Consider the following 229,077-nt stretch of genomic DNA (forward strand, 5'->3'; position numbering starts at 1 on the left):
TTGACAGGGGGCGCGACCCCAAGTGTCACCGTAAACGGTTCTGAAATCGAGGATGCTACGCTAACCGCAACAGTGTCGGGCGCGCGCGATATCTTTGGTCAATTGCCCAGCACAACAACCTATCAATGGTTGCGTGATGGTGCAGAAATTGAAGGGGCAACCTCGGCAACCTTCCAGTTGGGCGATGATGATGTCGGAACGCAGATTTCAGTGCGTGTCGAGGTTGACGGAAACAGCGCAACCAGTAGCGAAACCTCTGCAATTGTGAACGTAAACGACGCTCCAGCGGGCGGCGTGACCGTAACAGGCTCCGCGACCGAGGATCAGACCCTGACGGCAAACACCGCGTCTTTGACTGACGAAGACGGGCTTGGTGGGTTGAGCTATCAGTGGCTGCGCGATGGCGCTGCGATCTCAGGCGCAAATGGCAACAGCTATCAGCTGACCCAGGCAGACGTGGGCGCGGCAATCCGCGTTCAGGTGTCCTATACCGATGGCTTCGGCATGGCCGAACAGGTCACCAGCGCTGCGACCTCTGCCGTGCAGAATGTGAACGACGCTCCAGCGGGTGGCGTGACCGTAACAGGCACGGCAACCGAGGATCAGACCCTGACGGCCAACACCGCGTCTTTGACTGACGAAGACGGGCTTGGTGGGTTGAGCTATCAGTGGCTGCGCGATGGCGCTGCGATCTCAGGCGCAAATGGCAACAGCTATCAGCTGACCCAGGCAGACGTGGGCGCGGCAATCCGCGTTCAGGTGTCCTATACCGATGGCTTCGGCATGGCCGAACAGGTCACCAGCGCTGCGACCTCTGCCGTGCAGAATGTGAACGACGCTCCAGCGGGTGGCGTGACCGTAACAGGCACGGCAACCGAGGATCAGACCCTGACGGCCAACACCGCGTCTTTGACTGACGAAGACGGGCTTGGTGGGTTGAGCTATCAGTGGCTGCGCGATGGCGCTGCGATCTCAGGCGCAAATGGCAACAGCTATCAGCTGACCCAGGCAGACGTGGGCGCGGCAATCCGCGTTCAGGTGTCCTATACCGATGGCTTCGGCATGGCCGAACAGGTCACCAGCGCTGCGACCTCTGCCGTGCAGAATGTGAACGACGCTCCAGCGGGTGGCGTGACCGTAACAGGCACGGCAACCGAGGATCAGACCCTGACGGCCAACACCACATCTTTGACCGACGAAGACGGGCTTGGTGGCTTGAGCTATCAGTGGTTGCGTAACGGCGCTGCGATATCTGGTGAAACCGGCAACAGCTATCAGCTGAATCAGGCCGACGTCGGTGCGGCAATCCGCGTTCAGGTGTCCTATACCGATGGCTTTGGTATGGCCGAGCAGGTCACGAGTGCTGCGACCTCTGCGGTGCAGAACGTGAACGACGCCCCAACCGGCAATCTGGTCATGACGGGCCTCGCGGTCTCTGGCAATACGTTGACGATAAACGCCGGTGCCGTTCAGGATGCGGACGGGCTTGGTGCGTTCAGCTATCAGTGGTTGCGTGACGGCAGTGCCATTGGCGGCGCAAACAGCACGCAATACACGCTGGTCAATCAGGACGTCGGCGCGCAGATCTCTGCTCAGGTCACCTACACGGACCAACAAGGCACCTTTGAAACCGTGGCTGGCCCGGACTCGGCCGCAGTGTTGTCCGGCGCCCTGAACCTAATTGGCACGGCGGGCGCCGATGTTCTGAACGGTGCAGGCGGGGATGACACCCTGAGTGGGCTTTCGGGTAATGACACGCTGCGCGGAAACGATGGCGATGACCAGATCGACGGCGGCGACGGTGTTGATGTTCTTGTTGGGGGCGCTGGCAACGATACTTTGGTTGGCGGCACCAGCACGGACGATCTGCGCGACGTGATCTATGCGGGGGCTGGCAATGACCGTGTTGACGGTGGTTACGGCAACGATGAGTTGCGCGGTGATGCGGGCAACGACACGATTGCCGGTGGCTTTGGGGCTGATACGGTGATCGGCGGCACGGGTCATGACACGCTCACGGGATCGGCCTTTGCGGATCAGATGTTTGGCGGCGACGGCGACGATTTCGTCAATGGCGGCTTTGGACACGACCTGTTGAACGGCGGTGCAGGCGCGGACCGGTTCTATCACATCGGTGTGTTTGATCACGGATCTGACTGGGTGCAGGATTACGATGCGGCCGATGGCGACATCCTCCACTTTGGCAACGGCAGTGCAACCGCCAGCCAGTTCCAGGTCAACACAACGCACACTGCCACGGCAGCTGGGGAACGCTCTGGTGACGACAACGTTGAAGAGGCCTTTGTGATCTATCGTCCAACGGGCCAGATCATGTGGGCGCTCGTGGATGGCGGCGGACAGTCGTCGATCAACTTGCAGATCGGGCAAAACGTGTTTGATCTGTTGCTCTGAGACCGAATTTAAACCAACGATAGAAGCCCGCTTCTCGTCAGCGGGCTTCTATCGTCACACACCTACGGCGCGTTGCTTTTTGTGCCCTTTTTGCGACTTCTTTTGCTCTGAAAAACAGAAGCTAAGGCAAGATCTTTGCAGTAAGAATTACGCCTTTCAGGGGGCAAAGCACAAAATGCCTTTGATCAATATCAGTTCCGTGTTGAGCTAAGTGAATAGTCAATTCTTATTTCGAATCGTTTGTAGCATTTCAGGAGGATAGAATTATGGCCCTTTTTCAGGACACCATCGGTTTAGACGACGAGATTATCGGAACATCTGACGCTGACTCTATTCTTGCGGGCGATGGAAACGATACGATTGATGCAGGTCTCGGTGCGGACACCATAGAAGCGGGCGACGGCGACGACTATGTCGAAGGGGGGCAAGGCGACGATTCAATTTTTGGAAACTCTCTTGCAGAAGATGGCTTAGATGACATTTCTCTGGATGGTCGCGATACCATTTTTGGGGGCGATGGTGACGACACAATCTGGGGCAACCAAGATAACGACCTCATTTATGGCGGTGACGGAGATGACTATCTGCTCGGTGGAAGGCATAACGATACGCTGATAGGCGGGCAGGGGGATGACACCCTGTTTGGCAACGAAGGTGATGATGTCTTTCAAGTGGATTACGAAAGCGTCGGATCCGGCGAAAGCTATGAGGGTGGTGACGGAACCGACACGCTCTATCTGAATGGCGCGACCGCCTTTACAAGCCTGACCCTTGATGCTGCTGCCAGCGTCGAAGTGATCGACAACGAGCAAGGATTTGGTCTGGAAGGCAGTTCCGGCGATGATGTGTTTGACCTGAGCGGCGTGACGTCGATGGTTGATCTGCCTTTAATCAATCTGAACGGCGGCAACGACACGTTCCTTGGCGGCGTGCTGAATGAATCTGTTTCCGGGGGCGACGGCAACGATACACTGAACGGGGCAGATGGAGATGACACGCTTGTCGGCGGTGTCGGAGATGACAGCCTGATCGGCGGCGCGGGCGACGATGTCTTTCAGGTCGACGAAGATGAGGTCGGGCCCGGCGAAAGCTATGAGGGTGGTGACGGAACCGACACGCTCTATCTGAATGGCGCGACCGCCTTTACAAGCCTGACCCTTGATGCTGCTGCCAGCGTCGAAGTGATCGACAACGAGCAAGGATTTGGTCTGGAAGGCAGTTCCGGCGATGATGTGTTTGACCTGAGCGGCGTGACGGTGGGGGTCGATCTGCCCTCGATCAGCTTGAACGGCGGCAATGATACGTTCCTTGGCGGCGTGCTGAATGAATCTGTTTTCGGGGGCGACGGCAACGAAACGCTGAACGGGGCAGATGGAGATGACCTGCTTGTTGGCGGTGCCGGAGATGACAGCCTGATCGGTGGTGCGGGCGACGATGTCTTTCAGGTCGACGAAGATGAGGTCGGGCCCGGCGAAAGCTATGAGGGTGGTGACGGAACCGACACGCTCTATCTGAATGGCGCGACCGCCTTTACAAGCCTGACCCTTGATGCTGCTGCCAGCGTCGAAGTGATCGACAACGAGCAAGGATTTGGTCTGGAAGGCAGTTCCGGCGATGATGTGTTTGACCTGAGCGGCGTGACGGTGGGGGTCGATCTGCCCTCGATCAGCTTGAACGGCGGCAATGACACGTTCCTTGGGGGCGTGCTGGATGAAACTGTTTTCGGGGGCGACGGCAACGATACGCTGAACGGGGCAGATGGAAATGACCTGCTTGTTGGCGGTGCCGGAGATGACAGCCTGATCGGCGGCGCGGGGGATGATGTCTTCCAGGTTGACGAAGATGAGGTTGACGCCGGCGAAAGCTACGAAGGTGGTGACGGAACCGACTCGCTTTATTTGAACAGCTACACTGTCTTTTCGAGCCTGACCCTTGATGCTGCCGCCAGCGTCGAAGTGATCGACAACGAGCAAGGATTTGGTCTGGAAGGCAGTTCCGGCGATGATGTGTTCGACTTGAGCGGCGTGACGTCGATGGTTCAACTTTTCCAGATTGACCTGGGGCTTGGGGACGACAGCTTTATCGGAAGTGTCTTGGGCGAAGCCGTCTTTGGTGGCGATGGCGACGACACACTCTTTGGTGGCGGCGGAAATGACACGCTGATCTCTGGTGGTGGCGAGGATAGTTTGGTCGGCGGCGACGGTGATGACGTGCTCCAGATCGACGCGGATGAAATCGGCGCCGGTGCGAGTTTCCAAGGTGGAGAAGGCACTGACGTCATTCGGGTGAGCGATGCCACCGAATTCAGCTCATTGATTTTGGACGCAGAGGCAAGCATCGAGATCATTGAAGACGAAGGTTTCGGTATCTACGGCAGCTTTGGTAACGATGTCTTCGACTTAAGCGGCATCACAAGCATACCATCTTCGATGGGTGTCATGCTTGAGGCCGGCCATGACAGCTTTGTTGGGAGCAGCGTAGATGATCTTGTTTATGGCGGCGACGGCAATGATACGCTGGATGGTGCTGCCGGTGACGACACGCTTGTCGGTGGGGCAGGCGACGACAGCCTGATCGGTGGCGCGGGCGACGATGTCTTCCGGGTCGACGCTATGCATGTAGGCACTGGCGAAAGTTATTCCGGCGGTGACGGGCGAGATACCCTGCTGCTGAACAACGATATCACTTTCGAGGGTCTGGTTCTGAATTCCGCGGCCAGCGTGGAAGTGATTGCCGGAGATTCCCCCTTCAATTTCATGTATGGCACCGGCGGTGACAACGTGTTTGATCTAAGCGGGGTCACCACGCTTACCAATATGTATCAATTCATCCTCGAAGGTGGCGATGACAGCTTTCAGGGCACGGCAGCGGCTGATGTGGTCTTTGGCGGTGCGGGTAACGATACACTGATCGGCGGAGATGGCGCGGACACGTTGATCGGCGGTGTTGGCGAAGACAGCCTTGTTGGCGGCGCAGGCAACGATGTTTTCCAAATTGAAGCAACCGAGTTTGGCGCGGCCCAATTCGTTGAAGGTGGTGAGGGGACCGATACAATTCGGATTTCCGAAGCAACCGAGTTTTCGCACCTTGTTTTGGATGCCGCGACGGGTATCGAAGTCATTCAAGGTGAAGGGTTCGGCATGTACGGCAGTTTCGGGGATGATCTGATCGATTTTACCGGTGTAACGGATGCGTCCGGTCTTTTGGATGTCAAACTTGAAGCCGGCAATGACAGTTTCCTTGGCGGTATATCTGCCGAAGTTGTTTATGGCGGAAATGGCGATGATACGCTTTCTGGCGGCGGAGGGAATGACTCGCTTTATGGTGGGGAAGGTCTGGATGCGGCGGTGTTTGATTTTGACCGTGCAGAAGCCACTATAACCCTTGTGGATGGCGGGGCCGAGGTGATGTCGTCTCTGGGCACGGTTTTCGTGGCTGAAACCACTGAGCAACTCGTCTTCAATGACAACACCGTCGCCTACAGCGAAATATCGTCAGTTGTGGGAACCCATCAAACCGGCACCGAAGATGATGACACCCTGGAAGGCGGTGCAGGTTCGGACACTTTGGAAGGCCAAGGTGGCAGTGACTTGCTGAATGGCAACAATGGAAACGATATCCTCAACGGAGGCGACGGCAACGATACGCTCATTGGTGGCGCAGGCGACGATAGTCTGGTTGGTGGCGAAAGCATGGACGACCTGCGCGACGTTATCTACGGAGGGGAAGGTGACGACATTCTCAATGGCGGCTATGGCAACGACGAGCTGCGCGGTGATGCGGGGAATGACTCGGTTGCAGGAGGCTTTGGCGCAGACACAATCATCGGCGGTACCGGCGACGACACGCTGACGGGCTCCGCTTTCGGAGACCAGATTTTCGGCGGTGACGGTGACGACTTCGTCAATGGCGGCTGGGGCTTTGACCTTGTGAATGGTGGCTCTGGCGCAGACCGGTTCTACCACATTGGCATACTCGACCATGGGTCTGACTGGATTCAGGACTATGACGCCAGCGAAGGGGACGTGCTTCAGTTCGGCATCACCTCTGCGACACCGGACGATTTCCGGGTGAACACAGCTCATACCGCCACGGCGGCAGGCGAACGGTCTGGAGATGATAGCGTCGAAGAGGCCTTTGTTATCTATCGTCCTACCGGCCAGATCATGTGGGCGCTGGTGGATGGAGGTGGGCAGTCGTCGATCAACCTGCAGATTGGCGGCGATGTGTTTGATCTGTTGGCCTAAGTATTTACTACTGTCCGTAAATCGTGTTGACCCTCTTCGTTTCGGGCGTAACTAGTCAATATTAGTTGGCTTTCTGAAAGGAGCCGAAAATGCATAAGCACCGATTTACCTAGTTTATCAAGCACTTTGATTTGCTGGACCCTGCGCAGGTTGAAGAAGCCAGAGCTCGGATTTCCAGTGTTCGCAGAAGGAAGGAAGCACTCGCTCAAATCGAGGGAAGTGGCGCTCGTGAATTTCCCCACTGCGGATGCGCCAAGCGCCAAAAAAATGGGGCAATACACGCACAAATGTGCTGCGTTACCGATGTGGCAGTTGCAGAAGGACCTTCACGGGACGCACTGGCACACGGATTGCGCGCATTCATCGGCTAGGGCTGTTCTTTGATGTGTTGAAGGATCTGCTGGGGACACGCTCTCCATCATCCATTCGCGTGCCGGCAAGGCGTTTTGACCTCAACAAATACACGGTGTGGCGCTGGCGTTTGATTGAACTCCCCGCTCTTTCTAACGTCTCAAATATGACTTTTCTGACATCAGCGCGATCCTCTCAGCCTTCCCAAACCTCGCTGAATGCGCCGGTATGAATGCGGCAAGAAAGAGGTGACCATGCTGTGGGGGCTCTCCAAGTGGCAGCTGCCCACTCATAATGAAAGTCTGCGCGTTTGGCTTTTGTAGTCTTCAGTTTCGGAGTGAGTAAGCGCAGCATACATTTGCAATTTTGCACTTTAAAGTTGTATCGTTTAACTTTAACTAGCAACAGAACGCCTAAATTACATGATCAGGTTTAAAAAGTGCCGTGACATGAGAGGCGTATTTTTACTTTTGTTGCCTTTGACAGTAATCGGGATTTTTTGGGGTGCCTCCAACCCTTCGTGGCCGCCTTTTGTTGGGGAACAACCAGACAAAAACTTGTCCATAGCAGAAAAAACAAGCTGAATGAGGCGCTCGTTTCAGAGCTCGAGGCGCGCGGCGCTGTCAGGCGTTTGGAAAGGGAATTCGACTGCGCGGTCCGTGCGCACGATTCTGTGGTGTCAATTGAGATACCGAACTCTGAGCTTCTGACGGCCAACCCCACAACCGCCCCCCGAAGAACCACACGCGAAGACGTGGTTAGAGCCTGCTCTGGCGGGCCTCCGAAAGGGATTGTGCCGATAATGGAGCAGCTTCTTCTTCAAAGGGGCGGAATTGAAGACACAGGGCTGGAAAGTCTGGCTGAAGCAATCAATGTCAGCAAACGAACATTGCAGCGGCGGCTCGACCGGGAAGGTGTTGATTTCAGGTCGTTGTCTCTGTCCGTTTGCATGCGACGGGCGCAGGAATTGTTGGCGGGAACCGACCTGGACGTTTCTGAAATTGCGACGCATCTTGAATATTCGACACCTGGCCATTTTGCCCGTGCGTTCCGACAGTCTTTTTGATGTTGCTCCGTCGCAATACCGGAGCAACGTGGCAAATTGAGATTAATGTTGACGGTTACGTCCATGACGGATGTGCGTGCGGTCCGGTCGCTGTCCCTGTTTGGGCGACGACAGGAATAAGTTTGTTGAACGCATATTTTCTGGACATGGGCCACAGATGCGTGACCAATGGGTTTGTTCACGTCTTTCCATCGGTTGGAAGGGCGATGTGATTGCGCGTGGTGCCCGACATCTCAGGACAGAGGTCCGCTACGCTTTGTTTCCCAAGTTAAAACAGGAACACGACCAACGATACCAAAAGAATAAACCAGTGGAGGGAAAAAGGATGACACGAAAACTTCGAGGCACACTCACGGTGTGCGCACTGATGCTGGCCTCAGGGCTTGCTTCGGCGCAGGAAGTGCCAAGCATGAAAATGACAACGGACATCCCCGAAGGCGTGACAACGCCGGACAACATTCAGACCCGTGTTGGAGAGCTGAATTTCTTTGACGGAGTTCCTGATGCCGAGTCTGCCCAGAAGGTGTACAACCTGCTCGACTTCACACATGCCTATCAGGCGGTGCTCGACGGAACGAAAATCGCGTCGATGGAAGGCATTCGCAACGGCCTGCTTCAATACGGTCCTGCCAATGAAACGGCCCTTCTGTTCGAAGGTTTGATGGATTCTCGTGCGCTGTTTCTTACGGCCAACACGACCAGCGTTTACATGATGTCGTGGCTCGAGTTGGGGGATGAGCCGATGGTTATCGAAACCCCGCCCAATGTGCTCGGGTTTCTTAATGATGCATGGTTTCGCTATGTGACCGATTTTGGCAACCTCGGACCGGATGAAGGTCAAGGCGGGAAGTTCCTGATCTTGCCGCCAGGGTATGAGGGCGAAGTTCCAGAAGGCTATTTCGTCAAGCAGACAAACACCTATGGCAACTGGGTTCTCTGGCGTGGTTACCAGAAAGACGGCTCGACGGCCGACGCTGTGGGCAACACCAAAAACCTGTTCCGGATGTACCCGCTGTCTCAGAAAGACAATCCGCCAGCGATGAATTTCGTCAATGTGTCCGGAGAGCTTTTCAATACGATCCACCGCATGGACGCAGAGATTTTCAACGAGATCAACGCGGTTGTGCAACGGGAGCCGCTGATGGGGGAACGTCCTGAACTATTGGGTCACCTTGCAGCAATCGGGATCGAAAAAGGCAAAGAGTTCTCACCAGATACACGGATGCAACCCATCCTGAAAGCAGCTGCCGCAGCAGGTGCCGTAACGGTGAAAACGGTGATCTCCAAACCACGCGACGAACGTTTCTACTGGTATCCCGGTGAAAGCTACTGGCAAACGGCGTTTCCCGGCGGCGCCTATACATGGGAGATCGACGGCGCAACAGTGCATGACATTCGCGCGGCCTTTCACTTTTATGCCACGGGCATCACACCCGCGATGGCTTTGAAGAAAGTCGGCAAAGGCTCTCAATACGCCTTCACTTATGTGGATTCCAACGGGAACCCTCTGGACGGATCAAAGACCTACAAGGTGAACGTGCCCAAGGACGTTCCGGCCAAGGATTTCTGGTCTTTCACACTTTATGACAACCAGACCCGTTCGATGTTGCAAACCGACGCACAGTTTCCCGCGATCGGCAGCAATGACACTGATGTGGTTCAGAACGACGATGGATCCTATGACATCTACTTTGGCCCCACAGCGCCAGAAGGCAAGGAAAGCAACTGGGTTCAGACCGTGCCGGGCAAAGGATGGAACACGATCTTCCGTTTGTACGGTCCACTTGAAACGTGGTTTGATCAGACCTGGAAACCGGGCGAGATCGAGCTTGTCAGCTTTGCTGCGGACACCGCGGCCCAAACCGCGAACAGTGAAAGCGCCGAAGATATCACCCTGCGCATCACGGTTGATGGGCGGGTGTCAATCTATGGGGTTCAGTTCGATACCGCCTCGACACGTATCCTTCCCGGTTCGGAAGGGACACTCGAAGCCATTGCAGCGATGATGGCGGATCTGCCGGATCTGAAAATCGCGGTTGTTGGGCATACTGACCATGTCGGAGGCTACGACTCCAACCTCGCGCTGTCCAAGCAACGTGCGGACGCTGTCGTCGCCGAGCTGGTCGGAACTTATGGAGTTGCAAACGACCGTCTCTTTGCGGCCGGCGCAAGCTTCCTGTCGCCGATTGCAAGCAACGAAACCGAAGAGGGGCGTGCACTTAATCGCCGTGTCGAACTGGTTCGTGCGCCTTAGGACAAAAACAGGGGCAGGGCGCATGTCGCCCTGTCCCATTTACCATCGTCTGGCATATCCGGTCGGCCCAAAGGCTATGATGCCGGGTTCTTTACTGCCTGATGTCTGCACAGACCGGTAAGACACAAAACCTTATGCCCAAGAAAACAAGATTCTAGCGGTCCATGATCTTATGTCTGTGAATGAAATTCAGCGGAGCGTCAGGCGAGCAGAGCAAACACGTATTTCCCTATTTACAGGATGGTCTTTCGCGCTGTTCCGGATGTACCCGGAGGAGGGATAGGGAGTGGTTTATTCCGGTTTTTGAAGATAGTCCGTGATGGGGGTGACATCCCCGCGGCGGTATTCGATAGGGACACACGTGCCTGATGAATGCGTGAACAGACCTATCCTCGGATAGAGGGGCGCAGAATTGACAGGATGACCCCTTTGGCCAATAGTTTCATTATTATTGCCCTTATTTGCACACCGATCTGTTTCCCGAAAACAAAAGGTCTCTCCTGACTTTTTAAATAGGAACCTCTGACCTATGTCGAATTTCCAAGTTAGCATTAATGCAGAGCAACACTTTCTGATAGACGGTGTACAGATCAATGGCTTTGCTGAAACTCAATTGGCCAGTGGCGCAACGGCCTTTTATAACGGTGGCAGCCTATGGATCATCCCTGAAGGAGCGGAGGATCCCGGATCTTCAATATTTCTTGAAGATTTTGCATTTGGTGGCGACACCGGTGGCTGGATCGACGTTCAGATGAGAGCACTCGAAGATGGTGGTTTCGTCCTGGCAGGTGCCGTCAACTTGAGTACTCCTGGCAGGGTGCAGGTATTCAATTCAGACGGTAGCGCGCGATCAGACGCTTTTGATCTCCCCGGGCCTCTTGAAGAAGTCGAAGCGATGTCCTCTGGCGGGTTTGCGATCACCTATATCGAGTACGGAGGAGCGCAACCCGCCCTGCGCATGCGGGGCTTTTCGGCCGACGGCGTTGCAGCGGGCACGCCAACGACAGTGACCAGCCACGCCGAATACGTCGACGATCTGGGGTCTAGCTTGATCCAACTGAGCAATGGGCAGTTTGTGGTAGAGTGGCGTTTTCGGGACGCAGCGCGCCAGTATCGCATTGTGAACCCAGATGGATCTCTGGCCAGCGAGATCATGGATGCATCTGACGCTTATGGTGGCTTGGGTGAAATCAGCGAAAACCTGGAACACTCCCATATTCTTGAGCGTCCGGAAGGCGGATTTGCGATTTTCTGGACCGATCCGGCGTCTTATGTGCATGGGCGATTGTTCGCGGCAGATGGAGAACCCGAAGGACCATCGTTTCTGGCGGCTCCGCGCGTCGGGCATCTCAATCACTATTCGGTTGATATCACCGATCAGGGGTTGTTTCTGATCGTGGCTGGCAGGGGAAATCCGCTCCTGCATGTCTTGGGACCCGATGGAAACGCTCTTTTGCTGAATTACGCGCTGCCCAATGATATCGACATTGGTCTAATACGTGGGTTTTCCGAAGCAGACGGAACGCCAACGCTATACCTGTCGGGGCCTACCCAGTATCCTGTCCCGAATACCTCGTTAGGTGAATCCTTTATAACGATAGATGTGAACGCGGGTTATGTTGTTGGGGATGACGACGACACAGTTGCTATGCGCGATGTGTGGCGTGTTCTTAATGCGGGCGCTGGTGATGATGCGATCACCGGCACAATGGGGGCAGACGAAATTTCCGGCGGTCTTGGTCAAGATCAGCTCATCGGCAACCTCGGTGCGGATTGGCTGAGTGGCGGTGATGGCGACGACCTGATCTTTGGCGGCGATCTCGACAGCGCTTTGCGCCAAGATCGGAGTGACACCATTTTTGGCGGCGCGGGGAATGACACAATCTTTGCTGGCCATGGCAATGACTCTGTCTGGGGGATGGATGACAGTGATGTCATCTCTGGCGGATTCGGAGCAGACTTTCTTGCAGGCCAGAATGGCGATGACAGCCTGACTGGATCAGCCTTTGCCGATCAACTGTTTGGCAATGCCGGTGATGATTTCCTCAATGGCGGCTTTGGGCATGACCTTGTCAATGGTGGCGCAGGCGCCGACCGGTTCTATCACATCGGGGTGTTTGATCACGGCTCGGACTGGATACAGGATTATGACGCCGCCGAAGGAGACATACTCTGGTTCGGCAATGACGATGCAACGCTTGGTCAGTTCCAGATCAACACCGCCCACACTTCAACAGCAGCGGGCGAGCGTTCGGGTGAGGACGACGTGGAAGAAGCCTTTGTGATCTATCGCCCGACAGACCAGATTCTGTGGGCCTTGGTCGATGGTGGGGGGCAGTCTTCGATCAATCTACAGATTGGCGAGGATGTGTTTGATCTCTTGGTTTAAGTGCGCATTCGTTAAAGCATCGGATGTGACAGGACTTGCAAACGCGGTCCTCGGCCATTTCAACTGCCGGGCGGATCGCGTCGGATTTGTGGGGGTGTATGTTGCCAGCCCCCAGAACGTCGAGACAATTCAAACGCTCGAGCACTTTGAGAACACTTGGATTGGCTGCGATCAGATGCAGGTCGTACCCCCGCGCGCGTGCGCGCCGTGCTTCTGAGAGGATAAAGTCGGCCCCCGCCAGATCAATTTTCCCGACACCTTTGAGGTTGAGAATGCAGGTCTTGACCCCGTCTTTCTGCTCGATCCGTCTAAACTCGCGCTCGACGTGTTCAATCGATGCAAAGAACAGCGGGCCTTCAACACGGACAAATCGAATTTGCGGACATTCCGGCAGGCTGAATGTTTCGGCATTCATGAACACCCGACGGCCATTCACCTCGGTCGGCGCACCGACGGCAACCAGAGGGTGCGCGCTTTTGTTAAGGAAGATCGAGAGCGATGCAATCACGCCGACAAGGATCGCGAAATCAAGGCCGGACAGAATTCCGGTGAGGAAGGTCGCGCCCAGGATGAAGGTTTCGGACCGGCTGGTTGCGACGATATGTTTGATCTCACTCACATTGATCAGCTTCCAGGCGACGTAGAGGATGATGGAGGCCATCGCAGGCACCGGCACAAACCGCACCAGAGGCGCCAGAAGGATCAGCAGGAGCGAGAGGAAACCGGCCGCAAAGATCGCGGACATCGGCGAGGTTGCACCGCTTTCCGCGTTCAATCCAGAGCGTGTGAATGACCCCGATCCCGCGTAGCACTGAAAGAAACTGCCGGTCAGGTTCGAAAGGCCCTGTCCGACCATTTCCTGATTTGAATCATAGGTTTCCCCGCGCCGGATCGCAAAGGACTTGCCGATCGAGATCGCCTCGAGCAAACCGACACATGCCACAGCGGCGGCGGCGGGCAGCAGCGTGCCAATGGTGTCGATTTGCAGATCCAGTGTCTGGAAGGTGGGCAAGGTGGCATCCAATGGGGCGAACATCTGAACCCCCGCGGCCTCGGCACCCAGAGCGATGGCGGTCAGCGACCCCACGGCAAGCGCGACGATGTAACTGGGCAACCGGCGGCTGAGACGTGTCGAGACAATAAGGCTGAGCAGCGTCATTGCCGAGATCACCATCGCCTCGAAACTCAGATCACTGCTTTTGGCCGCCAGTTGTGAAAGGCGGTGCAGGACGCCGCCGTCGAGGCCCGAAAGCCCCAGTGCCGGACCGAGTTGTGATACGCCAATCAAGACTGCGGCAGCGGCGGTAAACCCGACGATCACCGAATGCGAAATAAAGGATATCAGCCCTCCGAGCCCCGCTAGGCCGGCGGCGAGTTGCAGCACACCGACAAGGAAGGTCAGGACCAGCGCAAGCGCGATGTAAGCCTCGCTTCCGGGCGGGGCGAGGCCGCTCAGAGAGGCGAACAGCACAGCAGAAATGGCCGTCGTCGGCCCCGAGACCATGACGCGCGACGACCCCCAGTAGGCCGCAACGACCGTGACGATAATTGCTGTAAACAGCCCGTATTCCGGCGGAAGCCCGGCAATAATCGCAAAGGCGACCCCTTGTGGCAGAACGATGGTGGCGTTGGTCAATCCGGCCGAGGCGTCCGCCTTCCATGACATTGTCGCACTGTCACGAAACCACGGACGGACCGGCGAAAGCCGGTCTCGCATTCTGCGTGCCAAAGTCATCTTTTCAGGAGACCTTGCCGGTGTCTTTTGACTGGGGTTTGGTCTCGGGCAAAACCTCGTGCAGCTCGGCCTCGTTGCGATAGCCGATCAGGATACCCGCCTTGGCCTCACCAAGGCTTGGATCACGCGCTGCGATCCATGCATCTGACCGGGTGGTGCGCTGGGATGTGCGCCGCGACCAGCCAAAGAACAGTTTTTCCAGACGGGTCAGCTCATCCGCACAGGCCGGATCGCCCCCGAGATCGACAAATTCGTCAGGATGGGTTTCCAGATCGAAAAGCATCGGGCGAAAGCCTTCGGCAAAGGTGTATTTCCAGCGCCCATCAAAGAGCATTGTCAGCTTTGCATCCTGAACAGACACGCCAAGACGCTTTCGCACATTGCGCATGGAGTAGTCGTATTCTGAAATCGCAAACTCTCGCAGGCTGTCCACCTGTCCATGCAGGATCGGTTGAAGTGATTTGCCCTCGATGATGTGGGGAACGTCTTCTCCGCCGAAATAGTTCAGGATTGTCGGAACAACATCAATCGCCTCGACCAGCGCGGATGATTTCACGCCACGGGTGGCATCGGCTTCGGGACGCGGATCGACAACGATCAGCGGAATGCGCGCCGAGGCATCGTGGAACAGCTCTTTTTCGCCCATCCAGTGATCGCCGAGATAGTCGCCATGGTCCGACGTGAACACGATCATTGTGTCGTCGGTGATGCCTTGGTCGTCCAAAAAGCCCATCAACCGGCCGATCTGGTCGTCGATCTGTTTGATCAAGCCCATATAGGCGGTCAGCACACGGGTGCGGGTTCCGTCGTCGCAAAACGCCCTCGACACGCGCTCTTCCATGAAGGCGCCGTAAACAGGGTGCGGATCGGCGCGCTCGGCCTCGCTGCGCACCGGATCAAGATGGGTCTCGGGACCATACATGTCGTGGTAGGGCGCGGGCACGATATAGGGCCAGTGGGGCTTGATGTAACTCAGGTGCAGGCACCATGGCGTGTCGCCCGCCTCGCGGATGAAATCCATCGCGCGGCTTGTGATATAGGGTGTTTCGGTTTCTTCGTCGGCGGCGCGCGCAGGTTTGTCGGCATTGTCCATGAACCAACCGCTCAGGATATTGCCGTCGTCGTCTTCGGCGCTGTTGGCAACGGTTTGCCACGGGTTTTCATCTGGCCAGCCGCGGTCTTTCATAAAGGCGTCATAGGCTTCGTTGCGCGCATAGCGGGGGCCGTCCGGATGAAGGCCATCTTCGCGCTCGTAGGGTTCGAAACCGCATTCCGACACAAGCGCCCCAATCGTGCTGTCCGGTGCCAGACCAAGACGACGCATGCCTTCGACATCAGCGGTCATGTGGGTTTTGCCACAAAGAGCCGTGCGCACACCAAGCGGGCGCAAGTGATCGCCCAAAGTCATCTCGCCCACCTTGAGCGGAATGTTGTTCCAGGTCGAGCCGTGCGAGCTGGCATAACGGCCGGTATAAAAGGACATGCGGGACGGCCCGCAAATCGGAGACTGCACATAGGTCCGGTCAAACAGAACACCGCGTTCAGCGAGCCTGTCGATATGTGGCGTGTGGAGATGCGGGTGACCCGTGCAGGACAGATAATCCCACCGAAGTTGGTCGCACATAATGAAAAGGACGTTTTTGGGCATGCTTCAACACCAGTTGGATTGTGGGTCGGGGCGCTGCCGCCCCGACCGGTCTATGATTAACCGCGGGCAACATCGGGGATGGTCACACCCATCTCTTCAAGCGCACGCAATGCACCCGGATGCAGAGGCAGATTGATGTCAGCCACAGCACCTTCCGGCGTGACCACGGCCAGCCACGGTGCGCTGTCGCGCATTTCGGCAACACCTTCAAAGAAGGCTTTGGTCATTTCATAGATCATCGCGTCATCTGCGCTTTCATTGGTGACGATACCAACGGTGACACGCAACGTGGTTGTGTCGCCCTCGTTCTTCTGGTTGTCGCCGTAAACTCCTGCGGGCAAGGTACCCAATCCAAAGCCCGGGCGGTTGACCAGAGCCTTGACGCCTTCGGCTTCCAATTTGTCCGCAGGGATACCAAGGAACCGGATCGGGTTGGTCACCGCGATCTGTGTCAGCACAGGGCTGGGCGCGTTTGTCGGGTTGCAGTAGATATCCAAATTGCCATCCTGGAACGAGGCCGCCGCAGCGTCCCAGCCAAGTTTGACCGCTTCGTAATCAGTGCCTTCTTCTAGACCTGCTACAGCCTTGAACAGGCGCTTCATCGTTGCAAAAGCCGCGCCGCCTGGAGGGCCGAGGAACACGCGTTTGCCGCGTGCGTCTTCAATCGATCTGATGCCCGAGGATTCATAGACCGCGATGTGGTATACGCCCATCGGGAAATTCAGCACGGTGCGCAGTTTCTTGGACAGTTCCGGCGCCTGGTCCAGCTTTGCAAACATGGCTTTCTGGTTCGACATCAATGCATGCAAGGCCGGCGAGGTCATGCAGAACTGGGTTTTGCCCATGGCAACTTCAAGCACATGGCGCGTGGCCGCACCGGTGGCGTTCAGCTGGATTTCATAGTCCGGCAGCTCTTTGTTTACGATATTGGCAAAGGTTGTCATCACAAGGTTCGGGCTTGTTCCCGGCCCTAGTGTGGACATCCGCAGCAGTTCCTTGGCCATAGCGGCACGTGGCAGAACGCTCAGCGTCGCAAGTGCAGCGGTGCCAGCCAAAAGGCTACGGCGATTGAGATGGGGTGTCTTCATGATGTCTCTCTCCCTGGTGTGATTATGAAGTCTGGTCTTGAATGGTCAGGTCCAACCGATCGAAATACATCAGTCCGATCCCCGCAACCGTGGCGATCCAGGAAATGGTTGGTCCAAAGAAGATAAGTGCGACAGCCAGCGCCAGTCCGACCGGCACCATGTAGCCCTTGCCACGACGCGGATAACAGGCACGCGAGATCAGGATCGTGGCAAGAAGCACAAACAGGATGGCCTGCACCGACTCTGCCCAATGGAACCCCGTGCCCAGCAGAAGCGCCGGTTGATAGACAAAGGCAAACGGGATCACGAAGCCCGGCAATGCCAGTCTCGAGGCTTCAAGCGCGGTTGGCATCGGGCTGGAACCCGCGATGGGCGCCGCGGCAAAGGCGGCTAGCGCGACCGGCGGGGTGATGGCTGAAAGCACACCAAAATACAGCACGAACATGTGTGTGTGCACAATCGGCACGCCCAGTTTCTGAAGCGACGGGCCCATCACCAAAACGATAATCAGATAGGCTGGCACCGTTGGCATCCCCATTCCCAGCAACAGGCAGGCAATCGCCATCAGGATCAGCGACAGGATCATCTGGTCTTCGGCAAGCCCCGACAGCAAGGACGCAAAGCGCAGCCCCACGCCGGTCAGGTTCAAAACGCCGATGACAATGCCCACCGCGCCGACGATCACCACCAGCTGCGCCGAGATCAGGCCCGCCGAGCGGATAAACCTGAGCCATGCCTGCCCATCGGTCAGAAGGTCAGGACGGACCGCAAAGCCCAAGACCGCAGCCAGCGCGACGCCGACAAAGCCTGCATAAGCGGGGGAGGACCCGCCAACCATCGTCACCACGATACCGGCAAGCGACAGAACGAAGATGCCGATTTGCACCAGTTCGCGCCAGTTGAACGAAATTTTCGGACGTGGTTCTTCTGCCAGATCCATGTTGCGCGCGGCACTTGAGATCGCGACGAACAAGCCACCATAGTACAGCAGGGCAGGGACGGCAGCAGCCGCGCAAATGGTCAGGTAGGGAACGTTGGTGACGTCCGCCATGATAAAGGCCACGGCCCCCATGATGGGCGGCGTGATCTGGCCGCCACTCGAGGCTGCGGATTCAACAGCCGCCGCAAACCGGGGTGAAAACCCTCGTTTCTTGATCAAGGGGATGGTGATGACACCCGTGCCCACGACATTGGCAACAGCGCTGCCTGAAATGGTTCCGAACAACCCGCTTGCCACTGTGGCCGCTGCCGCGGGACCCGAGCGCATTCTTCCGGTGGCGGCCATTGCAAGTTGCACCAACACGCGGTCAATCGCGAGCAGTTCAAGCAGCGATCCAAAGACGATAAAGATCAGGATGGTCGATACAACCGTCGCCATGGGACGCCCAAAGACACCGTCAAAGGAATACCACAAGACCGTCATCAGCTCTTCCGAAGAAATCCCCGCATGTCTGAGGAAACCTGGCGCCAGATGGCCGAAAGCCCCATAAGCGAGCAGAATACTGGCCACCACAGCCATGACAAGACCAACAGATCGGCGTGTCAGTTCGATAACGGCAAACAGCCCCAGAAAGCCCATCCAGATATCGGTCGGGGTCAGAAAATAGAGACCGGTCTCAATCTCTTCAGCGGCGCGAAAATACTGATAAACACTCAGGGACAAGGCAATTGCGACAGCACACAAAAGGGCTTTGTCCAAAAGGCCGCTTGTGCGTCCCAATGAGGAGAGGATAATCAACAATCCACCGGCCAACAGCATACCGACACGGAGATAGGAATCTGAGAACACGCCGAAAACGGACACGTAAAACACAACGCCGATGATCGCGAGCGACAGCCCCGTCACTACGTATCCGAGATACGCATTTTGTTTGAATTCTGGCACAGCTTCCTCCCAAGTGTGACGCGCTCCGAACTGCCCCGGTTTGTCCGTCGTGGCGTGGTGCGCGTGGTAGAAAACTATTGAACCTGTGAACTTTTGTCGATTTAGTGTTTCACTAGGTGAAACGCAAATGACAAAACTAAACCGATCCATAGAACGCGGCCTCATGGTGCTTGAAGTTGTCCATCGCTCCGGTGCGAGCTCACTGGCGTTTCTTGCCGAACAGACGGATCTGCCAAAGCCGACTTTGTTGCGTATCTGTGCAACGTTGGAAAAGCGACGCTGGCTGATCCGCAGAAGCAGCGATGGCTTTTATCAGCTCGGGTCGGGGTTTCCCCATTCTGGCGGCATGCCGGAATTGGCTGACCGTCTTGTGGCTGTTGCCAAGGAAGAAATTGTGCGGCTGTCCGCAGAGACCGGTTTGGGTGTCGATCTCGCCGCGGCGATTGGCGAGGGCCGGATAGAGATCGTGGATACCACCCGCGTCTTCAAAAAACATGGCGTCTATCCGGATACCGTTGGGTTTCGTCCCTCTCCCACGGTGTCCGCCCTCGGGGTTGCTTTCCTCTTGGGGCTGGTCGAGACGGGCAACTTCGAGGCGTTGCAGCGCATGGAGAAAAATCAAACGCGCGAGATCACCAGTGCTTTGCCGAAGTTGTCAAAAACCCTGACTGAAGGCGCAAAACGAGGCTATGCGATCCGGGCACACGGACATTGGGGGCGCGCGGTCGATTATGGCGAACTGCCCTCGGCCATTGCCGTTCCGGTCATCTCTGGAACCGAGGCGATTGGCGCCCTCAATCTTGTGTGGAACGCCAGCGATCAATCGGTCGAGGCGGTCGCGAAAATGCACCTAACGCGCCTGCAATCCACCGCAAAGCGCATCGGCCAGAGCTATGATGCATTCTCCTGATCCAACACCGAAAAGGTGTTCATGATTTCAGTGCCCAACGGATCAGATCACCTGTGCGTTGATGGAAGGGTCAGAGCAGTCGGTGATCAAATTGCAGATCGGGGTAGGTGATTTCTGAGGGCGGCAGGATGCGGACGAGGGATCATCAAGTGCATCTTCGACGGGGCCGCACAAGGCGGAGAAGCCCAAACCCATCTTCGATGAGAACACCGAGGGCTCGGTTTTCATGGTTAAGGTCTTTCGATCATTTCTCTGTCTAGATACGAAAAGTACTCTGATCTGATGGTCAGAGTTCAACCCAACAAATCAAATACATCCCCGCCGACCTGCAGATTGATCGACGACTGCCCGCCGCCATCTACCAAAGCCCACATGATCTGGCCTGTGGGCCGATAGATTACAAAGGCCTCCTCCACGCTGTCTTCACCAGAGCGTTCCCCGGCGGCTGTGGCGGTGTGTGTGGTGTTGATCTGGAACTGGCTGCGGGTCGCCGACGCGATGCCGAACTGAAGAATGTCTCCTTCAGCCGCATCATAATCTTGAATCCAGTCCGAGCCGTGGTCGGCGATCCCGATGTGGAAGAACCTGTCCGCATCGGCGCCGCCATTGACGAGGTCATAGCCCCAACCGCCGTTGATGAAGTCGTCGCCCGCATTGCCAAAAATCTGATCCGCGTATCCGCCACCGGTGATCACATCATCGCCATTCTGGCCTGCCAGAGTATCCGCGCCAAGACCACCACTGATCTGGTCATCACCGTCTTGGCCAAACACATTGTCGTTGCCGCTGGCCGCCCAAATGGTGTCATGCCCCGCACCGCCGAGAATGAGATCGGCCAAATCATCGGTATCAAAACCGCCAACAACCAGATCATCGCCATCGCCACCATTTAGGGTGTCGCGTCCGCGTTCTCCGTAAAGGGAATCGTCTCCGTCGCGACCGAACAGCAGTGATCCTCCGTTTCCTAACTATAGGGGCGGACCACTCCAGTGGGGGAGGATCAAACTTAGAGCTTTTACAATGGGAGACCCCGAGCAGCTGAGAATTTTTGTCCAGAATCTAGCCACAAAAACGTCCAGAAGCTAGTCCGCCGCTACACCGGACTGGAGCGTCGGTGTCTTGTTCTACTGGTCTAGGTGAAGTTGGCTGGGATGGTAGGATTCGAACCTACGGTACACTGTACCAAAAACAGTTGCCTTACCACTTGGCTACATCCCAACTGTGAGCGCGTATCTACTGTGGGTTACTGTGGGGCGCAAGGTCTGAACTGCATTTTTTTGCGTTGTTCCTGCATTTTTTTTCGACGGGTTTAGGCGCCCTCCGGATTGGTCCCGATTTGCGACCCTGCGTCACTTGCCGTGGCGATCATGGACAACATACCGGCGAGTATGTCACCGTGGTCTCAAGAGGAGTTTTCTGGGAGAAGAACGATGAATTTGGGAATGAGACCCGAGATGGTTGAACTGCTGGAAAAGGTCAAAGACCTGATCCGCAACGAAGTGATGCCCTTGGAAGACGAGTACCACAAAGAGGTCGGCACGGGGGATCGCTGGACCTATACCGCGCGTCAGGCAGAGATTCTGGAAGGTCTCAAGGCCAAGGCCAAGGAGCGCGGGCTGTGGAACTTCTGGCTGACGGACAGCGATAAGGGGTTCGGCCTGACCACTGTGGAATATGCCTATTTTGCAGAAGAGATGGGTAAAACGCCTTTGGGGGCCGAAGTCTTTAACTGTGCGGCGCCGGATACGGGCAACATGGAAGTCTTCGAACGCTATGGCACAGAGTCGATGAAAGAACAGTGGCTTGCGCCTCTTCTGGATGGTGTGATCCGCTCGGCCTACCTGATGACGGAACCGGATGTGGCGAGTTCGGACGCAACCAATATCGCGATGTCTTGTGTGCGTGACGGGGACGACTATGTGCTGAACGGCGAAAAATACTGGTCGTCGGGGGCAGGGGATCCGCGCTGTAAAGTCTATATCGTTATGGTGAAAACCGGAGACGAAGACCTGCCGGTGCACAAACGCCAATCGATGATTGTTGTGCCCGCAGATACGCCCGGAATCGAAGTGCTGCGTCCGATGCTGGTCTATGGACATGATGATGCGCCACACGGACATATGCACATTCGCTTTACAGATGTGCGCGTGCCCGCTGACAGCATTCTGCTGGGCGAAGGACGCGGGTTTGAAATCGCACAGGGCCGCCTTGGACCTGGACGTATTCACCACTGTATGCGGGCGATCGGGCAGGCTGAATCCGCCTTGGAGCAGATGTGCAAACGGGCGCTGGATCGTGAAGCTTTTGGCAAGCCGCTGGCCCATCTTGGTGCGAACTATGACATCATTGCCAACTGCCGGATGGAGATCGAACAGGCCCGCCTGTTGTGTCTGAAAACCGCGTGGATGATGGATCAGGGCGATGCGCGCGCTGCGGCGCCGTGGATCAGCCAGATCAAGGTCGTGGCCCCGAATGTTGCGCTTAAAGTGATCGACGAAGCGGTGCAGATGCATGGCGGCACAGGCGTGTCACAGGACACACCTTTGGCAATAGCATGGACACAGGTGCGGACATTGCGTTTGGCAGATGGACCCGATGCGGTGCACCGGCGTCAGGTCGCGCGCAAAGAACTGCGCCAGTACACGCAACAAAAAGTCTGACCGCGGAACCAGAATGTGCGCGCCTGCGGCGCGCGCAGGATATCTCGTCTGTGGCCCATTGGGCCACAGCTCGGGAGGCCTCGTTGCTGCCCTGGTTCAAAAGATAATAAGAACGGGGGCTAGATCAGCGGGATCAGGGGAATGCCGCCACAGGCGCTCAGGGCGAGAAGGGCGGACAAGGCAAGAAGACAACGCATATTGATTTTCCTTTTGGACTGCTCGGTATTGTTTTTTCCAAGCGTGGTCGCGGAAAGGTGTTCAAGTCAACGCATGCGGCCCGTGTTCGTTCTGGAACGTGTCCAACAAGAAACAAAAAAGGCGCAAAGGAGATATCCTTCGCGCCTTTTTCAATGGGTGAGGGGGCGTTAGCCTTGCAGGCTGCGCACCTCGATATCGCCTTCTTCACGGGCCTTCATGGCGCGGGCGGCGGCGTGGCTGGCCGCGGCAGTGGTGAAGTAGGGGATTTTGTCCATCAGCGTGACCGAGCGGATTTCGCGGCTGTCGTTGACGGCCTGCGCGCCTTCTGTGGTGTTCATCACCAAAGAAATATCCCCGTTTTTGAGCATATCGACGATGTTCGGGCGACCTTCGTACACTTTGTTGACCCGCTCGCAGGTGACGCCCTGTTCGCTAAGCCACCCTTGGGTGCCGGCTGTCGCAACGATACCAAACCCCATGTCGGTCAGGATTTGAGCGCTCTCCACCATTTCAGATGTTTTGTCTTCGTCCTTGATCGAGATGAAGGCCTTGCCCTCGGTTGGCAGGATCATCCCTGCGCCAAGCTGTGCTTTGAGGAAGGCGCGCGCGAACGAGCGGTCCCAGCCCATGACTTCGCCAGTCGAGCGCATTTCCGGACCCAAAATCGTGTCCACGCCCGGGAAGCGGTTAAAGGGCATGACGGCTTCCTTGACTGAGAACCACGGCATGTCCGGGTCTGCCAAAGTCATCTGGTCTGCGATGGGTTGCGGTGTCGAAATGTCTGCGCCTTCCTCGTAGGGGGGGCGCAGAGGGAAGTTCGACAAGGGCTCGCCCGCCATCAGGCGTGCCGCAATCGACGCGATGGCGCTGTCGGTTGCTTTTGCCACAAACGGTACGGTCCGTGACGCGCGCGGGTTCACTTCGATGAGATAGATTTCGTCATCCTTGATCGCGAACTGGACGTTCATCAAACCAACAACATGCAAGGCCTTTGCCAAGGCAACGGTCTGGTCCTTGATCCGGTCGATCACTTCAGCGTCAAGCGAATAGGGGGGCAACGAACAGGCCGAGTCACCCGAGTGCACACCGGCTTCTTCGATGTGCTGCATGATGCCTGCGATATGCACGTTTTCACCATCACACAGGGCGTCCACATCCAGCTCGACCGCGCCGGACAGATAGCTGTCCAGCAACACGGGGCTGTCGCCGGAGACAACAACCGCTTCGGCGATATAGCGTTCAAGCTGGGCCATGTCGCGCACGATTTCCATCGCCCGACCGCCCAGAACATAAGACGGGCGGATCACCAGAGGGAACCCGATGTCGCTTGCAATATCAAGGGCTTGCGCATCTGTGGACGCGATGCCGTTCAATGGCTGCTTCAGGTTCAACTCGTTGACAAGCGCCTGAAAACGCTCGCGGTCTTCGGCAAGGTCAATCGCGTCTGGCGTGGTGCCAAGGATCGGAATGCCTTCTGCTTCCAGCGCATTGGCCAGCTTCAGCGGGGTCTGGCCGCCGAACTGAACGATCACACCGTGCAGCGTGCCGTTTTCCTGCTCGACGCGCAGGATTTCCATCACGTGTTCAAAAGTCAGCGGCTCGAAATACAGGCGATCCGAGGTGTCATAGTCGGTCGACACGGTTTCGGGGTTACAGTTGACCATGATGGTCTCGTATCCCGCGTCGGTCAGCGCATAACAGGCGTGACAGCAGCAATAGTCGAACTCGATCCCCTGGCCGATCCGGTTTGGACCGCCGCCCAGAATAACGACCTTTTTGCGGTCGCTGGGGCGGGCCTCGCATTCGACGTCGCCCATCATCGGCGCTTCATAGGTCGAATACATATAGGGGGTTTGCGCTTCGAATTCCGCCGCACAGGTGTCGATGCGTTTGAACACGGCTGTGACGCCGGCGTTCACGCGTTTGTTGCGGATGTCGCGCTCGCTGTAACCAGTGAGGGTCGCAAGACGTGCATCGGAGAAGCCCATCATCTTGAGCTTGCGCAGCTGCTTTTCATCGCTTGGAAGGCCGTTGGCCCGGATGTCTTCCTCGGCGTCCACGATTTCGCGGATACGCGACAGGAACCACGGGTCAAACATAGTGACGTTGTGGATTTCGTCGTTGGTCAAACCATGACGCATGGCCTGCGCAATGGTGCGCATGCGGTCCGGAGTGGTCTGGCTGATGGCCTTGATCACGGCCGCTTTGTCCGGCGCGCCGGGAATGTCCACCTCGTCAAATCCGGTCAGACCCGATTCCATCGACGCCAGCGCCTTTTGCAGCGACTCGTGAATGGTCCGGCCAATCGCCATCGCTTCGCCAACCGACTTCATCGCGGTTGTCAGATAGGGTTCCGAGCCCGGGAACTTTTCAAAGGCGAACTTGGGGATCTTGGTCACGACATAGTCGATGGTCGGCTCGAACGAGGCCGGTGTCACCTTGGTGATGTCGTTGTCCAATTCGTCCAGCGTGTAACCCACGGCCAGTTTCGCCGCGATCTTGGCAATCGGGAAACCGGTCGCTTTCGACGCCAGTGCGGACGAACGTGACACACGCGGGTTCATTTCGATCACAACCATACGACCGTCCGCAGGGTTCACGGCCCATTGCACGTTCGAACCGCCGGTTTCGACGCCGATCTCGCGCAGAACCGCAATCGAGTCGTTGCGCATGATCTGGTATTCTTTGTCGGTCAGCGTCAGGGCAGGGGCCACAGTGATCGAGTCACCCGTGTGTACGCCCATCGGGTCGACGTTTTCAATCGAGCAGACAATGATGGCATTGTCCGCTTTGTCGCGCACAACTTCCATCTCGTACTCTTTCCAGCCCAGCAGGCTTTCATCGACGAGAATCTGGTTTACGGGGCTGGCGTCCATCCCTGTCCGGCAGAAGTGGATATAATCTTCGCGGTTATACGCAACGCCGCCGCCGGTGCCGCCCATGGTAAAGGCAGGGCGGATGATGGCAGGCAGGCCGATGTCTTCCAGCTCTTCGAGGGCAAGGCGCACACCTTCTTCGAGGTCGTCTTCGCCGTTTTCCTTCTTGGGGGCCGTTACGATCGATGCGCGCGGGTTTTCGATGCCCAGACGGTCCATCGCTTCGCGGAACAGTTTGCGATCCTCTGCCATTTCAATCGCGTCGCGTGTGGCACCAATCAGCTCGACGCCGAATTCTTCAAGAACGCCCATCTCTTCCAGAGCCAGAGAGGTGTTCAATCCGGTTTGACCGCCCATCGTCGGCAAAAGCGCATCGGGGCGCTCTTTTTCGATGATCTTGGCAACAACCTCTGGGGTGATCGGCTCGATATAGGTGGCATCGGCCAGCCCGGGATCGGTCATAATGGTCGCGGGGTTCGAGTTTACCAGAACAACGCGATACCCTTCTTCGCGAAGTGCTTTACAGGCTTGGGCACCTGAATAGTCGAATTCGCAAGCTTGACCAATCACAATGGGGCCGGCCCCGATGATCATGATCGAGGAGATGTCGGTTCTTTTGGGCATGGCAGACCTCGGATGTTGGGGCGACAACAGAGTGGCAGGAGTCGCCCGAATACGCAAATTGTCGTGGGTTATAGACATCGCGGGGCAAGGTGCAAGAGGGATCGGGAAAATGCTGCAAACTGCCGCTTTCCAGCCTGTTCTTTTGCGCTCCCGAGGCTATATCGGCTTCAACCTAACGCATGGGGCGCAAAAGTGAAGATTCGGTTTGATCACGGACCAGAGGCTCGGGCGGCAGTTTTTGCCGAACCCGAACGGCTGATTGTGGCGAACACATCAGAGGACGTGACGCGGGTTTTTGCCGAAATGGACGCCGCGCGCGCCGAAGGCAAATGGCTGGCGGGCTATGCCAGCTACGAATTGGGCTATGCCCTCGAAGAGCGTTTGTTGCCGCGCATGCCAGAGGATCGAAAGCTGCCGTTGATCTGCTTTGGCGTTTTTGATGCCCCGACAAACGCCGCGCCCCTGCCAACCCAACCTGCCGGACTGTCCGGTTTCACGCCGCGGTGGAGCGAGGACCGCTATCAAAAGGCGTTTGATCAGGTGCGGGCCTATATAGGGTCGGGCGATATCTATCAGGCCAACTTGACCTTCCCGATTGATGCGCACCTGCATGGCGATGCCGAGGCACTCTATGCGGCCTTGGCAGCACGACAGCCCGTGGGCCACGGCGCACTGGTCGCACAGGACGGGTTGCCCACAATCCTGAGCCGGTCTCCGGAATTGTTCTTTCGCACATCATCTGACGGCACCATTGAAACCCGCCCGATGAAAGGCACCCAGCCCCGCGCAGAGGACCCGGCCGAAGACGCGCGTCGCAAAACGTGGCTGTCCCAGGATGAGAAGAACCGCGCGGAGAACCTCATGATTGTGGATCTTCTGCGCAACGACATCAGCCGTGTTGCCCAACCGGGCAGCGTTCATGTTCCGGAACTGTTCAAAGTCGAAACCTATGCCACCGTGCACCAGATGGTGTCGCGGGTTGCGGCAAAACTGCTGCCGGACGTCGGCTTGGGCGATATCCTTCGGGCACTTTATCCCTGTGGCTCGATTACCGGCGCGCCGAAACTGCGCGCAATGGAGATCATCGACGACCTCGAGGTTGCCCCGCGCGAGATATACTGTGGCACTATTGGCTGGGCGGCACCGGACGGGCGCAGCGAATTCAACGTCGCGATCCGGACGCTGCTTGTCGACGGCGATCAGGCGGTTTTGAATGTGGGAGGCGGCGTTGTCTGGGACAGCACCGCGTCGTCCGAATACGAGGAGGCCCTATGGAAAGCCCGTTTCGCCACCCAGTTCCAGATGGAACGCGTCTGATTGAAACTTTCGGCTATGTGCCCGGAGACGCGATTGCACGGCTGGACCTGCATCTGGCACGGCTCGAGACGTCGGCTCGTGCTTTCGGGTTTGCCTTTGACAAGGGCAGGGTGCTCGCCCGTATTGATGCCATCAACAGCACCACGCCCCAAAGATGCCGGCTGACTCTCGACAAAGACGGCATGGTGGACCTGACGCTGGCGGAAATGCCTGCGATGTCCGAAAAAACCTGGACGGTCCGCATCCACCGGCAAGCCCTGTCCTCCACGGATGCCTTTTTAGGGCACAAATCCACACAGCGCGCCCTGTACGATACAGCGCGCGCGGAATTGCCCAGCGACATTCAGGAATGGCTCTTCCTGAACGAACGAGATGAAGTGTGCGAAGGCACGATCACCAACGTCGCCATTGTCACGCCAGACGGGGAAACGCTGACGCCCGCGCTTGCCTGTGGATGCCTGCCCGGCGTGTATCGTCAAAGCAGGATCAACGCAGGTCTCTGGCAAGAAGCGGTCTTGACGCAGAACGATCTAAAGGCTGCCAAAACCCTAGTTCTGAGCAACGCCCTGCGCGGCGAAATTCCCGCAGCATTGCAATTGTGAAAAGTGCAAAACTTGAATTGTGTATTCGTTTTGAAGGCAGAAAGTCCATTGACGAATGGTTTGATGATAAGCACAACTAAAAGTTGAGAAGAGATTTTCCCAAAATACATATTTGGACAAATCGGGTCGCTATAGCTGGAGAGAAAAAGAGTGAAAATGCAATACCGTCCTGTCTTCAAAGATGGTGAATTCAAGCGGAACAAAATGAACTACCTGCTTCCAAACGAGGAAGGCAAAATCATTGTTTACACCTACATTCGAAAGAACGCGTGCTCTGCTTTCAAGCTTCTGATGCTCGAAAGATCTCGTCAACAAGAAGGTTCAGAAATTGAAAAGATGAGGGCCTTCCGTGCGCCCCAACATCTTAAACAATGGGATCACTCGGTTTTTGTTTACCGTGATCCTTTTGAACGAGCGGTTTCGGTTTTTCAGAATAAGTTTTTGGACAAGTCGGGGAACGGAGATATTTTTTACAGCTTTAAGGCTCAGACCGGGAAAGATCCCCACACTGCAACGTTCCGTGATTTCGTTACGTATCTTAAAACGCCTTTTGAGGAGTTGGATCCTCATGTATGGCCGCAGAAATCGCATCTCTTAGAGATCGAATACACTCTTCCTATTGATATGAACGACCTGACGAACGTCATTGAAGAAGAGTTTCCGTCTCTGTCGAAGTTTTTCCAAAACAAGGTCAATGAATCTCGGGAACGAGCCGATATATTGGGCGACCTTTGCGATGTTCCTGCAAATCAGATCTCGAGCTATAACAAGAAAAATTTCGAAGCACTTCGTCCAACTTTGGAAGACCTGTATTCTTCAGATATGGAAATGATCTCGGAAGTTAAACGGCAAACCTCCCGCCAAAATAGCTGCAAATGACTCTAACCTAACTGTTGCACTGGGGCTAATCGACCATAGCATCACCGATAGTCTTAATGTGCAGAAATACCGTAGATGCCCTCTGACGTTACGGGGAACCTTGTGATGAACAAAGGTGTCAGACTTGTGTTTCAGCAAGGACAGGCGACTCACCAGTCGCCGTTATTTTTTCGCGCGCCATGGGCCCGGAATTCTGTTCCGGTCCCGTTGATTGGCATTTTTAGGCGAATAACGCCGCTGTTCCCTTGACTTTGGCCGCTACAAAAGGTGTATCGGCGCGACTTCACACTTCACCCTCATGAGGGAGCGACCATGCACGCTTTTCGCAGCCACACTTGCGCAGAACTGAACAAATCCAACGTGGGTGATACCGTCCGCCTGTCGGGCTGGGTCCACCGTGTCCGCGATCACGGCGGTATCCTGTTCATCGACTTGCGCGACCACTACGGCATGACGCAGGTGCTTTGTGACCCCGACAGCCCCGTCTTTACCCAGATGGAGAAGGTCCGGTCCGAATGGTGTATCCGCATCGACGGCACCGTCAAAGCCCGTGACGAAGACCTTGTGAACCCGAAAATACCGACCGGCGAAGTCGAGGTTTTTGTGCGTGATCTCGAGGTTCTTGGCGCTGCTGACGAACTGCCCCTGATGGTCTTTGGTGATCAGGAATACCCCGAGGACACACGTCTGAAATATCGTTTCCTCGATCTGCGCCGCGAAGTGATGCAGGAAAACATGAAACTGCGTTCGGACGTGGTGATGTCGATGCGCAAACGCATGTGGGATCTGGATTTCCGCGAATATCAAACCCCGATCATCACGGCGTCGTCGCCCGAAGGCGCGCGCGACTTCCTCGTGCCATCGCGTCTGCATCCGGGCAAGTTCTATGCGCTGCCACAGGCCCCGCAGCAGTTCAAACAGCTGATGATGGTTGCCGGTTTCGACAAATATTTCCAGATCGCGCCGTGTTTCCGCGATGAAGACCCGCGTGCAGACCGCTCGCCGACGGACTTCTACCAGCTCGACATGGAAATGAGCTTTGTCACCCAACAGGATATCTTCGACACCATCCAGCCAGTGCTGCAAGGCGTGTTTGAAGAGTTTGGCGGCGGCCGCAAGGTGGATCAGGTTTGGGAACAGATTTCCTATGCGGACTCGGCGCTCTGGTATGGCACCGACAAACCCGATCTGCGTAATCCGATCAAAATGCAGGTTGTTTCCGAACATTTCGCAGGCTCCGGTTTCGCGATCTTTGCCAAACTGCTCGAGCAGGAAGGCACACAGATCCGCGCCATTCCCGCCCCGACAGGCGGGTCGCGCAAATTCTGTGACCGCATGAACAAATTCGCCCAACAAGAAGGCCTGCCCGGTATGGGCTATATCTTCTGGCGCGAGAAAACTGCTGACGCCGTGGCGCAGGAACTTGGCATCACTGTCAAAGAAGCCCAGGCCAAGCTGAAATCAGGCGAAGTCGAAGGTGGCATGGAAGCCGCTGGTCCTCTGGCCAAAAACATCGGCCCCGAGCGCACCGAAGCGATCCGTCAGCAACTGGGCCTCGACGTTGGCGACGCGGCCTTCTTCCTTGGTGGCAAGCCAAAGGCGTTCGAACCCGTCGCGGGCCGTGCACGTGCCGTGATTGGCGAAGAACTGGGTCTGGTTGATCAGGACCGGTTTGCCTTCGCGTGGATCGTTGATTTCCCGATCTTCGAAAAAGACGAAGAAACCGGCAAGCTGGACTTTGACCACAACCCGTTCTCGATGCCCCAAGGCGGCATGGACGCGTTGAACGGCGATCCTCTGGCCGTGCGTGGCTGGCAGTATGATCTGGCCTGTAACGGGTACGAACTGGTGTCGGGCGCGATCCGGAACCACCAGCCCGAAATCATGTTCAAGGCCTTTGAACTGGCTGGCTACGGAGAAGACGAAGTGCGCAAGCGGTTCGGCGGCATGGTCAATGCGTTCAAATTCGGCGCGCCTCCGCACGGTGGATGTGCTGCGGGTGTTGACCGGATCGTCATGCTTTTGGCCAACCAGCAAAACCTGCGCGAAGTCGTGATGTTCCCGATGAGCCAGCGTGCAGAAGACCTGATGATGAACGCACCAAGCGAGCCAGCAACCGATCAGTTGATGGAACTTGGCCTGCGCGTGATCCCGCAAGACTAGGATCTCGCGCCAGAGTATTAAGAAATCGGGGCGGCCTGTCTGGGCGGCCCCTTTTTTGTGCAGCTTTTTGCCGGTTCACGGCTTTTTTTCCACTTGGATGCTGCAATCGCAAAGCAATGGGTTATCTTTACCCTACGATGCCAGCAATTTATTCTAATCGGACTTGATAAAGATGGCTTTTGACCCGATCCGCGCGGAAATCCGTTTTGGCTATGGCTTGTCTCCTGAGATAAGCCCCCCCTCCAGCGTGGCAGAAATGCTGTCCGGCGTGTCTGGACCGGATAAAATGGCCGATGCCTTTCCTGTTGAAAGCATGCAGTTTTTTTCTGGCAAGCTGACCCAGCAGGTCGAACTGGCGCGCGCGTTGCGAAAGGCCAAGACCGAAGAAGAAAGCTTTGAAATCACGGAAACATCGCAAGAGTTGCGCCGCGAGTTTTATGTGTACCGGCGCGAGTTTATGGCCCAGTCCATTCTCAGACGCACGCACAGCGCCACAGCCTTTCGTGAACGTCTGGCCGCTTTCTGGAGCGACCATTTCACGGTTGTGGGCAAGAATTCGTTCTACAAGGCTCTGGTGGATACCTACTCGGAAGACGCCATCCGGCCAAACCTTTCCGGCCGGTTCGAGGATATGCTGATCGCGGTCGTGACCCATCCCATGATGCTGTTGTATCTTGATCAACGGCAATCCGTCGGACCAAACAGTTTGCTGGCAGAAAAGCGTGGCAAGGGGCGCGGTCTAAACGAGAACCTCGCCCGCGAAGTGCTTGAATTGCATACGCTTGGCGTGGATGGACCCTATTCGCAAACGGATGTGCGCGAGTTGGCCGAGTTGTTCACCGGTCTCGATTACCGGCAGGACAAAGGCTTTCATTTTGCGCGGGGCAAGACAGAACCGGGACCCGAAACCGTTTTGGGCAAGGTCTATGGACAGGAAAAAGGCCGGCTCAAGGACATTCTTGCGGTTCTGCGCGATCTGGCCCGCCACCCCGTAACGGCCCGGCATATCTCGTCAAAACTGGTGATGCATTTTGTGTCTGACGATCCTGATCCGTCCTTGGTTGATCGGCTGACCGCTGCGTATCTGGACACGGATGGTGATCTTTCCGCCCTCTACGCGACCCTTCTGGAGGCGCCTCAGGCTTGGGATGCCCCCCTTGCGAACATGAAACCCCCGCAGGATTTCATCATTTCGTCGCTGCGCGCGCTGGCGGTTCCGGCAGAAACCTTTGCCGGATTGAATGCCCGCGACATGCGGCGTCTCGTGACGGCACCGTTGCAGAAAATGGGGCAGCCGTGGAATGAACCCCTCGGGCCGGACGGATGGCCCGAAGAAGACGGCGTCTGGATTTCACCACAGGGCATGGCGGCGCGTCTGCAATGGGCGATGTTTGCACCCGGTGCCCTGTTGGGCGTTGAACCTGACCCGCGGGAATTCGTTGTCAACGCGCTTGGTGCCGATGCACCGGCGGACATTACGTTTGCCGCAGGCGCTGCCGAAAACCGCCGCGAAGGTGTTGCCGTTGTCCTAATGTCTCCGACATTCCAGCGACGCTAAGGAGAGAGATATGGCTCAAAACCTGACCAGAAGAAGCTTCCTCGCACGGACTGCGGCCATCGGATGTTCCGCCGCTGCCAGCCCTCTGTTGACCCCTGTGAGTTTTGCGGCGGGGCCTTGGGACAACCGGCTTGTCGTCATCATTCTGCGCGGGGGGCTGGATGGTCTTGATGCCGTGCGGCCTTGGGGCGATCCTGAATTTGCTCTGGCGCGCCCGCGTCTTGCAAAAGACCACAACGGCGCCCATGATCTGAACGGCTTTTACGGCATGAATCCCGCTTTGGCCCCCTTGATGCCCCTGTGGCAAGCGGGCGAACTTGGCTTCGCCCACGCGGTCTCGCAGCCTTACCGCGAAAAACGCAGCCACTTTGACGGGCAGGATCTGCTCGAAGCGGGCATTCCAACCCTGAAAGACGGGATCAAGGACGGCTGGTTGAACCGGATGTTGCAGGACATTCCCGGCGTCAGGGCGGATACGGCATTTTCAATCGGCTCCGAAAACATGCTCTTGGCACAAGGCGCAGCCCCGGTCTCAAGCTGGTCACCGGATGTGGACGTCACCATGAGCGCGCAGGGCGTGCGCCTTCTGGAACTGACCATGAAAACAGACCCCGCATTGGCCGAAGCCATGGCGCAGGCCTTGGTGCTGGCGGATTCCGACGGGGACGGGGTTGTGCCCGATGGCTCGGATGATGACATGATGGCGATGATGCAATCCAACATGAAGCCGCAAAACGCCCGCAAAAGCCATTTGCGGATTGCAGATTTTGCGGCGGCACAGCTGGTTGCGGACACGCGGATTGTGTCGTTTTCACTGGGCGGATGGGACACCCACGCCAACCAGACGGCGCGGATCAAAGGGCCTTTGTCGAACCTTGCCGACGTATTGTTGCGCCTGAAAGAAGGGTGCGGTCAGTCGGTCTGGGCGCGCACGACCGTGGTCGCCATGACCGAGTTCGGACGCACCGTGCGCGAAAACGGCACCAAGGGCACCGATCACGGAACCGGCGGCGTGATGATTATGGCTGGCGGTGCCTTGCGTGGCGGACAGGTTTTCGGGCAATGGCCGGGCTTGGCCGAGGCCGATCTCTATGACCGGCGGGACCTCATGCCGCTGGATGACGTACGCCGCTATGCGGCCTGGGCCATTCGTAGCAGTTTCGGTCTGGACAGGGCGCGGTTGGAAAACCACATCTTCCCGGGCATAGAACTGGGCGACGATCCAAATATGCTGCTTTGATCTCAGGGGCTTGGCAGGTCGGCATACTTGGTGCAAGGTGGGCGGACCTAACGGAGCCGAACCATGCAAGACCCAAGACCTCTCGGAGCAGGCGTCACTGATTGGACACCTCCCGCCGTGCCAACCGGCGATGTGCTCGAAGGGGAATACGCCAGACTGGAACCTTTGCAGGCCGATATCCACGCCGCGCTTTTGTTTCCAACCTATCAGGTCAGCGACAGTGTTTGGGACTATCTGCCTTATGGGCCTTTTCATTCGGCAGCGGCCTATCACCGCTGGATGAAAAACATCACAGGACGCGCGGATCCGATTTTTTATGCCATTCAGGACAAGGATACGGGCGCATGGGGCGGCGTGGCCAGCTTTTTGCGCATCAACCACGGTTCGGGCTCGATCGAGGTGGGGCATATCAACCTGTCACCACAACTTCAGGGCACCCGCGCAGCAACCGAAGCGATGGTTTTGATGATGCGGCACGCCTTTTCACTGGGGTATCGCCGGTACGAATGGAAATGTGATGCCCTGAACCGACCCTCGCGCCGCGCCGCGCAAAGGCTCGGGATGAGCTTCGAAGGCGTCCACCGCCAGCACACGGTGGTCAAGCAACGCAATCGCGACACGGCTTGGTTTTCGGTCATTGATAGCGAATGGCCCGCCTTGTCAGAGGCCTTTGATGTCTGGCTCAATCCGACCAATTTTGACCAGGACGGGCGCCAGAAAGAAAGCCTGAGCGATCTTACGCGTCTGGTGCGGGCTACGGACGATCCTGATCTCGGCTGATCCTACAGCGCGGGTTCCTGCGCAAGGCGGGCCTCGACCAGCTGACGCAATCTCGACACATCGGCATTCAGCAACTTGCCTTCGGCGCGCCCCCGCGACACCGTATCGGCCGCCCGTTGCAGGGCCAGATCATGTGCACTAAGGGCAAGGCCCGACAGGAACTTGGCCACATAATCCAGCGTGCCATCTTCGCGCAGCGTCTCTGCGGCGTGACACAGATCGTCGCGATAGGCGACAGGGTCGGGGGTTACCTTGTCTTTCGACAGGCTGCGCGGACCGGCGGGGCGTTGATCTGCCGGCAACCTTGACAGAATGGCCTCCTGAAAAATGGCAAGACTACCAAGAGGTTTTGACAGGAACCCGTCCGCCCCGGCGGCAAGCGCCTGATCCTCGACAAAGCTGTCACCCGATGTGGCCAGCACAACATCAATCCGCGGCACGCTGCGGCTCATCTCTTCGATCAGATCGGCGCCCGATCCATCCGGCAGCCCCATATCCACAATGGCAACCGACGGGCGATAGACCTGCAAATGACGTCGCGCAGAGGCAAGGCAATCCGCGCGCCGGATACGGGCCCCGCTGCGCAGACACATCAACCGCAGGGCATCACAGGCAAACCGGCTGTCCTCGACCACAAGGACGGTCAGTCCCAGCATTGGACGGCGCGCGGTGGGATGTGAATAGGCGGAAATCAGGGGCAGGTCATCCATCAGAAAACTCCTTCAGGCAGCGGTTTGGACGACTCACAAGCTAGGGCAGGGATGGTAAATGCATGGTTAAGCAAACCACCGGCAAACGTTGCGGCGCGCGACCCCCTGTCGCTTGCAACGGGCGCGCGGCTTGACCATAAGACGTGCAAGCTAAAGAAACCTGAAAGGAATATCGACATGATCGGACGTCTGAACCACGTCGCCATTGCCGTACCGGATCTGGAAGCGGCCTCGGCGCAATACCGCAACGCGTTGGGGGCCAAAGTCGGCGACCCGCAAGACGAACCCGATCACGGTGTGACTGTGGTGTTTATCGAATTGCCAAACACCAAGATCGAACTGCTCTACCCGCTGGGTGACGACAGCCCCATCAACGGCTTCCTCGAAAAGAACCCTTCGGGCGGCATCCACCATGTCTGTTACGAAGTCGATGACATCATTGCGGCACGCGATCACCTGAAATCCACCGGCGCGCGCGTTCTGGGCTCGGGCGAGCCTAAAATCGGCGCTCACGGAAAACCCGTTCTGTTCCTGCACCCGAAAGATTTCAACGGTTGTCTGGTTGAACTCGAGCAGGTCTAAGCCTGTTTGAATTTGGACACGGGCGGGTTATATGCTCGCCCGTACCCACTTACCCCTGAAAGGGATCTGCCCCCATGGCTCTCACCTCTGGTATCGTTCTTTACGCGGTTCTCTGGTTTCTGACTTTCCTGATGGCGATTCCGATCCGCCTGCAAACCCAAGGTGACGTGGGCGAGGTTGTACCGGGCACCCATGCCGGAGCGCCCGAACATCACAACCTTAAACTCAAGGCCAAACTGACCACGCTGGTGGCAGGTGTGATTTGGGTAGTGCTGTTCTGGATCATCACAACCGGTGTCATCACGGTGCGCGATTTTGATTTCAATAACGTGATGTCCCCTCTCCCTGTGTCAGATGAAACAGGTGAGTGAAAACAGCCGCGCCCATAATCGGGATCAGCAGGTTGACCAACGGTATGGACAAAGGGATCGCCATCAGCGTCCCGCCAAGCCATATCGTGCCCATGTGACGGCGGCGTAGCTCTTTGGCGCCGTCCCGCCCCACACGGCGCATGGCCGCCATCTGAAAATATTCACGCCCCAGAAGAAACCCGTTCAGCGCCCAGAAGATGAACAGGGCCAGCGGCGAGAAAATAACATAAAGCACCAGCGCAAGAATGTTTGCGCCGATCATGACCCCGAGAAACGCAAAAGTATCCTTGAGCGACTCGGACAGGGGCAGGTCCTCAACCGGCGGCAGGTTGGTATAGTGCCGGTCCTCGACCGCATCTGCGACCTGATCCAGAAACAGGCCGGTCATGGCAGACGCCACAGGCACCATCAAAAAGATCGACGCCACGGGCACAACCACCACCAAAGACCAGCTCAGCATGTCGTCGATCCACGTGACCGCTCCGACCCATGGCAAATTCACTTCATCACCAAGGAAAAAGTCCAGAAGCCAGACCAGCCCGATACTGGCCCCGATCAACAGCGCAAGCGCCAGACCAATGCCGGTAAAAAACACCTTGCGGAACCGCCGGTCTCCCAGCTGTCCCAAAGACTTGAAAAACGCCGTAAAGACTAGTTGGAAACCCATGTGACTTTCCTTTCCAGATCGGGACGCGGACGTTCGGGCGGCGTGGCTTTTTCGGTGCCGATATGGATGATGCCCGCCACACGTTCATGCGGGGCCAGCCCCAGAGACGTCTCGACAAAGGGGCGGTCGTGGCTTGCCCAGCCGGACAACCAGTTTGCCCCCCATCCGGACGCCAACGCCGCGTTCAACAACGCAAGACAGACGGCTCCGGCGGAATAGGTTTGCTCAACCTCGGGCACTTTTTCCGAAATAACCGGGGCTTCGATCACCACAACAGCAAGGTTCCCCGTATCGAACTGGTGACGGCCCTTGGCGATCTGCTCGGCATTCAGCCCAAGGGCGATACCGCGCGCTTCGACCGGATCCCCAAGCGCATTCAGGGCCGCCTTGTCCAGAACCACAAGACGCCATGGTTCGAGCTTGCCATGATCCGGTGTGCGCAGGGCCGCTGTCAAAAGGGGCTCAAGCTGCGCGCGGGACGGCACCGGCGCCGTTAGGGTCTTGGCGGGGCGGGAACGGCGCGACAGGAGAAACTCCAGCGCCTGCGGATTGGGGTGGGGCATTGTGCGTTTCCGTTTCTTGGTCGCAAGGTATGTCGTCAGGATTGGTGCAGGATTCAACCGCTTTCTGGCGGTTTTGCAAAGATATCGGCCAGTTCTTCGATCTGTTCCGCCACAAACGCGTCAAACCGCGCGTCCGGTTGCCGGATCGCCAGCGTCTCTGCCATCGGGTCGGGCACGTGGATATCACTGCCGGACAATTCCTCCATCACGGCATGGCCACAAAACGGCACATAGACCTCGGAATAGCCGCCCTCGTGAACCATGACCAAGCGCCCGTCACACCATGTGTCGGCGGCGCCCATCACCTGACGGGTCATGTCACGAAAGGTCTCCATCGTTGCCATCGTGCGCGAAAGGGGATCAAACGCCGAGGCGTCATAGCCGCTGGCGACAATGATCAAATCGGGGCGATACCGGTCCAGCGCGGGCAGCACGATCCGCTCCATCGCCAGAAGATAGCTGTTGTGACCCGCGCCGGGGGACAGGGGAACGTTGATGTTGTACCCCAACCCGTCACCAGAGCCGCGCTCCTCAATACCGCCTGTGTCCAGAGGATAGTTGCGCGCCTGATGAAGCGAGATTGTCAGCACATCGTCACGGTCCAGAAAAATGGCTTCGGTGCCATTACCATGGTGGACGTCCCAATCGATGACGGCCACACGCGGTGCCAACCCTTCGGCCTTGGCGGCCTCGATCGCGATGGCGATATTCGCCATCAGACAAAACCCGTTTGGCCAATCCGGCAGGCAATGATGCCCCGGCGGACGCGACAGCGCATAGGCGTTTTCCAGCGTGCCCCGCAAAACACTCAGAACAGCCTCTTTGGCCAATCCCGCCGAAAGGGCCGCCGCTTCATAGCCGCCTTTGCCAAAAGGGGTGCGCAGGCCCAGCTCACCGCCACCAGCATCGGACATGTTCTTGAACTGCGTCAGATACGCGGCCGGGTGCACGCGCTCCAGATCTTCGCGGGTGGCAGGGGCCGCACTGCTCAGGTGAAGCTCTTTGGACAAGCCACTCACATCTAACAGGTTTTTGAGCCGCCGCTTGGTCTCGGGGCTTTCGGGCAGGCCACCGGCCGCCAGAGGTTGCACAAATTCACCCACCGGCAAAGTCAGTGCATAGTTGCCGCCTGAATGCCAAAAACAGGACTCATCCCAAAAGAAACCGGTTGCCATGTGCGTGTGATCCTTATCCTGCGCTTTTCGCGCATACCTTTGCCCAAGGTGACACCAAATGCGAGCCATTTTCACCGCCGCCCGAATGATCTAAACCTGTCTTACCCCGGAGCCGGAACCTGCCCATGTCTGAAAACCTGTCCCGTCTTGCCGTTGAAGGCGCGGAAATCACGGTGCGCGTCACGCCCAAGGCCTCGCGCAATGCAGTCAAAGTCGAAGACGGTCAGATTCGCGTCTATGTCACCACGGTTCCGGAAGGGGGCAAGGCCAACGCCGCAGTTCAAAAAGTGCTGGCCAAACAGATGGGTCTTGCGAAATCCCGTCTTGTTCTGATCCGGGGGCAAACTGCGCGGGACAAGACCTTTCTGGTGTCGTCCTAGCCGGTCTTGCCGTCCTGTTGCAGCTTGTAAACCCCTTCAGGCAGGTCCAGCGCAGCGGCCAGTTCCTGTATCTGGTGCAGGGAAAACGAGATTTTCTGAACCGTGTCTGTGCGAGGGTCCAGCTGTTCTACCGTGATCACGTCCTCAAACATATTGATGGTGATGTCTTCCATCAAATTTACAGAGCCCTCGTCAACGAGGGTGACCACTGTGGCGTCAAATTCGTGCTCGATACTGAACATGTCTCCAGCGTAACGGCTTGTTTGACAATGGCAAGCACAATGCACTGGAAACCCTGGGCACATCGTCATAAGTTTGAATATGTAAGCAGTTGATATGGACTTGTTTGATGCGCTGGATTGCTCTTGTTGCCGCTTTTTCTGTTGTTGCCGCCTGTGACACACCGACGGACACGGCCCCCAAGCCTGCGCCGACAACCACGAAATCAACCGTGTCACGGCTTAGCGTGGATCAGGCCACCAAACGGCTTGGCCCCATCAAACGCCGGATGGAACCGATTGCAGAAAGCGAATGCCGTGCCCGTACCAGCGGCGCGAATTGTGATTTTCGCATCTCCGTCGATCAACGTCGCGATGTTCCGGCAAACGCCTATCAATCGGTTGATTCAAACGGACGCCCCCAGATCACCTTCACTGCGGCGCTGATCTCCGACGTGCAGAACGATCACGAACTGGCCTTTGTGATGGGGCACGAGGCCGCGCACCACATCGCGGGGCACCTGAACCGTCAACAGGCCGATGCCGCGGCGGGTGCATTGATTGTGGGCGTGCTGGCGGGGCTTGCCGGTGCCAATGCCGCAACACTGGATGCCGCGATGGATGCAGGGGCTTTGGTCGGATCACGCGCCTATTCGAAAAACTATGAACTTGAGGCTGATCGCCTCGGAACGGTGATCACCAAAAAGTCCGGGTATGATCCAGTTCGCGGCGCCCAGTATTTCACACGCATCCCTGATCCGGGCAATGTGTTCCTTGGCACCCATCCGCCCAACAACCAACGCATCCAGACCGTGCGCCAAACCGCAGCCAAGATGTAAGCGATGCTGCAACTCTTGAATGTGGTCACTGACCGCGGGTCGAAATATGCCGTGTCCGGTGGCCCCGTGACAAACCGCAAAGACATCGACGCCTTTCTGAAACAGCTCAAACGCGACCGCAAATTCGCCAAGGCCACCCACAACACCTGGGCGGCGCAGTTGTCCAACGGGACACCCCTGAAAGGCGATGATGGCGAAAGCGGCGCAGGCATGGTGATCGTGCGCATGCTGGAACGCGAAGGCCTGCAGGATCACGTTATCGTTGTAACCCGTTGGTACGGCGGCGTTAAACTGGGCGGAGACCGGTTCCGCCGCGTGCAGGATTGCGTGCGCGCCTATTTGGAAGAACTGCCCCCCTCGGCAGGATGACGCGCAGCAATCGCAGGGTTGATGCAGGTCAAAGGAGCAGAAATCACGGCATGATACGGTCGGTTTTAACGCCAGACCGGAGGTCCATATGCCAGATACTGCAGTTCTCAAACATCACGTCGATCTTTTGGATCGGACCGCGACGCGGCTGGGTGTTGATCTTCAGGACGCCGCCATTTCCGGACAGTTTGCCTTTGACGACATCGCGGATGCCGTGCTGCGCTGTACCCAATGCCCCCAGCCCGAAGCCTGTGAAAGCTGGTTGGCAACGGCCCCCTCGGCACCGGAACAGGCGCCGCATTACTGTCGCAACCATGATTTGCTGACAGCCCTGCAAGGAGCGGCAGAATGAAGCCCCTTGGAGATCAGAATGCACATTTCTGGCTGATCCAACGCATGGCGCGCGCCACGGAAACGGATCTGGTCAAGGCGATGCACAAGGCCAAACTGACCCAGAGCGACTGGGCCGATATGGTGCAGGAATGTCGCCACTGTGACTGGTCCGCAGGCTGCGAACGCTGGTTGGGCCGTCAGGACCACGACGCGGCCGCCGACGTCCCCGAGGCCTGTCGCAATCACACCCGTTTCGAAGCGCTCAAAACCGCTCTGGAGGAGCTTGAAGAATGAGCCATACCGCACCTTTGGGCGATCCCGCCCTGCATTTCTGGTTAACCCGCAGCGTCGCCCGCTCGATGGGCGTGTCCCTTGGCGACGCCATGGCCGAAGGCGTCCTGTCCAAGAAAGACTATGCCGATCTGGTCACGAACTGCCGGCGCTGTGCCTTGGTGGCCCATTGCGAGGCTTGGCTGGGCGATCAGGGCAACGGCGCACAAACCGCGCCAGACGGCTGTATGCACGCAGACCTATTCGACCACTTGAAACAACAGGCCTAGGGGCCATCACCGAGAGGCAACACCATGGGTATCTTCAAAAAACTGGACGATCATTCGGATCTGATGGGCAAAATGTCTGACAAGGTCGGCGTAGACTGGGCCGAGAAAATCTCGGAACACCCTGAAATGGCGCGCCAATATCGCACCGCCGTCATGACCTGCACCCAATGCAAAAGCGTTGGCGAATGCAAAGGCTGGCAGGCCACGCATGACCACGCAGATGCGGCGCCGGACTATTGCCTGAACAAGGACCTTCTGGCCCAGCTTGCGGCCGATTGATCCCGATCGCCCCCCTTGCATCAGAAATCGCCTTCGGCCCATCCTCTGGGCCGGAGGGGACTTGATCACTTTCCTGAAACGTTTGCGCCTTCGGGCGATCTGGAGCTGGGCCGGTGTTGTACTGGCCTGGAAGGAGGAACATTCCTTTCGCTCTTGGGTCTGGGCCAATCTGGTGTCCGGTGGGTTGGCCTTCTGGTTGCCCCTTGAAACAGCCGAGCGCGCCCTGATCTTGGCACTCGGCGTTCTTGTTCTGGCGGCGGAACTGTTCAACACCGCCATCGAACGCGCGGTTGATTACATCTCTGAGGAACCGCACCCGCTCGCTGGCCAAGCCAAAGACGCCGGCAGCGCCGCCGTGGCAGTCACCGCCGTCGCAGCAGGTGTGGCATGGGTGGTCGTGTTGTTGGGGCTTTTCTAACGAACCTTCGGTCGGCTTTAACCGAAATTGCCTCTATCTCTCAAGATTGAGATATTTCACCTTTTGATTGATTTTGAAGGAGGTCTCATTCTACCTTGGAGGTAATTTTGGAGAGTATTATGACGAGACCAGATTATTTGATTCAAGGCGAACCTTCTCGCTTATTCCCAGTTCTAGCGACGACATCCAAAGAAGGGCGAACGACTTCGATAGTCTTGGCATGTATGACATTGATTCACGAATTTGGGGCCGAGTTGCTGAGTTCTCTTGGTCAAAGAATTGGTGTTCGAAGTCGTCTTGAAACGTTTACCGAAGTTGTTTTCAAAGGCCAAAAGTTGGACACGAAAAATCGACCTGATGGTTTGATTATTCTTAAAACAGGCGGTCGAGAATGGAAGGCGATGATCGAGGCGAAAGTTGGCAATAACCCCATCACCGCTGAGCAAATTGAAAAGTACAGAGAGATTGCAAAAGAACACAAGATTGATTGTGTAGTTACCATTTCCAATCAGTTTGCGACCACTCCAACGGCTCATCCAGTAGAAGACGTTCGTAAAAGTAGGTCTAAGATCCCTGTTTATCACTGGTCCTGGATGTACATTCGTACGATGGCTGATTTGTTGATCAGAAATGAAAACGTAGAAGATGATGACCAGAGTATCTTGCTAAAAGAACTCATTAGGTTCCTGACCCATGAAAGTGCAGGGATCAAGGGCTTTGACAGGATGCCTCCAGAATGGAGCGAACTAAATCGCCATGTCTCGGCTGGTGGAAAAATATTGGCTAAGTCGCCCGAAGCCATTGCTGTCATTGAAGCATGGCATCAAGAAACAAAAGATTTGTCTCTTATTCTCAGTCGGGACACAGAAACAATTGTTCGGCAAAGATTGTCACGAAAACATATGAATGATCTGGTTGAGCGCCAAAAAGAAGAGCTGCGACTATTACGAGAAAACCATCAGTTGAAGTTAAGCTTGGACATCCCAGATGCTGCTGCACCTTTAGAGGTAATTGCAGATCTCAATCGCAGGGCCTTAGAAGCGGGCATGACGCTAAGGGCACCAGAGGATAAAAAATCTTCAAAGGCTCGACTGAATTGGTTGCTTAGGCAGATTAGAGCTGAGTCCGATGCTGATGTTTATGTTCGCTTTTGCTGGCCAGGTAGGAGTGAGGACACAACACATTCTTTGGCCGACTTAAGGGCTGATCCTGATCTATGTGAAAAAGACAAAAATGGCCTGCAAGTAGTGAGTTTTCACATTTACATAACGAAAAGATTGGGCGGCAAATTCACTCAACAAACGAACTTCATCGTAGAATTAGAACAGCTCGTGCCATTCTTTTACAAAGAGATTGGGCAAGACCTAAATGTTTGGCGAAAACCGGCTCCACGAATTAAGGAAACGGCTGCTAAAGATGATTTTGTAGAACCTCTAAATGAGGATGATGCTGAATAGGATTTAGTTTCGGCCGCCACGGTGAAATGGCGGCCCGATTGGGGTCAAACCCTTTTGTACAAAACGGACAAAGGCCCCAGAATTTTTGTACAAACCGAAAGGTTTAAGGTACGCGGCGGGTTAGGGGCGCAGGGCACCCCAGAGGTCATATTCGCCCGCTTCGTCAACCTCGACCGTCACGATATCCCCGACGCTCAGACCCTCGGTGCCTTCATCGATGAACAGGTTTCCGTCGATTTCCGGCGCGTCGGCCTTGGTGCGGCAGGTCGCGATGCCGTCATCGTCGATGTCGTCGACAATCACATCCATGACCTGTCCAACCTTGGCTTCCAGCTTAGCTTCAGAGATGGCCTGTGCCTTCTCCATAAAGCGGTCCCAGCGGTCTTGTTTGATCTCTTCGGCCACATGATCCGAAAGGGCGTTTGACCGTGCGCCATCGACATTTTCGTATTTAAAACAACCCACTCGGTCCAGTTGTGCTTCGTCCATCCAGTCCAGAAGGTGCTGGAACTCGGCCTCGGTCTCACCGGGATAGCCGACGATAAAGGTCGACCGCAGCGTGATGTCCGGACAGATCTCGCGCCACGCGGCGATCTCGGTTAGGGTCTTGGCTGTGTGGGCAGGGCGCGCCATGCGTTTGAGCACATCAGGGTGCGAATGCTGGAACGGAATATCCATATAGGGCAGCAGCGCATTGTCAGGATCCGCCATCAGCGGGATCAGGTCGCGCACATGCGGATAGGGATAGACATAGTGCAACCGCACCCACAGGTCCTTGGCGTTTCCAAGTTGTCCAAGTTCGCGTGACAAGTCTTTGATATGGCTGCGAACTTCCCCCTCTTTCCACGGGTTCATGTCGTATTTGCGATCCAGACCATAGGCAGAGGTGTCCTGCGAGATCACCAGCAGTTCACGCACGCCATTATCAACCAGCTTTTCCGCCTCTCGCAGGATGGCGTGGGCCGGACGGCTGGCCAGTTTTCCGCGCATGTCAGGGATGATGCAGAACTTGCACTTGTGGTTGCAACCTTCTGAAATCTTTAGGTAACTAAAGTGTCTGGGCGTAAGACTGACGCCGGTTGCGGGCAGCAGGTCAATGAACGGGTTCGGATCGGGTGGCACGGCGCCATGCACAGCGTCCAGCACCTGTTCGTATTGGTGCGGGCCGGTCACGGCGAGCACTTTGGGATGCGCGCCGGTGATGTATTCGGGTTCCGCCCCGAGGCACCCCGTCACGATAACCTTGCCGTTTTCCTGAATCGCTTCGCCAATCGCCTCAAGGCTTTCGGCCTTGGCACTGTCAAGGAACCCGCAGGTGTTCACGATCACCGCATCCGCACCGGAATAGTCGGGCGAGATGCCATACCCCTCGGCGCGCAGACGGGTCAGGATGCGCTCACTGTCAACAAGCGCCTTGGGACAGCCCAAGGACACCATACCGATGGTGGGTTGGCCGGGACGGGCGGCTTCCTGTGCCACGCGGGCATTGGCGAGATCGGGGCGAAGTTCTGGCGGATTGCTGGTCATGGCGCGGATATAGGGGATTGAGGCGCATTTGGGAATTGCTGAATTGCCTGTGCGGATTTGTAGGCATAGGCTGATCTTCAAATCAGTGGTGTGAGGTTCCCATGCGTTTGATCCGTGTGTTGTTGATGGTGGTCGTTGTTGTGTGCGTCGGGCTTGTGGCGCTTGTGCTGGTGCTTCCCGGGGAAAAGATCGCGCGGATCGCGGCGGATCAGGTCAAGGCGCAAACCGGTCGTGATCTCAACTTTGAGGGCGACGTCGGCATCAGCTGGTATCCGGTTTTGGGCATCTCGACGGGGGCTGTGACCCTGTCGAATGCGGATTGGTCCACGGAAGGCCCGATGTTGACGGCAGACAGTCTGGCGATTGGTGTGGATGTGGCTGCGTTGGTAACGGGCGATATCCGCATCAAAAAGGTCGAGGCCTTACGCCCGGATGTGGTTCTCGAGGTTGATGCCGACGGGCGGGCGAACTGGTCGTTGTTCCCAGAAACGGCCGCAACGGACACGCCAACCACGACCGAGGACACACCAGCATCGGGTGGATTGTTTCTTGAGAAACTGACGATCAAAGACGCGCGCCTACGCTATGTCGAGGCAGGCACTGCCGTGTTTGATATGGCAAACAGCGATGTCTCTCTGGACTGGGCCGCGCCGGACGAACCTGCCGATGTCACGCTGATTCTTCGTCCGGCTGGGCAAGACATCACTGTGTCCGCGCGGCTGGCTGATCTGCCGGCCCTGCTTGGCGGCGAGGTGGCGGCGCTTTCGGCGGATGTCACGGTGGCGGGGGCCACGTTGGCGTTTGACGGGCGCGCGGGGCTGGATTCACAAGCCGCTGGTCAGCTAACGGCGGATGTGCCCAATCCCGATAAGGTGTTAAAGGCACTGGGGCAGGCTGCCAGCGGGCAGATAGACCCGTTCAACCTGCGTGGCCAGGTCACACTGACAAAAGAGGGCCAGCTGAGCCTGAGAGACACCACAGTCATGGCTTTGGGCAATACCCTGACCCTGCAGGCGGATGTCTTCACAGACGGCGAACGGCCCAAAGTGAACGCCCAGATTGCGGCGGGTGTGTTGGACCTGTCATCCTTTGCACAGCCGGCAGAGGCGGATGTGCCGGCGCAAAGCGCAGACAACAGTTGGTCAAAAGAGGTGATTGATGCCTCTGCACTTGGTCTGGTCGACGGGTCAATTGCGATTGCCGCTTCCGGGATTGATCTGGGAGATCTAACGCTGGGCGCGTCCCGTATGGCGGTGTCGATTGACCGGTCACGCGCGGTGTTCGCCTTGCAGGATATCTCGGCATATGGGGGCAAGGTCACGGGCGAATTTGTTGCAAACAACCGCAACGGGCTGTCTGTCGGAGGCAAAATCCGCGCCGATAATGTCGAGATGAAAACCCTTCTCAGCGATGCGATGAAAATTTCCCGTTTCGCAGGAAAGGCAACCGCGCAGGCTTCGTTTCTGGGGGTCGGTAACTCGGTCTATGACATCATGAATACGCTCAAAGGCAGTGGATCTGTGGATGTGGGGCAGGGCACCATATCGGGGATCGATCTGGACCGGCTGTTGCGCAGTGGCGTTTCCGGAGGCGGGACAACGGTATTTGACAGCCTCTCGGCCACATTGCAGATCGAGCAGGGCGTTCTGAGCAATGATGACCTGTTGCTGGATTTGCCCAGCGTTCAGGCCAAGGGAGAAGGTGTTGTCGGTCTTGGGCAACGCACGTTGGATTATCTGTTTACACCCCAGATCAAACGCGATGACCAGCAGGGGCTGGCAATTCCCGTGCGCATCAATGGCAGCTGGGATGATCCGAAAATCCGACCACAGCTGGACAAAGCGCTTGGGGTTGATCTCGAGGCGGAAAAAGAACGCCTGAAAGACGAGGCCGAAACGCGCGCGCAACAGGAAATAAGCGAACGGCTGAACTTGCAACCGGAAGTGGGGCAGTCCACAGAGGACGCAATAAAGGATTCTCTGGAAGACAAGGCGAAATCCAAACTTCTGGAGCTGCTTGGAGGTGACTGATGCGACACCCTGAAAGGCCGTTGTGCTAAAGGCGGCGCAAACGCCCCCCCGTTTGTCAACGTTGATTGTACTGACGGCGGTTTCCATTCTTACCCTGAATATGTTCCTGCCTTCGTTGAACCACATGGCGGTGGAATTTGGCGTTGATTATGCCTTGGTGAACCTGTCGGTCGCCGGATACCTCGCCGTGACGGCGGTGCTTCAATTGATCATGGGGCCTTTGTCGGACCGGTTCGGGCGTCGGCCCGTTCTGTTGATCGGGTTTGCGATTTTCATTCTGGCCTCGGTCGGGTGCTTTTTGGCGACCGATATCTGGGTCTTTTTGGGGTTTCGGCTGTTGCAGGCTGCGGTGATTGCAGGTGCGGCGCTGTCGCGGGCGGTGGTGCGGGACATGGTGCCAGCCCAGGAAGCCGCCGCCATGCTGGGGCATATCGGCATGGTGATGGCGCTCGCTCCGATGCTCGGGCCCAGTTTCGGGGGGCTCTTGGATCAGATGTTTGGCTGGCGCGCCTCGTTTGCGGTCTTTGCAGGTCTTGGAATTGCGATGTTCGCGCTGGTCTGGACAGATCTTGGAGAGACCAACAAAAATCCGTCTGCCACCTTTACAGCGCAGTTTCGCAGCTATCCCGAGCTGGTGCGCTCCCGCAGGTTCTGGGGCTATGCCTTGTGTTTGGCGTTTTCGGTCGGCGCGTTCTATTCGTTCTTGGGCGGCGCCGCGCTGGTGTCCGCGATCGAGTTTGACCTGACCACGGCCCAGGTCGGCATCGGAATGGGGTCCATCACGGGGGGCTTTGCCTTCGGGAACTTTCTGTCGGGCCGTTTGGCGCGCAAATACAGTCTTGCCATGATGATGATCTTTGGCCGCTTGGTGGCTTGCGGCGGTCTTGCTGCCGGGCTCGTTCTTGTGCTGAGTGATGTGATCTCTGTCTGGAGCTATTTTGGAAGTGTCGTTTTTGTTGGCATCGGCAACGGGTTGACCCTGCCTGCTGCGAGCGCTGGCGCAATGTCGGTGCGACCGGAACTCGCAGGAAGTGCCTCGGGGTTGTCCGGTGCTTTGATGGTTGCGGGAGGCGCTGTTCTGACCTCTGTCACAGGTACGATTCTGACGCCGGACAACGGCGCGTGGCTGCTTTTGGCGATCATGTTCGGGTCTGCGGGTGCCGGGTTGATCACCGCGGTTTACGTGCACCGGATTGATCTGCGCGAAGGGCCGACCGCTTGACACCATGCCCGTGCACGTGTCAGTCAGGCGCCATGACACGTACATGCCTCATCAACACAGTGTATTATACCCTGACCACATAAGTGGCGGGGTCTTTGAGATGTTCAACCGCCGCAGCGCCGGAGGTTGAACGATAAGAGGCATTTCATTCCTTCGGTAACGCGGCCCTTGACGAAAAAGGGGAGCCTGCCATGGGGTCTCGACGAGAAAAGACACAGACGCTTGGCCTGATCGGTTTTGGCGCATTTGGTCAGCTTGCAGCCCGAACGCTTGCAGCGCATTTCGACATTCGGGTTTGTGATCCGGCACGCGCGCATACCACGCTGCCCTGTGGGCGGTCCTTGCGCATGACGACGCTGGAAGACGCCGCAGGGTGTGATGTGGTGGTGCTGGCGGTGCCTGTCGCGCGCTTGCGGCACCTGTGTGGTGTGATCGCGCCCATGTTGCGCAAAGGTGCGCTTGTTCTGGATGTGGGGTCGGTCAAGGTGCTGCCTGTGCGCGTGATGCGCGAGGTTTTGCCTGCTGACGTTGATATCGTGGGCACGCATCCTTTGTTTGGTCCGCAAAGTGCCGCCTCTGGCGTGCAGGGGCACAAGATCGTAGTGTGCCCTGTGCGAGGAGACCGCCACAGGCAGGTCGCAGCCTTTTTGCGGCATTTGGGGCTTCAGGTGATCACTGACACGGCAGATGCCCATGATCGCGAACTCGCCGTGGTGCAGGGGCTGACCCACCTTATTGCCAAGGTTCTGGTCGGGTTGGGACCTTTGCCGGACCGGATGACCACGGCAAGTTTTGACCTGCTGCGCGAGGCGGTGGATATGGTGCGAGACGACCCGCCAACCGTTCTGCATGCCATCGAGGTGTCCAACCCCTATGCCGCCACAGTGCGCGAGGCCTTTTTTACAGGCGCGTCCGAGTTGCAGCAGCGGCTTGATATGTGACCCGTCGACAATGAAAAAACCCGCAGCCGGTGGGCTGCAGGGTCAAATTCATGTTGGTCTCGGCAGGCGGTTTAGCGTTTGCGGTCGCGACGCGATGACATTGGCTGGAACGCGACGCCAACATGGGCTTCGCAATAGGGCTTGCCTTGTTGGACGGGAAGGCCGCAGAACCAGAATTCTTCGGTTGCCGGATCACCAACGGGCCATTTGCAGGTACGCTCGGTCAACTCCATCAATGACAGCTTTTTGGCGGTCTTTTCGACTTCGTTTACCTTGGCAAGCGCCTCGGGGCTGATTTCGTTTGCCGAGGGCTGTGGCGGCAGGGGCTGGCCGGCAGGAATGATCGCGCGGCGTGCAGGCGCACCCGTCGCATCGCGTGCAACGGCGGGCTCGGTCTTGGGTTCGGGCTTGGGCTCTGGCGCCGGTTTGGGCGCGGCGGCCTTGGGCTTTGGCGCGGCTTTTGGCTTGGGCTCTGCCTTGGGCTTGGCATCCGCTTTGGTCGTGTTGCGGTTCGACAGACCAAGGCGGTGCACCTTGCCGATCACCGCATTCCGGGTCACGCCACCCAGTTCTTTTGCGATCTGGCTGGCCGACTGGCCTTCGCCCCACATTTTTTTAAGAAGTTCTACGCGCTCGTCAGTCCACGACATTCGTGATTTCCTTGGGTAAAAGCGATCTACATGGGATCGCCTCGTTTTTCCGGGTCAGGGGCCTATTCTAATCACCCCAGTCCGAGTTACAAGGCCGAGAATCAGCTATTGGGAGCCTCGGGCACATGAATCAGGTGGAAATGGGCGTACGCCGCTTTGGCCGGGTGAACTGGTTGGGGCTTTACACCCTCGCAAAACGCGAAATTCTGAGATTTGCGGTTGTCTGGACACAGACCCTTTTGGCCCCACTGGTGACGGCCGGGTTGTTCCTGATGATCTTTACCATCGCGATCGGGCCGAACCGCGGCGATGTGATGGGCGTGCCGTTTGCGCATTTTCTGGCCCCCGGCATTTTGATGATGACTGTGATCCAGAACAGTTTCGCAAATACCTCTTCGTCTTTGGTGATTTCCAAGGTTCAGGGCAACATCGTCGATACGTTGATGCCGCCTCTTGCGCCGCTTGAAATCGTTCTGGGGTATCTCGCTGGCGGGATTACACGTGGGCTGATGGTGGCGGTTGCGATCTCGCTCGGGCTGGTCGTGTTTCTCGGGATGCATGTTGCGCATCCTTTGATCCTGTTGATGTTTATCCTGTTGGGCGGAGCTTTACTGGGCGCGGTGGGGATCCTCGCTGGGATTTTTGCCAACAAGTTCGACCAGATGGCCGCGATAACCAACTTTATCGTAACCCCCTTGGCGTTTCTGTCAGGCACCTTTTATTCGGTGACGGCATTGCCTCCGGTTCTGGAAACGGTGTCACGTTTTAACCCGATCTTTTATCTGATCGACGGCGCACGTTATGGATTTATCGGTGTTTCGGACAGCTCACCCGCTCTGGGATTGGTCGTTGTCGCGGGCGCCACTGCGATGTTGGTCGCTGTCTCGTGGGGGATGCTGCGCACAGGCTATCGCCTGAAAAGCTAAGATCGCGGTTTTTCGGGAAATAAATGAAGAAAGGTTGGCCCCATCCTGAATGGGACCAGCCGGTGCTTTAGTCTTCGCGCCAGTCGGGCATACGGCCCTTGAGCTGCAAGAACATGCTGGTTTCATCGTCATTGCGGAAAAAGGGCACTGTTTCCGGTGGCTGCCGGTCATGCAGGCGCGCCTCGACTTCGGCCAGAACGACCTCGGTGATGAAGGGCAGGTCGAATTCGCGCGCCTTTTTCATCGGTATCCATTGCAGGTGCGAAAGCTCGTCACAGGCGTGACTGAAATCATCCGGATCACTTGCGATTTCGTCGGCATCCAACAGGAAGAACCTTGCATCGAACCGGCGCGGACGCCCCGGAGGGGTGATGGCCCGGAACACGAACTGTAACGCATGCGCAGAGGGCAGGTGCCCGGTGGCGGCAAAACTGACCCAGTCTTCGGGCGGCGGCATGTCCCATGATCCGGGTTGCCCGAGGATCAAGCCGGTTTCTTCCCACAATTCTCGCACCGCCGCGACACCCAGCGGATGCACCAATGCGGCTTCGGCCTGTTCGCAGAGGCGTTCGCGGCAAAGATCCGGCATCGGTGTTGCAAGCGGAATGTCGGCATCGGCGGTATCGACCGCGCCACCCGGAAAGACGAATTTGTTTGGCATGAAGGCCGCTTTGGCCCCGCGCTGTCCCATAAGAATATGGGGATCACTTTCGCGATCCCGCAGCACAATCACTGTCGCCGCGTTGCGGATTGCCGTTTTATCTACGCTCATAGTCCCTCCCTCAAGACCAGAGTGACACGGGATTGTTCAAAACCCGTGCATCCGTCGCGCCCACTGAAAGGCGATGACGGCCCCTTTAAGTCTTGGCAGAAGGTAGAGCGACAACGCCACGCAGCCAACCGCAAAAATGGTAAACATGATCAAAGGCTCGGGATGCAACGTCACAAAAACCATATGCAGCAACGGCGCCATGATGTGTCCCACGATCAGGATCGTAAGATAGGCAGGGCCGTCATCAGCCTTTTGTGGTGTAAAGTCTTCCCGGCATACAGAACATGTCTTCCTCACCTGCAGGTACCCTTTTAGCAAAGGGCCACTTCCGCAATTGGGGCATTTGCTCCGCCACCCTCTTAACAAAGAAGGGCCGAGCGGACGATCTGCTTCCGCTTCCATAGTATAAATCATTTCTTCCTCGCGAGTCCCGTCACGAAGATGGGAACAGATGATGCGCTTTGAAAAGATGACAAGACCGCCCCGCGTCCCGATGTCGCAAATCTGGAGGGTGAAATGCCCCTTCTAGGCAGGGAATGGCAGCAGACTGCGTGATATCGATATGATTTTTGGGGTTTGAAACTTTTTTGAATGCTCTGCGACGGAAACTCGGATGCCGCGCGTTTTAGTTATCGAAAGGCGGACGATGATCCGGCCTTGTTGAGTAAAGGAGAAGCAGATGAAACGTGCGATGTTTATGACAGGTGTTCTTGCCGCAGCTTTGAGTGTGACCGCTGCAGGTGCATGGGCGATGGACAAGGAATGTGGTCCCAAGGGGAAGCACGGTCCGCGTCACATGATGAACTTTGAAGAGATCGATGCCAATCAGGACGGCAAGATCACTCAGGACGAGCTGGACGCATTTGCCAAAGCCCGCTTTGACAAGGCCGACACGGATGGTGACGGCATGCTGAGCGCGGAAGAGATGCAGGCCAAGGCCACCGAGAACATGAAAAAGCGTGCCGAAAAGCGCAGCGCCAAAATGCTCGAGCACAAAGATGCCAACGGCGACGGCAAGTTGAGCTTTGAAGAAATGCAGTCCAAAGGCAAAAAGCGTGGCGGCAAGATGATCGAAAAAATGGACACCGACAATGACGGTGCCGTTTCGAAGGAAGAGTTTGAAGCTGCCAAGGCCAAGATGGAAAAGCGTCACGGCAAGAAAAAGGGTGCATGTGACAAGGCCCCTGCAGAAGACAACTAAGTCGTTAACATTTGGATCGAGTGGTCATTGGGATTGCTCGGTCCATAACAAAGGGCTAGTCCGGACGGATCATGCTAATGCCTTTGGATGCACAAGTTGACATACCAGACGATGCCTTGCTGGTGCTCTATGCAAATGGGGACCAGTCTGCTGCGCGGATTCTGACCCTGCGCCTGACACCAAAGGTGTTTGGCCATGCCTTTCGCATGCTGGGTGACCGCGCCGAGGCCGAAGATGTGACACAGGACGCGTTGATCCGGCTTTGGAAGATTGCGCCGGAATGGCGGCAGGGCGAGGCCAAGGTCACAACCTGGCTGTATCGTGTGGTGGCCAATTTATGCACCGATCGTCTGCGAAAGGTGCGCGGGGTCGATATCGACTCGATCCCCGAACCCGAAGACGACAGCACCGGTCCCGCAGAAACGTTGCAGGACAAGGCCCGTGTGGATGCATTGCAGGCGGCCTTGAACGAATTACCTGAACGCCAGCGACAAGCGGTGGTGTTGCGCCATATCGAAGGACTGAGCAATCCCGAGATAAGCGAAATTATGGACATTGGTGTCGAAGCAGTCGAAAGCTTGACGGCACGGGGAAAACGGGCGTTGACCAAAGCCTTGGCCGGGCGACGCGCAGAACTGGGGTATAGCGATGACTAATACGGAACGCGATGAAATGATGCTGGACGATCTGTTTCAGGTTGCTGCTGCTGACCCGAAACTTGACCCTTCGTCTGAACTGCTGGCGCGTGTGATGGCGGATGCCGAACATTTGCAGCCCGCACCCCATGAGTTGAACACTGGTCCCGAACAGGTCAAACTCGGGTTGTTTGCCCAGATGGTGCAGGTGCTTGGCGGTTGGCGGCCCATGGCAGGGCTCGCGACGGCAGCGGTTACAGGGTTGTGGATCGGGTTTTCCGCGTCCAGCTCTTTGGCCCCACAGGGGCTGACCGGTTTGGTCAGTGATGACAGCACCTATTACCTGACCTATTTTGACGACGGCTTTGGCGAAAGCCTTGGCGACTTGGCAGAGGATGGCTAAGACATGACCCCTGAAACAAAACCAAACAAAGGCACGTCGCGCGGCAGACGCATTCTGTTGATTGCGTCGCTTGGCCTGAACATCCTTGTGCTTTTTGTTGTGATAGGAGCGGCCGTCGGAATCCAGCGGCATGGCGGACCTCCGCGGTCGTCATCGATGGACGGACCCGGAGCGGTTTATGTGCGTGCCCTCGAATTTGACGACAAACGCGCATTGGGCCGTGAAATCCGAAAGGCCCAGCGTGAGTTGAAAGTGAACCACAAAGAAGATCGCGTGCTAATCGAAGACATGGCCAGCGTGCTGCGCAGCACACCGTTTGATGCCGAGATGCTTAAATCTGTGCGGGCCACTTTGAACGAGAAATCAGCACTGCGCCGTCAGGTGGCTTTTGATGTCTGGCTGTCCTATGTCGAAGAGATGTCTGCCGAAGACCGCGAGGCCTATGCGGACCGTATGCTGGAGGTTCTTGAGAAAGGGCCACGCAAGTATAAAAAGGACAAACCTCCGCGGGATTGATCCTGACAGGGTAAGAAATGCCCAAAAGGACGCTGCCTTCACATGAAGACGCGTCCTTTTTTGTGTCTGACTTATCCCATGCCGCTTGCGGGCCGGGTTGTTGATTGGCGGAAAGTGACCTGATCACGCCCTGTCGCCTTGGCGCCGTAAAGGGCCTGATCCGCTTGGTCGAGCAGTATTCCGGTCACATCGGTGTCCGGATGGTCCGCCAGATCGCGCGGAAGGTCGCTGACCATCCCCATTCCGATGCTCATGGTCACGTTCACCTGAAGATCACGCCCTTTGAGGATAACAGGGCTGCGGCGCACTGTTTCGCAGAGGGTTTCTGCCGTGCGCCGCGCCTGTGAGGTTGCCACGAATGGCAGCACGATCAGGAACTCTTCCCCCCCGATCCGCGCGATCAAATCGGTTGAGCGCAAGGCCGCGCGCATTCTGTCCGCCATCTGCCGCAGAACTTCGTCCCCAACAGCGTGCCCATACCTGTCGTTGATCCGTTTGAAATGATCCAGATCGGCAACCATCACGGCCATGTCACGTTGATCATCGCGGGATTGCGAAATCATGCGCCCCAGCTGGTGCAGGGCATAGCGGCGATTAAACAGCCCTGTCAGCGGATCCGTGACCGCGGCCTGCAATCCGTCGTGGACCGTGCGGTCCAGCTTTTCGCGCAGGCGTTTCTGTTTGATAATCGTTGCCAGCCTCAGGGCCATCTCTTCGGCGTCAAAACCGTGAGCCATGATCGCATTGGCGCCCAGATCCAATGCGTCGATCAAAGACCGGTCGCAGCGGTTTTGAAGAACAACAAGAACACCACAGTGACGATTGCCGGTATGGGCGCGAATTTCGGCCAGAAAGCGCAGGCCCTCATCAGGGCAATCGTGATCAATTGCGATCACAAAGGCATCCGCAACCGTCGCATTCGGTGCCTCTTTCAAAGCGGATTTTGGCGAATAATGCTGCATCGCATAGGGTACCAGGGGTTTCAGACGCGACCGCCAGCGCAGCCCCAGAGATCCGTCTTGAGATACAAAGATCACCTGTGCCCTGCGTTCGAATTCGGGGCGTGCCTGTTCGGAAAATCCCAAGGCACGGGTGGTGCGTTCCCGCAGGCGCAACTCTTCCGAGGCTTCGCGTGCACGCAAAATCGCCCGTATGCGGGCGTTCAGTTCCTGATCGTGGATGGGTTTTTGCAAGATGTCTTCGGCGCCCGCAGAGAGCGCAGTCAGGCGCAGAGACCGCGTCATTTCTGATGTCAGGACAAGGATCGGAATAGGCAGGCCGGGGCGGATACGTGCCAGCGTCCTGCATTGTTCAATACCCCCGCCGTCCGAGCAGTTTTCAGCGCATAGAACAATCAGGTCCGGCGGGTCCTGCCGGATGTGGGATATGGCGTCCTTCAACGTGCAAGCCTGGCTGACGCTATAAAAAGCGCTGGAAAGCTTGACCTTTAGCACGATCCGATTGGTCGGGACGCTGTCGAGGACCAGAATTTTTCCGGGCATTGGGATACCTCGGCGCTTGCCATTGGGTTGATTCAATTTGTATGCGCATTGGTTAAGAAATGATTTCGAAAGTGATGAAAAATGTCTCTATCGCAAGATGCCGCCGAAACATTGGCCCTCAAGGCCCTGGCGTGGCTGGTGAACAATGACGAGTTGATGCCTGTCTTTATGGGGGCGACCGGCGCGTCTGTTGACGACCTCAAGGCGCGGGCAGGCGAGACAGAGTTTCTGGCATCTGTTCTGGGCTTTCTGACCATGGACGACGCTTGGGTCGTCAGCTTTTGCGATGCGATTGGCGAAGACTACACCACACCGATGATGGCACATCAGGTCCTGATGGGAGAGGCCGGACGCCACTGGACCTGAGGACCGCGTGACATGGAACTGTCATGCACTTGTGTCAGAGGGCGCAAACCGGCACTGTGCCGATACCATTAAAAAACGAAATTTGAGGTGAAGCATGCGGGTGGATGGATTGTTGTTCGACAAGGACGGCACGCTCTTTGATTTCGGGGCGACGTGGAACACGTGGGCCGCCCATATGATCCGGTCACATGCCGGAGAGGATGACGCTCTGGCCTATAAGATCGCCGATGAGATGGATTACGATCTTGATGCGGGTACCTTTCTGCCGCACAGCCTTATTATTGCGGGGACAAACCGCGATGCAGCCGAGGCTGTGGCACGGGCGTTGCCGGACGCCGATGTGGAGGCCTTGGAAAACCAGTTGATGCTGGCCGCGTCCCGGGCGCCTTTGGTGCCGGCTGTGCCGCTTGCGCCCTATCTTGACGGGTTGGCCCAAAAGGGGCTGCGCCTTGGGGTGATGACCAACGACACCGAATACGCAGCGCGGGCGCATTTGAACAGCGCTGGCGTGGCCGAGAAGTTTGACTTTATCGCCGGCTTTGACAGCGGATACGGGGCGAAGCCGGATCCTGATCCTCTTTTGGCATTTGCAGACCAGATGAAGCTGTCACCGAAACGCGTGGCGATGGTAGGCGACAGCACCCATGATCTTGTGGCGGGACGGGCCGCAGGCATGCAGACGATTGCGGTGCTCACAGGGATGGCAACGGCCGAAGAGCTGCTACCGTTTGCGGACGCGGTTTTTGCCAATATCGGTCACATAACGGATTGGGTCAGCGCAGGTTAAATCCCGCGAGTGGGCACTCTGACGACTGACTTTTGAACGGAATTTGCAAGGCGCGCCTGATGGTGCGCCTTTTCTTTTGGCACGTGTATTTGTCTGCATCCTTCATGCGTTCATCCAAAAGCGACAGACTTTGTCGCAGAGTGTCAACTTGTCGCCGAAACTGTGGTGTTTGCTCAAACCGAACGCGAGCGGAAGGAGACCGGTATGAGCGACACAGGTGGACGCAGACGGCGCGGCGGTGGCCGCGCGGGCAATTCGGCACGACGCAGCAGCGCAGGCGCGATAGAGCAAATGCCATGGCGGCTTCCTGTCAATACCGACAGGCCGACAGAACCGCTGCGAGAAGAGGGTGTAAATGCGATCCACGATGGCGCGATGCGTATCCTCGAAGAAATCGGTATCGAGTTTTACAATGAAGAAGCCAAAAGCCTTCTGAAAGAGGCTGGGTGCACCGTTGACGGTGACAACGTCCGCATGGGGCGTGATTTCGTGATGGAAATGGTGGGCAAGGCCCCGTCAAGCTGGACCATGACCCCGAGAAATCCGGATCATAAGCTGGTGATGGGGGACAACCATATTCTGTTTGGCAATGTATCGTCGCCACCAAATTACTGGGACATGGAAATTGGGCGCAAAGTGCCCGGCACGCGCGAAATGTGCGCCAACATGTTCAAGCTGTCGCAATACTTCAACTGTATCCACTTTGTCGGTGGCTATCCTGTGGAGCCACAGGACATTCACGCCAGCGTCCGGCATCTGGACGTGCTGTATGACAAGCTGACCCTGACCGATAAAGTTGCGCATACCTATTCTTTGGGAAAGGAACGGGTTGAAGACGTGATGGAGATGGTTCGGATCTCGGGCGGATGGACGGACGAGGAATTCGAAGCCGGCCCGAAGATGTACACCAATATCAATTCGACGTCGCCTCTCAAACATGACGAACCCATGATGGATGGTTGGATCCGGCTTGCACGGCGCAATCAGGGGCTTGTCGTGACGCCCTTTACCTTGGCGGGTGCGATGGCACCGGTCACAATGGCGGGCGCTGTGGCGCAGTCATTGGCCGAAGGGTTGTGTGCCGTGGCACTGGCACAGTGGATCAGACCCGGCGCAGCCTGTGCCATCGGGACCTTTACCTCAAACGTCGATATGAAGTCAGGTGCACCGGCCTTTGGCACGCCAGAGTACATGCGGGCCACCCAGATGACGGGGCAAATGGCGCGGTTCTACGGGCTTCCCATGCGGGCAAGCGGCGTGTGTGCGGCCAATGTGCCTGACGGGCAGGCGATGTGGGAAACCTCGAACAGCCTGTGGTCCGCGGTGCAGTCGGGGGCCAATATGGTCTATCACGCCGCGGGTTGGCTGGAAGGCGGGCTGATCGCGTCCCCGGAAAAGTTTGTCATGGACTGCGAAGTGTTGCAGATGATCCAACGCTACATGGAGCCCGCTTTGACCGCGACAGGGCCGGACGATATTGCCTTGGATGCGATCAAGGACGTCGGCAACGCAGGCCACTTTTTTGGCATCCAGCACACGCAGGATCGTTACACCACCGCGTTTTATCAGCCGTTTGTCTCGGACTGGCGCAACTTTGAAGCGTGGGAAGAGGCGGGCGCGGTCTGGACGCCGGAGCGGGCGCATCACATCTACAAGGAAATCATCAACAGTTTTGAAGCGCCACCAATGGACGAAGCCATTCGCGAAGAGCTGGCTGACTTTGTGGCACGTCGCAAAGCCGAGGGCGGGGCACCGACAGACTTTTGAGACCCTCTCTGGACTGAAACAAAGGCGCCCCCATCGGGGCGCCTTTTGTGTTTGCGGACCGCATTTGTCGATCTCCAATTGTATTTTGCCAGATCAAATTGATCGGTTTGCCCTGTAAACTCTGCACAATCCTGCTTACATTCCAGACAAGTAGACGGGGACACTCATGACGACTCAAGATGCGCAAGTGACCAGCGGTCGCGCCACAATGGCAGTTGTTGGCGGCATGACCGGACTGGCGATCTGGGCAATGTTTGACATCTTGCCGGACATCCTGACCAATCCGCATCTGTTTGCCACGGTGCTGGCGATGGGGTGCGGGTTTGTTGCGGTGATGCTGGCGATTGTTGGGCCTGTCCAGATCCCGCGTGCCGCCATGGGGGCAGCAGCGTTGTCGATTCCGGCCGCCATGATGCTCGGTTGGGGCAGTCTGCGGTTCGAGACCGCCGAAACCTTGTGGGAAGACAGTTTACTTATTCAGGCATGGGGATTGTTCCTGTTTATCGGGACGCCGTTTGCAGCCGCCTATGTGAGCGACAAGACTTACTGGCGCAAATACGAAAAACTGTTTGATTATTCTTGGGCGATTGTCGTGCGTTACACGGCGGCGTGGATGTTTGTCGGGGCCTTCTGGCTGCTCGTTTTTCTGTCGAATGCCTTGCTGAATATCGTCGGGATCTCGGCAATCGAGACAATCCTGGATTATGATCCTGTACCGTATGTTCTGACCGGCGCCGTCTTGGGGGTGGCTTTGATGGTCGGCTACGAAATGCGCGATTATCTTTCTGCATATCTGGTTTTGCATCTGTTGCGTCTTTTGACGCCCGCGATGCTGGCTGTTGTTGTTATTTTTGTTGGCGCCCTTCCGTTTCAGGACCCCAATGCCCTTTTTGGCGGGTTGTCACCTGCGGGGACATTGCTGGCCGTTGTGGCGGGCGCGGTGTCGCTGATCAGTGTGTCGATCGACAAAAACGAAAGCGAAGCCGTTTCAAACCGGTTGATGCGGCTGTCCACAGAGGGGCTGGCGCTGTTGTTGCCGGTCTTGGCCGGCTTGATTGTCTATTCCGTTTGGTTGCGGGTCGCACAACACGGCTGGACACCAGCCAGGCTGGCCTCGGCGGTATTGGGGCTGTTTGCCGTGGCCTATGGTGTTTTTTATGTCTTGGCGGTGTTGCGTCGCAAACAGTGGATGGCCCGCATTCGCAAAGCCAATATGGTGATTGCGCTTGCGATGATGGTGGCCTGTTTGATCTGGATGTCACCGGTCCTCGATGCCCAGCGGATTGCGACGAACAGTCAGGTTTCACGCTATCTTGACGGCAAATCACGACCTCAGGACGTGCCCATCTGGGAAATGGTGCATGAATGGGGGCTTGCTGGCGCTGCGGGGGCTGCGCAGTTGCGGGCGCTTGAAGGCGAGGAACATGCAGAACTGCGGGAAGCGGTTGGTTTTGCGAGTTCAACCGGCAAACGTTATATCTTTGAACGCAAAAGCGAAGATGTCCTGCGTGAAGACCGTGTCGGACGGTTGGTCGAGGTGATCACGCTTGTGGCCGAAGGGGTTGAGCTTGACCGCGAGTTGTTGACCAACCTGCCGGATTTCCGGTTGCAGGATTGGCTGGTGTCCTGTGAACGCGAGCATGATCCGGGATGCGTGTTGGTCCTCGGGGAATTTGATCCCGCCTCGGATGGGCAAGAGGGCATGATCTTTTTGCCCGGAAGTGGCGAAGGCTATGAGGCCGTGAGTGTCGCCGTCCGTTTTGGTGCGCTTGAGGCCGCAGGACCCATTCGGGACGGGACAACCGGTGCGCCGGTGCGGCTGTCACAGGATCAGGTCAATCAGGTTTTGGCCGGTGATTTCCGCCTTGCCCCAAGCCGGCGCAAGGCGCTTTGGCTGGGGGATATCGAACTGCTTCCGCAAAATTGAAGATATTGGGAAAATCTTAAACCTCGTCTTGGCATAGTCATTCCGGCAACGAACGGAACGACGTTATGCATGGTTTGATAAACAGGGCAATTCAGTCATTTGTCTGCGATACCTACGGGCGTGCGCGGTGGCGGGACGTCACCCGCAAGGCGGATCTCGAATTTACAGAATTTGAGGCGATGCTGCAGTATGACGATGCCTTGACCGAGGCGGTTCTGACCGCTTCTGAACAGGTTTTGGGCGTGCCCCGCGAAACGGTGCTTGAGGATATTGGAACCTATCTGGTGTCCCATCCCAATGTCGAGGCGTTGCGGCGTTTGCTGCGGTTTGGCGGTGAGACCTTTGTTGAATTCCTGCATTCTCTGGATGAGTTACCGGATCGGGCGCGTCTTGCGGTGGATGACCTGCATTTGCCGCAGATGGAGCTTCAGGAACACAGTTATTCCTGTTTCAGTCTTGTTTGCACCTATCCCAAACCGGGGTTCGGACATGTAATGATGGGGGTCCTGCGGACCTTGGCGGATGATTACGGGGCCTTGGTGTTTCTTGAATATCGCGAGCAAAATCCCGGTCGCGGGGCGGAAATCGTCGATGTCACCCTGTTCGAAAGCGCCTTTGCAGAAGGGCGCAGCTTTGAACTGGGGCCCGCTGCCGGATAGGAAATCATGCCAAGAATTCAAGAGATATGCGACATGCTCGAGGCGTTTTGCCCGATGCACGTGGTGCTGGACAAGACCGGGCACATCAAACACGCAGGGCCAACTTTGCGAAAGCTGATGCCGGATGAAACTGTTGTCGGCAAGCGGTTCCTTGAAGTTTTTGAGCTGATGCGTCCACGTTCGGTGAATACGATGGCACAGTTGCGTGAGGTTTCTGGGCAACGATTGCGGGTTCGCAAACGATGCGCCCCACAGACGATCCTGAAGGGGGGGCTGGTCAACATTGAAACCGAAGAGGTGTCGGTGATTAACCTGTCTTTCGGGTTTTCGGTCATGGAGGGCGTGCGGGATTACGCGCTGACCAGCGCCGATTTTGCCGCGACGGATTTAACAATCGAGATGTTGTACCTGATCGAGGCCAAATCTGCCGCGATGGAAGCGTCGCGCAAATTGAACCAGCGCCTGCAAGGCGCGATGATCGCCGCAGAAGAACAGGCCTTTACGGATACGCTAACGGGGCTGAAGAACCGCAGGGCGCTTGATATGATCCTTGCACGATGGCTTGAATCCGGACGCCCGTTGGTGGTGGCGCAGATGGATTTGGACTATTTCAAAAGGGTGAACGACACCTTCGGCCATGCCGCAGGGGACCATGTGCTTCAAACCGTGGCGCGCATTCTTGTTGAAGAAACGCGTGAAGGGGATTGCGTGGCACGCATCGGCGGGGATGAATTTGTGCTGCTACTGTCGGGGGCACTATCGGACAAAAAGCTGGCTGGCTTTGCAAACCGTGTGATCGCGCGGATCGAGAAACCGATCCCGTTTAATGCTGACGAATGCAAGATTTCGACATCGCTGGGGTTTGCACCATCCGCGACAACTGCTGGTCTGAGTGCGGAAACCCTGTTGGTTCAGGCCGATACCGCGCTCTATGATGCAAAAAGGCGGGGGCGTGCACAGCACCGGGTCTATACTCCGGAAATGGACCTTGCCGTGCCTCCGGAAAAGGGCGACGCCCCTGTGGCTGAACAGTCAGACCCGCCAAATTAGCCTGACGTCTTAAATCTCGTTTCACCGCGATCGCTGAGGCCCGACCAGCCCTTCATTTGAGAGCCGATTTCATCCTCTTTTCCGGAAAACAGGTCGCAGGCTGGCCATTGGCCTCTTGCCAACGCCCGATCGAGCGGCGCGTTTTGAAACCCGGTAATCCGTCTGCACCGCCGACATCGTGTCCCTGCCGTTCCAAGGCGCGCTGCATTTTGGCGACATCGGACCTGTAGAGCCCGCCAACAGGGGCCCAACCGGCGGAAAAATCACCGACGTTGTATTGGATGCGGTCTCCGACGTGCCCGACAAAAAGAGCGTATAGATCGCTTTTGTTGTATTCTTTCAGAACATAAAAGTTGGGGGTCACGACAAAGGCCGGACCGCCGCGTCCTGCGGGCATCAAAAGAAATCCTTCTTTGCGGGCTTCTGCCTTGGGGAACGGCTTTCCTGAAACGCGAGTGATCCCGAGATTGGCCCAATCGGAGATCCGTTTGCCTTGATCCGGACCTTCCAAGGTACAAGACACGCTGGCCGGAACCCGAACTTCAAAGCCCCAGTCGCGGCCCTTTTTCCACCCGTGTTTGTTCAGATAGTTTCCAATCGAGGCGATTGTGTCGGCCTCGGATGCCCAGATATCGGCGCGCCCGTTGCCATCGCCGTCCACCGCATAGGCCAGAACATTCGATGGCATGAACTGTGGTTGTCCCAAGGCACCGGCCCAACTGCTTTTCAGGCGTCCCTTTGGCGCAGAGCGGCTGTTGACCACTTTCAAAGCTGCGATCAGTTCGTCCGTGAAATAGGGGGCGCGGGTGCTCATGAACGCCTTGGTGCCCAAGACCTCGAACGCGTCATGCGGGATATTCACACGCCCATACCCGCTTTCGCGTCCCCAGATTGCGAGGATGATCCGGCCCGGCACGCCGGTCTTTCTCTCGGTGCGGGAAAGGGCCTTGGCGTGACGTTGTGCCATTTGTTTGCCAACGCGGTTGGCGCCCTGCACCGATCCGGCGGAAAAGTATTTTCCGGGCGAGCCGAATTCGGCCTGGCGTTGTTGGCGGGGACCGCTTTGACTGCTGCCCGGAGGAACAAGGTCGGGCAGTTTCCAGTTCAGGCTTACGCCCTTGAAGGCCGCATTAAACGTAGTGCGCGATACGCCGGCGGCGCGGGCCTTGGGCCAAAGCGTTTTGTCCAGCCAGCTTTGGAACTGTTGTTCCACCGCCGCTTTGTTCTGTGCGATTGCGGGTGTGACGATGAGACAGAAACACAAAAACAGAATACGAAACATGGGGCGGACGCCTTTGCAAAGCCGTGACAGGATAACGGTATCCTAGCCAAGGAAGCGGCCACGTCACCAGAGAAAGCGCCTTACTTGTTCAAAGCGTCAAGGATTTTGGTGTCTCTATCATAGAGGTCTTCCCGGAATTGCACGGCGTCCCCATCCACCCAGGCGGTCCAATAGGTCAACAGAACGGGCACGGGTTGGGGCAGGGGGATGCGCGTGGTTTGTCCACTTTCCAGAATGGATTGCAACCTGCTTTCGGACCAGTCCGGATCCCCTTCCATCAAAAGGTTGGCGAACTCGAACGGGTATTCGACCCGTACGCAGCCAGAGCTGAGGTTGCGTTCATTGCGATTGAACAGATCGCGATTGTCAGTGTCGTGCAGATAGACAGAATGTGCGTTGGGAAACATGAACTTGATCTGTCCCAAGGCGTTGTTGTCACCGGGTTTTTGCATCAGGGTAACCGGCGGATTTGAGGCGGACCAATCAACAGATGACGCCGGAATGACGGTGCCATCGCGCGTTTTCACGACATACCCGTTGCGCGACAGATAGTTTGGATCTTTGCGGATGCGCGTTAATTTGTCTTTGCGGAAAATCGAATTGGGCACGGTCCACGTCGGGTTGATTTCCATGTACTGGATATTGTCGCGAAACACTGGGGTCTGGCGATATTGTGTGCCTGTGACCGAGCGGGTGATCCACACTTCATCGCCTTTGGCATAATATGTTTGCCCGCCCGCGATGTTCACCAGAACATAGTCATCTTCGAGGTCCCGCATGATCCAGCGCGCGCGTTCAAGGCTGAGGCGGATTTGATTGACCCGATCATCCGCGCTTCGGTTCAGCGCAACAAATGTTTTGGGCCCGATCACACCGTCGGCCTCAAGACCGTGACGGGCCTGAAAGACCTTCATGTCTGCAACGAGGTTCTGGTCATAGACCCAGCTGGCCGGCTCTCCGGTGTCTGGTGCGGGCGGCAGAATTTGACCCGCGTTCAAGGCAAATTCCCCGGCCAGCCTATAACGCAAGGCATTGACGGCTTCGTCCACCATGCCGGGTTTTAGCGTGGTTGTGTCCGGAACCTGCGGCCACCCGCCAGTTGAAGCGATGTCACGATAGTAGGCAAGCGCGCGCATCAGGCGACTGTATTGCGGCGCCTTCAGCAGAACCTGATCCATCAAGGCGGTGATGCCGTCGCCTTCCAGAAATGCATTGACGACTTGCGGCGGGTTTTGTTGCAAAACCAACCGTTCAAAGTTCCAGTTCCCATCCAGTTTGGCGGGGTCGACTTTGCCGAAAATGGAATAGTTCAATAGCTTGGCAACAGCATCGCTGGCCAAAATATCATACGTCGCAATGTCGCCAGCGTTTTGCGTTGATTGCGCCTTTGCATAGGCCGCTCTGAGGTCATCGATATGAAAATCTTGGGCCCGAAACCCCTGGGCGATGCCACGATCCAGTTCGGCAAAAAGCGCAGTTGCAGTCGTGTCATCGAACCAAGCGGGCGCATAAGACCGGAGGGCATAGAATTCGGGAATAAACACCGAGGCGGTGATTTCGCTTTGTGTCACGGCCGCTGTGCCAGCCGTCAAGGTTGTGACCCAGCTTTCCAGCTGTTGTTCGACCTGACCTGCATGCACATACGTCGCAGAAACCGCCAGTGTTACAGACAATAACGCCGCGCGGATTGTTCTTCTTGTCATATCGCATGCTCCCCCAGTGTTTCAGGGCTTGGCGCCCTGATCACCAGAGTATCCGAGTTGTTTGCGCATTGGCTACTGCAATTGCAGGATATCCGGCACACAGAGCTTGCGTTTGGCGGGCATCTTGTTGGCCCCATCCGACCGCTTGAGCTTTTTGGGGCCATCCTTGACCTTGATCTTGGGTTTGGTCAAAGACCCCGAGGCGGTAAACGGCCATGGGCTGCGTTTCAAAGGCTCACCGATTTTTCTGGGCTGCACATTCATGTTGATGCTTTTCGCAGGCAGGCTGACGTCGCCAAAGGCTACGATCTGAACCTGATCTGTTTCAACCACGGTGCGTTTTGTCGAAATGTTGCCGTTCGACAAATAGATCGGCGCGCGCAGGCAGACGATGGGGGCAACCTTCTGTTTGTGGCTTGAAAACAGCCAGGGCAAAACGCCAAGTCCCGCGAGATCGAGAAGCTGTGTTTCAATAGATCCCTTGTTCATCGAAACCATGGCATTGCCGGAAATGGCGTTGATAAAATCCTTCACCGAAGACGTCGGACCAGAAACATCAAAGTCGGCATAGAGCGTGCCGCTGGCACCCTTCTTGAATTTCAAAGCTTCAAGCAATTCGTGCATTTGCCAGCCGCCCGCTTTGCCCTTGAGATTAAGGATATGGGCCTCGTCGTTGAGGTCCATCGCACCGCTGACATCAAAATGCGCACCGCCATATTCAAATTTGAGCGGGCCCGCGGCCAGTTGTTTTTCTTTCAGGGTAAGTTCGCTCTGGATGCTGCTGACGCCTTTCGCGCCTTCGATATGGCGCAGATCCAGATCCACATCCAGATCAACACCAGACAGCAGAACGGCGCGTCCCAAAGGCATCAGCGTCACATCTTTCAGCGGGCTGGCCGTTTCCGGGGCAGGCGCCTCGTCAATTTTACGAAGCTCGATCGAGGCGGCGATGATCTGGCGTAGGTGATCCAGCTGGATCATGTCGCTTTCGATGCTGCCGTTGACGACGGGCGTGGTGGTCAGATCATCCAGATCAATTTTCAAAGACAGCTCCGACGGACCAATGCCAATATGCGCCTCGGCACCCCAGTCATTGCCCTGGCTTCTCAGATTGGCGGACAATTCCGTGTGTCCGGTTTGAACGGGGTTCAAGGACATCGCCGTCAGAAGGTCTGCGCCGGAAGGCACATCAACCGCGATATCAAGGTTTACGTCTTCGAACCGCAGCACGTTTTCAACGGTGCCGTGCACCTCGAGGTCCCAAAGATCGGTGCCGCTTGTTTTTGCATCAAGGTTGCTCAGGCTCAGACGTTGAATGTTGCCGTTCAGGTGAAAGTCGCCCGAGAAGTCCCCAAGGCTTTTGCCGCCTTTGAACCCTTCCGGTTTAAGGAGGGCATCCGCAGGAAAAGCAATTTGCCCTTCGGCAGATATGCCCTGAAGGTTAAGGGCATCTTCGACAATACCATCCAGAATGATAAACGGTTCAGATGGGGGGCCGATCCGCAGGTTCAAATTGCCAAGCCGCAGCTTCCCCTCCGGTGTGCGTGACAACTGTGAGACGGAAATCGGAGGCGGGCCTTCGCCAGCCGTATCAAGGGTAAAGCCGTTGGTTTCGATCACCATCGAACGTTGGGGCGTCTGGCCGGGCACGCTGTCGATGACCATGTCCACCGAAACAAGCTTGAGGTCGGCGCGTTTTTTGGTGGGGGCAGGTTCGTTATCCTCGGGGTAAAGCCGGATGCGGGTCACAAGAGACACATCTGCTTTGCTGCCCAGTTCGCCCATATTGCCAGTGACAACAACGCTTTGTCCGGTGTCGAGCGTCGCCAGAACGTCAAGGTCATCAATGCGCGTGACGCCGTCGCCATGTTTAAGAACCGCGCCGACGTGGGCGGTGCCTTCGATGGCACGCTCGAGTTTAACAACATCGAGAAATTGACCGAGTTCCGCGATTTGCGCCATCATGGCAACTTGGAAACCGGCGTCATAGCCACCTTCGGCAGGAGTGCCGTCCAAAGTGATGTCGATATGTTCAAAGGCCAGCGTTGCCTGAAACGGTGCATCTTTGGGGAAGGTGCCGGTCAGGGTCATGGCCGCGTCATTCAGGGTCCCCGAACCGGACAATGTGCGGGGCGATGTGCCGTCCCCCCGATCCAAAGCGATCTCTGTCAGCGTGAGATCAAGATCGAGGCCGTTTATCGCGTTCTTGTAAATTACCTGTGTGTCGCCAAGGCGCAGGGTTCTGTCGGTAAAGATCTGCGCCAATGGGGTGCTTTTCTTGGGCTTCTCGGATTTCGGGGCCTTGGCGGTTTTTGTCCCGTCGCCGGATTTCCAGGACGCCGTGCCTGTTTCGTCCACGATGAGGTTGGCGCTTGTTCCGGTCACCGACAGGTTGCTGATTTCAACATGACCGGCCCAGAAGTCGCTCAACGGCATATCAAAATGAATTGCCGCGATTTCTGCAAGCGTTATGTCGGGCATGCTTTGGCTGGGCAGGGACAGACCTTCGGCGGTCACCTTGAGGAACCGACCGGGGACAACGCGCACGTCGCCATTGATCTGGACGTCTTGGCCCAGCTGTTTTTCCAGAATGTTCTCGACAAGGTTGCTGCGTGGTCCGGAAAACAGCGCCGATGACAGAAACAGCCAGCCCGCGACCACCACGAATACCAGAAGCCCAGCTAACAATACGGCAAGTCTCTTAATCCAAAGCACCGCGATGCCTCCCCAAAAAATTAGTCTATCTCTTATACAACACCCGAAATGAAACCGGCTTGTCGACTCATCTTTGCACATAAGGCGTGGAATGGCTGTGAAATATGTCGACGATGTCGTGTTGTCGGGGAAAAGTGATGCGAAGTTTGTGAGACATGAAAATTCTGAGTGAGAAATGCAAAAGGGCCTATTGACCTCCCAAGCCGTATTAAATATCAGATGTCCCAACAGAGCGGGCGTTGTGTAGTGGTAAGACCTTAGCCTTCCAAGCTAATGACGCGGGTTCGATTCCCGCCGCCCGCTCCAGAAAATCTCCTTTCCTACATGACATACGGCGCCGGATCAGGTTTTCTTGATAGCGTGTTGATTTTATTTGAAAATCGATAACGATTGTCCCGCCTTGAGTGTGATTCAAGGATCGCTTTCTGAATTTATGGGCGACACTGCGATGCTTTTCTGACGAAGTGTCTTCTTGACCCCAAGCGCGGGCAGGGCCACTAAGGCTGAAATGCTGAAGCAAGAGGACCTTCATGGCCAGAAAACCTACCGCCCAACCCAGCGAACAAGACCGGGAAAAGTCGAAACGCGTTGGGGCACTTCGGGAACTTGCTCCATTCATTGCGCCTTACAAGATTCTGGCATTTATGGCGCTTCTGGCCCTTATGCTGACGGCCTGTGTGTCGTTGGTTTTGCCTGTTGCCGTACGTCGCGTCGTTGACAACTTCGGCACCGAAAGTGACGCGCTTCTCGACAAATACTTCCTTGCGGCGATGGGATTTGCCTCGCTCCTGGCGGTGGGAACGGCGCTGCGGTATCTTCTTGTGACGCGATTGGGTGAGTTTGTCGTTGCCGACATTCGCAAAGCGGTGTTCGACCGCGTGTTGTCGATGAGCCCGACCTACTTTGAAAAGATCATGACCGGCGAAGTCGTCAGCAGGATTACAACGGACACCACCGTTATCCAGTCTGTGATCGGATCGTCCGTCTCCATCGCGCTTCGCAATGTATTGCTGTTCTTTGGTGGCCTTGTTTTGATGTTGATTACATCTGCTAAGCTCACCGGAATGGTGCTGTTGATTGTGCCGGCGGTTATTGTGCCCATTCTTGTTCTGGGGCGGCGTCTGCGCAAATTGAGCCGAGAGAACCAGGATTGGATCGCGGAAAGCTCGGGCAACGCCTCCGAGGCGCTTTTGTCCGTGCAAACCGTGCAGGCCTTTACCAACGAACCACGGGCCAGACGCAGCTTTGCCGATATCACCGATCTGTCTTTGCAGGCCGCAAACCGCCGCATCAATACGCGCGCGATCATGACAATGATTGTGATTTTCCTGATTTTCTCGGGGGTTGTCGGGGTTCTGTGGATCGGAGCACGGGATGTGCGCGCCGAAGGCATGAGCGTCGGTGCCTTGGTCCAGTTTGTGATTTATTCCGTCATGGTGGCGGGGTCTGTTGGGGCATTGTCCGAAACCTGGGGTGAGTTGCAGCGCGCGGCAGGGGCGACAGAACGCTTGGTCGAACTGCTCAGCGCGGAAGATTCGGTTCAGGATCCCGCAAGTCCCAAAACGCTGGCTGCGCCTGTACGGGGAGAGATCACGTTTGACGATGTTTCGTTTGCCTATCCGGCGCGTCCGGGAACGCAGGCACTGGATCATGTGGATGTTACGATCAAACCCGGTGAAACGGTTGCATTGGTCGGGCCGTCCGGCGCGGGCAAGACAACCATCGTTCAAATGATCCAGCGTTTCTATGATCCCGATCAGGGGCAGGTGATGCTGGACGGCATTCCCCTGACCGAAATGACACGCAGCGATTTTCGGGAACACATGGCTCTTGTTCCGCAAGATCCGGTCATTTTTGCGGACACGGCGCGTGAAAACATCCGCTTTGGCCGCCCTGCCGCCAGCGACGCCGAGGTCGAAGCTGCCGCGCGCGCAGCTGCCGCGCATGACTTTATCTCGGCCTTGCCCGAAGGATATGACGCCTTTGTTGGTGAGCGCGGTGTGATGCTGTCCGGTGGACAGAAACAGCGGATCGCGATTGCCCGTGCCATCTTGCGCGATGCGCCGGTTCTGTTGCTGGATGAAGCCACCTCTGCGCTCGACGCAGAAAGCGAGCGTCTGGTGCAAAAGGCGGTGGATGAGATGTCGCTTGAACGCACGACGATTATCGTCGCGCACCGTCTGGCAACCGTGAAAAAGGCGGATCGTATCCTTGTAATGGAAGACGGGAAAATCGTTGCGCAGGGCACACATGACGATCTTGTCACGCAAGGCGGCCTTTATGCGAAACTGGCCAAGCTGCAATTCACCGACGGGGCAGAGATGCTCTGATTTCCCCCTTTCTTTGCGGGCGGTTACGTCTGTAGAAAAAGGGGAAATCAATCGGGAGACGTATGTTATGGGTATGTGGAATTTCATGAAGGACGCGGGCAAATCGTTGTTTGGTGGCGATGATGCGCCAGACGCCGACGCGCTGAAAAAGGAGGTGACCGAGTTGGGCTTGGACGCCGAAGGTCTCGAGATCTCGGTGGACGGCGACACGGTCAAAGTCAGCGGTGAAGCCGTCAGTCAGGAAATGCGCGAAAAGGTCATTCTTGCCGTTGGAAACGTCGAAGGCGTTGCCGCGGTTGCAGACGAAAGCAACGGCCCCGAGCCGGTGTTCCATTCGGTTGAAAAAGGCGACACCCTTTGGGCTATTTCGCAAAAAGCACTGGGTGACGGCAATCGCTATAACGAGATTTTCGAGGCCAACCGTCCAATGCTGAGCCACCCTGACAAAATCTACCCCGGTCAGGTTCTGCGCATTCCAGCCTAAAGCGGGCCCTCTTTCCAAAGAGGTTCGCAAACTATGTCTAAAGATAGAAATTCGGCCCGGAGACAGTGTGTCCGGGCTGTTTCTTGAGAGAATGCTTGCGTTTAGGTGCAATTCCGCGATTAACGCAACGTTTCCACATTGCTTTACCCAGCGTCCCCTGTTTTCATTCACTTGCGACTTGGTGTCTTAGACCACATCTTGACAGACAAGGCCCTGCGCAGGGAGCAGCAGGTTACGGGAGGAGAAGGAATATGACGTTTTCGTCAGTCGAAGACCTTAAGAAAATCGAGCAAGAAATGGCCTGGGAAGAGCGTGAGCTGCCCACGACGATTTACGAGTTCCTGACAAACACCAAAAACCGGTTTCCGGACCGTCCGGCTGCCAGCTATCAGTTGATGTCTGGTCCAACGGACAAGGCAGAAACCCTGACTTGGTCGCAGCTGCACTCCAAAGTGACACAGGCCGCAAACCTGTTTCGGGATCTGGGTGTTGGCGAAAAAGATACTGTTGCCTACATCCTGCCCAATGCCAACGAGACACTGGTCACGCTTCTGGGCGGTATGGTTGCGGGCATTGTGAACCCGATCAACCCGCTTCTTGAGCCGGAACAGATCGCCGCGATCTTGCGCGAAACCGATGCCAAAGTCGTCGTGACGCTGAAGGCATTTCCAAAAACTGATATCGCCCAAAAGGTGGCCGAGGCCGTGCGCCATGCGCCCCATGTGCACACTGTTCTGGAAATTGACCTCAACCGCTATTTGACGCCCCCGAAATCCTGGATCGTGCCGCTTATCCGACCCAAGATCGAAGGCAAGCCGCACGCGGATTACAAAAGCTTCAACAAAGAAGTCGCCAAACAGAACACCACGCTTGATTTCGAAGATCCCAAGGTGGATCGCGTCGGCGCCTATTTCCACACCGGTGGCACCACAGGCATGCCGAAAGTGGCCCAGCACAAATACTCGGGCATGATCTATAACGGTTGGCTGGGTGATCGTCTGTTGTTCACCGAAAAAGACAACATCATGTGCCCGCTGCCGCTGTTCCACGTGTTCGCGGTTCACGTGATCATGCAGGCTGCTATCTCGTCCGGGGCACACGTTATTTTCCCGACACCACAAGGGTATCGCGGCGACGGGGTGTTCGACAACTTCTGGAAGCTGATCGAGCGCTGGAAAATTTCGTTCATCATTACCGTGCCCACGGCTGTTGCCGCGCTGATGCAGCGTCCGGTGGATGCGGATATTTCGTCGGTCAAAACGGCGTTCTCTGGATCGGCCCCGATGCCGATGGAGCTGTTCAAGCGGTTCGAGAGCACCTGTGGCGTGGATATCGTCGAAGGGTATGGTCTGACCGAGGCGACCTGTCTTGTGTCATGTAACCCGCCCACGGGCGCCAAGAAAGTCGGCTCGGTCGGGCTGCCTTTCCCGCACTGTGATGTGCGCATCTTTAAAGATACGCCAGACGGTCCGGTCGAATGTGCCGCGGATGAGGTTGGCGAAATCTGTGTGTCGAACCCCGGTGTCTTTGCCGGAAACACATACACGGAAGCAGACAAGAACGTTGATCTTTACCACCACGAAAAATACCTGCGCACAGGCGACCTTGGGCGTTTGGACGACGAGGGGTATCTCTGGATCACGGGCCGCGCCAAGGACCTGATCATTCGCGGTGGTCACAACATTGATCCTGCCGAAATCGAAGAAGCGATGCTGGCGCATCATGATGTGGCCTTCGCTGGCGCGATTGGACAACCCGATGCCTATGCGGGCGAAGTGCCCTGCGTCTATGTCGAACTTGTGGAAGGGGCGACAGTGACGGTTGAAGAACTGCAAAAACACGCAGGCGTTCACATTCACGAGCGTGCCGCGATGCCCAAGCACATCGAGATCATGCCAGAGCTGCCGAAAACGGCGGTGGGTAAGATCTTTAAGCCTGATCTGCGCAAATCCGCGATCACGCGCATCTACAACGCGTCTTTGGACAAGGCCGATGTCGCGGCGCAAGTCGTCAGCGTTCTTGATGACAAAAAGCGCGGCCTGATCGCCGAAGTGTCCGGCACTGCGTCGGACGAAGAGATTGGCAAAGTCCTGGGTGATTTCATTCGCCCATGGGAGCGCGCGAAGCCCAACGCATAAGCGCGCTGACAGATCCATCTGAATGCATTTGGCCGGATGGCAGGGAAACCTGCCGTCCGGTTTTCTTATGCAGGGCATGCCTTCGGAAAACCAATTGGCGACAGCGGCGTTTCGGGGCACTCTAAGCACAGACCCAAAGGACGCGATGTCACGTTCACAAGACGGAAGGCTGTTATGACTTATATCCTTGCAATTGATCAGGGCACGACGTCGTCTCGTGCCATCCTGTTTGACAAAGACATGCAGGTTGCCTCGGTGGCTCAGCAAGAATTTCCACAGCATTTTCCGGCTTCCGGCTGGGTCGAGCATGATCCGGATGATCTGTGGTCGACGACACTGAAAACCTGTCGGGAGGCGCTGACCACGGCTGGTGTCACTGCGCGGGATGTTGCGGCGATCGGGATCACGAACCAAAGGGAAACGACGCTTGTCTGGGACCGTCACACAGGCGAGCCGGTGCACAATGCGATTGTCTGGCAGGATCGCAGAACCTCTGAATTCTGCCAAAATTTGAAGGCCTTGGGGCATGAGCCGGATGTTTCCGCGCGCACTGGATTGTTGCTTGATCCCTATTTTTCGGGAACCAAGCTGCGCTGGATTCTCGACAATGTTGAGGGAGCACGCCAGCGGGCGGAAGCGGGTGATTTGCTGTTCGGGACGGTGGATTGTTTTCTGATGTGGAAGCTGACGGGCGGCAAGGTTCACGCCACGGACGCTACAAACGCGTCGCGCACGTTGCTATATGATATTCACCGTGGCCAGTGGAGCCCCGAAATGTGCGCGTTGTTGGATGTGCCGTTAAAGATGCTGCCCCAAGTGCATGATTGCGCGGCCGAATTTGGCACTGTGACCCAAGATATGCTGGGCGCCGAGATCCCGATCCTTGGCGTCGCAGGAGATCAACAGGCGGCCACTATCGGGCAGGCCTGCTTTACGCCGGGGATGATGAAGTCGACCTATGGGACAGGCTGTTTCGCGCTTTTGAACACAGGTGGCACCGCCGTGGCTTCGTCTAATCGATTGCTCACAACCGTTGCCTATCAGCTGGACGGAAAAACGACCTATGCGCTTGAGGGGGCAATCTTTGTGGCCGGTGCCGTGGTCCAGTGGTTGCGGGATGGGTTGGGTATCATTGAACACGCCCGCGATACAATGTGTCTGGCGCTTGAGGCCGACCCCGAGCAAGAGCTGATCCTTGTGCCCGCTTTTACCGGACTTGGCGCGCCCTATTGGTCACCAGACAGCCGTGGCGCGGTCTTCGGGCTGAGCCGCAATTCGGGGCCTGCGGAACTGGCGCGCGCGGCCCTAGAGAGTGTCGGATTTCAAACACGTGATCTTGTCGAGGCGATGCAGGCCGATATGGGCCGGATGGGCGAGACGGTTCTGCGTGTTGATGGTGGTATGACGGCAAGCGATTGGACCATGCAGTTTGTCTCGGACATTCTTGCAGCACCGGTTGATCGCCCCAAAGTTCTTGAAAGCACGGCGACGGGGGCGGCTTGGCTGGCCGGAATGAAAGCGGGCCTGTATCCCGACATGGACGGCTTTGCAGCAACCTGGTCACAAGAGAAACGGTTTGAACCCTCGATGCCCGACGAATTACGGGAGAGCCGCTATGCCGCTTGGAAACGGGCTGTGGCGGCGACCTTGACGGTTTGATCTTTGGCTGCACGTCAACAGCGGTCAGGGTGAGATCAGGTTTTTAACGCAATCAACAGGTCCATGACATTTGTGCCTGTTGGTCCTGATTTGAACAACGCGCCCGCATGTTCAAGGAACCGCCCGGCGTCGGCCTGACGCATGAAACGCGCGGCATCTTCGCTCCATGTGGCTCCGCTGGCAAAACCGCCCGCTGCGTCGGTTGGCCCGTCTGTGCCGTCGGTGCCCGCAACCAGTATCGTGAGGCCAATAATGCCAGAGACTTCGCGCGCCAGTGCAAGGGCCAGCGCCTGATTACGGCCCCCTTGGCCCGGATCTGGAGGAAGCACAATTGTCGGCTCTCCGCCCCAGATATGCAGACCGGGCGGGGCATGGCGCAGGGTTTTCCCAATGCTGGCTGCCAGTTCATACACATCGGCATAAAGCGTTTCGCTGTTGGTCAGGACATTCAGCCCCATACCAGTGGCGGCTTTGGCGCTGGCGTGGCGGGCGATGGCATTGGAGGCAACGATAAAAGGGTCAAAGCTGAACCGGTAAAACTCGGGCGCGTCGCCAATGCCGGACCCGATTACCGACAGGTCGTCACCCTGCACATCGGAAATGGCCAGCGTGGTGACCAACTCGCCCTGAAACGTGGCCAGAAGCCGTCCGCCCTTGATCTGGGAAAGCTCTTTGCGACGCGCATTCATCGCGTGAATGTCATAGCCCTGTGCCAGCATTTGCTGGTTTTCGGCCATCAAACCCGACAGGGTCATGCCATCGTTCGGAAATTCTGCGAGGGCCGATGCACCGCCAGAGACAAGCATCAACAGATGGCTGTTTTCGGGCATTGTGCGCACGGTTTTGTGGATTTCATAGCCTGCCACAAGCGAGTTTTCATCTGGGACCGGATGCGCGGCTTCGATCACCTTGCAACAGTTCGGCAGGGCCTCGGTGTGATCATATTTCGTGACAACCAGAGTCGGGATACCAGCGCCAAAATGGTCCATCGCGGCCCGTGCCATGGCGGTTGCGGCCTTGCCGACGGCAATGATTTGATCCGGGCGCGAAACCTGTTGTTCTTTCAGGGCTTTCAACACCGACTCTGTGCCGCGAACGGCTTTGACACCGGCCCACCAGATATCTTCGATATAAGACTTTGAGGTCGCGTCCAGCATGGTTTTTCCCGTCTGATTGATCCCCAGATTGTCGCATTTCGATAGGGAACACAATGCGGCTGGACGGGGAACGAACAGCGGTTCATAACCGCGCCATATTCCAAGGAGCATCCCATGTCGCAATCCTGTGCCCTGTGTGGGGCGAAAACCGAAACTGCCGCTTTTGTTGTTGCGCCTAAGGCGGACGAAGTGCAGCTGTGCCAAACCTGCTTGGCAGGTGTGACGGGCAAGCCGGAAGATGCCCCGCATTGGCAATGCCTGCACGAAGCGATCTGGAGCACGGAACCCCCGCTGCAAGTTTTGGCATTTCGGGTTTTGAACGGTCTGACCAGCGCCCCTTGGGCACGCGATATTCTTGATATCGCGTATCTCGAACCCGAAGTGAAAGACTGGGCCGAGGCAGGCATGGCCGATCCGGATGCCCCCGAACATCGCGACAGCAACGGTGTTTTGTTGGCGGCTGGTGATTCAGTGGTGTTGATCAAGGACCTGCCGGTAAAGGGCGCCGGTTTCACAGCCAAACGTGGCACGCCCGTGCGCAACATCTCTCTTGTTCAAGACAATGCAGAACATATCGAGGGGCGCGTCGAGAGCCAGCGGATCGTGATCCTGACGAAGTTCGTCAAAAAGACCTGACCCTCGACCGCGTTTTTTGATCAATAAACGGAAATGGCTTTGGCTTCGAGGAATTCTTCGAGGCCAAGTTCGCCGCCTTCACGACCGATACCGGATTGCTTGTAGCCGCCAAACGGGCTGCCTGCCGCGATATAGCCGCCGTTTACGTTCACGTTGCCAGCCTCAAGCCGCAGGGCAACACGACGGATGCGGTCAGGATCACCGGATGACAGATACGACGACAGGCCATAGGGGGTATCGTTGGCGATACGAATGGCGTCTTCTTCCGTGTCAAAGGGGATCATGACCAACACGGGGCCAAAGACCTCTTCGCGTGCGATGCGCATGTCGTTGTGTATGTCGGCAAAGACGGTCGGGCGCACATAATACCCCGTGTCAAACCCTTCGGGACGGCCAAGGCCACCGGCAATTAGCCGCGCGCCTTCATCCAGCGCCATTTGAATCATGGCTTGGACTTTGTCGAATTGCATCTGGCTGGTTAGGGGGCCGATATGATCGCCTTCTTGATCCGGTGCGCCCACCGTGATGGCATTGCATGCCTTGATCGCCACATCCACCGCCTGATCATAAACGGATCGCTCGACCAGCATCCGCGTGGGCGCGTCACAGCTTTGACCGGTGTTGCCCATGCACATCTGAACGCCAGCCGTCACCATTGCATCAACATCGGCATCTGCAAAAATAAGGTTTGCGGATTTCCCGCCCAGTTCCAGCGCCACGCGTTTGACAAGATCGGCGCTGTCATGCGTGACCGCAACACCGCCACGGGTTGACCCGGTGAAGGACATCATTGCGACATCGGGATGACGCGACAAGGCTGCGCCGACAACCGGACCTTCGCCGTGGACAAGATTGAAGACGCCGGCCGGAACGCCCGCTTCATGCAGCACTTCGGCATAAAGGATGGCCGAAATCGGGGTCAGTTCCGATGGTTTCAGAACCATGGTACAGCCAGCCGCGAGCGCGGGGATCACCTTGAGAACGATTTGGTTCACCGGCCAGTTCCAAGGCGTAATCAGGCCACAGACACCTATCGGCCCCCGCACAAGCAAATCGCCGTTTTCGAGGGTTTCCTCGAAGGTGAAATCCTTCAGCGCGTCGATAACGGCCTCAAGGTGGCTCACTCCGACGGCGGCCTGTTCATCCCTCGAGAAACTGATCGGCGCGCCCATCTCGGTTGAGATCGCTTGGGCGAATTCTTCGAAACGGCGTTTATACACATCGAGAATGCGGGAAATGACGGCAAGACGTTCTTCGCGCGAAGTCTGCGACCATGCAGGGAAGGCGGCCTTGGCGGCGGCAACCGCGCGATCAACATCGCTTTGTGATCCCATAGCAAGCTGTGCAAATGGTGCTTCTGTTGCGGGATCGATGACATCGATCACGTTTGAGCCGAGCGGGGATACCCATGCGCGGTCAATATAGAAGGCGTCGGTGTGGCTGTAGGTCATGTAAGGCACCTTTCAGAGAAGACGGCATAGGCCAGAATTGCAGAAACGATGCTAGCCCCCAACAAACGAGTCGATGCAAGGAAAACGACAGGTTCCGTTTCGAAAACTTCGAAAAACAGGCCTAGATTTCCATCGCGATTGTCACAGGGCCGTCATTCAGCAACCGCACCTTCATATCTGCGCCAAACTGCCCCCGCGCGACGGGCAAGCCCAGCATTTCCAGCTGGTCGGCAAAATAGGTGTAGAGACGTTCCCCGTCTGCAGGCGCGGCGGCGCTGGAAAAACCGGGGCGGTTGCCGCTTCGGGTGTCTGCGGCCAGCGTGAATTGCGACACAACAAGAACACTGCCGCCGACATCTGTTACCGAGCGGTTCATCTTGCCCGCGTCATCCTGAAAAATCCGAAGCTTTGAAATTTTCGCGGCAAGCTTGTCTGCCTGGGTTTCGGTGTCGCCCTGCATGGCACAGACCAGAACCAAAAGACCCTGTTCGATTTCTCCGACAATCTCATTATCAACTGTGACGCTGGCTTCGCTGACGCGTTGCAAAAGGGCTTTCATTGCAGTTCCTCTTTCGTGGGGCCGTCGGAACCATGTCGGGTGACGGAGAATGTTGCCGACCGGATGCCATAGGCGGCAGCACGGTTCAATACCGCGGCTTCGGACTTGGCCATCAGGGCAGGGGTCATGCATCCTTGGGTGTTCAGGCTGGCCAGAAAGCCGGCATTGAATATGTCGCCCGCGCCAACAGTGTCTTTTACGGGCACGGGGGCCGCCGGAAAATGCTGTGCACCATGTCGCGAATACAGCGTCACACCATTCGCGCCATGTGTATGAATGACAACGGATGCCCGGCCCTGAAGCAATTGTTCCGGCGGGTCGGGGCGCAACCACGCCAAATCTTCGTCCGAGAATTTCAGGACGTCCGCCATGAGCATCATCCGGTCAAGCCGCTTGCGATAGTCTTCTTCCTGATCCTCGATCAATGCGGGGCGGATATTCACATCCAAAAGGATCAGACGGCTGTCTCCGGCCATCTGCATCAGGGCTTCAAAAACACCTGCAGCGGGGCGGTGGATCAGGCTGAGCCCTCCAAAAACCAATGCTTGGGCGGCCTCGATTTCCGGCATGTGCAGAAACGACAACGCACGGCCTGCGCTATCTTGGTCACGAAACGTAAATTGGGGACTGCCATCGACAAGGTCGACAATGGCTTGGGGGCAGGGGGCGTCCATCACGGGGCTGCGATTAAAATCCACGCCTTCGGTTTGAAGGGTGGTTTGGATGTGACGCCCGTGGGTGTCGTTTGAAAGCCCCGCAAACAGGGCGGCAGATTGGCCCAACCGCGAGAGAGCAACTGCAGTGTTGACCGCCGCACCACCAGAGACGGCACGCGTTGTTCCATCGGCCTTTGGCAAAAGGTCGATCACCGCTTCACCACAACAAAGTATCATTCGTGTCTTGCCCTGTCCCAAAGTCTCGCGCGCAGGCGAAAGAAACTGAAACCTGCGCCAAAATCGGCCAGAACACAACGCACAGTACGCCCTTCATTCGGAAGGCAAAGGTCGGCAGGCGTTTTCACAGATCAGAGTTTAGGACCATCCATGATGATACAAGTGGTAGAACCTGTGGCGTAGAGCTTTCCATCCTCAACACCCACGATTTCTCCGTCGGCGATACCAGTCGAGCGGCCCGCATGGTGCACGGTGCCGATGGCATGTACCTTGGTGCCCAAGGGGATCGGGCGAATGATATTCACCTTGAATTCCAATGTTGTATAGATTTGTCCGGCGCGCAGTTTGGTCTGAACCGCACAGGCCATACAACTGTCGAGGATCGTGCCATACCAGCCACCATGGACGGTGCCGAGCGGGTTCAAAGCTTTGAACGCCGGCGTGCCCTCAAAGACGACTTTGCCGTCTTCGGCAAGGACCGGCCAGAAATCCAGCGTCTCGCCTATGGGCGGGCCTGCGATCTCGCCATTTACGATGTCTTGCATCAATTGCAGACCAGTACGTTCCAAAACGTCCTGAATGCGGGGCAGTTCGCTGGTGTCTTGCGCGAATTTACGTGGCATGGGGGCGGCCTCCTGTTCTCCTCCCAGACAAGAGGCCGCAATGCGCGAGGTCTTGCAACCTCGTGCAGAAATTACGCCACGTTCTCGAGGGCGACGTTTGGCGTGATTCCCAGAGCGAAACAGACATCACGGGTCAATTCCGGTCTGTTGAGCGTGTAGAAATGCAGGGCATCGACGCCTTCATCCATCAGGTCGGAACACAGTTCCGTACACAGTGCGGTCGCCAGCAAATCAGTGCGCCCGTCTCTTTCCGCTTTTGAAAAAGCGTCGTCCAGCCAGCGTGGAATGTCAGTACCACAGCGCTTTGCAAAATTGCGTGCACCTTTCCAGTTTTCAATGGGAAGAATGCCCGGAATGATCGGAGCATCAATACCCGCCGCCGCACAGGCATCACGGAACCGCAAAAAGGTTTCGGGTTCAAAAAAGAACTGGGTGATTGCCTCGCTTGCGCCTGCATCGATCTTGCGTTTCAGCCAGTCAATGTCGGCTTGGGCATTGCTTGCTTCGGGGTGCTTGTCCGGATATGCGCCCACGCGGATCGTGAATTTTCCAGTGTCTGCAAGGGCTTCGATAAGTTCGACAGAATTGGCGAACCCGTCGGGGTGGGGGACAAATCCATCGCTGCCTTTCGGGGGATCACCGCGCAGAGCGACGATTTCGTTGACGCCGACGCGTGCAAATTCTTCGGCAATGGCCAGTGTTTCGGCTTTGGTCGCGTCAACACATGTCAGGTGGGCGGCGACATTCAGGCCGCTTGATTTATGCAAAGTGGCCACCGCATCACGGGTAAGGTCCCGCGTGGTGCCGCCTGCACCATAGGTGACAGAGACAAACCGCGGATCCATTGGCGCCAAAGTCTGAACAGTGTCCCAAAGGCGGAACGACGCTTCCAGATTTTGTGGCGGAAAGAATTCGTATGAAATTGCAGGTGCGGTCATGTTTTTGGTCCCTATCATGAGGTTGCGCTCAACATACAGACGTGACATTTGTTGGCAAATTCATAATCCTCAAGAACAACATGAGTTTCATATGAAGATGCATATCGAATTCCGTCACCTTCGCACGGTACGGGCGATCCACGAAGCGGGTGGTCTGGCGCGCGCGGCGGAACAATTGAACATTACCCAGTCCGCGCTGTCTCATCAGGTCAAGGGGTTGGAAGAGCAGGCAGGGGTCGAGTTGTTCGTGCGCCGCTCCAAGCCGATGAAGCTGTCTGCAGCGGGTATGCGCCTTTTGCGACTGGCGAACAAAATCCTTCCCGAAGTCGAAGCGCTTGAGGCCGAGTTCAACGGCCTGCGTGCCGGCAGCTCGGGGCGGTTGCATATCGCGATCGAATGCCATGCCTGTTTTGAGTGGCTGTTTCCCGTGCTTGAAAAGTTCCGCAAGATCTGGCCCGACGTGGATGTCGACATCCGTCCGGGTCTGGCGTTTGACGCTATGCCGGCGCTGCAAAAGGAAGAAGTTGATCTGGTCGTGTCGTCAGATCCTGAAAACCTGCCCGGTGTTTCCTTTTCCCATCTGTTTGATTACGCGCCGGTTTTTGTCGCTGCGTCCCAGCACCCTCTGGCCCAAAAGACGTTTATCGATGCCGAGGATTTTCGCGGAGAAACCTTGATCACCTATCCGGTGGAACGCGCACGTCTTGATATCTTTTCGCAGCTTTTGACGCCTGCCAAGGTCGAGCCTGCATCGGTGCGTCAGGCCGAGTTGACGGCCGTGATCCTGTTGCTTGTGGCGTCAAATCGCGGCGTTTCCGTCTTGCCGGACTGGGTGGTGCGCGAGGTGAAATATTCCTCTGACTATGTCACGCGACCATTGACAGAAACCGGTCTCACGCGACAGCTTTTTGCGGCAACCCGCGAAGACGATCTGGACAAGCCCTATATGGTGGACCTGATCCGCATGGCCGGAGAAGAAGCGCGCCGACTTCAGGACGCCTAGCCACTGATCCTGCATATTCTAGTGGGTCACCCGCTCTGGAGGTTTAGGGCGGGTGATCTGTTTTTAGTGTGGCTTTGGTGCCTATCCGACCTTAACGATCTGTTTGCCGCGGTTCGCACCTTTCAGCATGCCCATAAAGGCCGAAGGCGCATTTTCGAGCCCCTCTGCGATGTCTTCGACAAATTTGATGTCGCCTGACACCACCTGTGGCGCGACCTCGCTCAGGAACTCGGGATACTGGTCGTAGTGGTTCGAGATGATGAACCCGTTGACTGACAGGAATTTGACCAGAATGTTCCGCCAGATCGCAGGCGCCGTGAGACCCTTGCTGTCAGCATCGCCACCCAAGGCGCCTGCATCATACCAGCTGATCATACCGCAAACCGGAATACGCCCGTGCGGGTTCATAAGGGGCAAGACGGCCTCAAGCACTTTGCCGCCAACGTTTTCATAGTAGATGTCGATGCCATCGGGGCAGGCGTCTTTCAGCGCCGAACGCAAGTCACGCGCCGTTTCATAGGCGCGGTGGTCGAGACAGTCGTCAAACCCGTAAACGTCTTTGGCCATTGCGCATTTCTCTGCACCGCCGGCAATTCCAACAACCCGAAGCCCGGCTTTGCGCGCAAGCTGTCCCACCATTGATCCAACAGGACCGGTCGCGGCCGCAACAACAAGCGTTTCACCCGCTTTGGGGCGACCAAGCGCATTCAAGCCATACCATCCGGTAAAGCCGGGCATGCCAAGTACACCCAAAGCGGCGGTTAACGGCGCTTGCGCAGGGTCAAGCTTGCGCAGCATTTTTGCAGGTTGAACCGCATGCGTGGCCCAGCCCAGCATGCCAAATACACTGTCGCCGGGTTTCAGGTAATCGCTGCGCGAGGAAATCACCTCTCCGACGCCGCCCCCTTCCAGCGTGCCGCCGATCGGAACCGGCGCGGCATAGGATTTTGCGTCATCCATGCGTCCCCGCATATAGGGGTCAAGCGACATGTATTGGACCCGCACCAAAACCTCTCCGTCCTTAGGCTCTGGCATGGGGGCTGTTTCCAGTTTGAAATTGTCTTGCGTCGGCGCGCCCGTCGGGCGGCTTGCCAACACGATGTGTTGCATGGTTTCGCTCATTTGCATCTCCTCTTGCTGCATATACGGTGCGGGGGAAGTGGTCTTTTGGCAAGAAGATGCGGAATGTAGCGACTTGTGACGTTGGGACAGGTCTTGGCCCTTGGCAAACACGGTTTTGCGGCGTATACGCGCGGCCTGACATATGCAAGGAGCCATGCCATGCCAGGCAGCGCAAATCTGAACATCATGATCAAGGCCGCGCGCAAAACGGCCCGTTCCTTGATCAAGGACTTCCAGGAAGTCGAGAACCTACAGGTCTCGATGAAAGGCGCGGGCGACTTTGTGAGCCGTGCGGACCTTCGGGCCGAAGAAATTCTCAAAGAAGAACTCATGACCGCGCGTCCCACCTATGGCTGGCTGGCCGAAGAGGGCGGCGAAGAGGCGGGCAAAGACCCGACACGCCGTTGGATCGTCGATCCGCTGGATGGCACAACCAACTTCTTGCACGGTTTGCCGCACTGGGCGATCTCGATCGCGTTGGAGCATAAGGGCGAAGTTGTTGCCGGTGTGATTTATGACGCTGCCAAAGACGAATTGTTCTGGGCCGAAAAAGGCGAGGGCGCCTGGCTGAACGACAGCAAACGCCTGCGTGTTTCGAACCGTAACCGGATGATCGAGTCGATCTTTGCCACAGGGTTGCCGTTTGGCGGACGTTCCGATCTGCCAGCGACCTTGAAAGACATGGCGCGTCTGCTGCCTGCAACTGCAGGTGTGCGCCGTTTCGGGGCTGCGTCGCTTGATATGGCCTATGTGGCTGCGGGACGTTACGAAGGCTTCTGGGAGCGTCGTTTGAAATCTTGGGATGTCGCGGCGGGCATCATTATCGTGAAAGAAGCGGGCGGTTTTGTGCAACCACTGAACCCAGAAGGCGATATTCTCGAAGATGGAGACGTGATTTGCTCGAACGAGCCGATCTTTGACCAGTTCTCCAAAGTCATTCGCAACACCTGATCTCGCGCTGAACGCCGGTCTTTTTGAAAGACATGGCGTCGTTCATGCGTTTTGGCAGGATACCCATATTTCCCAAAGCCCCCTCCATATCTGGTGGGGGCTTTTTGCATCCGTTCGCTGTGCTCGCGGGGCCAGCACAGCGGACCTGTTCAAGCTTTGCCTGTGAGGCCCGCCCGGAATAGGCTTTTCATCGTCACATCTGTTCGCTAACATCCACGGACCTTGGCAATAAAGGCATTGCGCGCTGCTGTCGGGGGTGAGCGGAGCCTTCCCGCTTAGCCCGGTGAAAGCAATGACCCGGGTTGCGCATCAAAGGCTCTTGTCATTCAAAAAGGCGGCGCGCCGCCATGACCAAGAGAAGACACCATGCTTAAAAATGATCAACTCGACGCTTGGGATCGCGAGAACTTTTTCCATCCCTCCACGCATCTTGCCGAATTTGCGCGCGGGAACCTGCCGCAGCGCATAGTCACCGGTGGGGCCGGCTGTCATATCGAGGACCGCGACGGGACCCGCTTGCTTGACGCGTTTGCCGGGCTGTATTGCGTCAACGTGGGCTATGGGCGGCCCGAGATTGCCGACGCCATCGCGGATCAGGCCAAAGAGCTCGCCTATTACCATTCCTACGTCGGGCACGGCACCGAAGCCGCCATTACCTTGGCCAAGATGGTTTTAGATCGGGCGCCTGCCAATATGTCCAAAGTCTATTTCGGTCTGTCAGGATCAGATGCAAACGAGACCAATATCAAGCTGGTCTGGTATATGAATAATATCCTTGGGCGGCCTGAAAAGAAAAAGATCATCTCGCGCTGGCGGGGCTATCACGGTTCGGGTTTGATGACGGGGTCGTTGACGGGCCTTGATCTGTTTCATCAGAAATTTGACCTGCCGCTGGCGGAGGTGATCCACACCGAAGCCCCCTATTATTTCCGCCGCGACGATCTGGACATGACCGAAGCACAGTTCGTAGCGCATTGTGCGGCTGAGCTTGAGGGGTTGATCGCGCGCGAAGGGGCGGACAATATCGCGGCCTTTATTGCAGAACCGGTGCTGGGCACCGGCGGCATTGTGCCGCCGCCCGAGGGATATTGGGCCGCGATCCAGGAGGTTCTGGAAAGGCATGATATCCTGTTGATTGCTGATGAGGTGGTGACCGGATTTGGACGACTGGGAAGCATGTTCGGCTCGGACCATTATGGGATGCGTCCCGATATCATCACCATCGCCAAGGGGCTGACCTCTGCCTATGCGCCGTTGTCGGGATCGATTGTGTCGGACAAGGTCTGGTCGGTGCTGGAGCAGGGAACGGACGAGAATGGGCCTATCGGTCACGGCTGGACCTATTCGGCGCATCCCATCGGAGCCGCGGCAGGGGTGGCCAATCTCAAGTTGTTGGACAGTTTGGATCTGGTCGCGAACGCAGGCGAGACAGGGGCGTATCTGAACGCCACGATGGCTGCGGCTTTGGCGGATCATCCCAACGTGGGCGAGGTGCGCGGCGAAGGGATGCTCTGTGCCGTTGAATTTGTCGAGGATAAGGATGACCGGCGCTTCTTTGATCCGTCCCTAAAAGTAGGGCCGCAACTTTCGGCGGCTCTTTTGGAAGGGGACAGGACTATCGCACGCGCCATGCCGCAGGGCGATATCCTCGGGTTTGCGCCGCCCTTCTGTCTCACAAAGGAAGAGGCCGACCAAGTTGTGGCCGCCACCGTGCGGGCCGTCAACAAAGTGCTGGGGTGAGGTAGATCAAAGGGCGGGGGCGGCGACAGGTTCGCCCCCATCCGATCCACTTTACCGGTCCGAGGGGTGGTTGATCCCGTCGACCCACGGAATGTCACCAAAATCTCTGGGATTAAGGCCTTCTATGGCGCCAAGGTTGACGCCGTATTCATTCGGGTTCGAGCGGCGCTTGTGATGGGTGTAGATGCCACATGTCTTGCAGAAATAGTGTTTGGCGGTCTTAGTGTTCCATTGGTACAGCGTCAGGTTTTCCGCGCCTTTGACCACCGTCAAATCTTCCAGAGCCATCGTGACCGCTGCGGCGCCGCGACGGCGGCAGAACGAGCAGTCACAGCGGGATGCGGATGATATTGGCGTCTTCGGCGTCAGCTGCAATTCAACGGCACCGCAATGGCAGGTCGCTTTATAGGTCATCTGCGTTTTCTCCTGACTGAGGGAATATGACTGCGACTTAGAGCATATTTTGCTTCGGGATGGGGCGGGTGGCCTGCGCTTTTTTGCCAGAAATCCGGTCCACCCCGTTTAAGCCAGCTGGGCAAGATCAACACCAGCCCCGCGATAAACCCACCCGCATGAGCCCAATGGGCGACACCGCTCAAAGACGCGTCTGTCAGAACGCCCGATCCAACCTGCAAAATGAACCACAGGCCCAGAACAATCCAGGCGGGCACGGGGAAGATTTTGAAGAAAATCAGAAGGATCAGAATGACATCGACGCGCGCCTTGGGAAACAGCAACAAATAGCCCCCCATAACGCCCGCAATGGCCCCCGACGCGCCGACCACGGGGATTTCCGACAGCGGGCCTGACACGACCTGAACCAAGCCGGCCGCGATGCCGCACAGCAGATAGAACAGTGCAAACCCCGCATGGCCCAACGTGTCTTCGAGGTTGTCGCCAAAGACCCACAGGAACAGCATATTGCCGCCAAGATGCATCCAGCCTCCGTGCAGAAACATGGAGGTGATCAGGGCAATGTATCCTGAACCGCCTGAAACATCCGCCGGAATAAGCGCCCAGCGTTGAAAGAAGGCCTCTAGTTGATAGGGCTGGTTCATCAGCGAGACGTAGCTGAGAAAAACGCCGATGTTCAGCGCCATCAGAACATAGACAACATAGGGCGTGCGCCCGGACGGGTTGTGATCGCGGATTGGGAACATGCGCCTATGTTGAGGGAATTGGCCGGGGCGTCAAGACGCCCCGCCAAGCAGAGCCGCATTTCCACCGGCTGCCGTTGTATCGACACAGACGTGGCGTTCGCCAACGGCCCGCGCACGATCGGGTGTTCCTGTCATCAACGGCAGGATCGGGCCGCGGTGTTTCGCGAGTGCCTGCTCGCAGGCCCGAGCAAAACCCGTCTCTCCCCACCAGACCGCACCGGAAAATCCAGAGAGGGTTTCCAGAGCGTCGGGCTTGATTTTGCCTGTGGAAGCAACGGCTCGCCCGCCAAGGGATTTGATCAAGGCCACCTGTTTCGCAACAGCGTCCTCACCGGGCCCAAGGCACAGGACAGGCGCACGCGAGAAGGTGGTCAGGCGATTGGACTCGCCCGTTGGGCCGGGCAAGGATACGGTGTGTGTGGCATCGCTTTCGGGGGCGGTGCGGATGAGGGTCTGCAACTCATCCTGTGACATGTCATTCTGCCATGTCCCGCCGGTCTGTGCATCAGGTGCTGCAAACCGCGCGAGATAGTTGGGGCCGCCCGCCTTGGGGCCGGTTCCGGAAAGACCCTCACCACCAAAGGGTTGAGAGCCGACGATGGCGCCAATCTGGTTGCGGTTCACATAGATATTGCCGGCATGGATGGTGTCGCTCACATGTTGCACACGGTCATCGATGCGGGTCTGAAGCCCGAAGGTCAGGCCATAGCCCGTTGCGTTGATCGTATTTATCACCTCGTCCAGCTCATTGGACTTGAAGGTCGCCACATGCAGCACCGGACCAAAGATCTCGCGTTCCAGATCCGCAATGCTGTTAACCTTGATCAGGGTCGGGGCGATAAAGGTGCCGGTCTGGGGCACTTCCATCTGGAACATGACGCGCCCCTCTGCGTCGGCCTGTGCAATATGGGCTGCAATGCCGGCCTGTGCCGTTGCATCGATAACAGGTCCGCTGTCTGTGCGAAGTTCCCAAGGATTTCCGACGTGCAGTTCTTTCATCGCGCCGGTCAGCATTTCAATCAGCCCGTCCGCGATGTCTTCCTGCACATAGAGACAGCGCAGCGCGGAACACCGTTGTCCCGCCGATTGGAAGGCGCTTTCGATGATGGCGGTGACGGCTTGTTCGGGAAGGGCGGTCGAGTCGACGATCATCGCGTTCAATCCACCGGTTTCGGCCAGCAACGGCGCACCGGGCGCGAGGTTGTCGGCCATGGCGCTGCGGATTTTCCACGCGGTTTCGGTTGAGCCTGTGAAGGCTACGCCATCAACACGCGGGTCACTTGTCAGCATTGCGCCCACGTCGCCTGCACCCGGCAACAATTGCAGGGCTGTGCGCGGGACTCCCGCCGCATGTAGCAGTTTGATCGCTTCATATGCGATAAGGGGCGTCTGTTCAGCAGGTTTGGCCAAGACGGCGTTGCCCGCAGCCAGAGCGGCAGAAATCTGACCCGAGAAGATCGCCAGCGGGAAGTTCCAGGGGCTGATACAGGTGAACAGACCGGCAGGGGCGTCTGACGGCGCATTGGCGCCATAGTACCGCAGAAAGTCTACCGCTTCGCGCAGTTCTGCCACGGCGTCCAGTTGGCTTTTGCCAGCTTCGCGCGCCAGTAGGGCAAACAACATGCCAAAGTTATCTTCATAAAGATCAGCAGCTTTGTTGAGGATCTCGCCGCGCTCGGCTGGTGAAGCCTTCCAAGGCTGGGCTGCTTCCAAAGCGGCGTTCACATCTTCTGCACTGGCCGGTGCGACAGTTCCGGGCTGATCCGCAGGCAAGGCCGGGTTCTGTACGGGAACCGCTGCTGCGGGACTGGCCTCACAGGCAAGCAAGGGGGCTGCTGTCCAGCGGTGCGTCAAATAAGGGGTGCGGGCGGCCTCGATGGTTTCGAGTGTGGGCACATCGCGCAGGTCGAACCCGACAGAGTTCACACGCTCGGGCGCAAACAGTTCCGGTCCTGTGGCCAATGGGGCGTGCGGGTCTTCATAGACATCAAAGGGGTCACGCGCGACATCTTCTGCGGGGACCTCTTCGTCAACAATCTGGTTCACGAATGACGAGTTTGCCCCGTTTTCAAGAAGGCGGCGCACCAGATAGGCCAGCAAATCACGGTGGGCCCCAACCGGTGCGTAAATCCGGCAACGGGTGTTCTGTGCTTTCAGAACGATGTCATGCAGCGCTTCACCCATGCCGTGCAAACGTTGGAATTCATAAGACGAATTATCATCGGCCATATCCAGAATGGCGGCAACTGTGTGGGCGTTATGGGTTGCAAACTGTGGATAGATCCGGTCGGTCATCGACAACAATTTCCGCGCATTGGCCATATAGGAAATGTCGGTTGCGGCTTTGGTTGTGAACACGGGAAACCCGTCGATCCCCATGACCTGAGCATTTTTGACTTCGGTGTCCCAATAGGCGCCCTTAACCAGACGCACCATGATTTTGCGATCAAGACGCGTTGCCACCTCGTAGAGGAAATCCAGTGTGGCGCCGGCCCGTTTGCCATAGGCTTGAACAACAACGCCAAACCCGTCCCATCCGGCAAGTGCCGGTTCTGCAAGTACGGTTTCGATCACATCCATCGACAGCGATAGGCGGTCTGCCTCTTCTGCGTCGATGTTAAGGCCCATGCCCGCAGATTTGGCCAACAGTGCCAATGAGCGCAAACGTGGCACAAGTTCATCCATCACTCGTGCCCGTTGCCCGATTTCATAGCGTGGGTGCAGAGCAGACAGTTTGACCGAGATACCGGGGTTTTGGCGGATATCGTCGTGCACACAAGCGTTTGCGATCGCCGTAATGGCGCGGCTATAGGCAAGGTGGTACCGCATCGCGTCTGCGTCGGTTTTGGCCGCTTCACCCAACATATCGTAAGAGTAGGTATACCCCTGTTCTTCCATCTCGGAGGCGCGTTTCATTGCGTTTGTGATGGTTTCCCCCAACACGAACTGACGTCCCATCTCTTTCATGGCGCGCCCGACCGCGGTGCGGATCACAGGCTCGCCCAGCCGTTTGACCGCGCCGCGCAGGGTTCCGATCAAACCGGGTTCACGGTCTTCAAGAACCTTGCCGGTGAGTAACAGCGCCCAGGTTGAGGCGTTCACCAAAGACGAGGTGGATTTCCCAAGGTGTTGGCCCCAGTCAGAGGGCGCGATCTTGTCTTCGATCAATGCATCAATGGTTTCGGCATCCGGGACACGCAGAAGCGCTTCGGCCAGACACATCAAGGCGATGCCTTCGTCCGTTGAAAGACCATATTCAGCCAGAAATACTTCCATCATGCCCGGCTTGGTGTCTTCGCGAATACCACGCACCAGATCAGCGCCCTGTTCGCAAATGCGGGCGCGATCTACGGGGCTCAGGCCCGTTTGGTCCTTGAGCGTCGCAACAAGGGGGGCTTCGTCGGTATAGGTTGTGGTGTCGATCAGGGTGCGAGCAGACATGAGGCGTGACTCCGGTTGTTTCGATCAGTATACCAATCTTGATACGGGCAGTTTTCCTGAAAATTTCGAAACTACAGTTCGAAACGGGATAAATTGGAGGATATTGCAGTGCAAAGTGACAATGTTGATCTGGATCGGTTGGACCATGCGATTCTGGAGGTGTTGTCGTCTGACGGGCGCATCTCGATTACGGATCTGGCCAAACGTATCGGCCTGTCGAAATCCCCCACGCAAGCCCGCCTGAGGCGTTTGGAAGCCGAGGGGGTGATCGCCGGCTACCGTGTTCTTGTTGATCCCATACGCCTTGGGTTGGATCATGTGGCCTTTGTCGAAGTAAAACTGAACGACACGCGCGAAGCCGCGTTGCGCGCCTTTAACGAGGCGATCATACTGGTCGGAGAAATTGAACAGGCCCACATGATTGCCTCCAATTTTGACTATCTCCTCAAGGTAAGAACACGCAGCATGGCCGCGTACCGGTCTGTTTTGGCAGAGAAAATATCTACCCTGCCATATGTGGCGAGCACATCGACCTATGTTGCGATGCAAGCCGTGAAAGAGCCTGCTCTCGGGGATGTGACTTGATCCTTACGGCAACCGTGCCACCCTAGGGGCCATGAAACAGTTTGCCTTTCTTCTTTTTGCGACGCCGGCCTTGGCAGCGGAATGCCCAATGGCCCCTGATCATTCCTCCACGCTGGATGCGTTGATTTCCCAAGTTCAAACCGCCCCTGACGAGGGGACCGCGAGCGAGATATCCAACCAGCTGTGGGAGTATTGGGCCGATGCGCCCGATGAGACGGCACAGGAAATTCTCAACCGGGGTATGCGCAAACGGGCGGCGTGGGATCTTTTAGGCGCCCGCGAGGATTTTGATGCGCTGATCTCTTACTGCCCAGATTATGCTGAGGGATACAATCAAAGAGCTTTTGTTAACTTCTTGCGTCAGGACTATGAGGTTGCCTTGCCGGATCTCGAGCGGGCGATTGAACTGTCTCCGCGCCATATCGGTGCCTTGTCTGGCCGAGCGCTTAGTCTGGTTGGCCTTGGTCGAGAGGCTGAAGCACAGGATGCGCTGGCCGCTGCGCTCGAGCTTAATCCGTGGCTGCCAGAGCGCAGTTTGTACAAGCCGCCAGAACCCATTCCACAGACGGGTGATGACATCTGAATTGCGCCCCTCGTTGTGCATAGCGGCGGGTTGCACAAAAGCTAAGCATCTATTATCGCGTCACAATTCGGCACCTATCTGCCGATCGCATCCTTCTGCTTTCAGGCGCGCCCAAGCCTGAAAATTTCAGGAAAAATCGTGCAATTGCCCACTTTACACCTGATCCAAAGGCGCTATTGTCGCGGGCCTGACCACATGGTCAAAGTCACGATTGCCCGCGTGGTGGAACGGTAGACACAGGGGACTTAAAATCCCTAGCTAGGAATAGCGTGCCGGTTCGAATCCGGCCGCGGGTACCACACACCAAAAGGCGCTTTGCGCCAAAGTGTATATAACTTTCTTAACAGATAGCTTTGTCCAGTGTTTGATGGGGATGGTCATGCCACTTTGCGGTGGGCGCTGCCTTTGAGCAGTGGCGCGGCCCAGGGGCAGTCAGACACGTTTGATGGCTTAGGCCAAAGACAGCATTCCGACTTATGTAGCCATCCCAAAAACGCAAATGGCAAGGACACTTCTGTATCCTTGCCAATCACGAATGTTGCGATGATCAAATAGCTTACTAATTGTTCGGCTTTATGTTGCCTGTTCTGCTTTGCGTTGTTTGATCAGTTCGGCAGGGTTTCCAGGCTCGGCATTGGTCAATTCCAACTTAAGAGCACCGCGTGCCTTCAAAACGCGTGCGAGCTTGTTTGCCTGCTGGATAAAAGTTTTGCGTTCGTCCTGCCATTTCTGTTTGCGCTCGGCCTGAATTGCATCTCTGTCTTCAGTTTGAGGAGGTTCCATGCTGATCATGAAGAGCGTACGCGCCAATTCTTGCACGATACGGCTTTCTTCTGTTGGTTCGGGCGCGTCTTTAGGGCGGGAAGGGGCGGCGGCTGGTGTGTCGTTCACGGCTTGAAGTCTCCGACTGTCATGGAGTTAAAGTTTTTGAGTTTATGGCATGAGGCTAACATGGCATCTGTCTTGGTCAATAATCCTGTTGTTATAAATTTTTGGTTTTGGTCACTTGCAGCAAGGCTTGAACGCCCTGAATATGAAAAGATACCTGCATGTGTACCTATGTGGCAAATTGCTCAAAAAATACGCAAAATTATTTATAGTCCTATTGTTTTAAGGTGCGAAAGAAGCTGCCCAACAGTTTTAATTGAAGCGTTTAGCGTCGAAACATCAATATCCAGATCGTACTCTTCTTCGATATCCATAATCATTTCGGTAAATCTCATTGACCCAATGTCCAAACCCTCGCCAAAAAGCACATCATCCAAGCTTACTTTTTCTGCACGTGAGTGTTTCTCCACCATCTTAAGAAAAACATCTTGATCGATCATTGCTCTCTCCATAGACCTTTGTTCGACAATAGACAGAGTTTCATTTGCCAAATCAATCCATACCCCCCGCTATTTTCTCAAGTTACGGTTTGAGTATCGAAAATTGCTCAAATCTAAGCGATGATGCCGAAGAATATGTAACCGCAGCCGCCGAAGCCCTTGAAGATGTTTCGAAAAATGATCCTGAAGGTGTCCCGAAGGCACCGAACAAGCGTGCGCGACATGTCATCACTGCTGCGCGAGATCTGATAAAGAGCAAAAAGGGAAACGCCGCGATCGCCTTGGTCGATGGTTTGCCCCAACAGTTTCAAAGCAAGCGGCCTATTGTCCTTGTACGTCTGACCGCCCATTGGCAAATGGGGCAATCTGACAAATTGGCCGAAGAAGCCGAACGCGCGATAAAGCTTTTCCCGGACGATCCGCAGATCAAGCCTTATCTCTCGCGAAAAGCGGCCATGCACATCACAGAGACGGTGCATGATTCTTTTGACCGATTGGGGATAGCACCTGAAACGCTGGTGGATGCGCTCAATGCCATCGATGCTTCGCAAGTGGTGAATTTGTACCCGGACGAGCGTGCCAAGTCTTTGTCTGACTTGCGCAATGAACCCGATCCCGAAGATTTCGCCAAACGTCTGCGCAACGGCGGGGTTATCGCGCGCTATATGACCGATTTGTTGCGTCACCGTCCGAACAAAGAACGTAATTCCGAACGTGACAAGACCTTGCTTCGTTATTCGCGTCAGGCGGAAAAGCTTCTGAAAGAGGTCGACGCCAGCATCATGGAAAAGGCGGTTGCCGACGGCCATCCGGTGATCGTGACCTCCGCCCATACGAGTTTGAATGTCTCTCTGTCGATGGACCCATTCGCGAGCCTTGGATTGCCGGTTATCCGCGTGGCCAACCAAGGGGGCTTTAGCAACCCCGGTTTTGAACGGTTTGTGGTGAATGATGATAGTGGTCCGTTTGAATTTCTCAAACTGGTCAAGCGAATCCGCAAGAACCAACTGTGCGTCGTGATTTATCCCGACGGTGCCAAATCAAGAGACGTGTGCGAAGTCGAGGTGTTGGGGCGCAAAGTGCCGATTGGTCCCGGTGCCGAGATGCTGGCCTGGCAGGGCAAAGCGGCCACCTTTTTTGTTTCAACACATTGGAATGGCCGCTCCTTCTGGCCACGTCTTACACAGGGCCCCAGCGCGTTTGATTTTGAAAATCGCGAAGAATTTGAAAAAAGCTTCCACGAGTTCTATGCTGATCGCTTGACCGAACTTGTTTTGGGAGAACCTGAAGATATCGGGTCAGGTGGTGGATTCATTCCCGTTCTGACACGGTTAGCACCCAGAAAACGCTAAATAAATTTTATAAAAGGTCTACTGACGTGGAACGCAAAATCTCTTTCTATGCGGGCATGCCGCATCTGGATATTCATACCCTCGCCGAAGAATGGGCCTTTACTGCAGCGGCCGAGGGCGCGTGGGAGGTTCTTAGCCTGAGTTTGGGAAAACGCCCTTCGCAATGGCTCGATTCCCGCGGCGACCGGATGTATGGCGCGGTGGTCTATGCGCAGTCGGTTTTCGATCTGGACAACCCCGTTCTCGAAGACGATGTGGTCGAGATGGAAACGCGGTTTGAAGCCATCCGCAAACCTCATGCGCTGACAGTCACGTCGTTTCGTGTAAACGGCACATCGCGGCTGGATATCCGGCTGTTGATGACGTTCGTAAAGCGCGTCGAGGCCGGGTCTAACAAGAAGTTTTCAAAGGTCCGCGATGTCTGGACAGAAGACGATTTTGCGGCGGAGAAAATTGACGATATTCTTGATCGTCATCACCAGTACAAAGATTTTGGTACGGCGGGAGAAAAGGTGCAATCCATTCGCATCCCTCGCGTCCCCGAGTTCAACAACGCTGATCTGATGTACTTCCGCAATTACGTCCGTCAGGCCCGCGGCGTAGAGTGGCTGGCACGAAAAGGCACCGAAGCAAAACTGCCCAAAAAACGCGAAGCGTTCTATTTCGGAAATGTTAATGATGGTGAATTGATGAACAGCCATGTGACATGGGATGATCACAACGTTCAGACATTGCATTTTAACGAAAGCGGCAAGCGGATTTTCTTTTCCGAAACCGAAACGCAAACCGTTGATGTGCGTCTTCGCTGAAGTGGCTCAAAAGTTAGTCTTTTCGTCTGTGACACGCATGGGCGAAAGGGCCGTTTTTTGCTCTTCTCACTGGCAAGACATATCGCGGATTCCCGCAAAAAAAGGGATCCGCGCCGATGATGTTAGTTTGGATGCAAAAACGATGAAATACTTGGCATTTTAGTCGCTAAAAGTCAAAAAACCGCACATTGTCACAGATTTAGCGTTTGCGGGTTTGGTATGAAGCTGTAAAATTTGGCAACTGATCAACAAATAGATTTTTAAAAGCAGGTTTGGGAGTATGGCGAGAATGCCTGTTATTGCTCTCGTAAGTGCGGACCTTCAAGAAAGGCTTTTTTTTGACTGACGTTAGTGAAATTGGCCTGACAGGTGACCAAGAGACAGACCAGCAAAACCTTGATGGATTTGTTGATGACATCAGTGTTGTCTCCGGAATTTTTGGCTGGGCCCATGACCCAAAGAACCCGAAGCGTCAGGTCACAGTTGCCCTGAACGTTGGGGGCAAAACGATTGCAACGACCAAAACCGGTTTGCAACGTGCGGATGTTGCCGAAGTTCTGAACGGGGCAGGAGAGTTCTTCGGGTTTCACTTTCCGCTAGATGTGTTTGGCAGTTTCGCGGATATCCCGAATGCGTTGATGGCCGAACCTCTTGTCGTGAGCATTGTCGAAACAGGCGTTGTTATCCTTGCCGCGAATCCGATGCCTTCTGCCAGCGAATGCCTGTTTCAGGTGTGGCAGAAAGAAAAGAAAACCCGCTTTGATCATCAGAACGAAGATGTCGCTGAGCTGAAGAAGTCTTTGAATGCCAAGTTTCGAGATGCTTATGGGGGGCTTCAGAACCTTCCGAGTTTGAAGTCGAATGGTGTCGCGGCCTCGATCGGGATGATCGGGTTGATCCGCCGCCATGTGTATCTGATCGCCGGACGTATTGAGGCAGGCAAGTTGCCGTCCGAGTGCAGCGGCATCATTGAAAGCAACCAGCGGCATCAACCCTTTGGTGCGGTTTTTCTTGAGTACGACAATAAATCCTCGACCCCGGATATGATCAATTTTGTTGGTCTTGTTGAAACACGTTGGCAACCGTCGCCCAATGCGCCGTGTCCGGAAATGTTGGTGTTTACCGACGACGGCACCCTGCGCATCAAAGCGGGCTCGCAAATAACAGAGTTGCCGCCGCAACAATCCTGCCAGCTGGTTCGAAGCCTGCCGGCCGCAAATGCGTTGGAGCCTGATCGCCACACTGCCATTTCCGGGTATGTGGAAACCCAAAACAACTGGGAATTGGTCCCTGACGAGGGGTTCAAGCTGGGCCTTGACCAGATGTTGTTTATGCCGGGATTTGGCCTGTTTATCGAAGGCTGGCTTCTGCCCACATCGAAAAGCGTAACCGACATTCAGGTGCGCTTTGACAACCGAATCCTGTCCGTTGATTCAATGAGCTTTTTCCGCAAGGAACGCCTTGATCTGGCTGGCATTGACGGAGTCACGCAAAGCGATCTCGAGATGGCTGGTTTTGTCGGCGCATGCCGCATGGAAAACGGCTTTAAGGCTGTAAATCTGGCCTTGATTAAGTTCACGTTTGAAGACGACACGTCCTTCGTTGCCGAGATCCCGCGGGACCGCATCAAACCCATTTCGAATTTGCGGGGGATTGGTGCGATCCAGCAGTTGTATTCCAATCTGCACGTTGAAAAGTTCCGCCCAGAAATGAAGGTTGCCATTGCCCGGATCGCGGGGGACACCTCGCGGGTCGAGGTGCTGTCAGCCAAACCGACGACCAATTCCCTTGTCATCGAGTTGCCGCAAGACCGATCTGACTGTGCACTTGTTCTGGGCCGGCTGGACCGCATGCGTCGCAAAAGCAAAGAAGATATCGGCATTAGCCTGATCATTGATGACGCTGCGCCGCGCGATGTCTTGTTGCCATGGCTTCAGATGATGGAGCGGTATCGCAACGATATCTCCCTGTTCCGGGTGCGGGGCGGACATGTGTTTCCTTTGCTGCCAGCCTTGGTTCGACAGACGAAATCCAAGTCTGTTTTGTTCTGTCGACAGGAATTCTTGCCGGATCTGGATGCCTTCGATCTGTTTGCCCGACGCGACCTTGGGGACGATAATCCTGTTGCGCTTCAGGCTTGTAGCGACGGGGTCACCTTGCCCGAGATTGGTATGTTTATGGCCCGCAGCAGCACATTGGCGCCCTTGGTCGCGCAGGTGGGCGGACGTTTGGATGGAAATTACTTGATGGAAGTGTTCCGTGTCGCTCAACCCGCACTCGCGAGAGAAGGGTGTCAGGCCCTGAAATACTGTTCCGGTTTCAAGCCCGAACGCCTTGCCCTGTTTGACGGGTATGACAACATCATCGAACTGGATCGGGCGTCTTCATGAAATATGCAGTTTTGACGCATGCGAACCCGCGGGTGAGCAAAGGCGGTGGCGAATTGGCTTCGCTAGCTCTTTATGAAGGGCTTCGTGATTTGGGAGAGGATGTCGTGCTGATCAGCATGGTGCCCCCGGAGCAGCTGAGCAGCGTCTGGCCTTCGGGTCGATCTGAACCTGTTTTGACGTATGACCATGCGACCTATGACGATTTTTATCATGTGGCCGACGGCGTCACACAGGAAGAAATCGTGCAAACGATCAAGTCGCTGAACGTCGATTTCGTATTTGCCCACCATTTCCTGTTCATCGGCACCAACACCCTGATGCGTCTCAAAGACGAAGGAATTGGTGTGGCGCTGACGCTGCACGAGTTTCTGGCGATTTGTCAGAACCACGGACAGTTTGTGACGTCTGATGAAAAGCAGCTGTGCTACGAATCCAGTGCTGCAAAATGCACGGGTTGTTTTTCGAACAAATTCGCCTCGCAATTCGCGGCGCGAGGGCGCCATTTCCAAGAGTTGCTGAACAATCTGGATACGATCATTTCTCCGAGTGAGTTTCTGGCAGACCGGTTTGACGAATGGGGCTTTCCGAAAACCCAGATCAACATTGTTGAAAACGGATTGATGCTCAAACCCTCGCCAGAACCCGAGTCGCCGGATCTGGAAGACCGGTCAGTCGTGTTCGGCTTCTTTGGCCAGATCAACCCGTTCAAAGGTGCAGATGTGCTGATCGAAGCGGCTGAACAACTGGCCAAGCAGGGCATCGAACCAAGCCAGATGAGAATCCGCATCCACGGTAAATTTGTTGGTTTGCCGCCGGATACACACGAACGATACCTTACTGCGATGGATGAAAACCCGTTGCTCGAGTTCACGGGCGCCTATGAGCATCGCGATGTCATACGCTTGATGCAGGGCTGTGATTATGTCGTTATTCCAAGCCTTTGGTGGGAAAACTCTCCTTTGGTTATCCAAGAGGCCTTCTTGGCAGGGCGTCCATTGATTGTATCGGGCATCGGTGGAATGGCCGAAAAGGTCCGTCCGGGAAAAGACGGTCTTCATTTCCAGGTCGGTCGCGCGGATGACCTGGCCCGCCAAATGATAAGGGGATGCGACGCAGAGCTGTACCAGAGCTTTGTCTCGCAACTAAGCCAATCGATCACGGCCAAAGAAATGGCCGAGAAATATCTAGAGTTGATCTGAGCCAGCACATATGAACTTTGAAAAGCTACTTGAGCACCCCGTCGAGAAATTCGCCAAGCACTTTCGCAGACGTGACCCTTTTGTCCTGTTTCAGCATATTCCCAAAACCGCCGGAACAAGTGTCACACAGGCGATGAGAGAAGCTTTTCCGCCCTATTATAACATCTTTACGGACGGGCAGCCGCCTGTGCGCGGAAATGACCCCATGGTAGACGCGACAGAGCGGTTTTTGACGGCACACGACAAAACGCCTTTCTGTTCGGCCTCTGGTCATCTCAAGCCAAAGCACCTGAAGATGATCCGCGAACACATACCGGAAACCCGTGTTTTCACCTTTCTGCGCGAACCCGTCGACAGGGTGATCTCGGACTATAACTATGCCTGCTCGCCGACCCACCCGCCGCATGAAGCGTTTATCGAGCGCTATCCAACGATTCAGGTCTATGTCGAAAGCAAAGGCCAGCAAAACAAGATGTGGAATTTCCTGATTGGCGAGGAATATTCAGAAGCTGCAGTCGAAAAGATTTTCAGGCGGTATCTGTTCATCGGTCTTGTCGAGAGTCTGGATGAAGACTTTCAATTCCTGTCGGGATTGCAGGGAACGCCTGTCGCCCTGACAAAGCGGGCGAATGTGACACAGGCCACTTCGGAACAAGAGGCGGAGATCACGCCAGAACTGCGTCAAAGGATCGCCGAGACCAACAGCGCCGATTGCGCGCTGTACGAGGTCGTGAGTAAAGCGCTTGCCGACAAACGGGCAGAGATGACAGAGTTTGTAAAATCGGGATGTAAGGTCCGCCCCAATCTTCGCAGGGCTTGAAACAGCGAGATGTGCTTCCGAAAGGTTGGGCCGGTATGTTCTCACATCCGGCCCTAAGTGTTTTTAGTAATAGTCAAAGACCGTCATGCATTCTTCCAAATGCTTGTTCAGGCGACGGATCGTTTGGGGCTCAAGCTTGTTCACGTGATCGCCCGGAACCGCTTTGCGGATGAACTTTTTGGTGTCTTCTGCTTCTGGCACAACATCGATTTCCCGCAGGATGTTTTCGATCTGGCCGGGGTGACACTGCCAATCAAAGTGCTTGATGATCTTGTGAATCATGCGCCGCTTTTGAAAGACATAGTCCTCGTAACGGAAGCACGCACAGGTCGGATCAGTCAGAAGATCCGAACAGCCCAGCATTGTCGAACCCATGTTGCGCGCGTGTTTGAGGACATAGTCATCAATGCCGGTTGAACGTGCTTCGGCCCGCTTTTTCAAGAACAACTCGCGTCCGGGTGTGCCTTCTTCGGGAAGCTTGTGAGAAAACGCATCCGAATAATACTGGCTGATCAGGGCATCGCGTGGGTCGCGGAACATAAAGACTTTGGATGCCGATTTGAAGTTCTCTGAATTCGCGATGCCTTGGGGCAGGGCGCGGAAACCGGAAAACAGGTTGCCGGGTTTCATGATCTCGGACAAATCGGCCTTTTCCCAATCTGCGACGGTAAAACCGCTGCGAAAGGCCGTGCCGGGCAAATCGACGACGTTGATTTGGTTGCGGCGCGCTAAAAATGTCAAGATGCGCGAAAACATCGTGCTGCCAGATTTGCGAACACCAAGGCAGAAATACACCTTCTGGTCTTCATCGTTTGCAACTTGAAAGGACATTTCGCCTTTTGGGAAGCTGATTTGAATGTCTTCAAACTTGGTCTGAACATCCTCGGCGGCGGCTTCGGTGGAGGTCATTTCGTGGATCTCTCTTATGAATAGTCAAATGCTTTGGAAAAGGCGGCAGTGGCTTCAATTACTTTTTGCTGAGCCTTGGGATTCATTTTTTCTTTGTAATCACCCGGCGTAACTTTACGTACAAATTCCGTTGGGTTTTCGGTTTGCGGGCGCACGTCTGCCCAAGAATTAATCGCGTCTATTTGTCCTTGCGTGATGCTCCAGCCAAAATGATCACATACGTCACGCATTAACTGTGCCTTCTCAAAGATGACATCTTCATAACGAAAAACCTTGGTCAGAGGATCATTCTTTAGTTCGACAAATGGCGCACAGGTGCGGGCGATGTGATCGATGCGATTTTCGATGTATTCTTCCAGCCCCAGTTCTACGGCCTTCTTGCGCTCTTCTTCGAAACGCTCGCGACCTTCGCCGTCTTCAGGCAAAGAATGCGAATAGGCATTGGAGAAGAATTCGCTGACCAGCACATCGCGCGGGTCACGTACCATAAGAACCTTTGGGTAGCGTTTGAACGTCGCGGTCTGTGCAATGCCCTGTGGGAAGGTCCGGAACCCGCCATAGAGGTTGCCCGGTGCCAAAAGGGTTTCCACCTCGGGTTTGTTCACCCATTCGTTTTCCAACACGCCAGCGCTGAACATCTTGCCACCAATATCGACAAATTCGACGTCGTTAAATTTGCCGAGTGCGGTGCAGATATTGTTGAAAATGGAACTTCCGGATTTGCGAATGCCCAAGACAAAATAGATGCCTTTGTCTGGGTTGTCGCGAACGTCGAAGTCGACCCCGGAAAACTGCAAAGTCTTGTGATCACTCATGATTTTTCCTTAGGATTCATTCCAAGCAATGTGCGCGAAAGGCTGGGTCCTATCATCGATGATAAACGCCCGTAGGTCGAGAGCCATTGAAGGCCAATCGGATGATTATAGAACGCATCCCATGGCTTTGGGCGGTCCAGATAATGCAAGATCACAGCTTCACCCGGTTGAGACGCGGACCCGTTCAGGATTTCCTGAATATTGGTTCCAACACTTGGTGGTACGAACCGGTTATAGCGTTCGGGCAAATGAAATACAGCGTCCTTGAACCCGATATTCAAGGCACATTGATCGTGAAACAGCAGTGTGTTGTTCGAAATGGCATCAATGGAGGCATCGATGTGGTCGCCACAATCGGCATGTGTCGCCTCGATTACCAAAACACCCGAGTTGAAATAATGTCCCGGTTTAATGCCGTGCAAACCTTCGGCGCGCTGGACCTCGGGGCGTGTCACTTCGCGGCGTGCCCCGATGGGCGCTCCGCGAAGGCCAATTTCAAACAAGCTTTCCAGATCAGAATTGATCAGAACATCCGAGTCCACATAAAGCGCTCGCTTGCACAGACGGTTGCGCACAAGGTGGCGCGCCGCAAAGATGCGATAGTATGCCGAACTGGCAAGCTCGTGTCCGCTTGTGAAAACACCATATGAGCTGTCCAGATCTGTTTCCGGTTCAATCAGGTCCGAGGCAACATGTGTCTGGATCTGTACACCGGTCGCCGAGGTGATGCGGTTCATCACTTCGGGTGTCAACGTGTCATCATCTTCCGTCACGATCATGAGCCGGCAATTGGACAGAAGGTCAGGGCATTTCTCGATCAGCGACATGACTGTGACGGCTGTACCAGCCCTGTAGTTGTTGCTGGTACACAGGAAAATCACTTCGTCACCGGTATCACCTACTACCATCGGCGCGATGCTCAGCTTGTTTTGCAGACGCGTCGAAGTGACCTTGTCGGCCTGAACATCCGGATCTTGAAGGGCTGCTTCCAAGCTGGAGCGATCCATTGCCAGATGATCCAGCAGCGCAACACGCAACCGCTTAAGGTGGGTATTCGTACGCCAGTCTGCCCGACCTTTGACCATCGCCAAAAGAGCATCCAGATCATCACTATGCGAGAATGCACGGAATACGATATCGCCGGTCTGGTCGAAATCGAACCCGACAAGGTTGGTTCGTTCTGTCAGTTCGCGAATTTGCGCCCAGTCGCGTTTCTCGGCGGCAAAGCGTAAGATCGAAGGCAGAGCCCCGGCTTCAATCGTTTCGCCTTCAACGAGTTGTGGCAAAAGCTGTTCAGCGTCTTCGATACGCCCCTTGAAACAGGCCTGCTCGAAGGTTTTAAGAAGCAACAGGCGATCTTGATCAGGCGCATTGGGCGAACAATTGGCCAGAATGTCGTCCACGGCGTCCCAATGCTGGCGTCTGAAATTGATGTCGATCAGGGCCATCTGTAAATAAAAGGCGGGAACTTCTGTTGATTGCAGTGAATCAATAAGCGTTTCAGCTTCGGCCAGCAGGCCAGCCCCGAGCAGCTTGTAAACCAGCTCGATTGTTTCATGCTGTACCGCGCGTAAAACACGCGGTTTCATCTTGAGGATCTTGCGGTGGGCTTCGGCCAAATCATCGTTGAAAACGTCAATCAGGAAAAGCGCGACAGCCTCTAGATCGGGGGACATATCTGGGTGATCGAAAAGCACCCCTTTTCCGTTACTTCTGAGATCGTCCGGAGTCTGGGATTTCAAAAAGACCTTGAGAAGCCGCACATCGTTTAGAGATGTCAGAGAAATCCCTTCCAAGAGACGAAGTGCCTGCGCATTTGCGCCGACTTCAACACTTGCCAGCGCTGCAATCTCGCGGATCTGGGGAATGCTCTGCAGATGAGCGGGCAGGGTATATTCAAAGAACTCCAGAGCGCCATCATGGTTTGACGACCCTTGCAGACACTCCATCGCGCGGATGGCCACCAAAGGGTCGGTATCCGTTTGGAACAGGTGAATGTAAAATTCTTCGAGACCGCCGCGCATCCCGTGTTCATGCAACCCGTCAACAACGCCGCGCAGGTTGGTGCGAAACTCTTCTGGTCCGTAAATGCCTGGCCAATCCAGGATATGACGCGCGGCATCCAGAGCGTCTTTTGCCGCGCCGTCACGCATTTTCGCAACGCATAGCCCGTACCAGTTCGGTTTGGAGCCCTCGTCGATCTGAATACCCTGTTCGAATGCCGCCGAAGCCGCATCATGTTCGCCTAGATCCAGTTTAAGAAACCCGAGTTTCTCATAATAGGTCGGGTTTTGTGACGTGTTTGGATCAAACAAATCCAGATAAACTTGGGCTGTTGCCGTGTCGCTGATTTCGCGTGCCTTGTCGCAAGCAAAAAACAAAAGATCTGCGGGGATTTCTTTGAGCTTCGTACCATCCGCGTGTTCAAGCAGAAAATAGCGAAGTTCCTTGCCTTTCAGGCTATTGGCGAAAGCAATGAATTCGTTTGAATCAAGCAAATCAGTGGTGTCGATATCTTGTGTATCAGACGGCGCTTGGTCAATTTGGGTGGCCATAATTTGAGTGTCCTAAAAAAAAGGAATTGGCTTAGATTTATCTGGTTTAGGTAACGCAATCAAAGCCTTTTGAGGCGGAAGACGGAATTTCAATTCAAGCGCATTGGGCGACGCCTTTTTTACAGGGCTTTTGTTTTTTCAAAACAAAAGAAGAGAGACCGAAGCGGGTCTCTCTTCTTCGCCGAAAATACCATGTTCAGAATGGCGCATATGAAGTGCTTATCTCTTTCGAGGATTCTAGCCTTCGGATTGGGCCCTTTTTTGCTCACTGATGCGTCTTCGCTGCATTTGGATTTCAGCTTGGCGTGCCTCGAAGCTTTGAAGGTCCGCAAAGGCCTGTTCGATCTTTTGAATGCGATCTGTATCGCCTGCATTCTTCGCACGTTCTAGCATAACGTTCAGGCGTTCTTTGCGCACTTTGACAGCGGCTTGAGCCATTCCTATCCGTGCCGAACGAATGGTTTCCATTTCACCGTGATCTATTTTCTTTAGGCCGAAAGGGCAAAACCAATCAGAGGACGAGTCCTCTTCAAGAGAGCCAGAGAAGGCCAATTTACTGCTGATTTCCGGATCACTGACGTTCAGTGTCGAGACGTTTTTTACTGTTGCCATGACGGCGACGAAAGCTGTGTCTGGCAATTGTTTACCCTGTGCGCCACAGGCCAACACAACGTCGAATTCACCTTTCATCCGATCCAGAATTTCAGGAGCATAGCTTGTTGTGCGTACAGATTTTTTTCCTGCCTTTTCAATTTCCTTTTGAATGAAGGGGGCGCTGGCTTCCATTCCAACCAGGCAGAACCTGTCGAACTTCTGGATCACGGGTTGAAGTGCATTCACGTCGACGTAGTGCGAGCAGAAATGGCCAAGATCGTCACGAGCAATCGGCACTGATTGATTACGGGCAGAGGTTGCAAGCGGCTTTTTCAGAGTTTCACTCCAGTCCGCAATTGCCGTCATCAAAGTGAGCCCAAACTTCATTTCCTTTGTGTCAACTGCGCCGGCTTCGTTCGTGAAGTCTCGCTTCTCCCAGTCTTCTGTGTAAGTGGAAAAACCCGGAATGGTGGCGACACGGAAAATCGGAATACCCAGGTAGTCAGACAAAAGCGCATGTGTTTTGCTTCTGTCTGCAAGTGGCATGTCTTCGCCGGAAATTACCGACATTGGCAACAAATGGTTCATTTGGGGATAACGCTGCCACCGAACCAAAACTCTGTCGGCGCGGGGATCGCGCTCGAGAGTGTGACTGAGGACGGTATAGGTTTGCTTGATCGGTATCGAGATTTCGGCAAGATCATCCATCAAAATCAAACTTGCGCGTCGCAAACTGTCAAAGGCCCGGTCAATCGCGCCAAATTCTGGCCCATCAATGCGGGGTTGAAACCAGTCATGGAAAACCAAGTCCGACAAAACAATAGGTGATGGGGGAAGGCACAAGTGTTCGAAAGTGACTTTGCGCCCGAACCGTTTGGATAGGGCTTCGATATCTTCCGGTTTGATTGCGTCCGTAAGTTTGCGGTCCGCCAATGAAACAATATGGATCGCCTCTTGTGGTGCCTTCGCTTCGGGTGCATCGACCTTGCGCGCCTCCAAAATTTTAGCGCGATACGAGTTCAGGCTCGTTTTGCCATCAAAGAGGATGTTCTCTTCGTTCAAGATCACCCGCAACATAGTAAGCGATAGGGAATCCAGTGACGCAGACACGGGGAGTGTCCAATCCGCTTTGGAAAAGCTTGCCTCCAAATCGGCGATAGGGTCGGTTCCTTTGGTGCTTTTAGTGCGCGCATCAAGAACACGCTGCATATCTTCCGAACTGGCCCTGCGGTTGAATTTTCCGGACGAGGTTTTGGTCAAAAACCGTGGGGGGACAAAGTGGACAGTAAGCTGTTCCGCGCCGGTTTCGTTGCGCAATTGGACGGCAATGTCATCAGCATCGTTGCGGCGAAAAAACTCGGGATGTTCGACCAGGACCTCAATCGCTGTGGTGCCCAATCGTTCGTCCCATTTTTCACATGCGACCCCGCGTCCTTTCACCTCGGGAAGAAGGCGGTTGAGAACCAGATCGATGTCCGACAGCATGAATTTGCGGCCGGCCTGAATGACAAGATCACGTTTGCGGCCCGTGATGTAGAATTCTCCATCTTCAAAAACCGCGAGATCGCCTGTGGGATAAAACCCTTCTTCGTTACGGATGTCCTCCATGCCGATGTAGTTTACCAAAGACGTCGGCGAGCGAACGAAAATCTCTCCATCGTCTGCAAGGTGTATCTCGACGTCTTTGATTGGCGCACCACAAGAGACGACATCCACGCCTTCGATTTTGCGGGTCTTGATGCCGTGGCGCACGGTCATTGCAAATATGTTTTCGGCCATAGCATAAACCGCCGAAAATCTTTCGCGGCGAACACCGGCTTTTTTCGAAAACTTTTTGCATGTCAGATCGGAAATCGGCTCGGAACAATTGACCCACCAACGCATTGAGGAAAGGTCACCCGGAGCCTCTTGCAGGGACATCAGCTCGTACCCGAAGTTGGGCATATAGGTGATCGTTCCGCGATACTTTTCAATCGCATCATAGAGCATTCCGGGTGAAGAGACCCAACACATCGGATCCATCATCACAATTGGAATGCCAAGGATCATGGGCATCACAAAACAGGCGATGTAGCCCATGTCGTGATACAGCGGCAACCATGACACCACCGTATCCTTTTGCCCATCGAGCAAGAACGATTGGTCATAGTCGTGTGTATGGCGCTCCAGAGCGCGACCTGTGAATTCGATTGCTTTGCGAAAACCGGTGGTGCCGGAGGAAAGTTGCAAAATCGAGTAGTCGATCAATTCAAAAGGGCTGTCGTCGGTGCCGTTTTGTGCAGCGCTGGCAAGGTCCGAAAAGGAAATGGTTTTTGCCGTAGTGGGGCAGGAGGCAAGCAGATCATCCTCGCCAATGATTGCAGCCATCTCGACAAGATCGACCGTGTTGCTGACTGATTTCGTCCAAAAGCTACGGCTTTGCTTTTTGGTAGGGTACTGCAGGATCAGGGGCTTGGTGTCAGCCAAAAGGGCACCAAGCCAGTTCAAGACAAGTTCGGGGCCGGTTTTAGCCAAAAGGCCAACAACATCTCCGGGGGCGACATCTTCTGCAATACGGGCCGCAATCCCGCGAATACGTGCAGTTTCGGAGGAAGGCGTCAGTTCGATAGGTTCGTTCGTTTCACTCAAAAAAGTCATGCGAGGAAGCGTTGCGGATTTAATCATTCTCTTGGCTCTCGTTCAAATATTTGGGCGGGGGAGGCTAGCTGGAGTTTCAATTGAGTGGTGAATAGATAAACAGGTGAAACTGGTCTGTTAAACATATTGGGTCAAGGGGGTGGGAGGCACCTGAATTTTGAAGAAGTATGCAAGTTCTTTCCCTTAAAATCAAAGCCGCTGAACTTTCCAGATATTTGGAACGTTCGACAATATGAAAGCAGGCATTTCTTATTATTTCGCCAGTTTGTTGACAAGCTTGATGGGAAAAGTGGCGTGAATTCGTAAAAACCTGTTCGCTCCTCCAAAGTAAACTCAATCCAGCACCCCCATCTTAGATTTATCCAAACTCTGGCATTTGGGCTGGTTCGATAACGGGAACCTAAAGGCTTGGATCGTTGTCTCGTGTTCAGCGAGGGGAAGTCAGCGGAACGGCTTTGGGTGTTGATCGGTATCTTGACGCCGCCGAATAACAGACGCTGGATGTTGGGGAAGGAAAGGGGAGCGCAGTGCGCTCCCCTTTCTGACATTGTGCCGGTGAAAAGTCGGGCTCAGATCAGATCAATCGTGGCCCCTGTGAAAAGACGGATATTGATGTCTTCGGCGTGTTCGACATCGGTTAGAATCCATAGCACCTGATTTGTGGGCGCATAGGTGATGATGGCGTCCTGAATACCAGCCTCACCGTTGTTGGTGTTGTGAAAACTCACATGAAACTGGTTCGCGTTATAGGCTTCGCCGCCAAAATGCAGAAGGTCGCCCTCGGAAGCGTCATAGTCATGGATGCGATCAAACAAATAATCGGACGCCTCTCGGTAGAAGCGGTCTTCATCTGCGCCCCCCCAAAGGTCGTCAACTCCGTTTCCACCGTCGATAAAGTCAAAGCCATCGCCGCCTTGCAAGGTGTCGCCATATTGCCCTCCGAACAGGCGATCATCACCCGTGCCACCATAGATATGGTCACTCAGGTTGCCACCCCAAAGAGCATCGTCGCCACTGCCTCCGGAAATCGTGTCTTCACCTTGTTGCCCTAGTATCGTGTCGTTTCCAGCGCCCCCGAACAGGTGTTCCCAATTGAAAAATTTGTGACTGCCAACAATCAGATCATTTCCGTTATCGCCATAGATCCAATGGTTGCCGCCACCTAAATGAATGACATCGTCACCTTCGCCGCCATGGACCTGCATCGGCCCGAGATAGCTTCGTGTGAGCGAAGCCGAGGAAATCGTGTCATCCCCTGTGCCGCCATTCAGTGTTGCATGACCGTGCCCAGAGGGTCCAAAAAGAAGATCATCATCCGGTCCGCCAAACAGTACGTCCCCGCCATTCCCGGCATAAAGAGTGTCGTTGCCGGAATCCCCTCGCAAGGTATCGTTATTGTTCGCGTTGTTGCTGTGGGCGGCTAAGACGTCATCCCCCTCACGACCATAAATCACAGCTTGATTGTTGGGGTTGGGGGGCGCGACGATGAGATCGTCAGCTGCAGTTCCAATTACTTCGTAAATCATATCAAAGACCCTAATGCTAAAGGCCATCATTGGGCACTCTTTGCAAAAACAAGTCAAGAATTGCCGTCGTGCGGTGAAACACGCGGTTTGAAAGCTGCAAGGCTAAATGAAAAAAGGACTGCCCATTGCGGGCAATCCTCTTGTCTTTTGTACCACTTGTCTGCGCCGCGACAGAGTTAGTCGCGTTTACCTGCAAAGCGGCCTTGCCATTCTTCGCGTTCGTCATCGGTGATCTTGCGGAAGGTCACGTCCGGCACGGTAAAGGCATGACCCGCTTGCAGGGCCTCCAATGCCGCAGGCACATCGTCGGGCCAGCTGTCATCGCTGGTCTGCATCGCAGCCATCAACGCGTCTTTGGCATCCGGAATGAACGGCGCAGACAGAACCGCATAAAGGCGGATCAGGTTCAGCGCCAGACGAATTTGCGCCGCGGCCTGTTCAGGGTCGGTTTTGAAGGTCGACCAAGGGGCGGCGTTTTGCAGATATTCATTGCCTGCAACCCAGATCGCCCGCAGCTCTTGCGAAGATTTACGGACCTCCATCGCCTCCATGTGGCCTTCATAGGCGCGGATGCGCGTGGTCAACTCTTCGATAAGCGCCTGTTCCTGTTCGCCAAAAGTGCCGCCAGCAGGGACTTCTTCGCCAAATTTCGAGCGGCAGAACTTGGTGACGCGGCTGACAAAGTTGCCCAGAACGTCGGCAAGGTCCTTGTTGACCGATTGCTGGAAGTTTTCCCATGTGAACTCAGAGTCGCTGCTTTCTGGTGCGTGGCTCAGCAACCACCAGCGCCAGTAATCGGCGGGCAGGATTTCCAGCGCCTGATCCATGAACACGCCGCGTCCGCGCGAGGTCGAGAACTGTCCGCCGTCATAGTTCAGATAGTTGAACGATTTCAGGTGGTCGACCAGCTTCCATGGCTCGCCCGATCCCAGAATGGTCGCTGGGAAAGACAGGGTGTGGAAAGGCACGTTATCCTTGCCCATGAACTGGGTATAGCGAACATCGTCAGCGCCCTTATCCGTGCGCCACCAGCGTTCCCAGTTATCGCCTTTGCCGGCATCCACCCATTCCTGCGAACAGGCGATGTATTCAATCGGGGCATCAAACCAGACATAGAAAACCTTGCCTTCCATGCCGGGCCAGACATCGTCACCCTTCATGACCGGAACACCCCAGTCGAGATCGCGGGTGATGCCGCGATCCTGAAGACCATCCCCGTCGTTCAGCCATTTGTTGGCGATAGATGTGGTCAGCACGGGCCAGTCGGTTTTGCTGTCGATCCATGCTTGCAGCTTGTCGCGCATTTGTGACTGGCACAGGAACAGGTGTTTGGTTTCACGCTCTTCCAGATCGGTTGATCCGGAAATGGTCGAATAGGGGTTGATCAGGTCGGTCGGGTCGAGCTGCTTGGTGCAGTTGTCACACTGGTCGCCACGAGCGCTTTCGAAGCCGCAGTTGGGGCAGGTGCCTTCGATATAGCGATCAGGCAGGAACCGGCCATCGGTGTTGGAATACATCTGCTTTTCGCTGACTTCACGGATCAGACCGGCCTCGTCCAGCTGTCCGGCAAAGTGTTGGGTCAGCTTTTTGTTCTGTTCGCTCGACGAGCGGCCGAAATGGTCAAACGACAGGCGGAAGCCTTCGGCGATCTTTGCCTGAACGTCGTGCATCTCGGCACAGTATTCGGCGACAGGCTGGCCTGCTTTGGCGGCAGCCAGTTCCGCGGGGGTGCCGTGTTCATCTGTGGAACACAGGAACAGAACTTCGTTGCCTCTGCCACGCTGGTACCGCGCGAACAGGTCGGCAGGCAATTGCGAGCCGACAAGGTTGCCCAAGTGTTTGATACCGTTGATGTACGGAATGGCCGAAGTGATCAGGTGACGCGCCATTTGGATTTCCTCTGGTCTGCTGTTGCGCTTCGTCTAGCCCATTGGTGTGGCTAGGGAAAGGGGCTACTGCGTCTCGGGATCGTTGTCGTCGTCCGGCTTGCGTTCGCGTTGACGCCCCATAAGGCGGCCAATGACAAAGGATGTGCGCGGGGCATAGACATACCGTGTGCGGTTCCCACCCGACGAGCGGACCTTCATCCGGCTCAGGCCGAAGATGATAAGAAGGCCATGGCCCGCCGCAATCAGCATGAACATGGCGCCCGGGCCAAAATGGTCGATCAGGCGGGACGACAGATAAGGGGCTGCAATTGCGCCAAGGGCAAAGAAGAACATCAAGGCGGCAGACAGCTCGACCCGTTCCTCCGAGGTCGCAAAGTCGTTGGCGTGGGCCGAGGCCACCGAGAAGATCGGGAATGCGGTCAATCCAAACAAGCCCGCATTGAGCATAATGACGCTTGTTGAGCTGGCGCCGATGGCAATTGTCGCAAAACAGCTCAGGATCGCGGCAATCGACAGCCAGATCAAAACCCAGCGCCTGTCGTATTTATCCGCCAGCCAGCCCACCGGATATTGCGCCAATGCCCCCCCGAGAACAAACGAGGCCAAGAACCATGCGATCTGGTCCGTGCTGAGGCCGACCTCGGTGCCATAGATGGGGCCGACCATCCGGAAACTGGCCGAGCTGAGCGCCGCAACCACAACACCGGCGGCGGCCAGCGGGGATCGTGTAACCGCCAGCATCGGACGCAGGCGCGGGGCAGACGGGGTTTCGGGTTGTGCCGATTTCGTCAGGGTCAGCGGCAACAGCGCCGCACAACAGACAATCGCAAGAATGTTGTAGGACACATAGGAGGCGGGTTCGAGAACGCTGATGACCATCTGCGCCGCCAAAGACGCGCCCATGTCGACAACACGATAGATGCCCATTGTGCGCCCGCGGGTTTCATTGGTGACCTTGGACTGAAGCCACGCCTCGACCACGGTGTAACAGCCCGCAATACACAGACCTGTTGCGATCCGCATCATGGCCCATGCCATTGGATCGATGATGATCATATGCAGCAAAAGCCCGATTGCACCGGTTGCGGTAAAGGCCGCAAAGGCACGGGAATGGCCAACGCTGCCCATAAGGCGCGGAGCCCACCAGCATCCGATAAAGAAGCCAAGAAAGTGCGCAGAGCCCAATAGACCTACCTGCGCGGTGCTGAAATCCAGAGCGAGGCCGGACAGCGCGTCAAGCGGGCCGACGCCGCCGGAACTGAGTTGAAGAAGAACCACTGACAGGAACAGGGCAGAAAATGAAATAATCACGCGCATAATGTTCATACATTACCGGCGTTGTGTCCCGCGCTTGTGCTTATTCGACCTGCGGGAGTCGTTTTTGTTGGTTTTGTGGTTTTTCTGTACGCGCGGCGGTTACCCGGGGGCGGGCATGGGATCAAACCGGGGTGCCTGTACCAGCCCGCTGACTTTCCAGCGTTTGACGGGGGCCGTGCGTGCGCGCAACCGCGTCAGTTCCCAGCTGGGCGTGTCCGGATCAAACCGGGGCTCCATCCGCCAGCGCGCCTCGACCCCCATTGCGCCCCCTTCACCGGGTGTCAGGATCACCCCCAGGGGGGCGGCGCGTGTGGCTTCGGCGCCGGTTTCGGCCGCGAGGTGAAGGCGGCGCACCGCTGTCAGGCTCGGCGGGGCGGGGATGTCTGCCACGACCAAAGGGACATGGCCCGCGCGCAGGCTTTCTTCCATACAGGCCAGAAGGTCTTCGGGTTTGTCGGCTTTTACGAGGATCAAGCGCTCTGGCTCGATAAAGGGCACCACGCCTTCGGGGTGTAACTGTTCCGGCAGCCATCTCGGGCTGATCCAGAAAACAGGCCCCTCCAACCTGTAGGCCAGCCACAAGGCAAAGATACGTCGCGCCGCGCCGCAGGCTTCGTGCAGGCGTGCCAAAGGCAGATCAATGTCCGGCCCCAAACACAGGTCCGGTCCGTCGCGGTGTGTCTTGCGGCCAAGCAGATGAGTCGTCATGGCGACAATATATATGTTCTTGTTATGTTCTCAATCTCAAAGAGGGACTTTCTCCTCTTGCCGTGAAGACCATTTCTGCGCAGGGTGGCGCAAAACAGATTAAAGGGAGATCGTAAATGGCAGACCATGGATATGAAGGCGGCCGTCTGGACCTGCCTTTTGTCGGCATCTCGACCTTTGGCAAACGCGAATACGTCAGCGATTGGGATCAGATAGAAGCAGACGTTGCCGTGCTGGGGGCGCCGTATGATTTTGGCACACAGTGGCGCAGTGGCGCCCGTTTTGGGCCACGCGGCGTGCGCGAAGCGTCGACATTGTTCAGCTTCGGCCACGCAGGGGCCTATGACCACGAGGACGACGCCACCTATTTGCCGGCCGATGTGCGGATTGTCGATATCGGTGACGCAGACATCGTTCATACCGATACGATGAAAAGCCACGCCAATATCGAGGCGGGCGTGCGCGCGATCCTCAAGGCGGGCGCATTGCCCGTGGTGATCGGCGGAGATCACTCGATCAATATCCCATGCATCAATGCCTTTGAAGATCAGGGGGATATCCACATCCTTCAGATTGATGCCCATCTCGATTTTGTGGATGAACGCCACGGTGTCCGGTTCGGGCACGGCAATCCGATGCGCCGCGCCGCCGAGAAGCCTTATGTGACCGGGCTGACGCAGGTCGGCATTCGAAATGTCAGTTCCACCGCCAAAGAAGGATACGAAGCGGCCCGCGAAATGGGATCGGATATCCTGTCCGTGCGTCAGGCGCGTGCACTTGGGCCGCAAGGCGTGATCGAGCGCATTCCGGAAGGCGCCCGCGTCTATGCCACGATCGACATTGACGGGTTCTGCCCCTCGATTGCCCCGGGCACGGGCACCCCCAGCCACGGCGGTTTCTTGTATTACGATGTGCTGGAGATGCTTCAGTCCCTGTCAAAGCGGCACGAGGTTGTTGGCATTGATCTGGTCGAGGTTGCGCCGGATTACGACCCGACCGGCGGCACGTCCATTCTGGCCGCACAAATTTTGCTCAACATGCTTGGCTTTATCTTCCATGCACGGGCGGCCGGTTGAACATTCTTTCTTAACAAATACATGGGGGAGGGGCCGTAAGCAGCTGCGCGGCGGACCTTTCTCCATTTTGCAAAACAGGACAACGCTGACATGAAGATGAACCCGCTTGGCCGGACAGGAATCCAGGTCTCGGAACTGTGCCTTGGGACAATGACCTTTGGCACGCAGACCGATGAGCCTACGTCACATGCCCAGATAGAAATGGCGCTGGATGGGGGGATCAACTTTGTCGATGCGGCCGAAATGTATCCCGTCAATCCGATCAGCGCAGAAACCGTTGGCCTGACCGAAACAATCATTGGCAACTGGTTCGCCAAGTCTGGTCGCCGCAACGAAGTTGTTATGGCCACCAAACACTCTGGTGTGGGGTTTCAGCACGCCCGGGGCGGAGCGCCGATCACAGCCGAAACCGTTCCCGAGGCAATCGAAGGCTCGCTGCGTCGCCTGCAGACCGATCACATTGACCTTTACCAGTTCCACTGGCCCAACCGCGGCTCTTACATGTTCCGCCAGAACTGGCGGTATGATCCTTCCAAGCAAAACTATGCCGAAACGATGGACCATATGGAAAGCACCCTGGAGGCTTTGCAAGCTCAGGTGGACAAGGGCACGATCCGCGCCTTTGGTTTGAGCAATGAAAGCGCATGGGGCACGTCCCAGTGGCTGCGCATTGCCGAAGAAAAGGGATGGCCACGCGTCGCGTCGATCCAGAACGAATATTCGCTTTTGTGCCGCCTCTATGACACCGATCTTGCCGAGTTGAGCGTGAATGAAGATGTGGGTCTTCTGGCCTTTTCGCCTTTGGGGGCCGGTTTCCTCAGCGGGAAATACCAGAAAGGATCTGTGCCCGAAGGGTCGCGCATGTCGATTGTGGGCAATATGGGAGGGCGCAAAACCGAACGTGTGTTTGACGCTGTTAACGCCTACCTGGACATTGCGCAGCGCCATGATCTTGATCCGGTGCATATGGCTTTGGCGTTTACATTGCAGCGTCCCTTTATGGCCGCGTCGATCTTTGGCGCGACGACACTTGAACAACTGGCCCATATCCTGAAGACGCAGGACGTGACGTTGAGCGACGCGGTAATGGCGAAGCTGGATGCGGCGCATCAGGCCCATCCCATGCCGTATTGAGCCGTACAGGGGAAGGGGCGCAGCCCCTCTGGGCGCCGGTGGCGCCCATTCACCCCGGGATATTTTCAGCCAGAAGAAGCATGGACTTGCGCCCAGACGATAAGGTAGGGCTGCGGCAAAAGGGGACGGCTTATGAACGATGAAATTTTGGCAACGGTTTCTGCATCGGCACCGCGCCGGTGGCTTGGTGTTGGGATGATGGGCACGCTTGGGGTGCTTTTGTTGTACATTGCACTGGCCGTGCCACCGCAGTCTTTTTCGTGGCAGGCCTTCTTGCTGGTGATGGGCGTCGGCTCTCTTTGGCTGGCGGATGCCACGCGTCGTGCAACAGAGCGTGTTGTGGAATTAAGGCATGACGGTTTGCGCGATAGCACGGGTGCTGTCATTGCGTCTTTGGACCAGATTGCCAGTATTGATCGCGGAACATTTGCCATGAAGCCGTCGAATGGTTTTGTGATCCGTCTGAGTGAGAAACGGCCGCGCGCGTGGCAGCCGGGCCTGTGGTGGGCGATTGGATCGCGTGTCGGCATCGGAGGCGTTACGCCCGGATCACAGACCAAGGCGATGGCGCAAATTCTCGAGATGCTTTTGGCAGAACGCCAGTCTGGTCAGGACGACCAGACCAGTTGAGGCGCAAAGCGGGGGCGGGTGAAGATGAAGGTCGACACCTGCTGATCGCCAAGTCCGACATTCAGGGCTGGCTCGTAAGTGGAATAGGTTTCGACCAAGATCAAAGTCTCGCCATCCGCCATTGTGGGCAGGCGTTCTGACAGGGAGTTCAGAGCATCCGCACTGAGGGAGGCAAAGGTTCCTTGGGTGTGGGACCATTCCAGCTCGTAGTCATCCGACACAACACTCCACGAGATAACCGAAACACGCAGGCCCGTTGCCGAGTCCGACTCGGAGAGCATGTCAAACAGGCTGCGCATATTGGCCAGATAGGTGGTGTCGATCGCAGCTGTTTCGCGAGAGAGGATATCACTGATTGTGAAGGCGGCTTTCTCGGTTGATGAGCGGGTCTGGTAGGCATCAAAGAAAATATACATGGCCATATAGGACCACATCAGGAGAGGCAGAATGATTGCCGCCTCTACCGCGACGGTGCCTTTGGAATCTTCGGCAAAGTTTTTCAGGAAGGTTTGGAACTTTTTAAACATTACTGAGGCTCCTGAACAAAGGCGGACATCGCCACAAGGGCTGCGTCACCTGCGTCGTCTTTTTGCACGAGATTGCCAAATCCGATGTTGGGATAGAGCACTTCAATTTTGGCGCAGGCCCGCAAGATCATCAGCTCGTTTTCAGAACCGGCGACAAAGGTGGTGACCGGGTCCACTTCTTCTGCACGGTTGGTGCAGGTGACCGTGTCCGAGATAGTGCTCCATGCACGCGGGTTTACCTGAATCATCTCGAGTTTCAGATTGGTCTCGCAATCCGGTATCATGGAGCTTTCGTCACAGATCATCTGGATCAGTTCGGCGTGATCCGGCGGGTTGCCTGTGGACAGGCGCACTTCGCGGACTGCGATATCAAGCGCCCGTTCGAGATAGGCCGAGCGGAGAGTCATCATGCCAAGCTCAATAGCCGAGAGCATCACGACAAAGAAAATCGGGAACATGATCGCAAATTCCAGCGAGGCATGGCCGTCTTCTTTTCGCACAAAACGGGTGAAGCGGGTTTTGGCAAGATGCATCATTGTGTCAGCCTCAGTTGGCGGATGGATGACGCAATCGCGGCAAAGGCATCACTGATTTCAAGTCCGTCCACATCAAAATAGTGGCTGTCCGAGCTGGCACAGTCCTTTAGGACCGCCTGTCCGTCGGTTGGCGCCTCGAACCCGATGGTAAAGACGATCACACCCTCGTCTTTCGCAGCATCGCATATGTCAGCCGTCCGAGAGTTCTTGGTCGACGATCCGACAGAGTTCCGAACGTCATAGTACCAGTCGTCCCAGGCTTCGCTATCCGACATCCATGGCTCGTAGAGGTCTTCGACAATCCATTCCATTGTGGAGTAGGCCCACAAGTCCTGATAATCGATTTCAATCGCTTCACCAGGCTCATCCACCCATTGTGTCGTGGTTTCATAGACATAGACTGATCTGTAGCGGCGGCAGGATCCGTTCCGGCGATACGAGCGGCATTCATATTCAACGCCGACGACTTCCTGCACTTCTTCTTCATAGCCCTGACCATAGGCGTGGTCGCGCCAGACATCGTCGCTGGGCCAATAGAACATGGGCTCTTCGGTCACGCCGTCGTTGTCGTAATCGTCGTCATCTTCGCCGATGTAGACGGAATAGTCGTTGGTGTAGTCGTTGAACCAGATGTTTGAACGCTCGTAGCGATACCCGTCGTTGAGGTAATACTGCGAGGTGTTCTGACCATCTGTCATCAACACCACGACCTTGAGGGATTCATTGTCGTCATAGGCGTGGGGCCGCTCGTCGAACACCGCGTCAACGGTTCCGGCGGTGATTAGGCCGTCGACCATGGGTTGCAGGCTGGGGTCAAGCATCGCCGTGCCCCATTTCATCCCAACGTCAATCGAGGTGTTTCCGCCTGCAGACATCGCATCAATATAGGTGTTCAGTGTCGTCGAATTCTGTGACAGCGGCATGATTTCGCGGTAAGGATCCTGATCGCATACAGGCAGCGTGCTGCTTGTGTCGCCGACCAGCTGGGCGGTGTTGTTATCGCGACCGTCCCAGTCATACCATGGGTCGAAATGCATTGTCTGCTGGTACGCTTTGCCCATGTTGACTGTTGTGGTGTCGTAATCGTCCGACGTGAAATTGATGCAGCGCGAATACGAGTGGCGCGTTTCGGCAGCGGTGGCGACACCCAGTTCGCTCATGATCTGAGCTTCTGTAATTTCGTCGTCATCATCCACAACAAATTGTTGGTTGAGGCTGGCCACCGATGTGCTGTCGCCAATGGTGGCGTTTAGCTGGTCAAACATTTCTTCAGGTAGGGACACCTGGGTTGCGTAGGGAACAATTGAGATCGACAGTTTGTCGTCTTCGGTGTTCTCGAACATCGTGTTGACGAATTGTTTGGCCGCAACTTTGAGGTTTGTCAGGCGGCTGTTGCTGTTCATCGAGCCGGAAACGTCAAGCACTATCGAAATCTCGAGACCATCGATACGCTCTTCCGCGGTGCCTTTTGCGGGCACGCTCAAAGTGTCGATGCCGACCATGTTCATGAACATCGTGTCGAGTTGCATGCTCGCAGAGGCGGATACGGTGCGATAGTTGATGCCTTCATCAACAGTCACTGTCGACAGATAGTTGGTCATGCCAGCCTTGTCGAAATAGTCGTTCACCACGGATTCCGGATCAAGTTCCTGATCCAGATCAGCCGCAGCTAGGACCGCACGATCCAAGGTGTGCTGCATCTGCGTGCGCTTCAATTCAGAGCGCATAAAATCTACGCCAAGGCCTCCGACCATCAGAATGATCATGAAGACAAAAATGGCAAAGCCAACGACAGCGCCGTCTTCTTCGCGCGCAAATCGTTTCAGCCACATCTGTGTGGATTGATGGCCCGTACGCATGTTTTCGGATTGGTTGTTCTTAGACACCAACATTTCTTTTACCCTCGCTTCAGCGCAAAACGTAGCTACCAAAGGAAGCCCCCATACGGATTGCACCACGGTCTTTATGACTCTCAATTGGGGCGGAACTTTGACGAAAAGGGTGCTGAAATGCGGATGAAAGCGCTAAAAACCGTCTATTTATCTGGAACTTATGAACAGTAAGGGTCTTGTGGGTGTACTGTTTCCAGAAATGAATATTGAGTAAATATTAGGCGGTTTAAAAACTTTACCCCTCGCCAGCGCGGTTTATTCCTGCTTAGGGTGCAAGTGTTGTTTTCTGCGGCGTTGAGTCGCAATTATTGCTTGTCAGGAGGAACAGGATGAGCATCCCAAAAGAGCCCAGTTTTCGAGAAAGCGTTGACCTTATGTTCAACCGTGCGGTTGCGCTGATGGATCTGCCACCGGGGCTCGAAGAAAAGATCCGCGTGTGCAATGCGACGTATACAGTCCGGTTTGGTGTGCGCTTGCGGGGGCAAATCCAGACCTTTACGGGTTATCGGTCTGTGCATTCCGAACACAAAGAACCGGTGAAGGGCGGTATTCGCTTTGCCATGGGCGTTAATCAGGACGAGGTCGAAGCTCTCGCGGCGCTGATGACGTATAAATGTGCTCTGGTCGAGGCGCCGTTTGGGGGCTCGAAGGGTGGTTTGCGCATTGATCCGCGACAGTATGAAGATCACGAGCTTGAGCGGATCACCCGCCGGTTTGCCTATGAGTTGGCAAAGCGTGACCTGATCCACCCGTCGCAAAACGTTCCTGCGCCGGACATGGGCACCGGAGAGCGTGAAATGGCGTGGATTGCCGACCAGTACGCTCGGATGAACACCACGGATATCAATGCCATAGCCTGTGTAACGGGGAAGCCGCTTAATGCGGGCGGGATTTCCGGTCGTGTCGAGGCAACGGGGCGCGGTGTGCAATATGCGCTGCGCGAGTTCTTCCGTGACAAGCGTGACATGGAAAAGGCCGGCCTGTCCGGTTCACTGGATGGCAAACGCGTGATCGTGCAGGGCCTTGGGAACGTGGGTTATCACGCTGCCAAGTTCCTGAGCGAAGAAGACGGCTCGATCATCACCGGCATCATTGAGCGTGACGGTGCGTTGATCAGCGACACGGGGCTTGATGTCGAAGCCGTACGTGCGTGGATCGTAAAGCATGGCGGCGTCAGCGGATTTCCGGACGGGCAATTCGTGGCTGAGGGATCTCTTGTTCTCGAAGAAGAGTGCGACATCCTGATCCCGGCGGCGCTGGAAGCGGTGATCAACCTGACCAATGCGGCCAGGATCAAGGCGCCGTTGATCATCGAGGCCGCGAACGGTCCGATCACTGCGGGGGCGGATGACATTCTGCGTGAAATGGGCACCGTCATTATCCCCGATATGTATGCCAATGCCGGTGGTGTGACAGTGTCCTATTTCGAATGGGTCAAGAACCTTTCGCATATTCGGTTTGGCCGGATGCAGCGGCGTCAGGAAGAAGCCCGCCACCAGCTTGTCGTCGACGAGCTTGAGAAAATCTCGGAAGCGATGGGCAGCCAGTACAGTCTGACAGACAGGTTCAAGCAAAAGTACCTGCGTGGTGCTGATGAGCTTGAACTTGTGCGGTCCGGATTGGACGACACGATGCGCATTGCCTATCAATCAATGCGGGATGTCTGGCACGAGCGCGGGGATGTCGAAGACCTGCGCACCGCGGCTTATCTGGTTTCGATTGACAAGGTCGCCGCCAGCTATCGCGCCAAGGGACTTTGATCTGAAATCGTGCTGCCCGCTTCAATACGTCAGAAGCGGGCAGCACATCACAAAACCTTGTTGTGTCTTTTTCGGCGCAAGGGGTAGGCTTGCCGCAACTGGTATCATTTGTAGGTAATGTCTCATGTCCGAAATTCCCCTGTCCTGTTCCTGTGGTCGCTTCAAAGCGGTGCTGCGTGATTGCGATGCCTCCAGCGGGCGGCGTCTCAAATGCTATTGCACAGATTGCCAGACAGCGGCGCACGCCTTTGGCGGAGGCGAAATTCTGGATGCGCATGGTGGCACGGATCTGTTCCATACAACGCCTTCAAAGCTGGAAACCACCGAAGGCGAAGAGCATTTGGCCTGTCTGCGGTTGTCTCCAGAGGGGCTCATGCGGTGGTATGCGTCCTGTTGCGACACGCCCGTGTTCAGCACATTGGCGTCTCCGAAGCTGCGGTTTATCGGTATTTCGTCAAAAGTGGTGGACGGCGATCTGGAAGCCACCCTTGGACCGATCAAAACAATTGCAAAAACCAAAGACGCCAAGCCCGGCGCCGATGGTCCGACCGACAGCCGCTATATCGGCGCGGTCTGGGGAGTTCTTAGCCGTCATATGGGCGCAGTGATTACCGGCAAGAAACACAATCCGCTGTTTGACGATGACGCCACACCGGTTGTCGAGCCGCGTGTATTGACCAAAGAACAGCGCAAATCCTTTACACCCGAATACTAACGGCGGGCGCGCATGGCCAGCGGTGCGTGCATGGCTGTGCAGGTGCGTCGAATTCAGGCACGAAATTGGGGGAAGAAAGCGGCAGAGGAAAAACGACACACTTTGTCGCTCGCGGACATACCCCTGTTGAAAACTGGTCCATCATGACAAGGTGGGGACCATAAGGTTACACGGGGCGCTTTCGCCCGTATCCGAGATTTCGTGGAGACCAACATGCGATTTTCCGGTCTGAAGGTCCTGACGGAGGGACTTAGGGGAAACAAAGGGTGGCAGGCGCATTGGCGCGATGCCCAGCCCAAAGCAGAATATGACATGATCATCATTGGTGGTGGCGGGCATGGCCTGTCGACCGCCTATTATCTGGCCAAGAACCACGGGATGACCAACATTGCGGTTGTCGAGAAAGGATATCTTGGCGGGGGGAATGTCGGGCGGAACACGACCATCGTGCGTGCCAACTATTTCCTGCCGGGCAATTCAGAGTTCTATTCCCATTCTCTCAAGCTGTGGGAAGGGCTTGAAGAAGATCTGAACTATAACGTCATGCATTCACAGCGTGGCTTGATCAACCTGTTCCACTCTGACGGACAGCGCGATGCCTTTGCGCGTCGCGGCAACGCCATGATCAACCAGGGTGATGATGCGATCCTTCTGGACCGCGAAGGCGTGCGCAAGAAACTGCCTTACCTTGATTTCGACAATGGCCGGTTCCCGATCTACGGGGGGCTGTATCATCCCCGTGGTGGAACAGCGCGCCATGATGCGGTTGCCTGGGGCTACGCACGGGGCGCATCGGATCGCGGCGTTGATCTGATCCAGAACTGTGAAGTGACGGGCATCGACATTGAAGGTGGTGTTGTTCAGGGGGTTCAGACTTCCCGTGGACCCATCCGGGCCAAAAAGGTCGGGATCGTTGTTGCGGGCCGGTCGGGACAGGTCGCGGCCATGGCCGGTCGACGGCTTCCCATCGAGAGCCATGTGTTGCAGGCGTTTGTGACCGAGGGTCTGAAGCCCGTGATCGATCACGTAATCAGTTTCGGCATGGGGCACTTCTATATCAGCCAATCCGACAAGGGCGGGCTGGTCTTCGGCGGGGATCTTGATTTCTATGCGTCTTATGCCAGCCGGGGAAACCTGCCCATGAAGGAACACGTCATGGAGGCCGGAATGACCCTTATGCCCATGATCGGCAAGGCCAAGGTCCTGCGCAGTTGGGGGGGGATTATGGATATGACTCCGGACGGCAGTCCGATCATTGACAAGATGGACGGGATCGACGGTCTCTATATCGATTGCGGCTGGAACTATGGGGGGTTCAAGGCTGTGCCCGCCTCGGGATGGAGCATGGCGCATCTCATGGCCACAGATACCCCGCACGAGGTTGCCAAAGGCTTTAGGCTGGACCGGTTCCGCACGGGGGTCGGTATCATCGACGAAGAGGGCACGGGCTCTCAACATAACCTGCACTAAGGAGGGAATACACAATGCGCATTACATGCCCCCTCTGTGGGGAAAGAGACCGCCGGGAGTTCTATTATGTGGGGGACGCTGTTGCCCTGAACCGACCGGACCCTGATGCAGGGGATGTCGTTTGGGACGACTACGTGCACAATCGGGATAATCCCGCGGGTGTGACCCGAGACCTTTGGTATCACGAAAGCGGCTGTGCCTCTTGGATAGTCGTGACACGCAATACCATCACCCACGAGGTTCTGGAAACCGCTTTGGCGTCCGACGTAAAGGAGGCCACATCATGAGGGTCGCGGGAAAAGGACTTGTAGACTGCTCCAAGCCGCTGCGGTTTTTGTTTGATGGGACAAGCTATCAAGGGTTTGAGGGCGATACACTGGCGTCGGCGCTGTTGGCCAATGACGTCAAGATGGTTGCGCGATCCTTCAAGTATCATCGCCCGCGCGGTATCGTGGGCGCTGGCAGTGAAGAGGCCGGCGCACTGGTAACCGTCGGCTCAGGTGCGCATCAAGACCCGAACGTGCGTGCCACTGTGCAGGAGATCTATGAAGGTCTGAGTGCGCAATCACAGAACCGGTGGCCCTCGCTTGGGTTTGATATCCTGAGCGTGAATGATCTTGCCGCGCCGTTCCTAGGGGCGGGGTTCTATTACAAAACCTTCATGTGGCCCAAGGCCTTCTGGGAAAAACTCTACGAACCCGTCATCCGGCGTTCTGCCGGTATTGGTGCACTGAGCGGTCTTTCAAACGCGGACCGCTATGAAAAGGCATTTGCGTTTTGTGACCTGCTGGTGATCGGCTCGGGCCCCTCGGGTCTGATGGCTGCACTCACTGCGGCGCGCGCGGGGGCAGATGTTATCCTTTGTGAAGAAGACAGCGTATTTGGCGGGCGTCTTAATGGGGAAAGCCTCGAAATCGCAGAGACCTCTGGCCAAGACTGGGGGACAGCGGCGATTGCGGAACTGTCTTCGATGGACAATGTACGCCTGATGTCGCGCACCTCAGTTACGGGTGCCTATGATCAGGGGACCTACGGGGCGCTTGAGCGTGTGTCACACCATATGACACAAGCGCAAGGCAAACCGCTTGAGACCTTCTGGCGGATTGTTGCGAAACGCGCGATCCTTGCTGCGGGTGCCATCGAACGTCCAGTTGCCTTTCGCAACAATGACCGCCCCGGTATCATGACCGCCGCAGCCGTGCGGACCTATCTGCATCGCTATGGTGTGGCGCCGGGCAAAGCCGTGACCGTGTTTGCCAACAATGACGATGCCCACCGCACCGCAAAAGACCTCGTTGCGGCGGGCGTTCATGTTGCGGGGGTTATCGATACACGGACAGACGCACCAGATGGTCAGGGCTATCCGGTGTATAAGGGGGCAGAGGTTTGTGATAGCGCAGGCCGCCGTGCCCTTGAGAGTGTCAGCTTTCGATATGCGGACGGGCGTGTCGATAAACTACAGACGGATTGTCTGGCCATGTCCGGCGGATGGAACCCGACTGTGCATCTTACCTGCCATATGAATGGACGACCGAAATGGGATGGCTCTATTCAGTCGTTTGTACCGACCGAGGGCATGGTTGCCGGACTTGAAGCCGTTGGTGCCTGTAACGGAGCCTTTTCAACTCATGCCGCCCTTCTTCAGGGCAACGCGGCCGCACTGACTGCGCTGGGCGATCTGGGCCTCAAGACCATTGCACAGGATGTGCCAGATGCCGAAGACGCCCCGTATCGGCTAAAGCCACTTTGGGCGGTCAAAGGCAAAGGCCGTGCGTGGCTGGATTTCCAGAATGATGTCACAGTCAAAGACGTGAAAATGGCGGCTCAGGAAAACTTCCGGTCTGTCGAGCATATGAAGCGCTACACGACACAAGGGATGGCTCCCGATCAGGGGAAAAACTCGAATGTGGCGGCTTTGGCCGTTCTTGCGGATGCCACAGGGCGGGGCATTCCGGAAACAGGCACAACGACGTTTCGACCTCCCTTTGTGCCGGTCTCGATTGCGTCCCTCGGAGCAGGGGCACAGGGCAAAGGGTTTGCGCCGGAACGCTTTACGACAAGTCATACCGCAAGCGTTGAGCGCGGCGCCCCCATGATCGAGGCAGGCCTTTGGTATCGTCCCAGCTATTTTCCCGCGACGGGTGAAAAGACATGGCGTGAGTCCTGCGATCGTGAGGTGGGATATGTGCGCAATGCCGTTGGGGTCTGTGATGTTTCAACCCTGGGCAAGATCGACATTCAGGGACCGGATGCGGGGGCCTTCCTTGATTTCGTTTACACCAACATGTTCTCGACCCTGAAAGTGGGACGGACCCGCTATGGGCTGATGTTGCGCGAAGACGGCACGGTGATGGATGATGGCACAACCGCGCGCCTTGGCGAGTCCCATTATGTCATGACGACGACAACCGCGGCGGCGGGGCCGGTAATGCGCCACCTCGAATACGTCAAACAGTGTCTGCGCCCCGATCTGGATGTGAACCTTGTTTCCGTGACCGAACAATGGGCCCAGTTTGCCGTTGCCGGTCCCAAATCCCGCGATTTGTTGAACGGTCTTCTGGATACAAAGATCGACAATGAAAACTGGCCTTTCATGGCCTGTGGCACGGTGTCTGCGCTGGGCGTTGAGGGGCGTTTGTTCCGGATTTCGTTCAGCGGTGAGCACGCCTATGAAGTCGCGGTTCCCGCACGGTACGGCGATAGTCTGTTTCGGACGCTGACATCGCGTGCCGAGGCAATGGGCGGCGGCGCTTATGGCATGGAAGCCTTGAACGTTCTGCGGATCGAAAAAGGCTTTATCACCCATTCCGAAATTCATGGCCGCACCAATGCGTTTGACATCGGCATGGAGAGAATGGTCAGCCAAAAGAAAGACTGTATCGGCAAAACCATGTCCGAGCGTCCCGGCCTGACCGATCCCGAGCGTGAGCAGCTTGTCGGGGTCAAACCCATCGGGCCGGTCAAGCAACTGACGGCAGGATCGTTCCTGTTCAAATCGGAAGACTCCGCCGTTCGCGAAAATGCGCAAGGCTATATGACCTCGGTCGGGTTTTCTCCGGAATTTGGCACTTTTATCGGTTTGGGGTTCCTCAGCAACGGGCGGGCCCGTCATGGCGAGCAAATGCTGATGGTGGACCACCTGAGAGATGTCGTCGCGCGGGTTGAAATCTGCGACCCTGTTTTCTTTGACCCTGAAGGAGGGCGAGTCCGTGGCTGAACTTTTGGCGAAATCTCCTTGTGACGGGTTGCTTCCCGTAACGCATGGTTCCGTCACCCTGAGCGAGATGGACATGACGCATCTGACCTCGGTGGCGCCTTACAAAGGGCGGGATGCGGATGTGTCCGACACCTTGAAACAGGCGCATGGCATGGCGTTTCCCGCGCCAAACAGGGCGACTGGCAAAGAGGGGGCGCGGGCGGTGTGGTTCGGGCGCGGGCAGGCCATGCTGATCGGTCCGTTCCCTGATGCGGCATTGTCGGCGGACGCCGCGGTGTCGGATCAATCGGACGCCTGGGCGCTTGTCCGGCTTGAAGGTGCGGATTGCGAAAATGTCTTGGCGCGGCTTGTGCCGGTTGACCTGCGCCAATCCGTTTTCAAGCGCGGCCATACGGTGCGCACACAGCTTCAGCACATGACAGTCTCGATCACACGCACAGGCGATAACGCGTTTTTGATCATGACTTTCCGATCTATGGCCAAAACACTGGTTCATGATCTGGAAACAGCCATGCAGGGGGTTGCCGCTAGGGGCACGGGGTGATTACTTGGAAGCCGTTACCAATCCGGAGAGACCCATGACCCGATTTATTCCCTTCGTTCTGGCTGCTGCGATGCTGGCAGGCCCTGTTGCTGCTGATGCCAAGAAAGAAGAGTTCTGTCAGATCAATACGGATATCATCGAACGACTGGTCGAAATGCGTCTGGATCGCGTCAGCAAAAGCAAAGCCGTGAAAGATCTCATGGAAGGCGAAAATGCCGTTCCCGAGAATTACACCGTGGCTGTGACGCAATGGTCCGAGTGGATTTATGGTCAACCACGCAAAGACGCGAAAAACTTTGTTTCTGACGACTTCTACAAGGCCTGTCTGACACAGTAAGTCGTCTGGACAGTTGACCGGCTGCGCCCCATATTACGTGAATGAGCCTACCACCCGGATTCTTGGATGAGTTACGCACCCGCACCAGCCTGACACAGGTGGTGGGGCGCAAAGTTCTGTGGGATGAACGCAAGTCCAACCAAGGCAAAGGCGATATGTGGTCTCCTTGCCCGTTCCACCAAGAAAAAACTGCATCTTTTCATGTGGATGACAGGAAAGGGTACTACTATTGCTTTGGCTGTCATGCCAAGGGCGATGCCATAAAATTCGTGCAGGAAACCGAAAACGTCAGCTTCATGGAAGCGATCGAAATTCTTGCAGGTGAAGCGGGCATGCCGATGCCGGCACGTGATCCGCAAGCCCAGAAAAAAGCAGACAAACGCACGCAGCTTTCCGATGTGATGGAGCAGGCGGCGCAGTTCTTCCGCCTTCAACTCAAGACAGGGGCAGGGGCGGCCTCGCGAGAGTATCTTGATCGGCGCGGGCTGAACGAACAGGCACGTGACCGGTGGGAGATCGGCTTTGCTCCGGATGGCTGGCAGGGCCTTTGGGATCACCTCACAGCCAAGGGGGTGTCGCAAGACCTGATCCTCGGATGCGGTCTGGCCAAGGCCTCGAACAAAGGCAAAAAGCCTTACGATACGTTTCGCAACCGGATTATGTTTCCGATCCGTGATGCGCGAGGGCGCTGCATCGCGTTTGGCGGTCGGGCAATGGACCCCAATGACAACGCCAAATACCTGAACAGCCCCGAAACGGAATTGTTCGACAAGGGACGCAGCCTTTATAATCACGCCCCTGCACGCGAGTTCGCAGGAAAAGGCCAGCCTCTTGTCGTAGCCGAAGGCTATATGGATGTGATCGCGCTGGCCGAAGGCGGTTTCGGGGCCTGTGTTGCCCCGTTGGGAACCGCGATCACCGAAAACCAGCTTCAGCTGTTATGGCGTATATCACCCGAACCGATCATTGCCCTGGATGGTGACACTGCGGGTCTGCGCGCTGCGATGCGGTTGATTGATCTTACGTTGCCTCTTCTGGAGGCTGGCAAATCCTTGCGGTTTGCGCTGATGCCCGACGGCCAAGACCCTGATGATCTGATCCGCGCCAAAGGGGCAGGGGCCGTTCAAAAGGTTTTGGATGCTGCCATTCCGATGGTGGATCTGTTGTGGCAACGCGAGACCGAGGGCAAGGTGTTCGACAGCCCCGAACGCAGAGCCGCGCTGGACAAGGCGTTAAAGCAGAAGATCAAGTTGATCCAGGATCCGTCAATCCGCCAGCACTACGGTGAGGCGATAAAGGAACTGCGCTGGCAGCTGTTCCGCCCGCAACGTGGTGGCGACAAGCGGGGCGGTTTTAACAGCAAGTGGCAACCCAAACCTGTAGCCAACTCGCAAACCAAGGCGTCCATGTTGGCGGCGTCTGACCATGCGATTGAACATCGTCTGAGAGAAGCCGTAGTCTTGGCTGTGGTTTTGACTTCGCCAGAGTTGCTCGATGATTTTGATTACGAAATCGAAAGCATGGACTGTTTTGATGAGCGCAACGCCCGCTTGCGCGATGTTTTGTTGCGTTATGCCAACAGTCCCGATCCCCGTGCCGCCGTTGAGCACGCTTTGGGCCATGAAGCCGTTGAAAACCTTCTGCGCCATCCCCATGTGGCCATAGCACCCGCCATTCGTCATCCGGACGATAAAGAAATGGCGCGCCTGACCCTGACCGAAGAACTGGCCAAAATGAAAACCGAGCGCGGATTGAGCGCCGAAATCGCCGAGGCCGAAGAGGATCTTCTCGGGGTAGCTGATGAAGCTGTCACCTGGAGACTTGGAGAAGCCGCACAGGCCAGAAACCGAGCGCTTCAAAGCCGACAGGAAGACAGTGCCGAATATGAACTGGGCCCGAACGGGGCCTCGATCGACAAAGAAGAACGTGCCGCACTCGACGCGTTAATGAAACGAATCGGACTCACCAAACAGCCGGAATGACCACGTTTCGGCAACATGGTGATGAAGAAGTAAAGGAATCAGGGTAAACGGGTTGCGAATCAGTCGGTCTCACGATTGATTCGTCTACAAGCGAATCACCCACAGCCCTTGTTGCAGGAGCACCGCATGGCCGCCAAAGACACCGACGACCGCAAGCCCGCCGATCAGGACGCCGAAATCTCTCTCGATATGAGCCAGGCCGCCGTCAAAAAGATGATCGCTGAGGCGCGGGAGAAGGGCTATATCACCTACGATCAGCTGAACCAGGTTCTGCCCCCCGATCAGGTGAGTTCCGAACAGATTGAAGACGTTATGTCTATGCTGTCGGAAATGGGCATCAACATCATCGAAGATGAAGAAGCCGAAGAAGAAGAGCAGAAGAATACTGCTCTTGTAGATACATCGTCGAATACACGTGACGTGGCGCTCGGCTCGGGCACAGCAGAAAAGCTGGACCGTACCGATGACCCCGTTCGCATGTACCTGCGCGAGATGGGCTCTGTCGAACTTTTGAGCCGTGAAGGCGAGATCGCCATCGCCAAGCGGATCGAAGCAGGCCGCAACACAATGATTGCGGGCCTCTGCGAAAGCCCGCTGACATTCCAGGCGATCACGATCTGGCGCGACGAACTTTTGTCAGAAGACATTCTGTTGCGTGACGTGATCGATCTTGAAACGACCTTCGGCAACACGATGGGCGAGGACGAAGAGGAAGAGGCACCCGTTGTAGATACCTCCAACGTCAACGCCGCCCCGAAAAAGGAAGACACCGGACCCGAGCTGGACGCTGATGGCAACCCGATCGCCAAAGACGATGACGACGATGAAGACGAGCAGGCCAACATGTCGCTGGCCGCGATGGAAGCGGCGCTGAAGCCTCGCGTTCTGGAAACTCTCGACCTTATCGCGCGCGACTATGCCCTGTTGTCAGACATGCAGGACGTGCGGATCTCGGCCACCCTGAACGAAGACGACACGTTTTCTGACAAGGAAGAAACCAGCTATCAGAAGCTGCGTTCGGAAATCGTTGAGCTGGTGAATGAACTGCACCTGCACAACAACCGGATCGAAGCCTTGATCGACCAGCTGTACGGCATCAACCGCCGCGTCATGCAGATCGACTCGGCCATGGTGAAGCTGGCGGATCAGGCGCGGATCAACCGTCGCGAGTTTATCGAAGCCTACCGTGGTCGCGAACTTGATCCGACCTGGTTGGAAGACATGTCTCAAAAACCGGGTCGCGGCTGGCAGATGTTCATGGAACGCTCGACAGACAAGGTTGAAGAACTGCGCGCAGATATGGCGCAGGTCGGCACCTATGTTGGTCTGGATATCTCTGAATTCCGCCGCATCGTGCAACAGGTTCAAAAAGGCGAAAAAGAAGCCCGTCAGGCGAAAAAGGAAATGGTCGAGGCCAACCTGCGTCTGGTGATCTCGATCGCCAAGAAATACACCAACCGTGGCCTGCAATTCCTTGATCTTATTCAGGAAGGTAACATCGGCCTGATGAAGGCGGTGGACAAGTTCGAATACCGTCGCGGCTATAAATTCTCGACCTATGCGACATGGTGGATCCGTCAGGCGATCACCCGTTCGATTGCGGATCAGGCGCGGACAATCCGTATTCCTGTCCACATGATTGAGACCATCAACAAACTGGTCCGGACCGGACGCCAGATGCTGCACGAGATCGGTCGCGAACCAACGCCGGAAGAACTGGCCGAAAAGCTGCAAATGCCGCTCGAGAAGGTCCGCAAGGTGATGAAAATCGCCAAAGAGCCGATCTCGCTCGAGACGCCAATCGGTGACGAAGAAGACTCGCAACTGGGTGATTTCATCGAGGACAAGAATGCCGTGCTGCCACTCGACAGCGCCATTCAGGAAAACCTCAAGGAAACCACCACCCGCGTTCTGGCGTCGCTTACGCCGCGTGAAGAGCGTGTCCTGCGGATGCGTTTTGGTATCGGCATGAACACCGACCACACGCTGGAAGAAGTGGGCCAACAGTTTAGCGTGACCCGCGAGCGGATCCGCCAGATTGAAGCCAAGGCGCTGCGAAAGCTGAAACACCCCAGCCGCAGCCGCAAGTTGCGCAGTTTCCTCGATCAGTGACGGAAATAGAACGTCCACAAGATAAACTTGAGCGGCACACAAAGTCATACCTAGAGTCGCTCAAGTTAGGTGAAGTTATCGAACAGCCACAGGGGGTGGGGAAATTTCCGGACTTCTCTGTAAATGGGCGAATTGCCGTTGAAGTAACCTTGTTAGTAGCTCCTCCGAGTGACGGGGCACATAATAGCCCTGACACGGATTTGCCTTCTCTAACGCAGAGTGTGAAGAACGTCATTGAAGGCGTTAAGATGGTTCACTACGAACGTACTCGGTATGTGGATGTACACTTTTTCTCAATGCCGGACCAGAGAGGCAAAAAACCTATTCTAAACGCCCTGAAAACGTTTTTGAATAGATGTGCAGATGAGGGTATTCGGGAAGTTAGAAATCATGAATTGTGTAAGGATGTTGAAGTAGATATTTTTGTGGGTGGCAAACGTTGCCGACCCTTTTTGCAAGGTGGGGTGACGGGTGATCATATGGCTGGTTGGTTAGTCGAAGACCTGCTGAGTCAATGCCAGCATGCGGTTTTGAGAAAAGAAAAAAAGCTTGAGAAATTTGCTGGTCACTATCAAGAATATTGGCTTGCGGTTGGAAGCGCCTTCTCAGTCGGATTACCTAAAGCAGCATTTTCGCAGTTCGTAGGTTCATTTGATGTGAGGACTAACTTCTCTAAGTTAATACTTATTGATGGAAATCGACCTGAAAACGCAAAGGAAGTGGTGCTTCCATTGGACAACGGGAATACGCCCTCCTAAATAGAAACAAATGAAACTGGTGGGGTTGCGATGAGTAAGCGGTTTTTGTTGGCAACATTTTTCATTGGCAGTTTTGTCGCTGGTGCGGCAACTGCCCAGTTCGGCTATGTCCCTTGGCGCGTGAACGCCCTTCCGGGCAACGGCAATTTCGAAGTGGTCGAGGGGCCGGGGGCCGGAAACCAGCGTTACTGGTGTGAGGCGGCGAAATTTGCCCGTGACCGTCTGCGTGTCAGAGGCAACACCCGAATGTATATCATCAATCCAGAGGGGCGTTCGCAGACGCAGGCGAATTCCTATGGGGTCGGCTTTACCGTCGACCCGTCGCCCGAAGTTCTCGAAGCGGCCAATTCTGCGGGCGGGTATTCGGTGTCGATTACCAAGATCGGCTATAACCTCTCTGTCAGCCACTCGCAGAGTTTCTGCGGCGCCAACGTTCTTTTCTGATCTCTGACGCGACGTTCCCGTTAGGGCATTCGACAGACCGGCGTTAGCATCTGTGGACTGCGTTTCGGGAGGAGAGCGTTATGGAGAAGAAATACATCGAAGTGTTAGGCCGCCAAATGGCCTATGTCGAAATGGGGCAGGGACGCCCGATTGTGTTCCTGCATGGCAATCCGACGTCGTCCTATCTGTGGCGGCATGTGATGCCGGAACTTGCGGGCATGGGCCGCTGTATTGCGCCGGATTTGATCGGGATGGGCGACAGTGAGAAACTGCCTGATCCCGGCCCTGACACCTATACTTTCAAAACCCATCAATCCTTTGTCGAAGGATTTCTTGAGGCGATGGGGCTGTCCGAGGATGTTGTGCTGGTCATTCACGACTGGGGCTCTGCCTTGGGGTTTGATTGGGCCAACAGACATGGTGAGGCCATCGCGGGCATCGCCTATATGGAAGGGATTGTTCAACCGGTTCCCAGTTGGGACGATTTCAGCCCTCAAGCCACACCCGTCTTTCAAGGGTTTCGAAGCGACGCTGGCGAAGGCATGGTTCTGGACAAGAATATGTTTATCGAACGCGTGTTGCCGGGTTCAATCCTGCGCCCGCTGGAAGACGCGGAAATGGCAGAATACAGGCGGCCTTTTTTGAACCGCGAAGATCGCTGGCCGACGTTGACTTGGCCAAGACAAATCCCGATTGCGGGGACGCCTGCGGATGTTGTGGACATTGTTCAATCCTACAGTGACTGGCTTGTGACAAGCCCGGTGCCAAAGCTGTTTGTTAACGCAGAACCTGGTGCTATTTTGGTCGGCAAGGTGCGGGCGTTCTGCCGGACATGGCCCAACCAGAGCGAAGTCACGGTCAAGGGCAGCCATTTCATTCAAGAAGACTCTGGTCAGGACATCGGACAAGCCATTGCCAACTGGATTGAAACGGAAGGTATCTGACATCTTCCCCAACGGTTAAACCATCGGGTTTGCGCTTTGACCGGGCGCACGGGATCGTTTAGGTCGGGCATATGCAAACAGAGTTTTCGATCCCGACCCGTGGCCAAGGCCTTTATGAATTCACATCCGATGTAACCCGTTGGGTTCTGGGCGCCGGAGTGGATCAGGCGTTGTTAACGCTTTTTGTGCGTCACACGTCGTGCAGTCTTCTTATTCAGGAAAATGCCGACCCGGAGGTTCAAACGGACCTGCGCAATTTCTTTCACCGGCTGGTGCCACCTACTACTGATCCGCAGATGCGGTATTTGACCCACACCTATGAGGGGCCGGATGACATGCCTGCCCATATCAAGGCGGCCATGATGCCGGTGTCACTGTCTATTCCGGTGTCCGGCGGGCGGCCTGTTCTGGGGACGTGGCAGGGCATTTACCTGTTTGAACACAGAAATGCGCCGCACACGAGAGGTGTGACGGCGCATCTGGGTGCATGAATAGAAAGGTTTGGAGGGTCTTTCTTGACTCCTAGATGGGCTTTAATGTTGTCCTGCAACAGGGGGAATGCAGGATTTCTTTCCCCTTTACGGGAGAAAGTCATCATGTAGGGGGCGCATTTCTACTCTACCCAAATGATAGTAGGTTCCCTATAGTGCCTGTGGATAAGTCTCGCGCTCCCCCAAGGGGCGCACAATACACACGAGGGAGAGACCATGCGCTGCCCGTTTTGCGGAAACATCGATACACAGGTAAAGGATTCTCGGCCAGCTGAGGATCATGTTTCGATCCGCCGTCGCCGGTTTTGTCCGGCTTGCGGTGGGCGGTTCACAACATACGAACGCGTACAGTTGCGTGATCTGGTTGTTGTAAAGACCAACGGACGCCGCGAGGATTTCGACCGAGACAAGCTGGAACGTTCCATCCGGATTTCGATGCAGAAACGTCCGGTCGAGCCGGAACGCATTGACCAGATGATCTCTGGTATCGTGCGACGGCTGGAAAGCATGGGCGAAACCGATATCCCGTCCAAGACGATCGGCGAGATCGTCATGGAAGCCTTGGCCCGCATCGATACCGTGGCCTATGTGCGCTTTGCCAGTGTGTATAAAAACTTTCAGGCGGCGGATGATTTCGACAAATTTGTTTCGGAATTGCGCCCGGACTCTGCAACGGAAGAATAAGCCCTGTCGGATCAACGGTATATGGCGCTGGCCCTGCAATTGGGGCGGCGCGGTCAGGGACGGACCTGGCCCAATCCATCTGTGGGATGTGTTCTTGTAAACGAAGGCCGGATTGTCGGGCGTGGCTGGACCAAACCCGGTGGGCGACCGCACGCCGAAACCGAGGCCCTCGCGCAAGCAGGGCGCGCGGCGCGCGGTGCGACGGCCTATGTCACGTTAGAGCCTTGCGCCCATCACGGCAAAACGCCACCCTGTTCCCAAGCTTTGATTAATGCCGGAGTGGCCAAGGTGGTCGCCGCGATTGAAGACAGCGACGCACGTGTGTCTGGACAGGGATTTGCGATGCTGCGCGAGGCAGGTATCGAGGTTGAAACTGGGCTGCTTGCGGATCAGGCGGCTTATGATCTCCAAGGGTTCTTTCTCAAAACGGAACAGGGTCGCCCGTTTCTGACACTGAAGCTGGCCAATTCTCTGGATGGGCGCATTGCGACATCGACCGGTGAAAGCCAATGGATCACCGGCCCTGACGCCCGACGGATGGTGCACGCCATGCGGGCGCGCCACGATGCCGTTATGGTCGGCGGAGGCACCGCCCGGGCAGATGATCCCTCTTTGACCGTGCGCGGGATCGGCACATCGCATCAGCCCATTCGCGTTGTTGTCTCGCGTCGTCTTGATTTGCCGTTGATGAGCACGCTGGCCCGTACCGCAAACGAGGTGCCGGTCTGGATTGCCCACGGCCATGATGCCGATCCGATGCTTGTCGAAAGCTGGAAAGGTATCGGTGCAACGCTTTTGCCCTGTGACTCTGATGGTGGACATCTGTCGGTGGTGTCGGTGCTAAAAGCACTTGGCGCCCAAGGGCTGACGCGCGTGTTCTGCGAAGGGGGCGGTGCTTTGGCAGCTTCTTTGCTGGCGGCGGATATGGTCGACGAATTGATCACCTTCGAGGCTGGTCTCGCGATTGGTGCAGAAGGGTATCCGGCAATCGGCGCAATGGGCCTTAATCATCTCGCACAAGCCCCGCGCCTCAAGCTGATGTCCCACCAACGTGTTGGTGCAGACCTCATGGCTGTTTGGCGGCGTTAAATTCGTAGTGGGCCGATTATCGCCACAGGTGACTGTAGGATGACAACAGGCCCTGAAGTTTTGAGACCATCCGGTTGATGTACCCCGGATGCGGGATTTCTCCGCTGGACAAGCGTTTGACGGCAATCTCGACCGAACACGGGGTGTCCGTTACGGGGTCGTGGTATCGCGGATAATCAATCAACGTGGCATGGACCAACCCCGCCAAGGAAGGCTCTGCCTGACGGCGCGCGGGGACACGCCCCAGATCAACCGTCAAACCCCAGCCCGCATAGAAGGGGGTTCCATAGGTGACGACCTTGCAGTCGCGCATCAGCGCCTCAAAGCCGGTGCCGGATGTGATTGTCCAAACCTCGTTCACCTGCTCGAGAAGAGCAGCCATATCGGCCTGTTTCAGAATGATGTCTGCATGGTCTTCGGGGCTTTCAACATGACCTTTGCGCAAACCGGCGAGGACATCAGGGTGGGGTTTGTAGATGAGTATCGCATCAGGGTTTGCCTGTCGTACAGCACGCAGCAGGTCTTGGTTGGTGCGGATGTCCCCTGCGCCTTTCTGGATCGATGCATCGTCCTCGACCTGTCCGGGAACAAGAATGCGCCGGCCTTCGGGCAGGGGTGGGATATCACCTAACAGATTGTATTTGCTGATACCCTTGCCGCGCAGTGACGCGATCAGCCGTTCTGCACGGTGCTGCTGATCCGGGCGCAGAGTGCTGCGTTTGGTAACCAGGTGTTCCAGACGGCTTTCTTTGGTGGGATCATAGTAAATGCCCAAATCATCGCAAACCAGAGAGAGCGGCGGGACAAGTTCCGCGCCCAAACCGCGTGACCGCAGGAACCCGTCTTCGACGTGTATCGATCCGGTGGGCGCGTCGTTCAAACCCCAGACCATCTGACGGCGCTCGTCATCCGGTTTGTCAAAGCTCATCGGTTGGACGCGGCCAAATATTTTTTGCAGCGGCTTGCGTTTCCAAAGACGCATGTGATGGGCGTTCCAGCCGTGGCGGTCTTCGCGCCAAGCCCGCGTTTCCGCTTCAAGCGCGCTGATGGCATCTTCAAGATCACACAACCGGTCGCGGTGGGGGTCATACCACACCGGATAGAGGATCATGGACGCCGCAAACAGCTGGGCGCGTGTCAGGATGCGTTGTCGGCGCGGAACAGGGCGTTCATCCTGGGTCAATCCCCAGCCCGAATAGAAGGGCTGTCCAAATGTGCGCGGCTTGTGACCGGCAAAGATCGCTTCGAACCCCATCTGGGATGATACGGTGTAGACACCAACAGCCCCTTCAAACAGCGCCCATGGACTGTAGTTATCCGTCACTAAGGACACGCGCGCGGTTTCATCGTCGGGCCCGAAATAGCCCTCGCGTGCACCACCGTTGGTTTCGGGGTGGGTCTTGATCAAAACCCGGCACCCCGGATGCTCTTCCTGAGCGAAAACCAGCATCTCACGAAAGGTGGCGTCGTTGGCCTGACTGGCCGTTACAGAGGCATCGCCGCGTGTTTGGTCGATGACCAGAACGTAACCGGGTTCTGGCGGCGTCAGGGTTGGATCGTTGCCTGAATACTTGCTGAGATGCGCTTCTTTCAGCCGTTCAATACAGCCCCGCGCGCGGTTCAACAGGGCGCTGTCGTCCAGCGGCTCGGTCGCCAGCAGGGTTTCAAGGTCAGACGGGCAGGTGGGGTCGAAATGCGGGGCCTTGGTGTCGACGAACAAACCGATGGGCGGCTGGTTTGCGATGCGACCCGGCTGCACCGACCGCAAAAAAGCATCCTCGAAATAGGTGATATCGGCACCGGTCCAGTCAGACACGGCCTCGCCACGGCCTGACGTCGGGCTTTGGCCCCAAACAGCAATGGCATCGTCTGGCGAGGGCTTGCCGAACTTCAACTCGTATCCGGCCAGTTCGATGATACGGCGCAGGCGGCCTTGCGTGAAAAAACCACCGTTGAATGCAAAAAGCCGCCGGGACGTGTCCCCGGCGGCATTTGTTTCATATGTGTTTGGCACCATATTAGAAGCCGCCAAGCGAGCCAATCGTATCAGCAGAGGTAAGTGTGCCGGTGATGGCCGAAATTGTCTTGTCCCACTGGGTGATCGGCGCTTCGGTGACATACAGCGTATCGCCGTCACGGATCACAAAGTCCCGCGCCACAAACAATCCGTTGGGTTGGGTCAGATCCAGCACATAAACCATACGCTGGGCCCCTTGCAGATCGCTGCGTCCCAATACCTGATTGGACACCTCTTGGGCTTCGTTGCGGAAAACAAACACGCCTGTCGGATCACCCTGCATCGCGTTGATGCCACCGACGGTGGCGATCGCCTCGATTGCGGACATATCTTTGGTTTCAAAGTTTACACGGCTCTGGGTGCCGGTTGCGCCAAGGGCTGTAAAGGCGCGGGTGTCTTCTTCGACCAGAATGCGATCGCCACCACGCAAGGCGATATCAAGGCGCGGATCATCATAAAGATCCTGAAGCCAGATCTGACCTTTTGTGTTGCCGCGCAAAACGGTGACTTGTGCAATTTCGGGTTCAATGGTCACGCCGCCCGCGTTCGCCATCATGGCCGAGAGGGTCCGTGTCGGACGCTCAATCGGATAGACGCCCTGAGCCCCGATGGAACCAACCAGCGACACCGTGGCGCCGTCACCGGCAACGCGTCGCACTTCGACCTGCGGGTCGGGCGTTTGTTCTTCGAGCTTGTTGCTAATCACACGGCGAATGGATTCCGGTGTGTTGCCGGCTGCGCGAATACGTCCGGCATAAGGTACAAAGATGAACCCTGCGCCATCGACCTGAACCTCTTCCAGAACCGCAGCAACCTGACCTTCAGGGCCAAGCAACGGTTTGTCGACGTTTTCCCAAATGGTCAGGGACAAAACATCACCGGGGCGGATGGTGTCCGAGCCAAGCTGCCCTGCATTTTTAAAGTTCTCGGTAAAGCCCAGTGCCGGTACAATTGCGGTTGCGCGTGTGACGCGGTCATTGACGGCGACGACAAAAGCATCCCCTTCCCGTTGGACCGATCCCGCGAAAATTTCGCGTTTGTTCGGGCCCGCACGCGGTACAAGGCTGCACGAGGAAACAACACTCAACGCGGCCAAAAGGGCGACGGAATACGCCCACCGTTTTTCCTTGAATTTCACTGCTCGGTCTCCTCGACCTATTATTCTGCCTCAGGTCTTTTTTTTACAACCTACCGGAATCCATTTTAAAAATCCAGCGTTAGACCTTGTTTGGATCAATTCACAATACGCAAGTGTTGCCTTGGCGCCGCTGTTCCAGACTTTAGAGCCTGATAGGGATCTTCGGTTGACAGCATCATATCGACCACGTGGCGCATCAACTGGCGTCGGCCACGTGCGGAATAAAACCCGCCAGACACCTGACTGGTTTCCAGAAGAAAACGGCGAAAAATCTTGTAGGCCCGATTGTCGGGCCGGCTTGCGCCCCCGAAAAAGGTGCCAATCGGCTGATCGCTGACGAATTCGGGCTGGTTATAAACGGCTTTGCCAAACACCTTGAGAGGGATGCCACGCCACAACACCTGTTGGCCTGCGGTGGAATTGACCGTCACGGCGGTGCGGGCTTCGTTCAACAATTGGGCCAGCTTTCCGCCGCGCACATAATGAACGCGGTTTTCAATGCCGTGAACCTTGCCAAGGCGCGCAATCTCACGGCGCAGGGGCACACGACCATCTTCCAGAGGGTGCGCTTTGAATACGAGGTGATGATGTTGCGGCGCGTCATTGGCAAAGTTGGAAATAACCAGATCCAGAAACTCTGTCATCGAGCCAAAGGGCGAGTGTTCCTGAAAGCTGCTGTCATGTTCGAGTTGCAGCAGAGCCAAATGATACGGGAACCCGCCATGGCGGATACGCAATGTGGCGATCCGGCGTTCAATGGCCTGCGCGGGCATCAACAGCAAACGGCGCAGGTAAAGCTGGAATTCACGGGTAACGGAGAGGTCGCGGTGGGGGCGGAAATTCTTGAACGTGCCGTTCCGGAACATTACGAACCAATGATACAAGGCGCCATAAAAAACGTGCTGGCGCATATCGCCCCAATGCCCCGGAGGCATGGGCGCATCAAGGTCAGCCCCTTCCAGCGCCTTTTCCATCTCGGGGATGGTCATGTTCATAAGGCGCGAGTTTCCGTTTGATCCGCCTCGTTCGTAAGTGACCCAATATGGGCGAAGATAGCCCTCTTCAAAAACGTGCACACGCAGACCTGCTGCTTTGGCGCGCTCTACCGCATGTGCATGGATGGGGCGCACGTCGCCATAAAGGACGATGTCGGTGACACCCTTTTCCTCACAGATGTCCGAAAAAGTATCGGGCCATTCATCCTGTGACTTGATGAAGGGGATAAAGCTGGATTTCTCATTCCAGAAGGCGCGGTCACCCGCGTTGAATCCAACCCTCCAGACAGTTGCACCCGAACGGCGCAACATCTTGCCCAAAGACTTGAAGAAAGGCCCGTGAGGACCCTGTAGGAACAGGAAAACCCGTTTATGTCCGCTCGTAACTGCCATCATGACCTGCTTTTTATACACAAGTTCTTTGAGAGACATTATAAACTCTGTTGGGCAAAAGTAAGGCATATTACGCGCATTGCCGTGTCGCCAATGGCCAAATCAATTTGCAGCACTGAAGGTTGCGAAGACAGAAGTTTGACTTCACCTTGTTCGCGAAAGGCATTAGGTCTTTGGACAACAGACCATTCAGCAGGGAACCCCCATGTTTACAGGCATCATCACCGACATTGGCAAAGTGCGCGAACTTGAAAAACGCGGTGATCTGCGGGCGCGGATCGAGACATCATATGACACTGCGGGCATTGATCTCGGGGCGTCTATTGCCAGTGATGGCGTCTGTTTGACGGTTATCGAGCTGGGCGACGATTGGTATGACGTGGAAATCAGCGCCGAAACAGTTTCGAAAACGAACCTTGGGGACTGGGTTGTCGGACGTCGCGTGAATCTTGAGCGCGCCTTGAAGGTCGGGGATGAGCTGGGCGGTCACATCGTGTCCGGCCATGTGGATGGCGTCGCCGAAGTTGTCGCGATGCAGGATGACGGCGATTCAACCCGCGTGACACTGCGCGCACCAAAAGAACTGGCGCGTTTTATCGCGCCCAAAGGGTCTGTGGCCCTGAACGGGACGTCTCTGACTGTGAATGAAGTCGCGGATTGCGAATTCGGGATCAACTTCATTCCCCACACCAAAGACGCAACCACTTGGGGTGATGTCACTGTTGGGCAGCGCATCAACCTCGAAATTGATACGCTGGCACGCTATGTCGCGCGGCTTGCGGAAATGAGCTAGGATCGCGCGCGGGGCTACCACATATCCCCGATTGTGAAGCCCGTTTGGAACGGATCCGACGGGTCCAGCGTGTAGTTCGAGGTGCCATAGATCCACCCCTGACCGGCAAGTGTCGGTACAATTGCGGGGTAAGGCCCCACTTGCGTGGTCTCGACGATACGGCCGGTGAATGTCGTGCCCATCGGCCCCGCATTCACATAATCCTGCCCAGTTTGCAAAAGCCCCTTGGCGTGGAGAACGGCCATTTTTGCGCAGGTGCCGGTTCCGCAAGGGGACCGGTCAAGAATGCCGCTGGCCTCATGCGGGCGAGCCGGATCATAGGGGCCGGTTGATATCGTTATGGCCCCCCGTCCGTCCGTGCCCGCAGCAACAGGCGCGCCCCAAAGGTTCGTTATGGTCGGGCCGGTGATCTCTGGATTGTCGGGATGCACCACGCCCAGCTGTTCAACGGCCGCGTGGCGAATGGCTTCGCTGCGCAAAACAATCTCGCGCCCGTTTTCGGGCGCAAGCGAGATGCCAAGATCATCCGCATTGGCGAGCACAAAGAACATGCCACCCCACGCTATGTCGACGCGCACATCACCAAGGTCGGGTACTTGGATAACGGCGTCCAGATGCATCGCAAAGGCGGGCACATTCTTAAACGTCACGCGGGTGACTTTTCCGTCCTGACAATCCGCGCGCACTTTGATCAACCCGGCCGGAGCCTCGAGAATCAATTCCGTCACAGGCTCGTACATAGGCACAATGCCTGTTTCCAGAAGCACAGTGGTCACGCAAATCGCGTTCGAGCCGCTCATCGGCGGGTATTCCATCTGCTCCATGATGATAAACCCCGCATCCGCAGAAGGATCACAAGGGGGAACAATGACATTACAGCACAAAGCCGGATTGCCACGGGGCTCCTGAAGCATCAATCTGCGCACATCATCCGCATGCTGTTGCATCCATTGCATTTTTTCAAAAACGCTGTTGCCTGGCATATGCGGCATGCCGCCTGTGATGACGCGACCAGGCTCGCCTTCGGCATGGGCTTCGACGGCAGAAATCATTCTGGAAAGACGCATAAGACCGGGCCCCTTTGCGGTTCGATATGCCTGCACACTATGGGGCAAAGTCCCGTCGCGTCCAGACCGAAGAACGACGGGTCTGGCACTGGCAATCAGGCGCTGGCTGGGGTATGCGATGCCAAGACTATTGGCAAAGGACGCGCTGCATGACTTTTGAAACTCCCGGCCCTGTCGAAGCAGGCCTGCGCGACGCAATCAGCCCGATCGAAGAGATCATCGAAGAGGCGCGTCAGGGACGCATGTATATCCTCGTTGATCACGAGGATCGTGAAAACGAAGGTGATCTGGTCATTCCGGCAGAATTTGCCGATGCAGCCGCCGTCAATTTCATGGCAACCCACGGACGTGGATTGATCTGTTTGCCAATGACCGCCGAGCGTATCGACAATCTGGGCCTGCCGATGATGGCGGTGCACAATTCCTCGCGTCACGAAACCGCCTTTACGGTGTCGATTGAAGCCCGCGAAGGGGTCTCGACAGGGATTTCTGCAGGTGACCGTGCGCTGACCATTGCGACGGCGATCAACGAACAGAACACAATGGCCGCAATTGCAACGCCGGGCCATGTGTTCCCGCTGCGTGCGCGCTGGGGTGGTGTTCTGGTGCGTGCCGGACATACCGAGGCCGCAGTTGATATCTCGCGCCTTGCCGGGCTGCATCCCTCGGGTGTGATCTGCGAGATCATGAAAGACGACGGAGATATGGCCCGTTTGCCAGATCTCGTAGAATTCGCCAAAAAGCACGATCTTAAAATCGGTACGATTTCCGATTTGATCGCCTATCGCACAAAGCACGACAACCTGATCCGCGAGACACGCCGCGATACCATCACTGCCGAAGTGGGCGGTGACTGGGAAATGCGCATCTTTACGGATGAAATTCACGGTGTCGAGCATATGGCCCTGATCAAAGGGGATATCGCGTCGCCCGAACCCGTTTTGGTTCGGACACATGCGCTGAACGAACTGACGGATGTTTTGGGTCTTGGACCTAAACCTCGGGACGAATTCAGCGATGCGATGCGCATTATTGCCGAAGAGGGCCGTGGTGCCGTGTTGCTGTTCCGCGAACCGCATCCGAAATTCGACTTTGGCGACGATGAAGAGCGCCCCCGCATTATCAAGGACACCGGTTTGGGCTCTCAAATCCTGTCGTCCATGGGCCTGTCGGAATTGATCCTGCTGACAGATTCCCCCCAGACCCAGTATCTCGGCATCGACGCTTACGGCTTGTCGATTGTCGGCACCCGTCCGATCACAAAGGAATAAGTCATGGCTGGCGCAGAACAACACTATATCATGCCACGTGCGGAATTTGACGCTCCGGTAAAGATCTGCATCGTGATTTCGCCTTACTACAAGGACATCGCGGACAATATGCTGGCTGGTGCCAAGGCAGAAATCGAGGCGGTAGGCGGTTCTTTCGAAGTTGTGGAAGTGCCCGGTGCCCTCGAAATTCCAACGGCTATCGGCATCGCAGAGCGGATGAGCAACTTTGACGGCTATGTGGCTCTTGGCTGTGTTATTCGCGGGGAAACCACGCATTACGATACGGTCTGCAATGACTCGAGCCGCGCAATTCAGTTGTTGGGGTTGCAGGGGCTATGCATTGGAAACGGCATTCTGACCGTGGAAAACCGCAAACAGGCCGAAGTGCGTGCCGATCCGGCGGATCAAAACAAAGGGGGCGGGGCGGCTGCCGCGGCCTTGCATCTCGTCGCTCTCACGCGTAAGTGGAGCGCCCAGCGCAAAGGTGTCGGATTCGTTCCGGATGCCGAAGAATACAAGCTCGCTGGCGAACTCAAGGACAATCCGACCGCATGACACTTTCGGGCAACCAGAAACGCAAGATGAAATCCGCCGCTCGGCTTTATGCCGTGCAAGCGCTCTATCAAATGGAGCAAACCGGTCAGACGGTTGACCAGGTACGGGTCGAGTTTCTGGATTTCCGGTTTGGCGAACAGTTTGACGACTATGAGATGATCGAAGGGGACACGGCCGTGTTCACCAAGCTCATCAGCGATGCCGTCAACAATCAGGCTTTGATCGACCAGATGACAGATCGTGGTCTTGTGGCAGAATGGCCCATCGGACGTATCGATTCCACGTTGCGGGCCCTGTTCCGTGCCGCTGGTGCCGAGCTGGTCCAGTCTGACACCCCTCCAAAGGTGGTGATTACGGAATTCGTGGATGTGGCCCATGCGTTTTTCCCGCAGGGCAAGGAAGGGCGTTTTGTGAACGCCGTTCTCGATCACATGGCCCGCGAGGCGCGCCCCGAGGGATTCTAAACCCCTCGAAGGCTGTAACACTCTGAAAATTCAGTCAGTTGCGCGGGATGACCCAGTCTTCGCCGCGCGCTGTTGTGACGTATTCCGGCCAGCGAAACTGGAGCGGAGGCTCATAGTCACACAAAGGCGCGATCCAGCTTTCGCCACCGATGCCGCCGCCGGTACGGTCCTTGAACTCGGCTTGTGCCGCTTCCAGAACACCGGTGTCTCCCAACAGGTCCAATGCTGTCATGGCGATGACTTTGGCTGCGGTTTCTACCATCGGATCAATGCATGCTGAATGGCCGCCAAGGGCGTTCATGGCCCATGCGGGATTGGAGAACCCCTGTGGCGCGGCAAGGGCAGGGCGTCCGATATAGAGACGCACAGTCGGCGCATGCCAGCAGAATTCCGTATAGTCGTCAGATGTGAAATGCCTTTGGGTTGGCGGCAACATCTGTCGCAGGGCGGTCTCGGCCTGTTCGGGTGGTGTGAGTTCGGAAATCATCGGCAGGAAAGGATCGTACATTGGCGTGAGGCCCAATTCGGCCTGAATGGCCCGCCCAAAGGCCTTGGCCTCATCCCCCCACGTCGGGGCGCCAACCGCTTCGAGGTTGGCATAGGTCGCAGCCGACAGGGCGTGGTTGGCCAATCCCGGCCGTGACTTTGCCACCCAATGCCGTTTCCACGCGCAATGGTTCATGCGGGCGGCGTTTTCCGCGAAATGATCCAGACCACGTATGACATGTTCCGCTTCTTCGATTTCGGAAATGCGGATAAAGTACTGGATCTGGGCGATCTGGGCGGGAATGTTGTCTGCCGTAGCCTGTCCGTGGCTGATGATGGTTTCATTCATGGACCAGCTTTGGCCGGGGGCCATGACGTGTTCACGCAGCGCCTTGGCAGATTGATACATCATCACCATCGCATCTGTCGCACCCGGTGCGCGCGCGGCGGCATGACTTGCCGGGATCGGTGAGTCCGTGCCGCCCGCCATCCATGTTTCCGGGCTGTCGCAGGTGAATTCATAGATAACGCCATACCCGACGCCGCAATGGGTGTCCCAACGCACGGTATTGCAGAGGGGCGCCATGTAGAATGGATGGAAAGACAGCGCGGCATCAAGATCGTCATAATACCCTGCTGCGGCGTGAATGGGCTTTGAGCCGCGCACCTTTTCGGCAGGCTCACCGAAGAACTTCAGCCGACCGGGAATGTTAAAGCGTTCCATCGCGGCTTTGGTCGCCAGAAACCCTGCCAGTGACCCCATCCCAAGGGCCGAATGGGGATCGGTGTGCCCTCCCGCATGTGGCCCCAATCCATCCCGTGGTTTTTTGACCGGCTCTGCGGCCTGACAGTTGCCCGGAATGCCGTCATATTCGGCATACCCGCCGATTGTCGGTCCGTCTCCGTTGTCCCACGTGGCGCAGAACGCAGTGGGCATCCCGCCGGACCCTTCTTCAACGGTAAAGCCCTCGCTGCGCAGCAGATCGACATAAAACGCACAGCTTTTGTATTCGCGCCATGCCGTTTCACCAAAGTCCCAGATGGTACGGGTCCATTTTGAAACCTCGGGCATGCGCGCATCCACCAATTCACATGCGATTGTTTTGGCCTGCTCCATGTCGTCAATCCTTTGTCAGCACGGTATTTTTTGCAGCCTATGAGCGCGAGATCGGGGTTTGCAAGCTTAGTAATGCAGCTGTGTTGCGATTGTTTGGGGGCGGGACGTGAAAAATCTGCGATTGCGCTTGCCATATGCGAAGGTCGGCATATCATTGGGGTCAGATTAGGGAGATCTCAAATGCCCAAACTGATCCGTCTTTACATCACTCAAGTCATCGCAGGCTTTGGCCTGTCCGCCATATTTGTCGGGCTGCTGTTGTACTTTAATGTCGGCAACCTTTGGCATCTGGTCACCTCGACATCGGGCGGCGCAATCGCAGTTGTCATGCTGTTCATGTCCAACGGGATTGTTTTCGCAGGTGTTCAGTTTTCCATCACAATCATGCGTCTGGCCAAAGATGACACGCCGGGTGGGGGCAAGCGTGATGATTTGCCTATCATGCCGCGCCAGATGATTCCTGTGAAAGTCGAAGCAACCAAGCGTCGCTAGAGGCTGCACTCCAGAGAAGTGAAAAGCCGCCGGTTTTCGGCGGCTTCTTTGTATGTATTGGTTGGTTTTGGACGATTAGTCCATGTCGTGCAAATTCGCCAGAAACCCGTGCCAGCCTTTGTCGAGCGCCATAACCAGCCCATACCCATCGCTGCCTTCGGGCAGGCCGCTGTGGGCCAGCGACAGGCGTGTGCCGCCTGCGGTGTCTTCGAGGAACCATTCCACTGTCGTCATTGCGCCATTCAGGGGGCCAACGGTGAAAGACCATTTCATGTAATCGGTCGGGTCGGCCTTTTCGACGGTGCCCCAACACATCCTGTCGCCGTCCTTTTGGCTGGTCAGGACATAATCTTCCCCCTGCACCAGATCGTGTTGCGCGGGGTGGAACCACTTTCCCAACAGTTCGGCTTTGGACAGGAACTCCCATACACGTGACTTTGGGGCGGCAAGGAAAACGGATTTGCGTATTGTCGTGTCAGTCATCTGGGGTCTCCTGTTCAATGACAGATTTCAATGCGTCCAGGCGTGTGTCCCAGAAGCGGTCGAACCAGCCGAGCCAGTCCATCACAGGCCGCAAGGCCTGTGCATTCAATGAGTTGATGCGCTCGCGTCCTTCTGCGCGCACCGTGATCAACCCGCCATCAGACAGCATCACCAGATGCTTTTTGACGGCGGCGCGGGTCATGTCGAACTGGTCCGAAACTTCTGCGATCGTCATGTCACGATCGCCGAGAAGTCGCAGGATATCGCGGCGGGTGGGGTCGGCCAGTGCGCGAAAGGCCGGTTGCAAGTCGGGTGTCATGGTGGGCTCCTGTGCTTGCGCGGGATCAGCGTGTTTCCGGGGTAGGGGTTCCGCCGGACAAATGCGCCTTCAGGCTGGTTTCAAAGTAGGTTTGCCAGCCGCGACAGCAGACATCGTGACAGGCAAGGTGATCGGTTAACCCCTTGTGAGTTAGTGCAATATGCGTACCGTCCTGTGTCTCTTCTATCGACCAGATCAACTGCGTTCCTTGCCACTCCTCTGTGTCCGGAACACCGTCGATAATCATATGTGCATCGACACAACGCCAGTGCAGCTGGTCTTTGCCTTCAAAAACAAACCTCACATGGCTGTTCCCAAAGTAAACCGTGGCGCCGTCTTTGGTGCGGTCTACACGATGGCTCCACCAGTCTGTCATCTGGTCGAATATGGCCCGTCGTGCCAGATCAGCGGAAACAGGAACGAAAATGCGGGCGTGATAGTCGGGTTGCACCGACGTATCGGACTGGGAAAGGGTGTGCGACATGGTGCTCTCGAAGCTTGATGTGATACCTATTGGTTTCGCTTGATATGATACAAAAAGGTATCATGTCAACGCAAAGATTGAAGCGACATAGATTTGGCAGAACCGGAGAGGGGGGGAAGAAGTGGCGGGCCCGCAATCGCAGCCGTGGGGTTATCTCATTCCCGAGGACCTGTATGTACAGGTGGGCGCCAGGTAACCAGGCCAGGGCCAGGACAGAGCCAGCTCCCTCGGAATTATTTAAGGCCACCGGAATGCAACCGTAACACGTGAAGGGCAGAACCCGCCGTTGTTCTAGGTAAGCGGTGGCGCAGGGTTCGGCAAGAGCATGTCAGGATTTCTTTTCATCCATCCTTTGGAAGGCTTGATTTTTGTTCATGAATTGTTCACGTTGAGCCTATGTCAGATCTATTGCAACCCGGACAGCTTCTTGCACGCGGCGTATGCCGCCATCTGCGTGGTCACGGCTTTGTTTCTATTGAGGAATTTGTGCCTGACCGTGGATTGCGTGTCGACGTTATGGCGTTGGGCGCCAAAGGGGAACTGTGGGTCATCGAATGCAAGTCGAGCCGTGCCGATTTTCAAAGCGACTCAAAGTGGCAAGGTTACCTGGAGTGGTGTGACCGGTACTTCTGGGCCGTTGATACCGACTTTCCAACCGAACTTTTGCCGGCCGAGACGGGATTGATCATGGCGGATGCCTATGACGCGGAAATCATTCGCATGGGGCCGGAAGACAAATTGGCACCGGCGCGGCGCAAAAAGATGATCCAGAAGTTTGCAACAGACGCGGCGCGGCGCCTGCACAGGTTTCGGGATCCAAAGCTGATGGCGTTGCCCGAAGAGGATTAAACCGAAATTTTGCGGGGCCGATACAAGAACGCCCCCTGACTGGTTTTCTGCAAGTCGATTGTCCGCCTTAAACGTTACGGGCGCCTGCAACCGCTGCCAGAATTTCTTCGGCGATCTCTTCTGCTTCCTCGGGTGAAAAATCCATTGGAATTTCAATTCCGTCGGCTTCGATAAACAAGCGCACGAATCCCTTGTCGGTTGGCCCGATTTGCAGGTTGGCTTCGATCTCGCGTTCTGTGTTGATACCCATGGTGGTACTCCTCGTGTTGAGAAATCCGGTAACGTGAAACGCTGTCATTGGCAAGCACACCGCGTTTTGCACAACTGGGTCGACGGCGGACAAATAATCCGAAAAAAATCCGAAATAGATGCTTGCATTCATCTTCTGTGGGGGCTAAATCGCCTCTCAGTGCCGCCTTAGCTCAGTAGGTTAGAGCGCCTGATTGTGGATCAGGAGGTCCCCCGTTCGAGCCGGGGAGGTGGTACCACTTCACTCCATTCTTGTTTGATCGCGAAACCGCCCTTCGGCGGGATCACACAGTGTGGCGTGACTTTATCTTTAGATATCAGTCGATTTGCAGGGATTGCTTAAGCGCGCCGGTCACCTGGTCATAGATCAGGATGCGCTGGTCATCTGTCACAACAGCCCACCAACCCTGGCCGATTGTGATGGCGGTTGCACTGACACCATCGGGCAGGGTGATCTGTTCCGGCATTGTCGGACCATTGTCATTCAGGCGGATGACAATTAGGGCAACAACCACTACAAGCCCCACCATCATGATGCCTGTCAGTCCTGTGACGAGCAGGCGCAAAAACCGTAGATTGGCCGGTTCCACCGGTTCAGGAGTCTCTTCCATGGCCACAACCCTTGTGTCGTTCCAGATCAACGCTGATCCACCTGCGCGCCTTGATAAGGCGCTTTCGCGGGATGTGCCAGAAGAAGCCACGCTTTCACGCACGCGTCTGGCCAAGTTGATGGCGGATGGCTGTATTACGGTGAATGGCACCGTGGCCGAGAACCCCAAGGCAAAAGTTGCAGAGGGCGCGATGATCGAGATCACGGTGCCGGTTGCGGACGAATCCCATATCGGCCCCGAAGATATCCCGCTGGAGGTGGTTTATGAGGATGACGACCTGATCGTCATCAACAAACCCGCGGGCATGGTGGTGCATCCGGCCCCCGGAACGCCCAATGGCACGCTGGTTAATGCGCTTCTGCATCATTGCGGCGACAGCCTGTCTGGTGTGGGCGGGGTCCAGCGTCCGGGGATCGTGCACCGGATCGACAAGGAAACCTCGGGCCTGTTGGTGGTCGCCAAATCCGACAAGGCGCATCAGGGGCTGGCCGCACAGTTCGAAAAGCATACCGTCGAGCGGTATTATCAGGCGGTGGTTTACGGCGTGCCGGACGCCAACGATCCGCGTTTGCGGGGTGTGAAGGGCGTGAATTTTGAGTCCGGTAACATCATGCGTATCACCACGCATCTCGCCCGCCACAAGACGGATCGCCAGAAACAGGCAGTGTTGTTTCAGGGCGGGCGCCATGCGGTCACGCGTTCACGGATTGTCGAGGCTTTTGGCACACCACCTGTGGCGTCATTGATTGAATGCTGGCTGGAAACCGGCCGCACCCACCAGATCCGCGTGCACATGGCCCATGCCGGTCATGGGCTGGTCGGTGATCCTGTCTATGGCGGTCGTCGCAAGCTCGCCGAAAAGGCCATAGGTTTGGCCGGTATCGAGGCGGTCAAAGCCTTTCCCCGTCAGGCGCTGCACGCTGCCGTTCTGGGCTTTGAGCATCCAGTAACAGGCGAAAGCGTACGGTTCGAGGCGAAGCTGCCCGACGATATGCAGGCACTGATTGGGGCATTGGGTCAGGGCAAGGATGTGTAACCTTTGCAAGGGTTTTGACGCTCGAAGGCTCGCATTTGCCAGTACTCTCGTCGTTCTGGGCGCGATGCTGTCATCATGTACAGAGCCTGTTTCCGATCACGCAGAGGACAGCCCTGCCGACCGCATTGCGATTGGTATGAACGAAACGCAGATTATTAAAATCCTTGGCACACCCGATAGATCAACTTGGCCAGCAGACATTGCTTCTCTTAATGATGGGTGTGACAGTTACGCCTATTTGCATGAAAACCAAAAGTTTTTTCTGCACGTTTATTACAATTTAGGCGAGGTCGCCAAGATCACAGACGCGAACCCGCTGGTGTGCGCCATCCTTTAAGAAACGCAATAGTTGTCGGACTAAGCACTGCGCTTTTGAGGGCGTTCGTCCGCTTGGGCAGCCCCTGACCCTTGGTGGGGGTGAAGACCCCTCCCGTGGGGAGGGGCGGGGGCCGGCTGTATCAGGGATAGCGGGGGAGGGGAGCGTTAGTCTCCCAATGCAAATGTCGCGCCAAAGGCAAACAAGGCGCCGCTGTTGCCGTTGAAATCCGGCGCGGGCACGATCTGCATGAATGCGTTGCGATAGTTCACTTGCAGGGCGGGTAGGACGGCAAGGTTGGACCCGCCCAGCGTAACGTCAAAATGGCGTGCGTTGTCGCCATAATCCACAAAGCTCGCGACCGCACCCAGCGATACTTTGGCGCTGACATCCCAGAATTTTCCGACCGAGAACATGGGCGACACTTCTTCGTAACTGTTGAGAAGCGCGCCAACGCTGTAATCCAATGTGCCAAAACGGTCTTCCCAGGTGAAGATCAGGCCGGGATTGAATTCGTTCCAGCTGGTCTGGCCGGGATTGGGGGGCGTCAGGTTGTAATGATATGACGCCAGCGGCACATAAAGACGATCCGGGCGCAGGCCCTCTGCCGTGGCGGCGGTGGCTGACAGCATCCCCAAAAGGATCGCAGTTGCGGTTTTCATGGTGTTCTCCTGCCCGAAGAATAATTTTGACGTTTGTTTTTATGACAATGACCCTGACAGAGTTTCGAGGCACTGTTGAGGTGCGAATATGGCAAAACCGGTCTTTTCTGCGGGTCGTTGCCCCACTGTAACAATCAACGCCGGCTTATTCATCGCCAAGAGACATTCTTGGGCCGCTAAAGTGTGATCCGGTAAAATGTCAAATAGGGCAGCAGTTCTGGCAGAAGTTTTGCCGTGGCGCAGCCGTCATAGCCGCTGATTTCTTCGAAGCCGAGTTTTGCATAAAGACCGCGCATTTCGACATTTGCGCTGACCGTATCGACATAGAGTTCGGTCAAACCCATCTCGCGCGCGGCGTCGATCCGCAGTTGCACCAGCGCGCGCCCAAGGCCGGTGCCCCGCATTGAAGGCTTCACAAAAAGGCGTTTCAATTCGCCACGTGTCTGATCCATAACTTTGAGCGAGCCACAGCCGACAAAAGTGCCGTCTTCGGTGCTGGCTATATAAAGCCTGCCTTTGGGGGGCATAAAGCTGTCAATCTCTTGCCAGAACTCTTCAATTGCGTCGCCATCGCCGCTTGGATCTTTGCCGCCCATGTCAACAATACGCTGGATCATCAGGTCATAGTATTCGCCAAGCAGAGCATTCATGCGGTCTTTGTCAGGTGGTTCGTGGCAAAGCGTTATAGTGGGGGACATTGTCTGTTCCATCATGTGACCTGTTTCGCCACCAGCCTAGCAGATTGAAGGGACATGAGCGGTGAAAACGAAGGCAATTGCTTATATTTGTTCGGCTGTAATGCACAGCACATGCGCGTGATCGCGCTGTTACATGGCTGGAAATTCCACGCGGCAATATTCATACTAATTTAAAGAAATCGTGCGAGGGGTTCTTGAAACCCTGTTAGCGCCAACCTATCTGAATGTTAATCCTGATAACATTATAAGGGGGGACATGATATGAGTAACTATGCAAATTTGCCGGCCCCAACACCGGAAGGCGGACTGAACCGCTATATGCAGGAAATCCGTAAGTTCCCGTTGTTGGAACCGGAAGAGGAATACATGCTGGCCAAAGCCTGGGTCGAGAAAGAAGACACGGCTGCTGCGCATAAGATGGTTACCTCCCACCTGCGGCTCGCTGCGAAAATCGCCATGGGTTATCGTGGCTACGGCTTGCCGCAGGCTGAGGTCATCTCTGAAGCCAACGTCGGTCTGATGCAGGCGGTCAAACGGTTTGATCCCGAAAAGGGGTTCCGTCTCGCGACCTATGCCATGTGGTGGATCCGTGCCTCGATTCAGGAATATGTCCTGCGGTCGTGGTCGATGGTCAAGCTGGGCACAACGTCGGCACAGAAAAAGCTGTTCTTTAACCTTCGCAAGGCCAAGGCCCGTATTGGTGCGCTGGAAGATGGTGATCTGCGTCCCGAGAACGTCAAACGGATCGCAACCGATCTGGGCGTGACAGAAACCGAGGTCATCTCGATGAACCGTCGCCTGAGTGGCGGGGATGCGTCGCTGAATGCGCAGGTCGGCTCTGAAGGTGAAGGCACCATGGAGTGGCAGGACTGGCTGGAAGATGAAGATGCCAATCAGGCTGCGGACTATGAAGCCAAGGACGAGTTGGAAGCGCGTCGCGAACTGTTGGCCGAGGCGATGGATGTTTTGAACGATCGCGAGAAAGACATCCTTGTCCAGCGCCGTCTGTCTGAAAAGGCCGTGACGCTCGAAGATCTCAGCTCGCAATACAGCGTGAGCCGCGAACGCATCCGTCAGATCGAGGTGCGTGCCTTTGAAAAGCTGCAAAAACGCATGCGCGCGTTGGCTGCCGAAAAGGGCATGTTGGCCTCTGCCTGATCCGCATGACCGGAACGAAAAAGCCCCGCCTTTCCCGAAAGGTGGGGCTTTTTGTTTGGCGTGAGCAGACTTTTGTCTACTGCAACCGGTCCCGCAGAACGCGCACCAGATTTTCACCCATGACTTTGCGGATTTGAGCTTCTGAGAGGCCGGCATCCATCAATGCCTGCGTCAGCGCAGAGAGTTCCGACGTGTCAAAAGAGGTGCCCACCGACCCGTCAAAGTCTGACCCCAGGGACACGTGGTTTTCACCGACAACATCGATGGCGACCTTGATCGTTTTGGCGACACCTGCGGGGCTGTCATCACAGGTTACATCCGCCCAATAGCCGATGCCGATAACGCCTCCGGTGTTGGCGATGGCTTGCATCAGGTCATCTTCGAAATTCCGTTTCACCTGACAGTTCGAATAGATCCCCGTGTGGCTCACGATGAGGGGCATATCTGTCATCGCCAGAACATCACGTGCCACTTGCGGGCTTGAGTGGGCCAGATCAAGAACAAGATCACGCTCGGAAATGGCCTGAACAACGGACCGTCCAAAATCGGTCAAACCCTTGTTCCCGATGCCGTGCAAAGACCCGCCCAGATCGTTGTCAAAAAAGTGCTGCAGACCAATCACGCGATACCCTGCATCCTGAAGCCCCTGAAGGTTGTCCAGATTACCCTCCAGCGGGTGGGCGCCTTCGATGCCCAGCATGCCCCCGACAACCGTTTTTCCGGCGGCGCGATCTGCCAGAACACTTTCCAGTTCGGCGCGGGTGCGGATGATGCGCAGACGACCGTCAGCGTTTTCCTCGGCCTCGTGAAGGCGCGCGGCCTGATAGCGGGCGCGCTCGTAAAGCGAGCTCCACGTGTCGACCGGCCAAAGCTGTCCCATCGCCAGCAGGGTGATGTTATCCATCGCTTCGGAACTGTTTTCTTCATAATTCTGGCCAGCGGGTGATTTGGTTACGGCGGTAAACACCTGCAGGGCGACGTTGCCCTCGATCAGGCGGGGCAGGTCGACCTGACCGCGATCAGCCCGATCCAGCGGGTCGCGCTTCCACAAAAGCGTATCCGCATGCCAGTCCCCGACAAGCATATCAGCATGCAGTGCGGCCGCTTCGGGCGAGACGTCATAGGGGGCGTGCTCGGCCACCGTATTGCGCCCCTTTTCCAGATACCCAGGGGCAAAGATCAGGAACCCGACGATTGCAATGATCACAAGCAAGAGCAGCCGCCCCAGCCATTTTCCGAGTGTACGCATATGTCTCCCTCGCGTTTTTCCCAAAGAGTACCGAGGCAGGGCCTTTTGACAAAGCCTTACGTCGCGACCCCTTGCAAGCGCGCCAGCATCGTTTCAATCTGTGTGCCTTGCTGGATGGAGTGTAACATGGCTGGCGGATGGGCGCGCGATGGCGCGGTAAGTGAACAGATCGAAGCCACGATCAACGATGAACTGGCGCGGCTAAAGGCGCAGAAAGCCCCTGTCGGGGAGAGCCTGAAATACTGCGCCGAGTGTGAAGAGGAAATCCCCGAGGCCCGACGCAAGGCCGTTCCTGGGGTGAAGCTGTGCATCGACTGCATGCAGGACAAAGACGCGGCCTTCAAAGCGCGCGGGGGCATCAACCGGCGCGGATCAAAAGACAGCCAGTTGAAATGAATTTGGCTACGCATCGCAAAGTTGCGCAGGCCAATCCGGATGTCGAAACTAAAAATCTCTTGTTTTTCGGACCTTTCCGGCTGGTTTCTGCCGTTTTTTATAATTCGCCCTTGCAGCTTCGCGAAACCAAGCCCATATGAGGCGGGCTAAAGTTATTCTATTTCGTCCAACTGTCTCCCGATCTTCGGCGTTCAGTCTTTCGATTCAGACCGACCACGCCGGGCTGACGCACTTCCGCGGGCAGCAAATTCTAGGAGAGACAACATGGCCAATGGCACAGTAAAATGGTTCAACGCAACTAAAGGCTTCGGCTTCATCGCACCAGAAGGTGGAAGCAAAGATGTATTCGTACACATCTCTGCAGTTGAGCGTTCGGGCCTGACAGGTCTGGCTGACAACCAAGCGGTTACTTTCGACATCGAGCCCGGCCGTGACGGTCGCGAGTCGGCTGTTAACATCGCTCTGGCATAAGCCTTTCGAAGTCAAAAATCAGAAACGCGGCCCCGTTTGAGGGCCGCGTTTTTCGTTTCAGCGGTTAAAAAGTGAGCCCGAGGCTCACTCTTCCATCGCTTCCAGTTCGTCGATCATGTCTGAAATCATCGACAGACCCTTGTCCCAGAATTTGGGGTCAGAGGCGTCAAGGCCAAACGGCGCCAACAGTTCTTTGTGGTGCTTTGATCCGCCCGCTTTCAACATGTCGAAATACTTGTCCTCAAATCCTTCGTCGCCTTCGGCGTAAACCGCATAGAGCGCGTTCACGAGGCCGTCGCCAAACGCATAGGCGTAGACATAGAAGGGCGAGTGCACGAAGTGGGGGATATAGGCCCAGAACGTTTCGTAACCTTCCATAAAGTCAAACGCTTCACCAAGGCTTTGCGCCTGCACCGACATCCACAGAGTGTTGATATCATCGGGTGTAAGCTCGCCTTCACGACGTGCCGCGTGCAACTTGCATTCAAAGTCATAGAACGCGATCTGGCGCACAACCGTATTGATCATGTCTTCGACTTTGCCCGCCAGCAGGATCTTGCGCTGTTCTTGGGTTTCGGCCGAGTCCAGCATCTTGCGGAAGGTGAGCATTTCACCAAACACCGACGCGGTTTCGGCAAGTGTGAGCGGGGTGGACGACAGCATCTCGCCCTGTTCTGCCGCAAGAACCTGATGCACCCCATGGCCAAGCTCATGCGCGAGGGTCATCACGTCGCGTGGTTTTCCAAGGTAGTTCAGCATCACGTAAGGATGCACGTTGGTCACGGTCGGGTGGGCAAAGGCACCGGGGGCTTTTCCGGGTTTCACCGCCGCATCGATCCAGCCTTTGTCAAAGAAAGGCTCGGCCAGTTCACCCATGCGGGGATCAAACGCCGTATAGGCATCCATCACCATTTTGCGGGCTGTGGGCCAATCAACGGTTTTGGTGTCTTCCATCGGCAGGGGCGCGTTGCGGTCCCAGACCTGCATCCGATCCAGACCCAGCCATTTGCGCTTCAACTCGTAATAGCGGTGGCTCAGCTTGGGATAGGCCGCGACAACGGCGTCACGCAGGGCTTCGACCACTTCGGGTTCGACATCATTGGACAGGTGGCGACCGGTCTGCGCGGTGGGCATATTGCGCCAGCGATCCACAATTTCTTTTTCTTTCGCGGCCGTGTTGTGAACGCGGCTGAAGATCTTGATGTTTTCCTGAAAAACACGGGCCAGCTCGCGAGAGGCCATTTCGCGTTTGCTGCGATCCTGCTCTGTCAGGTAGTTGAGCGTTGCTTCGATATTGAGCTCCTGACCTTCGATGTTGAAGGTCAGGCCGGCAATGGTTTCATCAAACAGTCGTTCCCACGCGTCGCCAACAACACCCAAATCGTGCAGGAATTTCTCCAGCTCGTCCGAAAGCTGGTGCGGCTTCATTGCACGAATGCGGTCGAACACCGGCTTATAGCGGGCCAAGTCTGCGTTTTCTGCAAAAGCCGCGGCCAGTTGTTCATCATCCAGACGATTCAGTTCGAGCGTGAAGAACACCAGAGGTGTGGTAAAGTTTGTCAGGTCTTCCTGACAGTTCGACATGAATTGGGCGCGTTCGGCGTCCGTGGTCAGCTGATAGTACCGCAGCCCGGCATAGGACATGATGCGCCCTGAAACCTGACTGATCTTCTCGTTGCGCAGGACGCATTCCAGAAGGCCCGTCGCATCAAGGTCAGCCAGTTTGCCTTCATAGTCGGCTGCAAAGGCGGCGCATTCCTTTTCGAGGAACGCGAGGTCAGCTTCGAGTTCCGGAGCATCTTCGCCTGTGTACAGGTCGCTCAGGTCCCACTCGGGCAGATCGCCAAGATTGTCTGTGCCGTGGCTTGAATTGACGTCTCGAACGGGAAAGGGCAGGTCGCGCATTTAGGGCCTCTGAGTTGTCTGATTGCTTGAGAGACAGATAGGCAGAGGGGGGGGCGGGGTGCAAGAGGTGGCTCTGTGAAAACACGGGCTCTCCATGACTTGGGGGGGCTATTTGGCAAAGTAACAATGCCACGTTGTGCCCGAGGGTTGGGCTTTCCCCCAAATTCGCGATGCTCTAATCAAGGACAACAGTTCTGCGAGGAGATCGAAATGAAGTTTTTGCGTTATGGTGACATTGGTTCCGAGAAGCCCGGGGTTCTGGATGCCGACGGCGGCATTCGGGATCTGTCGGGTGTGGTAGATGACCTGTCTGGTGATGTTCTTGGGGCGTTGCCGGATGTTGATCCCACGACGCTGCCATTGGTCGAAGGATCCCCGCGGATCGGGGCGCCGGTCGGGCATGTCGGCAAATTTCTGTGCATTGGTTTGAACTATTCGGATCATGCGGCCGAAGCGGGCATGGATCTGCCCAAAGAGCCCATTCTGTTCATGAAAGCAACCAGCGCCATTGTTGGACCCAATGATCCTGTTTACCTGCCGCGCGGATCGCAAAAAGGTGATTGGGAGGTCGAGCTGGGCGTTGTGATCGGCAAGACCGCCAAATACGTGAGCGAAGCCGAGGCGCTGGATCATGTTGCGGGGTATTGCATCGCCAATGACGTGTCTGAACGGGCCTTTCAGACCGAACGGGGCGGGCAATGGACCAAAGGCAAAAGCTGTGACGGGTTCGGACCGATCGGGCCATGGCTGGTCACGCCCGATGAGGTGAAGGACCCCCAGAACCTTGACCTGTCGCTAAACCTGAACGGCGCACGCATGCAAACCGGTAACACGCAGTCGATGGTGTTCTCAGTGGCCCATATCATCGCTTATCTGTCGCAGATGATGACACTGCATCCCGGGGATGTGATCGCCACAGGCACGCCGCCCGGTGTTGGCATGGGGATGAAGCCGCCTGTTTATCTCAAGGCCGGCGATGTCATGGACCTCGAGATTGAAGGCTTGGGACACCAGCGCCAAGAAGTCTTTGCCGACTAAATCCAAAAGAAAAGCCCGAAATCCGGACGGAATTTCGGGCTTGTGACGTTTTGGTGTGTTGGTTTCAGGCCGAGGCGCGCTGTGCACCACCGTCGCCCAGATGCGCATCAAAGAAGGCAGCGGCGTTCGTGAAAACCCGATCACGGGTTTCGGGAACTTCCATCATGACTTCGTGTTCGCCATCTTTGACGATGTCCAAAGTGCCATTTGACCAGCCTTCCATCCGTTTGTGGATGCGGGCCGGGTCTACGATTTGCTCGCTGTCGCCCAAAAAGGTCAGGCAAGGCACATCAGGCGCAGGCATTTGCGACAGTTCCCGCATCTCGACCAGCGCTTCATGAAGCCAGTGCATTGACGGGCCTCCCAAAGCCAGATCCGGATAAGAGGTCACCTGATCCTGCATATAGCGGAACATCTCATTGTCGCGTGTCAGGGTATTGCCGTCAAACGGCTCTGCCAGAACATAGGTTTTGGATTTTGTTCCGGGGGCGAGCTTGTGTCCGATGCCCGTTTTCTTGCTGCCCCACGACATGGCCCATGCAGCGGGACGCATCAGGGACGACATCAAAATGCCCCACATAGGCGCGCTAAAGACGGCGGCGTTGACCGGCAGGCCGGACATCACGGCGCGCAGCCCGATGCATCCCCCCATCGAATGGCCGATCACGAAATAGGGCTTTGGCAGCTCAAGTTTCTCGGCCGCTTCAAGGACGGCGGCAATGTCTTTTTGATAGTCGGAAAATTCTTCGACATAGCCCGCAGCGCGATCATCGATCAGCCGATCCGCAAGCCCTTGTCCACGCCAGTCAATTGCCAGCATTGCATACCCGCGTTCGCCGAATTCACCGGCGGCGCGACCATATTTTTCGATGTATTCCGTGCGGCCGGGGAACATAAGAACTGTTCCCTTTTCATTGGCCGCACGCCAATGGGCCATACGGATTCGCACCCCGTCCGATGTCGTGAGCCAATGGGCGACTCCGGTGTCCGGTCCGTCAGCCACATCAGAATGAAACGGGGCAGGGTGCATTTCCATTAAGACAGAACTCCGCCCAGCTTCATGGCTTGGCCCATGTCGCCATCCACGGCCAGCTTGCCAGACATGAAGGCGGCTGTCGGGTTGGTTTCCCCTTCAAGGATCGACTGAAAGGTTTCTGCGTCTGCTGTCATGGTGACATCTGTTTCGTCGTCGCTTGCGCGGACACCTTCGGCGTCGATGACGATTGCGCCTTCACCTTCGATGACGAATTTGGCCGAGCCATCAAAGCTGTCGCCGCCAAGTTTTTCTGTCAGCGCAGTCACGGCTGCGTTTACGATATCGCTCATTAGTGAGTTCCTCCAGTTCAGGCGCATCTGGTAATTTGAAATGCGCGCGCTAATATCATTGTTGTTATGGGCATCTTGAATAGTTTTCTCAAACCTATCGTTGCGGCAGGCATCGTGGCAACCGCATATTTGCAACCGTTAGTTGCGAATGCTGCAGATATTGATGCTCTTATGCTTCAACTCAAGGACGCGGACCCTGCTGACGCGGCGCGGATCGCCGATGAAATTCAGCTTGAATGGAATAAATCCGGGTCGGCCAGTGCGGACTTTTTGCTAAAAAGAGGCCGAGAAGCACTGGAACGCGGAGAAGTCAGCGAAGCGATCGAACATCTTACGGCTTTGGTGGACCACGCGCCTGACTTTAGCGAAGGTTGGGTTATTCGGGCAGGGGCCTATTTCCACGCCGGGCTGCTTGGGCCCGCGATTCATGACCTCGAACAGGCCCTGCGCCTCAATCCGCAACACTTTGAAGCCATGATCGGTCTGGCCACTCTGTTTGAGATGATTGATCGCCCAAAAGACGCATATGAAGCCTACCGACAGGTCAAGGCTATACATCCCGCCCACCCCGACGTAACAGAGGCTTTGAAGCGACTCGAGCCTCAAGCGATCGGGCAAGAACTCTAAGCAACGGACGACTGACATGTCCTTACCGGGGCGGATTACGGCGGTCCTTGGGCCGACCAATACGGGGAAGACCCACTATGCGATTGAACGCATGCTGGGCTATCGCACTGGAATCATTGGATTGCCACTGCGCTTGCTGGCGCGTGAAGTGTATGACCGTATCGTCGCGGTACGTGGCCCGTCTGTTGTCGCGCTTGTCACCGGGGAAGAGCGTATCGTGCCCCCCCGAACACAGTATTGGGTCTGCACGGTCGAAGCGATGCCGGAGGGCATGGGCTGTGATTTTCTGGCAATCGATGAAATCCAGCTTTGTGCCGATCCCGAGCGGGGGCATGTCTTTACGGACCGGTTGCTCAGGGCGCGGGGCACACATGAAACGCTGTTTCTTGGCAGTGACACGATGCGCAGCACGATTTCGGCGTTGGTGCCCGAAGCAGGCTTCATGCGCCGCGAACGCATGTCGACCCTGTCCTATTCCGGAAGCCGCAAGATAAGCCGGATGCAGCCACGCTCGGCGCTGGTCGGGTTTTCGGTTGATAACGTCTATGCCATCGCAGAGCTGTTGCGCCGTCAAAAGGGCGGCGCGGCCGTTGTGATGGGCGCGCTCAGCCCGCGCACGCGAAATGCGCAGGTCGAGCTCTATCAGAACGGGGATGTCGATTATCTGGTGGCCACAGATGCCATCGGCATGGGGCTGAACCTTGATATCGACCACGTAGCGTTTTCCTCGACCGTCAAATTTGACGGGCGCCGGATGCGGGCCCTTGCCCCTAATGAGCTGGCCCAGATAGCGGGCAGGGCGGGACGCGGCATGAGCCACGGCACTTTCGGGGTCACTGGCGAAGCCCGTCCTTTGGCCGATGAGGTGGCAGAAGCCATCATGGAGCATCGCTTTACGCCGATCCGCAAATTGAACTGGCGCAACGCGCGGCTGGAATTCGGCACGCTGGACGCGTTGATCCGGTCTTTGGAAGTTCCGCCAAAGGATGAGCTGTTGGTCAAGGCACGCGAAGCCGATGATCTGATGGCACTGAAAACCATGCAGCAATCGGCAGAGGCGCGGGCGCGTGCCAGCGATGCCCAATCTGTCCGTTTGCTGTGGGATGTCTGCCGCATTCCAGATTTTCGGGGAATCAGCCACGCCGAGCATGCCAGCCTCATTGAAGGCATTTTTGGCTATCTGCATGAAAAAGGGCAGGTGCCGGATGATTGGATGGCCAGACAGGTCAAAAGGATCGACCGGATCGCGGGTGATATTGACACATTGTCCAAACGACTGGCTTATATTCGCACGTGGACATATGTCGCGCAGCGAAACGGCTGGGTAAATGACGAAAACCATTGGCGTGGAGAGACCCGCGCTGTAGAAGATCGCTTGTCAGATGCGTTACATGCAAAGCTGACAGAGAAATTTGTGGACCGGCGCACGTCCGTATTGTTGCGCCGGCTCAAACAGAAGGAGGCCCTTTTGGCCGAAGTGAATGAAAATGGTGAGGTGACCGTCGAAGGTGAATTCGTCGGTCGGCTCGAGGGGTTCCGTTTTATTGCGGACAAAGCGGCAACCGGACAGGAAGCCAAAACACTTAAGCAAGCCAGCCTTCAGGCATTGGCACCGCAATTCCATCTGCGGGCGGACCGGTTCTATAATGCGCCGGATACCGAGATCGACTTTACCGAGCAAGGCGGCCTGATGTGGGGCGAATTTGCGGTTGGTAAATTGGTTGCTGGCGCTGATGCGCTCAAGCCGAGTGTCGAAGTGTTTGTGGATGACGAAGCCGGTGCCGAAGTCACGCAAAAGGTACAACGCCGTTTGCAACACTTTATCGACCGCAAGGTCGCCGCGCTGTTTGAACCACTGTTGAACCTCGACCGCGATGAAGAACTGAACGGGCTGGCCCGCGGTTTTGCGTTCCGGATGGTCGAGAACATGGGCGTCTTGCCGCGCGGAGACGTGGCGCAAGAAGTCAAGGATCTGGATCAGGACGCACGTGGTGCCCTGCGAAAGCATGGCATTCGCTTTGGTCAGTTCACGATCTTCATGCCTTTGCTGCTGAAGCCCGCACCAACGCGTTTGCGTCTTGTGCTATGGTCCTTGGCAAACGGCCTTCAGGAATTCCCCGAAGCGCCGCCTCCCGGATTGGTGACCGTGCCTGCAGGGCAATCCCTGCCACAAGGGTATCACGCCATGTCCGGCTATCGGGCGGCGGGCGAACGGGCAATCCGGATCGATATGCTGGAACGTCTGGCGGATATGCTGCGCGTCGAAGACAGCCGCGGAGGCTTTGAAGCCAAGGCCGATATGCTGTCGATCACGGGCATGACGCTGGAACAGTTTGCTGATCTGATGCAGGGGTTGGGCTACAAGGCCGAAAAAGGCGAACGCGCCAAGGTAAAACAGGCCGCTGTTGCACCTGTTGCCGACGCGGACGCAGCCGAAGCCAGCGAAGATGCGGCTGCTGTTGCTGATGATGCGGCGGAAAAAACCGTTGAAGCAGAAGCGGTTGAACTCCCCGCTGCGGAACCCGAGGCCGAGGCTGCACCCGAGATTGAAGTGTTTTACACCTTCACCTGGGCCGGCAATCGCCAAGGAAATCGTGGCCCACGCCGCGAACGCGGAGGCCAGCCGCAGGGCGGCGGTCGTCGCGATCAGGGTGACAAGCCACGCGGCAAAGGCGGCAAGCCAAAGGGCAAAGGCCCGCGTCGTGACGCAGGACCCAAGCAGTTCCAGGCACGTCCACCGAAAAAAGAAAAAGCCATTGATCCCGACAACCCGTTTGCCGCTGCGCTTATGGGCCTGAAGGACAAAGGCTAGGTTTTATCTCCGGGCTGGCTGTGCTGGCCCGGAAGCACCCGGGTGTCTTTTTGAGCGAAGCTTCTCCCAAACAACGCCTTGATAAATGGTTGTGGCACGCGCGGTTCTTCAAGACCCGCACGCTGGCCGCCAAGGTGGTGAGTGGGGGGCATGTCCGTGTCAATTCGGGCAAGGTCGCCAAAGCCAGCCATGGGGTTGTTGTGGGCGACGTGCTCACCTTTCCTCAAGCCCGGGATATTCGGGTGATCCGGGTTGAAGGCTTCGCAGATCACCGTGGACCCGCCACGATCGCGCAAACGCTGTACGCCGATTTGAGCGAAGTCAAAGACAAAGTTCCCTACTCTCCGAGATATGAGGGAAAGGGGCGTCCAACTAAGCGAGATCGACGTAAACTCGATCTTAAACGCGGCGTCGAACTTGATTGATCTGGCCTACTGGATTAGGTCAATTGCTGAAAAAGTGTAAATGAGACTCGTCTAATGACCTATGTCGTTACTGATAACTGCATCGCCTGCAAATATACCGACTGCGTGGAAGTGTGCCCCGTAGACTGTTTCTATGAGGGGGAAAACACCCTCGTGATCCATCCGGATGAATGCATCGACTGTGGTGTATGTGAACCGGAATGCCCCGCAGATGCCATCCGCCCCGATACAGAGCCGGATATGGAAAAATGGGTCGATTTCAATCGCAAATATTCGGAAATCTGGCCTGTGATTATCTCCAAGAAAGACCCCATGCCAGACGCCGAAGAGCGCGATGGCGAAGAGGGCAAGATGGAGAAATACTTCTCTGAAGCGCCCGGCGAAGGCGGTTAAGACTGATTCGCGCGTTGAAATCCGCAAAATCCATGCGGAAATCTGCGCAAAACGTTGCAAAACAACGGAAATTTGCCTGATTTGAGCGCCCCTGCTTTAAAGGGGGCGTTTTTTATGTTATACTGTTGTTACAGACGAAATAACTGCCTGCATGCCATCCGGGTCGCCACACCCGCGGTGGTTTTTTTCGCCACAGGACGACCCGCACCGGGAAACACCATTCCCGTGCGTGTGGTTTTGTCTCGAAATATATCGGGCTCTCGTAAGGAAAGACTGCATGAGCAAAGCCAAGAAGAACGAATTTCGCCCCAACGACTATGTTGTGTATCCGGCCCACGGGGTTGGACAGATCGTTTCGATCGAAGAGCAAGAAGTCGCAGGGATGGAACTCGAACTGTTCGTGATCTCGTTCGAAAAAGACAAGATGACACTGCGTGTTCCGACCAACAAAGCCACCGAGATTGGCATGCGCGGCCTCAGCTCGCCCGATGTTGTGAATCAGGCGATGACGACCCTCAAGGGCAAGGCCAAGGTCAAACGGGCGATGTGGTCACGTCGTGCGCAGGAATACGAACAAAAGATCAACTCGGGTGATTTGATCGCGATTGCCGAAGTGGTGCGCGACCTGCACCGCACCGACGACCAGCGCGAGCAAAGCTATTCCGAGCGTCAGCTGTATGAAGCCGCGCTCGAGCGTTTGACCCGCGAAGTGTCTGCCGTCTCTGGCGGTGATGATGCCGCTGCATCCAAGCAGGTCGGCGATGTTCTGTTGTCGCGGGCACCTGCCGCGGCTTAATCGCCCCTTTGCGACAAAGCTTTTTAAAGGACCGTGCCCGTCGGGCGCGGTCTTTTTTGTTTCAAGGGAAAGATGTCTCGCGACTCTGCGCGGCCAGAAAAACGCAGCGCAGGCTTAGAGGGTCAAGGCACACAGCACCACAACTTCGCCGATCTGCTGTGTTGCGCCCAGAACATCACCGGTTTGGCCTTCGATCTTGGCCTTTGCAATTTTCGCGCATGCCAAAGCGGCCACAAACGCCATCGCCACTAGAAACAAACCTGTCACCCCCAGAAGCCCCACCGCCACTCCAAAGGCGAGGGCGCTTGCAATCACGCTGGTTGTCATAGACGCACGGCCCTGAGCGTGGGACAGGCCGGACCTGCGTGCATGGGGCAGGGCGCTCATCAAGGCCGGCATGGTGGCGCGGGACACCACAGCGGCGACCATCAGAGGGAGCGCCCAAACCAGCGGTTGCGTGGCTGCGTCACCTTGCGACAGGATCATCACCACAGCCGCCCATCGCGTTGCCAATGACAGGCACAGGGCAATGACCCCGTAGCTGCCGATCTGGCTGTCTTTCATGATCGCAAGGCGGCGGTCGCGATCCCATCCGCCCCAGAACCCGTCGGCGCAATCGGCCAATCCGTCTTCGTGCATGGCGCCGGTGAGGATGACCGTTGTGGCCAGAAATGCCAGTGCCGCAAAAACAGGTGACAGCCCCAGCGCCAAAAGACCCCATGTCGGCAGGGCCGCCAGCCCCGAAATGACGATCCCCACCAAAGGATAGGCCCAGGCCGCCCGCGCCCCGCGTTCAAAGCGCGCGCGAACAGGCAGGCGTGTCAGCAGGGCTAGTGCCGTGGCAATGTCCCCAATACGCAGGGGCGATGTGTCGTCCTTTGTCATGTCTGCGTCTTTTTCCTGCCTTGTGAGCGCTGCCCGATCAGGTAAACAACGCAAAAGCCCAAGATTCAACAGGAGCACCGACCATGTCCGCCACTTTTTCGACCCTAGACGAGTTCCGTGCCTTGCTGGCCGATGCCCCTCAGGTGGATTCCAAAGCAATGGGAGAGGCCGAAGAGCGCAATGGTCAGCTGACCAAACCTCCCGGAGCTCTGGGCCGGTTAGAAGACATGGCGATCTGGTATGCGGGCTGGCGCGGCAATCCGCGCCCATCAATCGAGGCGCCTCAGGTGATCGTGTTTGCGGGCAACCACGGTGTCACCGCCCAAGGCGTGTCGGCGTTCCCTGCCGAAGTGACCGAACAGATGGTTCTGAACTTCCAGCACGGCGGTGCGGCGATCAATCAACTCTCCAAAGCCGCAGGGGCCAGCATGGATGCCATTGCCCTGTCGCTGGACACACCCACGGCCGATTTTACCCAAGCCCCAGCAATGGACGACGCGGACGTTGTCAGAGCTTTGAAAACGGGATGGGATGCCGTCAGTGCTGACGCGGATCTGCTTGTTGTTGGTGAAATGGGCATCGGCAATACGACCTCTGCTGCGGCGATTGCAAATGCGCTTTATGGCGGTGCGGCGGAAGACTGGGTCGGGCGTGGCACGGGCGTGGACGATGCCGGTTTGGTCAACAAGGCGCGTGTCGTGCGCGAAGGTGTTGAAAAACACGCCGTAGGCGACGGTCTGGACACGTTGCAGCGTCTTGGCGGGCGCGAGCTGGCCGCGATGGCTGGCGCTATTGCACGGGCGCGTAGCCTGCGTATTCCGGTCATTATGGACGGGTTTATCTGTACTTCTGCTGCGGCAACGCTGGAGGCGACACAAAAGGGTGCCTTGGACCACGTGATTGCCGGACATGTCAGCGCGGAAGCCGCGCATGGGGCGGTTCTGGCGCAGCTTGGAAAAGAACCGATCCTGTCGCTGAACATGCGTCTTGGCGAAGGTTCGGGCGGCGCGCTGGCGATCAATATCCTGAAATCGGCAGTGGCCTGTCATTCCGGCATGGCAACATTCGCCGAGGCGGGCGTTTCAGACGCCTAAAACAACAGGGGCGCCTTTGATCTGGCGCCCCCGTCTGTGATCTTGTTGCCTTAGGCGGCGTCCTGCGAGTCTCCGTCCAGCAAGGCCAGCAGAGACACTTCCAGTTCTTTTTCCAACTCTTTCGCCCGCGCGATGTATTCCTGATTTTCCGACGCAGGTATGTCCGGATTCCACAGATCTGCGAGCTCTCTCAGGGTATAACGGTCGTGTTGGAAAAAGGCCTGTTCGGCCTGGGCGGCTTCGTATTCGTTTAAGCCGCTGTTTTCGAGAACATAACGACCGGCCCGCAACGACGAGTCAAACATTTCCCGAACAATGTCATTCGCACCCGCACGATAGAGTTGGTATACATGGTTCCGGTCATGCGCACGCGCCACGATGTGCAGGTCGGGATGCCCCCGACGCGCATGTTCGACCAGCTTTGTTGTGGCTTTGGGATCGTCCAGTGCTGCCACCAGAACGCGCGCTTCTCCGAGACCGGCAGCATGAAGCAATTCGGGGCGGGTCGGGTCTCCGAAAAAGCCCTTCACGCCAAAGCGCCGCATCAGTTCGATGGTGCGCATGTCATGATCCAGAACAACGGTCTTGTACCCCACCGAGCGCACAAGCCGATTGACGATTTGTCCAAACCGGCCAATGCCCGCGATGATGATAGGACCTTTTTCATCTATCTTGTCATCGGCTTGCTGGCTGCTGTCTCCGTCACCGATGCGCCGCGACAGGACATCATAAACGATAAACAGCAACGGCGTGATCAGCATGGAAAGCGCCACGACCAGCATCAGATGCTCGGCAAGATCTGCCGGCAGGACATTTTGCTGAAGTGAGAAAGAGATCAGGACAAAGCCAAATTCACCGGCCTGCGCCAACCCCAGCGTGAACAGTGCCTGATCGCGTCCACGCAGCCCCGAAACACGCCCGAGAATGAAAAGAATGACAGCCTTTACAAGCATGATCCCAAGAGTCACGCCAAGGATCGGAATTGGGTCGGCAAAGAAGCCGACAAAGTCGATTTGCGCGCCGACCGTGATAAAGAACAGGCCCAGCAACAACCCTTTGAAGGGTTCGATGTCACTTTCCAGTTCGTGCCGGAATTCGCTGTTGGCCAGCAACACGCCCGCAAGGAAGGTTCCAAGCGCCGGAGACAGGCCGACAAGGTTCATCAGGAACGCAATCCCCACAACGATCAGAAGGGCAAATGCGGTATACATTTCCCGCAGGTGCGCCGCATGAATGAACCGAAAGATCGGACGTACGAGGTACATCCCCGCCAGCACGATCGCACCGACCACGGCAAGGGTAACCAACGTAACACCCCAACCGGGCAATCCCTCGACAAGAGACATAGATCCGTGTGCCGACGCATGGTCCGGTTTTGCGATCGAACCGTCAGTGGAAATTTCCATCACAACCGGCATCGCCAGCAACGGCAACAACGCCAGCATGGGGATCACGGCAATGTCTTGCGTCAACAGGACCGAAAAGGCCGAACGCCCACCGCCGGTTTTCATCAGGTTCTTTTCTGACAATGTTTGCAAGACGATAGCCGTCGAAGATAACGCAAAAATCATGCCGACAGCGATGGAAATATTGGTCGTATATCCCAGAGAAAGCATGCCAATCATGACCGCCGCACCAGTGAGTGCGATCTGGCTGCCCCCAAGGCCCAACAGCTTGTGCCGCATCGCCCAAAGTGCACGTGGATCAAGCTCGAGACCGATCAGGAACAGCATCATCACCACGCCAAACTCGGCATAGTGCAACAGGCTCTCCGGTTGGCTAATCAGGCCCAGAACAGGGCCGATGATCACACCGGCCAGCAAATATCCCAGCACGGACCCCATGCCCAGCCGAGAGGCGATTGGCACGGCGATCACCGCTGCCAAAAGAAAAATCGTCGCTTGAAACAGAACTCCGTCCATCTGTCTTCCTTTTTGTGTCGACGATCAGGTCGGCAGGGGGGCATCACGTTTGAGTTGATCCATGACGATTTGGCTTTGAACCCGGCTCACAGCAGGATGTGGCAATAAAACTTCGTGGATCAAGGTATTAAGCGCACTGAGGTCGTCACAATATATCCTCAGCAGGTAATCTGCATCTCCGGTAAGCGTCCAGGCGCTGATCACTTCGGGGCGGGTGCTGACAAGGGACAGAAACGCGCGCCCGTGTTCAGGGCCGTGAACCCCCAAAGTGATCTGAACAAAAGCTTGTACATTCAGGCCCAGCTTTCCGGGGTCAAGCCGCGCGGTATAGGATTGAATATACCCCTCCGACTCGAGACGCTGGCGCCGGCGGCCTGCCTGGCTGGGAGAGAGGTTCAGAATCTCTCCGAGTTCTTGCGCGGTTAAATGCGCGTTTTTTTGCAAAGCGTCGAGCAAACGCTTGTCCATTTCATCCAGCATAGAGAAAATTCCGCATGATTTGGTGAATTCATGCGTATCATACGCATTTTTTGTAACGATTGCACGCCACTTTGCGCAAAATCCGTACATCCAAAGACATATATTAAAGGCAAGCGAACAATTAACATATTCACAGTCCAAGGAGACGCGATATGGGTCCTTTCCCGCATGATGCCCCCAGAGCCGAAATTTCCGACTTTAACCCTGCCGGTACGGACGGATTTGAATTCGTTGAATTCGCACATCCCGAGCCTCAGGAACTGCGGGACCTGTTCGAAAAGATGGGGTTTGCCCATGTCGCCAATCACAAGACCAAAGCGGTCGAACTGTGGCAGCAGGGCGATGTCACCTACATTCTGAACAACGAGCCAAACAGCTTTGCCCTGAGGTTTGTGGAAGAGCACGGCCCCTGTGCCCCGTCGATGGGCTGGCGTGTGGTGGATGCGCAAAAGGCGTATGACTATGCCATCTCGAAAGGTGCCGAGGCCTATGATGCAGAGGATAAAACTCTGGATTGGCCCGCGATCAAGGGCATCGGCGGATCGCTGTTGTATTTCACGGATCAGTATTTTGACACGTCGCCCTATAACGATGAATTCGATTGGGTGATCACATCCAAGCCCAAAGGGGACGGGTTTTACTATCTGGATCACCTGACGCACAACGTTTTCAAAGGAAACATGGACAAGTGGTTCAAGTTTTACGGCGATCTGTTCAACTTCCGCGAAATCCGCTTCTTCGACATCGAAGGCAAGTTCACCGGCCTTCTGAGCCGTGCGTTGACATCGCCTTGTGGCAAGATCCGCATTCCGATCAACGAGGACCGCGGCGAAACCGGCCAGATTGTGGCCTATCTGAAAAAGTACAATGGCGAAGGCATTCAGCACATCGCGGTGGGCTCTGACGATATCTATGCCTCAACAGATAAAATTGCGGACAAAGGGCTCAAGTTCATGCCCGGTCCGAATGAAGCCTATTATGACTTGTCCTATGCACGTGTCGTTGATCATGACGAACCCAAAGATCGCATGATGAAACATGGTATCTTGATCGACGGCGAAGGTGTTGTGGATGGCGGCGAAACCAAAATCCTGCTGCAAATCTTCTCGAAAACAGTGATTGGCCCCATCTTCTTTGAGTTTATCCAGCGTAAAGGCGATGACGGGTTCGGCGAAGGTAACTTCAAGGCGCTGTTCGAATCCATTGAGCGTGAGCAGATCGAAAACGGAGAGTTGAGCGCCGCCGAATAAGGCGCACAAACCTACAGGGGAGGAGGCGCTGTCTGGCAGAAGACCGGGCGGCGCCCATCTGTTTTTGGGGCATTTCCCGTTAGTCGGGAACATACAATCCGGGCACCAAAGCCTCGGCCAGTTCCTTGAGGTCTTCAGCCTTGGCGCCGGGGGGCTGGGCAGGTCCGTAATAGACATCATACTTGCCACCCAGCTTTGCAAAAAGCTCGGACGCATAGCGCAAAGACCCGACTTTGGCTGCAAGGTCTTCGTTTCCACCACTGAAAAAACGGGCGAGCTTGCGTGTGCGGAAATAATGCCGCGAATTTCGCATGTCGGCTGATGCTGGCACGACAGGCGCGCCGCTGGCTTGGGATGTGCGGGTTGTGCCTTGTCGCCAAGGGGGTTCCACCAGCAATCCGTTTTCCATGTGTGGTACCCGACCAGAGCCAAAAATCAAAACCGCGCCACCTTCGGCCAGATGCGCCAAAATTCCCAACTGGGTGGCTCGTGCGCTAAGGGCGCGGTGATGTTTGTCCAGATCAACGGCGATGATTGCATCTGCCCCAAGGAACCTTTCAGCTTCGCGATTGGCAACAACCTTGAGATCCGGGCGATGTTGCAGCAACGGACCGGCATGGGCGATGAAATCAAAGGTGCCGATGGGGTGGGTCGCGGCAATAATCACGGGCCCCGTAGCAGGAATATTGTCGATTCCGTGCGCCGTGATCTGGGTGCCGCCATTTTGCGCCAGCAAGGTCTTGACCAGATCGCCACCCTTTTTGCTGTTGAGTTTAACCAGCATGGCCTCGGTCTCGCGCAAGGCAAAAAAGGACTGGTCCGTGAACACGCGGTTCAGCGTGTCAAATCCGTACATGGCATATTTGATGAGTTTGAGCTTGAGATGTGCGGAGTCATCAAGGCTGAGACGTGCGCGAAGTATCTCGTCCATCTCGCTGTTTTTATTCTTCTTTGCCAATCGGCGACACCTCAATTACGGGCAATCCCCAACCCCTATCACAGGTTGGTTCGTTCACGCAGATAAAAATATGTGGTGGTTTTGTACATTATCATTGATCGCAAAAGACGCCTGCCGGATCATGTCGCCCACGGGAGAGCGCCATGACACGAAAACCGAATGTCGTCCTGATACTGGCCGATGACCTTGGATTTGCCGATCTCGGGTGTACGGGATCAGAAATACAAACCCCCAACATTGATCAGCTGGCACGCGACGGTGTGCTTTTGACCTCGATGTACAATTGTGCACGGTGCTGTCCAACGCGGGCCTCTTTGTTGACGGGTCTTTATCCGCACAGTGCAGGGGTCGGGCATATGGGCGCCAATCTGGGAACGCCTGCCTATCAGGGCTTTTTGCGCAATGACAGCGCTACGATTGCCGAGCATCTGCGCCCTGCCGGGTATCGCACGTTGATGAGTGGTAAATGGCATGTCGCGGGGGATTTCATGGCCCGTGAAGTGGACAGCTGGCGGGTGGGGGATGTGGATCATCCGACACCGCGCCAGAGAGGTTTTGATCGCTTTTATGGGATTGTTGACGGCGTCACCCATTTCTTTAGCCCGCATTACATGCTGGAAGATGACAGCCGGGTTGATGTGTTTCCGGACGACTTCTATTTCACGGACGCGATCACGGACAAAGCCGTTGGCATGATCGAAGACAGTGTCGCGGACGAGATGCCGTTTTTCCTGTATCTTGCGCATACCGCGCCTCACTGGCCGCTTCATGCCCATCCTGAAGACATTGCGAAGTACGACGGGGTTTACGCCAAAGGGTGGGACGCCACGCGCACGGCCCGACATGAAACCATGAACGCCATGGGGCTGTTTCAGGAAAACTGGGAGATTTCTCCGCGAGATGATCAGGTGCATCCATGGGAGGCAGAAAAGAATACGGATTGGGAAGCCCGGAAAATGGCGACCTACGCAGCCATGGTGGACCGGATGGATCAATCGATTGGCACGTTGATTTCCGCTCTTAAGAGGCTGGACCAGTTCGATAATACGCTGCTCCTGTTTCTGTCGGACAACGGGGGCTGTGCCGAGTTCATGGCCGAAGACGGATGGGCCAAGTTCTTTCCGGACACCACACATGACGGGCGCCAGATAGAAATGGGCAACCGTCCTGATGTGATGCCGGGCAGCGCATTGACCTATCAAAGTTACGATAAACCATGGGCCAACGTGTCAAACGCCCCGTTCCGGTTGTTCAAACACTATGTCCACGAAGGCGGTATATCGACCCCGCTGGTGGCACACTGGCCCAAAGGCATAGCGCCGTCTGCCACTCGCCATACATCCTGCCATGTCGTGGACATCTTGCCGACAATCCTCGAGGTGACGGGTGCGACCTATCAATCAGAGGTGGGTGGGCATGGCATTCAACACTGCGAAGGAGAGAGCTTTCTCGGCTTGTTACAAAGCGGCGTTTGGGAGCGCGAGCAGCCGATCTTTTTTGAACATGAGGGCAACAGTGCCGTGCGCTATGGGCGGTACAAGTTGGTGCGCCAGCACGGGGCAGATTGGGAGCTTTATGACATGGAACGGGATCGTACCGAGCTGACCGATCTTGCGGGGCGTGGTGGTGCGGTCGAAGAGGCCCTGTTGAAACGTTATCAGGATTGGACGCAGAAAACGGGTGTTGAAGATTGGGAACGCCAGTTGCCGAAACTGTTAGAAGCGTGGGGCCTGACCAGTGTGGATGGATAGGGGCTTTGCCCCTCTGGGCGCCAATGGCGCCCATTCACCCCAGGATATTTTTTGCCAGAAGAAGGGATTGGCTCTTGGGATTATCCTTTGGGGAGTTTCAGAACCACGTTCTTGCCTGATTTGACATAGCGCAGTTCCGTTTCGCCAATGGCGGAGACCTTGCCGCCGTCAATGCGATCGCCAACTTTGACCTTTTTGTAGCGACCCGTGGAAAGACGGACGAGGGCGCGTCGGCTTGAAGACGTGCCGTAGACCCCGATCAGGTTTACTTTGCTCAGGTTGATGGCGTTTTTAATGGTTGCTTGACGGGCGACGGACGCTTTGGAGGGGATGGAAGGTTTGACCGTGGCCGAAACGGGAGACGCCACAACGGGGGCAGCTGCGGTCGCGCGGCTGGCCAGTTGTGCGATATTGGCGGGGCGCAGGCGCGGTTTAAGCGAGGTTTTCACAGCCAGTTTGGTGGGTGTGAGGTCCAGTTCTTCTTCGACCTTGAGAGAGGCCGGGCGTGCCTTGGGGCGTTTGTTGCCGAGTTCCGCAAGGGACAGGCCACCGTTCGCGACCCGCTCGCTGTTTTCGACAAGGTTGCCGGGGCGTGCTCGTGGCCGTTTGGCCGCCAGACGTTGGTTTTCCTGTGACAGGATGGCCTCTGCAAGGGCAGATCTGTCGGGGAAGCTTTGAGGCAGGACCGAGGGACGTCCGAGATACACAACAACGCCGTCCGGGGACAAGGCGCCTTCTGTGGTGGCAACAACGAGGCCACGGTCGTCGAGGTCAAACAACGTGCCTGCGGCAGGGGCAGACAATTGAGGGGACAGGGCCGCGTCGTGCACAAATTGTGAAGTGGCGGGCAGGGCCACAGCATCCAGACCGGAGATATCCGCATCAATCGACGCCACATAAAGATCATCGGTGGTATCGATCGCCGGGGTGGCGGATTGCAGTGGTGCACGTTCCCAAATGCCGGTGACGGCATAGCGCGCCTTGGCGTCTTGCTCGGACAGCTCTTTGGGTTGCACGGGCGGGGCAACCTCGGTTGGGGTGGTGGTTTCCGTTTCCAGAGCTTCAGGGCGCACATGGACGGTTTCAACAGGTTGTTTTTCCGCATGTCCTTCCGGGATCGTTACGATATCAGACAGGGGAATAGACGCGATCTTTTCGGTTGGCTCTGCTTGATCCTCGGGAAAGGGGGACGGCGCAACAATCACGATACGCTCTTCTTGTTCGTCTGCGCCTTTGAACAGGCCGGACACGCCCTCTTCGAGGAAAATCGAAGCCCAGGCTGCCACTGCTGCGAGAGCCACCAACAGGATCGCGGTCAGGATAAGACCAAGAAAACGCGGCTTTCCGGAGGTATTGGCCTCGCGCGCGGTAAGGGAAGCTGCTTTGGGTTTTGGGGCCGGTTTGTCTTTTGGCGGGGCGGTGTTTTTTGCTGCCTTCGATGGGGAGGACGATGCGACGTCATCCGCTTTTCTGCGGCTGAAGAAGGACGATCCGCTGTCTGATCCTTCGGCGCCGTCTTGGTCACTGGCCGGATCGTCATCGGTGATTTTGAAACCGGCCACCAGTTTGGCAGGATCAAAGCGTGGTTCGGTGTTTTCTGTGAAACTGCTTGCACCTCCAGCGGAGGGCAGGCTCGGGGTGTTGACCCCGAGAGTTTGCGCCGCTCCGAGAGAGGGGGCAGACTCGGAAGGTTCCGGCGCGCCGCGTTGTGCGCGTATGCTGCTGAAGGCGGCGGGCGGCGGGGTGTCTTCTGCTTCCTCGACTTTGGCGGCAGGCGCGGCGGGGGCGACCACAGGGTCGGCATCCGGTGCGTCGTCAGGTTTGGCAGGGCCTGGCGCGTCCTCGGCGGGCGCTGGTGTCTCGGGGGCTGGCGTGTCCGGCGCGGCAGGTGTCGGGGTCGGCAAGGGGCCGGAACCAACAATCTGGATCGGCTGGGCATCGGGATCAAGGGATGCCCCTTGCAACAGATCAGTGCTGGCCGTGCTCCGACCCAAAAAGGGTTCCGTCTTGAAGCCGGTCTCGGCGTCCGGAATTGCAACAAAACTAACAGGGTTGAAAGCGTGCTCGTTCGCAAAGCTTTCGGCCTCATCCATCGTTTCGCGCGCCACGGCGGCCACGAGGGTTTTTCGGCCATCTTTTTCAATGACAAAAGACAGGTCGTTGGCCGAGTAGGGCGTGCTGTCTTCCAGCGCCTCTACAGCTGCCGCCATGCGTTTGGTTTCGCTTTGCCGTCCAGTATCCAGAGACAGGAATTTGATCTGGTCGTTGGGCAACACCAGTTTGGTGCGGAACTCGGGACCATCCAGAGCGATCGCCATTTCGCGCAGATCGGCCAGTTCTGACGCAAGATCGTCAGCATCAAGGGCAACTTCGCCAAGAAGGTGCCAGCCGCCTTCAACGCGGCGCAGCAAGCTGATCCCTTCAAATGACAACGATAACGCGAAATTTGGTTTCATGTTGGGGCTTTAGCACTCGATAACATAGGAAAGAAGTATTTCATTCGTTGGGGAAGTTTAAGGCAGCTTATTGCCGAAAGAAAGGAAAACAGAACAGTCAACGCGCTTTGTCGCGATGACTTGGTTAGAGTACGGTGAAAACAGGTGTAATAAGGAGTGCAACATGCGAATTTTATTTGGTTTTTTGGTTATTGTTGGGATGTGCGGCGTTGCTGTGGCCGAACCCGGACGGATTGTTGTGTCGGGGCATGGGGCGGTGGAGGTTACGCCGGATATGGCCGTTCTGACTCTTGGTGTCAGCCATGAAGCCAAAGATGCGGGCGAAGCCGTCTCGGAAACCTCGGCCAAAGCAGGCGAAATTCTGAGCCGTCTTGATGCCTTGGGAATTGAAAAACGGGATGTACAGACCAGCAATCTGTCCCTGCATCCGGTCCAAAAACGCTATGATTCCGGCAACGACGCAAAAATCGATGCATTTCGCGCGACCAACACCGTGACCGTGCGGGTGCGGGACGTATCAAAGCTGGGAACGGTTCTGGCACGGGTTGTTCAGGACGGCGCCAATCAGTTTAACGGTCTGCACTTTGCGTTGCAGTCGCGGCGCCCATACGAGGATGATGCCCGTCGTGCGGCGGTTGCGGATGCCCGCGCCAAGGCCGAGCTTTATGCCACCGCGGCTGGTGTAACATTGGGTGACGTATTGGAAATCTCGGAAGGGGGCGGGCAGGGGCCGCGACCGATGCCGATGATGCGAGAGGCCATGATGGCGGATGCGTCTGTGCCAGTGGCGGCGGGAGAGCTGACCGTTCGCGCGCAGGTGACAATGGTGTTTACAGTGTCGCAATAACGCAAACTTGCAACAGAACATGTGATCGAGAAAGGCCGCGCCCATGGGACGCGGCCTTTGACTGTTTAGCTGTGCGCGGCTTTGAGCGCCTGATCGAGGTCTGCAATCAGATCTTCTGCATTCTCGGTACCAATCGAGATACGCACCACATTTGGTCCCGCGCCGGCCGCTTCCTGTTGCTCGGGCGAAAGCTGGCGGTGCGTGGTCGAGGCCGAGTGGATCACAAGGCTGCGCGTATCGCCAAGGTTTGCTACGTGGCTAAAGATTTCAAGGCTGTCGACGAATTTGACACAAGCGTCATATCCACCTTTGAGCGCGACGGTGAACAGACCGCCTGCGCCTTTGGGGCACACGGTTGCAACGCGCGATTTGTAAGGTGACGAGTCGAGACCGGCGTAGGTCACATAGTCGACATTGTCATGCCCTTCGAGCCAGGCAGAAATGGTTTCGGCGTTCTGAACATGACGTTCCATCCGCAACGAAAGTGTCTCGATCCCCATCAGCGTGTAATGCGCCGCCTGCGGGTTCATTGTCATGCCCAGATCACGCAGACCAATGGCAATGCCGTGGAACGTAAAGGCCAGCGGGCCAAAAGTTTCGGCAAAGGTCAGACCGTGATAGGCAGGCTCGGGCTGGGACAGGGACGGGAACTTGTCATTTGCGGTCCAGTCGAATTTGCCCGAGTCCACAACACAGCCACCGGTTACGGTGCCGTTGCCTGTCAGGTATTTTGTGGTCGAATGCACAACCAGTGTCGCGCCGAGTGCAATCGGGTTACACAGATATGGCGTGGCCGAGGTGTTATCCACGATCAGCGGAATGCCGGCTTTGTCTGAAATTGCCGCAATCGCGGGAATGTCGGTGATGTATCCGCCGGGGTTGGCAATGGATTCACAGAACACGGCGCGCGTGTTTTCGTCGATGGCTTCGGCCACGGCGGCCTCGTCATCAAAGTCCACAAACTTGGCCGACCAGCCAAAGCGTTTGATGGTTTGGCTGAATTGCGTGATGGTACCGCCATAAAGACGGGTCGAGGCCACAACGTTTGTCCCTGGTCCCATCAAGGGGAACAGCGCCATGATCTGGGCCGCATGACCCGAAGAACAGCAGACCGCGCCCGCGCCGCCTTCCAGTGTCGCGATGCGTTCTTGCAGAACGGCGACGGTTGGGTTTGTCAGGCGCGAATAGATATAGCCCACTTCTTGCAGGTTAAACAAAGCTGCCGCGTGTTCGGCATCGCGGAACACATAAGCGGTTGTTTGATAGATAGGTGTCTGGCGTGCGCCAGTGGCCGGATCAGGGCGCGCACCGGCGTGAATTTGCAATGTGTCAAAACCGTAGGTTGGGCCTTCGGACATGAGTATTCCTCCCGTTAAAAACTGTTGTGAAATGTTTAGGGGCTGTTTGGGCGGCGTGCAACGCGTATGGTTCCGAAAGAACTCTGTTCCTGTTTGAAGGCTCTTTCAGGGAAATCTCCCTGCCGTGGCGGACGAGGGTGGACCTTGTCCATGTTTCGGCGCAACGATCCTGCGCCGAAACCCTTTGCTTTGGTGAACCTGCCGGATTACTCGGCTGTCAGGCGCAGTTTGGCCAGATCAGCCCCCACAACGACGTTGCCCTCAAATCCACCTTCGCGGGCAGAGCCGACATAATCGTCTGCGGTCAGTGGCGCGGGTAGAGGGTAGGGGCCCTGACGCGGTGCGCCCAATGGCGGAATAAGGTGGGTATACATCAGGTTGTCGATACCTGCACGTGCGGCCAGTGATCCCAGATCTGTCGCGGTAGACTGGCGATAATAGATAGGTGGCGGAAAACCGGTTGTGCCCAGTGGCCCCATGACAGGGTGAATGACGGAATGCACAAGGATATCGGCATCTTTAGCCAACAGTTCCACCTGTGACGAGGTTGACGTGTCGCGCGGCGGTGCGGCGGCATCGTTGCCGGCATCCCCACCAATCACCACACTTCCCGCAGGCGTATCCACCCGGTACGAAGCATGCCCTGCGACGTGTCGGCTGGAAATCGCGGAAACGGTCACGTCACCCTTTTCCCACACGACGGCAGGGGCCTGAGAGGGGCCAAAGGTTGACACGTTCAACAGGTCAGCAGGGCCTCCGGGCAAACGTTTGGGGTTTTCGGCAAGACGTTGTGCCATTTCACCAGAGTGGATCAGGGCATCGCCGATATGCGCCGCAAACTTTTCACAACTCATGGTGTGTCCGGCCCCTGATTTGGCATCCTGATGACAGACAACATCGACCTTTGGACCGCCCGAGTTGAAATGCCAGCGCAACTGCATCAGATCTGCCAGACCTTCTGAGTGGTCAGAGTGGATGTGGGTGAAAAACACCGCCGTGACCTTGCCGGCAGGTACGCCGATTTTGGAAAGCTGCTGTGTGGTGCCGCGCCCCGTATCAAACTGTAACAGGACATCGCGGCATTTGTTTTCTTGGGTTCCATAGGTGACCAAGGTGCCTGATCCAGCTTGGCCTTGGAACACTGGCGGCCCGCCTTGGGTGCCGGTCAACGTGACCTCAAGGCATGACTCTGCGGATGCCACTGTACCCAGCCCCATAAGTGCGGTGGTTGCGGCGATAATCGTAAATTTCGGCAACATGATTTATTCTCCCCCTTTTTATAACATTTATACAAAATGTCGTTTTTTTGACGTTCGGTCAATGCCACGGACTTTTTGGGGGGGCATGAGGCGGGTATTTCAGACCGTCAGACGTGGAAACACCCTCCCGAAACGAGAGGGGGTTTGGGCTAGAAGTCGAGTTGCAGTTGGGGGTGCCCGTCACTTGTGTGTTCGGCGGAATGACCTTTGGGGCCAACAGTGCCGCGAATACGCGACCGGTGGTTTGAAAAACTGTCAAAGGCGACCACATCAATGGCTTCGTCCAGATCCAAACCGACCCGCACCCAACCCGGCCGGACAAGCGCAACATCAACCACCGTCGCGCGAAAGGGTTGGGACAGATACTTGCCCGTGACCCTGTCGCCCGGTGCCCAGCTTGGGGCAGGGGCGGCAGCGATGGCGGCGGACATGGCATTCCAGTCGCGAAAGCCATAGCGATGGGCGATCAACTCAAGCGACTTTGCATGACCAATCTTCTGTCCTTTGGCGGTCATCTTGGCACGCAGCCGTTTGGCCTGGTCTTTGGCGCCTTGGGCTGTTGGAAACGGGGGGTTCATTGTGCGACCTCCGTCTCGGGATGGAAGATACCCCACCTCTTGTCTGAGGTCTGGGCCAGTTTCCAAAGCACCAATCCAGTCAAACCCAGCAGCATCACCTCTGCTATGGGTCCCGCATACCAGATGCCGATTTCACCAAACACAAGCGGCAAGGCAAAGGTCAGCGGAATGGCAAACGCATAGGTTTTGGTTAGCCCCAATATCGCGGCATTAGCGGCCGACCCTATGGCCTGAAAATATGAGGCGATCATCATCAGCGGCCCCATAAGAAAGAAGACACAAGTCATGATCGGGAGAACGCGCACCACTTCTGACACAACAGCGGGATAATTCACAAAGGCAAGCGCGATTTCGGCAGGGAACGACATCACGATAATCTGCACCCCCAAACAATAGATCGTGGCGACCCAAAGAGCGACGCGCAAACTGGCGTCGGATCGTTGCCAGAGCTGTGCTCCGAAATTGTTGCCCGTGATTGTCTGCATCGCAAAGGACAGCCCCAACAAAGGCAGGAAAGCAAAGGTGATCACCCGTGTGATGATGCCATAGGCCGACACTGTGCTGGGATAGTTTGGACTACCAACCCATTGTAACGACGAAATAATGGCAGCAGAGCCCAGAGCAACGCCAATGAAGTTCAAACTTTGCGGCGCCCCGAGGACAAGCATCTGTTTCCAGTATCGGCCAAGCGAAAACCGGATCAACGAAGACAGGCGCAACGGGGTTGTCGCAAACAGGCGAAACGTCAGAATGATCGCAAAAGCGAGCGCCTGAGCCGCCGCCGTGCCGTAGGCTGATCCAGCCACGCCCCAATCAAATACCGCGATCAGAAGATAGTTGAACCCGATGTTGGCGATGGACACAAAGAGGCTCATACCGGCCATGAACCCCACGCGGCCTTCGTTGCGAAGCGCATCTGAATTCACCGACAACACAAACAACAGCGGGGAAAAGAAAACGGTGATCCGAAGATAGACCAATCCCATTTCTGCCAAGGTGTCAGACCCACCAGCCACGAGAAGCGCCATCGGTTGCCCGAGGAAGAAAAACACAAGGATCAGCCCTGCACCAAGCGAGAGCGCCAGACCATGCGCTCCGGCAAAGACAGCCCGCGCATTGTGCAAGTCGTCTGCCCCGAGAAACCGTGCAAGAACACTGGACATTCCGTTTGAAACCAGCGTCGAAAGCGCGACAATCAGCATATAGATCGGAAACATCAAAGTAACCGCAGCCAGCGCATCGGGGCCAACAAAGATGCCCAGAAACAGCGCATCCGCCACGGACAGAAGTCCATTCATCGCCATTACGAAAATGATCGGCAATGCAGTTTTGACATAAATGGCGCCAAGTGGGCCATGTGTGAAAGAATTTGTGCGAGAGTCAGACATGTCTCGTATCCCTTTATCAGCATCGCGCAGAAAAAGATGGGACCCGCATTACCATCCGCGCGACATGCGGAAAGAGCATTAGAGATGTCTTCTATAGAACTTTACCAAGACTAACGTCAGCGGGAGGCAGGCGTCTATAGCCTGCGCCTCACCTAATGGGAACATGTTTGGCCGTCAAGACCTTTGTTAAACGCAGTCGAAACGGAACGGAGTGGTCTCTGGATCGCTTCGGGCGGGACCTTAACGCAGCCAGAATCCGTTGCGTTTGATGGTATTCCGGATGGCTTGCTCTTTGCGGGGCAGGTGATCCTGGTCAAACAGGTCACGGACTTTCTGACCGCGCCCCTGATAGATCATGCGCTTCATCGCATCGTGCTGTTTGAGCACCTTCTTCACCTTGTTGGGGGCTGAAACCTCTTCAAGGACCTCAACCACCTTGTCGCTTTCACGCGCATAAAGAAGTGGAAGCAGGCGATAGTGGCAGGTGACATCCCCGTCCAGATACCCATCTGGCAAGGCATCGCGTCCGCCACCAAAGGAATGGATCACAAGTGGCAATGCGATCTGGTCAAGCCACGGATGCAGTGGTTGGCACACCAGCGCCTCGGGGGCGTCATCCCGTATGGCGGTTGCAAATTGCGTAAACCGATCCCCGAACAGTTTCGGGCATTTGTAATAAAAGAAACCGGCGTTGAAATAGAGATACCTGCGCCAGTATTCGTCAGGTTGCGATAGATCGAGCGAGCTTTCGAAATCCAGATCGAACTTGTCGTAAAGCGATTTCCAGGTCTCGGTATATCCGGGGCCATAAAGCTCGAGCGTGGGCCAGGTGCCCTCAACCCGTTTCGACGCACTGGGGCGTTCAAAATCAAACGGCACCGACATGAGATCGCCGGTCACAAGCGTATCGGTGTCGAAAAACACAAATGGTTCGCCTTCGGGCAGGACCGACAGGGCTTCGATCTTGTTGCCATAGGCATAGGTGTGGCCAAAGTGGGTAGAGTGGAACGGAACAATCTCTGCACCAAAGTTTTCAAGAAACGTCCGGACCGAGTCTTGATGGATGCGCGGGTCTTGTGGCCAAAGAGGTCCCGGTTGTGGTTCTGCAATGATGATACGGCCGTCAAAATCAGGAGACATCGCCCGTAACGATGCAACAAACAGAACCGCTTCGTATTGAAGACGTCCTGCCTGACCCACAATCAAAATATTGAACGACTGCTGTTTTGACGCTGTTCTTGCCATCTTTTTCAATACCCTGCACCATACCTCAATAGAACTATACGCCGGAGATCCTGTGCAGAACAGTGGGGAGTTCCATGATTTTCACACTCTGGCGGGCACATTTTTGCAAAAGGAGATGAGAGATGAAAAAAATTGCGCAATTGGCAGCCGTCCTGACGGTGCTTGGCGTCTCTCACGGGGTGGCAGAGCAGGAATTTGTGGCTGAAGATCAAACCCCGACCGGCAAGTTTCTAACTGCGACTGAAGTGCGGCCCATCCTTGGGGCGACCAAAGGCAACTGGATCGCGGTTCGGGAATACAATGGTCAGGATCTTTTGTATTTTACGCATCTGCTGGCGTGGCGGTGTGGGCTGCACCAAATTCGTTTTGCCGTAAATGGTGCGGAGCACGAGGTGTTTCCCATGGCGCCCTGCAATCCGGACACCCCAAACGCAATTCCAAACGATGCCACGATCTATTTACAGTATCCGTTGACCTCGATCGAGACGATCGAGGTCGAGGTGTTGTATGACGATATGCAAACCCAAATGCAAACCTTCGCGCGCAAGAACGTTATGACCCCTTAGGAGACGTCGCGGGCGTAGATGTCGCGCAGGCCTCGATCCCTGCGGCACAAAACGCCACAAGTTCGTCAAGGTGGCTGGCGGCGTCGGGGCGTGGATCCCCAAGGGCGTTTACCCGCCAGCGGGATGTGACAAGTGCCAGCATTGCAGACACGGAATAGACAAATCCGGCGGCAATGACCTGTCGCGGCGTGTCGGGATAAAGTGCGCAAATCGCGTCAATAAACCGGTTGGCCGTCGGGTCGAAACACCGCTCGGCAAGAGGGCGCCAATGCGGATCTGCGGACACAATCGCAACCAGCCGCGCATAGGCGAGCCATTGGGGGCCGCCGGTTTCCGCCTTGTAGAGATAGGGTTCGAAAAAGCTTTCCAGAATATCAGGCAGTGCAAGTTTTCCGTGTTCGTGGCGTGACGCAAGCGCGCTCAGACGTCCGGCGGCCAATTCATCCGCGCGCCGCGTCACGATGCGGGCAAAGAGGTCTTCTTTGGGGCCGGTATGATGCGTCACGAGCCCCACCTGAACACCCGCTTCTTTGGCAATGTCGCGCACCGAAGCCCCTTCGAATCCCCGTTCTGCAAACAGCCGCTCAGCCGCATCCAGAATCCGTGCTTTGGTCTCCAAAGATCGCTTGGATGGCGCCCTTTGCCTTTGTTTTTCTTCTGTAAAATCTGTTTTCATGAATACATCTTGCCTTATTTTGTACGAATGTTCAATATAAGAAAAATTCTGCTCGGGGAGGGAGCATTTTGGAAACACGTGATCGTTACGCCCTTATTGGGGCGGGCCCGATGGGGCTGGCTGCAGCCAAGGTCCTAAAGGAACAAGGCATTCCATTTCGGGGGTTTGAACTGCATTCCGATGTCGGGGGGCTTTGGGATATCGATGCGCCGCAGTCGACAATGTACGAATCCGCGCATTTGATTTCGTCCAAACGCATGACGGAATTCGCGGATTTCCCAATGGCGGATGACGTGGCGGAATATCCGTCCCATCGTGAGCTGACTGGATATTTCCGAAGCTTTGCCGATCATTTCGGTCTGAAGCCGCACTACAACTTCAACGCAGAAGTGACCCGTATCGAACCCTTGGGCGACAATGGTGAGGGGTGGCGTTTGTGCTGGAGCGACCCTGACGGTGCGCATGAGGCCGTCTTCAAAGGTGTTCTCATTGCCAATGGCACGTTGTCCGAGCCGAACATGCCCAGCTTCAAAGGCACATTTGAGGGCGAGTTGATCCATGCAAGCCAATACCGCAGCGCCAGCCAGTTTGACGGCAAGCGCGTGCTTGTGGTCGGGGCAGGGAATTCCGGCTGCGACATCGCGGTGGATTCCATCCACCATGCCGTCAAAACCGACCTTTCAATGCGTCGGGGATATTACTTTGTGCCAAAATACGTGTTTGGCAAACCGGCGGACACAATGGGCGGGGCGATCAAGCTGCCCATGTGGCTCAAACGTCCGATGGATAGCCTGATCCTCAAGTGGTTTGTGGGTGATCCCCAGAAGTACGGGTTTCCCAAACCGGACTACAAACTCTACGAAAGCCACCCTGTGGTGAACTCGCTTGTGCTGTATCATGCAGGGCACGGCGATCTGACGGTGCAACCCGACATTGACCGGTTCGAAGGCAAGACGGTTGTGTTCAAGGACGGCTCGCAAGTCGACTATGACATGGTTCTGGCCGCGACGGGTTACAAGCTTCACTATCCCTTCATCGAAAAGGATTTGCTGAACTGGCAAGAGGATGCGCCGCATCTGTACCTCAACGCTTTTCACCCCGAACGGGATGATCTGTTTGTTCTGGGCATGGTCGAAGCCACGGGTCTTGGCTGGCAGGGGCGGCACGAACAGGCCGAAATGGTGGCGCGGTATATCAAGGGGCTGGCCGAGGGGAATGCGGCCGCCAAAGAGTTGCAAACCGAAAAGGCAGCAGGGTTTGAGCGCGCGACAGGGGGCATGAACTATCTTAAGCTCGCTCGTATGGCCTATTACGTGGACAAGGCCACATACCGCGGCGCGGTTACCAAATGGATTGACCGCCTCGCCAAAGGAGTGCGCCCATGAGCCCGGTCGATGACGTAGTACTGAATTTTAGCCCCGGTTCGCTGAACCTTCTGAATGCCATCCTTGCGGTGGTGATGTTCTCGATAGCGATCGACCTCAAACCAGAAGACTTTTCCAGACTGGCCCGCGCGCCCAAGGCGCTTGTCACGGGGTTGGTGTCACAGTTCGTTTTGTTGCCGGTTCTTACGTTTGGGCTGGTTCTGTTGGTCCAGCCGCAGGCATCGATTGCCCTGGGTCTGATCCTTGTGGCGGCTTGTCCGGGGGGCAATATCTCGAACTTCATAACGCACAGGGCGGGGGGCAATGCCGCGCTTTCGGTCAGTCTGACAGCCTTTTCAACGGTCGGGGCGATCTTTCTGACGCCCATCAACATTGCCTTTTGGGGCAGCATGTACGCCCCCACGCGTGAAATTCTCAAGGCAACCTCTGTCGATCCCGTCGCGGTGGCGATCACGGTTGGCATTATGTTGGTGTTGCCGCTTGTGCTGGGCATCACGCTGAATGTGAAACGCCCTGACATCACCGCAAAGCTGCGCGGGCCCTTGCAATGGGTATCGATGGGGATATTCGTGGCCTTTGTGCTGCTCGCGATTGCAGCAAACTGGACCTATTTTCTGGCCTATGCCGGCATGGTGGCGGGGTTGGTCTTGATCCACAATGCTGTTGCATTGGCGGGCGGGTTTGGATTTGCAACGCTGATGGGACTGTCCCAGTTTGATCGCCGCGCCATCACCATCGAAACCGGGATACAGAATTCCGGTCTTGGGCTGGTGCTGATCTTTGCGTTTTTCCACGGGCTTGGCGGCATGGCCGTCGTTGCAGCATTCTGGGGCATCTGGCACATCCTGTCTGGAATTGTGCTGGCCTCATTGATGAACCGAACCGAGGCCACACGATGACACGTATCTTGATAACCGGCGCGGCCGGAATGATTGGTCGCGCACTGCTTGAAGAGCTAGAGGGGACGGCGCATGACGTGATTGCCACCGATCTTCATGAGCCGCCAAACCTGCCGGAGAACGCACGCTTTTGCCGGATGGATGTCACCACAAACGACCCTGCACAAGTGATCGCGAACATCCGGCCCGAGGTGATCGTGCATCTGGCCTCGATTGTAACCCCGCCCAAAGGGTCAAATCGCGAGCTGGAGTATGCCGTAGATGTAGGAGGCACCGAAAAAGTGCTGGCTGCGGCACTGTCTGTGGGGGCAAGACGTCTTGTCGTGACCTCCTCTGGCGCTGCCTACGGGTATTATGCCGACAACGCCGTTCCCTTGGAGGAAACAGACCCGATCCGTGGAAACGAAGCCTTTCCCTATAGTCATCACAAACGGTTGGTCGAGGAGATGCTGTCTGACGCACGTGAACAGGCACCGCAGCTTGAGCAGGTGGTCTTGCGTGTGGGCACGGTTCTGGGCGAGGGCACGGAAAACCAGATCACGGCCCTGTTTCACAAGCCGCGTCTGACGGCTGTGCACGGCAGCGAAAGCCCTTTTGTATTCATCTGGACCCGTGATCTGGCGCGCATCCTTCGACGGGCCGCCACAGATGGACCTGCGGGCATTTTCAATGTGGCTGGCGACGGTGCACTTGGGGTGAGCGACCTTGCCGATGCGATGGGCAAACCGGTGGTGCGCTTGCCAGCTTGGGCGCTCAGAACGGCGCTGGCGGTCGCAAAGCCATTGGGCCTCACGCGCTATGGCCCTGAACAGGTGAGGTTCCTGCAACATCGCCCTGTGCTGTCCAACACGGCGCTCAAGCACAGCTTTGGCTATGTGCCGGAAAAGACCAGTGCAGAGGTGTTCGACCTTTGGCGCAAAGGAGCAGGCCTGTGAAGACGGCGGTTATCTCTGGCGGAAACGGCGGGTTGGGGCGGGCGCTCTCGGCGCAGTTGCAGGCACGCGGATGGCGCACGGTTCTTTTGGATCTTGATGTGTCAGGTTTGGAAAAGACAGACATCCAGATACCTGTCGCATGTGACCTGACCGAAGCAGAGCAGCTGTCCAGCGCCACCGCGCATGTTCTGGACGCCTGCGCCTCGGTTGACTTGGTGATCTATGCGGCGGGCATCACGCAAATCGGGGCGTTCGAAGACCTGGACGAGACGACGCTGCGCAAACTGTTTGAGATCAACTTTTTTGCGGCGGTCAATCTTGCCAAGGCTTTCCTTGCGCCGGTCAGACAATCAAAAGGCACGCATCTTGCCTTGTCTTCTGTCGCAGGGTTTTCCCCGCTTTATCATCGCACGGCCTATGCGGCCTCGAAACACGCGATGGAGGGGTTCTTTGCAAGCCTGCGTTCGGAAGAGGCCCGATATGGCGTAACAACCCAGATCGCAGCGCCGTCTTTTGTGGCCACAAACATCGGCAACGAAGACCGCCAGTCAGACGGCACAACGCGCCCCGGTTCTGCGAAAGACGGCATTGACGTTATGACGCCCGAGGCCGCAGCGGAAGTCATCTTGCGCGGTGTTGGCAAGGGGAAAGACTTTATTCCCGTGGGGCGGATCGCGCGGCTCAGCTATCTTATCAATCGCCTTAGCCCGAGCCTGTTCCAGCGCATCATGGTGCGCAACATCAAGGGACATTGATCGCTAACAAGGTGCCGTAGGTCATCATGCCTGCGTCGCCGATTGGCGTGTTCCGATCCAAGACTCTGAAGCACGATACCGGCGTCAACGGATATGATCCGCCCCGGGGGCGTTTGCTAAATATCTGTTCTCAGAGGGGAAAGTGGTGGGCGACCCTGGAATCGAACCAGGCGTGCGTCTCCGCGAGGGAGTTACAGTCCCCTGCCACACCTTGCGGCCTGTCGCCCACTTTCCTGACCTTGCGGTCGTGGTGTGAGGGGCTGATTACTGTGGCTTGCGGGGGGCGTCAACAAGAAAATTGCTTGCGATGGGCGCTGAACCGGCGCATTGGTAAATTCCCGTTGAAAACAGGACATCCAAGCAATGAAAAAACCAAAATGGGTCGTGGAAAAAGAACAGGCCAAGCGCAAATCGGCCGCCGAAACCTTGTGGTTGTTCGGTCTACACGCCGTACGGGACGCATTATCGAATCCCGCGCGTGAAAAACTGCGACTCGTGGTGACAAAAAATGCACACGACAAACTGGCCGAAGCGATTGCCCTGTCCGGTGTGACACCGGAAATCGTAGAGCCGCGCAAGTTTTCTGTGCCCATTGATCCGCAGTCTGTCCATCAGGGCGCGGCCTTGGAGACCAAGCCGCTTAATTGGGGGTCGCTGTCGGAATGTGCGATCGGGACTGATGATCGTCCGCAACGCCTGATCCTGCTGGATCGGGTCACGGATCCGCACAATGTTGGGGCGATCCTGCGATCTGCCGAGGTGTTTGGCGCCAATGCCGTCATTGGAACGCGCCACAACTCTGCCCCTGAAACAGGGGCATTGGCCAAAACCGCCAGTGGGGCGCTGGAACGCCAGCCCTATTTGCGCATGCGCAATCTTGCCGACACCATTATTGAGCTGCAAAACATGGGTTACATCGTTCTTGGAATGGACGGAGAGGCCGAGCAGAGCATCGAGCAGGCACTTGAGGGCAGGCGGGATCGACCCGTTGCGCTGGTGCTTGGTGCGGAAGGCCCCGGTTTGCGCGAGAAGACAAAAGAAACCGTTGATCAGCTGGTCAAGATCGACTTTGCCGCCGGATTCGGATCTTTGAACGTGTCAAACGCGGCTGCTGTCGCGCTTTATGCATCGCTGCCACGGTAAACAGCGCAAATTTTTCCCGAAAATCGAACACCGAAGGCTCCCTATGGGGCCTTTGGCACCCTACATGAGACCGGACCTGCCTCGAAAGACGGAGAAGCCCGATTCCCAACGCTGCGAAAATTGCGACCTGTAACTATTGTGGAACGCGGGCTGCGCTGGTTCTGCGGGGCGAGACGCGCCACGAACTGACCTGTGCGTCTTGTGGTGCGCCGTTACATGACCTGAAACAGATGCCGCTTGCCCATTCCCCCAAACAGGCGGCGGCGCCGTCGCGGCCCGCCAAACCCTATGTGGCTCAGGTCAAATCCAAGAAATCCCAGAAGAAAAAGAACAAGAAGCGCAAAGGCTGGGCCAGAAAGATGGCCGAAGAGATTTTTGATGTTGTCGAGGACATCTTCGACTAGATCAGCGGAAAATCGCCGCTTTTGTACCTTTCTTCACAGATGTTTTATCGCCCCTTTAAACTTTCTTTAGCGCACCTATTTGTTCTTTAGACGAGGCGAAACTGGAACCTTCGCTTCGATATCACTGTCCCTCGTTCCACAACTTGCGCCCAAGGTTCACTTGGGCGCTTTTTCTTTTGGGGATAACGGTCTAGCCTGCGGACATGACTTATTCTGATGACCTTCTGAAAGACGTTCTCAAGCGCACAAAATCCATCGCGGTGGTGGGCGTTTCGATGAACCCTGTGCGGCCCAGCTATTTCGTGGCGCGCTATATGGCGCTCAAGGGGTATCGCGTGATTCCGGTGAACCCGGGACATGCGGGCAAGATGCTGTTTGGCGAAAAAATCCGGGGCAGCCTGAGCGATATCGAGATACCTATCGATATGGTGGATATCTTTCGCCGCTCCGAGGCTGTGCCGCCCATCGTGGATGAGGCGCTGGTGCATTTTCCGGACCTTCAGACGGTCTGGATGCAAATCGGTGTCGAAAACGCCGAAGCCGCAGCCACAGCAGAAGCCAGAGGCGTCACGGTCATCCAGAACCTGTGTCCAAAAATGGAATACCAGCGTCTGTTTGGCGAATTGCGCATGGGCGGTTTCGCAACCGGTGTGATTTCGTCCAAACTATAGCAATGTCGTCAAAGGATCACGATTTGGGGCGGCTTGCCTTTTCGGCGATGCCGCTGGTGCCCTGACGACGGGCCAGTTCATTCAGAACTTCGTCGAGCGCCACATTGCGTGATTGCAGCATGACCAGAAGGTGAAACAACACATCTGCGCTCTCCGAGATGAGACCCTCGCGGTTGTCTTTGACAGCTTCAATGATGGCTTCAATCGCCTCTTCCCCAAATTTCTCGGCGCATTTCTCGGGGCCTTTGGCCAACAGCTTTGCGGTCCAGCTCGACTCGGGGTCGGCCTTGGCGCGTTCTTCGATGGTATTTGCGAGATCAGTCAGAGTGTTCATGCGCGCCTCATTGGGATGCCGGCGTTTTCCATATGGTCTTTGGCTTCCTGAATTGTGAATTCGCCAAAGTGAAAGATCGACGCGGCCAAAACAGCACTGGCGCCGCCTTTGGTCACGCCCTCGACAAGGTGATCCAGCGTGCCAACGCCACCAGAGGCAATCACGGGCACATCCACCGCGTCGCTAATGGCTTTGGTCAGGGGCAGGTTAAAGCCGGATTTTGTGCCGTCACGGTCCATCGATGTCAGAAGGATTTCGCCGGCGCCTTTCGCCACGACCAGTTTGGCAAATTCGACCGCATCAATGCCGGTGGATTTGCGCCCGCCGTGGGTGAAGATTTCCCACTTTCCAGGGCTGACGGTTTTGGCGTCGATGGCAACTACGATGCATTGGCTTCCGAACTGGGCTGCGGCTTCGGCCACAACGTCGGGGTTTGCCACAGCAGCCGAGTTGAACGAGACTTTGTCCGCGCCGGCAAGCAACAGTTTGCGCACGTCCTGTACTGTGCGGACACCGCCACCAACGGTCAGCGGCACAAAACACTGTTCCGCCGTGCGCTGCACCATATCAATCATCACGCCCCGATTGTCATGGGTGGCGTGAATGTCGAGAAAACAGATTTCGTCGGCACCGGCCGCATCATAGGCGCGTGCCGCTTCAACGGGGTCGCCCGCGTCGCGCAGTCCGACAAAGTTGACACCTTTGACCACACGGCCGTCGGCAACATCAAGACAGGGGATGAGGCGGGTTTTCAGCATGGCGTGTCCCTTTGAGGCGAGCGCATTTGCTCAGTCTTTACTGTGTGTGTGCTCTAGATGCAATTAGGGCGCGTGTGATGCAATCCGGCGCATGGCATCCCTGACAATCAGGATGTGAAAGGGCATCACGACGGCCAGATACACACGACCCAGCAGATTGTTGCGATGCACCCATGTGGCCATGTGGACCATCTGGTTTTCGCGATAGAGGCAAATCCGGAAATTCAGGTGTTTGTCATCGGTGCCGATGATCAGCTCGTTGTCATCTTCGTATGTTGTCGGAAAAATCGCATTGTCACCGGTGTCGGCGGAATCGGTTTTGAGCCCGAGCGGCTTTACAATTGTATTGCGCAAAGACAGCAGTGCATTGGCCCAACGGGGCATGCTCAACCCGATTTTTGCAGCATCAGCAGGCGATAGCGGGGTTTGAACGGCATATCCGTCGATAAAGTCTTCCGGCGCGACCGACGCCCACAGGCGGGAGGTTTTAGGCAACGGGGTTTTCAGAATTTTGGTCATAGCAGCCACGCTGATAAGGGGAAAAACAGGCCCATCCCACTGGCGGGCCTGTCACCTTTTGGTTTTATGACTTCATCACTGTCAGGGCTTCGGCAAGGTCGATGGCGCCATCATACAAGGCCCGACCCGAGATGGCACCGTTCAACGGCGCGCCACAGGTCTTGAGGTTGCGCAGATCCTCGAGCGATGACACGCCGCCGGAGGCGATCACGGGGATCGAAACGGCATTGGCCAAAGCGGCCGTTGCCTCGACATTCGGGCCTTTCATGGCGCCGTCTCGCATGATGTCGGTATAGATAATGGCCGAAACGCCGGCATCCTCGAAAGAACGCGCCAGATCCGTGACCATGACATCGGTCTCTTCCGCCCAGCCTTTGGTCGCGACGTATCCGTTGCGTGCATCGATGCCGACAGCCACTTTGCCTGGAAACTCTTTTGCGGCTTCGCGGACAAGATCGGGGTTTTCAACTGCAACTGTCCCAAGGATCACGCGGGCCAGACCTTTGTCGATCCAGTTCGCAATCGTTTTCATATCGCGAATACCGCCGCCTAGCTGGGCAGGAACCTTGGTTTGCTTCAGGATTTCTTCAACGGGGGCGGCGTTCACCGGCTCGCCTGCAAACGCCCCGTTCAAATCCACAAGGTGCAACCACTCGCAACCCGCTTTGACAAACTCAAGCGCCTGAGCCGCCGGATTTTCGTTGAAAACGGTTTCCTGCTGCATATCCCCGTGCACGAGGCGTACGGCATTTCCGTCTTTGAGGTCGATGGCTGGATAAAGGATCATGAGGGGGTTCCGGTCAGAAATAACGTTGCGCGCGGTTTGGCATGGAGTTGCCGGAAATGCAACGTGACCCAAAGTCAGGGTTGATCGAAATCCGCCCCTGTTTCAAGATTTTGCCAAAGTAACGGGAGGAAGATCATGAGAAACAAGATTCTTGCAATCGCGTTGGTTCTGGGTGGCGCCAATGCGGCGCTGGCTGATCCGGCTGCCGGTGTTTGGAAAACGGCTCCGGGGGATACCGGCGGGTATCTTCACGTCTCTATTGCGCCTTGCGGTAGCGCCGTTTGTGGAACGATTAAAGAAGCCTATGACAAAGACGGAAACGTCTCAGCTAATTACGAGCATAAAGGCAAAAAGATGCTTTGGGATATGTCGTCCGAAGGGGGGGGGGCCTATGGTGGCGGCAAAATCTGGGCACCGGATTCTGACAAGACCTACAAATCCAAAATGTCTCTGAGCGGGTCCAAGCTGAACGTCAAAGGCTGTGTCGCCGGTGGCATGATCTGTCGTGGCCAAGACTGGACACGCGTGAACTAAAGCAGACCCATCTGCACGGGGATCACGGCATATCCCTTTTCCAGATCGAGCGCCTTCAGGCGCTCGACTTCTGTCTGGGCTTCGAACAGACCAGACAGATACCTGCGCTCTTTGTGGCCGCCGTTTCCGTCAATCTGGCCCCATTCCCGCTCAAGACACCAATCTCCAAACAACGTCTGGGTCACGCGCAAAACGTGATACCGCTTTTGCCGTTTGACGTGGTTGAATTTTTCAAGGCGAATGTGCACGAGCGGGGTCCATCTGTTGAAACCGGATTATCCGGAACGCCAGATACGCATAAGCGCCCCCACCGGTCTAGCGGGGACGCTTACAAAAGGTCGTGAACCGTGCCTTTGGAGTCACGGTCCACGCTGTGTTTCAGATCAGACCGCGCCGGTGTATTCGCCGCGTGCAGGATAATCGTTCGCAATCGCGAAGTCCAAGGCGCCAACCAGTTCCGAGAAATGCGGGCGTACAAATGGCATGGTCTGAACCGAGCCATAATACAGCGTCTGGTCCGGTGTCACCATGAACAGGCCAGGCTCTGAGAACAGGGCAGGTTCTTCGATGCCAATCGAGGTTTTGCCGCGAGACGTCGAGATATAGAGACCCCACTCACGCGCCACATCCAGAGGCAGATCATAGGCAAAGCGCAGCGATTTGGCACCGATCTTGTCGGCCATTGCGCGGGTGCGTTCTTCGCCGTCCGAGCTGACAGCGATGCAATTTACGCCGCGCTCGGCAAAATCGGCAACACGCTTTTCAAGCTCGGTCAGATAGTTGGCGCAGATCGGGCAATGCAGGCCGCGGTAAAAGCAGATTACCGTGCCGCGCTCGGCGGTTTCACCGCTAAGGTCGAATGCGCCGTGATCCAGTGTCGGCAGGGCAAGGTTCGGGGTCTTCTGACGTGGGATAAGCATAGTGTGTCCTGTTTGGAATTGGTGTTGATGATCTTAATGTCAGGGATTAAGGTTTGAAAAATCTTGAAAACCTAGCAGGAAACCCTGAAATGGATCGGTTGACCACACTTGTTGAACGCTTTCACCTGTCGGTAACAGGGGCAGAGATGGATCACGCCAATCTTCTGGCCTTGGCAGATGATCAGGGGCAGCCATCCCGGATCCGGTTTTTCGCGCGCGGGCTTTGTCATGCGCGCGACGACGAGGTTGTTCTGTTTGCGGCGCACGTGGATTGGTCCGGCCCGTCCAATCCTTTGTTGGCGGCTCTGCCAGATGTCGTGACGCTTGACCTGCAACCGCATCAGGACACCAAGGCCCTGGTATTTCTGATGCATCAAGAGGCTTTGGCGAAACGCTGTGGGGCGCAATCGGTCGTTAACAGGCTGGGCGAGGCGCTTATCGTGCGACTGTTGCGCGACCAGATCGAAAAAGGGACAACCGAAGTTGGCCTTTTGGCCGGCATGGCCGATCCGCGTCTGAGCAGGGCGATTGTCGCGATGCATGACCAACCCGGGCACCTGTGGTCGAACGCCGACCTTGCACAGCAGGCGGGTTTGTCGTTGTCCCGCTTTTGCGAGGTGTTCACGCGCACCGTCGGAGAAACCCCGATGGGATACCTGCGCAGGTGGCGGCTTATTCTGGCCAGACAGGATGTGATGCGTGGCGACCGGATCGAACGCGTGGCCCATCGCTATGCCTATACCTCTCCCGAAAGCTTTACCCGCGCCTTTCGCAAGGCTTATGGCACCGCGCCGAGCACCCTGCGCAGCTGAAGGTCAGGGCAAGGGGCGCTCATAGAGAATGTCGAACGCGGTCTCGCCCGTTTTGTGAAACCCGCAGCTTTGGTAAAACTGATTGGCCGGGCTTTCCTTAAGGGCCATCAGACGGACGGGCAGACCCTTTGTGGATGATTGATCAATCACGTGATTGATGACCCGCCTGCCAATGTTTTGCCCTTGCCAGTCAGGATGGACATACAGGTGGTCCAGCAACAGGTGATCGTCCTGTTCCCGCAAAACAAAAAAGGCTGCGAGCAGACCATTGTCCAGAACTTGCGTGGTGTGTTCAGGCGAAAACGTCTCGAGGAACCGCGACCTCACGCGCGTGTCATCATACCGACCCAGCCTCGTGAGGCCGGGTTTCATTGCCAGTGCCCGAAGCTCTGCCAATTCAATTGCCGAAGCTTCGGTTGATGGTGCGAACTGCAATACGCCCGCAGGTATCACGGCGTCCAGCGCAGGAAGTTTCCTATCATGCGAAGCCCAACGGTCTGGCTTTTTTCCGGATGGAATTGCATGCCCAACATGGTGTCGCGGCCGATGATGGCAGTGACTTCGCCGCTATAATTCACATAGGCGATCCGCTCTTCCGGTTTGGCCACATGGAATTGATAAGAATGCACAAAATAGGTGTGATCGCCAGTTTCGACACCCTCTAGCACCGCATGGGGTCGTTCGATCACCAGATCGTTCCATCCCATGTGCGGCACCTTGAGAGATGTGTCTTCGGGCGTGATTTTCTCCACATCACCCGAGACCCAGTCCAGACCGGATGTCTCTTTGTACTCATGGCCGGTTGTCGCCATCAGCTGCATGCCGACGCAAATCCCAAGGAAGGGGCGGGCTTTCTGTTCGACGGCCTCGACCATCGCGTCATAGATGCCTTTGTGTCCGCGCAATTCGGCCGCACAGGCAGGAAAGGCGCCGTCACCCGGCAAAACCAGACGATCGGCCTTGGCCACCACATCTGCATCAGATGTGACCACGACCTCACCTCCGTCGACTTCGACAGCCATACGTTGGAATGCTTTCTCGGCCGAGTGCAGGTTGCCGCTCTCGTAATCAATAATAGCAGTCAGCATGTGCGTTACAGCGCCCCTTTGGTCGAAGGTACAGCGTCCGCTTTGCGCGGATCGGTTTCAACGGCTTCGCGCAAGGCGCGCGCAACGGCCTTGAATGTGGCTTCGGCAATGTGATGGCTGTTAAAGCCGTGAATTTGGTCGATGTGCAGCGTGATCCCGCCATGTGTGGCAAGGGCCTGAAAGAATTCGCGCACGAGTTCCGTATCGAAGGTGCCGATCTTGTGCGTGGGCAACTCGACATTCCAGATCAGATAGGGGCGCGCTGACAGGTCCAGCGCCGCGCGCACCTGTGCGTCATCCATAGGCAGGTGACAGGCCGCATAGCGACGGATGCCGCGCTTGTCGCCCAGAGCCTGCGTCAATGCCTGACCCAGCGCGATGCCCACGTCTTCGACGGTGTGGTGGTCATCAATGTGATAATCACCCTTGGCACGGATGGTCATGTCGATCAGCGAATGGCGCGACAGCTGGTCCAGCATGTGGTCAAAGAACCCCACACCTGTCTGGTTGTCATAAATACCGGTCCCGTCCAGATCGATCTGGACAGTGATTTCCGTTTCCGCAGTTTTGCGGCTGACCTCTGCCTTGCGCATGGCGCGTCCTCTTCGTGATGTTCGCGGGCTTTATAGGGGCGGACGGCCACGGGGCCAAGAGGACAGGTTTCGGGATTGTGAAAGCCGTGCCAATTGTGCCAGCCTGTGGTCAAACCAGACGAGGGACCAAAATGACAACCTGCGTATTCATCCAGATTCGCTGTAAACCGGGCACAACCTATCGCGTGGCCGAAGATATTGTGCTGAAAGAGATCCATTCAGAATTGTTCTCGACCAGTGGCGAATATGATCTTCTGATCAAGCTCTACATTCCGAAAGACGAGGATGTCGGGAAATATATCAACGATAACCTGCTGGATATTCCGGGAATCGAACGCACCCTGACCACGCTGACGTTCAAGGCCTTTTAAACGCTGCCCAATTGTGCGCCCTGTCGGGCGCGCAGTTTTTGCTGGCCCGGATCGGGCCAGCGGTCTGCCGCGTTACGCTGGCTTTGCGATGGCGGAAAGGGCGGGCTTCCCATTGATCCAGACATCTTGAATGGCGCGGTCATCGCCCATCATGATTGTGGGGAACACGGCCTCCCAGATATCCTGCGCCCGGTCACGGCGTTGCGCAATTTCCGGGGTCGAACCCAGATCGATGACCACCAAGTCGGCCTCTAGGCCGGGTTTCAGGTTGCCGATCTGCTGTTCCATATGCAGTGCGGCCGCAGACCCCGCCGTGCCCAGCCACATCAAATGGGCCGCGTGCAATGAATTATGCCGCAGATGGGCCACCTCATAGGCGGCGGCCATGGTGCGCAGCATGGAAAAGCTTGATCCGCCGCCAGTGTCCGTCGCCAGCCCGACGCGCTGACCTTGGGCCATGAGGCCGGCCATGTCGAACAGGCCGGACCCGATAAACGTATTTGACGTGGGGCAGTGGATTAGGCCTGCGCCGACCTCTTTCAGGCGGTCTTTCTCGCGGTCTTCCAAGTGGATCGCGTGCCCATACAGACCCTTTTCCCCAAGCAGGCCATGGGCCTCATAGGTATCAAGGTAATCCCGCGCCTCTGGAAACAGCCCTTTGACCCATTCGATCTCGTCTGTTTGCTCGCTCAGGTGCGTTTGCATCAGGCAATCGGGGTGTTCTGACCACAAATCACCTAGGGCGCGAAGCTGGTCAGGTGTGGACGTCGGCGAGAATCTGGGTGTGATCGCATAGCTGATCCGGTCCACGCCATGCCATTTTCCAATCAGGGACTTGCTGTCGTCATAGGCCGATTGGGCGGTATCCCGCAGGCCCTCGGGCGCGTTGCGATCCATGCAGGTTTTGCCGGCCACAACCCGCTGTCCACGCCGCTGTGCCTCGGCAAAGAAAGCGTCAACCGATGTGGGGTGAATGGTGCAGTAGCTGACCATTGTTGTCACGCCATGCGAGAGGGTGAGGTCAAAATAAAGCCGTGCTATTTCAGCGGCATATGCGGCGTCGTGAAAGCGCATTTCTTCTGGAAACGTATAGCTGTTCAACCAGTCGATCAGACGCTTGCCCCAGCTGGCGATGATCCCTGTCTGGGGGTAATGCACATGGGCATCCACAAAGCCCGCGCAGATCAGCGCATCGCCGTAATCCACAACAGCCGCATCCGGATAGAGCGGACGCAGGGTGTCGGCCTCGTCCACAGCCGCAATCAAGCCGCCTTCGACCAGAACAGCGCCTTTGGGGCGCACCCGGGTCGCTTCCTCGACAGGCACATGAAAGGGGTTGCTCAAGAATTCCAAAGTCTGACCTAAAACGAGGCTTTTGGCAGTCATATGTGCTCCAACTCTTGGTTCCGGAATGAACCTGTGGAATTTACCACGCATTTTGCCGCATGGCATTGAAATTCACCTGCTATTTCTCTTATGGTCCGCTTAAAAATGCCAGGAGGGTGCGCAATGAGCCAGACGACTGATCAAACCCCCTTGGATGTCTCCCCCGAAGATGATGCTTATGTGCTGGATCGCAAGGCGATCGCCGCGATTCTCTATGCTGTCGAGGTGCAGGACAAGCAGCAGCTGACCGATTTGATGGAACCGCTGCACGCGGCAGACATCGCCGACCTTCTCGAACAGGTTAATTCCTTCGACCGGCGTCGCCTGATCGAACTCTATGGGCGCGAATTTGACGGGGAAATCCTGTCAGAGCTTGACGAAGGGGTCCGCGAAGAGGTCATTTCCGCGCTTGCGCCCGCCGTTCTGGCCGAGGCGGTGCGGGATCTGGAATCGGATGATGTGGTTGATCTGGTCGAGGACCTTGATGAGCCGCAACAGGAAGCCATCCTTGAACATCTGGAAGATGCGGACAGGGTCGCGGTAGAGCAGGCGCTGTCTTATCCGGAAGAATCCGCCGGACGTTTGATGCAGCGTGAAACGGCCATGGCGCCGGAACACTGGAATGTGGGCGAGTGCATCGACTATTTGCGCAGTTCCGAGACCCTGCCGGAACAGTTCTATCACGTGATCCTTGTCGATCCGAGAATGCGCCCCGTCGGTAATGTGACCCTTGGGCGGATCATGGGATCGCGCCGCGAAGTTTTGCTTGCCGATATCAAGGAAGATGTCTTCCAGACCATTCCCGTCACGCAAGACGAAGAAGATGTGGCCTATGCATTTAACCAGTATCACCTGATTTCTGCACCTGTTGTGGACGAGGACGAGCGGTTGGTGGGCGTCATCACTATCGACGATGCCATGGTTGTTCTGGATGAAGAACACGAAGAAGATATCCTGCGTCTGGCCGGTGTGGGGGATGAATCGCTGACCGATACCGTGTCGGATACGGCGCGTCAGCGTTTTCCTTGGTTGGCGGTGAACCTTTTGACGGCCATCGTTGCATCGCTGGTCATTGCCCAGTTTGAGGGCACGATCCAGAAATACGTGGCCCTGGCCGTTTTGATGCCCATTGTCGCCTCGATGGGGGGCAATGCGGGCACCCAATCGCTGACCGTTGCAGTGCGCGCGATTGCCACAAAAGACCTTACCGGCGCAAACGTCTGGCGGGTGATCCGGCGCGAGGCACTGGTGGGGCTGGCCAATGGGCTTGCCTTTGCGGTGTTGATGGGCGGGATCAGTGTACTTTGGTTCGGCTCGGTCGAGATCGGATATGTCATTGCTGTCGCTATGGTGATCAATCTGGTCGTGGCGGGGCTTGCCGGGGCCATAGTGCCTGTGGTCTTGGAGAAAGCAGGCGTCGATCCGGCGCTTGCCTCGGGCACTTTTGTGACCACGGTCACCGATGTGGTTGGTTTCTTTGCGTTCCTTGGCTTCGCTTCAATCATGCTGACCTGACACAGGAGGTGTCATGGACCTGACAGACATCAAAGCCGCCGCCCGCAAAGCTGCCTTTATCCGTCGCAAATCTGCCTTTGAGGGTGTTGGCCCCGGACAGTCTGCACATCTTTCCGAGGTGTTGGCCGGATATCGCGGCGTGCCGGTTGCGGCCTATATGCCCATTCGCACCGAGATCAATCCGCTGCCCGCCATGGCCGAAGCTGCGGCGCATGGTCCGGTTGGCGTGCCCGTAATTCAGGGAGAAGGCCTGCCGTTGGAATTTTCACGCTGGGAACCGGATATGGCGATGCGGTCCGGGCCATTTGGGGCGCAGGTGCCCGAGGTGGATGACTATTTCGACCCCGAGATCGTGATTGTTCCGCTTGTGGCCTTTGATTCAGACGGCGGGCGTTTGGGCTATGGAGGCGGGTTTTATGACCGCACGCTTGAACGTTTGCGCGCCAGACGCGCCACGCTGGCAATAGGCTTTGCTTTTGATGCTCAAGAGGCAGAGTCGCTTCCGCTGGAAACCACAGACCAGCCCCTTGATATGATCGTCACCGAAAGCGGCGTGCGCAGTTTCAGACGTTAAGAGTTGTCGAAATGCGCCCGCAAGAATTCCCACGCGTCGATTTCGGCACCGTCTGAAAAGACGCAAACACCGGCTTTGTCACCGGTCCCGGACTCTTTGATTTCATAAGCACCCCCGTTTTCGACACAAAACGTGGCAGCAGGGTTTGCGAGTGTTGTTGTCGTCTTGGCAGGCTGCGCCACAGCGGGCGCGGCGATGGCGGCAACCGCAAGAGAAAGAAGAATTCGTTGCATAATGTCATTCCTTTTGAAACTCGAAGCTCAAAGTGAGGTCGTATGGATACGGTTTCAAGGCATTCTCTTACGGCAACCTGCGGTTCTGTCTTGTTCTGGCGAGCAGTTGAGCCTAGGAGAATGCCATGAAAATTCTGTTTCTTGGAGATGTCATGGGGCGCGCGGGGCGCGCCGCTGTGAAAGAGAACCTGCCGCGTTTGCGTGAAGAATGGCGGCTGGATTTTGTCGTTGTGAACGGTGAAAACGCCTCGAACGGCATGGGGCTTTCTGGGGATCATGCCAAGTTGATACTTGAGGCGGGTGCCGATTGCATCACGCTGGGTGATCATGCCTTTGACCAGAAAGACATGATGCAGTTCATCCAGACCGAGCCACGCATCATTCGCCCGATCAACTATGCCCACGGGGACGTACCGGGGCGGGGATCGCGTGTTTTCGAGGCGCGGGGCGGTCGCAAGGTTCTTGTGGCGCAGGCACTGGGTCAGGTCTTTATGAAACGCCCGTTTGATGATCCGTTTTCGGCGCTTGATCTTGAACTGCGCAAGCACCCCAGGGGCGGCTTGGTTCAGGCCTCGATCATCGACATCCATTGCGAAGCGACATCCGAGAAAATGGGCGTCGGGCATTTTTGCGATGGGCGGGCCTCGCTTGTGGTGGGAACCCACACCCATGTGCCCACCGCAGACACCCAGATTTTGCCCGGCGGGACCGCTTTTCAGTCGGACGCGGGCATGTGCGGCGATTATAACTCCGTGATCGGCATGGAAAAAACAGAGCCCCTACGCCGTTTCGTGACGGGCATGCCCAAAAGCCGCTTTACGCCGGCCATTGGCGAGGCAACGCTGTCTGGCGTGTATGTCGAGACCGATGATCGCACAGGCGCGGCCACACGTATCGAAATGGTACGTCAGGGCGGGCGTCTGAGCCAATCCGGCCCTTTATGAGCTCAAGCCCGCATTTGCGGCTGATGGCCATCCTGTTCCTGCTGGGAACGGGGTGGGGCATCACCCAGCCATTGACGAAGATTGCCGTGAGCGAAGGGTATGAACCCCTTGGCCTGATTTTCTGGCAACTCGCAATCGGGGCGGTCGTCTTGGGGGGATACCGGGTTTTACGCGGAAAATCGATTGCGCTGCCCAGACGCCTTTGGTGGTTCTTTTTGATGATAGCCCTGTTGGGTACCGTGTTGCCCAACAGTTTTTCCTATCGGGCCGCCGCGCATCTTCCTGCTGGTGTCATGTCCGTTATCATTTCACTGGTGCCGATCTTTGCCTTTCCCGTGGCACTGATGTTGCGGACGGATCGTTTTGGATGGATGCGATTTGCAGGCATTTTCATGGGGTTGCTGGGCGTTGTTCTTCTGGCGGGTCCAGAAAGCCTTCCTGATCCTTCCATGGTTTGGTGGCTGCCCGTCGCCCTCATCGCCCCCTTGTGTTACGGTTTCGAGGGCAATGTCGTGGCGAAATGGGGCATGCATGGCCTTGGACCCGGACATGTGTTGTTCGGTGCTTCAGTGGTGGGGGCAATCATCTCGTTGCCTATGTCTTTGGCCTCGGGCCAATTTATCGACCCGCGAGTTACTTGGGGCCCGCCGGAATACGCGCTGATCTTGTCTTCGCTTATCCATGTCACGGTTTATACGGGCTATGTCTGGCTGGTTTCTCAGGCTGGTGCGGTCTTTGCGGCGCAGGTCGCCTATATCGTGACGGGATCCGGTGTTGTCTGGTCCATGATCCTGCTGGGAGAGCGTTATTCCCTTTGGGTTTGGCTGGCGATGATTATGATTTTGGCAGGTATGTTTTTGGTGCAGCCAAGACAGAATGACGCTCTTGCCGAATAGGCCTGCATAAGCGATTGTAAAGCCAAGCAATCATCGGACGATTCATGGATTTATTTGATTTTTCACAAACCACTCAAGCGTTTTTGGCTCTTGCTGTGGTGGCCTGCATGTTCGCGTTATTTATGCGAGAGGTTTATCCTGCCGAAGTGGTGGCGATTGCAGGCGCATCTGCGCTCTTGATCCTTGGGCTTTTGCCGTATGAAGAAGCGCTTCATGTTCTTGCAAACCCGGCCCCCTGGACCATTGCTGCAATGTTTGTCGTGATGGGGGCACTGGTGCGGACAGGGGCGCTTGATTGGTTCACACAGATTGCGGAAAAACAGGCCGAACACAGCCCCGCCGTTGCGATTGGCGCATTGATGGGTTTTGTGATGATTGCCTCTGCATTCATGAACAATACGCCGGTTGTTGTTGTGATGATCCCCGTCTTCGTCCAGTTGGCGCGAAAGTTGAATGTATCCGCCAGTAAGTTTCTGATCCCGCTGAGTTATGCGGCGATTCTGGGCGGCTGTCTGACCCTGATCGGGACTTCTACAAACCTGCTCGTTGATGGTGTTGCCCGCGCACGCGGTATGGAGCCTTTCACCATTTTCGAGGTCACACCGCTGGCTGCTATTCTCGCCGTTTGGGGCGCGTTTTATCTCGCCTTTATTGCGCCCCGCCTGCTGCCCAATCGGGACAGCATGGCAGATTTGCTGTCTGATAAAGCGTCAAAGAAGTTCTTCACGGAAGCGGTTATTCCGCCTGAGTCAAATCTTATTGGACGCGAAGTTCTGGATGTGCAGCTGTTCAAACGGGACGGTGTGCGTCTTGTCGATGTGATCCGTGGGGATCTTTCCCTGCGTCGTGATCTGAAAGGTGTGATCCTTCAGGTGGGCGACCGCATTGTCTTGCGGACCAAAATGACCGAGTTGTTGGGCCTGCAACGCAACAAATCGCTCAAACGCGTTGATCAGGTCTCTGCCGTTGAGACGACGACGGTTGAATCGCTGATCACGCCAAACTGTAAAATGGTCGGGCGCCGTCTTGGTGACCTGCGCCTGCGCCGTCGTTATGGGGTCTATACGCTGGCTGCACACCGCAGGGACAAGAATATCGGGCGGCAGCTGGATGATCTGATCGTGCAACCTGGTGATACGCTGTTGCTTGAGGGGACACCGGAAGACATTCAGCGTCTGTCAACAGATATGAACATGCTTGATGTGTCAAAACCGACGGACCGTGCTTATCGCCGCAGTCACACACCGATTGCGATTGGGGCTCTGGCCGGGATTGTTGTTCTTGCGGCACTTGGTGTTGCACCAATCCTGCTGTTGGCAGTTCTGGCGATGGCGCTTGTCTTCCTGACACGCTGTATCGACAGCGACGAGGCCTTCGGGTTTGTGGACGGGCGTTTGCTCGCTCTGATTTTTGCGATGTTGGCTGTGGCAACGGCCTTGGAGACATCGGGGGCAATCGAGCTGATTGTGAACGCTCTGTCACCCTATATTGCCGGACTGTCACCGTTCTTTATCGTTTGGGCGATCTATCTGCTGACGTCGATCCTGTCGGAGACGATCAACCACGCGGTTGCCGTTGTTCTGACACCCGTTGCCATCGGGATCGCGACGTCTTTGGGCATTGATCCGCGTCCTCTTGTCGTGGCGGTCATGATCGCTGCCAGCGCCACGTTTGCCACACCGATCAGCTATCAAACCAATATGATGGTGTATGGTCCGGGCGGGTACAAGTTCACCGACTTTATGCGCGTGGGCATCCCCTTGAACCTTTCGATCGGGTTGTTGGCATCAGCCCTGATCCCGTTTTTCTTCCCTCTCTGAAAGGGGGAGACAAGGCATCTTTCGCGAGAATTGATTGCTTCGTTTTGGGAACGGACTACCATCCGGTCCACGATAAAACGAAAGGTGCCCGATGCTGAGGATGAAATCGATTGTTGCCGCTGGTGTCATCGCCACGTTGCCTGTTTTGGCTTTGGCCGGGGGGCTTCAGGACAAGGTAGATGCCCTGACGCAGACAACCTCTTCCGAGGTCGCTGCAGCCGGATTGGTTCCAATTGTAATGATTGACCATGCGCGTCTGGCCGCCGAGGCAGGGGTGGAAATGCCGCCCTCGATTGTTCAGGTGTTCAGCTCTGGCGAAACCAACTCCCGCGTCCTGTTCGAAAATATTCGCGCAGGGCTGGATCTGCCCTACCGTGTTTTGTCCTACGTCGAAGGGACGGAGGCGCGGCAGGTTTACACCAACAGCGCTTTTCTCGCCCAACGTCATGGCCTGATGGATAGGGCCGCGCTCGCTCAATACGACGCGGATATGTCTGCGGTTACCAAAGGTATGGCGGCGGCCCCAACAGAGGGGCTTGCAAAAAACTACGGGATTATTGAGCTTCAATCGCCATACGACGTTGAGCAAAGCATCGCAAATCTAAAGGCCATTGTGACCAAGCAGGCCGATACTGTTTGGTTCGGGGAGGTCGACTTTCAGGCAGAGGCGGCCGCCGCTGGCGTTGACTTGCTGCCTGCGGTTCTCTTGCTGTTTGGCGGGCCCGCGCCCGGCGGGGTGGCCATGCGCGACTTTCCGGCGATTGGTCTGGATGCCTTTTGTCAAAAACTGCTGGTCTATCAAGATGACACCGGCCAGACCCGTGTGATTTTCAACGATATTGCTGCGATGGCCCAGCTGCACTATGGGCGCTCGGCAGAACCACATGATCTTTTGAACCAGCGTCTGACAGAGACGTTCAAAACGGCATTGAAATAAGAAAGGACCCGACGCGGATGCATCGGGTCCTTTACATTTTGTCATGAGCCTTTGGCGCGGATTTACTTGCGCTTTTTGGGTGGCATCAGGTCGGTGATCGTGCCTTCGAACATTTCTGCTGCAAAGTTCACGGTTTCCGACAGGGTCGGGTGTGGGTGAATGGTGTGACCCAGATCAACGGCATCCGCACCCATTTCAATGGCCAGAGCAACCTCGGCCACCAGATCACCGGCGTTGGGACCAACGATGCCGGCACCGATTACGCGGTCGCCGTCTTCGTCAAACAGCACTTTGGTGATGCCCTCGGAACGGCCCAGGGACAGGGAGCGGCCCGAAGCGGCCCAAGGGAAGACGCCCTTGCCAACCTTGATGCCTTCGGCTTTGGCTTGGGTTTCGGTCATCCCAACCCAGGCAACCTCGGGGTCGGTATAGGCAACGGACGGGATGACGCGTGCATCAAAGAACCGTTTGTGGCCTGCACAGACCTCTGCGGCGACCTTACCTTCGTGCACGGCCTTGTGTGCCAGCATGGGCTGTCCGACCACGTCACCGATGGCAAAGATATGCGGCACGCCAGTGCGTTGCTGGTTGTCGACCGCAATGAAGCCACGTTCATCAACGGCAACACCCGCGGCTGCTGCGTTGATCTTGGCACCGTTCGGACGACGCCCGACAGCCACCAGCAATTTGTCAAACGTATCGACTTTTTCGCCGTCTGGCCCTTCCATCGTGACTTTGAGACCTTCGTCGGTGGCTTCTACGCCGGTGACTTTGGTCTTGGTCAGGATCGCCTCGTACTTTGCCTTGATGCGATTGTGCAGGGGCTTCACGATGTCTTTGTCAGCACCGGGAATGATCTGGTCCATAAATTCGACGATGGTCACATCCGAACCAAGCGCGTCATAGACCGTCGCCATTTCCAGACCGATGATGCCGCCACCCAACACCAGAATGCGTCCGGGGACGTCTTCCAGTTCAAGTGCGCCAGTCGAGTCGATCACACGTGGGTCATCATGCGGGATGAAGGGCAGGGTGACGGGTTCGGATCCTGCGGCGATGATACACTGATCAAAGCTGACGGTGGATTTTATGCCGTCATTGTCGACTTCGATCATGTTGGCGCCGGTAAAGGTGCCGTATCCGTTCACAACCTGCACTTTACGCGCCTTGGCCAGACCCGCCAGACCACCGGTCAGCTGGTTGATGACGCTTTCTTTCCAACCACGCAGCTTGTCGATATCGACATCCGGTTTGGCGAAGGTGATGCCGTGATCGCCCATTTCCTCGGCTTCGTTCATCACCTTGGCGGCGTGAAGCAATGCCTTTGACGGGATACAGCCCACGTTCAAACACACACCGCCCAACGAGGAGTCTTTTTCGATCAAAACGACCTTTTTGCCAAGATCGGCAGCCCGGAACGCGGCGGTGTAGCCACCAGGGCCGGACCCAAGCACGACAACTTCGGCATGCACATCGCCTGCGCCGGTTGCGGTGCCCGTTGCGGCCACGGCCTGCGGCGCGGCCGGAGCTGCGGCCGGTGCATCCGCTTTTGTAGGGGCCTCGGCGGCGGCGCCTTCAAAGATCATGATCACGGTGCCTTCAGAGACATTGTCCCCTTCAGCCACTTTGATTTCTTTGACGACACCCGCAGAAGGGGAAGGGACTTCCATTGTGGCTTTGTCGCTTTCCAGCTCGATCAGCGGATCTTCGGCGGCGACTGTGTCGCCCACCGAAACCAGGATCGTAACAACCGGAACTTCGGAAAAGTCACCAATATCAGGTACTTGAATTTCCATTGTTTTGTCTCCTTACCACATCAGCTTGCGCATATCGCCCAGCAGCGTCTTGAGCGTCACACAGAAGCGTGCAGCCAAGGCGCCATCCACCGCACGGTGGTCATAGCTTAGCGACAAGGGTTGCATGAGGCGCGGCACAAACTCTTCACCGTTCCAGACAGGCGCCATTTTCGAACGGGTCAGCCCGAGGATGGCCACTTCAGGAGCATTCACAATTGGTGTGAACGAGGTGCCGCCGATGCCGCCCAGAGACGAGATTGTGAAGGTCGCGCCGGACATGTCGGGGCCCTTCAATTCGCCTGCACGCGCTTTTGCGGACAGTTCCATCAGTTCTTTGGAAATATCGACGAGCCCTTTGCGGTCCGCGTCCTTGATCACCGGAACCATCAATCCGTTTGGCGTGTCTGCCGCAAAACCGATGTTGTAGAAGCTCTTCTTGATCAACTTGTCGCCATCGGGATGGATTGACGAGTTGAATTCCCAGTGCTCTTTGAGGGCCGAGACCGACGCTTTGATCACAAAGCTCAGCAAAGTGACGCGATAGCCGTTCTCTTTGGCCATTGTGTCCATTTCCTTGCGGTATTTATCAAGGTCCGTGATGTCGGCTTCGTCGTTATGTGTGACGTGCGGTACGTTCAGCCACGACCGGTGCAACGCAGGGCCAGAGATCTTCTTGATCCGTGGCATCTCGACATCTTCGACAGGGCCGAATTTCGAGAAATCCACGGTCGGGATCGGCGGAATACCCATGCCACCCTGTACGGCGCCACCTGCGGCGGGGGCCGCTGCGGTCGACGATTTCAGGAAAGCGGTGATGTCTTCGCGCAAAATTCTGCCCTTGCGGCCGGTCCCGTTCACCTTACTCAGCTCGATATCCAGCTGACGTGCAAAGGCACGCACAGACGGCGACGCATGGGCCTTGCCAAAACCGGCGTCTGTGACGGCAGGGGCGGGGGCCGCCTGCGCTGCGGGTGCGGCTGGCGCTGCTGCTGCGGGGGCGGCAGCGGCAGGGGCCGCCTCGACGGGGGCCTCTGCCGCTCCATCTGCCTCAACAATCAACAAGAGCGATCCTTCGGACACCATGTCTCCTTCGGACACTTTGATGTCGACCACTTTACCGGCGCTCGAGGAAGGGACTTCCATCGTGGCCTTATCGCTTTCCAGCTCGACGATGGGGTCTTCCACCGCGATCACGTCACCAACACTGACCAGAACGGTCACAACAGGCACTTCTGCAAAATCGCCGATATCGGGAACTTTTACTTCAACAGTCATTGTTCAATCTCCTCTCTTCCCGATCACACCAGGCGCGGGTTCGGCTTGGCGCCGTCGATGTCGTATTTGGCAAGTGCCTCTTCCAGCACTTTCTTGGTGATGCTGCCTTCGCGGAACAGGTCCACCATGGCGGCAGCAGCGATGTGGTTTGCATCCACCTCGAAGAACCGGCGCAGGTTTACGCGGCTGTCAGAGCGGCCAAAGCCGTCTGTGCCCAGAACCGTATAGCGTCCAGGCACACAGGACCGGATCTGCTCGGCAAAGTTCTTCATGTAATCGGTGGCCGCAATGATGGGTCCGTTTGCTTTGGACAGTTGTTGCGTCACAAACGAAACCTTGGGTTCTTCCAGCGGGTTCAACCGGTTCCAGCGTGCAACATCCTGACAATCACGTGCCAGTTCGTTGAACGACGGGGCCGACCAGATTTCCGAGGTCACACCAAAGTCCGCTTCCAGCATTTCTGCCGCTTTCAGCGCCTGAACCAGAATGGTGCCTGATCCCATCAGGGTAACGTGCTTTTTGGTGGGCTTTTTCACGTCTTTGAAACGATAGAGACCTTTGATGATCTCGTCCTCAACGCCCATGGGCATATCAGGATGCGCATAGTTTTCGTTCATCAGCGTGAGATAGAAGAACACGTCTTCCTGATCTTCATACATACGCTTCAGACCATGCTGCACGATCACGGCAACTTCGTGCTGGAACGTCGGATCATAGGTCACACAGTTTGGAATGGTTCCGGCAAGAATATGGCTGTGGCCATCTTCGTGCTGCAAACCTTCACCGTTCAGCGTGGTCCGACCTGCAGTGCCGCCCAACATAAAGCCGCGTGCGCGGCTGTCGCCAGCGGCCCAAGCCAGATCGCCGATCCGTTGGAACCCAAACATCGAGTAATAGATGAAGAACGGGATCATCGGCACGCCGTGGTTGCTATAGGACGTGGCGGCGGCAATCCAGTCGGCCATGGCGCCGGCTTCGTTGATGCCTTCCTGAAGAACCTGACCGTTGACCAGTTCCTTATAGTACATCATCTGGTCCGCATCCTCGGGGGTATATTTCTGACCCTCGGGGTTATAGATGCCAACCGAACGGAACAGACCTTCCATACCGAAGGTGCGGCTTTCGTCGGGAACAATCGGCACAACGTTTTTGCCGATCTTCTTGTCCCGCAGCAGCGTTGTCAGAATACGGACAAAGGCCATTGTGGTCGAGATTTCGCGCTCGCCCGTGCCTTTGAGTTGCGCCTCGAACTTTGACAGGGCAGGGATCTCGAGTTTGTCCGACTTGCTTTCGCGTTTGGGGAACTCGCCGCCCAGTTCTTTGCGGCGATCCGCGAGATAGGCTTTCTGCGCGTTGTTGAGATGAACAAACGGCGCATTTGGCAGGTCTTCATCACTGACCGGAATTTTGAAACGGTCGCGGAAGGCGCGCAATTGCTCTTCGGCCATTTTCTTTTGCTGGTGGGTGATGTTCTGGCCTTCGCCAGCAGTGCCCATGCCATAACCTTTGACCGTTTTCACCAACAGGCAGGTGGGTTGGCCTTTGGTGTCGGATGCGCGTTTGAAGGCGGTGTAAACCTTTTGCGGATCATGGCCGCCGCGACGCAGGGCCCAAATCTGTTCATCGGTCCAGTCTTCGACCAGCTTGGCCGTTTCGGGATATTTGCCGAAGAAGTGCTCGCGAATATAGGCACCGTCCTTGGATTTGAACGTCTGGTAATCCCCATCAACGGTTTCGTCCATCAACTGGCGCAATTTGCCGCTGATGTCTTTTTCCAGAAGCTCGTCCCAGCCTTTGCCCCAAAGGAGCTTGATGACGTTCCAACCTGCACCGCGGAAATCGCCTTCGAGTTCCTGAACAATCTTGTGGTTGCCGCGTACCGGTCCATCAAGACGTTGCAAGTTGCAGTTCACGACAAAGATCAGATTGTCCAGACCTTCACGGGCTGCAAGGTCGATTGCGCCGCGCGATTCAGGTTCGTCCATTTCGCCGTCGCCAAGGAAACACCAGACCTTGCGGTCGGCCATGTCGATGTGGCCACGGTTGTGCATGTATTTCATGAACCGTGCCTGATAGATCGCCATGAGCGGCCCCAGACCCATCGAAACCGTTGGGAACTGCCAGTAGTCAGGCATCAACCACGGGTGCGGATAAGAAGACAGACCATTGCCTGCGACTTCCGAGCGGAAGTTTTCAAGCTGCTCTTCGGTGATCCGCCCTTCCATGAAGGAACGGGCATAGATGCCGGGGATCACGTGGCCCTGAAAGAAAACAAGGTCGCCGCCGTGAATGGCGGATTTACTGCGCCAGAAATGGTTTAAACCTATATCATACATCACCGCGGACGAGGCGAAGGACGCAATGTGCCCGCCGTACTCGGACGAAACCTTGTTGCGGCGTACAACTGTCGCCATCGCATTCCAGCGGTTAATGGTGCGGATGCGCCATTCCATGTCCAGATCGCCAGGAAAAGCTTCCTGATCGTCTGCCGGAATGGTGTTTTGATAAGGGGTTGTTGCCGAAAAGGGCAAGGTAGCACCGGCCGCGCGGGCCTGCTGTACTGCTTTGTCCAACAAATAATGGGCGCGGTCGGCACCGTCGCGGGCAATAACATCCTCGACGGCTTCTTGCCATTCCCGGCTTTCGATTGGATCGATGTCTTCGAATTGGTGCGCCATATGCAGCGTCCTCCTCCAGATTGACGTAGCGTTGCGATCTTATAGTTTAATATTAAACCAATTGGGTAGGTTCCTAGCGTCATAGCAGCCATGCGTCTAGCGGGGAACTCGTAGTATTGGGTATATAGGCGGAAAAAGCGCAAAGAGGTAAAAAAAAATGACCACCAAAGATGGTGGCCAGTTGAAAATTTTGATTTTGAAGGGTGTCAGTTGTCGCCTGACATCCCTCCCGAGACTTCTTCCGTGGCTTCTGCTGACAGCTCTTCCGGCAGGATGAGATTGAGGACAATCGCGATCAACGCTGCAGGAAGCAGGCCGCTTGTCATCAGAATGCGCAGGGTGTCGGGCAGGTACTGAACCGCACCCGGTTCAAGTTGCAGACCCAGACCAATCGACAGGGCAATCGCAAAGATCACCATGTTGCGACGGTTCCAGTCGACATCGGCAAGCATCGAAACACCTGCCGCAACAACCATGCCGAACATGACAATCACGCCACCGCCGAGCACTTCAATCGGAACCGTCCGGATCACAGCGCCAACTTTGGGGATCAGGCCACAGATGATCAGGAAGATGGCACCACATGTCACCACATGGCGGCTCATGATGCCGGTCATGGCAATCAGGCCAACGTTCTGGCTGAACGAGGTGTTGGGCAAGCCGCCAAAGATACCGGCAACCGCTGTGCCAAAACCGTCGGCATAGGTTGCGCCCGAGATTTCCTTGTCTGTGGCTTCACGACCTGCGCCACCCTTGGTGATGCCAGACACGTCGCCAACGGTTTCAACGGCCGAGACAAACGACATCAGGGCAAAGCCGATAAAGGCCGCCGCCGAGAACTCAAACCCGTACTTGAACGGCATTGGCAAGGCAAAGGCGCTTGCCAGTGACCAGCTTCTGGAGATGCCTTCGACCGTCACCATGCCCATTGTCAGCGCATAGAGGTATCCGGCAATCAGGCCCAGCAACACGGCCGAGATCGACAACATGCCACGCGCAAAGAACTTGAGCCCCAATGTGACAAAGATCACAACCAGCGCTGCAGACCAGTTCAGAAGGGAACCGTATTCGGGTTTGCCAATCGCGGGCACGCCGCCCGCAGCATATTGAATGCCAACTTTAACAAGTGCCAAACCGATCATGGTCACCACCAGCCCCGTCACTAACGGGGGCAGGGCAAACCGTATCTTGCCGATAAAGAGGCCCAGAATGGAGTGGAAAAGGCCCCCGACAAGAACACCGGTGAACAGGATACCCAAGGCATCCGGCCCTTTGCCGGCAACCAGCGGGATCATGATCGGCAAAAAGGCAAAGGATGTGCCCTGAACAATGGGCAGACCGGCACCAACCGGTCCAAGGGTGATGGTTTGCAGCAAGGTTGCGATGCCCGCAAACAGCATGGACATCTGGATCATATAGGTCATGTCCGGAAATCCTTGCGCCCCCGCATCAGAGCCAAAGCCGAAACCGGCGGCACCGGCAACGATAATGGCAGGGGTGACGTTGGACACAAACATCGCAAGCACGTGTTGGATGCCCAGTGGGATCGCCTTGGATAAAGGCGGGGTATAATTGGGGTCTTTCAGCTGTTCCGCTGTCCCTATGGTAGTATCAGCCATACTTACGCTCCTGTTGTATGGGGATCTCGCCGCCTCTTTTTTGGTGGGCAGCTTTAAGGCGCCAAGGCGGTGACTCCGCCCAGGCGATTCAGGCAGACGTCACCGTAAAGGGCGCGTCATAGGTGAATTCTTCGAGGTTTGCGCCGTCGCCAATCCGGTCAACAACGGCAAAAAGGCCGGGGGCCGACAGGGGCGTCAGTACCCCGTGCCAAGTGCCTTTGTGAAAATTGATGCCTTGGTGTGGCGCAGTCAGAAAGGCGCGGGGCGTGCCGGGGCGCCCGTCTTCGTCCGGTGCCACGATGACAAGGAAGGGGGCGGGCGTCATTGGAATGAAGGCCTGACTTCCGTCGGGGTGGCGCTCGACCAGATCAAACACATAAGGCAGGTCGCGCGGTGTCGCATTGAACAGGCTGATACCGGCGCGGCCTTCGTCAAACGACAAAGTCGCCAGATCATGATGGCGACCGCACATTCCCTGATTGATGATTTTGTCCGGAATGCCTTTGAGTTCGAGAACATCTCCGAAGGGGGCAAAGGTGGCTTTTGTCAGGGGCTGTGCGATCAGATGGGTCACGGCAATATGTCTTTCAATCGATGCCATGCAATCCGCTCGACCTGTTTGCAGGCCGTGTCGCGTTCGGTGTCGGTGTCGTTGTTGATCCGGTCATGAAAGGCCGCAAGGATCGAGGTTTTGGTGTTGTCTTTGACGGCGATGATAAAGGGAAAGCCGTGTTTTTCGACATAGTCGGTGTTCAGCTTGGTAAAGGTGTCTCGCTCTTCATCGGTGAGCATATTCAATCCGGCACTGGCCTGTTCCGAGGTGCTTTCTGCGGTCAAACGTCCGGCCGAGGCCAGCTTGCCTGCAAGATCCGGGTGCGCCTGCAGCACGCCCAGCCGCTGTTCGCGGGTCGCGGTGCGGAAAATCCGCGCGAGCGCATTGCCAAGCCCGTCGGCGCAATCATGCGCCATGCCCAGTTCAAGATCATAGGCTCCTTCGGCAATCCACGGCGAATGTTCGTAGATCCCGCCAAAGACCTCTACAAATCGGTCCTTCGGCATCTGGCTTGGACGTTCAAACCGTTTGTGCGGGTGATGTTCGGCCCAGTGGCGCGCCACATCGATACGGCGCGGGCACCAGACACCGTCAAACTCCTGAATGTAATCGATGAACCGCTTTAGCCCGGCGATCTTGCCGGGGCGTCCGATCAGACGACAGTGCAACCCGATCGACATCATCTTTGGCGCGCCGTCCTGACCTTCAGCATAGAGGGTATTGAAGGCATCTTTGAGATAAGTGAAAAAGTCTTCGCCCGTAATATATCCCGGCGCGGTGGCAAACCGCATGTCGTTGGCTTCGAGCGTGTAGGGAATGATCAGCTGGTCACGGGATCCAACCTCAAGCCAATAGGGCAGGTCATCGTCGTAGGTATCAGAGATATAGTCGAATCCGCCTTCTTCGGAGACAAGACGCACCGTGTTGACGCTGCACCGTCCCGTGTACCAGCCCTTTGGCCGCGCACCGGTGACTTCGGTGTGCAGACGGATCGCCTCGGCAATGGCCGCGCGCTCTTCGTCTTCGGGCATGTCCTTGTGTTCTACCCACTTCAGACCATGGCTCGCGATTTCCCAACCGGCGCTTTGCATCGCGGCCAGCTGTTCGGGGCTTCGGGCAAGCGCAGACGCAACGCCATAGATCGTGACCGGAATATCCGCACCCGTAAACAGGCGGTGTAGGCGCCAAAACCCTGCACGTCCGCCGTACTCATAGATCGATTCCATGTTCCAGTGGCGTTGGTCGGGCCATTGTGCCGCGCCGGGGATGTCGCTGAGGAAGGCTTCGGATCCGGCGTCCCCGTGAAGCACGCAGTTTTCGCCGCCTTCTTCATAGTTTAACACGAATTGAACCGCGACTTTTGCGTCACCGGGCCAGTTGGGATGAGGCGGGTTTGCCCCATATCCTCGCATATCGCGTATGTATCTGCTCAAGCCGCAGCTCTCCTGTTCATTTTATCTAGTTGTATCGCACAATAATGTGCATGACTTTCAATGAATTCTTGAAAGAGTTCTTTGTGTCCTGTGCCTGTGAAAACGGCGCGCAACGCGGCAGAAAGGGTATAGCTTCAGCACGAAAGGGACCATTATGTCCGGATATCTGACCACGCACATCCTGGATACGGCAAAAGGTTGCCCTGCAGAAGGGATCGAAATCACCTTGTTCCGCCTTGAGGGGGACATGCGTACCGAGATCGCGCGCACGGTGACAAACGATGACGGGCGGACCGACTCGCCAATCCTGCCCGCGACTGAATTCGCCACCGGCACTTATGAATTGGTGTTCCATTGTGGCGCGTATTTGCGCGCGTCGGGGCAGGCGGGGGCCGAGCCTCTGTTTCTGGACGAGGTTCCGATCCGGTTCGGTATGGCGGATTCCGAAGCCCACTATCATGTGCCCCTGCTTCTTTCGCCATATGGCTATTCGACCTATCGGGGCAGCTAAGGCGGCCGCGCGTCAGATTTGGCGCGCTTGCAGTTCTTTTTGCACGCGGTCCACCATGAAATCGATGAACAGGCGCGTTTTCGGGTCCTGATGGCGACGGTGAGTATAAAGACAGGCCATCTGGATCGGGATCGGCGGGGTGTCCTGCAGCACCGGAACCAACCTGCCCGAGGACAGGTGTTCTGAAATTTCGAACACGGGCTTAAGCGTAATGCCATGGCCGTGCACAGCCCAACTTGTCAGAACATCGCCGTCATCGGATTCAAACGGCCCTTTGACCGCGAATTTTCGGATGCCTCCGGATGTTTCCAGTTGCCATTGGAATTCGGGCGCGCCGGGATAGCGCAGGTTCAGACAGTCGTGCCGCCCGTCTGTCAGGGCTTCGGGTCTGTCTGGCACCCCGCGTTTTTCAAGGTAGGCAGGGGCCGCACAGAGGACACGCGGGCAGTCCGCGATCTTTTTGATGCGCAACGTGCTGTCTTCGGGAAGGCCAAGGAAAAAGGCCACATCCAGACCTTCGGCTGTCAGGTCCAGTTTCCGATCACTGAGACGCAGGCGTAGATCAATCAGCGGATACTCTTCTTTGAACGCAGGGATATGTGGCGCGATCAGACGCCGCCCGACCCCCAAGGGGGCCGCCACATGCAAAAGCCCTCTGGGTGAGCGCGTGATCGAGGTCACCGCGGCCTCGGCATCGTCAATCGAGGCCAGTATCTTGCACGCCCCTTCATAAAAGGTTTCGCCCTGTTCGGTGGCGTTCAGCTGTCGGGTTGTCCGCATGAACAGCCGCACACCCAGATGATCCTCAAGCTGGGCAATGCGCGAAGACGCGACTGCCGCAGAAATACGCTGATCCCGCGCGGCGGCGGACATATTGCCTAATTCATAGACACGGACAAAGGTGCGGATGTTATCGATATAGGACATATGGGATGGTTCGCGCTATGAGTGCTTTGATCTTCTTGTTTTGTTTGAAGCTGTTCGGGCATTTTTCAAGATAGAGTGAAAAACAAACGCGGGCTAGTGTCTCGCGGAAACTAATTGAGGGGTCTGTTGCCGTGGAAGCTGCGTTTCTTTGGGATTGGGTGGAATTTGCCATCCGTTGGCTGCATGTGATCACGGCCATCGCGTGGATCGGATCGAGCTTCTATTTCATTGCCTTGGATCTGGGATTGCACCGTGAAGGCGATCTTGGCGGGGCTGACGGAGAAGAATGGCAGGTCCATGGCGGTGGGTTTTACCACGTTCGTAAATACCTTGTTGCTCCTGCGGCGATGCCGGATCACCTGACATGGTTCAAATGGGAGAGCTATTCCACGTGGCTGTCCGGTGCGGCACTGTTGATGGTTGTCTATTGGCTGGGGGGCGAGTTGTATCTGATCGACGCTACCAAAACAGAGCTGGTTCTGTGGCAGGGTATCCTGATTTCCGCGGTGTCCCTGACCATCGGGTGGGTGGTGTATGACCGGTTGTGTAAATCCGGTCTGGCGGAAAATCCCACATTGTTGATGGTGCTGTTGTTTGGTCTGCTGGTCGTGATGGGCTGGGGCTATACTCAGGTCTTTACAGGACGCGCCATGATGCTTCATCTCGGGGCGTTTACGGCGACAATCATGACCGCCAACGTGTTTTTCATCATCATGCCGAACCAGCGCATCGTGGTCGAAGATCTCAAGGCTGGTCGCAAACCCGATCCGAAATACGGCAAGATTGCCAAGCTGCGTTCAACTCATAACAACTATCTCACGCTGCCCGTTATTTTCCTTATGTTGTCAAACCATTACCCCTTGGCCTTTGCGACACAGTATAATTGGATCATTGCGGCTCTGGTGTTTCTGATGGGGATCACCATCCGGCATTTCTTTAACACCATGCATGCGCGTGGCGGGATGAAATGGTGGACATGGGCCGCGACGGTGGCATTGTTTATCGCGATTGTCGGGCTGTCTCAGGCGGGGCCGGATTATGCAGATTACGATGAAACCGAGGCTCGCGCCTTTACGCCAGCAGAGCAGGTCTTTGCGTCGGCGGATGGGTTCGAAGATGTGACGGATATTGTTCTTGGCCGGTGCAGCATGTGCCATGCGCGCGAACCCGGCTGGGACGGGATCACCCATGCCCCCAAAAACGTGCTGCTTGAAACGCCTCAGGAAATCGCCGCTGAAGCCAAACGGATTTACCTACAGTCCGCGATTACAACAGCCATGCCACCCGCAAATGTCTCTTGGATGGAGCCAGAAGAACGCGCCGCCATCCAAAACTGGTTTCGCGCCGCACAAGGCGGTTAATAGTGCTCTGGCCACTGCTTGAAAGTATCGGGACCTGCGATCCCTTTTCGTGAGCCTTGAACAGGGCTGCGACACTGAACGCACCTTGCAATTCAAAAATATGAATGTCAGCATGTGGAAAGCTCGGTTGGAGGAGGCATCCACATGACATCGACACGCAGGCAATTCCTGAAACACGCTTCGGCGGCATCTCTTATCACTGGTCTGGGCGCGCGCGCGTCTTGGGCGTCGGATATGGCCACCGTTGGTAAAATGAAAATCACGACGCTTTCAGACGGGCATCTGAACCTGCCAGCAGATTTCATCTTTGCACCGATGCCCCAAGACCAGCTTGCGCCGATCTTCTCGGAATTCAATGTCGGCAGCGGTCCTCTGACGCCGGAATGCAATATCACGATGCTGCAAGATGGAGAGCGCACGATACTGTTTGATGTGGGTTCTGGACCCGGCTGGCAAGACAGTTCCGGTCTTTTGATCGATGCACTGGATACGGCAGGTGTGGCCGTCGATGATGTGACCCACGTTGTGTTCACCCATTGCCATCCGGATCACCTCTGGGGGGTGCTTGATGACTTTGACGACACTCTGTTTTCGGAAGCCCAGTATATGATGGGGCGGGCCGAGTGGGATTATTGGTGGAACCCTGAAACCGTCGACACGATCGAGGCCGCCCGCACGACGATGGCGGTCGGGGCAAAGCGTCGGATGGAAGTCATCGAAGACAGCATCACCTTTTTTGACGACGGTGAAGAAATCCTCCCCGGGGTGGCGGCACGCGCAACCTATGGCCATACACCCGGCCATATGGGTTTTGAACTGCGGTCTGGCAGCGAAAGCGTGATGGTCGTGGGGGATGCGATTGGCAACCACCATGTGGCCTTTGCCGCGCCGACACTGCTTTCTGGATCGGATCAGGATCGCGAAACGGCGGCCAAGACCCGCATCTGGCTGCTGGATCAAATGGCCACGGACAAAACCCGCCTGATCGGCTATCACCTGCCCGGAGGCGGGATGGGCCATGTCGAGCGCAAGGGCGATGCTTATCGGTTTGTGCCTGAAGGCGCCTGAGACACGCACGACCCTTGCACCCTGTTTCAATCGGCGGCATGACTTGTCCCGACTGAAACGGGAAGGGGCCAAGCATGGCAGTTGTTATCTTTGATCTGGATGGGACGCTGATTGACAGCGCACCGGACATTCAGGGCGCGGTCAACGAAATGCTGGCGGCAGAAGGGCAGTCGCCTCTGGATCTGGCAACCGTGACATCCTTTATCGGGAATGGTTTGCCCAAACTGGTCGAGCGGGTCATCCGCCACCACGATATGGATATGGCACAGCACGCGCGCCTCACGGCAGATACACTCGCGATCTATAACCAGTCGGACTCGGAACTGACGCGCCTCTACCCCCATGTGATCGACACCTTGAAAACCCTGAAGGCCCAAGGCCACCGGATGGGGATTTGCACAAACAAACCTCTTGGGCCGGCGCTGCATGTTTTGTTGCATCTTGATCTAGGTGATTTCTTTGATGTGGTGATTGGCGGCGACAGTACAGATCGCAAGAAACCCGACCCCATGCCGCTGCAACGTGCCATGGCCGATATGTCGACCGAGACCATTCTTTATGTCGGTGACAGCGAGATTGACGCGGAAACGGCGGTCAACACCGGCCAGCCTTTTGCACTGTTTACAGAAGGGTATCGCAAGCGCGATATCGCGGACATTCCCCATACCCAAGCCTTTTCGGATTTTCGCGATTTGCCCGGGATTTTGGCGCGAATCCAAGGCAAAAGGTTGCGTTAGCGGGGACAAAAGCCCAAGTTAAACCCGTAAAGGTCGTGTGTTTGCTTGCTAGACTGCACGAAGTGGTTAATCATCTTCGGTGTAACGCCGGACCTGTTTGGGGGGAGATTTCATGAAAAAATTGTTCGTCGCTGCATGTGCAGCAGTGGGGTTGCTGCTGGCCTCGGTGGCCACAGCGGGTGTGATTGAGCTGACACCAGCCAGCCCCCAGCCTAAAAACGTAAAATCCGGCCTGAGCGTCAAGTATTTTACCGGTGACCGTCAGGTGCGTTCTTTGCACGCTGCAAAGTCGCGCATCAAACAGTCAAGCAAGGCCGGTAAGCCGTTGAAAGGGTTGAACTACCCAGACAAGGGACGTGGTGCCAATGTTCTGACAGCGGGTATTCCCGAACTGGTTGTGGCCGACATTCGCGGATACATCAAATTCGACACACCGGGTGTCTATGATCTGGAGTTTTTCACCAATGATGGTGCACAGGTCTGGATCAGCGGCAAAACCGTGGCCAAGCTGGATGACATCACGCCATGTGCAAGTGCAGGCCGCCCGAAGGTCAAGGTTCCCTCGGCGGGCTGGTACAACATCCAAGTGCTCTATTTCCAGAAAGAGGGCACCGCCTGTTTCGAGTCCGAGTGGAAAAAGCCCGGCGGCAGTGTCCAGCTGATCCCGAACTCGGCGTTTGGCCATTGACCTGACCGACACATTCCTATGTTTCAAGAGGGGCCTTCGGGCCCCTTTTTCGTGTCTGGCGTCAGGGCTGCGCGGCGTTTTACTGACAGATGCCCTCAAGTTCCACGCCGTCCCATGGCAGCAAAACCTCATCCGGTTGTGGCAGCGATTGCAGGGGGAAGACCTCGTCCAGAAGCCCCTTCATGCGGTGGGTGCGCGGGGCGTCCGGATCAAGCAGCGCACAGCACAGGTATTCCTCAACGATGCTGGCCTGCTGTTCGTACCCATAGTCGAGAAACGATGTTTGTGTTTCGATATCAAACAGATAGGGGTCACTCCCGTTCTGATGCTCGCGCGCTGCACCCCACGGGGAATATCCGGTCAGGTCGCGGTTTTGCCATTGCCAGACATGGGTGATTTCATGGGCAAACAACATCGCGGCCACCAGATCAATCTGTTGGGGATAATCTTTCAGGTAATCGGCAGTGTACCAGTCTTTGGAAAACAACACGCGGTTCCACAGAACCACGGCGGCCGGTGACACGGTGACGGTTTTGGCATCGCGCTCGGGGAACAGGCGTTCGCGACAGGTCAGGCGCGGGCGCTTTTCGGTCTGGAATGTCGCCACGCCCAAGGGCACGTCACGGGTCATGCGCACTTTGGATGTGTTGATCGTATCCCCTTGAATGTCTTGGGCAAACGCGATTTCGCTCGGCGTGAGGGGCCGAGAACAGGACAGTAAAAGAAAAAGGGCCAGAAAGGACGCCACGCGCATACCTCAAACCCTAGCATTTTGGGATCACGTTTCAAGCGTCGCGGGTGGTGAAATCGGGGCAGGCGCGCGTGATGGGCGCGCGTGCATCCTCAGGGCCAGGGCGAGGTAAGACGCTTGCCGCTGATGCATTCCTGATAATAGAAATCATAAAGCTGTTTGTCCCAGCCGCTGCCCGTGGCCGCCCCCACTGCGCCGCCCAGCAAAATGCCCCGCCGCGCGCCCTTTGAGCCGTTCTTGACCGCCCCCGCCGCACCGCCCGCATAATTTCCCGCCAAAGCGCCGCGCTGTGTGCCACCGGTCCCCGCCGCATCCCGCGCATACTGGTCACAGAACAGATGCGAGCGATCCGGCTCATTCGCAAGCGCGGGCAGGGCGAATAGGACGGTGGTGAGGGTGAGTGTGAGGCGTGTCATGGGGGGAGTTTGGCACGTGCGAGATGAGGGTGCAACGTGGCGTCACTCAAGTCGTTTGGGCCTGCCCAAATGACCGCACCCGACCAAGGCGATTGCCCGCAATCGCAGCGACCGACAGCCCAATGCTTGCAATGCATGAGAGGGTGAGGTCCGCCCTGTAACCTGTCCTTATTGCAGGACTTCTCCTTCCACCTCGGTCGCACCAAAGGTGCGCTGCCTATGACCGGCTTACCTCCGGCAAGACGGCGGGCGCGTTTGCCCCCACCCTCAGGATAGTGTAAGGAGAATTATCGGGGCTTCGATGCAAACAAGAAGCGAACGGAGTCGCGAAGTTGCTCTACGTCAGCCTCGTCATTTTGTTTGTGAATGACTCTGTGACATGTTGGACAAAGTACCAGGAAGTCGTCAGGGATTTTGTATCGTCTTGTTTCACCCTCAGATAGTTCTCTTATGGGCATTGCGTGATGTACATCGAGAGGGATGTTTTTTATCGGGCCTTGATAGTTGTAGTGCTTCGTTGGCTCTAATCCGCAACCTTCGCACTTAAGCCCTCGCCGTTCCAAAACTGGAAGTCGGACGTTTTTGGCGCGTTCTATTCGCTTTGAAAGCACAAATTTTCTCGTTTCCAATATGTCTGTGGAGCCGGACTGATCCATCATGCTGTCAATTGGCGTTCGTCCACCTCGATCAACAAGCGATCTGTATGCAGACAACATGTTTTCTAGATCGGTATAGAAAAGGACAGGGTCAATTTGATTTGCCTTATAAACTCTTCCAAAAGCATGACCGGCCTCGTACCCTTTGGGTAAGCTGGAATTCGAACCCAGATCGATTGGAGTATTGTCAAAGTGCGCTGAAAAATCTGCAACTCGTTCTGCCATCTCGATAGCTCTTCGCGCGAGTATTCTCCGACCTTCTTCGTTGTCTCCAAACTCTTCGTATACCTCAGTGGTTCCTTGGTTTAGGGACAAGACGATTTCTTCGGTATCTGCATTGATTAGATAAACGACATAAAACCCTCTGGTCGCGGTGTCAGTGACGATCGGATCGAAGAAATCCAGCCACGGCACAGAAGCCCATTGTGATTGACCAACGCTGGCCTTTACTTCCAAATCATACGGCAAAAATATTAGACGTTTCTTTGCTTCTACGGAGATATCGTGCCTCACAAAGTTTGCGAACTCGCTACCTGCAAAGCGTTTTACTCTTTCGAAGACATACTCACGCGCCAAGCGTGCTAGTTGTTCATGAAGCATGGTGCCATATCTCAAACATCCAACTCCTCCACGAACTTCGCATTTTCCTGAATGTACTGGAACCGCATTTCGGGTTTTTTGCCCATGAGGCGTTCCACGAGGTCTCCGGTTTCGCCGGGTTCGTCCTCGTCAATGGTCACGCGGATCAGGACGCGTGAGGCGGGGTCCATGGTGGTTTCTTTCAGGTCTTTCGCGTCCATCTCGCCCAGACCCTTGAAGCGGCTCACGTCGATCTTGCCTTTGCCGCCGATGCCTTTTTCAAGGTGTTCGTTCTTTTCGATCTCGTCGATGCAATAAACCCGCTTGGCGCCCTGGGTCAGGCGGAACAGGGGCGGGCAGGCCAGATAGAGGTGGCCCGCGTCAATCATCGGGCGCATCTGGGTGAAGAAAAACGTCATCAACAGCGCCGCGATATGCGCGCCGTCGACGTCCGCATCGGTCATGATGATGATCTTGTCATAGCGCAGGTCATCAACGTTGAATTTGGTGCCAAGCCCGACACCCAGCGCCTGTGTCAGGTCGTTGATCTCGGCGTTTGAGCCGAGCTTGGACGAGGCCGCGCCCAAGACGTTGAGGATTTTACCACGCAGCGGCAACAGCGCTTGGGTCTTGCGGTTGCGGGCCATTTTGGCCGAGCCACCCGCCGAGTCACCCTCGACGATAAACAGTTCGGTGCCCGCGCGGTTGGTGGCAGAACAATCGACCAGTTTGCCCGGCAGACGCAGCCGTTTGGTGGCGGTCTTGCGCTGGGTTTCTTTTTCCTGACGGCGGCGCAGGCGTTCTTCGGCGCGCAGCACGAGGAAATCAAGGATCGCGCCAGCGGATTTCGTGTCGGCAGCCAGCCAGTTGTCAAAGTGGTCGCGCACGGCGTTTTCCACCAGACGCTGGGCCTCGACAGTGGCAAGGCGGTCTTTGGTCTGGCCGACAAATTCGGGTTCGCTGATGAAGCAGGACACAAGGGCACAGCCGCCCGTGATCAGGTCATCGCGGGTGATCGAGGTGGCCTTTTTGTTGTTGACCAACTCGCCATAGGCCTTGATGCCCTTGAGGACAGCAGACCAGAAGCCGGCCACATGGGTGCCGCCTTCGGGGGTGGGCACGGTGTTACAGTAGGACTGGATGAAACCGTCGCGCGACGGGGTCCAGTTGATGGCCCATTCCACCTTGCCCGGAACACCGAAGCGCCCCTGGAATTCGACCGTGCCGGCAAAGGGCTGATCGGCATAGGTGGATGAGCCGTTCATGGTTTCCTTGAGGTAGTCCGACAGGCCACCGGGAAAGTGGAACGTGGCTTCGGTCGGGGTTTCCCCGTCATCAATTGCGGTTTTCCAGCGGATTTCCACGCCCGAGAACAGATAGGCCTTTGAGCGGATCGAGTTGAACAGGCGCGCCGGTTTGAAACGGTGCTTGCCGAAAATCTGTTCGTCCGCGTGAAACGTCACCGTGGTGCCACGGCGGTTCGGGGCGGTGCCGACCTTTTCGACCGGTCCTTGCGGGATGCCGCGCGAGAACCGCTGTTCGAACACTTCTTTGTTGCGGGCCACCTGAACGACCATCAGATCCGAAAGGGCATTCACGACCGAGGCCCCCACACCATGCAAACCACCCGAGGTTTGGTACGCCTTGCCCGAAAATTTACCACCTGCGTGCAGGGTACACAGGATGACTTCCAGCGCGGATTTGTCAGGGAACTTGGGGTGAGGGTCGACAGGGATACCACGCCCGTTGTCGCGGATCGTAACAGAATAGTCTTCGTGCAGTTCGACTTCGATCCGGTTGGCAAATCCGGCGACGGCCTCGTCCATCGAGTTGTCCAGAACTTCGGCAACCATGTGGTGCAGGGCCCGTTCGTCGGTACCGCCGATATACATGCCGGGACGTTTGCGGACAGGTTCCAGACCTTCCAGTACCTCGATAGAGGACGCGTCATAATCTTGGGTTTGGGTCTCGGTCAGGAGATCATTTGCCATGCGTCGGACTGCTCTTTTTTGATTTTGGTTGGCATGTATTATGGCAGGGGACGCGCGCAGGGGGAAGAGCCGTTGCATTTTTTGCACCGGCTCTTTTGATGGCCCCTTCACACAGCGCCGATTGGTGCGGTGATGTGGGCAATACGGGGGGCTCGGACCTTATCCGAAGAGGGGGCTGCCGTTAGGCGGCAGCCCACGAAATCTCGAGATCTTCGCGAAAGGCAAACCGCAAGATGTGCTTGTCCACGACGTCTTGAAACTGTGCAAGGTCGGCGTCTTCGGGCACGTCAAGACGCATCGCGAGATGGTCCGAGTGGGCGGTCAGCGAAAGATGGTTTCCATTCGGGAACCGGATATCGCCAGCCTCGGGTGTAAAAGACACCTCTGCCTTGTGTGACCAGTGTTTGCAAAGCTGCAGAAGGTAACCGCTTGCCTTTTGTGTGGCGGTCGAACCGGTTGAGGTTTGAGTCATGTGCCAATTGTCCTGATATGCAAAGGTTTTCAAGCTGGCTCGGGTTGGGGTGCTCTGGTGGCGCCCTTGTGGCTCGCTTGCACTTAATCTGCGCATTCCCCGCCGGAAATCAAGACAGCACAACCGCAGGGTCAGTGTGCATCCATTCAGAGGTAGCGATAATTCAGGAACGCGCCGCAGGATTGTTAGAAATTCGTTACATTTGTTGACGTGTGTCAAGGCGCGGTGTGAAGCCTCGCGATAGGGTGCAGCCACGTTCAGAAAACAAGGAGTTCTTTTATGACTACAAACACGGCTACCCCTCCAGTTGCAATTCAAAAAGCTGCCACCGAAGCCACCACAGCCAAGGCAAATGGTGCTACGGCAAAGGCTCCTGCAGCCGCACGTACAGAGCCAAGTACGAGCCGCAAAACCGCGCCAACCCCCGAAGAGGTGCGTCTCGCTTTTGAAAGCGGCGAATACCCCTATGACAACAAGATGTCCCGTCGGGCGTATGAGACACAAAAGGCCAAGCTTCAGGCAGAACTGTTGAAAGTTCAGTTGTGGGCACAGGAGACGGGCCAGAAGTTCGTGATGCTGTTCGAAGGTCGCGATGCGGCTGGTAAAGGTGGAACGATCAAACGGTTTACCGAGCACCTGAACCCACGGAATGCCCGCGTTGTGGCACTGAACAAGCCCACCGACGAAGAGCGCGGTCAATGGTATTTCCAGCGTTACATCGATCACCTGCCAACAGCTGGCGAGATGGTGCTTTATGACCGCTCCTGGTATAACCGCGCTGGTGTCGAGCGTGTGATGGGGTTCTGTGAACCTGGCGAGTATCTGGAATTCATGCGTCAAACCCCTGATCTCGAACAGATGCTGGTCCGGTCCGGTATCCGCCTTTACAAATACTGGTTCTCGGTCACGCAGGACGAACAGCGCCGCCGTTTTGAAAGCCGCGAAACCGATCCATTGAAACAGTGGAAGCTGTCGCCAATCGACAAGGCGTCGCTGGGTAAATGGGACGACTATACCGAAGCCAAAGAAGCGATGTTCTTTTATACAGATACCGCAGATGCGCCTTGGACCGTGGTCAAATCGAACGACAAGAAACGTGCTCGTCTGAACTGTATGCTGCACTTCCTGAACTCGCTGGATTATCCGGGCAAGGATCTCAAGATCGCGCATGGTCCTGATCCGCTGATCGTGAATACGGCCAGCCACGTAATCCACCGTTCAGAGCATATTCTCGGCACAGCTTTGCACCCGAACGGCCGCAAAGCCTAAGAGTTAGGACTCCTGCGGGCGCTGCGGATCAGAGGAGGGGACGCAGCGCACTCTGAACGGGTAGGAGATCCGAGAAGGCGGTCATGATCGTTTCGGTCAGGCCGCCTTTTTTTATGTCCTGAGGGGACTTGTCGAACCACACTGACAGCCCCTTGTGGCGCAAAAGATCGCCGCGTGGATGGTCCTTGGCATAGGGGGCTGGCACGCGTTTGAGTTCTGGCTCTGACAGGCGTGCGCCCTTGTGGGTCAGATCGGATACCAAAGTCGCAAATGTTGCGTCTTGGTCGACTGCCGCCCGCCAGTTCAACAAGGCGGTCTTGTCAAATCCCATGACGCCAGCGCCGATGCTGATGTAAGACGGGGAAATCCCGAAATACCACCCCTGTCCAGACGCCCCCGCCGGGGTCGTCCAAAGCATATGCAAATGCGTGTGATAGGGCGTTTTGTCTTTGGAAAAGCGGACATCGCGATGCGGGCGAAACAGCTTTGTTGTCACCGGTTGCGCAGTCATCCGCCCAAGATCGGCCGAAATGACATCCAGAAGGGCAAGGGCCGGATTCTTGAGAAGGGTATCATACTGCGCCTTGTTGTCCTGAAACCAGTCGCGTGAATTGTTGCTTTCCAGCTTGGTCAGAAATGCGCGGGCCTCGGGTACAAGACTGGCAAATGGATCAGATGACATGGCGATTTCCTCCTGTCCGGATCTTAGGCCCAAAAAGCATGCGACCGAAATGACATTCTTGCCAGAGCCCAATAGGAGGCATAAGGCTTGGGGATGACTACACCTGTTTCATATCGCGATCATTCGCGCGCCGTATTGCGGCTTGGGGTGCCTTTGATCGGGGGGCATGTGGCGCAATTTGCCGTGGGCCTAACGGATACGATCATGGTTGGATGGTATTCTGTCGAAGCACTGGCTGCGGTTGTCCTTGGTGGTACCTTTTTCTTCGTGATCTTCATTCTGGGGTCGGGGTTTGCCATCGCTGTGATGCCTCTGGTTGCCGAGGCCGATGCCTCGGGCGACGAAGTGGCGGTGCGCCGGATCACGCGCATGGGGATGTGGTTGTCGTTGATCTTCGCCATTGTCGTGATGCCCCTGTTCTGGTTTTCGGGGTCTTTGCTAAGTGCGGCAGGGCAGACACCCGAAGTTTCCGAAACCGCGCAGCTTTATTTGCGCATTGCCGGTCTGGGATTGATCCCCGCCTTGCTTGTGATGGTGCTCAAATCCTATCTGGCGGCGCTGGAACGCACACGGGTGGTGTTCTGGGTGACCGTTCTGAGTGCGATCACCAATGGTTTTGTAAATTACGCCCTGATTTTCGGGAACTGGGGCGCGCCTGAACTGGGCGTGGTGGGCGCGGCCCTGGCGTCGCTCGCGGTACAGACCGTCGCCATCATCGGTATTGTCCTTTATGCCGTGCGTGCCTTGCCGGAACACACCATGTTCAGCCGGATCTGGCGACCCGATTGGGAAGCCTTTGCCCATGTTTTCCGTCTTGGGGCACCTATCGGTGTTACCAATCTGGCCGAAGTGGGCCTGTTTGCCGCCTCAAGCCTGATGATGGGGTGGTTGGGCACATTGCAGCTGGCCGCGCATGGTATCGCCCTGCAGCTGGCCAGCCTGACCTTCATGGTTCACTTGGGGTTGTCCAATGCGGCCACCGTGCGCGCAGGCAATGCAATAGGGCGGCGTGATGCGTTGAACCTCGCACGTGGTGCAAGGGTGGCATTGCTGATGTCGCTGGTCACCGCCTTTGTTGCGGTGGCGATCTTCCTGACGTTCCCCGAGCAGTTGTTGACCCTCTTCCTCAGCCCGACCGAGCCTGACCGCGATGCGATTCTGGCGATTGGCGTGAACCTGTTGTTTGTCGCGGCCCTGTTTCAGGTCGTGGATGGCGCGCAGATTCTGGCGTTGGGTCTGTTGCGCGGGGTGAAAGACACGCGCGCGCCGCTGATCATCGCCGCCTTTAGCTATTGGGTGATTGGCGTGCCTTGCGGATACATGCTTGGCTTTGTTTTGGGATGGGGTGGCGTTGGTGTCTGGCTCGGGCTTGTTTTTGGCCTGTCCGTTGCGGCGTGTTTGTTGCTCTGGCGGTTCTGGGGGCCAAAGCTGACCTCGCTCAGACAGCAGTTTTCTCCGGCGGGTTAAAGCCCGACCAGGGCGCGGATGTCTGCGGGTGACAGGCCGTCTTCCCTGAACTTGGAAATGGCACGCGCATCGTCCCGTTTGGCAAGACGCTTGCCGGCCTCGTCGCGGATCAGCCCGTGATGGTGATAGCGCGGCGTTGGCATCTCCAACAGGGATTGCAGCAACATATGGATTCGTGTCGCTTCAAAAAGATCCTCGCCGCGAATGACATCTGTCACGCCAGAGTCGAAATCATCCACCACCACGGACAGATGATACGAGGCCGCCATGTCGCGGCGCGACAGAACCACATCTCCGACGGTGTTTGTCATGTCCTGTGCGATCAGCGTGTGTGCACCGTGATGCGTTGGGCCGGTTTCCTCAAAGCGGGCAGGCAGACCGGTCAGACAGGCCTGGTGCATATTCAGGCGCGTACAGGTGGCGTCGGAAAGGCCAAGGTGCAATGCGCGGCAGGTGCCTGGATAAATGCGCCCGTCCGGCCCGAAATCCGGCTGACCTTCCTGAGGGGCATTGGCCGCCGCCTCGATATCACGACGGGAACAGCGGCATTCAAAGGTTAGACCTCTGTCGCGCAACCGGGCCAGAACCGCAGTATAGTCCTGAAAATGGTCCGACTGGCGCCGCACGGGACCATCCCAACGCACCCCCAACCATGTCAGGTCATCATAGATTTGGTCTTCCCAGTGCGGACGGGCCCGCGACTGGTCCAGATCATCAATCCGCAGCAGGAATTTGCCCCCCACAGCCCGTGCCCGATCATGCGCCAGAAGTGCCGAATAGGCATGTCCCAGATGCAGCGGACCCGTGGGTGAGGGGGCAAAGCGCGTGATCATTGCGCGTCAAGCCATCCCTGCCATTCGGCCTTGGCGCGATCGGTATAGGCTTTGTACCGGTCCTTGCGACCACGACGGCCCCCTTTGAGACCCTCTACCGGCTGGAACAATCCAAAGTTGACGTTCATCGGCTGAAAGGTCTTGGCTTCGGCGCCACCGGTGATGTGATGCACCAAGGCCCCCATCGCCGTGTTCTGGGGCGCGGTTTCAATTGTCTTGCCCAGAATCTCTGCGGCGGCCAGACGGCCCGCCAAAAGACCCATCGCGGCGCTTTCGACATAACCTTCAACGCCGGTCACCTGTCCAGCAAAGCGAATATGCGGACGCGACTTCAGGCGCATCTGGTTGTCCAAAAGCGTGGGCGAATTGATAAAGGTGTTGCGGTGAATCCCCCCCAGACGCGCGAACGACGCATCCTCGAGACCGGGGATCATTTTGAACACTTCGGTTTGCGCGCCGTACTTCATCTTGGTCTGGAAGCCGACTATATTATATAGCGTTCCCAGTGCGTTATCACGGCGAAGTTGAACCACCGCATAAGGTTTGTCATCGGGCCTGTTGGCATTGGTCAGGCCCACAGGTTTCATGGGACCAAAGCGCAGGGTTTCACGGCCGCGTTCCGCCATCACCTCGATCGGCAGGCAGCCGTCAAAATAACCAGCGGTTTCGCCTTCATGAAATTCCGTTTTGTCCGCAGCCAGCAGGGCATCAATAAACGCCTCATACTGGTCTTTGGTCATCGGGCAATTCAGATAGGCTTTCTGCTCTTCCTCGGTTTCGCCCTTGTCATAGCGCGACTGAAGCCACGCGATGTCCATATTGACCGACTCGGCATAGACGATGGGCGCAATGGCGTCGAAAAACGCCAGACGCTCTGCGCCTGTTTCGGCCTGAATGGCCGCCCCCAGATTTGCCGAGGTCAGGGGACCCGTAGCGATGATCCAGTGTCCATCGTCCGGCAACTCGGTGATCTCGCCATACTCGACCCGCACATTCGGCAGCGCCAGAAGCGCCTCGGTGACGCTTTCTGCGAAGGGATCCCGATCTACTGCCAAGGCGCCGCCCGCAGGCAGACGGTGTTTGTCGGCCGTTTGCATGATCAGCCCGTTGGCCGCGCGCATTTCCCAATGCAACAGCCCAACAGCGTTCTGTTCATCATCGTCCGAACGGAACGAGTTCGAGCAAACCATCTCGGCCAGATGTCCGGTCCGGTGCGCAAAAGTTTCAACGTTGGGACGCATTTCGTGGATCACCACGTCGACGCCCATATG

At 56.3% G+C, this 229,077-nt stretch carries 211 protein-coding genes, 5 tRNA genes and 1 pseudogene (2 of these 217 running past the window's edge); 119 read left to right on the top strand and 98 right to left on the bottom strand.

What is annotated here, in order from left to right; genetic code table 11:
- The 5 genes from PH7735_RS20525 to PH7735_RS06430 form a co-directional block, all read left to right on the top strand.
- A protein-coding gene (locus tag PH7735_RS20525) for a putative Ig domain-containing protein (RefSeq protein ID WP_058310447.1) crosses the window boundary here: on the top strand, positions 1–2,412 show its 3' portion. 8,352 nt of this gene lie to the left of the window's left edge; 2,412 of the gene's 10,764 nt are visible here — the last part of the coding sequence; its start codon lies off the left edge, out of view; it ends in the stop codon at positions 2,410–2,412.
- 266 nt (positions 2,413–2,678) lie between these two features.
- Positions 2,679–6,659 carry a calcium-binding protein gene (locus PH7735_RS06415; protein WP_058310448.1) on the top strand — a complete coding sequence of 1,327 codons (3,981 nt, stop codon included), beginning with the start codon at positions 2,679–2,681 and terminating at the stop codon, positions 6,657–6,659.
- 1,153 nt (positions 6,660–7,812) lie between these two features.
- The gene (locus tag PH7735_RS06420) at positions 7,813–8,076 is read left to right on the top strand and encodes a helix-turn-helix domain-containing protein (protein ID WP_058310449.1); all 264 of its coding nucleotides are present in this window, start codon (positions 7,813–7,815) and stop codon (positions 8,074–8,076) included.
- A gap of 325 nt (positions 8,077–8,401) precedes the next feature.
- Entirely contained in the window at positions 8,402–10,330 is a 1,929-nt protein-coding gene (locus tag PH7735_RS06425; protein WP_158503188.1) for a DUF1214 domain-containing protein, read from the top strand.
- A gap of 529 nt (positions 10,331–10,859) precedes the next feature.
- A complete protein-coding gene (locus tag PH7735_RS06430) occupies positions 10,860–12,719 on the top strand; it encodes a calcium-binding protein (RefSeq protein ID WP_058310450.1) in 1,860 nt (619 codons plus the stop codon).
- Here the strand turns inward: PH7735_RS06430 and PH7735_RS06435 are convergent.
- Genes PH7735_RS06435 through PH7735_RS06450 form a run of 4 tightly spaced genes read right to left on the bottom strand, consistent with a single transcriptional unit; the run spans position 12,676 to position 19,075 of the window.
- Positions 12,676–14,454 (bottom strand): SulP family inorganic anion transporter, encoded by a 1,779-nt coding sequence (locus PH7735_RS06435; RefSeq protein WP_058310451.1) that lies wholly within the window; start codon positions 14,452–14,454, stop codon positions 12,676–12,678. The genes PH7735_RS06430 and PH7735_RS06435 overlap by 44 nt on opposite strands.
- Before the next feature lie 4 nt (positions 14,455–14,458).
- Positions 14,459–16,102, bottom strand: coding sequence for a sulfatase-like hydrolase/transferase (locus PH7735_RS06440; RefSeq protein ID WP_058310452.1), 1,644 nt, complete (start codon positions 16,100–16,102; stop codon positions 14,459–14,461).
- Between the two features lie 56 nt (positions 16,103–16,158).
- Positions 16,159–17,190: a TAXI family TRAP transporter solute-binding subunit gene (locus PH7735_RS06445; RefSeq protein ID WP_058310453.1), complete on the bottom strand. Its 1,032-nt coding sequence runs from the start codon at positions 17,188–17,190 to the stop codon at positions 16,159–16,161.
- A 22-nt stretch (positions 17,191–17,212) separates the two neighbouring features.
- Positions 17,213–19,075: a TRAP transporter permease gene (locus PH7735_RS06450; protein ID WP_058310454.1), complete on the bottom strand. Its 1,863-nt coding sequence runs from the start codon at positions 19,073–19,075 to the stop codon at positions 17,213–17,215.
- A gap of 127 nt (positions 19,076–19,202) precedes the next feature.
- Between PH7735_RS06450 and PH7735_RS06455 the strand changes: the two genes are divergently transcribed.
- Complete coding sequence (locus PH7735_RS06455; RefSeq protein WP_058310455.1) at positions 19,203–19,985, top strand: helix-turn-helix domain-containing protein; 783 nt, start codon at positions 19,203–19,205, stop codon at positions 19,983–19,985.
- A 293-nt stretch (positions 19,986–20,278) separates the two neighbouring features.
- Here the strand turns inward: PH7735_RS06455 and PH7735_RS06460 are convergent, their stop codons facing one another.
- The 3 genes and pseudogenes from PH7735_RS06460 to PH7735_RS06465 form a co-directional block, all read right to left on the bottom strand.
- The gene (locus PH7735_RS06460; RefSeq protein ID WP_233488274.1) at positions 20,279–20,824 is read right to left on the bottom strand and encodes a calcium-binding protein; all 546 of its coding nucleotides are present in this window, start codon (positions 20,822–20,824) and stop codon (positions 20,279–20,281) included.
- A 12-nt stretch (positions 20,825–20,836) separates the two neighbouring features.
- A pseudogene (locus PH7735_RS21150) lies at positions 20,837–20,935 on the bottom strand (hypothetical protein); the annotation flags it as partial.
- 193 nt (positions 20,936–21,128) lie between these two features.
- Positions 21,129–21,203: transfer RNA gene (locus PH7735_RS06465), tRNA-Gln, on the bottom strand.
- Between the two features lie 212 nt (positions 21,204–21,415).
- Here PH7735_RS06465 and PH7735_RS06470 point away from each other — a divergent pair.
- On the top strand, positions 21,416–22,645 hold the full coding sequence (locus tag PH7735_RS06470; protein ID WP_058310457.1) for an acyl-CoA dehydrogenase family protein: 1,230 nt from the start codon (positions 21,416–21,418) through the stop codon (positions 22,643–22,645).
- 365 nt (positions 22,646–23,010) lie between these two features.
- Here PH7735_RS06470 and carB read toward each other — a convergent pair whose 3' ends face one another.
- Positions 23,011–26,343 carry a carbamoyl-phosphate synthase large subunit gene (carB, locus tag PH7735_RS06475; RefSeq protein WP_058310458.1) on the bottom strand — a complete coding sequence of 1,111 codons (3,333 nt, stop codon included), beginning with the start codon at positions 26,341–26,343 and terminating at the stop codon, positions 23,011–23,013.
- Between the two features lie 192 nt (positions 26,344–26,535).
- Between carB and PH7735_RS06485 the strand changes: the two genes are divergently transcribed.
- The 7 genes from PH7735_RS06485 (at position 26,536) to PH7735_RS06515 (ending at position 34,882) form a co-directional block, all read left to right on the top strand.
- Positions 26,536–27,660 (top strand): aminodeoxychorismate synthase component I, encoded by a 1,125-nt coding sequence (locus PH7735_RS06485; protein WP_058310460.1) that lies wholly within the window; start codon positions 26,536–26,538, stop codon positions 27,658–27,660.
- Positions 27,615–28,262, top strand: coding sequence for an aminotransferase class IV family protein (locus PH7735_RS06490; protein ID WP_058310461.1), 648 nt, complete (start codon positions 27,615–27,617; stop codon positions 28,260–28,262). The genes PH7735_RS06485 and PH7735_RS06490 overlap by 46 nt, the downstream gene beginning before the upstream one ends.
- A 156-nt stretch (positions 28,263–28,418) precedes the next feature.
- Positions 28,419–29,141, top strand: coding sequence for a sulfotransferase family 2 domain-containing protein (locus tag PH7735_RS06495; protein ID WP_058310462.1), 723 nt, complete (start codon positions 28,419–28,421; stop codon positions 29,139–29,141).
- Positions 29,142–29,453: 312 nt separating this feature from the next.
- Positions 29,454–31,304 (top strand): aspartate--tRNA ligase, encoded by a 1,851-nt coding sequence (aspS, locus tag PH7735_RS06500; protein ID WP_058310463.1) that lies wholly within the window; start codon positions 29,454–29,456, stop codon positions 31,302–31,304.
- Between the two features lie 172 nt (positions 31,305–31,476).
- Complete coding sequence (locus tag PH7735_RS06505; RefSeq protein ID WP_058310464.1) at positions 31,477–32,862, top strand: DUF1800 domain-containing protein; 1,386 nt, start codon at positions 31,477–31,479, stop codon at positions 32,860–32,862.
- Between the two features lie 10 nt (positions 32,863–32,872).
- Complete coding sequence (locus PH7735_RS06510; RefSeq protein ID WP_058310465.1) at positions 32,873–34,102, top strand: DUF1501 domain-containing protein; 1,230 nt, start codon at positions 32,873–32,875, stop codon at positions 34,100–34,102.
- A gap of 63 nt (positions 34,103–34,165) precedes the next feature.
- Positions 34,166–34,882: a GNAT family N-acetyltransferase gene (locus PH7735_RS06515; protein WP_058310466.1), complete on the top strand. Its 717-nt coding sequence runs from the start codon at positions 34,166–34,168 to the stop codon at positions 34,880–34,882.
- A gap of 2 nt (positions 34,883–34,884) precedes the next feature.
- Here the strand turns inward: PH7735_RS06515 and PH7735_RS06520 are convergent, their stop codons facing one another.
- On the bottom strand, positions 34,885–35,592 hold the full coding sequence (locus tag PH7735_RS06520) for a response regulator (RefSeq protein ID WP_058310467.1): 708 nt from the start codon (positions 35,590–35,592) through the stop codon (positions 34,885–34,887).
- A gap of 177 nt (positions 35,593–35,769) precedes the next feature.
- Between PH7735_RS06520 and mce the strand changes: the two genes are divergently transcribed.
- Together mce and PH7735_RS06530 are read left to right on the top strand one after the other, a co-directional pair.
- Entirely contained in the window at positions 35,770–36,174 is a 405-nt protein-coding gene (gene mce, locus PH7735_RS06525; protein WP_058311175.1) for a methylmalonyl-CoA epimerase, read from the top strand.
- A gap of 74 nt (positions 36,175–36,248) precedes the next feature.
- The gene (locus PH7735_RS06530) at positions 36,249–36,545 is read left to right on the top strand and encodes a DUF1467 family protein (protein WP_058310468.1); all 297 of its coding nucleotides are present in this window, start codon (positions 36,249–36,251) and stop codon (positions 36,543–36,545) included.
- Here the strand turns inward: PH7735_RS06530 and PH7735_RS06535 are convergent.
- The 3 genes from PH7735_RS06535 to PH7735_RS06545 are packed head-to-tail and all read right to left on the bottom strand — an operon-like array spanning position 36,496 to position 38,950.
- Positions 36,496–37,212 (bottom strand): EI24 domain-containing protein, encoded by a 717-nt coding sequence (locus PH7735_RS06535; protein WP_058310469.1) that lies wholly within the window; start codon positions 37,210–37,212, stop codon positions 36,496–36,498. The two genes, PH7735_RS06530 and PH7735_RS06535, sit on opposite strands and share 50 nt — an antisense overlap.
- The gene (locus PH7735_RS06540; RefSeq protein WP_058310470.1) at positions 37,197–37,775 is read right to left on the bottom strand and encodes a nitroreductase family protein; all 579 of its coding nucleotides are present in this window, start codon (positions 37,773–37,775) and stop codon (positions 37,197–37,199) included. The genes PH7735_RS06535 and PH7735_RS06540 overlap by 16 nt, the downstream gene beginning before the upstream one ends.
- 53 nt (positions 37,776–37,828) lie before the next feature.
- Positions 37,829–38,950, bottom strand: a complete 1,122-nt coding sequence (locus PH7735_RS06545) for a histone deacetylase-like amidohydrolase (RefSeq protein ID WP_058310471.1) — start codon at positions 38,948–38,950, stop codon at positions 37,829–37,831.
- A gap of 125 nt (positions 38,951–39,075) precedes the next feature.
- Here PH7735_RS06545 and PH7735_RS06550 point away from each other — a divergent pair, with 125 nt between their 5' ends.
- The gene (locus tag PH7735_RS06550; RefSeq protein ID WP_058310472.1) at positions 39,076–39,330 is read left to right on the top strand and encodes a DUF167 domain-containing protein; all 255 of its coding nucleotides are present in this window, start codon (positions 39,076–39,078) and stop codon (positions 39,328–39,330) included.
- Here PH7735_RS06550 and PH7735_RS06555 read toward each other — a convergent pair.
- Positions 39,327–39,572 carry a DUF8831 family protein gene (locus tag PH7735_RS06555; protein WP_058310473.1) on the bottom strand — a complete coding sequence of 82 codons (246 nt, stop codon included), beginning with the start codon at positions 39,570–39,572 and terminating at the stop codon, positions 39,327–39,329. The genes PH7735_RS06550 and PH7735_RS06555 overlap by 4 nt on opposite strands.
- Before the next feature lie 107 nt (positions 39,573–39,679).
- Between PH7735_RS06555 and PH7735_RS06560 the strand changes: the two genes are divergently transcribed.
- The 8 genes from PH7735_RS06560 to PH7735_RS06595 all read left to right on the top strand — a co-directional run bounded on the left by PH7735_RS06560 (position 39,680) and on the right by PH7735_RS06595 (position 43,803).
- On the top strand, positions 39,680–40,387 hold the full coding sequence (locus tag PH7735_RS06560; RefSeq protein ID WP_058310474.1) for a M48 family metalloprotease: 708 nt from the start codon (positions 39,680–39,682) through the stop codon (positions 40,385–40,387).
- A 3-nt stretch (positions 40,388–40,390) separates the two neighbouring features.
- Entirely contained in the window at positions 40,391–40,756 is a 366-nt protein-coding gene (locus PH7735_RS06565) for a YigZ family protein (RefSeq protein WP_058310475.1), read from the top strand.
- 88 nt (positions 40,757–40,844) lie between these two features.
- Entirely contained in the window at positions 40,845–41,108 is a 264-nt protein-coding gene (locus PH7735_RS06570) for a DUF6455 family protein (protein ID WP_058310476.1), read from the top strand.
- Positions 41,105–41,383, top strand: a complete 279-nt coding sequence (locus PH7735_RS06575) for a DUF6455 family protein (protein WP_058310477.1) — start codon at positions 41,105–41,107, stop codon at positions 41,381–41,383. The genes PH7735_RS06570 and PH7735_RS06575 overlap by 4 nt, the downstream gene beginning before the upstream one ends.
- Positions 41,380–41,649 carry a DUF6455 family protein gene (locus PH7735_RS06580; RefSeq protein ID WP_058310478.1) on the top strand — a complete coding sequence of 90 codons (270 nt, stop codon included), beginning with the start codon at positions 41,380–41,382 and terminating at the stop codon, positions 41,647–41,649. Before PH7735_RS06575 ends, PH7735_RS06580 begins: the two co-directional genes overlap by 4 nt.
- A gap of 24 nt (positions 41,650–41,673) precedes the next feature.
- Complete coding sequence (locus tag PH7735_RS06585) at positions 41,674–41,928, top strand: DUF6455 family protein (protein ID WP_058310479.1); 255 nt, start codon at positions 41,674–41,676, stop codon at positions 41,926–41,928.
- 64 nt (positions 41,929–41,992) lie between these two features.
- Positions 41,993–42,346: a diacylglycerol kinase gene (locus PH7735_RS06590; protein WP_058311176.1), complete on the top strand. Its 354-nt coding sequence runs from the start codon at positions 41,993–41,995 to the stop codon at positions 42,344–42,346.
- 119 nt (positions 42,347–42,465) lie between these two features.
- Positions 42,466–43,803: a hypothetical protein gene (locus PH7735_RS06595; protein ID WP_058310480.1), complete on the top strand. Its 1,338-nt coding sequence runs from the start codon at positions 42,466–42,468 to the stop codon at positions 43,801–43,803.
- A 120-nt stretch (positions 43,804–43,923) separates the two neighbouring features.
- Here the strand turns inward: PH7735_RS06595 and rimO are convergent, their stop codons facing one another.
- A complete protein-coding gene (gene rimO / locus PH7735_RS06600) occupies positions 43,924–45,330 on the bottom strand; it encodes a 30S ribosomal protein S12 methylthiotransferase RimO (protein ID WP_058310481.1) in 1,407 nt (468 codons plus the stop codon).
- A gap of 101 nt (positions 45,331–45,431) precedes the next feature.
- On the opposite strand from rimO, the gene PH7735_RS06605 reads away from it, so the two are divergent.
- The 3 genes from PH7735_RS06605 to PH7735_RS06615 all read left to right on the top strand — a co-directional run bounded on the left by PH7735_RS06605 (position 45,432) and on the right by PH7735_RS06615 (position 49,523).
- Positions 45,432–47,360, top strand: coding sequence for an AsmA family protein (locus PH7735_RS06605; protein WP_058310482.1), 1,929 nt, complete (start codon positions 45,432–45,434; stop codon positions 47,358–47,360).
- Between the two features lie 52 nt (positions 47,361–47,412).
- Positions 47,413–48,582 carry a multidrug effflux MFS transporter gene (locus tag PH7735_RS06610; protein ID WP_233488275.1) on the top strand — a complete coding sequence of 390 codons (1,170 nt, stop codon included), beginning with the start codon at positions 47,413–47,415 and terminating at the stop codon, positions 48,580–48,582.
- Between the two features lie 191 nt (positions 48,583–48,773).
- Positions 48,774–49,523, top strand: a complete 750-nt coding sequence (locus PH7735_RS06615) for a prephenate dehydrogenase (RefSeq protein ID WP_058310484.1) — start codon at positions 48,774–48,776, stop codon at positions 49,521–49,523.
- 71 nt (positions 49,524–49,594) lie between these two features.
- Here the strand turns inward: PH7735_RS06615 and PH7735_RS06620 are convergent, their stop codons facing one another.
- Positions 49,595–50,173 (bottom strand): GcrA family cell cycle regulator, encoded by a 579-nt coding sequence (locus PH7735_RS06620; RefSeq protein WP_058310485.1) that lies wholly within the window; start codon positions 50,171–50,173, stop codon positions 49,595–49,597.
- Between the two features lie 125 nt (positions 50,174–50,298).
- Here PH7735_RS06620 and PH7735_RS06625 point away from each other — a divergent pair, with 125 nt between their 5' ends.
- Entirely contained in the window at positions 50,299–51,099 is an 801-nt protein-coding gene (locus PH7735_RS06625) for an ABC transporter permease (RefSeq protein WP_058310486.1), read from the top strand.
- 67 nt (positions 51,100–51,166) lie between these two features.
- Here the strand turns inward: PH7735_RS06625 and PH7735_RS06630 are convergent, their stop codons facing one another.
- Together PH7735_RS06630 and PH7735_RS06635 are read right to left on the bottom strand one after the other, a co-directional pair.
- Complete coding sequence (locus tag PH7735_RS06630) at positions 51,167–51,871, bottom strand: NUDIX hydrolase (RefSeq protein WP_058310487.1); 705 nt, start codon at positions 51,869–51,871, stop codon at positions 51,167–51,169.
- A 36-nt stretch (positions 51,872–51,907) separates the two neighbouring features.
- Entirely contained in the window at positions 51,908–52,285 is a 378-nt protein-coding gene (locus PH7735_RS06635; protein WP_058310488.1) for a DUF983 domain-containing protein, read from the bottom strand.
- Positions 52,286–52,550: 265 nt separating this feature from the next.
- On the opposite strand from PH7735_RS06635, the gene PH7735_RS06640 reads away from it, so the two are divergent.
- From PH7735_RS06640 to PH7735_RS06655, 4 genes are all read left to right on the top strand, one after another.
- Positions 52,551–53,072 carry an EF-hand domain-containing protein gene (locus PH7735_RS06640; protein WP_058310489.1) on the top strand — a complete coding sequence of 174 codons (522 nt, stop codon included), beginning with the start codon at positions 52,551–52,553 and terminating at the stop codon, positions 53,070–53,072.
- A gap of 71 nt (positions 53,073–53,143) precedes the next feature.
- A complete protein-coding gene (locus PH7735_RS06645) occupies positions 53,144–53,728 on the top strand; it encodes an RNA polymerase sigma factor (protein WP_058310490.1) in 585 nt (194 codons plus the stop codon).
- Positions 53,721–54,110 carry a hypothetical protein gene (locus tag PH7735_RS06650; RefSeq protein WP_058310491.1) on the top strand — a complete coding sequence of 130 codons (390 nt, stop codon included), beginning with the start codon at positions 53,721–53,723 and terminating at the stop codon, positions 54,108–54,110. The genes PH7735_RS06645 and PH7735_RS06650 overlap by 8 nt, the downstream gene beginning before the upstream one ends.
- 3 nt (positions 54,111–54,113) lie before the next feature.
- Positions 54,114–54,626 (top strand): periplasmic heavy metal sensor, encoded by a 513-nt coding sequence (locus PH7735_RS06655; RefSeq protein ID WP_058310492.1) that lies wholly within the window; start codon positions 54,114–54,116, stop codon positions 54,624–54,626.
- A 71-nt stretch (positions 54,627–54,697) separates the two neighbouring features.
- Here the strand turns inward: PH7735_RS06655 and PH7735_RS06660 are convergent, their stop codons facing one another.
- Positions 54,698–56,128, bottom strand: coding sequence for a diguanylate cyclase domain-containing protein (locus tag PH7735_RS06660; protein ID WP_058310493.1), 1,431 nt, complete (start codon positions 56,126–56,128; stop codon positions 54,698–54,700).
- 81 nt (positions 56,129–56,209) lie between these two features.
- Here PH7735_RS06660 and PH7735_RS06665 point away from each other — a divergent pair, with 81 nt between their 5' ends.
- From PH7735_RS06665 to PH7735_RS06690, 6 genes are all read left to right on the top strand, one after another.
- Positions 56,210–56,494, top strand: a complete 285-nt coding sequence (locus PH7735_RS06665) for a DUF3572 domain-containing protein (RefSeq protein WP_058310494.1) — start codon at positions 56,210–56,212, stop codon at positions 56,492–56,494.
- Positions 56,495–56,588: 94 nt separating this feature from the next.
- The gene (locus tag PH7735_RS06670) at positions 56,589–57,281 is read left to right on the top strand and encodes an HAD family hydrolase (protein WP_058310495.1); all 693 of its coding nucleotides are present in this window, start codon (positions 56,589–56,591) and stop codon (positions 57,279–57,281) included.
- A gap of 204 nt (positions 57,282–57,485) precedes the next feature.
- Positions 57,486–59,048 (top strand): trimethylamine methyltransferase family protein, encoded by a 1,563-nt coding sequence (locus tag PH7735_RS06675; RefSeq protein ID WP_058310496.1) that lies wholly within the window; start codon positions 57,486–57,488, stop codon positions 59,046–59,048.
- Between the two features lie 166 nt (positions 59,049–59,214).
- Entirely contained in the window at positions 59,215–60,975 is a 1,761-nt protein-coding gene (locus PH7735_RS06680) for a DUF4153 domain-containing protein (protein WP_058310497.1), read from the top strand.
- 65 nt (positions 60,976–61,040) lie between these two features.
- The gene (locus PH7735_RS06685) at positions 61,041–61,634 is read left to right on the top strand and encodes a heme NO-binding domain-containing protein (protein WP_058310498.1); all 594 of its coding nucleotides are present in this window, start codon (positions 61,041–61,043) and stop codon (positions 61,632–61,634) included.
- A 6-nt stretch (positions 61,635–61,640) separates the two neighbouring features.
- Positions 61,641–62,684: a diguanylate cyclase domain-containing protein gene (locus tag PH7735_RS06690; RefSeq protein WP_058310499.1), complete on the top strand. Its 1,044-nt coding sequence runs from the start codon at positions 61,641–61,643 to the stop codon at positions 62,682–62,684.
- Positions 62,685–62,736: 52 nt separating this feature from the next.
- On the opposite strand, the gene PH7735_RS06695 is transcribed toward PH7735_RS06690, so the two are convergent.
- The 3 genes from PH7735_RS06695 to PH7735_RS06705 form a co-directional block, all read right to left on the bottom strand.
- Positions 62,737–63,966, bottom strand: a complete 1,230-nt coding sequence (locus PH7735_RS06695; RefSeq protein ID WP_058310500.1) for a lytic murein transglycosylase — start codon at positions 63,964–63,966, stop codon at positions 62,737–62,739.
- A gap of 80 nt (positions 63,967–64,046) precedes the next feature.
- Positions 64,047–65,669, bottom strand: a complete 1,623-nt coding sequence (locus tag PH7735_RS06700) for a L,D-transpeptidase family protein (protein ID WP_058310501.1) — start codon at positions 65,667–65,669, stop codon at positions 64,047–64,049.
- A 72-nt stretch (positions 65,670–65,741) separates the two neighbouring features.
- A complete protein-coding gene (locus PH7735_RS06705; RefSeq protein ID WP_158503190.1) occupies positions 65,742–68,384 on the bottom strand; it encodes an AsmA family protein in 2,643 nt (880 codons plus the stop codon).
- 232 nt (positions 68,385–68,616) lie between these two features.
- Here PH7735_RS06705 and PH7735_RS06710 point away from each other — a divergent pair.
- From PH7735_RS06710 to glpK, 5 genes are all read left to right on the top strand, one after another.
- Positions 68,617–68,690, top strand: a tRNA-Gly gene (locus PH7735_RS06710).
- Positions 68,691–68,914: 224 nt separating this feature from the next.
- Positions 68,915–70,714, top strand: coding sequence for an ABC transporter transmembrane domain-containing protein (locus tag PH7735_RS06715; protein WP_058310503.1), 1,800 nt, complete (start codon positions 68,915–68,917; stop codon positions 70,712–70,714).
- Between the two features lie 67 nt (positions 70,715–70,781).
- Positions 70,782–71,198, top strand: coding sequence for a peptidoglycan-binding protein LysM (gene lysM, locus PH7735_RS06720; protein WP_058310504.1), 417 nt, complete (start codon positions 70,782–70,784; stop codon positions 71,196–71,198).
- Positions 71,199–71,449: 251 nt separating this feature from the next.
- Entirely contained in the window at positions 71,450–73,336 is a 1,887-nt protein-coding gene (locus tag PH7735_RS06725; RefSeq protein WP_058310505.1) for an acyl-CoA synthetase, read from the top strand.
- Positions 73,337–73,510: 174 nt separating this feature from the next.
- Entirely contained in the window at positions 73,511–74,995 is a 1,485-nt protein-coding gene (glpK, locus tag PH7735_RS06730; RefSeq protein WP_058310506.1) for a glycerol kinase GlpK, read from the top strand.
- A gap of 35 nt (positions 74,996–75,030) precedes the next feature.
- Here glpK and PH7735_RS06735 read toward each other — a convergent pair whose 3' ends face one another.
- Positions 75,031–76,152, bottom strand: coding sequence for a glycerate kinase type-2 family protein (locus tag PH7735_RS06735; protein WP_058310507.1), 1,122 nt, complete (start codon positions 76,150–76,152; stop codon positions 75,031–75,033).
- Between the two features lie 114 nt (positions 76,153–76,266).
- Here PH7735_RS06735 and PH7735_RS06740 point away from each other — a divergent pair, with 114 nt between their 5' ends.
- Entirely contained in the window at positions 76,267–76,788 is a 522-nt protein-coding gene (locus tag PH7735_RS06740; RefSeq protein WP_058310508.1) for a PhnA domain-containing protein, read from the top strand.
- A gap of 20 nt (positions 76,789–76,808) precedes the next feature.
- Here the strand turns inward: PH7735_RS06740 and PH7735_RS06745 are convergent, their stop codons facing one another.
- From PH7735_RS06745 to metF, 5 genes are all read right to left on the bottom strand, one after another.
- Positions 76,809–78,239: an aldehyde dehydrogenase family protein gene (locus PH7735_RS06745; RefSeq protein WP_058310509.1), complete on the bottom strand. Its 1,431-nt coding sequence runs from the start codon at positions 78,237–78,239 to the stop codon at positions 76,809–76,811.
- 121 nt (positions 78,240–78,360) lie between these two features.
- Positions 78,361–78,798: a D-aminoacyl-tRNA deacylase gene (dtd, locus tag PH7735_RS06750; protein WP_058310510.1), complete on the bottom strand. Its 438-nt coding sequence runs from the start codon at positions 78,796–78,798 to the stop codon at positions 78,361–78,363.
- A complete protein-coding gene (locus PH7735_RS06755) occupies positions 78,795–79,691 on the bottom strand; it encodes a carbohydrate kinase family protein (protein WP_058310511.1) in 897 nt (298 codons plus the stop codon). Before PH7735_RS06755 ends, dtd begins: the two co-directional genes overlap by 4 nt.
- A gap of 131 nt (positions 79,692–79,822) precedes the next feature.
- Positions 79,823–80,314 (bottom strand): PaaI family thioesterase, encoded by a 492-nt coding sequence (locus PH7735_RS06760; protein WP_058310512.1) that lies wholly within the window; start codon positions 80,312–80,314, stop codon positions 79,823–79,825.
- A gap of 71 nt (positions 80,315–80,385) precedes the next feature.
- Positions 80,386–81,252 carry a methylenetetrahydrofolate reductase [NAD(P)H] gene (gene metF, locus PH7735_RS06765; protein WP_058311177.1) on the bottom strand — a complete coding sequence of 289 codons (867 nt, stop codon included), beginning with the start codon at positions 81,250–81,252 and terminating at the stop codon, positions 80,386–80,388.
- 97 nt (positions 81,253–81,349) lie between these two features.
- Here metF and PH7735_RS06770 point away from each other — a divergent pair, with 97 nt between their 5' ends.
- Positions 81,350–82,255 carry a LysR family transcriptional regulator gene (locus tag PH7735_RS06770; protein ID WP_058311178.1) on the top strand — a complete coding sequence of 302 codons (906 nt, stop codon included), beginning with the start codon at positions 81,350–81,352 and terminating at the stop codon, positions 82,253–82,255.
- A gap of 81 nt (positions 82,256–82,336) precedes the next feature.
- On the opposite strand, the gene curA is transcribed toward PH7735_RS06770, so the two are convergent.
- Positions 82,337–83,377 (bottom strand): NADPH-dependent curcumin/dihydrocurcumin reductase, encoded by a 1,041-nt coding sequence (gene curA / locus PH7735_RS06775; RefSeq protein ID WP_058311179.1) that lies wholly within the window; start codon positions 83,375–83,377, stop codon positions 82,337–82,339.
- Positions 83,378–83,536: 159 nt separating this feature from the next.
- On the opposite strand from curA, the gene PH7735_RS06780 reads away from it, so the two are divergent.
- Positions 83,537–84,328 (top strand): inositol monophosphatase family protein, encoded by a 792-nt coding sequence (locus tag PH7735_RS06780; RefSeq protein WP_058311180.1) that lies wholly within the window; start codon positions 83,537–83,539, stop codon positions 84,326–84,328.
- 366 nt (positions 84,329–84,694) lie between these two features.
- On the top strand, positions 84,695–86,068 hold the full coding sequence (locus PH7735_RS06785; RefSeq protein ID WP_058310513.1) for an aspartate aminotransferase family protein: 1,374 nt from the start codon (positions 84,695–84,697) through the stop codon (positions 86,066–86,068).
- 51 nt (positions 86,069–86,119) lie between these two features.
- Here the strand turns inward: PH7735_RS06785 and PH7735_RS06790 are convergent, their stop codons facing one another.
- The 3 genes from PH7735_RS06790 to putA are packed head-to-tail and all read right to left on the bottom strand — an operon-like array spanning position 86,120 to position 90,669.
- A complete protein-coding gene (locus PH7735_RS06790; RefSeq protein WP_058310514.1) occupies positions 86,120–86,482 on the bottom strand; it encodes a GFA family protein in 363 nt (120 codons plus the stop codon).
- A complete protein-coding gene (locus tag PH7735_RS06795; RefSeq protein WP_058310515.1) occupies positions 86,479–87,228 on the bottom strand; it encodes a rhomboid family intramembrane serine protease in 750 nt (249 codons plus the stop codon). The genes PH7735_RS06790 and PH7735_RS06795 overlap by 4 nt, the downstream gene beginning before the upstream one ends.
- Positions 87,229–87,258: 30 nt before the next feature.
- Positions 87,259–90,669, bottom strand: coding sequence for a bifunctional proline dehydrogenase/L-glutamate gamma-semialdehyde dehydrogenase PutA (gene putA / locus PH7735_RS06800; protein WP_058310516.1), 3,411 nt, complete (start codon positions 90,667–90,669; stop codon positions 87,259–87,261).
- 108 nt (positions 90,670–90,777) lie between these two features.
- Between putA and PH7735_RS06805 the strand changes: the two genes are divergently transcribed.
- From PH7735_RS06805 to PH7735_RS06815, 3 genes are all read left to right on the top strand, one after another.
- Positions 90,778–91,254 (top strand): Lrp/AsnC family transcriptional regulator, encoded by a 477-nt coding sequence (locus PH7735_RS06805; RefSeq protein WP_058311181.1) that lies wholly within the window; start codon positions 90,778–90,780, stop codon positions 91,252–91,254.
- Positions 91,255–91,285: 31 nt separating this feature from the next.
- Positions 91,286–91,837, top strand: coding sequence for a tetratricopeptide repeat protein (locus PH7735_RS06810; RefSeq protein WP_058310517.1), 552 nt, complete (start codon positions 91,286–91,288; stop codon positions 91,835–91,837).
- A gap of 213 nt (positions 91,838–92,050) precedes the next feature.
- Positions 92,051–92,136: transfer RNA gene (locus tag PH7735_RS06815), tRNA-Leu, on the top strand.
- 274 nt (positions 92,137–92,410) lie between these two features.
- Here PH7735_RS06815 and PH7735_RS06820 read toward each other — a convergent pair.
- Together PH7735_RS06820 and PH7735_RS06825 are read right to left on the bottom strand one after the other, a co-directional pair.
- Positions 92,411–92,728 carry a hypothetical protein gene (locus PH7735_RS06820; protein ID WP_058310518.1) on the bottom strand — a complete coding sequence of 106 codons (318 nt, stop codon included), beginning with the start codon at positions 92,726–92,728 and terminating at the stop codon, positions 92,411–92,413.
- 203 nt (positions 92,729–92,931) lie between these two features.
- Positions 92,932–93,165 (bottom strand): acyl carrier protein, encoded by a 234-nt coding sequence (locus PH7735_RS06825; RefSeq protein WP_058310519.1) that lies wholly within the window; start codon positions 93,163–93,165, stop codon positions 92,932–92,934.
- An 89-nt stretch (positions 93,166–93,254) separates the two neighbouring features.
- Between PH7735_RS06825 and PH7735_RS06830 the strand changes: the two genes are divergently transcribed.
- The 5 genes from PH7735_RS06830 to PH7735_RS06850 all read left to right on the top strand — a co-directional run bounded on the left by PH7735_RS06830 (position 93,255) and on the right by PH7735_RS06850 (position 99,735).
- Positions 93,255–94,517: a hypothetical protein gene (locus tag PH7735_RS06830; protein WP_058310520.1), complete on the top strand. Its 1,263-nt coding sequence runs from the start codon at positions 93,255–93,257 to the stop codon at positions 94,515–94,517.
- Between the two features lie 26 nt (positions 94,518–94,543).
- Positions 94,544–95,326, top strand: a complete 783-nt coding sequence (locus PH7735_RS06835; RefSeq protein WP_058310521.1) for an LnmK family bifunctional acyltransferase/decarboxylase — start codon at positions 94,544–94,546, stop codon at positions 95,324–95,326.
- Between the two features lie 338 nt (positions 95,327–95,664).
- Positions 95,665–97,716, top strand: coding sequence for a hypothetical protein (locus tag PH7735_RS06840; RefSeq protein ID WP_145865277.1), 2,052 nt, complete (start codon positions 95,665–95,667; stop codon positions 97,714–97,716).
- Entirely contained in the window at positions 97,713–98,915 is a 1,203-nt protein-coding gene (locus PH7735_RS06845) for a glycosyltransferase (RefSeq protein WP_058310523.1), read from the top strand. Before PH7735_RS06840 ends, PH7735_RS06845 begins: the two co-directional genes overlap by 4 nt.
- Before the next feature lie 10 nt (positions 98,916–98,925).
- Positions 98,926–99,735, top strand: a complete 810-nt coding sequence (locus PH7735_RS06850; protein ID WP_058310524.1) for a sulfotransferase family 2 domain-containing protein — start codon at positions 98,926–98,928, stop codon at positions 99,733–99,735.
- A 63-nt stretch (positions 99,736–99,798) separates the two neighbouring features.
- Here the strand turns inward: PH7735_RS06850 and PH7735_RS06855 are convergent, their stop codons facing one another.
- From PH7735_RS06855 to PH7735_RS06890, 8 genes are all read right to left on the bottom strand, one after another.
- A complete protein-coding gene (locus PH7735_RS06855; RefSeq protein ID WP_058310525.1) occupies positions 99,799–100,644 on the bottom strand; it encodes a sulfotransferase domain-containing protein in 846 nt (281 codons plus the stop codon).
- 14 nt (positions 100,645–100,658) lie between these two features.
- Positions 100,659–101,459 carry a sulfotransferase domain-containing protein gene (locus PH7735_RS06860; protein WP_058310526.1) on the bottom strand — a complete coding sequence of 267 codons (801 nt, stop codon included), beginning with the start codon at positions 101,457–101,459 and terminating at the stop codon, positions 100,659–100,661.
- Positions 101,456–104,014 carry a glycosyltransferase gene (locus PH7735_RS06865; protein WP_058310527.1) on the bottom strand — a complete coding sequence of 853 codons (2,559 nt, stop codon included), beginning with the start codon at positions 104,012–104,014 and terminating at the stop codon, positions 101,456–101,458. Before PH7735_RS06865 ends, PH7735_RS06860 begins: the two co-directional genes overlap by 4 nt.
- Positions 104,015–104,251: 237 nt before the next feature.
- Positions 104,252–107,245 (bottom strand): AMP-binding protein, encoded by a 2,994-nt coding sequence (locus PH7735_RS06870; protein WP_158503192.1) that lies wholly within the window; start codon positions 107,243–107,245, stop codon positions 104,252–104,254.
- A gap of 569 nt (positions 107,246–107,814) precedes the next feature.
- Positions 107,815–108,771 (bottom strand): calcium-binding protein, encoded by a 957-nt coding sequence (locus PH7735_RS06875; RefSeq protein WP_158503194.1) that lies wholly within the window; start codon positions 108,769–108,771, stop codon positions 107,815–107,817.
- Between the two features lie 176 nt (positions 108,772–108,947).
- Positions 108,948–110,660, bottom strand: a complete 1,713-nt coding sequence (metG, locus tag PH7735_RS06880) for a methionine--tRNA ligase (protein WP_058310530.1) — start codon at positions 110,658–110,660, stop codon at positions 108,948–108,950.
- Between the two features lie 63 nt (positions 110,661–110,723).
- On the bottom strand, positions 110,724–111,977 hold the full coding sequence (locus PH7735_RS06885; RefSeq protein ID WP_058311182.1) for an MFS transporter: 1,254 nt from the start codon (positions 111,975–111,977) through the stop codon (positions 110,724–110,726).
- A gap of 99 nt (positions 111,978–112,076) precedes the next feature.
- Positions 112,077–112,685 (bottom strand): ImuA family protein, encoded by a 609-nt coding sequence (locus PH7735_RS06890; protein ID WP_058310531.1) that lies wholly within the window; start codon positions 112,683–112,685, stop codon positions 112,077–112,079.
- Between the two features lie 116 nt (positions 112,686–112,801).
- Here PH7735_RS06890 and speB point away from each other — a divergent pair, with 116 nt between their 5' ends.
- The 3 genes from speB (at position 112,802) to PH7735_RS06905 (ending at position 115,525) form a co-directional block, all read left to right on the top strand.
- Positions 112,802–113,761, top strand: a complete 960-nt coding sequence (speB, locus tag PH7735_RS06895) for an agmatinase (RefSeq protein ID WP_058310532.1) — start codon at positions 112,802–112,804, stop codon at positions 113,759–113,761.
- A 90-nt stretch (positions 113,762–113,851) separates the two neighbouring features.
- Positions 113,852–114,895, top strand: coding sequence for an aldo/keto reductase (locus PH7735_RS06900; protein WP_058310533.1), 1,044 nt, complete (start codon positions 113,852–113,854; stop codon positions 114,893–114,895).
- A 132-nt stretch (positions 114,896–115,027) separates the two neighbouring features.
- Positions 115,028–115,525, top strand: a complete 498-nt coding sequence (locus PH7735_RS06905; protein WP_058310534.1) for a hypothetical protein — start codon at positions 115,028–115,030, stop codon at positions 115,523–115,525.
- Here the strand turns inward: PH7735_RS06905 and PH7735_RS06910 are convergent.
- From PH7735_RS06910 to PH7735_RS06920, 3 genes are read right to left on the bottom strand one after another with little or no spacing between them, the layout of a single operon-like run.
- Entirely contained in the window at positions 115,504–116,052 is a 549-nt protein-coding gene (locus PH7735_RS06910) for a TadE/TadG family type IV pilus assembly protein (protein ID WP_058310535.1), read from the bottom strand. The genes PH7735_RS06905 and PH7735_RS06910 overlap by 22 nt on opposite strands.
- Positions 116,052–116,588, bottom strand: coding sequence for a TadE/TadG family type IV pilus assembly protein (locus PH7735_RS06915; protein ID WP_058310536.1), 537 nt, complete (start codon positions 116,586–116,588; stop codon positions 116,052–116,054). Before PH7735_RS06915 ends, PH7735_RS06910 begins: the two co-directional genes overlap by 1 nt.
- Positions 116,585–118,474 (bottom strand): TadE/TadG family type IV pilus assembly protein, encoded by a 1,890-nt coding sequence (locus PH7735_RS06920; RefSeq protein ID WP_233488276.1) that lies wholly within the window; start codon positions 118,472–118,474, stop codon positions 116,585–116,587. Before PH7735_RS06920 ends, PH7735_RS06915 begins: the two co-directional genes overlap by 4 nt.
- 335 nt (positions 118,475–118,809) lie before the next feature.
- On the opposite strand from PH7735_RS06920, the gene PH7735_RS06925 reads away from it, so the two are divergent.
- From PH7735_RS06925 to ribD, 15 genes are all read left to right on the top strand, one after another.
- Positions 118,810–120,240: a Glu/Leu/Phe/Val family dehydrogenase gene (locus tag PH7735_RS06925; RefSeq protein ID WP_058310538.1), complete on the top strand. Its 1,431-nt coding sequence runs from the start codon at positions 118,810–118,812 to the stop codon at positions 120,238–120,240.
- A gap of 124 nt (positions 120,241–120,364) precedes the next feature.
- Positions 120,365–120,955 (top strand): DUF6151 family protein, encoded by a 591-nt coding sequence (locus tag PH7735_RS06930; protein ID WP_058310539.1) that lies wholly within the window; start codon positions 120,365–120,367, stop codon positions 120,953–120,955.
- A gap of 213 nt (positions 120,956–121,168) precedes the next feature.
- Positions 121,169–122,425: a sarcosine oxidase subunit beta family protein gene (locus tag PH7735_RS06935; protein WP_058310540.1), complete on the top strand. Its 1,257-nt coding sequence runs from the start codon at positions 121,169–121,171 to the stop codon at positions 122,423–122,425.
- A gap of 14 nt (positions 122,426–122,439) precedes the next feature.
- Positions 122,440–122,712 carry a sarcosine oxidase subunit delta gene (locus PH7735_RS06940; RefSeq protein ID WP_058310541.1) on the top strand — a complete coding sequence of 91 codons (273 nt, stop codon included), beginning with the start codon at positions 122,440–122,442 and terminating at the stop codon, positions 122,710–122,712.
- The gene (locus PH7735_RS06945; RefSeq protein WP_058310542.1) at positions 122,709–125,642 is read left to right on the top strand and encodes a sarcosine oxidase subunit alpha family protein; all 2,934 of its coding nucleotides are present in this window, start codon (positions 122,709–122,711) and stop codon (positions 125,640–125,642) included. The genes PH7735_RS06940 and PH7735_RS06945 overlap by 4 nt, the downstream gene beginning before the upstream one ends.
- Positions 125,635–126,186: a sarcosine oxidase subunit gamma gene (locus tag PH7735_RS06950; RefSeq protein WP_058311183.1), complete on the top strand. Its 552-nt coding sequence runs from the start codon at positions 125,635–125,637 to the stop codon at positions 126,184–126,186. The genes PH7735_RS06945 and PH7735_RS06950 overlap by 8 nt, the downstream gene beginning before the upstream one ends.
- Positions 126,187–126,220: 34 nt before the next feature.
- Positions 126,221–126,523: a hypothetical protein gene (locus PH7735_RS06955; RefSeq protein ID WP_058310543.1), complete on the top strand. Its 303-nt coding sequence runs from the start codon at positions 126,221–126,223 to the stop codon at positions 126,521–126,523.
- 41 nt (positions 126,524–126,564) lie between these two features.
- Positions 126,565–128,505, top strand: a complete 1,941-nt coding sequence (dnaG, locus tag PH7735_RS06960) for a DNA primase (protein WP_058310544.1) — start codon at positions 126,565–126,567, stop codon at positions 128,503–128,505.
- 126 nt (positions 128,506–128,631) lie between these two features.
- Positions 128,632–130,617, top strand: a complete 1,986-nt coding sequence (rpoD, locus tag PH7735_RS06965; RefSeq protein WP_058310545.1) for an RNA polymerase sigma factor RpoD — start codon at positions 128,632–128,634, stop codon at positions 130,615–130,617.
- Positions 130,614–131,375: a hypothetical protein gene (locus PH7735_RS06970; protein ID WP_058310546.1), complete on the top strand. Its 762-nt coding sequence runs from the start codon at positions 130,614–130,616 to the stop codon at positions 131,373–131,375. The genes rpoD and PH7735_RS06970 overlap by 4 nt, the downstream gene beginning before the upstream one ends.
- Before the next feature lie 30 nt (positions 131,376–131,405).
- The gene (locus PH7735_RS06975; protein WP_058310547.1) at positions 131,406–131,819 is read left to right on the top strand and encodes a hypothetical protein; all 414 of its coding nucleotides are present in this window, start codon (positions 131,406–131,408) and stop codon (positions 131,817–131,819) included.
- Between the two features lie 50 nt (positions 131,820–131,869).
- Positions 131,870–132,763, top strand: coding sequence for a haloalkane dehalogenase (locus PH7735_RS06980; protein ID WP_267885805.1), 894 nt, complete (start codon positions 131,870–131,872; stop codon positions 132,761–132,763).
- Positions 132,764–132,834: 71 nt separating this feature from the next.
- Entirely contained in the window at positions 132,835–133,254 is a 420-nt protein-coding gene (locus PH7735_RS06985) for a secondary thiamine-phosphate synthase enzyme YjbQ (protein WP_058310549.1), read from the top strand.
- 216 nt (positions 133,255–133,470) lie between these two features.
- A complete protein-coding gene (nrdR, locus tag PH7735_RS06990; RefSeq protein ID WP_058310550.1) occupies positions 133,471–133,938 on the top strand; it encodes a transcriptional regulator NrdR in 468 nt (155 codons plus the stop codon).
- Positions 133,939–133,959: 21 nt separating this feature from the next.
- On the top strand, positions 133,960–135,027 hold the full coding sequence (ribD, locus tag PH7735_RS06995; protein WP_058310551.1) for a bifunctional diaminohydroxyphosphoribosylaminopyrimidine deaminase/5-amino-6-(5-phosphoribosylamino)uracil reductase RibD: 1,068 nt from the start codon (positions 133,960–133,962) through the stop codon (positions 135,025–135,027).
- Between the two features lie 16 nt (positions 135,028–135,043).
- On the opposite strand, the gene PH7735_RS07000 is transcribed toward ribD, so the two are convergent.
- The 3 genes from PH7735_RS07000 to PH7735_RS07010 all read right to left on the bottom strand — a co-directional run bounded on the left by PH7735_RS07000 (position 135,044) and on the right by PH7735_RS07010 (position 139,570).
- Positions 135,044–137,044, bottom strand: coding sequence for a capsule polysaccharide biogenesis protein (locus PH7735_RS07000; protein ID WP_058310552.1), 2,001 nt, complete (start codon positions 137,042–137,044; stop codon positions 135,044–135,046).
- A gap of 1 nt (position 137,045) precedes the next feature.
- Positions 137,046–138,182 (bottom strand): polysaccharide biosynthesis/export family protein, encoded by a 1,137-nt coding sequence (locus PH7735_RS07005; protein ID WP_199534976.1) that lies wholly within the window; start codon positions 138,180–138,182, stop codon positions 137,046–137,048.
- 95 nt (positions 138,183–138,277) lie between these two features.
- The gene (locus PH7735_RS07010) at positions 138,278–139,570 is read right to left on the bottom strand and encodes a capsule polysaccharide biogenesis protein (protein WP_058311185.1); all 1,293 of its coding nucleotides are present in this window, start codon (positions 139,568–139,570) and stop codon (positions 138,278–138,280) included.
- A gap of 205 nt (positions 139,571–139,775) precedes the next feature.
- On the opposite strand from PH7735_RS07010, the gene PH7735_RS07015 reads away from it, so the two are divergent.
- Positions 139,776–140,363: a riboflavin synthase gene (locus PH7735_RS07015; protein WP_058310553.1), complete on the top strand. Its 588-nt coding sequence runs from the start codon at positions 139,776–139,778 to the stop codon at positions 140,361–140,363.
- A 14-nt stretch (positions 140,364–140,377) separates the two neighbouring features.
- Here PH7735_RS07015 and PH7735_RS07020 read toward each other — a convergent pair whose 3' ends face one another.
- Entirely contained in the window at positions 140,378–141,430 is a 1,053-nt protein-coding gene (locus tag PH7735_RS07020) for a proline racemase family protein (protein WP_058310554.1), read from the bottom strand.
- Between the two features lie 149 nt (positions 141,431–141,579).
- On the opposite strand from PH7735_RS07020, the gene ribB reads away from it, so the two are divergent.
- Genes ribB through nusB form a run of 3 tightly spaced genes read left to right on the top strand, consistent with a single transcriptional unit; the run spans position 141,580 to position 143,720 of the window.
- Positions 141,580–142,701, top strand: coding sequence for a 3,4-dihydroxy-2-butanone-4-phosphate synthase (gene ribB, locus PH7735_RS07025; protein ID WP_058310555.1), 1,122 nt, complete (start codon positions 141,580–141,582; stop codon positions 142,699–142,701).
- A 3-nt stretch (positions 142,702–142,704) separates the two neighbouring features.
- Positions 142,705–143,256, top strand: coding sequence for a 6,7-dimethyl-8-ribityllumazine synthase (locus PH7735_RS07030; RefSeq protein ID WP_058310556.1), 552 nt, complete (start codon positions 142,705–142,707; stop codon positions 143,254–143,256).
- Positions 143,253–143,720, top strand: a complete 468-nt coding sequence (nusB, locus tag PH7735_RS07035) for a transcription antitermination factor NusB (protein ID WP_058310557.1) — start codon at positions 143,253–143,255, stop codon at positions 143,718–143,720. The genes PH7735_RS07030 and nusB overlap by 4 nt, the downstream gene beginning before the upstream one ends.
- Positions 143,721–143,754: 34 nt before the next feature.
- Here nusB and PH7735_RS07040 read toward each other — a convergent pair whose 3' ends face one another.
- Positions 143,755–145,323 carry a zinc-binding metallopeptidase family protein gene (locus PH7735_RS07040; RefSeq protein WP_058310558.1) on the bottom strand — a complete coding sequence of 523 codons (1,569 nt, stop codon included), beginning with the start codon at positions 145,321–145,323 and terminating at the stop codon, positions 143,755–143,757.
- 180 nt (positions 145,324–145,503) lie between these two features.
- Here PH7735_RS07040 and PH7735_RS07045 point away from each other — a divergent pair, with 180 nt between their 5' ends.
- A complete protein-coding gene (locus tag PH7735_RS07045) occupies positions 145,504–145,815 on the top strand; it encodes a hypothetical protein (protein ID WP_058310559.1) in 312 nt (103 codons plus the stop codon).
- A 75-nt stretch (positions 145,816–145,890) separates the two neighbouring features.
- Here the strand turns inward: PH7735_RS07045 and PH7735_RS07050 are convergent, their stop codons facing one another.
- From PH7735_RS07050 to PH7735_RS07060, 3 genes are read right to left on the bottom strand one after another with little or no spacing between them, the layout of a single operon-like run.
- Positions 145,891–146,298 (bottom strand): SRPBCC family protein, encoded by a 408-nt coding sequence (locus PH7735_RS07050; protein ID WP_058310560.1) that lies wholly within the window; start codon positions 146,296–146,298, stop codon positions 145,891–145,893.
- Positions 146,291–146,617 carry a metalloregulator ArsR/SmtB family transcription factor gene (locus PH7735_RS07055; protein WP_058310561.1) on the bottom strand — a complete coding sequence of 109 codons (327 nt, stop codon included), beginning with the start codon at positions 146,615–146,617 and terminating at the stop codon, positions 146,291–146,293. The genes PH7735_RS07050 and PH7735_RS07055 overlap by 8 nt, the downstream gene beginning before the upstream one ends.
- A gap of 25 nt (positions 146,618–146,642) precedes the next feature.
- Positions 146,643–147,101 carry an SRPBCC domain-containing protein gene (locus PH7735_RS07060; protein ID WP_058310562.1) on the bottom strand — a complete coding sequence of 153 codons (459 nt, stop codon included), beginning with the start codon at positions 147,099–147,101 and terminating at the stop codon, positions 146,643–146,645.
- Positions 147,102–147,497: 396 nt separating this feature from the next.
- Between PH7735_RS07060 and PH7735_RS07065 the strand changes: the two genes are divergently transcribed.
- Positions 147,498–147,950, top strand: coding sequence for an MmcB family DNA repair protein (locus tag PH7735_RS07065; RefSeq protein WP_058310563.1), 453 nt, complete (start codon positions 147,498–147,500; stop codon positions 147,948–147,950).
- A gap of 67 nt (positions 147,951–148,017) precedes the next feature.
- On the opposite strand, the gene PH7735_RS07070 is transcribed toward PH7735_RS07065, so the two are convergent.
- Positions 148,018–148,200, bottom strand: coding sequence for a DUF6324 family protein (locus tag PH7735_RS07070; protein WP_058311186.1), 183 nt, complete (start codon positions 148,198–148,200; stop codon positions 148,018–148,020).
- A gap of 161 nt (positions 148,201–148,361) precedes the next feature.
- Between PH7735_RS07070 and PH7735_RS07075 the strand changes: the two genes are divergently transcribed.
- Positions 148,362–148,438: transfer RNA gene (locus PH7735_RS07075), tRNA-His, on the top strand.
- Between the two features lie 78 nt (positions 148,439–148,516).
- Here PH7735_RS07075 and PH7735_RS07080 read toward each other — a convergent pair.
- The gene (locus tag PH7735_RS07080; RefSeq protein ID WP_058310564.1) at positions 148,517–148,810 is read right to left on the bottom strand and encodes a DUF6476 family protein; all 294 of its coding nucleotides are present in this window, start codon (positions 148,808–148,810) and stop codon (positions 148,517–148,519) included.
- On the opposite strand from PH7735_RS07080, the gene PH7735_RS07085 reads away from it, so the two are divergent.
- Positions 148,809–149,846 carry an RluA family pseudouridine synthase gene (locus PH7735_RS07085; protein ID WP_058310565.1) on the top strand — a complete coding sequence of 346 codons (1,038 nt, stop codon included), beginning with the start codon at positions 148,809–148,811 and terminating at the stop codon, positions 149,844–149,846. The genes PH7735_RS07080 and PH7735_RS07085 overlap by 2 nt on opposite strands.
- 483 nt (positions 149,847–150,329) lie before the next feature.
- Here PH7735_RS07085 and PH7735_RS07095 read toward each other — a convergent pair whose 3' ends face one another.
- On the bottom strand, positions 150,330–150,824 hold the full coding sequence (locus PH7735_RS07095) for a hypothetical protein (RefSeq protein WP_058310567.1): 495 nt from the start codon (positions 150,822–150,824) through the stop codon (positions 150,330–150,332).
- A gap of 176 nt (positions 150,825–151,000) precedes the next feature.
- Positions 151,001–151,522: a GNAT family N-acetyltransferase gene (locus PH7735_RS07100; RefSeq protein ID WP_158503196.1), complete on the bottom strand. Its 522-nt coding sequence runs from the start codon at positions 151,520–151,522 to the stop codon at positions 151,001–151,003.
- 261 nt (positions 151,523–151,783) lie between these two features.
- On the opposite strand from PH7735_RS07100, the gene rpoH reads away from it, so the two are divergent.
- Entirely contained in the window at positions 151,784–152,680 is an 897-nt protein-coding gene (rpoH, locus tag PH7735_RS07105; protein WP_058310569.1) for an RNA polymerase sigma factor RpoH, read from the top strand.
- A gap of 76 nt (positions 152,681–152,756) precedes the next feature.
- Here the strand turns inward: rpoH and PH7735_RS07110 are convergent, their stop codons facing one another.
- The gene (locus PH7735_RS07110; RefSeq protein WP_058310570.1) at positions 152,757–153,929 is read right to left on the bottom strand and encodes a dipeptidase; all 1,173 of its coding nucleotides are present in this window, start codon (positions 153,927–153,929) and stop codon (positions 152,757–152,759) included.
- A gap of 126 nt (positions 153,930–154,055) precedes the next feature.
- Between PH7735_RS07110 and PH7735_RS07115 the strand changes: the two genes are divergently transcribed.
- Together PH7735_RS07115 and PH7735_RS07120 are read left to right on the top strand one after the other, a co-directional pair.
- Positions 154,056–154,325, top strand: coding sequence for a DksA/TraR family C4-type zinc finger protein (locus PH7735_RS07115; RefSeq protein WP_058310571.1), 270 nt, complete (start codon positions 154,056–154,058; stop codon positions 154,323–154,325).
- Positions 154,326–154,589: 264 nt separating this feature from the next.
- Positions 154,590–154,796, top strand: coding sequence for a cold-shock protein (locus tag PH7735_RS07120; protein WP_058310572.1), 207 nt, complete (start codon positions 154,590–154,592; stop codon positions 154,794–154,796).
- 84 nt (positions 154,797–154,880) lie between these two features.
- On the opposite strand, the gene PH7735_RS07125 is transcribed toward PH7735_RS07120, so the two are convergent.
- A complete protein-coding gene (locus tag PH7735_RS07125; RefSeq protein WP_058310573.1) occupies positions 154,881–156,701 on the bottom strand; it encodes a M3 family oligoendopeptidase in 1,821 nt (606 codons plus the stop codon).
- A gap of 210 nt (positions 156,702–156,911) precedes the next feature.
- On the opposite strand from PH7735_RS07125, the gene PH7735_RS07130 reads away from it, so the two are divergent.
- Positions 156,912–157,739, top strand: coding sequence for a fumarylacetoacetate hydrolase family protein (locus PH7735_RS07130; protein ID WP_058310574.1), 828 nt, complete (start codon positions 156,912–156,914; stop codon positions 157,737–157,739).
- A gap of 64 nt (positions 157,740–157,803) precedes the next feature.
- Here the strand turns inward: PH7735_RS07130 and PH7735_RS07135 are convergent, their stop codons facing one another.
- Both PH7735_RS07135 and PH7735_RS07140 read right to left on the bottom strand, forming a co-directional pair.
- On the bottom strand, positions 157,804–158,775 hold the full coding sequence (locus tag PH7735_RS07135) for an alpha/beta hydrolase (RefSeq protein WP_145865278.1): 972 nt from the start codon (positions 158,773–158,775) through the stop codon (positions 157,804–157,806).
- Positions 158,775–159,065 (bottom strand): SCP2 sterol-binding domain-containing protein, encoded by a 291-nt coding sequence (locus PH7735_RS07140; RefSeq protein ID WP_058310575.1) that lies wholly within the window; start codon positions 159,063–159,065, stop codon positions 158,775–158,777. The genes PH7735_RS07135 and PH7735_RS07140 overlap by 1 nt, the downstream gene beginning before the upstream one ends.
- A gap of 114 nt (positions 159,066–159,179) precedes the next feature.
- On the opposite strand from PH7735_RS07140, the gene PH7735_RS07145 reads away from it, so the two are divergent.
- From PH7735_RS07145 to PH7735_RS07165, 5 genes are all read left to right on the top strand, one after another.
- A complete protein-coding gene (locus PH7735_RS07145; RefSeq protein WP_233488277.1) occupies positions 159,180–159,692 on the top strand; it encodes a tetratricopeptide repeat protein in 513 nt (170 codons plus the stop codon).
- Positions 159,693–159,708: 16 nt separating this feature from the next.
- Positions 159,709–162,504, top strand: coding sequence for a helicase-related protein (locus tag PH7735_RS07150; protein ID WP_058310576.1), 2,796 nt, complete (start codon positions 159,709–159,711; stop codon positions 162,502–162,504).
- 50 nt (positions 162,505–162,554) lie between these two features.
- Complete coding sequence (locus tag PH7735_RS07155) at positions 162,555–162,929, top strand: RNA-binding S4 domain-containing protein (protein WP_058311189.1); 375 nt, start codon at positions 162,555–162,557, stop codon at positions 162,927–162,929.
- 54 nt (positions 162,930–162,983) lie between these two features.
- On the top strand, positions 162,984–163,322 hold the full coding sequence (gene fdxA / locus PH7735_RS07160; RefSeq protein WP_058310577.1) for a ferredoxin FdxA: 339 nt from the start codon (positions 162,984–162,986) through the stop codon (positions 163,320–163,322).
- Between the two features lie 277 nt (positions 163,323–163,599).
- Positions 163,600–164,118: a CarD family transcriptional regulator gene (locus PH7735_RS07165; RefSeq protein ID WP_058310578.1), complete on the top strand. Its 519-nt coding sequence runs from the start codon at positions 163,600–163,602 to the stop codon at positions 164,116–164,118.
- 114 nt (positions 164,119–164,232) lie between these two features.
- Here the strand turns inward: PH7735_RS07165 and cobS are convergent, their stop codons facing one another.
- Positions 164,233–165,003 carry an adenosylcobinamide-GDP ribazoletransferase gene (gene cobS / locus PH7735_RS07170; protein ID WP_058310579.1) on the bottom strand — a complete coding sequence of 257 codons (771 nt, stop codon included), beginning with the start codon at positions 165,001–165,003 and terminating at the stop codon, positions 164,233–164,235.
- Between the two features lie 83 nt (positions 165,004–165,086).
- Here cobS and cobT point away from each other — a divergent pair, with 83 nt between their 5' ends.
- Positions 165,087–166,097, top strand: a complete 1,011-nt coding sequence (gene cobT, locus PH7735_RS07175; RefSeq protein ID WP_058310580.1) for a nicotinate-nucleotide--dimethylbenzimidazole phosphoribosyltransferase — start codon at positions 165,087–165,089, stop codon at positions 166,095–166,097.
- A gap of 50 nt (positions 166,098–166,147) precedes the next feature.
- Here the strand turns inward: cobT and PH7735_RS07180 are convergent, their stop codons facing one another.
- Together PH7735_RS07180 and PH7735_RS07185 are read right to left on the bottom strand one after the other, a co-directional pair.
- Positions 166,148–168,019 (bottom strand): monovalent cation:proton antiporter-2 (CPA2) family protein, encoded by a 1,872-nt coding sequence (locus tag PH7735_RS07180; protein WP_058310581.1) that lies wholly within the window; start codon positions 168,017–168,019, stop codon positions 166,148–166,150.
- 24 nt (positions 168,020–168,043) lie between these two features.
- On the bottom strand, positions 168,044–168,499 hold the full coding sequence (locus tag PH7735_RS07185) for an Lrp/AsnC family transcriptional regulator (RefSeq protein ID WP_058310582.1): 456 nt from the start codon (positions 168,497–168,499) through the stop codon (positions 168,044–168,046).
- Between the two features lie 152 nt (positions 168,500–168,651).
- Here PH7735_RS07185 and hppD point away from each other — a divergent pair, with 152 nt between their 5' ends.
- On the top strand, positions 168,652–169,749 hold the full coding sequence (gene hppD, locus PH7735_RS07190) for a 4-hydroxyphenylpyruvate dioxygenase (RefSeq protein ID WP_058310583.1): 1,098 nt from the start codon (positions 168,652–168,654) through the stop codon (positions 169,747–169,749).
- Between the two features lie 79 nt (positions 169,750–169,828).
- On the opposite strand, the gene PH7735_RS07195 is transcribed toward hppD, so the two are convergent.
- The gene (locus PH7735_RS07195; RefSeq protein WP_058310584.1) at positions 169,829–170,680 is read right to left on the bottom strand and encodes a lysophospholipid acyltransferase family protein; all 852 of its coding nucleotides are present in this window, start codon (positions 170,678–170,680) and stop codon (positions 169,829–169,831) included.
- Between the two features lie 170 nt (positions 170,681–170,850).
- Between PH7735_RS07195 and PH7735_RS07200 the strand changes: the two genes are divergently transcribed.
- On the top strand, positions 170,851–172,458 hold the full coding sequence (locus tag PH7735_RS07200) for an arylsulfatase (RefSeq protein WP_058310585.1): 1,608 nt from the start codon (positions 170,851–170,853) through the stop codon (positions 172,456–172,458).
- Between the two features lie 80 nt (positions 172,459–172,538).
- On the opposite strand, the gene PH7735_RS21155 is transcribed toward PH7735_RS07200, so the two are convergent.
- Entirely contained in the window at positions 172,539–174,914 is a 2,376-nt protein-coding gene (locus PH7735_RS21155; protein ID WP_145865279.1) for a hypothetical protein, read from the bottom strand.
- A 163-nt stretch (positions 174,915–175,077) separates the two neighbouring features.
- Here PH7735_RS21155 and PH7735_RS07210 point away from each other — a divergent pair, with 163 nt between their 5' ends.
- The gene (locus PH7735_RS07210) at positions 175,078–175,761 is read left to right on the top strand and encodes an SIMPL domain-containing protein (protein ID WP_058310587.1); all 684 of its coding nucleotides are present in this window, start codon (positions 175,078–175,080) and stop codon (positions 175,759–175,761) included.
- Between the two features lie 65 nt (positions 175,762–175,826).
- Here the strand turns inward: PH7735_RS07210 and PH7735_RS07215 are convergent, their stop codons facing one another.
- From PH7735_RS07215 to PH7735_RS07235, 5 genes are all read right to left on the bottom strand, one after another.
- Positions 175,827–177,119: an O-acetylhomoserine aminocarboxypropyltransferase/cysteine synthase family protein gene (locus tag PH7735_RS07215; protein WP_058310588.1), complete on the bottom strand. Its 1,293-nt coding sequence runs from the start codon at positions 177,117–177,119 to the stop codon at positions 175,827–175,829.
- Positions 177,120–177,325: 206 nt separating this feature from the next.
- Positions 177,326–178,378 (bottom strand): MBL fold metallo-hydrolase, encoded by a 1,053-nt coding sequence (locus PH7735_RS07220; RefSeq protein ID WP_058310589.1) that lies wholly within the window; start codon positions 178,376–178,378, stop codon positions 177,326–177,328.
- Between the two features lie 149 nt (positions 178,379–178,527).
- The gene (locus tag PH7735_RS07225) at positions 178,528–178,956 is read right to left on the bottom strand and encodes a glyoxalase superfamily protein (protein WP_058310590.1); all 429 of its coding nucleotides are present in this window, start codon (positions 178,954–178,956) and stop codon (positions 178,528–178,530) included.
- Positions 178,953–180,344: an MATE family efflux transporter gene (locus PH7735_RS07230; protein WP_058310591.1), complete on the bottom strand. Its 1,392-nt coding sequence runs from the start codon at positions 180,342–180,344 to the stop codon at positions 178,953–178,955. The genes PH7735_RS07225 and PH7735_RS07230 overlap by 4 nt, the downstream gene beginning before the upstream one ends.
- A 240-nt stretch (positions 180,345–180,584) precedes the next feature.
- Positions 180,585–181,589 carry a GT-B fold glycosyltransferase domain-containing protein gene (locus PH7735_RS07235; RefSeq protein WP_058310592.1) on the bottom strand — a complete coding sequence of 335 codons (1,005 nt, stop codon included), beginning with the start codon at positions 181,587–181,589 and terminating at the stop codon, positions 180,585–180,587.
- Between the two features lie 122 nt (positions 181,590–181,711).
- Here PH7735_RS07235 and PH7735_RS07240 point away from each other — a divergent pair, with 122 nt between their 5' ends.
- Entirely contained in the window at positions 181,712–182,155 is a 444-nt protein-coding gene (locus PH7735_RS07240; RefSeq protein WP_058310593.1) for a hypothetical protein, read from the top strand.
- Here PH7735_RS07240 and PH7735_RS07245 read toward each other — a convergent pair.
- Positions 182,142–182,831 carry a TetR/AcrR family transcriptional regulator gene (locus tag PH7735_RS07245; RefSeq protein ID WP_058310594.1) on the bottom strand — a complete coding sequence of 230 codons (690 nt, stop codon included), beginning with the start codon at positions 182,829–182,831 and terminating at the stop codon, positions 182,142–182,144. The genes PH7735_RS07240 and PH7735_RS07245 overlap by 14 nt on opposite strands.
- 68 nt (positions 182,832–182,899) lie before the next feature.
- Between PH7735_RS07245 and PH7735_RS07250 the strand changes: the two genes are divergently transcribed.
- The 4 genes from PH7735_RS07250 to PH7735_RS07265 are packed head-to-tail and all read left to right on the top strand — an operon-like array spanning position 182,900 to position 186,805.
- Positions 182,900–184,216: a flavin-containing monooxygenase gene (locus tag PH7735_RS07250; protein ID WP_233488278.1), complete on the top strand. Its 1,317-nt coding sequence runs from the start codon at positions 182,900–182,902 to the stop codon at positions 184,214–184,216.
- Complete coding sequence (locus tag PH7735_RS07255; RefSeq protein WP_058310596.1) at positions 184,213–185,115, top strand: bile acid:sodium symporter family protein; 903 nt, start codon at positions 184,213–184,215, stop codon at positions 185,113–185,115. The genes PH7735_RS07250 and PH7735_RS07255 overlap by 4 nt, the downstream gene beginning before the upstream one ends.
- Positions 185,112–186,050: an SDR family oxidoreductase gene (locus PH7735_RS07260; RefSeq protein WP_058310597.1), complete on the top strand. Its 939-nt coding sequence runs from the start codon at positions 185,112–185,114 to the stop codon at positions 186,048–186,050. Before PH7735_RS07255 ends, PH7735_RS07260 begins: the two co-directional genes overlap by 4 nt.
- Positions 186,047–186,805, top strand: a complete 759-nt coding sequence (locus PH7735_RS07265) for an SDR family NAD(P)-dependent oxidoreductase (RefSeq protein ID WP_058310598.1) — start codon at positions 186,047–186,049, stop codon at positions 186,803–186,805. Before PH7735_RS07260 ends, PH7735_RS07265 begins: the two co-directional genes overlap by 4 nt.
- 143 nt (positions 186,806–186,948) lie before the next feature.
- Here PH7735_RS07265 and PH7735_RS20675 read toward each other — a convergent pair.
- Positions 186,949–187,032, bottom strand: a tRNA-Tyr gene (locus tag PH7735_RS20675).
- A gap of 136 nt (positions 187,033–187,168) precedes the next feature.
- Here PH7735_RS20675 and rlmB point away from each other — a divergent pair.
- The 3 genes from rlmB to PH7735_RS07280 all read left to right on the top strand — a co-directional run bounded on the left by rlmB (position 187,169) and on the right by PH7735_RS07280 (position 189,023).
- Positions 187,169–187,948, top strand: a complete 780-nt coding sequence (gene rlmB / locus PH7735_RS07270) for a 23S rRNA (guanosine(2251)-2'-O)-methyltransferase RlmB (protein ID WP_058310599.1) — start codon at positions 187,169–187,171, stop codon at positions 187,946–187,948.
- A 101-nt stretch (positions 187,949–188,049) separates the two neighbouring features.
- Positions 188,050–188,352: a hypothetical protein gene (locus tag PH7735_RS21225; RefSeq protein ID WP_058310600.1), complete on the top strand. Its 303-nt coding sequence runs from the start codon at positions 188,050–188,052 to the stop codon at positions 188,350–188,352.
- A 203-nt stretch (positions 188,353–188,555) separates the two neighbouring features.
- Positions 188,556–189,023, top strand: coding sequence for a CoA-binding protein (locus PH7735_RS07280; protein WP_058310601.1), 468 nt, complete (start codon positions 188,556–188,558; stop codon positions 189,021–189,023).
- 16 nt (positions 189,024–189,039) lie between these two features.
- Here the strand turns inward: PH7735_RS07280 and PH7735_RS07285 are convergent, their stop codons facing one another.
- The 4 genes from PH7735_RS07285 to hisA form a co-directional block, all read right to left on the bottom strand.
- The gene (locus tag PH7735_RS07285) at positions 189,040–189,357 is read right to left on the bottom strand and encodes a phosphoribosyl-ATP diphosphatase (RefSeq protein ID WP_058310602.1); all 318 of its coding nucleotides are present in this window, start codon (positions 189,355–189,357) and stop codon (positions 189,040–189,042) included.
- Positions 189,354–190,115: an imidazole glycerol phosphate synthase subunit HisF gene (hisF, locus tag PH7735_RS07290; protein ID WP_058310603.1), complete on the bottom strand. Its 762-nt coding sequence runs from the start codon at positions 190,113–190,115 to the stop codon at positions 189,354–189,356. Before hisF ends, PH7735_RS07285 begins: the two co-directional genes overlap by 4 nt.
- Positions 190,116–190,178: 63 nt before the next feature.
- Positions 190,179–190,634, bottom strand: a complete 456-nt coding sequence (locus PH7735_RS07295; protein WP_058310604.1) for a DUF2867 domain-containing protein — start codon at positions 190,632–190,634, stop codon at positions 190,179–190,181.
- A 64-nt stretch (positions 190,635–190,698) separates the two neighbouring features.
- On the bottom strand, positions 190,699–191,421 hold the full coding sequence (gene hisA / locus PH7735_RS07300; RefSeq protein ID WP_058310605.1) for a 1-(5-phosphoribosyl)-5-[(5-phosphoribosylamino)methylideneamino]imidazole-4-carboxamide isomerase: 723 nt from the start codon (positions 191,419–191,421) through the stop codon (positions 190,699–190,701).
- Positions 191,422–191,556: 135 nt separating this feature from the next.
- Between hisA and PH7735_RS07305 the strand changes: the two genes are divergently transcribed.
- Positions 191,557–191,955: a DUF2147 domain-containing protein gene (locus PH7735_RS07305; protein WP_058310606.1), complete on the top strand. Its 399-nt coding sequence runs from the start codon at positions 191,557–191,559 to the stop codon at positions 191,953–191,955.
- Here the strand turns inward: PH7735_RS07305 and PH7735_RS07310 are convergent.
- Both PH7735_RS07310 and PH7735_RS07315 read right to left on the bottom strand, forming a co-directional pair.
- Positions 191,952–192,203 carry a WGR domain-containing protein gene (locus tag PH7735_RS07310; RefSeq protein WP_058310607.1) on the bottom strand — a complete coding sequence of 84 codons (252 nt, stop codon included), beginning with the start codon at positions 192,201–192,203 and terminating at the stop codon, positions 191,952–191,954. The two genes, PH7735_RS07305 and PH7735_RS07310, sit on opposite strands and share 4 nt — an antisense overlap.
- Positions 192,204–192,338: 135 nt before the next feature.
- Positions 192,339–192,875, bottom strand: a complete 537-nt coding sequence (locus PH7735_RS07315; RefSeq protein WP_058310608.1) for a peroxiredoxin-like family protein — start codon at positions 192,873–192,875, stop codon at positions 192,339–192,341.
- An 89-nt stretch (positions 192,876–192,964) separates the two neighbouring features.
- Here PH7735_RS07315 and PH7735_RS07320 point away from each other — a divergent pair, with 89 nt between their 5' ends.
- Positions 192,965–193,687, top strand: a complete 723-nt coding sequence (locus PH7735_RS07320) for a helix-turn-helix transcriptional regulator (RefSeq protein WP_058310609.1) — start codon at positions 192,965–192,967, stop codon at positions 193,685–193,687.
- Between the two features lie 3 nt (positions 193,688–193,690).
- Here PH7735_RS07320 and PH7735_RS07325 read toward each other — a convergent pair whose 3' ends face one another.
- Genes PH7735_RS07325 through hisB form a run of 3 tightly spaced genes read right to left on the bottom strand, consistent with a single transcriptional unit; the run spans position 193,691 to position 195,368 of the window.
- Positions 193,691–194,122, bottom strand: a complete 432-nt coding sequence (locus PH7735_RS07325; RefSeq protein WP_058311190.1) for a GNAT family N-acetyltransferase — start codon at positions 194,120–194,122, stop codon at positions 193,691–193,693.
- A gap of 14 nt (positions 194,123–194,136) precedes the next feature.
- Positions 194,137–194,775 carry an imidazole glycerol phosphate synthase subunit HisH gene (gene hisH, locus PH7735_RS07330; protein WP_058310610.1) on the bottom strand — a complete coding sequence of 213 codons (639 nt, stop codon included), beginning with the start codon at positions 194,773–194,775 and terminating at the stop codon, positions 194,137–194,139.
- Between the two features lie 5 nt (positions 194,776–194,780).
- Positions 194,781–195,368 carry an imidazoleglycerol-phosphate dehydratase HisB gene (hisB, locus tag PH7735_RS07335; RefSeq protein ID WP_058310611.1) on the bottom strand — a complete coding sequence of 196 codons (588 nt, stop codon included), beginning with the start codon at positions 195,366–195,368 and terminating at the stop codon, positions 194,781–194,783.
- A gap of 131 nt (positions 195,369–195,499) precedes the next feature.
- Here hisB and PH7735_RS07340 point away from each other — a divergent pair, with 131 nt between their 5' ends.
- Positions 195,500–195,739 (top strand): Lrp/AsnC ligand binding domain-containing protein, encoded by a 240-nt coding sequence (locus PH7735_RS07340; RefSeq protein WP_058310612.1) that lies wholly within the window; start codon positions 195,500–195,502, stop codon positions 195,737–195,739.
- A gap of 72 nt (positions 195,740–195,811) precedes the next feature.
- Here the strand turns inward: PH7735_RS07340 and guaD are convergent, their stop codons facing one another.
- A complete protein-coding gene (guaD, locus tag PH7735_RS07345) occupies positions 195,812–197,125 on the bottom strand; it encodes a guanine deaminase (protein WP_058310613.1) in 1,314 nt (437 codons plus the stop codon).
- A gap of 123 nt (positions 197,126–197,248) precedes the next feature.
- On the opposite strand from guaD, the gene mgtE reads away from it, so the two are divergent.
- Together mgtE and PH7735_RS07355 are read left to right on the top strand one after the other, a co-directional pair.
- Positions 197,249–198,640 carry a magnesium transporter gene (mgtE, locus tag PH7735_RS07350; RefSeq protein ID WP_058310614.1) on the top strand — a complete coding sequence of 464 codons (1,392 nt, stop codon included), beginning with the start codon at positions 197,249–197,251 and terminating at the stop codon, positions 198,638–198,640.
- Between the two features lie 13 nt (positions 198,641–198,653).
- Positions 198,654–199,214, top strand: coding sequence for a 5-formyltetrahydrofolate cyclo-ligase (locus PH7735_RS07355; RefSeq protein WP_058310615.1), 561 nt, complete (start codon positions 198,654–198,656; stop codon positions 199,212–199,214).
- Here PH7735_RS07355 and PH7735_RS07360 read toward each other — a convergent pair.
- A complete protein-coding gene (locus tag PH7735_RS07360) occupies positions 199,211–199,447 on the bottom strand; it encodes a putative hemolysin (RefSeq protein ID WP_058310616.1) in 237 nt (78 codons plus the stop codon). The two genes, PH7735_RS07355 and PH7735_RS07360, sit on opposite strands and share 4 nt — an antisense overlap.
- Before the next feature lie 125 nt (positions 199,448–199,572).
- On the opposite strand from PH7735_RS07360, the gene PH7735_RS07365 reads away from it, so the two are divergent.
- From PH7735_RS07365 to PH7735_RS07380, 4 genes are all read left to right on the top strand, one after another.
- The gene (locus tag PH7735_RS07365) at positions 199,573–200,391 is read left to right on the top strand and encodes a TIGR00282 family metallophosphoesterase (RefSeq protein WP_058310617.1); all 819 of its coding nucleotides are present in this window, start codon (positions 199,573–199,575) and stop codon (positions 200,389–200,391) included.
- Positions 200,388–201,287: a DMT family transporter gene (locus PH7735_RS07370; protein ID WP_058310618.1), complete on the top strand. Its 900-nt coding sequence runs from the start codon at positions 200,388–200,390 to the stop codon at positions 201,285–201,287. The genes PH7735_RS07365 and PH7735_RS07370 overlap by 4 nt, the downstream gene beginning before the upstream one ends.
- Positions 201,288–201,331: 44 nt before the next feature.
- Complete coding sequence (locus tag PH7735_RS07375) at positions 201,332–203,107, top strand: SLC13 family permease (RefSeq protein WP_058310619.1); 1,776 nt, start codon at positions 201,332–201,334, stop codon at positions 203,105–203,107.
- A 100-nt stretch (positions 203,108–203,207) separates the two neighbouring features.
- The gene (locus PH7735_RS07380) at positions 203,208–204,044 is read left to right on the top strand and encodes a DUF302 domain-containing protein (protein WP_233488279.1); all 837 of its coding nucleotides are present in this window, start codon (positions 203,208–203,210) and stop codon (positions 204,042–204,044) included.
- 62 nt (positions 204,045–204,106) lie between these two features.
- Here the strand turns inward: PH7735_RS07380 and lpdA are convergent, their stop codons facing one another.
- From lpdA to puuE, 6 genes are all read right to left on the bottom strand, one after another.
- Positions 204,107–205,840, bottom strand: coding sequence for a dihydrolipoyl dehydrogenase (gene lpdA, locus PH7735_RS07385; RefSeq protein ID WP_058310621.1), 1,734 nt, complete (start codon positions 205,838–205,840; stop codon positions 204,107–204,109).
- A 12-nt stretch (positions 205,841–205,852) separates the two neighbouring features.
- Positions 205,853–207,115, bottom strand: coding sequence for a 2-oxo acid dehydrogenase subunit E2 (locus PH7735_RS07390; protein WP_058310622.1), 1,263 nt, complete (start codon positions 207,113–207,115; stop codon positions 205,853–205,855).
- Positions 207,116–207,138: 23 nt separating this feature from the next.
- Positions 207,139–209,793: a pyruvate dehydrogenase (acetyl-transferring), homodimeric type gene (gene aceE / locus PH7735_RS07395; protein WP_058310623.1), complete on the bottom strand. Its 2,655-nt coding sequence runs from the start codon at positions 209,791–209,793 to the stop codon at positions 207,139–207,141.
- A 206-nt stretch (positions 209,794–209,999) separates the two neighbouring features.
- Positions 210,000–211,412, bottom strand: a complete 1,413-nt coding sequence (locus PH7735_RS07400) for a uracil-xanthine permease family protein (protein WP_058310624.1) — start codon at positions 211,410–211,412, stop codon at positions 210,000–210,002.
- Between the two features lie 88 nt (positions 211,413–211,500).
- Positions 211,501–212,013 (bottom strand): ureidoglycolate lyase, encoded by a 513-nt coding sequence (locus PH7735_RS07405; RefSeq protein WP_058310625.1) that lies wholly within the window; start codon positions 212,011–212,013, stop codon positions 211,501–211,503.
- Positions 211,983–213,398, bottom strand: a complete 1,416-nt coding sequence (gene puuE / locus PH7735_RS07410; RefSeq protein ID WP_058310626.1) for an allantoinase PuuE — start codon at positions 213,396–213,398, stop codon at positions 211,983–211,985. Before puuE ends, PH7735_RS07405 begins: the two co-directional genes overlap by 31 nt.
- 154 nt (positions 213,399–213,552) lie before the next feature.
- Here puuE and uraH point away from each other — a divergent pair, with 154 nt between their 5' ends.
- A complete protein-coding gene (gene uraH, locus PH7735_RS07415) occupies positions 213,553–213,909 on the top strand; it encodes a hydroxyisourate hydrolase (RefSeq protein ID WP_058310627.1) in 357 nt (118 codons plus the stop codon).
- 12 nt (positions 213,910–213,921) lie between these two features.
- On the opposite strand, the gene PH7735_RS07420 is transcribed toward uraH, so the two are convergent.
- Positions 213,922–214,836 (bottom strand): LysR family transcriptional regulator, encoded by a 915-nt coding sequence (locus PH7735_RS07420; protein WP_058310628.1) that lies wholly within the window; start codon positions 214,834–214,836, stop codon positions 213,922–213,924.
- A 131-nt stretch (positions 214,837–214,967) separates the two neighbouring features.
- Between PH7735_RS07420 and PH7735_RS07425 the strand changes: the two genes are divergently transcribed.
- The 4 genes from PH7735_RS07425 to PH7735_RS07440 all read left to right on the top strand — a co-directional run bounded on the left by PH7735_RS07425 (position 214,968) and on the right by PH7735_RS07440 (position 218,690).
- A complete protein-coding gene (locus PH7735_RS07425) occupies positions 214,968–216,197 on the top strand; it encodes a urate hydroxylase PuuD (protein ID WP_058310629.1) in 1,230 nt (409 codons plus the stop codon).
- 144 nt (positions 216,198–216,341) lie between these two features.
- Complete coding sequence (locus PH7735_RS07430; RefSeq protein WP_058310630.1) at positions 216,342–217,265, top strand: MBL fold metallo-hydrolase; 924 nt, start codon at positions 216,342–216,344, stop codon at positions 217,263–217,265.
- A 74-nt stretch (positions 217,266–217,339) separates the two neighbouring features.
- Positions 217,340–218,002 (top strand): phosphoglycolate phosphatase, encoded by a 663-nt coding sequence (gene gph / locus PH7735_RS07435; protein ID WP_058310631.1) that lies wholly within the window; start codon positions 217,340–217,342, stop codon positions 218,000–218,002.
- A gap of 112 nt (positions 218,003–218,114) precedes the next feature.
- A complete protein-coding gene (locus PH7735_RS07440) occupies positions 218,115–218,690 on the top strand; it encodes a PA14 domain-containing protein (protein ID WP_058310632.1) in 576 nt (191 codons plus the stop codon).
- A gap of 79 nt (positions 218,691–218,769) precedes the next feature.
- Here the strand turns inward: PH7735_RS07440 and PH7735_RS07445 are convergent, their stop codons facing one another.
- From PH7735_RS07445 to PH7735_RS07465, 5 genes are all read right to left on the bottom strand, one after another.
- On the bottom strand, positions 218,770–219,444 hold the full coding sequence (locus tag PH7735_RS07445) for a hypothetical protein (RefSeq protein WP_058310633.1): 675 nt from the start codon (positions 219,442–219,444) through the stop codon (positions 218,770–218,772).
- An 89-nt stretch (positions 219,445–219,533) separates the two neighbouring features.
- Positions 219,534–219,857, bottom strand: a complete 324-nt coding sequence (locus PH7735_RS07450; protein ID WP_058310634.1) for a hypothetical protein — start codon at positions 219,855–219,857, stop codon at positions 219,534–219,536.
- Positions 219,858–220,144: 287 nt separating this feature from the next.
- Positions 220,145–221,128, bottom strand: coding sequence for an MrcB family domain-containing protein (locus tag PH7735_RS07455; RefSeq protein WP_145865280.1), 984 nt, complete (start codon positions 221,126–221,128; stop codon positions 220,145–220,147).
- The gene (gene parE / locus PH7735_RS07460) at positions 221,125–223,083 is read right to left on the bottom strand and encodes a DNA topoisomerase IV subunit B (protein WP_058310636.1); all 1,959 of its coding nucleotides are present in this window, start codon (positions 223,081–223,083) and stop codon (positions 221,125–221,127) included. The genes PH7735_RS07455 and parE overlap by 4 nt, the downstream gene beginning before the upstream one ends.
- A 181-nt stretch (positions 223,084–223,264) precedes the next feature.
- On the bottom strand, positions 223,265–223,555 hold the full coding sequence (locus PH7735_RS07465; RefSeq protein WP_058310637.1) for a DUF2218 domain-containing protein: 291 nt from the start codon (positions 223,553–223,555) through the stop codon (positions 223,265–223,267).
- Between the two features lie 279 nt (positions 223,556–223,834).
- On the opposite strand from PH7735_RS07465, the gene ppk2 reads away from it, so the two are divergent.
- Positions 223,835–224,824, top strand: coding sequence for a polyphosphate kinase 2 (gene ppk2 / locus PH7735_RS07470; protein ID WP_082645151.1), 990 nt, complete (start codon positions 223,835–223,837; stop codon positions 224,822–224,824).
- A gap of 28 nt (positions 224,825–224,852) precedes the next feature.
- Here the strand turns inward: ppk2 and PH7735_RS07475 are convergent, their stop codons facing one another.
- On the bottom strand, positions 224,853–225,506 hold the full coding sequence (locus PH7735_RS07475) for a DUF2461 domain-containing protein (protein ID WP_058310638.1): 654 nt from the start codon (positions 225,504–225,506) through the stop codon (positions 224,853–224,855).
- A gap of 93 nt (positions 225,507–225,599) precedes the next feature.
- On the opposite strand from PH7735_RS07475, the gene PH7735_RS07480 reads away from it, so the two are divergent.
- Positions 225,600–226,973 (top strand): MATE family efflux transporter, encoded by a 1,374-nt coding sequence (locus PH7735_RS07480; protein ID WP_058310639.1) that lies wholly within the window; start codon positions 225,600–225,602, stop codon positions 226,971–226,973.
- Here PH7735_RS07480 and gluQRS read toward each other — a convergent pair.
- Entirely contained in the window at positions 226,970–227,806 is an 837-nt protein-coding gene (gene gluQRS, locus PH7735_RS07485) for a tRNA glutamyl-Q(34) synthetase GluQRS (protein WP_058310640.1), read from the bottom strand. The two genes, PH7735_RS07480 and gluQRS, sit on opposite strands and share 4 nt — an antisense overlap.
- A protein-coding gene (gene trmFO / locus PH7735_RS07490) for a methylenetetrahydrofolate--tRNA-(uracil(54)-C(5))-methyltransferase (FADH(2)-oxidizing) TrmFO (protein WP_058311192.1) crosses the window boundary here: on the bottom strand, positions 227,803–229,077 show its 3' portion. The gene runs 66 nt beyond the window's last position; 1,275 of the gene's 1,341 nt are visible here — the last part of the coding sequence; its start codon lies off the right edge, out of view; it ends in the stop codon at positions 227,803–227,805. Before trmFO ends, gluQRS begins: the two co-directional genes overlap by 4 nt.

Origin of the sequence: Shimia thalassica (genome assembly GCF_001458215.1) — a bacterium.
Lineage (GTDB): Bacteria > Pseudomonadota > Alphaproteobacteria > Rhodobacterales > Rhodobacteraceae > Shimia > Shimia thalassica.

What these genes read in the sequence shown, in the direction of transcription:
- PH7735_RS07375 (WP_058310619.1), top strand. Translation starts at nt 201,332, where the DNA reads ATGGATTTATTTGATTTTTCACAAACCACTCAAGCGTTTTTGGCTCTT.
- PH7735_RS07220 (WP_058310589.1), bottom strand. Translation starts at nt 178,378, where the DNA reads ATGTTGCCGAAATTTACGATTATCGCCGCAACCACCGCACTTATGGGG.
- dnaG (WP_058310544.1), top strand. Translation starts at nt 126,565, where the DNA reads ATGAGCCTACCACCCGGATTCTTGGATGAGTTACGCACCCGCACCAGC.
- PH7735_RS06930 (WP_058310539.1), top strand. Translation starts at nt 120,365, where the DNA reads ATGTCCGAAATTCCCCTGTCCTGTTCCTGTGGTCGCTTCAAAGCGGTG.
- PH7735_RS07360 (WP_058310616.1), bottom strand. Translation starts at nt 199,447, where the DNA reads ATGCAACGAATTCTTCTTTCTCTTGCGGTTGCCGCCATCGCCGCGCCC.
- PH7735_RS06925 (WP_058310538.1), top strand. Translation starts at nt 118,810, where the DNA reads ATGAGCATCCCAAAAGAGCCCAGTTTTCGAGAAAGCGTTGACCTTATG.
- PH7735_RS07430 (WP_058310630.1), top strand. Translation starts at nt 216,342, where the DNA reads ATGACATCGACACGCAGGCAATTCCTGAAACACGCTTCGGCGGCATCT.
- PH7735_RS06575 (WP_058310477.1), top strand. Translation starts at nt 41,105, where the DNA reads ATGAAGCCCCTTGGAGATCAGAATGCACATTTCTGGCTGATCCAACGC.
- PH7735_RS07115 (WP_058310571.1), top strand. Translation starts at nt 154,056, where the DNA reads ATGGCTGGCGGATGGGCGCGCGATGGCGCGGTAAGTGAACAGATCGAA.
- PH7735_RS07340 (WP_058310612.1), top strand. Translation starts at nt 195,500, where the DNA reads ATGACAACCTGCGTATTCATCCAGATTCGCTGTAAACCGGGCACAACC.
- PH7735_RS07315 (WP_058310608.1), bottom strand. Translation starts at nt 192,875, where the DNA reads ATGCTTATCCCACGTCAGAAGACCCCGAACCTTGCCCTGCCGACACTG.
- PH7735_RS07380 (WP_233488279.1), top strand. Translation starts at nt 203,208, where the DNA reads ATGAAATCGATTGTTGCCGCTGGTGTCATCGCCACGTTGCCTGTTTTG.
- PH7735_RS07015 (WP_058310553.1), top strand. Translation starts at nt 139,776, where the DNA reads ATGTTTACAGGCATCATCACCGACATTGGCAAAGTGCGCGAACTTGAA.
- PH7735_RS07200 (WP_058310585.1), top strand. Translation starts at nt 170,851, where the DNA reads ATGACACGAAAACCGAATGTCGTCCTGATACTGGCCGATGACCTTGGA.
- PH7735_RS06595 (WP_058310480.1), top strand. Translation starts at nt 42,466, where the DNA reads ATGACGAGACCAGATTATTTGATTCAAGGCGAACCTTCTCGCTTATTC.
- PH7735_RS06760 (WP_058310512.1), bottom strand. Translation starts at nt 80,314, where the DNA reads ATGCCACGTAAATTCGCGCAAGACACCAGCGAACTGCCCCGCATTCAG.
- PH7735_RS07405 (WP_058310625.1), bottom strand. Translation starts at nt 212,013, where the DNA reads ATGGCATCGATTGAAAGACATATTGCCGTGACCCATCTGATCGCACAG.
- nusB (WP_058310557.1), top strand. Translation starts at nt 143,253, where the DNA reads ATGACACTTTCGGGCAACCAGAAACGCAAGATGAAATCCGCCGCTCGG.
- PH7735_RS07230 (WP_058310591.1), bottom strand. Translation starts at nt 180,344, where the DNA reads ATGTCTGACTCTCGCACAAATTCTTTCACACATGGCCCACTTGGCGCC.
- lpdA (WP_058310621.1), bottom strand. Translation starts at nt 205,840, where the DNA reads ATGGAAATTCAAGTACCTGATATTGGTGACTTTTCCGAAGTTCCGGTT.
- PH7735_RS07045 (WP_058310559.1), top strand. Translation starts at nt 145,504, where the DNA reads ATGCCCAAACTGATCCGTCTTTACATCACTCAAGTCATCGCAGGCTTT.
- PH7735_RS07215 (WP_058310588.1), bottom strand. Translation starts at nt 177,119, where the DNA reads ATGTCCGAAGGCCCAACCTACGGTTTTGACACATTGCAAATTCACGCC.
- PH7735_RS07465 (WP_058310637.1), bottom strand. Translation starts at nt 223,555, where the DNA reads ATGACTCAAACCTCAACCGGTTCGACCGCCACACAAAAGGCAAGCGGT.
- PH7735_RS07135 (WP_145865278.1), bottom strand. Translation starts at nt 158,775, where the DNA reads ATGGAAATGCACCCTGCCCCGTTTCATTCTGATGTGGCTGACGGACCG.
- PH7735_RS07240 (WP_058310593.1), top strand. Translation starts at nt 181,712, where the DNA reads ATGAAAAAAATTGCGCAATTGGCAGCCGTCCTGACGGTGCTTGGCGTC.
- hisB (WP_058310611.1), bottom strand. Translation starts at nt 195,368, where the DNA reads ATGCGCAAGGCAGAGGTCAGCCGCAAAACTGCGGAAACGGAAATCACT.
- PH7735_RS07180 (WP_058310581.1), bottom strand. Translation starts at nt 168,019, where the DNA reads ATGGACGGAGTTCTGTTTCAAGCGACGATTTTTCTTTTGGCAGCGGTG.
- PH7735_RS06785 (WP_058310513.1), top strand. Translation starts at nt 84,695, where the DNA reads ATGCTTAAAAATGATCAACTCGACGCTTGGGATCGCGAGAACTTTTTC.
- PH7735_RS06455 (WP_058310455.1), top strand. Translation starts at nt 19,203, where the DNA reads ATGACAAAACTAAACCGATCCATAGAACGCGGCCTCATGGTGCTTGAA.
- PH7735_RS06975 (WP_058310547.1), top strand. Translation starts at nt 131,406, where the DNA reads ATGAGTAAGCGGTTTTTGTTGGCAACATTTTTCATTGGCAGTTTTGTC.
- hisF (WP_058310603.1), bottom strand. Translation starts at nt 190,115, where the DNA reads ATGCTGAAAACCCGCCTCATCCCCTGTCTTGATGTTGCCGACGGCCGT.
- rimO (WP_058310481.1), bottom strand. Translation starts at nt 45,330, where the DNA reads ATGACCAGCAATCCGCCAGAACTTCGCCCCGATCTCGCCAATGCCCGC.
- PH7735_RS07390 (WP_058310622.1), bottom strand. Translation starts at nt 207,115, where the DNA reads ATGACTGTTGAAGTAAAAGTTCCCGATATCGGCGATTTTGCAGAAGTG.
- PH7735_RS07245 (WP_058310594.1), bottom strand. Translation starts at nt 182,831, where the DNA reads ATGAAAACAGATTTTACAGAAGAAAAACAAAGGCAAAGGGCGCCATCC.
- PH7735_RS06420 (WP_058310449.1), top strand. Translation starts at nt 7,813, where the DNA reads ATGGAGCAGCTTCTTCTTCAAAGGGGCGGAATTGAAGACACAGGGCTG.
- PH7735_RS06715 (WP_058310503.1), top strand. Translation starts at nt 68,915, where the DNA reads ATGGCCAGAAAACCTACCGCCCAACCCAGCGAACAAGACCGGGAAAAG.
- PH7735_RS06645 (WP_058310490.1), top strand. Translation starts at nt 53,144, where the DNA reads ATGCTAATGCCTTTGGATGCACAAGTTGACATACCAGACGATGCCTTG.
- PH7735_RS06495 (WP_058310462.1), top strand. Translation starts at nt 28,419, where the DNA reads ATGCAATACCGTCCTGTCTTCAAAGATGGTGAATTCAAGCGGAACAAA.
- PH7735_RS06570 (WP_058310476.1), top strand. Translation starts at nt 40,845, where the DNA reads ATGCCAGATACTGCAGTTCTCAAACATCACGTCGATCTTTTGGATCGG.
- PH7735_RS06550 (WP_058310472.1), top strand. Translation starts at nt 39,076, where the DNA reads ATGTCTGAAAACCTGTCCCGTCTTGCCGTTGAAGGCGCGGAAATCACG.
- PH7735_RS06915 (WP_058310536.1), bottom strand. Translation starts at nt 116,588, where the DNA reads ATGATGCATCTTGCCAAAACCCGCTTCACCCGTTTTGTGCGAAAAGAA.
- PH7735_RS06635 (WP_058310488.1), bottom strand. Translation starts at nt 52,285, where the DNA reads ATGATTTATACTATGGAAGCGGAAGCAGATCGTCCGCTCGGCCCTTCT.
- PH7735_RS06565 (WP_058310475.1), top strand. Translation starts at nt 40,391, where the DNA reads ATGCTGCAACTCTTGAATGTGGTCACTGACCGCGGGTCGAAATATGCC.
- PH7735_RS07295 (WP_058310604.1), bottom strand. Translation starts at nt 190,634, where the DNA reads ATGACCAAAATTCTGAAAACCCCGTTGCCTAAAACCTCCCGCCTGTGG.
- PH7735_RS06470 (WP_058310457.1), top strand. Translation starts at nt 21,416, where the DNA reads ATGAATTTGGGAATGAGACCCGAGATGGTTGAACTGCTGGAAAAGGTC.
- PH7735_RS07125 (WP_058310573.1), bottom strand. Translation starts at nt 156,701, where the DNA reads ATGCGCGACCTGCCCTTTCCCGTTCGAGACGTCAATTCAAGCCACGGC.
- PH7735_RS06625 (WP_058310486.1), top strand. Translation starts at nt 50,299, where the DNA reads ATGAATCAGGTGGAAATGGGCGTACGCCGCTTTGGCCGGGTGAACTGG.
- dtd (WP_058310510.1), bottom strand. Translation starts at nt 78,798, where the DNA reads ATGAAAGCCCTTTTGCAACGCGTCAGCGAAGCCAGCGTCACAGTTGAT.
- uraH (WP_058310627.1), top strand. Translation starts at nt 213,553, where the DNA reads ATGTCCGGATATCTGACCACGCACATCCTGGATACGGCAAAAGGTTGC.
- PH7735_RS06555 (WP_058310473.1), bottom strand. Translation starts at nt 39,572, where the DNA reads ATGTTCAGTATCGAGCACGAATTTGACGCCACAGTGGTCACCCTCGTT.
- PH7735_RS07040 (WP_058310558.1), bottom strand. Translation starts at nt 145,323, where the DNA reads ATGGAGCAGGCCAAAACAATCGCATGTGAATTGGTGGATGCGCGCATG.
- aspS (WP_058310463.1), top strand. Translation starts at nt 29,454, where the DNA reads ATGCACGCTTTTCGCAGCCACACTTGCGCAGAACTGAACAAATCCAAC.
- PH7735_RS06875 (WP_158503194.1), bottom strand. Translation starts at nt 108,771, where the DNA reads ATGATTTACGAAGTAATTGGAACTGCAGCTGACGATCTCATCGTCGCG.
- PH7735_RS06435 (WP_058310451.1), bottom strand. Translation starts at nt 14,454, where the DNA reads ATGACTTTGGCACGCAGAATGCGAGACCGGCTTTCGCCGGTCCGTCCG.
- PH7735_RS06905 (WP_058310534.1), top strand. Translation starts at nt 115,028, where the DNA reads ATGAACGATGAAATTTTGGCAACGGTTTCTGCATCGGCACCGCGCCGG.
- ppk2 (WP_082645151.1), top strand. Translation starts at nt 223,835, where the DNA reads ATGACTACAAACACGGCTACCCCTCCAGTTGCAATTCAAAAAGCTGCC.
- PH7735_RS06545 (WP_058310471.1), bottom strand. Translation starts at nt 38,950, where the DNA reads ATGGCAACCGGTTTCTTTTGGGATGAGTCCTGTTTTTGGCATTCAGGC.
- PH7735_RS06515 (WP_058310466.1), top strand. Translation starts at nt 34,166, where the DNA reads ATGCAAGACCCAAGACCTCTCGGAGCAGGCGTCACTGATTGGACACCT.
- PH7735_RS07055 (WP_058310561.1), bottom strand. Translation starts at nt 146,617, where the DNA reads ATGACACCCGACTTGCAACCGGCCTTTCGCGCACTGGCCGACCCCACC.
- PH7735_RS06670 (WP_058310495.1), top strand. Translation starts at nt 56,589, where the DNA reads ATGCGGGTGGATGGATTGTTGTTCGACAAGGACGGCACGCTCTTTGAT.
- cobT (WP_058310580.1), top strand. Translation starts at nt 165,087, where the DNA reads ATGTCCGCCACTTTTTCGACCCTAGACGAGTTCCGTGCCTTGCTGGCC.
- PH7735_RS07060 (WP_058310562.1), bottom strand. Translation starts at nt 147,101, where the DNA reads ATGTCGCACACCCTTTCCCAGTCCGATACGTCGGTGCAACCCGACTAT.
- putA (WP_058310516.1), bottom strand. Translation starts at nt 90,669, where the DNA reads ATGTCTGCTCGCACCCTGATCGACACCACAACCTATACCGACGAAGCC.
- PH7735_RS06605 (WP_058310482.1), top strand. Translation starts at nt 45,432, where the DNA reads ATGCGTTTGATCCGTGTGTTGTTGATGGTGGTCGTTGTTGTGTGCGTC.
- PH7735_RS06585 (WP_058310479.1), top strand. Translation starts at nt 41,674, where the DNA reads ATGGGTATCTTCAAAAAACTGGACGATCATTCGGATCTGATGGGCAAA.
- PH7735_RS06700 (WP_058310501.1), bottom strand. Translation starts at nt 65,669, where the DNA reads ATGACAAGAAGAACAATCCGCGCGGCGTTATTGTCTGTAACACTGGCG.
- lysM (WP_058310504.1), top strand. Translation starts at nt 70,782, where the DNA reads ATGGGTATGTGGAATTTCATGAAGGACGCGGGCAAATCGTTGTTTGGT.
- PH7735_RS06660 (WP_058310493.1), bottom strand. Translation starts at nt 56,128, where the DNA reads ATGCCCGGAAAAATTCTGGTCCTCGACAGCGTCCCGACCAATCGGATC.
- PH7735_RS07000 (WP_058310552.1), bottom strand. Translation starts at nt 137,044, where the DNA reads ATGGTGCCAAACACATATGAAACAAATGCCGCCGGGGACACGTCCCGG.
- PH7735_RS06560 (WP_058310474.1), top strand. Translation starts at nt 39,680, where the DNA reads ATGCGCTGGATTGCTCTTGTTGCCGCTTTTTCTGTTGTTGCCGCCTGT.
- PH7735_RS21155 (WP_145865279.1), bottom strand. Translation starts at nt 174,914, where the DNA reads ATGAAACCAAATTTCGCGTTATCGTTGTCATTTGAAGGGATCAGCTTG.
- PH7735_RS07140 (WP_058310575.1), bottom strand. Translation starts at nt 159,065, where the DNA reads ATGAGCGATATCGTAAACGCAGCCGTGACTGCGCTGACAGAAAAACTT.
- PH7735_RS07365 (WP_058310617.1), top strand. Translation starts at nt 199,573, where the DNA reads ATGAAAATTCTGTTTCTTGGAGATGTCATGGGGCGCGCGGGGCGCGCC.
- PH7735_RS06940 (WP_058310541.1), top strand. Translation starts at nt 122,440, where the DNA reads ATGCGCATTACATGCCCCCTCTGTGGGGAAAGAGACCGCCGGGAGTTC.
- PH7735_RS06655 (WP_058310492.1), top strand. Translation starts at nt 54,114, where the DNA reads ATGACCCCTGAAACAAAACCAAACAAAGGCACGTCGCGCGGCAGACGC.
- PH7735_RS07100 (WP_158503196.1), bottom strand. Translation starts at nt 151,522, where the DNA reads ATGTCCCCCACTATAACGCTTTGCCACGAACCACCTGACAAAGACCGC.
- PH7735_RS06795 (WP_058310515.1), bottom strand. Translation starts at nt 87,228, where the DNA reads ATGTTCCCAATCCGCGATCACAACCCGTCCGGGCGCACGCCCTATGTT.
- PH7735_RS07210 (WP_058310587.1), top strand. Translation starts at nt 175,078, where the DNA reads ATGCGAATTTTATTTGGTTTTTTGGTTATTGTTGGGATGTGCGGCGTT.
- PH7735_RS07235 (WP_058310592.1), bottom strand. Translation starts at nt 181,589, where the DNA reads ATGGCAAGAACAGCGTCAAAACAGCAGTCGTTCAATATTTTGATTGTG.
- PH7735_RS07150 (WP_058310576.1), top strand. Translation starts at nt 159,709, where the DNA reads ATGTCCTTACCGGGGCGGATTACGGCGGTCCTTGGGCCGACCAATACG.
- PH7735_RS07080 (WP_058310564.1), bottom strand. Translation starts at nt 148,810, where the DNA reads ATGGAAGAGACTCCTGAACCGGTGGAACCGGCCAATCTACGGTTTTTG.
- PH7735_RS06640 (WP_058310489.1), top strand. Translation starts at nt 52,551, where the DNA reads ATGAAACGTGCGATGTTTATGACAGGTGTTCTTGCCGCAGCTTTGAGT.
- PH7735_RS06910 (WP_058310535.1), bottom strand. Translation starts at nt 116,052, where the DNA reads ATGTTTAAAAAGTTCCAAACCTTCCTGAAAAACTTTGCCGAAGATTCC.
- PH7735_RS07440 (WP_058310632.1), top strand. Translation starts at nt 218,115, where the DNA reads ATGAAAAAATTGTTCGTCGCTGCATGTGCAGCAGTGGGGTTGCTGCTG.
- PH7735_RS07370 (WP_058310618.1), top strand. Translation starts at nt 200,388, where the DNA reads ATGAGCTCAAGCCCGCATTTGCGGCTGATGGCCATCCTGTTCCTGCTG.
- PH7735_RS06430 (WP_058310450.1), top strand. Translation starts at nt 10,860, where the DNA reads ATGTCGAATTTCCAAGTTAGCATTAATGCAGAGCAACACTTTCTGATA.
- PH7735_RS07475 (WP_058310638.1), bottom strand. Translation starts at nt 225,506, where the DNA reads ATGTCATCTGATCCATTTGCCAGTCTTGTACCCGAGGCCCGCGCATTT.
- PH7735_RS06850 (WP_058310524.1), top strand. Translation starts at nt 98,926, where the DNA reads ATGAACTTTGAAAAGCTACTTGAGCACCCCGTCGAGAAATTCGCCAAG.
- PH7735_RS07070 (WP_058311186.1), bottom strand. Translation starts at nt 148,200, where the DNA reads ATGGGTATCAACACAGAACGCGAGATCGAAGCCAACCTGCAAATCGGG.
- PH7735_RS06440 (WP_058310452.1), bottom strand. Translation starts at nt 16,102, where the DNA reads ATGCCCAAAAACGTCCTTTTCATTATGTGCGACCAACTTCGGTGGGAT.
- PH7735_RS07130 (WP_058310574.1), top strand. Translation starts at nt 156,912, where the DNA reads ATGAAGTTTTTGCGTTATGGTGACATTGGTTCCGAGAAGCCCGGGGTT.
- PH7735_RS07085 (WP_058310565.1), top strand. Translation starts at nt 148,809, where the DNA reads ATGGCCACAACCCTTGTGTCGTTCCAGATCAACGCTGATCCACCTGCG.
- PH7735_RS06630 (WP_058310487.1), bottom strand. Translation starts at nt 51,871, where the DNA reads ATGAGCGTAGATAAAACGGCAATCCGCAACGCGGCGACAGTGATTGTG.
- rpoH (WP_058310569.1), top strand. Translation starts at nt 151,784, where the DNA reads ATGAGTAACTATGCAAATTTGCCGGCCCCAACACCGGAAGGCGGACTG.
- PH7735_RS07280 (WP_058310601.1), top strand. Translation starts at nt 188,556, where the DNA reads ATGACTTATTCTGATGACCTTCTGAAAGACGTTCTCAAGCGCACAAAA.
- speB (WP_058310532.1), top strand. Translation starts at nt 112,802, where the DNA reads ATGGCAGACCATGGATATGAAGGCGGCCGTCTGGACCTGCCTTTTGTC.
- ribD (WP_058310551.1), top strand. Translation starts at nt 133,960, where the DNA reads ATGGCGCTGGCCCTGCAATTGGGGCGGCGCGGTCAGGGACGGACCTGG.
- PH7735_RS06425 (WP_158503188.1), top strand. Translation starts at nt 8,402, where the DNA reads ATGACACGAAAACTTCGAGGCACACTCACGGTGTGCGCACTGATGCTG.
- fdxA (WP_058310577.1), top strand. Translation starts at nt 162,984, where the DNA reads ATGACCTATGTCGTTACTGATAACTGCATCGCCTGCAAATATACCGAC.
- hisH (WP_058310610.1), bottom strand. Translation starts at nt 194,775, where the DNA reads ATGCTGACTGCTATTATTGATTACGAGAGCGGCAACCTGCACTCGGCC.
- PH7735_RS07445 (WP_058310633.1), bottom strand. Translation starts at nt 219,444, where the DNA reads ATGCGCGTGGCGTCCTTTCTGGCCCTTTTTCTTTTACTGTCCTGTTCT.
- PH7735_RS06780 (WP_058311180.1), top strand. Translation starts at nt 83,537, where the DNA reads ATGCCAGGCAGCGCAAATCTGAACATCATGATCAAGGCCGCGCGCAAA.
- PH7735_RS06580 (WP_058310478.1), top strand. Translation starts at nt 41,380, where the DNA reads ATGAGCCATACCGCACCTTTGGGCGATCCCGCCCTGCATTTCTGGTTA.
- PH7735_RS06745 (WP_058310509.1), bottom strand. Translation starts at nt 78,239, where the DNA reads ATGACCTACAGCCACACCGACGCCTTCTATATTGACCGCGCATGGGTA.
- PH7735_RS06890 (WP_058310531.1), bottom strand. Translation starts at nt 112,685, where the DNA reads ATGACGACTCATCTGCTTGGCCGCAAGACACACCGCGACGGACCGGAC.
- mgtE (WP_058310614.1), top strand. Translation starts at nt 197,249, where the DNA reads ATGAGCCAGACGACTGATCAAACCCCCTTGGATGTCTCCCCCGAAGAT.
- PH7735_RS07225 (WP_058310590.1), bottom strand. Translation starts at nt 178,956, where the DNA reads ATGAACCCCCCGTTTCCAACAGCCCAAGGCGCCAAAGACCAGGCCAAA.
- PH7735_RS06985 (WP_058310549.1), top strand. Translation starts at nt 132,835, where the DNA reads ATGCAAACAGAGTTTTCGATCCCGACCCGTGGCCAAGGCCTTTATGAA.
- PH7735_RS07260 (WP_058310597.1), top strand. Translation starts at nt 185,112, where the DNA reads ATGACACGTATCTTGATAACCGGCGCGGCCGGAATGATTGGTCGCGCA.
- carB (WP_058310458.1), bottom strand. Translation starts at nt 26,343, where the DNA reads ATGCCCAAAAGAACCGACATCTCCTCGATCATGATCATCGGGGCCGGC.
- PH7735_RS06665 (WP_058310494.1), top strand. Translation starts at nt 56,210, where the DNA reads ATGTCTCTATCGCAAGATGCCGCCGAAACATTGGCCCTCAAGGCCCTG.
- PH7735_RS07195 (WP_058310584.1), bottom strand. Translation starts at nt 170,680, where the DNA reads ATGGACGAGATACTTCGCGCACGTCTCAGCCTTGATGACTCCGCACAT.
- PH7735_RS07285 (WP_058310602.1), bottom strand. Translation starts at nt 189,357, where the DNA reads ATGAACACTCTGACTGATCTCGCAAATACCATCGAAGAACGCGCCAAG.
- PH7735_RS06825 (WP_058310519.1), bottom strand. Translation starts at nt 93,165, where the DNA reads ATGATCGATCAAGATGTTTTTCTTAAGATGGTGGAGAAACACTCACGT.
- PH7735_RS07165 (WP_058310578.1), top strand. Translation starts at nt 163,600, where the DNA reads ATGAGCAAAGCCAAGAAGAACGAATTTCGCCCCAACGACTATGTTGTG.
- PH7735_RS07120 (WP_058310572.1), top strand. Translation starts at nt 154,590, where the DNA reads ATGGCCAATGGCACAGTAAAATGGTTCAACGCAACTAAAGGCTTCGGC.
- PH7735_RS07030 (WP_058310556.1), top strand. Translation starts at nt 142,705, where the DNA reads ATGGCTGGCGCAGAACAACACTATATCATGCCACGTGCGGAATTTGAC.
- PH7735_RS06530 (WP_058310468.1), top strand. Translation starts at nt 36,249, where the DNA reads ATGGCTCTCACCTCTGGTATCGTTCTTTACGCGGTTCTCTGGTTTCTG.
- metG (WP_058310530.1), bottom strand. Translation starts at nt 110,660, where the DNA reads ATGGCGCGTCACCTGATCACTTCGGCCATTCCGTACATCAACGGTATC.
- PH7735_RS06675 (WP_058310496.1), top strand. Translation starts at nt 57,486, where the DNA reads ATGAGCGACACAGGTGGACGCAGACGGCGCGGCGGTGGCCGCGCGGGC.
- PH7735_RS06740 (WP_058310508.1), top strand. Translation starts at nt 76,267, where the DNA reads ATGTCGCAATCCTGTGCCCTGTGTGGGGCGAAAACCGAAACTGCCGCT.
- PH7735_RS06680 (WP_058310497.1), top strand. Translation starts at nt 59,215, where the DNA reads ATGACGACTCAAGATGCGCAAGTGACCAGCGGTCGCGCCACAATGGCA.
- PH7735_RS07480 (WP_058310639.1), top strand. Translation starts at nt 225,600, where the DNA reads ATGACTACACCTGTTTCATATCGCGATCATTCGCGCGCCGTATTGCGG.
- PH7735_RS06770 (WP_058311178.1), top strand. Translation starts at nt 81,350, where the DNA reads ATGCATATCGAATTCCGTCACCTTCGCACGGTACGGGCGATCCACGAA.
- guaD (WP_058310613.1), bottom strand. Translation starts at nt 197,125, where the DNA reads ATGACTGCCAAAAGCCTCGTTTTAGGTCAGACTTTGGAATTCTTGAGC.
- PH7735_RS06695 (WP_058310500.1), bottom strand. Translation starts at nt 63,966, where the DNA reads ATGTTTCGTATTCTGTTTTTGTGTTTCTGTCTCATCGTCACACCCGCA.
- PH7735_RS06615 (WP_058310484.1), top strand. Translation starts at nt 48,774, where the DNA reads ATGGGGTCTCGACGAGAAAAGACACAGACGCTTGGCCTGATCGGTTTT.
- PH7735_RS06620 (WP_058310485.1), bottom strand. Translation starts at nt 50,173, where the DNA reads ATGTCGTGGACTGACGAGCGCGTAGAACTTCTTAAAAAAATGTGGGGC.
- PH7735_RS06510 (WP_058310465.1), top strand. Translation starts at nt 32,873, where the DNA reads ATGGCTCAAAACCTGACCAGAAGAAGCTTCCTCGCACGGACTGCGGCC.
- glpK (WP_058310506.1), top strand. Translation starts at nt 73,511, where the DNA reads ATGACTTATATCCTTGCAATTGATCAGGGCACGACGTCGTCTCGTGCC.
- PH7735_RS06725 (WP_058310505.1), top strand. Translation starts at nt 71,450, where the DNA reads ATGACGTTTTCGTCAGTCGAAGACCTTAAGAAAATCGAGCAAGAAATG.
- nrdR (WP_058310550.1), top strand. Translation starts at nt 133,471, where the DNA reads ATGCGCTGCCCGTTTTGCGGAAACATCGATACACAGGTAAAGGATTCT.
- PH7735_RS07110 (WP_058310570.1), bottom strand. Translation starts at nt 153,929, where the DNA reads ATGCGTACACTCGGAAAATGGCTGGGGCGGCTGCTCTTGCTTGTGATC.
- PH7735_RS06935 (WP_058310540.1), top strand. Translation starts at nt 121,169, where the DNA reads ATGCGATTTTCCGGTCTGAAGGTCCTGACGGAGGGACTTAGGGGAAAC.
- PH7735_RS06845 (WP_058310523.1), top strand. Translation starts at nt 97,713, where the DNA reads ATGAAATATGCAGTTTTGACGCATGCGAACCCGCGGGTGAGCAAAGGC.
- rlmB (WP_058310599.1), top strand. Translation starts at nt 187,169, where the DNA reads ATGAAAAAACCAAAATGGGTCGTGGAAAAAGAACAGGCCAAGCGCAAA.
- ribB (WP_058310555.1), top strand. Translation starts at nt 141,580, where the DNA reads ATGACTTTTGAAACTCCCGGCCCTGTCGAAGCAGGCCTGCGCGACGCA.
- PH7735_RS07095 (WP_058310567.1), bottom strand. Translation starts at nt 150,824, where the DNA reads ATGAAAACCGCAACTGCGATCCTTTTGGGGATGCTGTCAGCCACCGCC.
- PH7735_RS06755 (WP_058310511.1), bottom strand. Translation starts at nt 79,691, where the DNA reads ATGATACTTTGTTGTGGTGAAGCGGTGATCGACCTTTTGCCAAAGGCC.
- gluQRS (WP_058310640.1), bottom strand. Translation starts at nt 227,806, where the DNA reads ATGATCACGCGCTTTGCCCCCTCACCCACGGGTCCGCTGCATCTGGGA.
- PH7735_RS06690 (WP_058310499.1), top strand. Translation starts at nt 61,641, where the DNA reads ATGCCAAGAATTCAAGAGATATGCGACATGCTCGAGGCGTTTTGCCCG.
- PH7735_RS06685 (WP_058310498.1), top strand. Translation starts at nt 61,041, where the DNA reads ATGCATGGTTTGATAAACAGGGCAATTCAGTCATTTGTCTGCGATACC.
- PH7735_RS07050 (WP_058310560.1), bottom strand. Translation starts at nt 146,298, where the DNA reads ATGACTGACACGACAATACGCAAATCCGTTTTCCTTGCCGCCCCAAAG.
- metF (WP_058311177.1), bottom strand. Translation starts at nt 81,252, where the DNA reads ATGACCGCACCTGCAATTTCATACGAATTCTTTCCGCCACAAAATCTG.
- PH7735_RS07400 (WP_058310624.1), bottom strand. Translation starts at nt 211,412, where the DNA reads ATGGCTGATACTACCATAGGGACAGCGGAACAGCTGAAAGACCCCAAT.
- PH7735_RS06860 (WP_058310526.1), bottom strand. Translation starts at nt 101,459, where the DNA reads ATGAGTGATCACAAGACTTTGCAGTTTTCCGGGGTCGACTTCGACGTT.
- PH7735_RS06885 (WP_058311182.1), bottom strand. Translation starts at nt 111,977, where the DNA reads ATGCGCGTGATTATTTCATTTTCTGCCCTGTTCCTGTCAGTGGTTCTT.
- hppD (WP_058310583.1), top strand. Translation starts at nt 168,652, where the DNA reads ATGGGTCCTTTCCCGCATGATGCCCCCAGAGCCGAAATTTCCGACTTT.
- PH7735_RS07065 (WP_058310563.1), top strand. Translation starts at nt 147,498, where the DNA reads ATGTCAGATCTATTGCAACCCGGACAGCTTCTTGCACGCGGCGTATGC.
- curA (WP_058311179.1), bottom strand. Translation starts at nt 83,377, where the DNA reads ATGAGCGAAACCATGCAACACATCGTGTTGGCAAGCCGCCCGACGGGC.
- hisA (WP_058310605.1), bottom strand. Translation starts at nt 191,421, where the DNA reads ATGATCCTTTATCCAGCCATCGACCTCAAAGACGGAAATGCCGTACGC.
- PH7735_RS06445 (WP_058310453.1), bottom strand. Translation starts at nt 17,190, where the DNA reads ATGAAGACACCCCATCTCAATCGCCGTAGCCTTTTGGCTGGCACCGCT.
- parE (WP_058310636.1), bottom strand. Translation starts at nt 223,083, where the DNA reads ATGGCAAATGATCTCCTGACCGAGACCCAAACCCAAGATTATGACGCG.
- PH7735_RS07355 (WP_058310615.1), top strand. Translation starts at nt 198,654, where the DNA reads ATGGACCTGACAGACATCAAAGCCGCCGCCCGCAAAGCTGCCTTTATC.
- PH7735_RS07185 (WP_058310582.1), bottom strand. Translation starts at nt 168,499, where the DNA reads ATGCTGGATGAAATGGACAAGCGTTTGCTCGACGCTTTGCAAAAAAAC.
- mce (WP_058311175.1), top strand. Translation starts at nt 35,770, where the DNA reads ATGATCGGACGTCTGAACCACGTCGCCATTGCCGTACCGGATCTGGAA.
- PH7735_RS06955 (WP_058310543.1), top strand. Translation starts at nt 126,221, where the DNA reads ATGACCCGATTTATTCCCTTCGTTCTGGCTGCTGCGATGCTGGCAGGC.
- PH7735_RS06945 (WP_058310542.1), top strand. Translation starts at nt 122,709, where the DNA reads ATGAGGGTCGCGGGAAAAGGACTTGTAGACTGCTCCAAGCCGCTGCGG.
- cobS (WP_058310579.1), bottom strand. Translation starts at nt 165,003, where the DNA reads ATGACAAAGGACGACACATCGCCCCTGCGTATTGGGGACATTGCCACG.
- PH7735_RS07305 (WP_058310606.1), top strand. Translation starts at nt 191,557, where the DNA reads ATGAGAAACAAGATTCTTGCAATCGCGTTGGTTCTGGGTGGCGCCAAT.
- PH7735_RS06810 (WP_058310517.1), top strand. Translation starts at nt 91,286, where the DNA reads ATGAAACAGTTTGCCTTTCTTCTTTTTGCGACGCCGGCCTTGGCAGCG.
- aceE (WP_058310623.1), bottom strand. Translation starts at nt 209,793, where the DNA reads ATGGCGCACCAATTCGAAGACATCGATCCAATCGAAAGCCGGGAATGG.
- PH7735_RS06415 (WP_058310448.1), top strand. Translation starts at nt 2,679, where the DNA reads ATGGCCCTTTTTCAGGACACCATCGGTTTAGACGACGAGATTATCGGA.
- gph (WP_058310631.1), top strand. Translation starts at nt 217,340, where the DNA reads ATGGCAGTTGTTATCTTTGATCTGGATGGGACGCTGATTGACAGCGCA.
- PH7735_RS06790 (WP_058310514.1), bottom strand. Translation starts at nt 86,482, where the DNA reads ATGACCTATAAAGCGACCTGCCATTGCGGTGCCGTTGAATTGCAGCTG.
- PH7735_RS07255 (WP_058310596.1), top strand. Translation starts at nt 184,213, where the DNA reads ATGAGCCCGGTCGATGACGTAGTACTGAATTTTAGCCCCGGTTCGCTG.
- PH7735_RS07420 (WP_058310628.1), bottom strand. Translation starts at nt 214,836, where the DNA reads ATGTCCTATATCGATAACATCCGCACCTTTGTCCGTGTCTATGAATTA.
- PH7735_RS07010 (WP_058311185.1), bottom strand. Translation starts at nt 139,570, where the DNA reads ATGGCAGTTACGAGCGGACATAAACGGGTTTTCCTGTTCCTACAGGGT.
- PH7735_RS06490 (WP_058310461.1), top strand. Translation starts at nt 27,615, where the DNA reads ATGGAAAGCCCGTTTCGCCACCCAGTTCCAGATGGAACGCGTCTGATT.
- PH7735_RS06650 (WP_058310491.1), top strand. Translation starts at nt 53,721, where the DNA reads ATGACTAATACGGAACGCGATGAAATGATGCTGGACGATCTGTTTCAG.
- PH7735_RS06540 (WP_058310470.1), bottom strand. Translation starts at nt 37,775, where the DNA reads ATGCCCCACCCCAATCCGCAGGCGCTGGAGTTTCTCCTGTCGCGCCGT.
- PH7735_RS06505 (WP_058310464.1), top strand. Translation starts at nt 31,477, where the DNA reads ATGGCTTTTGACCCGATCCGCGCGGAAATCCGTTTTGGCTATGGCTTG.
- PH7735_RS06865 (WP_058310527.1), bottom strand. Translation starts at nt 104,014, where the DNA reads ATGGCCACCCAAATTGACCAAGCGCCGTCTGATACACAAGATATCGAC.
- PH7735_RS07320 (WP_058310609.1), top strand. Translation starts at nt 192,965, where the DNA reads ATGGATCGGTTGACCACACTTGTTGAACGCTTTCACCTGTCGGTAACA.
- PH7735_RS06855 (WP_058310525.1), bottom strand. Translation starts at nt 100,644, where the DNA reads ATGACCTCCACCGAAGCCGCCGCCGAGGATGTTCAGACCAAGTTTGAA.
- PH7735_RS06900 (WP_058310533.1), top strand. Translation starts at nt 113,852, where the DNA reads ATGAAGATGAACCCGCTTGGCCGGACAGGAATCCAGGTCTCGGAACTG.
- rpoD (WP_058310545.1), top strand. Translation starts at nt 128,632, where the DNA reads ATGGCCGCCAAAGACACCGACGACCGCAAGCCCGCCGATCAGGACGCC.
- PH7735_RS06735 (WP_058310507.1), bottom strand. Translation starts at nt 76,152, where the DNA reads ATGCTGGACGCGACCTCAAAGTCTTATATCGAAGATATCTGGTGGGCC.
- PH7735_RS07020 (WP_058310554.1), bottom strand. Translation starts at nt 141,430, where the DNA reads ATGCGTCTTTCCAGAATGATTTCTGCCGTCGAAGCCCATGCCGAAGGC.
- PH7735_RS06535 (WP_058310469.1), bottom strand. Translation starts at nt 37,212, where the DNA reads ATGGGTTTCCAACTAGTCTTTACGGCGTTTTTCAAGTCTTTGGGACAG.
- PH7735_RS06520 (WP_058310467.1), bottom strand. Translation starts at nt 35,592, where the DNA reads ATGGATGACCTGCCCCTGATTTCCGCCTATTCACATCCCACCGCGCGC.
- PH7735_RS07450 (WP_058310634.1), bottom strand. Translation starts at nt 219,857, where the DNA reads ATGACACGCCTCACACTCACCCTCACCACCGTCCTATTCGCCCTGCCC.
- PH7735_RS06870 (WP_158503192.1), bottom strand. Translation starts at nt 107,245, where the DNA reads ATGACTTTTTTGAGTGAAACGAACGAACCTATCGAACTGACGCCTTCC.